Raw genomic sequence first — 225,847 nt, 5'->3', positions numbered from 1 at the left:
GCGATCGTGGGACCGCTCGCCCGGTTTGTGCTCCCCGGCAAGCAGCACATGAGCGTCCTGCTCACCGTGGTCCTCGGCGCCGTCGGCTCACTCATCGGCGCGTTCATCTACTACAAGGCCACGGGCGTCAGTGACACCAAGGGGATCGACTGGATCTCCGGCCTCATCGGTGTCGTCGTCGCCGCCGCGCTCATCGTCGGCTACGGCATGGTCACCGGCAACCGCCAGACGCGCTGACGCTCCCGACGAGCCTCCGACGGAGGTCTCGTCACCTTCGTCCCCTCGCGGGCGAAACCCGGTGGAAATGGCACGCGCCACATCCACCACACCAGCCCCACGCGGTGGGACATTGATCTCGTCGCATGTGTTGTCCGCACCCCTCGCGGACCAAGAGGCCGTCCGAACGGCGGCCAGAAGGAGCGTCACATGATCGGAACAATCATCGGGGCCATCATCGTGGGTGCCATCATCGGTGCCCTCGGCCGCCTCATCCTGCCGGGCAAGCAGAACATCTCGCTCGTCATGACGATCCTCATCGGCATCGTCGCCAACGTCGTCGTGACGTTCGTCGTGCGCCAGCTCGGCTACTCGAACAGCTCGGGTATCGCCTGGATCCCGCTGATCCTCGGCGCCATCGTCGCCGCGCTCATCATCGTGCTCTACGGCCGGATGACCAGCAAGTCGGTCTGACCGACCCTGCGACCGAAGGGCCCGACCGCATGCGGTCGGGCCCTTCGGCGTGTCCGGTGCACCCGTCGCTGCCCACGCTGGTTTCGTATGCCGTCTCCCCCGCCCCCTTGGACGGGTGCACTCACGCATCGGCCGGGAGGGCGGCATACGCCCGCTCAGGCCGAGAGGCCGAGGCGCTCCATGCGGCGGGAGTGCTCGTCGGTGAGGCGGGCGAACATGCGGCCGAGCTCTGCGAGGTCGGCGCCGGCCCGGCCCGGTGCGCCGACGAGGATGCTCGCGAGCGCGTCGCGCTCGACACCGACCCGCTGGGCCTGGGTGATCGCCTCGCCGACGAGGCGGCGCCCCCAGAGCGCCAGCCGGCCGGCGAGGCGCGGGTCCGCGGCGATCGCCTCGCGCACGACGGTGACCGCGAACTCGGCCTGCCCCGTGTCCTCGAGGACGCTGACGACGAGCGCCCGCGTGTCCTCGTCGACGTAGCGCGAGATCTCCCGGTAGAAGTCCTGGGCGATGCCCTCACCGACGTAGGCCTTGACGAGGCCTTCGAGGAAGTCGGACGCGGCCGTGCGCTCGTGGAAGGCATCGACGGCAGCCACGAACGGCTCCATGGCCGTCTCCGGCTCGACGCCGAGGGACTGGAGGCGCTCGGTGAGCACCGAGTAGTTCTTCAGCTCGTGGGCGGCGAGGACCGCGAGTGCCGACTTGTGGTGCAGCGTCGGTGCGAGCTCGGCGTCCTTGGCGAGCTGGCTGAACGCACGCAGCTCGCCGTACGCCAGCGCCCCGAGCAGGTCGGTGACGGCGGCGAGGTAGCGGGGCTCGTCGGCGCTCTCACCCGCCAGGTCGACGGAGGGTCCGGGCGTCGCGTCGTCGCTCATGCGCCCAATCTAGTGAACGAGTTCGGGCGTTCTGCCCGCATGCCGGTAGACTGGGCTTGACAACTCGGTGCCCGGTCGGCCCGATGGTTTGCCCAGATGGTGCTCGCGGAGTCTCCGCGCACCGGTGGAGCCCGCACAGCGCGAGAGCCACCCACCGTCCCTGACAGTCTCCGATCGGCCCGTCACGCGCCACTGAGCTCCCGCACCGTCGGGGTGCTCGTGCCGATCGAGAGATGCCCATGACCCAGCCCCACGAGACCCCCGCCGACGCGGGGGTTGCCACGGACGCGCCCGAGCCCACCGTCGCCGAGACGGTCGAGCCGACGACTCCCGAGGCCCCGGCGGAGCAGACCGAGGTGGCCGAGCCGGCCGCCGAGCCGGTCGCCCCCGAGCTGACCTTCGCCGACTTCGACGTCCACCCCGACATCGTCGCCTCGCTCGCCGAGCACGGCATCGTCCACCCCTTCCCCATCCAGGCCATGACCCTGCCCGTCGCCCTGGGCGGCCACGACATCATCGGCCAGGCCAAGACCGGCACCGGCAAGACGCTCGGGTTCGGCGTGCCGATCCTCAACCGGGTGCTCGCCCCCGGCGACGCCGGCTTCGACGAGCAGGCCCGTCCCGGCAAGCCGCAGGCCCTCGCCGTGGCCCCGACGCGCGAGCTCGCCGTGCAGGTCGCGAGCGACCTCCAGCGGGCCGGTCGCAAGCGCGGCGTCCGCGTGCTCACCGTCTACGGCGGGCGCGCCTACGAGCCGCAGATCGAGGCCCTCAAGAACGGCGTCGAGGTCGTCGTCGGCACGCCCGGCCGCCTCATCGACCTGGCCAAGCAGGGCCACCTCGACCTGTCGCAGGCGCGCACGGTCGTGCTCGACGAGGCTGACGAGATGCTCGACCTGGGCTTCCTGCCCGACGTCGAGACCCTCATGTCCCTGACGCCGGCGTCGCGCCAGACGATGCTCTTCTCGGCGACGATGCCGGGCGCCATCGTGGCCCTCGCCCGCCGCTACATGACGCAGCCGACGCACATCCGCGCGATGGGCGACGACACCGAGAACGCGCACACCGTCAAGGCGGTCGAGCAGTTCGTCTACCGCGCGCACGCCATGGACAAGGTCGAGATGCTCTCGCGCATGCTGCAGGCCACCGGCCGTGGCCTGACGATCATCTTCAGCCGCACCAAGCGCACCGCCGCCAAGGTCTCCGACGAGCTCGTCGAGCGGGGCTTCGCGGCCGCCGCGATCCACGGCGACCTCGGCCAGGGCGCCCGTGAGCAGGCGCTGCGGGCCTTCCGCAACGGCAAGGTCGACATCCTCGTCGCGACCGACGTCGCGGCCCGCGGCATCGACGTCGAGAACGTCACGCACGTCATCAACTACCAGTGCCCCGAGGACGAGAAGACCTACCTGCACCGCATCGGCCGCACGGCCCGAGCCGGCAACACCGGTGTCGCGGTGACCTTCGTCGACTGGGACGACCTCCACCGCTGGGCGCTCATCAACAAGACGCTCGACCTCGGGATCCCCGAGCCGCAGGAGACCTACTCGAGCTCCGACCACCTCTACACCGACCTCGACATCCCGACCGACGCCAAGGGTCGCCTGCGTCGCTCGCAGCAGAAGCTCGCGGGCCTCGGCGCCGAGGAGATCGAGGACCTCGGCGAAACCGGCAAGCGCCACGGCAAGTCCGGCGCCGGTTCCGGCCCGGGTCGTGGCGACCGTGACCGTGGCGGCGACCGCGACCGTGGCGGCGAGCGTGGGCGTTCGCGTTCCGACCGGACCCGTGGCGACGCCGACGCGGGCGGGTCGTCCGACTCCGGCGACTCCGGCGACTCCGGCGACTCCACCGCCGAGGCCGGCGAGAGCCGTCCCCGTCGCAGCCGCAACCGCCGTCGTACGCGTGGTGCCGGGGCCGCGGGCGCCGGCACCGAGTCGTCGGCTCCCGCCGGCAGCGGGTCCGACGCCGGGTCCGACGGACAGTCCGACGCCGCCGAGGGCGGGTCGCGTCCGCCGCGCCGTCGCCGTCGGGGCGGGGCCGGTCGGGGCGGCGCCGCACGTGGCGAGGCCGCGCCCGCGACCACTGCGGCCGAGTGACGCCGCGACGTCGAGCCGCCTCGGCTGACGTCGCACGCAACACGTGAGGGGCCCGGGCGGTCGACACCACACGGTGTCCCGCCCGGGCCTTCGCACGTCCCCCACGAGTCGGCCACGCCGACCCGGTCCACGGTGCGGTCGGCCCGTGGCTGTGCGGCGGCACGCTCCTACGCTGGTGGGAGAAGGCAGCACCGAGGGAGGCCACCACCATGAAGCTCCACGACGGCATCGACGAGCGCCTGCGCGCCTTCATCGAGTCGCAGCACCTCTTCTTCGTGGCGACGGCGCCGCTCGCCGCCGACGGTCACGTCAACCTCTCCCCCAAGGGCCTCGACGGCACCTTCGTCGTGCTCGGCGAGCACGAGGTCGCCTACCTCGACCTCACGGGCAGCGGCTCCGAGACGGTCGCGCACCTGCGGGAGAACGGTCGCATCACCGTGATGTTCTGCGCCTTCGAGGGCCCGCCGAACATCGTGCGGCTGCACGGGACCGGGCGCTACGTCGCGCTCGGTGAGGCCGGGTTCGACGCGTACCGCGCGCTCTTCGCCGACCACGCCGGCGCCAGAGGTGTCGTGGTCGTCGACGTCGAGCGCGTCTCCGACTCGTGCGGGTACGCCGTCCCCTTCATGAGCCACGAGGGTGACCGCGACCTGCTGACCCGGTGGGCGGGCAACCGCGGCGACGAGGGCCTGGCGACCTACCGCGCCGAGAAGAACGCCACGTCCATCGACGGCCTCCCGGCTCTCGACCCGTCCACGCCCGCCCCCGCCCCCGCCCCCGCCCCCGCCCCCGCCCCCGCCCCGAGCTGACGCAACACACCGTGTAGGTCACAACACCCCGGGATCGGATCCCGGGGTGTTGTGACCTACACGGTGTGTTGCGGCGGGGGCGGTGGTCTGTCAGGCCTTGGGGAGATCAGGCGTTGATCGTCGCGGTGTCGATGACGAAGCGGTAGCGCACGTCGCCGGCGACGACGCGCTCGTAGGCCGCGTCGACCTCGTCGGCCGAGATCTTCTCGATCGTCGCGCCGATGCGGTGCTCGGCGCAGAAGGCCAGCATCTCGGCCGTGGCGGGGATGCCGCCGATGTTCGAGCCGGCCACGACACGGCTGCCGCCGACGACGGCGCCGGGGGCGAAGTCGTAGTTGCCCGTGGGGAGTCCGACGTTCGCGATGACGCCGAGGGGCCGCAGCAGGCCGATGTAGGTCTGCATGGGCAGGTCCGCGCTGACCGTGTTGATGATGATGTCGAAGCTGCCCTTGAGGCTCGTCAGGACACCCTCGTCACCGGTGGCGTGGTAGCTCGTGGCGCCGAGGGCCTCGCCGTCGCCCTTCTTGGCGTCGGTGCGGCTCAGCACGCTGACCTCGGCACCCATCGCGGCGGCGAGCTTGACGGCCATGTGGCCCAGACCGCCGAGACCGATGACGGCGACCTTCTTGCCCGGGCCGGCCCCCCAGCGCTTGAGCGGCGACCACACGGTGATGCCGGCGCACAGCAGCGGCGCCGCGACGTCGAGCTCGATGCCGTCGGGGATACCGACGGCGAAGCGCTCGGAGACGACGACCTGCTGGGCGTAGCCACCCTTGGTCGGCTCGCCGTCGTAGCCCTTGCCGTTGTAGGTCATGACGGCGCCCTGGGAGCAGAACTGCTCCTCGCCGTTCTTGCAGAACTCGCACTCGCCGCAGGAGTCGACCATGCAGCCCACGCCGACGCGGTCGCCGACCTGGTACTTCGTCACGCCGTCGCCGACGGCCGACACGACACCGGCGATCTCGTGGCCGGGGACCATGGGAAAGATCGCGCTGCCCCACTCCTCGCGGACCTGGTGGATGTCGCTGTGGCAGATGCCCGCGAACCTGATGTCGATGAGGACGTCGTCGTCACGCAGGTCGCGGTGCTCGACGGTCCCGGCCTCGAAGGCGGCTCCGGCGCTCGGTGCGACCAGGGCGGAGGTGGAAATCAACGGGTTTCTCCTTCGTGGTGGGTGGCGACGCTCTCGGGTGCAGCGCAGCCTCACCACGGTTCATTCCCCGTCGGCGAGTCGGGTCGAACCTCTGGGACCCGCGTCAGAGCCTCTCGAGCAGCGACGTCGCGACGTCGCGGTAGGCCTGGGCGCCCTTGGACGTGCGGGCCGTCGAGAGGATCGAGCGACCGACGGCCGGGGCCTCGGCGAAGCGCACCGTCTTGGGGATCGGCGGCTCGAGGACCGGCAGGTCGTAGCGCTCCCCGACGTCGGCGAGCACCTCGCGGGCGTGGTTGCTGCGTCCGTCGAAGAGGGTCGGCAGGATCCCCCACACCTCGAGGTCCCGGTTGAGGATCTTCTGCACGTCGGCGACGGTGTCGAGCAGCTGCCCGACGCCGCGGTGGCTGAGCATCTCGCACGGCATCGGGATGATGAGGGCGTCGGCCGCGGTGAGCGCGTTGAGCGTCAGCACCCCGAGGCTCGGCGAGCAGTCGAGGAGCACGACGTCGTATGCCGTGTCAACGCCTTCGAGGGCCGAGCGCAGGACGTACTCGCGGCCGGGACGCGGCAGGAGCATGGCCTCGGCGCCGGCGAGGTCGATGGCCGACGGCACGAGGTCGAGCCCCTCCTCGCAGGTGACGACGACGTCGCCGATCTCGGCGGAGCCGGTGAGGACGTCGTGGATCGACCGCTCGACGGTGTCGGGGTCGACGCCGAGGGAGAAGGTGAGGCAGGCCTGCGGGTCGAGGTCGACGAGCAGGACCCGCCGGCCGAGCTCGGCGAGCGCGGCACCGATGCTCGCGACCGACGTCGTCTTGGCGACGCCGCCCTTCTGGTTGGCCAGTGCCACGACGGTCGGAGCTCTCTTCACGTCGCTGCTGCGGCTGCGGGTCGCCATGCCCGACAGTGTGTCAGGCGCGGGGGCCCGGGATGAACAGGACGTCCGTCGTGCTCCGAAGGTCGCGGACGTCCACCCGGTCGCCGTTCACGAGGGTGGTCTCGTAGCCGAGCGCCCTCAGCGCGTCGAAGGCTGCCAGCTCCTGCGGCCACTCCGGGTGCCCGGCACCCCAACCGATCTCGCAGAGGATGACCGGCAGTGGTGACCACAGCGCGATGGACGGCAGCATCCCCTCGAGCACGAGGTACTCCGCACCTTCGACGTCGATCTTGACCAGGTCGGGCACCTCCGTGATCGCGAGACCGTCGAACCGGGCGACCTCGATGTCGACCGGGATCATGGCCTTGCCGCGGGCCTTCTGCTCGACCATGGTGTTCCAGCCGAGGTTGCCGTCGCTCGAGACGAAGATCTCGAGGTGCGAGTCGGCGTCGCTCAGGCCGACACCGTGGACGGTCGCTTCGCACGACAGCTCGTCCGCTGTCAGGGCACAGAGCTCGGCCAGGTTGGGAACAGGCTCAAACAGGTGAGCCCGACCCGAGAAGCCGGTTCGCTCGACCAACACCTTCGTGAAGAAGCCCACATTGGCTCCGACATCGAAGAGCACGCCGTCGGTCGGTAGGTAAGCCGACACGGCGTCCGCCAAGGTCTCATAGCCGGCGCGTCTCTTCTCGAAGAACGCGTTGGCCCGGTCCAGGTCGACAGTCTGTGCCGTGAGAGCGGCCGCCGCACCAGGCTTCAACCCGACCGAAGGGGCAGAAGGGGCAGAACGTGCCGGCGCCGCGGGCGAGGCTCTGCCTGAGCGCACGAGGCGCGACGCCCACCCCCACGTGGCCGTCAGGACGCCCGTCAGCCCGTCACGTCCGTAGGCCCTGCGGATCGACGACAGGTCTGGCATTCCACGACGGTAGCGACGTACGGGGTCGGTGGGCGCAAGATCTTCGACGCTCCCGATCGGACCACCTGCAACGAGGTCAGAAGGCCGAGATCGTCCGCGGGGCGCGCTCGGTGCGGGTGAGTGCCGACACGACCGCGCCCTGACCGTGGCGGCGCACGGCGAGCCGGATCAGCAGCGCGACGACCGGGGCGAGCACGTCGTCGGGCAGAGGCGGTGAGGTGAAGCCGACGCTCGCGGCGACGTCCTCGCCGTGGACGACGATCTCCATCATGCGGCCGGTGAGGAAGTCGTCCCGCTGCAGCGCCCAGCCGGTCCACGGGATGAGCACGGCCCGGTCGGCGTGCTGGTCGGCGAACACGCCGGGCAGCTCGGCCCGCGCCGCGACGACCCGCGCGAGGACGGCGTCTCGTCCGGCCTCCGCCTGCGCGTCGCTGCCGGACCGGATGGACACGTTGACGTCGTCGTCGAGGCCGCCCGACACCCACGCCGACCTCGCATAGTGCTCGTCGAGCGCGATGGCGTCGGTCGCGGGCTCGCCGCGCAGCAGGTCGAGGGCCGTGACGGGTTGGCTCGCGAGGTGGGCGACGAGCCCACCGACGCTCCACGCGGGCAGGGCGCTGGGCTGGAGCCAGGCGGCGGCGACGTCGTCGCGCGAGACGATGGCGACGACGTGGTCGGCTGCCGCGAGGAACGCCGGCCGCAGGTCGCGCTCGGGTGTGGTCCGGGTGGTGGGCTCAGGCATCGTCGCGCTCCGGTGGGGTGGTCTCGTAGCCGGCGGGCTCGAGGCCGGCCCAGTCGGACTTCTCGGGGCCCATCTGCTGGCCCTCGGGGCAGTGCGCCCGGAAGTCGCACCACGAGCAGATCGCCGAGGTGCGGGGCGCGAAGCGGGTCGACTCGACGCCGACCTCCTTGAACTCGGCGTCGGCGCGGCGCAGGTCGGAGGCGATCGACTCGGCCTCGGCGACCTTTCGCGCCAGCGACTCGTCGGTGTGCTCGTGGGAGGCGATCGTGCCGGAGGGCACGTGGTGCAGCTCGACCCGGTGGCAGGGCCGGCGGAACATCCGGGAGGCCGCGACGGCATACAGCGCGAGCGGGAGCGACGTGCGCGCGTCGTCGTCGGTGGGCACCTGGCGGCCCGTCTTGTAGTCGACGACGACGAGCTCGCCCTGGCGGTCGTCGAGGCGGTCGATGCGGCCGGTGATGGCGACCTCGTCGGTCTTGAGCGAGACGCTGCGCTCGATGCCGACGGGCTGGTGGTCGCGGTCGCTCACGCGGAGGTACTCGGTGACGGCGTCACGCACCCGGAGGCGCCACGCAGCGGACTGCTCGGGGTCGCGGAAGCCGACGTCGATCCACGACGAACGGACGAGCTCGGCGACGCCGGCGGGCGTGCGCCGGGCCGCCGGGAGGTCCCAGAAGTCGCGGAGGGCGTTGTGGGTCGCGATGCCGACCGAGGTGTGCGCGCGCTGCGGGCGGGCCTGCGGTCGTGGACGGTCGAGGTACTGCATGCGGTAGCGGCGCGGGCAGTCGAGCCACGCGAGCAGCCGGGAGGGCGAGCCGGAGTAGAGCGGCGTGGGCATGCCCGCAAAGGTCGTCTGCTCAGCCGGTCCCGTCGTCACGCCGACACCCTACGACCCGCCCGCGACATCCACCCGACGACATCCCCACCCCGCTCAGTGGGAGCGGGAGGCGACGCGGTCGAGGCGTGCCGCAGCGGACCGGAACTCACGCTCCAGCTGCTCCACCACCGTCGCGACCGGCTCCACCGCCCGGATGCTCGCGAGCCCCTGTCCGGCCGCCCACAGCTGCGCCCATCGCTTGGCCGGGGACTCGGCCACGTCATAGCTGCGGACCCCGTCGTGCACGAGGTCGTCGGGGTCGAGGCCGTGCGCCTGGAGGCTGGGTCGCAGCCAGGACGCGTCGGCCCCGGTGATGCCGTCGCTGACGACGAGGTCGTCGGGCCCGTGCGCGACGACCATCTGCTTGTAGTCCTCGGCGGCCCGGCTCTCGGTCGTCGCGAGGAAGCGGGTGCCCATGTAGACGAGGTCGGCGCCGGCGGCCACGGCCCCCGCGACGCCGGCGCCGTCCGCGATGCCTCCGCCCACGGTGACGAGACCGTCGAAGAGGTCTCGGACCGCCGAGACGAACGCGAACGGGGACAGGTGCCCCGTGTGGCCGCCGGCGCCCGCGCTGATGCATGCGAGCCCGTCGACGCCGGCGGCGATCGCCTTGCGGGCGAGGACGAGGTCGATGACGTCGGCCACGACGAGCCCACCGTAGCCCTGGACGACCTCCATGACCGGTCTGGGCGAACCGAGGGCCGTGATGACGACGGGCGGTCGGTGCGCCGCGACGAGGGCGAGGTCGGTGGCCAGCCGCGTGTTGCTGCGGTGCGTGACGAGGTTGACCGCCCACGGCGCCTCCCCGACGCCCGACCCGATGGCCCCGAGCCAGTCGTCGAGCTGCTCGGGCGTGCGACAGTTCTGCGTCGGGAACGCGCCGAGGATCCCGGCGCGCGCCGCGGCGACGACGAGCTCGGGCCCGGACACGAGGAACATCGGCGCCGCCACGACCGGAAGGCGGAGCGCCGCGAGCAGCTCGTGCGGCGTCACCCGGTCGCCTCGGGCGTACCGGCTCCCGAACCCTCGGGCACCTCGCGGACCGTGGGCGCGTCCGGCCGGCGCAGCAGGCGCTTGAGCACCTTGCCGACCGGGTTGCGCGGCAGCTCGTCCCGCACCTCGAGCCGCTCGGGCAGCTTGAACGAGGCGATACGACGCTCCCGGAGCCAGGCGACGAGCTCGTCGAGGGTCAGCGACTCGCCGGGCCGCAGCACGACGACGGCCGCGACCCGCTCGCCCAGGCGCTCGTCCGGGTCGCCGATGACGGCGACGTCGGCGACGGCCGGGTGGTCGGCGATGAGCCCCTCGAGCTCGGCCGGGGCGATGTTCATGCCGCCGCGGATCACCTGGTCGCGCGCCCGGTCGAGGTAGCGGAGGTACTGCCCGCGGTCGCCGGCGATCTCGAAGAGGTCGCCGGTGCGCAGGTAGCCGCGGTCGTCGAAGGGGCTCGGCAGCTCCTCGCCGTGGAGGTAGCCGGCGAAGACGCTCGGCCCGCTGATGTGCAGCTCCCCGGGGTGACCGGGCTCGCTCACGTCCTCGCCCGTCACGATGTCGACGAGCCGGGTGTCGGTCCACTCACCGGCGCGGGTCGACCACGTGACACCGGGGGCCCCGAACCGCGGGAAGAACTGCGCACGGTCGTCGGGGTCGGGGAAGTCGACCGGACTCGACAGCAGCCCGATCCCCTCGTTGGAGCCGAAGAAGTTGATGACGCTGATGCCGTGCCGCTCCTGCCAGCCGCGCACCATCGCCGGCTGGAGGGGCGCCGACCCCGAGCCGATGCGCGTCAGGCTGCTGACGTCGACGGTCGCCATGAGCTCCTCGTTGCCGAGCAGCATCCAGAGCAGGGCCGGCGGCGCGCACGTGTAGGTCGCACGCTCGAGGGCGACCTGCCCGAGGAACGTCGGGAGGTCGAAGGGGTGGTGCTGCACGAGCACGCAGCCGGTGAGCAGCCACGGCAGGAACATCCCGCTGATGCCCGCCATGTTGATCATCGGGAAGGGGTTGAGCAGCACGTCGTCGACCCCGACCTGGGGCGCCTCGGTCGTCGCGACACCGACGGCGAGCCAGTCCATGTGACAGCGCGGCACGCCCTTGGGCGCGCTCTCGGTGCCCGACGTCCAGCAGATCGTCACGGCGTCGTTGGCCTCGTTGGGGTCGGCAGCGGCATACGCCTCCACGGCCTCGCGCTCGGCGTCCGTCGCGGTGCTCGGGTGCCAGACGCGGACGCCGATGGGCACGTCCGCCGTCTCCTCCTCCGGGCCGTACGCGATGACGGCACGCACGGACGGCACGTCGCCGAGCGTCGTGGCTGCGTCTGCCGCCAGGGTGCGGTCGCCGAACCGGGCGCTGCTGAGGTATGCCGTGACGCCGGCTCTCCCACACATGGCGGCGACCTCGCGCTCGCGCAGCTGCACGGGCAGCGGCGACACGACGACACCGAGGCGCCAGGCCGCGAGGTAGACCTCGACGAGCTCGACCGAGTTGGCGAGCTGGACGCCGATCACGTCGCCGCGCCCGACACCGAGCGACAGCAGGCGTGCGGCAAGGGCGGTGACCTCGCCGTCGAGCTCGCGCCACGTCAGCCGTCGCGCTGCCGAGCCGAGAAGGGCCTGCCGGTTGGCGGGGTCGACGACGGCGAGCGCGTCGCCGCGGGCGCGCACCCGGTCGGCGAAGATCCCGTCGAGCGTCTCCTCCCCCCACCAGCCCCTGGCGCGGTAGTCGGCGACCTTCTCCGGCGCGTGCAGTCCGCGTGCGTTCGCCATGGCTCGGCACTCCTTCGTGTTCGGCATGAGGTGCGTGGTCTCTGCGGTGTGGGGCTGCGGGGTGGGGCTGCGGTGTGAGTTCCTGTGGTGCTGTGGGTCTTTCGGGTTCGGTGGGTGACGGACCGCCTAGCGGGCCGCCCTGCGGGCCGCGCGTGGCACGACCTCGATGTCGCTGCCGTGGAGGTCGGCCGAGCACTGGTCACAGGCGAGCGCGACGGCGAGGGCAGCCCCGCACGGCACGTGCTGCTGGACGAGCGCAGGTCCCTCCGGCGCGGCATACCAGTGGTGCGCCCAGTCGATCGCCACGGCGACGACCGGGTAGAAGGCGTGGCCCTTCTCGGTCAGGTGGTACTCGGCGCGGCCGTCGCCGCCGCCCGCGCGACGCCCCCTGGCCTCGAGCACGCCGATGTCGCAGAACGCGCGGAGCCGCTCGGCGACGAGGCTGGGCGGTGCCCCCAGCGCCTCCTCGAAGTCGCCGAAGCGGGTCAGTCCCCGCAGGGAGGCACCGATGAGGGCCGAGGACCAGCGGTTGCCGAAGATCGCCATCGTCTCGGGGAAGAGACCCGCCGAGGACCGGTCGGCGCCCGGGTCGGACCGCCGCCGCGTCGTCGACTCCGGGACGGACCGCTCCCACGTGCCGCTCGGCCCCCACTCGGCGTGGACGTCGCCGGACCGCACCACGTCACGGCATCCCGTGCAGGTCAGGACCGGCGCGAAGTTCTGGCCGCACAGCGCGTGCCGCATCGCGGGGAGCGTCGCCGCGTGGCGCGGCACCCACCGACGCTCCCAGTCCCAGATCGCGATCGTGACCGGCCACAGGCCACGGCCGCGCGACGTGAGGACGTACTCGGCCCGGACGGGCCGCTCCTGGTAGACGACCCGGTGGAGCAGGCCCTCGCGCTCCATGGTCGCGAGGCGGGAGGTGAGGACCGCGTTGGAGATGGCCACCTCGTCGAGGAACTGGCCGTAGCGGGTCGTGCCGCGCAGGGCGCGCTGGAGGATGAGCAGGGTCCACTCGTCGCCGAGGAGCCCGAGCATGCGTCCGATGGCGTTGGTCGACCCGGGGGCGAGCCGGGTGGGCACGGTGCCGGGGTCGACGTCGTCGACCACCGGCTCAGAGGCCGATCGCATCCGCTGCCGTGTCCGCGGTGCTCCACCGTCGCAGCTCGGCTCCGGGGGCCCACGTCGAGTGGGTGCCGCTCGAGATCCGCTCGGGCAGCCGGAGCTTGCACACGGGCCCGTCGGAGACCCGGGCCGCGTCGAGGACGACGCAGTACGACGCGTCGTCGTTCATGTCGGTCGTCAATGTCACGAGGTACCCGTCGTCCTCACCGGCGCTGCCGACCCGTGGCGCCATGGCGGTCTCGCTGCCGAAGACGTTGTCGCCGAAGGCGAACCGCTCCTCCGTGCCCGTGTGGAGGTCGTGCTTGACGAGGCCGTCGAAGAGGAACCACGCGGGCTTGCCGGTCGCGGCGTACGCGTAGCGGTAGGCCCCGCCGGCATACGAGCCGTTCATCATGCCGAACTCGGTGATGCTGTCGGAGAGCGGTGACTCGGTGACCAGGCCGGTGCGCAGGTTGAGCCGCCAGCGGTGCAGCCTCGCCTGCATCCGGTCGAGGGCGAGGAAGCGGAAGGCCCGCTCCCACCGGTTGCCCATGCCGTTGTCCTCCGGCTCGGGGTCGCCCTGGAAGAAGCCGTCGAGGACGATCTCGTCGCCCTCCTCGTACGCGTTGACGAAGTGGAGCACGTAGGTCGGGTCGGCCTCGAACCACCGGATGTCGCTCGTCTGCCCGCGCCGCGGGATGACGGCGAAGCGGCTCGGCATGTCGCGGTGGAAGCGCGCGACGTGGGCGCCCTTGGCGAGTGCCTCCGGCTCCCAGAAGAGCGGGAAGTCGCCCAGCACGACGTAGTTCTCGGTGAAGGCCATGTCGTGCGGCAGGCGCGGTCCGGGCAGCGGCACGTCGACGTAGTGGACGAGGTCGTCGGCCTCGTCGACGACGCCGTAGTGCATGTAGGGCGACTCCTTGCTGTAGTTGAAGAAGAGGAGCTCACCCGTGCGGTCGTCGACCTTGGGGTGTGCCGAGACGCCCCAGTCGAAGGGGAAACGGCCGTTCCACGTCGCCTTGCCGAGGGTCTCGGCCGACATCGGGTCGACGCGGTAGAGGTCGCCGCACTGGTAGAAGCTCGTCAGCGCGGTGCCGCGGTGGACGATGACGTCGGTCGACGACGCGTCCTTCATCTGGCGGCGGGCACCCCAGCCGTCCTCACGGAGCGAGAGGTGGGGCGGCTCGGCGAGGCCGGCCCAGAGGGACTGCCCGGCCTCCTGCTCGGCCAGGAACCCGTCGGTGCGCACGAAACGGTTGCGGTAGAAGGCCTTTCCGTCACGGAAGCCGACGACGTGGACCATCCCGTCGCCGTCGAACGGGTGGTAGTGCTTGAGCGACGGGTGCACGGGGTTCTCGGTGTTGCGGAGGTAGACGCCGTCGAGGTCGGTGGGCACCTCACCCTCGACGACGTCGAGGTCGTCCGCCCGCCACTCGGTCGTCTGGGGCTGCCAGGGGCCGGTGCGGTAGGGGTGGTCGTCGTCCGCGGGCAGGGTCGAGAGCATCCGACCGACGATGTCGACATCCATCCGGGTCTCCTTGGCTCGCAGGGGTTTCCGCGTCAGTCGGCGACAGCGCCGACGACGAGGCTGACGGTGGTGGCGGTGCTGCCACCGAAGTTGAGCGTGCCGAACGTGCGGGCACCCTCGACCTGGTAGTCGCCGGCGGTGCCGCTGACCTGCTTGGCCGCGTCGAGCAGCATGCGGNGGGTCCCCGCCGCCGATGAGTCCGCCGCTCGGGTTGATCGGCAGGCGCCCACCCGGGGCGATCGAGCCGTCCTCGACGGCCTTCCACGACTCCCCCGGACCGGTGAGCCCGATGTGGTCGATGGCGAGGTACTCGGTCGGGGTGAAGCAGTCGTGCACCTCGAAGCCGTCGAGGTCCTCGAGGGTGACGTGGGCCCGGTCGAACGCGTCGCCCACGGCGCTACGCACGTGCGGCAGGACGTAGAGCTCGTCGCGGTCTCGGTCGAGCTTCTGGCGCAGTCCGAGGCCGACGGTGCGGTGCCCCCACCCCCCGATGCGGGCGATCGGACGGCGGCCCGGGTGGTCGCGCAGCCACGCGTCGGAGACGAGGACCACGCCGGCGGCACCGTCGGTGACCTGGCTGCAGTCGTAGCGGCGGATCCGGCCCTCGACGACGGGGTTGAGCACGTCGTCGGTGGCGTCGGGCCCGCTCAGGTCGGGCACGTCCCAGCGGCGGGTCTGGGCGTTGGGGTTGCGTCGGGCGTTGGCGAGGTTGAGCGCGGCGATGGCACGCAGGTGCGCGTCGTCGAGACCGTGGCGTCGGTCGTACTCGTCGGCGATGGCGCTGAAGACGTGGGGCCACATGAAACGGGCGCCCTCACCGTCGTGGCCCACCCAGGCGGCCGCGCCGAGATGCGTGGCCGCCTCGTCCCCGGGCACGGTCTTCTCGAGCTCGACGCCCAGCACCAGCGCGCAGTCGTAGTGGCCCGCCCGCAGGTCGGCCATGGCCGCGAGCAGGGCCACACCGCCGGACGCACAGGCGGCCTCGTGCCGCGCAGCGGGCAGGCCCCACAGGTCGGGACGCACCGTCGCCGGCATGGCGCCGAGGTGGCCCTGTCCGGTGAAGAGCTGGCCGAAGGCGTTGCCGACGTGGATGACCTCGACGTCGGCCGCAGTGGCGCGGGCCGCCTCGAGGGTGCCGTCGACGATCTCGCCGACGAGGTCGGAGACGTCATGACCCTCGCGGGTCAGGTGGCGCGCGAAGTCCGTTTGGGAGCCACCGAGCACCCAGACTCCCGTCGGGGAGGTGCTCGCGCTGCCGGCCGCCATGTCCGCCTCCGCTCCCGACGCCGCCGTCGGTGCCCGCCTTGCCCTTCTCCGGGCACCGTACTACAACTAGCAGAGTCACTCGCCGGGGCGATGAGACCGATCCGGCGCCGGAGTCCGAGAGGCCGCGCCGACCCCGGCAGGACCGATCCGGGAGGGCGCATGGGTGAGGGTGGCGACGCGTACGTCCTCGACGTCGTCCGCACGCCGCGGGGCCGTGCGTCGAGCCGCGGGTCACTCCACGGTCGCACCGCCATCGACCTCGTCGTGCACCTCCAGCGGGCCCTCGTCGACCGCACCAGGATCGACCCCGAGCGCGTCGACGACGTGACCCTCGGCTGCGCGACCCAGGTGGACGAGCAGGGCGCCGACCTCGCGCGGACGGCATCGCTCCTCGCGGGGTGGGGCCCGTCCGTGCCCGGCGTCACGCTCAACCGCTTCTGCGCCTCGGGGATCGATGCCGTCGGCCAGACCGCCGCCCGCGTGCGCGCCCGAGACCTCGACCTGGCCGTGGCGGGCGGTGTCGAGAGCGTCTCCCGGGTGCCGATGTTCGCCGACCGCGGGGCGCTGTACGCCGACCCCGCCGTCGTGCGCCGCCTCGGCTCGGTCCACATGGGGATCGCCGCCGACCTCAACGCGACGCTCGAGGGCTTCACCCGCGAGGAGCTCGACGCCTACGGCCTGGAGACCCAGACCAAGGCGGCCCGCGCGCGCGAGGAGGGAGCCCTCGCCCGGTCGCTCGTCCCGGTGCCGGCCGACGACGACGGCCCGGGACTCGACCACGACGAGCTGGTCCGGCCCGACACGACCGCCGCGTCGCTCGCAGCCCTGCCACCCGCCTTCGCGCAGCTGGGGGCCGACGGCCAGGACGCCCTCGCGCTCGCGGCGGCGGACGGCATACGCCCCCTAGACCGGATCGACCACCTGCACACCGTGGGCACCTCCCCCGCCGTCGCGGACGCAGCCTGTCTGCTGCTCGTCGGGTCGGCGCGCGCCGCCCGGGAGACGGGTCTCGCGCCACGGGCGCGCGTCGTCGCTGCCGCGTCGACGGCCGTGGACCCCGTCGTCATGCTCACGGCAGGACAGTCCGCCGTCGAGCAGGTTCTCGCTCGGGCCGACCTGTCGCCCGCGGACATCGACGTCTTCGAGTTCGCCGAGGCCTTCGCCGCGCTGTGCCTGCGATTCCGCCGCGACCTCGACGTCGGACCCGACCGGATGAACCCCAACGGCGGCACGATCGCCATGGGACACGCCTTCGGCGCCACCGGCGCGATCCTCGTCGGCCAGTGCGTCGAGGAGCTCGAGCGCCGCGGCGGGCGCTGGGGCGTCGCTGCCGTCAGCGGCGCCGCCGGCCTCGGCACGGCGGTGCTCGTCGAACGCGTCGACTCCTGAGCGACCGGCGCCCGCTCAGCCCTCGCCGGCCACGAAGGCGCGCACCGAGTCGGCGACCATCTGGACGGCGATGGCCGACAGCAGCAGGCCGGCGATGCGGGTGAGCAGCATCGTGCCGCTCTCGCGCAACAGTCCGCGCACCTGTCCGGCGAAACGCAGCACGAGGTAGACGACGAGCATCGCGCCGACGAGGGCGGAGCCGACCGCGACGTACGCGCCCGTCGTGCGCGAGCCCTGCACCGCGAGCATCGTCGCGACGATCGCCCCGGGACCGGCGAGCAACGGTGTGCCGAGCGGCACGAGGGCGACGTTGACGCCGGCGTCGGCGAGCGAGTCGGACTCCTTGCCCGTCAGCAGCTCGAGCGCGACCAGGAGCAGGAGCAGGCCGCCGGCCCCTTGGAGCGCGGCGATCGAGATGTGGAGGTAGTCGAGGATGCTCTTGCCGAAGAGCGCGAACATCCCGATGACGAAGACGGCGACGAGCGAGGCACGCCGGGCCGCGACGTGGCGCTGCACCTTCGTCAGCGACCCGGTGAGGGCTAGGAAGATCGGCACCGCTCCGGGCGGGTCGAGGATGACAACGAGGGTGATGAAGGTGCTGAGGAAGATGGTCGTGTCGAACAGACTCACGGCCTGAGGACCTCCGTGGCCCCGCTCGAGGCCGCCTCGATCGCGTCGAGCACCTCGGGGGTCGTCGTGTTCTCGGCGAGGCGGTTGCGCTTGCCCTCGCCGTGGTAGTCGCTCGACCCGGTGACGAGCAGGCCCAAGCGGTCGGCGAGCGCCGTCGCCCGGGCCACCTCTGCGGGGCCGTGGTCGCGGTGGCGCGCCTCGAGCCCGGCGAGCCCCGCGTCCCGCATCCGCTCCACGAGGGCGTCGTCGAGGTCGCCCGACCGGGTGCGGGTGAAGGGGTGGGCGATGACGGGCACCCCGCCGGCCGCGCGCACCAGCTCGACGGCGCGGACGGGGTCGGGCGCGTAGTGGCCGACGTAGTAGGGCGAGTCGTCGCCGAGCCACGAGCGGAACGCCTCGTCGCGGTGGCGGATCGTGCCGTTGGCGATGAGGGCGTCCGCGATGTGGGGTCGACCGGGCGTCGCGTCCGGGCCCACCTGCGCGAGCACCTCGTCGTAGCCCAGGGGTATGCCGTCCGCCGCCATGAGCGCGACCATCCGCTCGAGGCGCGTTGATCGGGAGTCGCGGGCCCGGGCGAGTTCCTCCATGAGCGGCCGGTCGTCGGCGTCGGGGAGGTAGCCGAGCAGGTGGATCGAGGAGTGGCGCCAGGCGCACGAGATCTCGATGCCCCGCACGAGCGTCACGCCCTGGTCCCGGGCGGCCTCGGCCGCCTCGTCCCAGCCGGCGACCGTGTCGTGGTCGGTGACGGCGAGGACGTCGACCCCGGCCGCCGCCGCTGCGGCGACGAGCTCGGACGGCGTCTCGGTGCCGTCGCTCACCGCCGAGTGGGTGTGCAGGTCGATGACCGGACGCGTGCGCGCCGCGCCTGCGGTCCCGGTCGGTGTCACGCCCCCAAGCGTAGGGGCGCCGGGGATGCGCCCTCGACAGACCCTCCCCGGCAACACACCGAGCAGGTCACAACGCACCGTGATCGGATTCCGGCGCGTTGTGACCTGCTCGGTGAGTTGCTGAATCCGGCGGGTCAGGCTGGGCGGGGAACGCGAGCGGTGACGAGCACCTTGGCAGAGCGGACTCGTGCGCCGATGAGCCCAGGTCGCTCCAGCTCGTTCCAGATGACACGCTCGACGGGGTGGCCGAGCCGGCGGATCGCGTCTTCACGCCGCTTCTCAAGCCAGACGACCTCCTCCGGATCGGGCGCACCGTCCTCGGCGTCTCGTTGCCGCGCGTACTTCACCAACCCGTCGAACTCGAGCACGACACCGTCCACGACCAGGTCGACCCGCGCCACGAAGCGCCCGTCGGAGTCACGGAGAACCACTTGGCTGTCTGGTTGGAAGCCCAGGCGTCGCAGTGCGAGCCGCGTCCGGGACTCGCCCACCGACTCGCTCCTACTGTCCATGAGCAACACGGCTTCCATGGCTCGGCCGCGTCCCTGGTGCGGTGAGATGGCGGCCACCTCGGTCATCAGATCAGCCAGGGTGACCAGACCTCGGTGCAGAGCGGCGTCGCCGGCCACCACGGCACAGTCCTGCCCCATCGTCAGCGCGGTCCGCACCACAGCCCGAGCGGGCGAGACGCAGGCGGCGTCCGCGACAGAGGCCACGGCGACGCCGTCGTCCGGGTGGAGCCACACGGACCCGCGCCGCACGCTCTGGACCGTGTCGGTCACGAGGTCGATGCGTCCGATGTCGTGACCCCACAACGAGAGTCCCAGCACTGCGAGAGCCGCATGGTGGCTCAACGCGTCACCCGGTCTCGATCTGGCGACCGCGAGGCAGCCGAGCCGATAACGCTCGTCAGGGGACGCCGCCTGCCACACGGTCGCGTGGACGTAGGCGACCCGCCGCACCCGCACCAGCTTCCGCGCCCGAAGCGCCTGATGCAGGTAAGCCCTGGTGAGCCCGGCGGTCAGGGCCTCATGTGCGGCAAAGACCCCGCCCTGAGAACCGGACAGCGCCTCGAGTCGTGTGTCCATGGGAGCAGACTCGGCGCCATACGGGCACGTCTTCGACCTCGCGGCGAGACCTGTGGACACAACGGCCACCGCGCGCACCGGCTGTGGACGAACGCAACACACCGAGTAGGTCACAACACCCCGGGATCCGATCGCGGTGAGTTGTGACCTACTCGGTGTGTTGCGGGAGGCTCGCGTCAGGGCTGGTCGGTCTCGGTGGCCTCGGCGCCCTCGGTGATGCGGCCGGGCCAGTTCTTGTCGGGGACGGGGACCGGGCGGCCGGGCTGCTCGCCGCCGCGCGCCTCGAGGTAGCTCTCCTTGGGCACCATGACCTTGCGCCGGAAGATGCACACGACGGTGCCGTCCTGCTTGTAGCCGACCGTCTCGACGTGCACGACGCCGCGGTCGTCCTTCGAGGTCGACTCCCACTTGTCGAGCACGGTCGTCTCGCCGTAGATCGTGTCGCCGTGGAAGGTCGGTGCGACGTGGCGCAGCGACTCGATCTCGAGGTTGGCGATGGCCTTGCCCGACACGTCCGGCACCGACATGCCGAGCAGCAGCGAGTAGACGTAGTTGCCGACGACGACGTTCTGCCCGAACTGCGTCGACCCCGCGGCGTAGTGGGTGTCGAGGTGCAGCGGGTGGTGGTTCATCGTCAGCAGGCAGAAGAGGTGGTCGTCGTACTCCGTGACCGTCTTGCCGGGCCAGTGCTGGTAGACCGCGCCGACCTCGAACTCCTCGTAGCTGCGTCCGAACTGCATTGCCGCTCCTCGTCGAAGGGTTGACCCGGCCCCGCTGGGACGAGCGGCTCCCAGCCTGCCGGAGCGGGCGGCATACGCCCATGGTCGTATGCCGTGTGCTTGCTCACGGTTGCTCCCTGTCGACCGCGCCGGGCGGGGTCGCGTCCGCGGTCGCGGTCAGCTCGCTCAGCTCGGACAGCACCGGCGCGGTGCTGTCGGTGGCCATGGGGTCGGGGTCGGAGGGCAGCGTCGCGCCGGCGGCCGGGCAGAGGCGCACACCCTGGCTCTTGGCGACGAGCAGGCTCGCGAAGTAGGTGCCGAGCGAGACCCCGGCCGCGAGACCGAGGCCGAGTCCGAAGGCCCGGAGCAGGGTCGGCACGCCCAGCGCGAAACCGTTGCCGTCGGGGTTGGTGACGAGCTGCGAGATGCCTTCGTAGGCCATCCGGCCCGGGAGCAGCGGGACGATCGCGGCCGTCGTGACGGCGAGCGCCGAGATGGTGAGGCGCCGGGCGACGAGGCGGGCCGCGAAGCCGATGACGAGCGCGGCGGTCGCCGATGCGGTCACGGCACCGAGCTGGAGCACCCGCTCGGCGAGCGCGAGCACGACCCACCCGACCCCGCCTGCGACGCCGGCGACGAACACGGCCGTGCCGCTCGAGTAGGAGAGCACCGCGAAAGCGACCGAGATGATGACGGCGCACACGACCTGGACCACGACGTCGTCGCTGAGCAGGGTCTGCGAGCTGATCGCGATCGGGTAGTCGAGGCGCTCGCCGAGAGAGAGCACGACCGAGATGCCGACGGCGATGCCGAGCGAGAGGACGATGACCTCGAAGCCCCGCGCGCCGGCGGTCACGTAGTAGCCCTCGAGGGCGTCCTCGGCGGCTCCGACGACGGAGAGTCCCGACAGGAGCAGGACGATGCCGGACGCGACGACGAGCGAGGGCGACACGTCACCGACGAAGGTCAGGCCGACGGACTGGGCCGCCACGACGAGGGTCGCGACCGCCGTCGGGATGGCCGCGCCGACGCACTGCGCGAAGAAGGCCGCGACGCCCGCCCCGGTCAGCCAGCTGAGGACCCGGCCGACGACCGTCGCGGTGAGGAAGCTGAGCAGGATGATGAACGGCCCCCCGCCCACGAGGCCGGCGGCACCCGCCGCGAGCGCCCCGCCGGCGACGGTGACGAGCCAGCGGCGGTAGGGGTGCGGGGCCGTGATGACCGCGTCGAAGCGCACCCGGGCCTCGTCGACGGGGACCGGGTCCTGCGACAGGTCGACGATGAGGCCGCGGAGCCGCTCGAGACGCGTGTAGTCCTGGACGCGGAAGCGCACGATGCGCATCACGGTGATCGGGTCGGCGTTCGGGCCGCGGTGGTAGGAGACCGTGACCGACGTGTAGGTGACGTCGACGTGGACCGAGCTGAGGCCGTACGCCTTGGTCAGGGTCAGCACCGTCGCCGTGACGTCGGCGGCTGCGGCGCCCGTGGCGATCATCGCGACCCCGGCTCGCATGGCGAGGTCGATGACGGCCTGGGCGGTGACCGAGTCCACCCCGTCGGGCGTCGTCCAGATCGGGATCTCGTCGGTCGGCGGCCCGCTCGGTCTCATGGCCCGCCGGGTGCTCGCCCTCAGTGAGGGCAGGCTCCGGTGGGCGGTGGTCGGCCGGGCGGGTCGGTCGGTGCGGGCCACCCCCAGACCGTATGCCACCGGTTCGGACCCGGGGGTACCCCACCGGGGTGCCGAGCGGGGTGACGAGCGGGCCGGAATCCGGGTTCGGCGGGGTCCGCGCTTCGTGGCACCATGACGGGGTGATGAGTGAAGAGCAGAAGACGTCTCCGAGCCGCAAGCGCCCGACGACCGACGAGTTCCGGGCCTTCGTCGCGACCGGGTGGGCGCCGCGCGACACCGGGGTGACCCCCCGGGCCGAGGTCGCCGACCACGCAGCCCGTCGCCGTGACGCCGTCAGTGCCGCCTTCCCCGGTGAGCGCCTCGTCGTCCCGGCCGGCGGCCTCAAGGTGCGCAGCAACGACTGCGACTACGTCTTTCGCCCGCACAGCGCCTTCGCCCACCTCACGGGCCTCGGCAGTGACCGCGAGCCCGACGCCGTGCTCGTGCTCGAGCCGCGCCCGTCCGCCGACGGCGAGGGCACCGACGGTCACGAGGCCGTCCTCTACTTCCGCCCGCTCGCCGACCGCGACACCGAGGAGTTCTTCGGCGACTCGCGCTACGGCGAGTTCTGGGTCGGGGCGCGCCCCACCCTCGCCGACATCGAGTCCGAGCTCGGCGTCACCGCCCGCCACATCGACGAGTTCGGCGACGCCGTCGGCAAGGACGCCGGCGCGGTCACGATCCGCGTCGTGCGCGACGCCGACACCGAGGTCGCGACCCGCGTCGACAAGGCCCGCGACGCCGCGGCCGGGACGCAGGAGGCCACCGAGGCCGAGACCCGCACCGACCGCCAGCGCGAGGCCGACGAGCAGCTCGCCGCGTTCCTCTCGACGCTCCGCTTCGTCAAGGACGAGTGGGAGGTCGAGCAGATGCGCGACGCCGTCGACGGCACCCACCTGGGCTTCGACGCCGTCATCGCCGACCTGCCGGAGGCGGTCCGCCGCGGCCGCGGCGAGCGCTGGGTCGAGGGCGTCTTCGGCCTGCACGCCCGCCACCACGGCAACGGGGTCGGCTACGACTCGATCTGCGCCAGCGGCGACCACGCCAACACGCTGCACTGGATCAAGAACACCGGCGACATCAAGGAGGGCGACCTGCTGCTCCTCGACGCCGGCGTCGAGGTCGACTCGCTCTTCACCGCCGACATCACCCGCACCCTGCCGGTCAGCGGCACCTTCACCGACGCGCAACGCAGGATCTACGACGCCGTGTACGCCGCCCAGGAGGCCGGCATCGCCGCCTGCAAGCCGGGCAACAGGTTCAGCGACGTCCACGCCGCGGCCATCCGCGTCATCGCCGAGCACCTTCACGAGTGGGGCCTGCTGCCCGAGGGCGTCGACGTCGAGGGCACGCTCGACGCCGACCACGGTCAGCACCACCGCCGCTGGATGGTGCACGGCACGAGCCACCACCTCGGCATCGACGTGCACGACTGCGCTCTCGCGACCCGCGAGGAGTACTCCGACGCCGAGCTGAAGCCGGGGATGGTCCTCACCGTCGAGCCGGGCCTGTACTTCAAGGCCGACGACGAGCTCGTCCCCGACGAGTTCCGCGGCAACGGCGTGCGCATCGAGGACGACATCCTCATCACCGAGGACGGCTGCGAGAACCTGTCGGCCGCGATGCCGCGCAGCAGCACCGAGGTCGAGGAGTGGGTCGCCCGCATCTGGGCGGCCCGCGCCTGACCGCCACCTTCCCCACCTGACCGAACGCCGCGTTCGGCGTGTCAGGGGGAGGTCACTTCGTCATCGGGATCTCGGTCGGGGTCGCGGGCTCGATGCCAGTGGTGCCGCCCGCACCTCCACCCGTCGAGCCGGGCACCTCAGTCGGGACGGTCGCGTCAGGCGCCGTTGCGGGTGGTGCGACCGACCCGTCGGACGACACCGAGCCGTTCGGGTCGGGGGCCGGGATCGGCGGGCTCCACTGCTCGACGAGGTCGACGAGGGAGCCCGCGTCCTGGGACTCGAGGCCGGAGCCGAGCACCGAAGGCGTACAGGCCGGGTCGACGTTGATGCGCACGGCCGGCCCGACGGCATACGCGAGCACGAGCGCGAACCGCGCGTCGCTCGTCTTGTCCGAGCCCTGGCAGGTCTGGTCGGTGGGCTTCGTCGGCAGGGCACGGAGCGCCGCCGTGACCTGCGCCGAGGGCGCTGCGTCCAGCTGGGTCGCCCTGACCGTGCCGTCCACTGAGTCACGGCACACCGTCACCGTCGGGTCGCCCGTGGGGGCCAGGGTCTGGTCGTCCCCGAGCCGACCCCAGGACGACCGGGAGCAGGCGGCGACCGCCTCGGGGGGCGGGGTGCGCGTGCCGAACATCTGGTCGAGCACGACCGCCGGCCCCGGGCCCGACGGGAAGTCGCCGTTCGTCGACGTCGAGCAGGCGTTCGCGTCGGCGAGCGCCGACACCCAGACGATCGCGTCGCCGTAGGCAGCCCCGACGAGGTATGCCGTCTCGTTGCCGGCCATGAGGGTGCACACCCCAGGCCCACCCGTGACCCGCGGCGCCCAGGTCATCGCCTCCACGAGCGCGGCCCGTTGCGACTCGCTCGCGACGCTGCGCTTCGCCAGGCGGAAGGGCGGCGAGAGCGGCGTGGTGGCCATGATGTCGACGACCGGGTAGCCGCACACGACGACCGAGGCCGGGTCGCGGTCGGGCAGCAGCCGTGCCGCGCCGTCGACGCCCTGCGGCTTCTGCGGGACGGCCGCGGGCTTCGAGAGGTCGACGGAGCCGACCGACTCGGGGCACCGGAGCGCACCGTCGGCCTCGACGGGCTGGTCGGTCACGGCCCGGACCGGGCCGGCCGCGAGCGACGTCTCCCCCGGCTGGGGCGCAGCGGCGGTCCCGCACGCGGCGAGCGCGAGGGCCGCGGCCACGCCGGTCACGAGAGCACGGCCGGCGGCATACGGTCTGGACCTGCGGGGCTGCATCAGGCGCTCCTTCGTCGGGGATCCGTCACCCGGAAGGACACGTGGGCGACCGCTTTCGTTGCAGCCGCGTCAGCCGGCGGGCGGCGGCGGGCCCGGCTGGTCCGGGCTCCTCGGCGGCGTCGGAGGCGTCGAAGGCGTCGGCGGCGTGACGGGGGCGATGCCGATGCCCGCCCGGCCGCCGACGTCGATGCCCGCGTCGGCGAGGATCTGGCGACCCTGCTGGGCGAACTTGTGCTCGCAGAAGACCTCGTAGCGGGTCGCCACGACCTGGCTCACCGACGAGAAGTCGCGCGCGCCGCGGGTGAAGCCATAGCCGACGAGCGACCAGACGAGGCCGAAGACCGCGCCGTAGAGGGCGGTGTAGAGCAGCAGGGTCAGCGGGTTCGAGGGGCGGGAGAAGAGCGAGAGGATCAGGCCCACGAAGAGCCCGAGCCACACGCCGGAGAGGAGACCGCCGAGGGCGACCCGGCCCCACGTGAGGCGCGCCGTCACCCGCTCCATCTGCTTGAGGTCGGTGCCGACGATGAGGCAGTTCTCGACCGGGAACTGGTTGTCCGACAGCGTGTCGACGGCCCTCTGTGCGTCGACGTACTGCTCGAACACGCCCAGCGACATGGGGTACTCGAGGGACAGCGTCGCGAATCCCTGGCGTCCCCCCGGACCCTTCGGTTGCAGGCTCATGCGTCCATCCTCGCATCCCAGCCCCGGACGGGAGGGACCCTCATGCCTTGAGCTTGTAGTCCTCGACGAGGCGGCGGCCGATGATCATCCGCTGGATGTCGGCCGTGCCCTCACCGATGAGCAGCATCGGCGCCTCGCGGTAGAGACGCTCGATCTCGTACTCCTTGGAGTAGCCGTAGCCACCGTGGATGCGGAAGCTGTCCTCGACGACCTGTGAGCAGTACTCGGACGCAAGGTACTTCGCCATGCCGGCCTCGAGGTCGTTGCGCTGGCCCGAGTCCTTCTTGCGGGCGGCCTTGACCATCATCTCGTGCGCGGCCTCGACCTTGACGGCCATGTCGGCGAGCCGGAAGAGCACCGCCTGGTGGTCGACGATCTTCTTGCCGAAGGTCTCGCGCTGCTGGGCGTAGGAGATGCCGAGCTCGAATGCCCTTCTCGCGACACCACATCCGCGAGCCGCCACGTTGACGCGGCCGACCTCGACGCCGTCCATCATCTGGTAGAAGCCCTTGCCCGGCTCGCCACCGAGGATCTGTGCGTCGGTGGTGCGGTGCCCGTCGAAGATGAGCTCGGTCGTGTCGACGCCCTTGTAGCCCATCTTGTCGATCTTGCCGGGCACGGTGACGCCCTGGGCGGTCTCGCCGAAGCCGGACTCCTTGTCGACGAGGAAGGTCGTCATGTTCTTGTACACCGACTCAGCGCCGGTGTCGGTCTTGACGAGGACTGCGACGAGGTTGGCGGAGCCGCCGTTGGTGAGCCACATCTTCTGGCCGGTGATCGACCACTCGCCGTCGTCGCCCTTGACGGCCTTCGTCTTGATGGCCGCCACGTCCGAGCCGCAGCCCGGCTCGCTCATCGAGAACGCACCGCGGATCTCGCCCGTCGCCATCTTGGGCAGGTAGTGCTGCTTCTGCTCCTCGGTGCCGTGCTGGAGCACCATGTAGGCGACGATGAAGTGGGTGTTGATGATGCCGCTGACGCTCATCCAGCCGCGCGCGATCTCCTCGACGCAGAGGGCGTAGGTCAGCAGGGACTCCCCGAGGCCGCCGTACTCCTCCGGGATCATCAGCCCGAAGATCCCCATCTCCTTCATGCCGTCGACGATCGCCTGGGGGTACTCGTCCTTGTGCTCGAGCTCCATGGCGACGGGGATGATCTGCTCGTCGACGAACTCACGGACGAGCTTGATCAGCTCGCTCTGCTCCTCGGTGAGGCCGTCGGTCTGCTGCAGTCGGGACATGCTCGGATCGCCACCTTGCGTCTGGGCTCTCGGACAACTGCGATCGAGTATGCCGTCGCGCCGGGCACGCGGTCAGCGCGCTCGCGTGTGAGTGTCGACACCTGTGTCCTCGGTCACCGGAGCGCCCTCGGCGGTCCCGCCTACCAGAGCTGGCCGAAGCCGACCTTCTTGGACTTGACCGGCCCCTCGAGGGTCGAGCGCTGGCTGAAGTCGCCCTCCTTGAGCCCCGCCGTCACGGTGCGCAGCAGCTCGGTGCGGGTCGCCGTCGGGCTGGCCTTCATGGCCTTGAGGAAGAGATAGGTGAAGGCCCCGTTGGAGCGCCCGTCGAACGTCGCGTCGGACGCCGTCTGGTTGGGCTTGCAGGCCGCGAAGAGGACGGGCTTGGAGGCCGTGCCGCGGCTCTTCGTCAGCTCGACGAGGGCCTTGCGGTCGACGGTGCGCACGGGTGTCACGGCCCGGATGGACCGGGTCTGCTCGAGACCTCGGGGGGTCGGCGGTGGGAGGTAGCGCGGCTTCCGGCCGAGGAGCTGGGCCTGCAGGATCTCGTCGAGGTCCTTCAGGCCGGTGCCGCTGTGGCACGTGTCGAGCAGCACCTCGAGCAGGACCCCGGAGGGCACGCGGGTGAAGAGGTCACGCAGCTCGTCATCGACGATGACGGTGTCACGGTCCCACTGGTCGCCCTTCTGACGGATGTCGTAGCAGGCGAAGGCCTCGTCGAGGCCGTCGGGCTCGATGTCACCACCCGGCTCGTTCGGCACCTGCGTCCCGTGGCTGGAGAAGGTGAAGATCACGTGGTCGCCGGCCTTCGCGGTGTCGACGAGCTTCGTCAGGGCCGTCATGACGGCCTTCTTCGTCGCGCCGGCATCGGTGAGCACCGTCGTTGCCCGCGCCGTGAAGCCGAGCGGCCGCAGCGCCTTGGCGATGTCGGTGGCGTCGTTGACGCAGCCGTTCAGCCAGCTCGTCTGCGGCAGCGACTCGAACTCGTTGATCCCCACGCACAGAGCCCTGCGTGCCATGGCCGTTCCTTCCTTCTCGGGAACCCGTCAGGTGAGCGGGTTCGACTGGGGCGTATGCCGTTTCACACCGTCTCGAGGACAGCGTCAGGTCTCGCGTACACGACGTAGGCGAGCCACGTCGGGTCGTCGGCGTCGCGCGCCGCCTCGCGCGCGAGGGCGCTCGCGCGCGACATCTGGGTGCCCTTGAGCAGCTCCTCGTAGAGCGTCTCGACGAAGACCCGCGCCGGCTCCTCCTGGACCGACCAGAGGCAGGAGACGAAGGCCGAGGCCCCGGCGTCGAGGAAGGCCTTGGCGAAGCCACCCACCGTCGTGAAGAGCTCACCGGATCGACCGGTCTGGCAGGCGTTGAGGACGACGATCGGGCCGACGCTGTCGGGGCCCGTCCAGTCGAGGTTCTGGGAGACGTCGGTCGAGGTGAGGTACTGCTCGCGCACCGTCGTGCCGCGCCGCTGGCCCTTGAGCAGGACCTTCGCCTCGGCGATGTCGTCGGAGCGCGCCGCCCCGTGGCCCGAGAAGTGCAGCAGGTCGAAGCCTCCACCGCGCAGGAGTCGCTCGACGCCGGTGGGGGTGGCCGTCACGGCCTTGGCCCCGAACCGGTCCTTGAGGTAGCCGGCCTCGGCGACGCCGACGTCGTTCTTGAACATCGGGTTGGCGTAGACCGGGCAGATGGACCGTGCGTGGCCGCGGCGGACGCGTACGGACCGGGGTGGGAAGCTGCCGAGCTGCCAGCGCACGAGCCCGCCGGAGGCAAGGAAGCGCGGCGTGGTGCCGCGCTTGCCCCGGGCCGGCTTGAGGTGCACGAGCTCCCACGGCACGAACGGCTCGTCGGTGTAGACGATGAGGTCGTGCACGAGGTCGCGGTGCTCCCAGAGGTAGGCCTGCATGTCCTCCGGGAAGAACTGGTCGAAGAGCAGCGTGCCGGTGTTCTGCAGCCGCGACATCCGTTGGCGCGGCGTCAGGTCGGGGTCCTTGATGACACCCTCGACCTCGGCGATGCGGTCGCGCACGAACTCGTCGCGGCCCACGATCGGCGCCGACTCGAAGGTCCGCTCGGCCTCGCCCGGCACGAGTCGGAGCGCATAGCTGTAGACGCGCTCGCCCGTGACGCGACGACTCTCGACGATGTCGAGGCACGGCAGGCCGTCGAGCTCGGGCGCGTCGATGCCGGTGTGGACCGTGGCGGTGACGGGCGCCGCCGCGACCATGCCCGCGGCGGCCGCCGTCGACTCGAGGGTGAGGGTGGCGACGGGCACCCAGCCCTGTCGCAGCACGATGGACACGCGGACCGGACCGGCCTCGAGCGCACGCACCCGGAAGGTCAGCTCGCTGGCCCAGTCGCCGCTCGGCAGCCCGAAGACCTTGGCCTCCGTCTCGAGGACCTGGGCGTTGTCCTTGGCGTAGACCTGCACGCTGACGGGGCGCTCCGCGTCGACGTGGACCGTCCTGGAGACGTGGACCGTGCCCTCCGTGGCCGCCAGCACCTGCCGCGAGAGCCGGACCCGCACCGTGGCGTCAGCGCCGGGTGTGACCGTCGACGGCATCTCCGCGGCGAGCTCCGCCGCCGTGGTCCCCTCGAGGGGACTGCTCGGTCCGGGACGCGGTGGCTTCTGCTGGTCGCGGCGGACGGCCTTCGCCGTCGCCTTCTTCGCCGTCGCCTTCTTCGCCGTCGCCTTCTTCGCCGTCGCCTTCGCGGCAGCCGTGGCCGCGGCCTTCCTCCCGGGCGCCGGCCGCGCCGGAGGCCGGGCGATCGTGGACGGTGGCCGCGCGGCCGTCGGCGGGCGGGCTGCCGTCGGTGGTCGGGCCGCGGTGGTCGGCTCCTCGATCTCGGCCATCTCGAGACCCCGGTCGTCGCCACCACCGTCGCCCCCGAGGACGGGCCCCACCGTCATCCACTCGGGCAGGTGCGCTCCCTCGTCGGACGCCCCGAGCCCGAGGGGCAGCCACTGCGAGATCGCGCCGATGACCGACAGCTGCGAGAAGTAGTTGACGTGGTGCACGACGTCGTTGGTGCCGAGCGCGAACGTGTCCCGGACGAAGCCGCCCGTCGGCAGCCCGATCGCCGACATCGAGTCGGTGTCGACGACGAGGTCGTTGCGGCCCTTGAAGATCCCGTCGACGAAGCCCTCGGCCAGACGGACCGCGAGCTCGCGCGGGAACTCCGGCGGGTTGTGGTGGTCGTCGAAGAGCGTCACGTGGAAGTCGGACGTCACGACGTGCCAGTTCGTCCCAGGACGCGGCTGGCCCGGCTGGTCCCGGTTGAGGGTCGTGACGAAGGGCCCGTCGGGCGTCATGGCCGCGAGACCGGGCACGCCGTCGCCGCCGGCGGCATACGACACGAGGTACTTCACGAGCGCGCCCACGCCGCGGACGACACCGCTGACCACCGCCGCGAACGGGGCGCCCCCGGGCACGAGCGAGAGCCCGGCAGCGCTGACCATCACGAGGTTCGTGTAGAGGTCGACGAGGTCGTGCCACCGCTCCGGGTCGGCGAGGTGGGTGCCGCCATTGGTGGAGGCGACGAAGACGATCGAGTCGACGCCGATGCGCAGTCCGGCGCCCGGGAGCACGGACTCGACGAACGAGCGGGTGACCAGGCCGCCGCGGCTGTGGGTGATGACGTCGAGCACGAGCTCGCCGTCATGGGGCGCGAGGAGGGCGAGCAGGTCCCGGGCGTTGCGCTCGGGGTCGACGCTGAGAGTGCGGTGGTCGAAGCCGATGACCGCGTCGTACGCGGACACGAGCGTGTCGACGAAGCCCTCCGCCCCGGGGGTGACGGCGACTGCCCCGAAGGCACCGCTCGTCGACGAGAAGGTGCCGTGGACGAGGAGCAGGACCCGTGCCGGACGGTCGGTGGGCAGGCCCACCTCCGCGAGGGAGCCGACGGGCTTCCACGCCTCCAGCGTCCCACCGGTCACGTGGACCAGGCCGGTGCGCACGCCCGCCTCGAGCCGCTCGACGACCTTGTCGACGATGACGGGCGCGGCGAAGCGCAGGACGATCGCCTGGAGGACGCCGTGGGCGAGGTCGCCGAGCAGCCCGCGGTCCGCTGCGGGGCCGGGCGCGTCCAGGCCGCGCGATCGCCGTCGCGGTCGGCGCGGACGCTCGGGCTGCACCGAGAGCGCGAACGACACGGTGCGTGGACCGGGGTCGATCGAGCGGGTGCGCTCCGACGCGTCGACCGGGAGGTGCCACGAGTAGACCCCGTCGCGCTCGAGCAGGACGACGGCGTCGCTGCCGGCGGGCACGTCGACGTCGAGCTTCACGGTGCCGGCCCGGTTGGCCGGAGCAGGACCGTCGAGGTCGCGAGCACGCCGTGGGGTCAGGTCGATCCGGTCGACCACGACGAAGTCGTCGGTGCGGAGGGCCTCGACGAGGGCGGCGCGCTCGGCCGCCCGGCGACCTCCCGTCGGCAGGTCGCGATCCGTCCGGTCCGTCGCAGCGGTCGTGTCGTAGCCGCGGGGCACGCGCACGCGCACCGCTCCCCCGCCGAAGGACGCGGACGGCATACCTGGGCTCCCTCCGAGACGTCTCCCCTGCTCCTGCCACCGTAGAGGCGAACGGCGTGCTCGGTGATACAGATCGCGGCAAACGGCCTCACCCCGCGCGGATTAATTCCGTTGCGCGGGCATCGCCGGGTGCGCCAGTCTCTTGGCGAGCGCAGCGGCACACGGCCGCGCGCCGGGACCCAAGGAGGGTGACATGTCGATCACGGCCCCGGGCATGCCTGCCCACATCACTTCTTCCTTGGAGTTCTCTTGTCATTCAACGCTTTTCACGACGACGACCTCGCGGCCGTCGAGACCCGACTGACCGCTCGGCGGGTCCTCGGTATCGAGGACGAGCAGTACGCGGTCGACACCGACCCCGACGGCCCTCCCGAGGGCGACCGGTGGTCGAGCTGGGACGGCGCCACGCACGGCCCGAAGCCCCGACCCGACTGGGTCATCACCGACCTCGGTGCGGTCGAGGCCGACCTGGGGGTGCTCAAGACCGGCAAGGAGGCCGACGTCCACCTGGTGCGCCGGTGGGTGCCCGGCTCCCCCGACCGGGACGTGCTCATGGCCGGCAAGCGGTACCGGTCGAGCAAGCACCGCATGTTCCACCGCGACTCGGGCTATCTCGAGGGGCGGCGCGTGCGGAAGTCGCGCGAGACGCGGGCCATGCGGACCCGCACCGCGTTCGGCAAGGAGCTGATCAGCGGCCTCTGGGCCTTCGCCGAGTTCGAGACGCTGGTCCGCCTCTGGCACGAGGGACTGCCGGTGCCCTACCCGGTGCAGATGGGCGAGGACGAGATGCTGATGGAGTTCATCGGCACTTCGGACGGGCAGGCCGCACCACGTCTCGCACAGGTGCGTCCTGACGCCGACCTGCTGCCGGTGCTCTTCGAGCAGCTGCGCGAGGCGATGCTCCGGCTCGCCGAGCTCGGCTGGGCGCACGGCGACCTCTCGCCCTACAACGTGCTCCTCGAGGGCGAGGGGGGCGACGCGCGACTCGTCCTCATCGACTGGCCGCAGGTCGTCGACGTCATCGGCAACCCGCACGGCCCGGAGTTCCTCGAACGCGACACCCACAACATGTGTGACTGGTTCACCCGTCGTGGGTACGCGGTCGACGAGGGTCTGCTCTTCGGTGACCTCATCGCGGCGGCGACGTCGCGCTGGTGAGGTCGTTCGGTTCGCCGAGGAGCCCACAGGTCAGATGGAGGCCACCCGTTCGTGGGGTGGCCTCCATCGTCCTTCATCCGTCAGTCGGTCAGGAAGTCCGCCGGGTGGCCGAACTTCCCCGAGTGGACGAACGCCTCGAGCGGGAGGCGCGACCGTGGCAGCCGGGCCCGGGTGCGCACCCACTCCGGCATCTCGGCGTCGTCGTCGGGGCCGGCCGGAAGGCCGAGGGCGATCCCCGTCGTGACGGCCCAGTGCGGCGGGACGGCGAACCGCTCGGTCGCCGCCAGGTGGTCGAAACCACCGAACTGGCGCACCTGCAGCCCCATCGAGCGCGCCTGCACCGTGATGTGCGCGACGGCCTGGCCGAGGTCGAACATCGCGTAGTCGCTGTAGGCGAGCTCGTGGTCCTCGTCGGTCGCGACCTGGTGGAGCGTCAGGATGATCGCCGATGCCGACGGCGCCCAGACCTGGTTGGCCGACGACAGGACGTCGACCATGGCCGCGTGCGTGTCGTCTCCGCGCAGCCCGACGATGAAGCCCCACGGCTGCGAGTTGCCGGCCGACGGCGACCACCGCGCCGCCTCGAGGATCGCGCGCAGGGCGTCCGGACCGAGCACGTGCGAGCGGTCGTAGACCATGACGCTCTCGCGGTCGCGCAGCAAGGGCGTCAGGCTCTCCGGCTGTGCCGGTGGCGTGTGCCGTCCACTGCCTGCGGTCACGTCAGTCATGTCTCCTCACCGTCCTCACGCACGTCTCAACCATGCCGGTGACCGGACTCTTCCCGCCGGGTCTGTGGCCAGGACCACGTCAGTAGGCGCGCCCGACGACGGCGAGCACGCCGTCGTCGGACTCCGACCTCGGCACCGACCCGTCGGGCATCGTCAGGCACCGCACGGTGACCGCCGACTCGGCGAGCAGCGCCTCGCCCTCGGGACCGAGCGTGGACCACGGGAGGGTGGCCCAGCCGGTGCGCGCCGCCTCGGCGGCCTCCTCGACGGTGGCGACGGCCGACGTGTTCGCGTCCCGGTGGGCCAGCGCGGCGGCATACAACGCGTCGTGGTCCTCCTCGAGCGCACCGGTGACGGTGTCGGCGACGCCACCGAGCGGCACCGACGACTTGCCGCCGGCGATGCGCCGGGCGACCGTGACGGAGCCCTCGGCGAGGTCGCGGGGCCCCACCTCGACGCGGACGGGGATGCCCTTGAGCTCGGCGTCGACGGCGCGGCGGCCGAACGGCGTGTCTACGCGCGCGTCGAGCTCGGCCCGGACCCCGCGCGCGACGAGGTCGGCGACGACCTGACGGGCTGCCTCGACGACCCCCTCGCCCTGCTTGACGACCATGACGAGCACCTGGACCGGCGCGAGCCGCGGCGGGACCCGCAGGCCGTGGTCGTCGCCGTGGGCCATGATGAGGCCGCCGAGCATGCGGGTCGAGCTGCCCCACGATGTTGTCCAGCACATCTCCTGGCGCCCCTGCTCGGACAGGTAGGTGATGTCGAAGGCCTTGGCGAAGTTCTGGCCGAGCTCGTGGCTCGTGCCCATCTGCAGCGCCTTGCCGTCACGCATCATCCCTTCCAGCGCAAGGGTGTTCGTCGCTCCTGCGAAACGTTCGCGTGCCGTCTTGCGGCCGAGGACGACGGGCATGGCGAGCATCTCGCGCATGAACGTCGCGTAGACCTCCTCGTGGATCCGCTTGGCGTAGAGCCGTGCGTCCTCCTCGGTGGCGTGGGCGGTGTGGCCCTCCTGCCAGAGGAACTCGCTGGTGCGCAGGAAGATCCGCGGCCGCAGCTCCCACCGGACGACGTTGGCCCACTGGTTGAGCAGCAGCGGCAGGTCGCGGTAGCTCTGCGTCCACTTCGCCATGAACTCGCCGATGACGGTCTCGGAGGTGGGTCGGACGACGACCTTCTCCTCGAGCTCCTTGCCGCCCGCGTGCGTCACGACCGCGAGCTCGGGGCTGAAACCCTCGACGTGCTCGGCCTCCCGGCTCAGGTAGGACTCCGGGATGAAGAGCGGGAAGTAGGCGTTGCGCGCGCCGGCCTCCTTGATGCGGCGGTCCATGTCGGCCTGCATCCGCTCCCAGATCGAGTAGCCGTACGGTCGGATGACCATCGTCCCGCGCACCGGCCCGTTGTCGGCGAGCTCGGCCTTGGCGACGACGTCCTGGTACCAGCGGGGGAAGTCCTCGGACTGGGGCGTGAGCACGGTCTTGGCCATGGGCTCGATCCTACGATCGGGCCCGAGCCGCTCGTCACGGCATTTCCCTACGCCCGCTCCATCGTGGCGACCATGAACGCCTGCCACGCCTCCCGGCTGTCGGCGAGCTCGCCGGGGCCACCGGACTGCTCGAGTATGCGTGTGGTGACGTCCCGGGTCACGGCGTCGAACTCGCCGGTGAGCTCCACCTCGGCACGACCCCAGACGTGGCGGCACATCGCCTGGACCGCCTGCACCTGGGCGTTGGACCGGCGGATGAGGCGCGGCCGCTCGGGTCCGAAGCGACCGAGGTCGACGTGGATGTGGTTGTCGTGCGAGGCGTCGAAGAGGTAAGTCAGGACGTCGGCGAACTCGTGGTGCAGGCCGGCGGCGGTCCTCCAGTAGAGCGCGAGGCGTCGGCGCAGCTCGGTGGCCGGGGCGTCGCGCCACTGGTCGTGGCGCAGCGAGGTGAGGTCGCGTCCGCCGGCGCGCAGCCGGGCGATGTCGATGGCCTCGCCCGAGCTGTGCCACGACGTCGACGAGCCGCGCACCCAGGCGCCGTAGGACCGGATCTCGTCGGGCACCTGGCCGACGTGCCGCTGGTGCAGGGCGAGCCATCGGTCCAGGCGGGCACCGAACGGCTCCGTGACGTAGTAGGCGGCCGGGCGCGCGCTCACCTCGTAGACGTGGGCCGCGGCACCGATCCGCCGCCTCGCCTGCAGGGCCGAGAAGTCCACCGGCCGCGGGTCGAGGCGCAGCTCCGGGGGTGCCGGCTCACCCAGGCCGGACAGCTGCGGGAGGGAGTGCAGGCCGGGACCGCGCGACACGGCATACGCCCCTCCGGCGACGACGGCGCCCACCGCACCGAGGGTGAGCACGCGGCGGCGGGTCAGGCCGGGCGGCGATGCGTGCGGCCGGTCGGGGTCGGGCACCGGCGGCGTCGGCTCACCCGTCCGCCTGTCCTGGCTCATGACTGCTCCAACGCGCGGGGCGGCCGGAGGTATCCCGCGGGCCACGAACGCGATGGGGCAGACTCACAGGAAACTGCCAGTTCCGCATGGTGACGTGCGAGGACGAACGGGGAACGAGTCTTGTGACCACCGATCCAACGAGGGGTTTGACCATGTCCGAGCACCGGCGCCGCACCATGATCCCGATCGTGCCCGTGCGGCCGACAGCGGCTCCCACCCACGACGTCGACCCCACCGAGGTCGACCGGGGCAAGATCAAGTCGAAGGCCGCAGGCCTCACCGCCATCGCCGTGACGGCGCAGCGCGGCATGGAGCAGATGGGGGCGCGCCGGTCGTTCGCGACGCTACGTCGGATCAACCAGGCCGACGGCTTCGACTGCATGGGCTGCGCGTGGCCCGACCCGCACCCGGAGGAGCGCAGCTTCGCCGAGTTCTGCGAGAACGGCGCCAAGGCCGTCGCCGAGGAGGCCACGCTGCGCCGGGTCGACCCGTCGTTCTTCGCCGAGCACCCCGTCGCCGAGCTCTCGGGCTGGACTGACTACCTCCTCGGCCAGCAGGGACGCATCACCCACCCGATGGTGCTGCGCGACGGAGGCACCCACTACGAGCCGATCTCGTGGGACGACGCGTACGCCCTCGTCGCCGAGCGGCTGCGCGGGCTCGCGTCGCCCGACGAGGCGGTCTTCTACACGAGCGGGCGCGCGTCGAACGAGGCGGCCTTCGCCTACCAGCTCTTCGCCCGGGCCTTCGGCACGAACAACCTGCCGGACTGCTCCAACATGTGCCACGAGTCGACGTCCGTCGCGCTCGCCGAGGTCATCGGCATCGGCAAGGGCTCGGTCAGCCTCGACGACATCCACGAGGCCGAGCTCATCGTCATCGCCGGGCAGAACCCCGGCACCAACCACCCGCGCATGCTCACCGCGCTCGAGATCGCCAAGCGCGGAGGGGCGAAGATCGTCGCCGTCAACCCGCTGCCCGAGACCGGGCTGCGCGGCTTCGACAACCCCCAGAAGGTCAAGGGCCTCGTCGGGATCGGCACCGAGCTCGCCGACGAGTTCCTGCCCATCCGGCTCGGCGGCGACCTCGCGCTGTTCCAGGCGATCGGCTCGCTCCTCGTCGCCCGTCACGACGCGGGCGAGGACGTCTTCGACACCGACTTCGTCGAGCGCCACACCGACGGCTTCGAGGAGTGGGCCGCCCACATGCGCGAGCTCGACTTTGACCTCGTCACCGAGGCCACGTCGCTCGACCGGTCCCAGATCGAGCGGGTCGCCGAACTCTTCGCGCGGTCGCGCAAGACGGTGCTCTGCTGGGCCATGGGCGTCACGCAGCACCGGCACGCCGTCGCGACGATCAAGGAGATGGCCAACGTCGCCCTCGTCCAGGGCAACATCGGCAAGCCCGGCGCCGGCCTGTGCCCCGTGCGGGGCCACTCGAACGTCCAGGGCGACCGGACCATGGGCATCTGGGAGAAGCTCCCGCCGCACTTCGCCGACGCGCTCGAGGCCGAGTTCGGCATCGAGGCACCGCGCGAGCGAGGTCTCGACGTCGTCAACTCGATCCGCGCGATGCGCGACGGCGAGGCGAAGGTCCTCGTCGGGCTCGGCGGCAACTTCGCCGCTGCGACGCCCGACACCGAGGTGACGCACGACGCGCTGCGGACCGTCGACCTCGTCGTCAACATCTCGACCAAGCTCAACCGCTCGCACGTCGTCGTCGGCCACACCTCGCTTATCCTCCCGACGCTCGGCCGCACCGAGCGCGACGAGCAGCGCGGCGGCCTGCAGGGGGTCACCGTCGAGGACAGCATGTCGAGCGTGCACCTCTCGCACGGCCGGCTCGAGCCGGCGAGCCCAGAGCTGCGCTCCGAGGTCTCGATCGTCTGCGGCATCGCGTCGGCAACCCTCGCCGGGCGCGGCGCCGCGGGCGAGGTCGACTGGGCCGCCATGGCCGACGACTACTCCGTCATCCGCCGCCACATCGAGCGCGTCGTGCCCGGGTGCGAGGCCTACGACGAGAAGGTCCAACGGCCGGGCGGCTTCGTGCTGCCGCACCCGCCGCGCGACTCGCGCACCTTCGAGATGCCGTCGAAGAAGGCCGTCCTCACGGTCAGCCCGCTGCAGATGGTGGCAGCGCCCGAGGGCCACCTCGTGCTCCAGTCGCTCCGCAGCCACGACCAGTTCAACACGACGATCTACGGCCACGACGACCGCTACCGGGGCATCTCAGGTGGACGCGAGATCGTCATGGTCCACCCCGACGACCTCGCCACCCTGGGCTTCTCCGACGGTGACCACGTCGACGTCATCGCACCCTGGCCCGACGGCACGCAGCGGGTCGTGCGCGACTTCCGGGTCGTGTCCTACCCGACGGTGCGTGGGTGCGTCGCCGCCTACTACCCCGAGGTCAACCCGCTCGTGGCCCTCGAGTCCACCGCGGTCGGCAGCAACTGCCCGGTGTCCAAGGCGGTCATCGTCCGGCTCGTCCCGGCCGGCCAGGCCCCACCGCACTCGGCCAGCGACGACCTCCAGGCCGGCGAGGACTCGGAGAAGCGCAGCGAGGTCAAGCCGCACCACCTGAGCTGACCTGACCGACGACGCGTCGGCGGGCGGGGCGGCATGCGCGTCGGCGGGCGCGCCGGCGGGCAGGGCGGGACCCAGGTCGTACGCTCCCGCCATGCCCACCGGCCCCGGTCCCTCCCGGCGCACCCTGCTGCTCGGCGCGGCCGGTCTGGCGACGGCGGTCTCGGCGACCGGTCTCGGCGGGTGCTCGTCCGCCGGCGGGCCGACCCTCAGCGACGGCGTGCTCTCGAACCGCTTCGGCGTCGAGGCGCCGCGCTGGCGGATGGCCGTGCCGCACTCGGGCAGACCCCGTGGCCTCCTCGTGGCGCTGCACGGCTTCGGCGGGGGCGCCGACGACGCCTTCGACCTCGGTTTCGCCGACGCGGTCGAGCCGTCCCGGATGGCGCTCGTCTCGGTCGACGGCGGCAACAGCTACTGGCACCCGCGCCGCGACGGCAGCGACACCGGCGCGATGGTCCGAGACGAGCTCGTGCCGATGGCGCTCGAGGCCTCCGGGCTGCCGGCATCCTCCCCGGTCGCCCTGCTCGGGTGGTCGATGGGGGGCTTCGGTGCCCTCCTCATCGCCGGCGAGCTCGGCCGCTCGCGCGTCAGCGGGGTCGTCGCCGCCAGCGCTGCCCTGTGGCAGCAGGGCAGCCAGACGCCCGCCCGGGCCTACGACGGGCGCGCCGACTTCGACCGGCACTCGATCTTCAACCGGCTCGACCTCCTGCGAAGCATCCCGGTCCGTCTCGACTGCGGCAGGTCCGACCCGTTCATCGCGGCCAACCGCGAGCTGGCCCGGCGCCTTCCCGGCGCCGAGACGCACTTCACCGAGGGCGGCCACGACGACGCGTTCTGGGGTGGGAACGTGCCCGCAGAGATGGCGTGGGCGGCCGCCCACTCGTGAGCCCACCCGGGTAGGCGCCGCGCTCTCCCCTACGCGTCCCGGTGCAGGTCGTGGGCGTCCGGATCGCGACGGAAACCCGCCGACACGTAGGTGGCGACCCCGACGACGTTGGCGCTGGGCGTGCAGACGAGGGCGCTCGACGAGCCGAGGTCGCGCAGCGCGGCCGCGCACGCGAGGGTGATCGCCCGACCGTGGCCGCGGCCCCGGTGGTCGCGGTGCGCCCCGAGCGGCTCGATGAGCCCCGGCCGGCCCGGGCCGGCCGCCCACACGGTCGCCGTCGCCACTGCGGCTCCGCCGTCGTCGTAACCGACGAGGCACCGCGCGTCGGTGTAGGCCGGCCCGGACGCCATCGCCCGCCAGCGCTGCTCGGTGAACGTCGAGGTGTCGAACGACGCGCGCTGCACCGCCACCCGGTCCCGGAGCCGTTCCGGCGCGGGGTCCGCGCCGATGACCTCGACCCGCAGCCCGCAGTCCTCCACGGGATCGGCCAGGTCACGCACGAGCGGCGTCCAGGCCTCCCCGTCGCCCCACCCGTCGGCCGCGAGGCGCGCTCGGAAGGCGTCCCCGAACCGCGCCTCGACGGAGGCCTCCCCGGCCGGGAGCACACCGCGCCCGGGCTGCGCCACGTCGCCGAGCAGCCTTTGCGCGAGCTCGTCGTCGTCACCCGCCTCCGGCGCGATCGCCATCCGCAGCACGCGCGGCTCGTCGAGGAGACCGACCGCGACGAGGCGCCCGTCGCGGTGCCATGTGCGGACGGCCGCGGCGGTGGCCTCCGCGCCGTGGCTCCAGTTCCAGCCCAGGTCGCCGGGATGCAGCTGGACCGGCATCCCGTCCCGTGGCCACGGACGCATCCCGTGCACGGCCTCGACGAGACCCTCGACTCCCGGCGTGCCCAGCTCGATCGACATCCTGCGATCCAACACCGTCACCGAGCGAGACCGCACCCTTCGCTCCCCGGTTCGATGTATTCGACGGTCACCGGTGACCGTCGAATACATCGAACCGTCAGGAGAGGGTGGCGATGGCCTCGGCGGTCGCGAGCACCTTCTGGGCCGTGTCGACGTGCAGGCTCTCGACGAGCCGGCCGTCGAGGGTCGCGACGCCCTTGCCCTGGGCCTGCGCGGTCTCGAAGGCGGCGATGACGGCCCGCGCCTGCTCGACCTGCTGGGCGCTCGGCGCGAAGACCTCGTTGCACGGCTCGACCTGGCCCGGGTGGATCAGCGTCTTGCCGTCGAAGCCCATCTCCCGGCCCTGGTGTGCCTCGGCGAGGAAGCCGTCGGCGTCCTTGACGTCGTTGAAGACCCCGTCGAGGACGGCCACCCCGGCGGCGCGGGCCGCGAGGACCGCGAGCTGGAGCGAGGTCTGGATCGCGGCCCGCCCGGGCACGAAGGTCGCCCCGAGCTCCTTGTAGAGGTCGTTGGTGCCGAGCACGAGGCAGGCGAGCCGGTCGGACGCCCGCGCGATCTCCTCGGCGTGGAGCACCGCGCCCGGCGTCTCGACCATCGCCCAGAGCCTCGTGCGCTCGGGTGCGCCGGCAGCCTCCATGGCCGCGACGAGACCGCGCACCTCGTCGGCCGAGCCGACCTTGGGCACGACGATCGCGTCGGGTCCGGCGGCGGCCGCGGTCGCGAGGTCGGCGTCGTGCCACTGCGACCCGAGGCCGTTGACCCGGATCGTCAGCTCGCGCCGGCCGTACTCACCGGACTGCGCTGCGGCACAGGCCTTCTCACGCGCCGCCTCCTTGGCGTCAGGAGCGACGGCGTCCTCGAGGTCGAGGATGAGCGCGTCGACGGGAAGCGTCTTGGCCTTCTCGAGCGCGCGCTCGTTGGAGCTCGGCATGTAGAGCACCGAGCGACGGGGACGGTATGCCGTGGACGGGTCGGTCACGGGCTCAGCCCTCCTGCGGGGCGGGCTCGGCGGCATACAGCTCGGCGAGCGTGGGGTCGGTCTTCGAGAGGCGCTCGGCGAGCTCGACGATGACGAGGCACTGCTTGAGGCTGGCGTCGTCCTCCATCTTGCCGTCGAGCATGACCGCGCCCGTGCCATCGCCCATGGCGGCGACGACGCGGCGGGCGTGCGCGACGTCCTCGGCCGAGGGGCTGAAGACGCGCTTGGCGATCTCGATCTGCACGGGGTGCAGCGACCAGGTGCCGACACAGCCGAGCAGGAACGCGTTGCGGAACTGGTCCTCGCACGCGACGACGTCCTGGATGTCGCCGAAGGGGCCGTAGTACGGGTAGATCCCGTGCATCGCGCACGCGTCGACCATGCGGGCGATCGTGTAGTGCCAGAGGTCCTGCTGCGCCGTCGCGCGCGCCCCGGTGATGTCGCCGTCGACGGGATCGGTGCGCACGAGGTAGCCGGGGTGCCCGCCACCCACGCGGGTCGTCTTCATCCGGCGGTCGGCGGCGAGGTCGGCGGGCCCGAGCGACAGACCCTGCATGCGCGGCGAGGCGCCGCAGATCTCCTCGACGTTGACCATGCCCCGCGCCGTCTCGAGGATCGCGTGGACGAGGATCGGGCGTGTCAGCCCGGCCTTGGCCTCGAGCTGGGCGAGGAGCCGGTCGACGTAGTGGATGTCCTCGGCGCCCTGGACCTTGGGCACCATGACGACGTCGAGCTTGTCGCCGATCTCGCTGACGAGGGTCGTGAGGTCGTCGAGCGCCCATGGGCTGTCGAGGGCGTTGATGCGGGTCCAGAGCTGGGTGTTCTCGCCGAAGTCGGTGGCCTTGGCGATCTCGACGAGTCCCGCGCGGGCCGCCTCCTTGCGGTCGGCCTTGACGGCGTCCTCGAGGTTGCCGAGAAGGACGTCGACGGTGCCGACGAGGCCCGGCACCTTGGCGGCCATCTTCGGGTTGCTCGGGTCGAAGAAGTGGATGACCCGTGACGGGCGGGCTGGCACCTGCGTCAGGGGCGTCGGCGCCCCCACCGCGAGCGGCCGGAAGAAGTCCTTGGCGCTGCGCATGGGCGCCAACGTAGCAACGGCCGGGCGGCCCGCGTTATGACGACAGTCACGCGTGCCACCGATGAGGGCGGGATCACTAGGGTGGCCGTGTGACCGAGCGCGCGACCGAGCAGGTGTCCGAGCAGCCCGTGCCCGCGACCGGGCAGGGCGGCCCGCAGGCGGCGGGTGCCGCGGCCCTGCTCGGCGAGGCGATGGCCAAGTCCGGGCTGCTCTGGATCGAGGTCGCCGACGACCGCACGTGGCCGGCGTGGCACGTCTGGGACGACGGCGCCGCCCTCGTCGTGAGCGGCCCCGGGGAGCAGCCACTCCCTTGGCTCCCCAAGGAGGTCCGGGTCATCCTGCGCAGCAAGGACACCGGGGGCCGGCTGCTCACGGTGCGCGCACACGTCCACGTGCTCGAGCCCGGCACACCGGAGTGGCAGCGAGCGGCCGAGCTGCTCCGCGCGTCGAGGCTCAACTCGGTCGACGACTCGCTGACCCGCTGGGCGGCCGAGTGCACCGTCACCGCCCTGGTGCCCTTCGACACGCCGCTCGAGTCACCCGGCGCGTATGCCGCCCACGACCACCGCGAGCCGCCCGCCCGCACCGCCGCGACGACGACGTCCTGGCGCCCGTGGCACTGGGGTGGGCGTGGTGAGGAGAAGGCCGAGCGCAAGCGCGCCCGCGACGAGGCGAAGGCCGGTCGACGCGCCGCGAAGGAGCGGGCGAAACTGCGCAAGAAGCGCCAGCGACGTGGCACCCGTCGCCGTGGACGTTGACCCCATAGCCTTGGCCCATGAGTGCGAGCACCCGCGTCTTCGTCGCGCGCCTGACCGGACTGAGCGTCTTCGACCCGCTCGGTGACCAGGTCGGGCGCGTCCGCGACGTCGTGGTGATGTTCTCCGTCAACCGGCCCGAGCCCCGCGTCATCGGCCTCGTCGTCGAGGTGCCGGGGCGGCGCCGCGTCTTCGTGCCGATGACGCGCGTGACCTCGATCGATGCCGGCGCCGTCATCACGACGGGCCTGGTCAACATGCGCCGCTTCGAGCAGCGCACCAACGAGGTCCTCGTCGCCGCCGAGCTCTTCGACCGCGCCGTGCGCGTCACGACGGCCGAGGCCGTCGAGGCCGGCTTCGCCGACTCCCTCGTCGAGGACCTCGCCATCGAGCAGGGCCCCCGCCGCGACTGGATCGGCACGCGCGTCTTCGTCCGCCAGGCACCAGCCGGGGTCTCGTCGGCGTCCAAGGCGATGTCGCGGCTGACCCGTCGCCGGTCGGGCAAGACGATGCTCGTCGACATCCGCGACGTCGTCGGCCTGCACGAGCAGGCGGGCGCCCAGAGTGCCGAGCGCCTCCTCGAGACCTACGACGACCTCAAGGTCGCCGACCTCGCCGAGGTCATCCACGACCTCAACCCCAAGCGCCGCGCCGAGGTCGCCGCCGCTCTCGACGACGAGCGCCTCGCAGACCTCCTCGAGGAGCTGCCCGAGGACGACCAGGTCGAGATCCTGGCCGGCCTGGCCAACGAGCGCGCGGCCGACGTCCTCGAGGCGATGGAGCCCGACGACGCCGCCGACCTGCTCGCCGACCTGCCGCCCGAGCAGGCCGAGGAGCTGCTCCAGCTCATGGAGCCCGACGAGGCCGCTCCCCTGCGACGCCTGCTCGCCTACGACGAGAAGACCGCAGGCGGCATGATGACGACCGAGCCCGTCATCCTCGGTCCCGAGGCGACGATCGCCGAGGCCCTCGCGACGGTGCGCCGCGAGGAGCTCGCCCCGGCACTGGCCTCGATGGTCTACGTCTGCCGCCCGCCGCTCGAGGCCCCGACCGGGCGCTACCTCGGCCTCGTCCACATCCAGCGCCTGCTGCGCGAGCCGCCGCACGCCGCCGTCGGGTCGATCATCGACAAGGAGATCGAGCCGGTCGTGGCCACCGCGTCGCTCGAGACCGTGACGCGCACGCTCGCGACCTACAACCTCGTCTCGCTGCCCGTCGTCGACGACGACGGCCGGCTCATCGGCGCGGTCACGGTCGACGACGTGCTCGACCACATCCTCCCGGAGGACTGGCGCGAGGAACGCCATGAGCTGGGGGTGACGCCGTGAGCGAGCGTGCCGAGCGTCGCACCGGCCCCCGGGCGGTCCGCGGCGACAAGCTCGACCAGCCCCAGGAGAAGCGCGCTCGGGTGCTGCCGCGCATCTCGTTCTCCCAAGAGGACTTCGGCGTCCTGTCCGAGAAGTTCGCGCGCCTGATGGGCACGGCCGGCTTCCTCATCGGCATGACGGTCTTCGTCGCGGCGTGGATCCTCTGGAACGTCCTCGCCCCGCCGTCGCTCGTGTTCGACGAGTTCCCGTTCATCTTCCTGACCCTCATGCTGAGCCTCCAGGCGTCGTATGCCGCCCCGCTCATCCTGCTCGCGCAGAACCGTCAGGCCGACCGTGACCGCGTCGCCCTCGAGCAGGACCGGGCCCGCGACGAGCGCAACCTCGCCGACACCGAGTTCCTCACCCGTGAGGTGGCCTCCCTGCGCCTGGCCCTGCGCGAGCAGGCAACGCGTGACTTCGTGCGGTCCGAGCTGCGCCAGCTCCTCGAGGAGCTCGAGGAGCGCGCGATCGTCCGCAGGGCCGACGACGACCCGAGGGACGGCCGGCACTGAGGGTGAGCGAGCGCACCCCGGCCGTGGTCGGGGGCCCCCGCACGGCGGCATACGATGGAACACATGTCTGTCGCCGCACTGCCCAGCCGTGACGCCATGCTCACGGCGCTGTCGAAGGTCAACGACCCCGAGATCCGCAAGCCGATCACCGAGCTCGGCATGGTCAAGTCGGTCGAGATCGACGACGCCGGCAAGGTCGACCTCGCGATCTTCCTCACGGTGTCCGGCTGCCCGATGAAGGAGACGCTGACCAAGGACTCGAGCAACGCCCTGCTCGCCCTCGACGGCGTCACCTCGGTCGAGGTCGTGCTCGACGTCATGAGCGACGAGCAGCGCGCCGAGCTGCGCTCCCAGCTGCGCGGCGGCGCCCCGGAGAAGGAGATCCCCTTCGCCAGGCCCAACAGCCTGACGCGGGTGTATGCCGTCGCGTCCGGCAAGGGCGGCGTCGGCAAGTCGTCGGTGACCGTCAACCTCGCTGCCGCGATGGCCGAGCAGGGCCTGCGGGTGGGCGTCGTCGACGCCGACGTCTACGGCTTCTCGGTGCCGCGCATGCTCGGCGTCGAGCAGCGCCCGACGCAGGTCGACGACATGATCCTGCCGCCCATCAGCCACGACGTGAAGGTCATCTCGATCGGCATGTTCGTGCCCGGCAACCAGCCCGTCGTGTGGCGCGGCCCGATGCTGCACCGCGCGCTCCAGCAGTTCCTCGGCGACGTCTTCTGGGGCGACCTCGACGTGCTCCTGCTCGACCTGCCGCCCGGCACCGGCGACATCGCGATCTCCGTCGCTCAGCTCATCCCCACGGCCGAGATCCTCGTCGTCACGACCCCGCAGCAGGCCGCCGCGGAGGTGGCCGAGCGGGCCGGGTCGATCGCCCTGCAGACGCACCAGCGCGTCGTCGGCGTCATCGAGAACATGAGCTGGCTGGAGCTGCCCGACGGCACGCGCCAGGAGATCTTCGGCTCCGGCGGCGGACGGGCGGTCGCCGACTCGCTGACGAAGAGCATCGGCGCCCCGGTCGAGCTGCTCGGCCAGATCCCCCTCGACACCCGCCTGCGTGAGGGCGGCGACACCGGCACGCCGGTCGTGCTCGGCGAGCCTGACACCGCGGCTGCCGTGGCGCTGCGCGGTATCGCCCGCACCCTCGGGTCGCGGGCCCGGGGCCTCGCCGGCCGCTCGCTCGGCCTCACCCCAGCCGGCCGCTGACCCTCCGACCGGCCCACTGACCCGGTCCCCGTCGCATCGCCTCACCACCGAACGCCGCGTTCGGAGGTGAGAGCGTCGGCAGAACACTGAGTTCGCGACCGAACGCCGCGTTCGGCGAGGGGACGGCGGGGGGCCCTGGCCCGGGCTCGAGGGCGGCGGGTCAGGCGAGCGAGTCGACCCAGGCGCGGTTGTGGAAGCTCATCGGGAGGGCCTGGAGCCGCTCGTAGGGGTCGCGGCGCAGCTCCGTCTCGAGACCGAGCACGGCGTTGGACTGCACCCACCGTCGCACGAAGATGAGGACGGCCTCGAGCACGCCGAGCGCGAGGGCGAGCAGACCCAGCGGCAGCACCGGCGCGAGCTCGTGCTGCGTGATCGGCCCGTCGATGATCGCGCGCGTCACGAGGGGGATGGCGATGGAGACGCCGACGCCGGCGAGCGACGCGGCGAACATGACGGCGAGGGCCCACCGGTGCGGGCGGAGGTAGCCGCGCAGGCGCCAGAGCGACCGGACCGAGGCGGGCGGTTGGGAGCAGGATCAACAGGCATCACGCAGGACGATAACCCCGACGTCCGACAGAGATACCTCTGGGTCAGAGATTCAGGTGGCTTCGCTGTCCCACGGGGTCGGGACCGACGGGTCGTGGCCGCGCGGCGTGCTCACCGGCTTGTCGACGGCCGGTGACGGCTGCTCGTCCTCGTCAGGGGGCGAAGCGAGCGCGTCGCGCACGATCTTGCGGGGGTCGTACTGGCGCGGGTCGTAGGCCCGCCAGTCGACGTCGGAGAACTCCGGCCCCATCTCGTCCTTGAGCTGCTGCTTGGCGCGGTCGGCCATGCCGCGCGCCTGGCGGACGAACTTGCCGAACTTCGCGGCGTACTCGGGCAGGCGCTCCGGACCCAGGATGAGGATCGCGAGCAGACCGAGCAGGAGCAGCTCCCACCCGTTGATGTCGAACACAGTCCCTCGCTTCCATGCGTACCGGCTGCGCCATCCTACGGTGGCGCGTCGAGCTCTAGCTGGCCGGATCCGCTTCCAGCGTCATCTGCAGCTCGAGCTCCTTGCCGCCACGCTCGACCTTGAGGGTCACGGTGTCGCCGACGGCCCGCGCGCGGATCGAGACGATGAGCTGGTCAGGGGTGCGGATGCGCTTGCCCTCGAAGCCGACGATGACGTCTCCGGCCTTGACGCCGGCCTTGGCCGCCGGGCCCCCCGAGGTCACGGAGTCGGCTGCGTCGTCGACCCTCGCGCCGTCCCCCGCGAAGGTGCGGTTGAGCTTGACGCCGATGACCGGGTGGGTGGCCTTGCCGGTCGCGATGAGCTGGTCGGCGGTGCGCCGGGCCTGGTCGCTCGGGATCGCGAAGCCGAGGCCGATGCTGCCGCCGGTGGAGCCGCTCGTGCCCGGCACCCGGGCGATGGCGCTGTTGACGCCGATGACCTTGCCCGTCATGTCGAGCAGCGGGCCGCCCGAGTTGCCGGGGTTGATCGCCGCGTCGGTCTGGATGGCGTTGATGAAGGAGGACTCGGCGCCCTCCCCCGGCGCCACCGGCCGGTTGAGCGCGCTGACGATGCCCGTGGTGACGGTCTGGTCGAGGCCGAGCGGCGCGCCGACGGCGATCACCTGGTCACCGACGACGACCTTGTCGGACGGGCCGAGGGTGAGCGGCTTGAGGTCGGTGCGGTTGATCTTGAGCACGGCGAGGTCGTAGCTCTCGTCGCGCCCGACGATCGTCGCCTTCTCGGTGTCGCCGTTGCTCAGCACGATCTCGATGTCGCCGTCGACGCCGGGCTCGACGACGTGGTTGTTCGTCAGGACGTGGCCCTTGGAGTCGATGACGAAGCCGGAACCCGTCGCCGAGCCCTCGCTGCCCGCGTCGACCTTGATCGTGACGACGCTCGGGAGCGCGAGGGCGGCGATGTTGGCGACCGACCCGGCCGGTCGCTGCGTGGCCCCGGGACCGGGGTCGGGCAGCGTCGATCCGGCGACGTTGACGCGGTCCTCGGCGAGCTGGCCGGCGACGCCGCCGATGACGCCCGAGAGCAGGCAGAGACCGACGACGGCCAGGACCACCTTGCCGCGCCCGCGGCGGCGACCCGGCGGAGCCGGGGCGTCGGTGAGCAGGACACCGGGCGGGGTCGAGCCGCCGACCGTGGCGAGGTCGCCCATGGCGGGCCCGTGGGGCACGGGGCCTACGTATGCCGACTCGCCGGCCGCCGCGGCAGCGCTCGGCTGCGCGTCGCTCGGGCCACCGGCCAGACCAGCGGCCGCAGTGGTGCCCGCCTCCGGCGCCGAGGGCGCCGAGGATGCCGGTGCGGCCGCGGGCGGCGCGTACGCCGACCGGTGCGCCTCCTCGGCGAGGGAGTCGGCGCGGTCGCTGCCCCACGAGGCGTCGGCGCGCACAGGCACGCCGGCGCCCTCGGTCGGGTGCTCACCGCCGAAGACGTCGAACCACGCGTCGTCGTCCGAGTCACCGGGACCAGCGCTCGCGGGCGCCGGCACGACGCGGGACGAGACCGGCGTCGCCGGCGGTGCCGACGGGATGGCGCGCGTGTCGTGCAGGTCGATGATGCCGGTCTGCTCCACCTCCGGCGACCGATGGGTGCCGTGGGCCCGGGTGCTCTCGGTGGGCTCTGGAGCTGCCGTCGGATCAGGGTCCGGCGTCGTCGACTCGTCGCTCATGGCCCTGATTGTGCCGAACGGACGTTGGTGACCCGAACCGGGGCCGGACCCGACGTCGTGCCGAGGGCGAGCGACGCGGTGCGGGTCGAGGTGCGGGTCGTGACGACCCAGTAGGGCACGTTGCCGGCACCGAGGTCACCGAAGCGCGGCGTCTGACCCGTGGCGGGAGAGACGCGGTTGCCGGGCAGCACGGCGCCCCCGAAGTTCACGGCACTGACGGGGCTCGAGCCGAAGCTCGCCACCGGGCCTCGCACCGAGGGGGTGCGCGAGCCGGGCACTGGCGAGATCGCCAGGCCCCATGCGGCGGCGACCGACGCGCCGGCCGCGATCGAGGCCACGACCGCGGCGCGCATCGGCGAGCGGTGCAGGGCGGGAGCGGTCGGGCGCACGGTGGGCACGGGGTCGTAGGACGGCGTCGACGGCATACGGAAGCCGACGGGCGGCAGCGGGATGCGCGGACCGTTCGAGCGGCTCGGGGCGCTGGGCGCGGGCTGGGGCTCACCCGTCGGCGCGACACCCAGACCCATGAGGGAGGAGCGCAGGCTCAGCGGGACGCCGGTGTCGGAGCGCAGCGACGCGACGATGCGGCGCTCCTGGTCGGCCGCGGCGCGGCAGACGGTGCAGCACACGAGGTGCTTGTCGTAGAGGTGCAGCATCGCCGGGGGCAGGGCCCGGTCGACGTACGCGCGGACGTATCCCTTGAGGTGCGGCGTCACGACATCACCTCCGGACCCATCAGCGCGAGCTCGCCGCGACTCGGCGGCCGGGAAGGCGCAGGCCGGCGCGTGCGGCGCGGGACTCCGGCTTGGCGGGACGGGCGGCGGCGGCGACCTCGGGAGCGCGGTGCGCGAGGGCCTCGCGCAGCTGGGCGCGGCCACGGTGGATGCGCGAGCGGACCGTGCCGAGCTTCACGCCGAGCGTCGCGCTGATCTCCTCGTAGCTGAGGCCCTCGATGTCGCACAGGACGACGGCCGCGCGGAACTCCGGCGCGAGGGCGTCGAGGGCACGCTGCACGTCGTCGTCGAACCGGGCGTCGTGGTAGGTCTGCTCCGGGCCCTTCTCGAGGCTCGGCAGGCGACCTGCGGCGTCATCGGGAAGGGCGTCGAAGCGGATGCGCTGCTTGCGACGCATCTTGTCGAGGAAGACGTTCGTCGTGATGCGGTGCAGCCAGCCCTCGAAGGTCCCGGGCTGGTAGGAGTGCAGCGACCGGAAGACGCGGACGAAGACGTCGTGCGTCAGGTCCTCGGCGTCGTGCGGGTTGCCCGTGAGGCGGTAGGCCAGGCGGTAGACGCGCGCAGAGTGCTGCTCGACGATCTCCTCCCACGTGGGAGGAGTCCACGTCGAGTCGGCCTGCTCCACCGAGGTGGGAGAGGTGGACGTCACGCTCGTGCTCACAGGGGGCCTGGGCCTTTCACGGAGAGGGGTCAACGACAAGAACGCCGTCAGATCTCGTTTCGTTCCCGTCGATCGTCTCGGATTGCCCTGTCCGACCGCCAGCGGGAACCTGTGGTTCTGCTGTGGGCGGCGTCGCGACCCGGACGCGGCGGCACTCATCGGGACTGGGAGCTGCCGTCGTCGGGCACCGCCTCGTGATGGGGCCGACCGTGCGTGCGCCTCTCCTCCTTCATCTCCGCCTCGAAGAGGTGGCGCCGGCCACCGACGAGGTCGTCGCGCGCCGCCGCCTCGAGGCGCTTGAAGGTGGCGTAGTAGCCGTCGTCGTACTCCTCGACGATCTGGAACGTCCACCGGCCCTGCACGACGTTGCGCCCGACGAGCTCGGTCCGGAGCCGGTCGGCGACCTCGGCGTGCCCGGCCTCACGCAGGAGGTCGACCGCCTCCCCGAGCGCCAGGTCGGCCGTCCCGGTGAGGCGGTGGAAGCCGTACAGGTGGCCCCTGGCGTCCTCGACGACCTCGAGCGCCTCCGAGAGCTTGCCGAGCGCCTCGACCGTGGCGTCGTCGACACCCTCCGGACGCCGGTGCTCCGCGGTCGGCTTGTCCTGTTCATCCATGACCTGATCCTTACCCTGTTCGAGGCGGCGGCGTGCCGAATCAGCCCCTCACGTCACAGTAGGGTGACGAACATGAGCACCCAGAAGGTCGCCGCGTGGTCGCACGCCGAGGAGTTCGTCACCCCGAGCGAGCAGGTCGAGGAAGCCGCCCACCGCGGTGAGGAGCTCGGCGCACCGGCCGTCGGCAACGGGGTCGGCGCCGTGCTCCAGATGCTCGCGGCCGCGACCGGGGCCAAGGCCGTCATGGAGATCGGCACCGGGGCGGGAGCCTCGGGCCTCTGGCTGCTCGGCGGCATGCCGGCCGACGGCATCCTCACGACGATCGACCTCGAGACCGAGCACCAGCGGGCAGCGCGCGACGCCTTCGCGGCGGCCGGCTTCGCCCACCAGCGCACCCGGGTCATCGCCGGACGCGCCCTCGAGGTGCTCCCCCGGATGACCGACGCCGCCTACGACCTCGTCGTCGTCGACGCCGACAAGGAGGAGTACCCCGAGTACCTCGCACAGGCCACGCGCCTGCTGCGCCAGGGCGGCACCCTCGTCATGACCTGGACCGACAAGGAGTCCGACCCGGCCAACCGTGACGCCGAGACCCGCACCCTGCGCGAGGTCGGCCGCACCATCCGGGACCACGAACAGTTCATCGTGTCGCTGCTGCCCGTGGGCGAGGGCCTGCTCGTGGCCGTCAAGCGCTGAGGTCACGTATGCCGTCCGGCCGGCCGGACGGCATACGTGCGCTCACGCCCCGGTGGGCATGCGAAACGGCCCCCGACCGTGAGGTCAGGGGCCGTCGAACCTGGATCAGGCGGAAGGGTCAGTTGACGCCGTCACAACCCTGGATCGCGTCACGCAGAGCCGCAGCCTCGTCGGGGGTCATCTCGACGACGAGACGCCCGCCGCCCTCAAGGGGCATCCGCAGCACGATGCCGCGGCCCTCCTTGACGACCTCGAGCGGGCCATCGCCGGTCCTCGGCTTCATTGCTGCCATGGTTCCCCTTCCCTAGGAATCCTCGGTCTTTGGCCCCATTATTCCGTGTCTCGTTTGCGAGACCTAATTGGGGATGTGACAGAGGGCACGTCGGCCCGGTGCGGGGCCTGCCGCGCTTCCGCCGCGGGACGGATTGGGACAGAGTGGCGCCCATGACGCAGACGCCCGACACCCCCTCCCCCGCACCCCTGATCGTCGAGGTCACCGACGGGATCGCATGGCTCCGGCTCAACCGTCCCGACGCCATGAACAGCCTCGACAACGCGCTCAAGGACGCGCTCGTGGCGGCCCTGCGCAAGGTCGGCGACGACCCCGCCGTGCGGTGCGTCGTGCTCACCGGGACCGGCCGGGCCTTCTGCGTCGGGCAGGACCTCAAGGAGCACGTACGCAGCCTCGGCGACCCCACCTCGACGCTGGCCACCACCGTCACCGACCACTACAACCCCATCGTCATCGCGCTCTCGACGATGAACAAGCCGGTCGTGGCGGCGCTCAACGGCGTGGCCGCCGGCGCGGGGATGAGCTTCGCGCTGGCGTGCGACTTCCGGGTCGCGTCGGACCAGGCCGGTCTCAACACCTCGTTCGCGGGCATCGCGCTCTCGTGCGACTCGGGCGCCTCGTGGACCTTGCCCCGGCTCGTCGGGCCGGCCCGGGCCAAGGAGCTGCTGCTCATGCCCCGCACCGTGTCGGCGACGGAGGCCGTGTCGCTGGGTCTCGTGACCAAGGTCGTTCCGGCCGAGGAGCTCGAGGCAGCCGTGACGGCGCTGGCTCGGACCCTCGCCGACGGCCCGACGCTGGCCTACGGCTCGATCCGGCGCGCCGTGGCCTACTCCGCGGGCGCCGACCTGCCCGCTGCGCTGGCCCACGAGGCCGAACTGATGGCGCTCACGGGTGGCAGCAGTGACCACCGCGCCGCCGTCGACGCCTTCCTCGCCAAGGAGAAGCCCACCTACACCGGCGCCTGACCTCGGCCGCCACCCCGAGGGCTGGCCCCTCGTGCCCGGGTCGATGATGTGCTGGATGGCGCTGCAGCCGGTGTGGTGATCACCCCACCGGCTGCCGGATGATCGGGCGAACCATCTCGCGTGTCTGGTTCAGCCCGCGGCCCCGAGGGGCACGGTGCTGCGGACCCGAGCGGTGACGGGCGCTCGCACACCGCTGCGCGCAGCCGCCTCGTGAGCCCGCTCGATGCGGCGCAACTGCGACTCGGGGTCGCGCGCGAGTGCAGTCGGCGTGACGCCGACGACCACGACGCGCATCGTCGACAGGTCGGATCCCTGCTCCACGGTGGCCTCCCAGTCGGGGCCGTCGGCGTGGAACCGGCGTGACTGCACCATGACGGCCAGGCCGACGTCGTCGAACCAGAGGTCGGGCGAGGTCAGGGTCTCGCCGCTCGGGCCGGTGAGGAGCGGGTTGGCCATCGGCGCGGGCAGGAAGAGCGAGGTCCGGACCAGCGCGAGCAGGGCGCTCTCGGGCACCGACCACGCGCCGTCGGCAGCCTCGGCGAGAATCCGCCGCAGCCGCACCGAGCCCCGACGACCCCTGGCGTCGACCCAGTGCTCCAGGTCGTCGAGGCGGACGAGGCGGCGTTGGACCGCCTCGATGACGAGGCCACGTGCCGCGCGCTCATCCGGGGTCTCGTGCGCTGCGTCGACGACAGCGCGCGCGAGGCAGCCGAGGCGGAGCGGGCCGCGCTCGACAACGCGTTCGCCGAGCAGGGTCGTGCTCCGGACGTCGATCCATGCGATCCGCCGGGACCGGCGTGGTGCGGGCACGAGAACCCGGATCGGCATCGCCATCGGGGCGGCCACGATCCCGTGCAGCGAGGCAGCGGTGGATCCTGCGAGCCACGCTCCCTCGCCGCCGACGAGCTGCGCAGCGACGAGCCGTTGCCGCTCCGAGGGCAGGCCGGTCTGCAGCGCGCAGACGCCGGGCAGCAGGAGCCTCCAGTCCCGGCCGACCCGCCAGCGCAGGGTCTCGCGCGAGACACCGGCTTCGAGGAGCTGACGCCGGGTCACGACTCCGAACTGCACCGCGGCGAGGGCTGTTGCGGCGTCGGTGAGGGTCTTTCCGTCACCCTGCCCGCCGAGGCAGGTGATGGGCAGGCCTCGGACGAGCTTGTGGACGACGGGGCACGCCTGGTCGCGGGTGTGGACCAGTGCGTGATCCACACCATGGTCTGGTTGGTGGTGGGGTGATCACCCCACTGATCGGCAGATCATCTGCCGGTCGAAGCATCGAGGTGGGTCTGACCGGTGTCGGGTCACGGGGGGTAGTCGCTCGGGGGGATGAACCGCCACAGGATGTCGGTCCAGTAGTACTGGCCGACGACGAACAGCACGACGAGCGGGACGAACCGCCACAGCAGCCGCCTCCACGTGTTGCCGCGCCGGTCGGCCCACCCGGCCCCGAGCACGACGACGAGGAGCGGGAAGAGCGGGATGAGGTAGCGGAAGATGCTCGTGAAGGGGTCGAGCACCGCCGCGAGGTAGACCGGGTAGGCCAACGTCCAGGTGCGCAGGTCGGGGCCGAGGTTGCGCGCCCACGGTCCGGCTACCATCGCGACGACGAGTAGAGGCATGACGACGAGCATCACCGGGCCCCACGTGTCGCCGAACGCGTACTCCGACATGCCGACCCACGGCGTGAACGGCTCGACGGTGCCCGAGCCGCGCCACGAGGCCATCGTGTCGGTGTAGGCGGTGGGCACGCCGGTGCGCCACCACGCGATCGCGGGCCACAGCAGCCCGGCGACACCGCAGCCGACGAGCGAGGCGAGCATGGCGGCATACGTCCCCGGGGTGATCGGGCGCTCGCGCCGCGCCCGCCAGCGCAGCACGACCACGACGAGCGTCACCAGCCCCAGCGGCACGGCGATCGGTCTCGAGAGGCCGACGAGCACGGCGACGGCCGTCGCGACGAGCCAGCGCTCCTTGGCCAGCGCGTAGAGGTAGCCGACGAGCAGCAGCATGGCGAGGGACTCGGTGTAGGCCAGCTGCAGCGTGACCGACGCGGGGAAGCTCGCCCACAGCGCGACGACGAGGTATGCCGCCGGGGCGCCGATGCGGTCGCGCAGCAGCAGGCCCATGAGCACCGCTGCTCCGGCACCGCACAGCAGCGCGATGGTGGAGCCCACCACCGGGAAGTCGAGTCCGGTCAGGGCCATGCCGGCGCGGGCCATGAGCGGGAAGAGCGGGTAGAACGCCCAGGGGTTCTGCTGGACGGCGCCGCCGACGCCGACGGGCAGCTCGGAGGGATAGCCGTGCTGCGCGACCGTCTGGTACCACTGGCCGTCCCAGAGAGCGGTGAACGGGAAGTACGAGACGGGCACGTCGTCGCCCCCGGTCATGCCGGACGGCACCTGGTGCTGCATGACGATCAGCAGGATCGTCGTCGTGACGACCCGGGCCATCGCGTAGACCGCGAGCACCCAGGCGACGAAGACGCCGCGCGGACGCAGCGGGAGCACCTCGGTCATGTGGTGCGTTCGCGGCCGACCGTCGGATCGGACTGCTCGCCGGACTCGACCGGCTCGGCGGACTCGGCGGACTCAGCGGACTCGACGTGCTCGGCCGGCTCGGCGGGCTCTGCGGGCACGGGCTCGGCAGAAACGGGCTCGGCCGAAACGGGCTCGGGAGGCACGACGGCAGCGGTGGGGCGGACGGCGGGGGCGTCCCCGCGCAGCACCGCGATCTCCTCGTCCTTCTCACGCAGCTCGCGCCGCAGCCGGTCGACGACCCCGTCGACCTGGCTCATCCGGTAGCCCCGGGCGCCCACGTCGAAGACGAGGTCGTCGAAGTCGCTGTCGCGGATCGGCTCGTCGGGCAACGGCTCGTGGCTGAGGCTCGTGGTGTTGCGCCCGAGGCCGCCGCCGGCGAGCCCGAGGATGAGCGCGACGACGAAGCACAGCACGACGATCCCGACGAAGAGGATGAACCACTTCACGCGCGCGGCCCCTCGTACGTCCGGATCGCCTTGACCGCCTCGTGCGGGTCGTCGGTGACGATGAGCCGGTCGAGGTCGGAGGGGCTGATCATGCCGTTGTCGAGGACGGTGTCGCGCAGCCAGTCGATGAGGCCCTGCCAGTAGGCGGCTCCCATGAGCACGATCGGGAACTCGGTGACCTTCTGCGTCTGCGCGAGGGTGACTGCCTCGAAGAGCTCGTCGAGGGTGCCGAACCCGCCCGGGAGCACGATGAAGCCGCGGGAGTACTTGAGGAACATGACCTTGCGGGCGAAGAAGTAGCGGAAGTTGATGCCGAGGTCGACGTACTCGTTGAGTCCCGTCTCGAAGGGCAGCTCGATGCCGAGCCCGACCGACGTCCCCTTGGCCTCGAAGGCGCCCTTGTTGGCCGCCTCCATGGCGCCCGGACCGCCGCCGGTGATGACGGCGTAGCCGGCCTCCGCCAGCAGGCGGCCGACCTCGACCCCGACGGCGTATGCCGGGTCGTCGGGTCGCGTGCGCGCCGAACCGAACACGGCCGCCGCCGGGCCGAGCTCGGACAGGGTGCCGAAGCCCTCGACGAACTCGGACTGGATGCGCATGACGCGCCACGGGTCGGCGTGCAGCCACTCGTTGGGCTGGGGTGCCTCGAGCAGGCGCTGGTCGGTCGTCGTCACGGGCACCTTGTGACGCCGCAGCGTCACCGGACCGGTCTGGCGCCGGTCCTCGTGCGGGCTCCCCGGGGTGACGGGTGCGGGCTGGTGGTCGGTCACAGCGCCACCCTATGCGGAGAGGTCAGCCGAGCCAGCGCAGCAGGGCGGCCTCGGCGTCGACGTACTGCTCGACCGGGCAGCGCTCGTCGTCCATGTGCGCGAGGTTGGGGTCGCCGGGCCCGAAGTTGACGGCCGGGATGCCGAGGGCCGAGAAGCGCGCGACGTCGGTCCAGCCCTCCTTCGGGTTGACGGCGACGCCCAGTGCGTCGATGAAGGCCTTGGCCGCGGGCAGCAGCAGGCCCGGGCGGGCGCCGTCGGCCGCGTCGCCCAACGTCACGTCGAAGCCGTCGAAGACCTGGCGCACGTGGGCGAAGGCCTCTTCGGTGTTCTTGTCGGGGGCGTAGCGGTAGTTGACGGTGACGGTGCACCGGTCGGGAATGACGTTGCCGGCGATGCCGCCCCTGATGCCGACGGCCTGGAGCGCCTCGTGGTAGTCGAGCCCGTCGACGGTGATGGTCTCGGCCTCGTAGGCCGTCAGGCGCGCGAGCACGGCGGCGGCGTCGTGGATGGCGTTGTGGCCCTTCCACGGCCGGGCCGAGTGCGCGGCGACGCCCTTCGTGACGACCTCGGCGCGGAGGGTGCCCTTGCAGCCGCCCTCGATGGCGCCGTCGGTCGGCTCGAGGAGGACGGCGAAGTCACCGGCGAGCAGCTCGGGCGAGGTGTCCGCGAGGCGGGCGAGGCCGTTGTACTTCCCGTCGATCTCCTCGCACTCGTAGAAGAGGAAGGTGAGGTCGCGGCTCGGCTCGGTCACGTGGGCCGCGATGCGCAGCATGACGCCGACGCCGCCCTTCATGTCGACCGTGCCGCGGCCCCAGAGCTCGCCGTCGACGCGGCGCGTCGGCAGGTTGGGCACCGCGGTGAGCGGCACGGTGTCGATGTGCCCGGCCAGCACGACGCGTTCGGGGCGCCCGAGCGAGGTGCGGGCGACGACGGTGTTGCCGTCGCGGACGACCTCGAGGTGCCCGAGGGGGCGCAGCGCCGCCTCGATCGCGTCCGCGAGCGCCGCCTCGTCCTGGCTGACCGACTCGATGTCGCAGATCGCGGCCGTGAGCGACGTGACGTCGGCGGAGAGGTCCAGGGCCGGGGCGCCGGAGGCGGCGGCGGTGGTCGGGTCGGCGGACGGCGAGGGCGACGGCATACGGAAAGGCTATCCGGAGGTCACCACGTCGTGACGGTGACGGGACCGCCCGACCCTGGACGTCCGCGGTGCGGGTCCGTGTTTCACGGCCACGCCCCCGCCCCATATCCTTGCGGCCATGTCGGAGCGCACTGCATGGGGACACGGACTGACGACGACCACGGACGACGGGCAGGTGCTCGACACGTGGTTCCCGCAGCCGCTGCTCGGTGAGCGCCCGGCCGACGCCGTCGTCCCCGAGGGTCTCGACGCCCTCGCCGGCGCGGACGAGGCGCGACGCGTGCGCACCGAGGTCCGGCTCGTCGAGATCGACCTCGACGCCCCGCCGGCCGACGCGCCCGACGCGTACCTGCGGCTGCACCTGCTGTCGCACTGCCTCGTCGAGCCCAACACGATCAACCTGGACGGCGTCTTCGGGGCCCTGCCCAACATCGTCTGGACGAGCGCCGGCGCCTGCGCCGTCGACGACTTCGAGCAGACCCGGATGCGCCTGCGGGCCCGGGGCCAGCACGTCGCCGTCTACGGCGTCGACAAGTTCCCGCGGATGACCGACTTCGTCGTGCCGCAGGGGGTGCGCATCGCCGACGCCGACAGGGTGCGCCTCGGGGCCCACCTCTCAGCGGGCACCACGGTCATGCACGAGGGCTTCTGCAACTTCAACGCCGGCACGCTGGGCACCTCGATGGTCGAGGGCCGCATCGTGCAGGGCGTCGTCGTCGGCGACGGGTCCGACATCGGGGCCGGTGCCTCGATCATGGGCACCCTGTCCGGGGGCGGGACGGAACGCGTCAGCATCGGCGAGCGTTGTCTCGTCGGAGCCAACGGCGGCATCGGCATCGCGCTCGGGGACGACTGCGTCGTCGAGGCCGGGCTCTACGTCACGGCGGGCACCAAGGTGACGCTGCCCGACGGCACCGTGGTCAAGGCCAAGGAGCTGTCGGGGTCGAGCAACATCCTGTTCATCCGCAACAGCGTGAGCGGTGCCGTGGAGGCCCGCGACCGCGCCGGCACGGGGATCACCCTCAACGCCGCACTGCACGCCAACGACTGACCCAGACCGGACGCCACCGGTTCAGACCAGAGCCGGACCACCCGAGGACCCCATGCCGAAGAACCGACCGGGCCCGACCCTTGCCGACTCCCGGGGCCGCCCCCGTGCGCGTCGCCGACGCCGCTGGGTGCCGATCCTGCTCGTGCTCGCCGTCGTCGGGACCGCAGGCTGGTTCGGCGCCCGCTTCCTCATCCAGAGCGTCGTCAACCCGCAGTGCACCATCAAGGCCTCGGGCATCACGGAGACCTTCGACCCCGACCAGACGGCCAATGCCGCCCTCATCTCGGCGCTGTCGATCAAGCGGGAGATGCCGCCGCGCGCGGCCACGATCGCGCTGACGACGGCGTTCCAGGAGTCGAAGATCCGCAACCTGCGCTACGGCGACCGTGACTCCCTCGGGCTCTTCCAGCAGCGCCCGAGCCAGGGCTGGGGCACGGAGGAGCAGATCCTCGACCCCGTGCATGCGACGAACGCCTTCTACGACGCGCTCGAGAAGTACAAGGGCTACGAGACGGCCGACATCACCAAGATCGCGCAGCGCGTCCAGAAGAGCGGCTTCCCGGAGGCCTACCGCGACCACGAGGGGCAGGGTCGCGTCCTCGCCTCGACGCTGACGGGCCACTCCCCCGCCGGGCTCACGTGCCGCCTCGACGCGGTGAAGACGAGCCTCACGCCGCAGCGCGTCGCGAGCGACCTGTCCGAGCAGATGGGGGTGACGTCGGTCCAGCCCGGCGACGGCGCCCTGACCGTCACGGCGCGCGACCGGACGACGGCGTGGGCCGTCGCCCAGTGGGCCGTCGCGCGGGCCGAGATCTACGGGGCGAGCAAGGTCAGCATCGGCGAGCGCACCTGGGACCGGGCAGCCGGCGACGAGGGCTGGTCCGCCGGCACGGACGGCACGACGGTCACGATCACCCTGGGCTGAGCCCGGACACGCGGTCGAGGTGCTGCAGCAGGTCGTGAGCCGCCAGCTCGACGTCCTTGTGCCGCCACTCGGACGCGCGGTAGACGCAGGCGATGAGCGCCGTGCGGTGGACGCGCCGCAGGTCGCCGTGGACGAACGCGTAGCGGGCCTTCGTCCCGTCGTTCGCGCCCTCGGTGAGCCCCAGGTGCCAGGCGGCATAGTCGTCCCACGAGTGGTTCTCGAGGTAGCGGTTCTGCGCCTCCGCGTCCGGCTGCACCTGCCCCCAGTCGCTGTCGAGGACGTACTGCCGCTTGTCGATGAGCTCGCGGCACCGGGCGACGGCCGCGTCGTTGACGAGGTACCTGGCCATCAGCCCATCATGCCGATGCCCCCGTCCCTTGGGGGGCGGGGGCATCGGGTGGATCACGTGGAGCCCGGGACGCGGGGGCTCAGGCGGGGTAGCTGCGCTCCGCCTCGCCGGTGTAGATCTGGCGCGGGCGGCCGATCTTCGTCTCGGGGTCGGTCATCATCTCGCGCCACTGGGCGATCCAGCCCGGCAGGCGGCCGATGGCGAAGAGCACCGTGAACATCTTCGACTCGAAGCCCATGGCCTTGTAGATGAGGCCGGTGTAGAAGTCGACGTTCGGGTAGAGCTTGCGCTCGACGAAGTAGTCGTCGGCCAGCGCGATCTCCTCGAGGCCCTTGGCGATCTCGAGCAGCGGGTCGTTCTGTCCGAGCTTCTCGAGGATGTCGTCGGCGGCCTTCTTGATGATCGCCGCGCGCGGGTCGTAGTTCTTGTAGACGCGGTGCCCGAAGCCCATGAGGCGGACACCGTCCTCCTTGTTCTTGACCTTCTCCATGAACTTCTTCGGGTCGTCGCCCGACTGGTGGAGCTTGCCGAGCATCTCGAGGACGGCCTGGTTGGCGCCGCCGTGGAGCGGGCCGGACAGGGCGTGGATGCCGGCCGAGACCGAGTTGAAGAGGTTCGCGTGGGCCGATCCGACGAGGCGCACCGTCGAGGTCGAGCAGTTCTGCTCGTGGTCGGCGTGCAGGATGAAGAGCAGGTCGAGGGCCTTGGCGACCGTCGGGTCGACCTCGTAGGGCTCGACGGGGTAGCCGAACGTCATCCGCAGGAAGTTCTCGACGAACGACAGCGAGTTGTCGGGGTACATGTACGGCTGGCCGACGCTCTTCTTGTGCGCCATGGCCGCGATGGTCGGCAGCTTGGCGAGGAGACGGACGGTCGAGATCTCGACCTGCTCCTGGTCGAAGGGGTCGAGGCTGTCCTGGTAGAACGTGCCGAGCGCCGAGACGGCCGAGCTGAGCACCGGCATCGGGTGCGCGTCACGCGGGAAGCCGTTGAAGAACGCGCGGAGGTCCTCGTGCAGCATCGTGTGCCGGCGGATGGAGTCCTCGAAGCGCGTCAGCTCCTCGGGGGTGGGCAGCTCGCCGTAGATGAGCAGGTAGGCGACCTCGACGAACGTGGACTTCTCGGCCAGCTCGGAGATGGGGTAGCCGCGGTAGCGCAGGATGCCCGCGTCGCCGTCGATGTAGGTGATGGCGCTCTTGCACGACGCCGTGTTGACGAAGCCGACGTCGTAGGTGACGAGGCCGGTCTCCTTCAGGAGCGAGCCCACGCCGAGCCCGTCGTTGCCTTCCACGGCCTTGACGCCCGGGAACGTGAGTTCCTTGTCTGCGACCCTGAGTGTCGCGTCCACTGCCTTCGTCACTGTTCCTCGCCTCCTGTAACTCCGGCCCAACGGCGCCGGACGTATCCGCGAGCGACGTTACCCCAGCGTCGGGTCGGCTGAGAAAACAGGTCCACCCCATACCACCGCACGAAACCGCCTTCCGACCGGGGCCGTGACGGCCCCGGCGTCAGAGCCGGGAGCAGGCCGCAGCGACGCGTTCGTCGGTGGCCGTGAGCGCGATGCGCACGTGCTGGGCGCCTGCAGCGCCGTAGAACGAACCCGGCGCGACGAGGATGCCGCGGTCGGCGAGCTCGGACACCGTTGTCCAGCAGTCCTCCTCGCGCGTGGCCCAGAGGTAGAGGCCCGCCTCGGAGTGGTCGACACGCAGGCCCGCCCGGGTGACCGCGGCAAGCAGCTGCTCGCGCCGTCGGGCGTATGCCGCACGCGTCGTCCGCACGTGGGTGTCGTCGCGCAGGGCGACCGCCATGGCGTGCTGGACGGGTGTGGGCATGATCATGCCGGCGTGCTTGCGCACCTCGAGGATCGCGCCGACGAGGGCGGGGTCGCCGGCGACGAACGCGGCGCGGTAGCCGGCGAGGTTGGACTGCTTGGACAGCGAGTAGACGGCCAGCAGTCCCTCGTGGGACCCCCCACAGACGTCGGGGTGCAGGATGCTCGGCGTCGCGGTGCCGACCTGACCCTCGCGCCAGTCGAGCTCGGCGTAGCACTCGTCGCTGGCCACCGCGACGCCGTGCTGACGCGCCCACGCGACCACCTTGCGCAGGTGCGGGACGCCCAGCACCTGTCCGTTGGGGTTGCCGGGGCTGTTGAGCCACAAGAGCTTCGGTGTCGTGGACGCGGTGAGCGGCCCCAGGCTCGTCAGCGACTGCGCGACCACGCTCGTCGCACCGGCGATGCGGGCGCCGATGTCGTAGGTCGGGTAGGCGACGGCCGGGATGCCGACGACGTCACCTGCGCCCAGACCGAGCAGGGTGGGCAGCCAGGCGACGAGCTCCTTGCTGCCGATGGTGGGCAGGACCGCGTCGGCGGTCAGGCCCGGGACGCCGCGCCGCCGCTCGAACCACTCGCAGATCGCGGCCCGCAGGTCGGCGGTGCCCACGGTCAGCGGATAGCCCGGGGCGTCGGCCGCCTCGGCCAGCGCCCGGCGTACGACCTCGGGGGTGGGGTCGACCGGGGTGCCGACCGACAGGTCAACCATGCCCTCCGGATGCGCGACCGCTCGCGCCTTGTACGGCGCGAGCGAGTCCCACGGGAAGTCCGGAAGGTCGAGCCCCCTGAGGGACGCGCCGGGCACGGTCACTCGTCGTGTTCCTGCGGCGGCAGCGCCTCGATGAGCGGGTGGTCCTTGTCGATGACGCCGAGCTTGGCGGCGCCGCCGGGGCTGCCGAGGTCGTTGAAGAACTCGACGTTGGCGTTGTAGTAGTCGGCCCACTGCTCGGGGACGTCGTCCTCGTAGTAGATCGCCTCGACGGGGCAGACCGGCTCGCAGGCACCGCAGTCGACGCACTCGTCGGGGTGGATGTAGAGCGACCGCTTGCCCTCGTAGATGCAGTCGACCGGACACTCCTCGATGCAGGCACGGTCCTTGAGATCGACGCAAGGCTGGGCGATGACATAGGTCATGGGGAGCGGACCTCCTGCTGTGGAGCGTTCGGGAGCGGATGCTGCACCGCCTAGTATGCCGGACATGAATGGCGAGCCCACGCACGGCCCCACGGATGAGACCGACCCGGAGACGACGTCCTCGGAGGACACCGCGAGGGGCCCGGAGGTGGCTCCGCTCTCCCCCACCGCCGCGGCCGACACGACCGGCCACCGGCTCACCGCGGGCCTGACCATCGGCAGCAGGGTCGTCGTGCGCTACCGGCTCGCCGAGGGCGCCGAGGCCGCCGCCACCGACGTCGTCGGCGAGCTCGTCGCCCGCAACGACGACTTCCTCGTCGTGGACACGAAGACCGAGCGGGTGAAGCTGATCCGCGCCGACGTCGTCGCCGCCAAGGACGTGCCGCCGCCCGCCAGCCGTCCCGGTCGGGCGCACGAGCGCGTCTCGGCCGACGACCTCGAGAAGGTCATGGCCAAGGGCTGGCAGGCCCTCGACCGCGGGGGTGTCGGCGAGTGGGTGCTGCGCGCCTCGGAGGGCTTCACCGGGCGGGCCAACTCGGCGCTCGTCGTGGGCGACCCCAGCCTGCCGATCGACAAGGCGATCGACTACGTCGAGAAGTGGTACGCCGAGCGCGACCGCCCCCCGATCTTCCAGGTCCACGGAGAGCGCGGGTTCGTGGTGGACGAGATCCCTGCTGCCGCGGCGCTGCTCGAGCGGGGCTACGCCGTCGGTGGAGGTCGCGACGACTGGCAGCGGGTGCTTGTCATGACGGGCCTGTCCGCCTCCGTGCCGCCCCTCACCGAGGAGTCGGCGCCGGTCACGGCCGACGCGGAGCTCAAGCTCGACTGGCTCATGAGCTACGGCGAGCAGCGCACGATCGTGCCGGGCGCCACCGAGGCGGTCCTCACGGGCAGCGACGGACAGCTCTTCCTCTCGGTGACCGACCCCGAGAGCGGGCGCATCATCGCCTTGGCGCGCATGGCGATCCACCCGGGGTGGGCCGGCGTCTTCGGCCTCTGGGTGCATCCGGACCACCGCCGCCAGGGCCTGGCGACGACGGTCGTCTCGGCGATCGCCATGGTCGCCCGCGAGAACAACATGCCCGCGATGTACCTGCAGGTCTCGTCCGACAACGCCGACGGGGTCGCGTTCTGGGAGGGGCTGGGCTTCGGCGTGCACCACGAGTACACCTACCTCGCCCGCCCGACCGCCTGAGCCGCTCGCGGCGCCCACCAGGGTCGGCGACCCACTGCCGCCTCACCCCGTGTCACGGCGGAGTGGCGGCCGGGTTCGTGCAGATGATGTGGTCCTCGGGCACGTAGTGGGTGCTGACCGGCTCGCTCCTGACGAGGGTGCTCGACCCGGGTCGGTACCACTGTCGGGTCACCGTGACGTCGAAGCCGGGATTCGGCTGCTGCGGGTAGCACTTCAGGCTGCCGGTGCGAATCGTCTTGGGGGGCACGACGTCTCGTCTCGGCCCCTTGACCGACCTGACGTCCCACGTCTTCGTGCTCCACACGCGACCGTGGACGAAGCCGCCCTCGACCCACGTCTGCAGGAGGATGCCGTAGGGGGTGTCGTTCTTCCACTTGTTGTCGATCGTCGGCCAGTAGACGGTGGCCTCGCGGCCCTCGGGGTAGCGCGGGATGAAGAAGGCGTGGGGACTGAACTCGAGGAAGTCGACACCGGCGAAGTAGGCCATGTTGTAGACGACCGTGGAGACCTGGCTGATGCCGCCTCCGGTGCCGCGGGTCAGCCGGCCGTCGATGATGACGGTGCCGTCGGCGTACCCCTTGTCCTCGGTGCGTTCGCCGAGGATCGCGTTGAGGCTGAAGGTGCCCCCGGGCGGGACGTAGGTGCCGTTGATGCGCTTCGTGGCGACGACGAGGTTGTTGGTGCGCGTCGTGTCGTTCGTCGGGAAGGGCGAGCGGAAGTCGACGACGAGGCTCGTGACGCCGGCCGTCTGGGCGTCCTGGGTCGTGAAGGGCGGCCGGGCGACCGTCGCTCGTACGTCGACCGTCCGGTCGGCTCCCGAGATGGCCGCGACGACCCGCTTGGCGACGGCGTCCTCGTCGACGGTCAGCCCGTCGACCGAGGGCACGAGGCGCGGCTTGCCGTTGTCGGGCTCGAAGACCCAGCGTGCGTTGCTCGCCGTCCGGGTCGTCACCGTCACCTTGCCGGCGACGAGGCGGGCGAGGCCGGGCTCGTCGAAGCGTGGGGTCAGGCCGCCCGCCCCGTCGGGTACCACCGAGACCATCGGGGCGTACTCGGCCGGGGAGAGGAGCACGCGGGTCGCGCCGGACACGAGCGTGAGCGGGCGCGACATGGCGGTGCTGCCGAACTGCGAGCCGACCTGCTGGACCACGTCGGCGCTCACCGCGGGGGACGTCTGACGCACCGACGCCGTGGCCCGCGTCGAGTCGGGGAAGGCCTGGCGCAGGGCGTACTTCGTCGCGACCACGTCGAGGCTGCGACCGGGCACCGGCATGTCGACCGAGACGGATCCGCCGGGGAACGTCACCTGCCCCTCCACGGGGGCGACGGCCACTCCGGGCGCGAGCCGGTCGAGGTAGGCGGTGAGTGCCTCGTCGTCCGCGCTCGTGAGGAGCGGGGCCCGGACCGACCCCGTGAGCTTGTCCCACACGACCCGCGGGTCGAGCGTGAAGCCGGTGAGTCCCACGAGGGAGCGGTCCGCGTCGATCGTGAGGCCCGCGTCGCGCGGCACGACCTGCAGCGGATCGGCTCGGCCCGGCACGCTGAGCGCGATGGGTGTCGTGAGCAGGGAGCGAGAGGCCTTGTCGATGGCCGCTCGCGCGGACTCGGGTGTCATCCCGCCGATGCGGATCCCGCCCACCGACGCCGAGGCGGGGACGTGCTGCGAGGACCACGCGCAGAGGCCCGCATAGCCGCCACCGAGGACGACCGCCGCGACGAGCAGGCGCAGCACGGTCGAGCGCCGCTCGCGGCGCGTGTCGTCGGACCAGTCGTCGGCCATGGTTCTCCGGGCAGGGGACATCGAGTGGCACGAAGGTAACCCCAGCCGTGTCCGAATTCAGCGAAGTACCGCGAGGTGTCGGCCCCGTGACGAGATCGTTGCCGGCGCGACGCCTGCGGCCCCACGCGCGCCGTCGCCCGGGACGCGCCAGGAGGGCGTATGCCGTCCGCTCGCGTCGGTCAGACGAGCAGGCCCGCCTCGCCGGGGTCGACGGGCCCGCCGACCGTCTCCCACGTGAGGGGGTCGACGCGCCGGAAGCCCTCGCGCGCGGTCGTCCGCACGGCCACGAGGTTGGAGAGGGCGTGCACGTCCTCGCTCGCGACGATGACCTGGGTCGCGTGCTCGCGCAGGGCGTCGCTCTGGACGGCGCGCGCGGCCTCGTCGACCACGGCGTGGGTGACGCGGTCGTCGTCGACGACCGACGGCGGGAAAGGGTCGTCGGGACCCGGGACCACGAGCCGCGGCGGCACCGGCGCACCCGGCCCGAGGTCCTGTCGGGCCCACCACGTGGCCGTGTCGAGCAGGGCCGGGTCGGCGGCGGCCAGCCACGCGCGGTCCTCGCCGGCCCAGCCGGCCGGCGTGAGGATCTCGTAGACGCGCCCTGGCCGGTCGACCGGGTCGAGCAGCGCGAGCGCGCTGCGGGTGACGCGGTGCGTCTGGACGTGGTCGGGGTGGCCGTAGCCGCCGTGCTCGTCGTAGGTCACGACGACGTCGGGCCGCAGCTCGCGCACGACGTCGGCGACGAGGCCACCGGCCTGCTCGAGGTCGGCCGCCGCGAACGCCTCGGGGCGGGCCGCGGCCGGCGAGCCGGCCATGCCGGAGTCGCGGTAGAGCGACAGCCGGCCGGAGGACTCGTCGGCGCCGAGCACGTGCAGCACGGCCCCGATGCGGTCGAGTGCCCGCGTCAGCTCGCCGTGACGGTAGGGTCCGAGCCGGTCGTCCGGGTCGCCCTCGAGGTGAGCCAGACCCGGTGGGATGACCTCACCCTCCTCCCCCAGCGTGCAGGTCAGCACGTGCACCTCGTCGCCGCGGGCGACGTGGTGGGCCATCGCGATGCCGCACGTCAGGGTCTCGTCGTCGGGGTGGGCGTGGACGAAGAGCAGTCGGCTCACGGGAGTCCTCTCGGTGCGTCAGCGCACGGACACGGTGGCGAGGTCGACGATGCCGCCGACGCTGTGGTCCTCGTAGGTCTTGACGCCGGCACCGTGCAGGTAGAGGGCCTTCGTCGCCGACAGCGCGATGTAGCCGCCCTCGTCGCGGATGACCCGGTCGGCCTTCTCCCACACCGTCGCGCGTGCCCTGGGGTTGGGGGTCGCGACGGCCTTGTCGATGAGCGCGTTCACGGCGTCGCTGCTGAAGTAGCCGACGTCCTGCCCGGGACCCGACGAGTCGATGTTGATGCGCGGGTCGAAGAGCGCCGGCAGCACCCCGCCGGCCGACGGCCAGTCGGGCGTCCACACCCCGCGGAAGACGTCGTAGGAGTCGACCGAGGTCGGCTTCTCGATGGTCTCGTAGTACTCCTCCGGCGGCACACCCGTGAGCTCGACCTTGAAGCCTGCACGCTCCCACCCGGCCGCCAGGGCGGCGTACGCCTTGTCGCCGAGCACCGACCGCGCGTAGACGACCCGCAGGGGGACGGGCAGCTTCACGCCGGCCTGCTCGAGCAGCTTCCGGGCTCCCTCGGGGTCACCCTCGACGCCGAGACCCGGTGGCGGGGTCACGGACTCGGGGTCGACCGTCGGCGACAGGACCGACCACGTCGGGGTGCCCGCGCCCTCGCCGCCGGTCGCGGTCACGTAGGTCGCGCGGTTCGTCGACAGCGACAGGGCCTTGCGCACGGCCGGGTTGGACATCACCTTGCTGCGCATGTTGACGGCGAGGTAGTCGACGTTGCCGGTGTAGGGGAAGGTGAGGCGGGCCTGCAGGTCGGTGCCCGCCTGGTTGCGCAGGGTCGGGCTCGCCTGGACCCACGACACGGCATACGCGTCGTCGTCCTGCTGATTGAGCAGCCGCTGGATGACCGTCGACTCCCCCAGCCCCGACGTCACGTGGATCTCGTCGGGGTAGGCCTGCCGGATCGGGTCGGAGCGCGGGTCCCAGTGCTCGTTGCGCACGAAGGTGCCGCCCTTGCCGACGACCCACGGCTCCTTGAGGCGGTAGGGCCCGCTGGACATGACGGCGAACGACGCCTTGTCGCTCTTGGTGTCGGCCGAGGCCTTGCGGGGTGCGAACTCGGGCAGCGCCACGATGTGCGCGAAGTCGGGCTCGGCGTCGCGCAGCCGGAAGGTGATGGTGCGGCCCTTGCACGAGACGGCCCGGTCGAAGTCGGCCTGGTGACCCTTGTCGGTGGGCCCGGCGTAGACGGGCTTCTCGAGCCCCTCCGGCGTCACCTTGGTCGGCATGTCAAGCAGGTAGCTGGCGTAGTTCGTGCCGCCGACGTGGGTGCGGCGGTCGAAGGTGCGGGCCACGCCGTGGCGCACGTCGTCGCAGGTGATCGGCGAGCCGTCCTGCCAGGTCAGTCCCTCGCGCAGCGTGAACGCCCACGTGCGGGCACCGTCGCTCGGCCGGCCCGTGTCGGTCGCGAGGTCGGCCTCGACGTCGCGCTGGTGCTCACCGGTGCCGTATGCCGTCAGGCCGCGGGCGAACGTGCGCTGGGCGAAGAACGCCTCGGGCCCGACGTACATCAGCTGCGGGTCCCACGTCGAGACGGTGCCCGACACGAGGACCTGCAGCGTGCCGCCGGGCTGGGGCTGCCCCGTCGCAGCCGGCGGGGCACTGCCCAACGCCCCCTGCGTGCTCGTCGGGTCGCTCGACCCGCTGCACGCCGCGGCTCCCGCCGCGAGGACTGCAGCACCGGCTGCGGCGGCCAGCGACCGCCTCAGCCCACGCACCACGACGCGCCCACCCACAGGCACGGGTCGGTCAGCCCTCGGCCTTCGCCGCCGAACGCGCACGGGACGCGGTTCGGGCGCGCTCGCCGGCGTCGAGGACGACCTTGCGGATGCGGACGGACTCGGGCGTCACCTCGACGCACTCGTCCTCGCGGCAGAACTCGAGGCACTGCTCGAGGCTGAGCTTGCGGGGCGGGACGATCTTCTCGAAGTTGTCCGAGGAGGAGGCGCGCACGTTGGTGAGCTTCTTCTCCTTGGTGATGTTGACGTCCATGTCGTCGGCGCGGGAGTTCTCGCCGACGATCATGCCCTCGTAGACCTCGGTCGTCGGGTCGACGAAGAGCGTGCCGCGCTCCTGGAGGTTGACCATCGCGTAGGACGTCACGACGCCCTTGCGGTCGGACACCAGCGAGCCGCTCGTGCGGGTCGTGATGGCGCCGAACCACGGCTCGTAGTCCTCGAAGACGTGGTGGGCGATGCCCGTGCCGCGCGTCTCCGTGAGGAACTCGGTGCGGAAGCCGATGAGGCCACGGCTGGGCACGAGGAACTCCATGCGGATCCAGCCCGTGCCGTGGTTGGTCATCTGCTCCATGCGCCCCTTGCGGGCGGCCATGATCTGCGTGATCGCGCCGAGGAACTCCTCGGGGGTGTCGATCGTGAGGCGCTCGACGGGCTCGTGGATCTTGCCGTCGACCTCGCGCGTGACGACCTGCGGCTTGCCCACGGTCAGCTCGTAGCCCTCGCGACGCATCTGCTCGACGAGGATGGCGAGCGCGAGCTCACCACGGCCCTGGACCTCCCAGGCGTCGGGACGCTCGGTGTTGAGGATGCGCAGCGACACGTTGCCGATGAGCTCCTTGTCGAGGCGGTCCTTGACCATGCGGGCCGTGACCTTCGAGCCGCGGACCTGGCCGACCATCGGGCTCGTGTTGGTGCCGATCGTCATCGAGATGGCGGGCTCGTCGACGGTGATGAGCGGCAGCGGGACCGGGTTCTCGGGGTCGGCGAGCGTCTCGCCGATCGTGATCTCGGGGATGCCCGCGACGGCGATGATGTCACCGGGGCCGGCCTCCTCCGCGGGCTTGCGCTCGAGGGCCTCGGTCATGAGCAGCTCGGTGATCTTGACGCGCTGCTGCGAGCCGTCATGACGGCACCACATGACCTGCTGCCCCTTCCTGATCGTGCCGTTGAAGACACGGAGCAGGGCGAGACGGCCGAGGAAGTTGGAGGCGTCGAGGTTGGTGACGTGCGCCTGGAGCGGGGCCTCGTCGTCGTAGGTCGGCGCGGGGATCGTCTCGAGGATCGTCTCGAAGAGGGCCTCGAGGTCGTCGCCCTCCGGGAGGCCGCCGTCGTCGGGACGCTCGAGCGAGGCGCGGCCGGCCTTGGCCGACGCGTAGACGATCGGGAAGTCGATCTGCTCCTCGGTGGCGTCGAGGTCGAGGAAGAGCTCGTAGGCCTCGTCGACGACCTCGGCGATGCGCGAGTCGGGACGGTCGACCTTGTTGATGCAGAGGATGACCGGCATCTTCGCGGCCAGCGCCTTGCGCAGCACGAAGCGGGTCTGGGGCAGCGGGCCCTCGGACGCGTCGACGAGGAGGACGACGCCGTCGACCATCGACAGGCCGCGCTCGACCTCACCGCCGAAGTCGGCGTGGCCGGGGGTGTCGATGATGTTGATGGTGACGCCGTCGGAGAGGCCACGGTCGGAGGCCGCCTTGCCCGTGTAGTGCACCGCGGTGTTCTTCGCGAGGATCGTGATGCCCTTCTCGCGCTCGAGGTCACCGGAGTCCATCGCGCGCTCGTCGACGTGCTGGTGCTCGCCGAACGCGCCGGACTGCCAGAGCATCTTGTCGACGAGGGTGGTCTTGCCGTGGTCGACGTGGGCGACGATGGCGACGTTGCGGATGTCCGCGCGGGTCTTCATGGGCATGAGGAACAGTCTCTCAGGGTTTCGAGGGTGGTTCGGACCACGGCGTCGTGGGTGGTTCTCGTGTGGTTCAGGAGGCGGTTCGCCCGGCTCAGGTGGCGGCCGCCCGGTGGAGCACCGCCTCGAGACGCTCGACGATGGGCAGGTCTGCAGGGAGCCACCCCACTGCCCGCAGGTCGCCCAGCTCGAGCCAGCGCAGCTCGTCGTGGTCCTCGAGCGGCTCGGGCGTGCCCTCGACGACCTCGGCGAGCCACACCAGCATCTCGTACCGGTCGCCCAGCGGCCACGTGGTGCCCGGCCTCGGCCCCGGCACATGGGCGCCGAGGCGCACCCGGACCCCGAGCTCCTCGAGGAGCTCGCGGTGCAGGGCCGACAACGGGGACTCACCCTCGTCGACCTTGCCGCCGGGCAGCTCCCAGCCGCCGGCGAGCGCGGAGGGCTCCGTGCGGCGGGCCGACAGCAGGCGGGTCGGGCGCTCCAGGTCGTCGACGACGGCGGCCCCGACGACGAGGCGAACCGGGTGCTGGACGGGGTCAGGGCTGCTCATGGCGCCACCGATGGTGCCACAGCCGGGTGTCCACGACGACCGGACGAGCACGACGAGGCGTTTACTGGACTGCATGACACGACGGCTCACCGACGAGGAGATCGAGCGCCAGCTGGGCGACCTGCCCGACTGGACGCGCGACGACGACACGATCCGGGCGTCCTTCGAGGCACCGGACTTCCTGACCGGCATCGCGCTCGTGCGGGAGGTCGCGGCCGCGGCGGAGACGATGGACCACCATCCCGACATCGACATCCGCTGGCGCACGGTCGCCTTCGCACTGTCGACGCACTCCGAGGGAGGCCTCACCCAGCTCGACGTCGAGCTCGCGCACCAGATCAGCCAGGAGGCGACGCGCCGCGGCGCCGTCGCGACCGGCTGACCCGCTGAGCAGCTGACGTGCGGCGGGGGGACCCGGCGCGTCCCTAACTTAGGATTGCCTCATGCGATCCCACTCACGCTCCGACTCGCGTGCCGAGTCCCGGGAGGGCCATAGTCCCTGGCCGGACCCGATCCGGCCGCCCCAGACCCACCACCCGCTCAGCCGGGTGGTGATCGCATGAGCACCGCCCTGGGCATCGGCCTGGGCATCCTGCTGATCCTCGCCCTGACCGCGGCGACCGGCTACTTCGTGGCCCAGGAGTTCGCCTACGTCGCCGTCGACCGCAACGCCCTCAAGCAGCTCGCGGCCGAGGGCGACGCCCCCGCCGAACGCGCCCTGCAGGTCACCTCGCGGCTGTCGTTCACCCTCTCGGCCGCGCAGTTCGGGATCACCGTGACCGCACTGCTCGTCGGCTACGTCTCCGAACCCCTCGTGGGCGCCGGCATCGCCGAGCTGCTCGACCCGTCGATGTCGTATGCCGCCCGCCTCAGCCTCTCGGTCACCGCCGTCCTCGTCTTCTCGACCGTCGTGCAGATGGTCTTCGGCGAGCTCGCGCCCAAGAACCTCGCCATCGCACGGACGGTGCCGCTCGCCCGCGCCCTCAGCCGGTCGACGCTGATCTACCTCAGCGTGGCCGGCCCGGTCGTACGGCTCTTCGACCGTGCGTCCACGACCCTGCTGCGCAAGGTCGGCATCGAGCCCGTCGAGGAGCTCGAGCAGGGCGCCACGGCCGAGGACCTCACCCGGATCATCGACGAGTCGCACGCGGGCGGCCTGCTCGACGACGACCTGTCCGACGTGCTCGAGGGTGGCCTGCGCTTCCGAGAGCTCGACGCAGGCGACGTCATGACACCGCGCGTGCGGGTCACGACGATCCACGCCGACGCCCCGGTCTCGGCCCTCGTCGACCTGCTCGACAGCGGCTGGTCGCGCTTCCCGGTCACCGGCCACGACGGCGACGACATCGTCGGGGTCGCGGGGATCGCCGAGGTGCTGTCGGTCGAGCCCGACCGTCGTGCGACGACGACCGTCGGCTCCGTCGTGTCCGACCCGACCGTCGTGCCCACGAGCGCTCCCCTGCCCCGCGTGCTCGAGCAGATCCGTGCCGACCACCGGCAGCTGGCCGTGGTCGTCGACGAGCACGGGGGCTTCGCCGGCATCGTCACCTTCGAGGACATCGCCGAAGAGGTCGTCGGCGAGATCCTCGACGAGGACGACAGCCCGGAACCCGGCGTCGTCGAGGCGGGCACCGACACGTGGGTGGTCCCGGGCCACCTGCGCCTCGACGAGCTCGACACCGCCACCGAGCTGCGGCTGGCGAGCAGCGACGGGTACTCCACCATCAGCGGACTCATCCTCGAGGACCTCGGCCGCACGGCCGTCGTCGGTGACGAGGTGCAGGTCGAGGCCCGCCGCGAGGTCGTGCCGGAACGCCACGCCGCCGACCCCGACGAGTCGGACGGTGCCGGCGACCCTCGCGACGTCGCCGACCTCGCCGACCTCGCCGACCTCGCCGACCCCACCGACCCCGGAGCGGCGACGGTCGGCTCTCCGGCCGACGGCGGCGACCACGAGCCCGAGCCCGAGCGCCGGCACCTGACGGTCTCGGTCCGCCTGACCGTCGAGGCGGTCGAGCGACACGTCCCCTCGTCGGTGCGCGTCGAGGTGCTCGACCTCATGTCGGACCTCGAGGCACTCGACTCCGGCCGTACCTTCGCCGACGAGGGCGACGCGGGCGACGCGGGCGACGCGGGCGACGATGCGACGGACCGCTCGGCCGACGCGCGGACGGAGGCCGGCCGATGACGACCGCCCTGCTCGTCTCCCTCCTGCTCCTCGTCCTCAACGCGTTCTTCGTCGCGGCGGAGTTCGCCCTCGTGGCCAGCAAGCGCCACCGGCTCGAGGACCTCGCCGAGCGCGGCAGCGTCGCGGCTCGGGCCGCGGTGCGCGGCAGCCGCGAGCTGTCGCTCATGCTCGCCGGCGCGCAGCTCGGCATCACGCTGTGCACCCTGGGGCTCGGCTCGCTCGCCAAGCCGGCCGTGGCGGAGCTGCTCACCCCGGTCTTCACCTTCGTGCGCGTGCCGGAGGCGGCGGCCTACGTCGTGTCGGTCGTGCTGGCCGTCGGCATCGTCGTCTTCCTCCACATGGTCGTCGGCGAGATGGCCCCCAAGTCGTGGGCAATCGCCCACCCCGAGCGGTCCGCCGTGCTGCTGGCGCTGCCGTTCCGCGGCTTCGCCTTCGTCATGCGCCCGGCGCTCAGCCTGCTCAACGCGATGGCCAACGGGTGCCTGCGGCTCGTCGGCGTGACGCCGCAGGACGAGCTCGGCCAGGTCCACGGCCCCAAGGAGCTGCAGCTGCTCATCGCGAGCTCGAAGGACCACGGCATGCTCGCGGAGCCCGAGCACCGTGTCCTCGCCGGCGCCATCGACCTCGACACCACGCCGGTGAGCGACGTCCTCGTCCCCATCGACGAGGCCGTCGGCGTCGCGACCACGGCGACCTGCGCCGAGGCCGAGGCGGTCTCGCGCGACACCGGCCGGTCGAGACTCGTCGTCCGGGAGGGCGACACGCCCGTGGGCATCGCCCATGTGCGGGACATCGTCCGCGCCGCCCCGGGGGCGCCCGTCACCACCGTCACGGCGCCGGCGGTCCACGTCGACGCCGGACTCTCGCTGCTCGACACCGTGTCGGCCATGCGGGCCCGCCACGTCCAGCTCGTCCTCGTCGACGGGCCCACCGCCCCGGTCGGCCTCGTGACGATGGAGGACCTGCTCGAGCGCGTCCTCGGGCAGTTCGACGACGAGACGGACGCGTAGCGCGCGGCCGGCGAGCGCCCGCCCCACGCGTACGACCCCGTCCCGGACGGCCCACGCTGGGTGCTCGCTGGGAGCCCCCTCCGAGCCCGCTCGGAGGGGCCTCCACCACGCGCGAGGGGATATGCGGCCTTTCGGGCCCGCAGGGGCCGGCCGTTCGTCGCCCCGGCTGGGGCGAACCCCGGGGTGCGGGCGATCTTCCGGTCGCGCGGCACAGGTCGCCGGAAGATCTCCACCGCGTCACGATTTCGCCAAGTCGGTTGCTGACCGTGTAAACCCGCTGAATGATGAAGCCGCGCGGTCGTGGGGGCGGTAGGTTGCGGCTGCTACCCAGCATGTTGGAGGGCCGACCCGGTCTCCGGCACCGATCACGACCCGGAGGTGACGGCATCCATGAGCACTCCCCTTGACCTCGAGCCCGGCGCGACCTCGGCGGAGCCCGAGTCCGTCCTGCAGGGCGAGGGACACATCGAGGGGCGGTCGCTCGGTCAGATCGCCTGGTCGCGGCTCAAGCGCGACAAGGTCGCCCTCGCCGGTGGCTTCTTCGTCATCTACCTCATCGTCGTCGCGATCGCGGCCCCGCTGGTCGTCGGCCTGCTCGGCCACCCGCCGAACGAGTTCCACCAGGAGCTCATCGACCCCAACACCCAGATCCCGATCGGCCCCTACGGCGGCATGTCCTGGGACTTCCTCTACGGCCTCGAGCCGGTCAACGGCCGCGACATCTTCAGCCGCGTCATCTACGGCTCCCAGGTCTCCCTGCTCATCGCGTTCCTCGCGACGCTGCTCTCGGTGGTCATCGGCACGATCCTCGGCGTCGTCGCCGGCTTCTTCGGCGGCACCATCGACACGCTGATCAGCCGCACGATGGACGTCTTCCTCGCGTTCCCGCTGCTCGTCTTCGCCCTGGCCCTCGCCGGCGTCGTGCCCGACCAGGCGTTCGGCCTCAAGGGCGACGCCCTACGCATCTCCGTCATCGTCTTCATCATCGGCTTCTTCAACTGGCCCTACATCGGGCGCATCGTGCGCGGCCAGACGCTGTCCCTGCGCGAGCGCGAGTTCGTCGACGCGGCACGCAGCCTCGGGGCGCGCACGCCCTACATCCTCTTCAAGGAGCTGCTGCCCAACCTCCTGGCGCCGATCCTCGTCTACGCGACCCTGCTCATCCCGAGCAACATCCTCTTCGAGGCAGGCCTGTCGTTCCTCGGTGTCGGCGTGCAGCCCCCCACCGCCACGTGGGGCGGCATGCTCTCCGACGCCGCCCAGTGGTACCAGATCGACCCCTGGTTCATGCTCTGGCCCGGCCTCGCCATCTTCGTGACGGTGCTGGCCTTCAACCTCTTCGGGGACGGCCTGCGTGACGCCCTCGATCCGCGGTCTCGGTAACCCACCGCAGCCCGCATCCCGCAACACGAAGGAGCGCATCCACTCATGAAGAACACACGCGTGATGGTGGTCGCAACCGCGGCCGCCCTCGCCTTGGGTCTGTCCGCGTGCGCGGGCAGCACGACGCCGGGCTCGACGCCCAGCGGTACGGCCGGAGGTGGCTCGGGAGCGGCACCGACAGCGAACGCTGCCCTGACCGCGGTCTTCAACCCGTCCGACAAGAAGGGCGGAACGCTTCGCTTCGGCATCTCGAGCGACTGGGACTCCGTCGACCCCGGTGACACGTACTACGGCCTGTCGTGGGACTTCCTGCGCAACTACGCCCGTCAGCTCGTGTCGTTCAAGTCGGCGCCGGGCAAGGAAGGGGCGCAGCTCGTGCCCGACCTCGCCACCACGCTCGGCAAGGCGAGCGACGGCAACAAGACGTGGACGTACACCCTCAAGGACGGCCTGAAGTACGAGGACGGCTCGCCCATCACGACCAAGGACATCAAGTACGCCGTCGCGCGACAGCTCGACAAGGGCACGTTCCCCAACGGCCCGACGTACTTCAACGACTTCCTCGCCGACGTCCCCGAGGGCTACTCGGTCTACAAGGACAAGAACCTCGACAACCTCAAGTCGATCGAGACGCCCGACGACAAGACGATCGTCTTCCACCTCAGCAAGCCGTTCGCCGGCTTCGACTACTTCGCCCAGCTGTCCTCCACGTCCCCCGTGCCGCAGGCCAAGGACACCGGCACGAAGTACAAGGAACACGTCATCTCGAGCGGCCCCTACAAGTTCTCGGTCTACCAGACGGGCAAGCGCCTCGAGCTCGTCCGCAACGACCAGTACGACCCCGCAACCGACAAGGACACGGGCCGCAAGGCACTCCCGGACAAGCTCACCGTCGAGATCGGCGTCAACGCCGCCGACCTCGACAACCGCCTCATGGCCGGTGACCTCGACATCGACCTCGCCGGGACCGGCGTGCAGGCCGCCGCGCAGGGCAAGATCCTCGCCGACCCGGCCCTGAAGGCCCACACCGACAACCCGACGACCGCGCGTGCGAACTACGCCCAGATCAACAGCGACGTCGCGCCGTTCGACAACATCGACTGCCGCAAGGCCGTCATCTTCGCCGCTGACAAGACGGGCTACCAGCGCGCCTACGGCGGCGACATCGGCGGCACCATCGCCACGGGGCTGCTGCCCCCGATCATCCCGGGCTTCCAGGAGATGGACCTCTACAACTCCAAGGCCAAGCCGACCGGAGACATCGACTCCGCCAAGGCCGCGCTCACCAAGTGCGGTCAGCCGAACGGTTTCGAGACCAACATCTCCTACCGCCCGGAGCGCCCGAAGGAGAAGGCCGCTGCCGAGTCGATGCAGCAGTCGCTCGCCAAGATCGGCGTCAAGCTGACGCTCAAGCCCTACCCGGCCGGTGACTACTTCAAGCTCTACGCCGGCAAGCCGGACTTCGCCAAGGCCAACAAGCTCGGCCTCATGGTGATGAGCTGGGGTGCTGACTGGCCCGACGGCTTCGGCTTCCTGCAGCAGATCGTCGACAGCCGCGTCATCCGCCCCGCGGGCAACACCAACCTCGGCATCAAGATCCCCGAGGTCGACGCGCTCATGGACCAGGCGCTCAACGAGTCCGACACGACCAAGCGTGAGGCGATCTGGGGCCAGATCGACAAGATCGTCATGGAGCAGGCCCAGGTGATCCCCGGCGTCTGGCCCAAGTCGCTGCTCTTCCGCCCCGACACGATCGCCAACGTGTTCGTCAACGACGGCTACTCCTACTACGACTACGCCTCGACGGGCGTCGCCAACCCGTGACCCAACGGGCCCGTCCGCGGGCCTTACGGTTCGAACCTTTTCATCGAAAGTAGGTGAAGGCGTGACGCGGCGACGGGTAGCCATGAGCTGCTCGTCGTCGCGTCCGGCCACCACATCGTGCTGACGTACCTGATCCGCCGGCTCTTCGCCGCCGTCCTGCTGCTCTTCATCGTGAGCGCGGTCGTCTTCGTGATCTTCTTCCTCGTCCCCCGCATCGGCGGTGCGACAGCGGACGACCTCGCGTCGCGCTACGTCGGCAAGAGCGCCGGCGAGGCGCAGATCCACGCGCAGGCCATCAAGCTCGGCTTCACCGACCCGATCTGGGTGCAGTACGGCCGCTTCGTCAAGGGCGTCCTCACGGGATCCGACTACGACACCGGCGCCGGCATCGACCACTGCCCGGCCCCGTGCCTCGGCTACTCCTACATCACGCAGAACCCGGTGCTGCCCGACATCCTCGACCGCCTCCCCGTCACCGGGATCCTCGCGGCGGGCGCCGCGTTCCTGTGGCTCGTCGGCGGCGTCGGCACCGGCGTCATCTCCGCGCTCAAGCGCGGCAGCGTGCTCGACCGCGGCTTCATGGGCATCGCCCTCGCCGGCGTGTCCCTCCCGATCTTCTTCACCGGACTGCTCTCGCTGACGATCTTCAGCTACGGCCTCAAATGGACGTATGCCGGCGGCGCGAGTCCGATGGACGCCACTGGTCCGCTCGACCTCGTCCATCGCATGCTGCTGCCCTGGATCACGCTCGCGTTCCTCTACGCGGCCTCCTACGCCCGCCTGACCCGCGCCGGCATGCTGGAGACGATGAACGAGGACTACATCCGCACGGCCCGCGCCAAGGGGCTGAGGGAGCACGACGTCGTCGTCAGGCACGGGCTGCGCTCGGCACTGACGCCGATCCTCACGATCTTCGGTCTCGACCTCGGCCTGCTGCTCGGTGGCGCGGTGCTGACCGAGACGACGTTCTCGCTCCAGGGCATCGGCTACTACGCCGTCCAGGCGATCACCAACAACGACCTTCCGAAGGTGCTCGGTGTGACACTCTTCGGCGCCGTGTTCGTCATCTTCGCGAGCCTCATCGTCGACCTCCTCTACGCCGTCCTCGACCCCAGGGTGCGCACCTCATGAGCCAGTCCACCAACGAGACCACCAGTCGCGCGGACGACCGCACGCGCCGCCGCGACAAGGGCGCCACGGCAGTCAACACCCTCGACGGCATCGGGGGCATGGGCGCACCGGCCGCCGACGCGTTCCTGTCGGTGCGCGACCTCCGCGTCCACTTCCCCACCGACGACGGCGTCGTGAAGTCCGTCGACGGCCTCTCGTTCGACGTGGCCCGCGGCAAGACGCTCGGCATCGTCGGTGAGTCCGGCTCGGGCAAGAGCGTCACGAGCATGTCGATCATGGGCCTGCACAAACCCGGCACGGTCCGCATGACCGGCTCGATCAAGCTGGACGAGACCGAGCTCATCGGCGCCAAGCCCGAGCGCGTGCGCGAGCTGCGCGGCAAGCGCATGGCGATGATCTTCCAGGACCCGCTCTCGGCGATGCACCCGTTCTACACGGTCGGCCACCAGATCATCGAGGCCTACCGGATCCACAACAAGGTCAGCACGTCGGTCGCGAAGAAGCACGCGATCGACATGCTCGGACGCGTGGGCATCCCCCAGCCGTCGAGCCGGGTCGACGACTACCCGCACCAGTTCTCCGGAGGGATGCGCCAGCGCGCCATGATCGCGATGGCCCTGTCGTGCGACCCCGACCTGCTCATCGCCGACGAGCCCACGACCGCGCTCGACGTGACGGTGCAGGCCCAGATCCTCGACCTCATCCGTGACCTCCAGTCGGAGTTCAACTCGGCCGTCATCCTCATCACCCACGACCTCGGGGTCGTGGCCGAGCTCTCCGACGACATCATGGTGATGTATGCCGGTCGCTCGGTCGAGTACGCCACGGCCGACGAGGTCTTCACCCGGCCCCAGCACCCCTACACGTGGGGGCTGCTCAGCTCGATGCCGCGCCTCGACCGCGTGCGCACGGAGCGTCTGCGCCCGATCAAGGGCGCCCCGCCCAGCCTCATCAACGTGCCGTCGGGCTGCCCGTTCCACCCGCGGTGCGCGTACGCCGACCGCACGGGCGGGCTGAGCCAGTCCGAGCGGCCGCCGTTCGCCGAGACGTACCCGGGCCACTACTCCGCGTGCCACCTCACCCGCGAGGAGCGGACCACCATCTGGGAGAACGACATCAGGCCGACGCTGTGATGCCTGCACCGTCCGTCCACGCCCGGTCCGGTCGCGCACGACGCGACCTCAGCACAGGAGCCCCATCGTGACCACCACCCACGTCAAGCCGACCGCGTCGAAGCAGGCGGGCGAGTCGCTCCTGCAGGTCACCGACCTGACGAAGCACTTCCCGATCACGCGCGGCCTCCTGCAGCGCCAGGTCGGCGCGGTCCAGGCCGTCGACGGCCTGACGTTCAACGTCGTGCGCGGCGAGACGCTCTCGCTCGTGGGCGAGTCCGGCTGCGGCAAGACGACGACCGGTCGCATGCTGACGCGTCTGCTCGAGCCGACGAACGGCACGATCCTGCTCGAGGGCGAGGACATCACCCACTGGTCGGCCCGCAAGATGCGGCCGCTGCGTCGCGACGTGCAGATGATCTTCCAGGACCCCTACGGGTCGCTGAACCCGCGGCACACCGTCGGCACCATCGTCGGGGCGCCCTACCGCCTGCAGGGCATCAAGACCGAGCACGGCATCAAGCGCGAGGTCCAGGACCTCCTCGAGCTCGTCGGCCTCAACCCCGAGCACTACAACCGCTACCCCCACGAGTTCTCGGGCGGCCAGCGCCAGCGCATCGGCATCGCGCGCTCGCTCGCGCTCAAGCCCAAGCTCATCGTCGCCGACGAGCCCGTGTCGGCCCTCGACGTCTCGATCCAGGCCCAGGTCATCAACCTCCTCGAGGACCTCCAGGACGAGCTGGGCCTGACGTACGTCGTCATCGCGCACGACCTGTCGGTCGTGCGGCACATGTCCGACCGGGTCGCGGTCATGTACCTCGGCAAGCTCGTCGAGATCGCCGAGCGCGACGAGCTCTACACGCGGCCGATGCACCCGTACACGACCGCGCTGCTCTCGGCCGTGCCGATCCCCGACACGCAACGGCGCACGAAGCGCGAGCGCATCCGCCTCGAGGGCGACGTCCCGAGCCCGGTCAACCCGCCGCCGGCCTGCCGCTTCCACACGCGCTGCTGGAAGGCGCAGGAGATCTGCAAGACCCAGGAGCCGCCGCTCGTCGAGCTCGCGCCCCTGCACCACGTCGCCTGCCACTTCCCCGAGAACACCGACGTTCCGGCGCCGGCCCAGACGGGCGCCCCGCTCGGAGACGTCGTCCCGGACGATGCACCCGTCGCCGATGCCACCGGCGCTCCGGTCACGCCCGACCGTGACGCCTCGGGTGACGGCGAGGGTCCGCGCGCCTGACCCTCGGGAAGCAATGCGCCGGCACGGTGGTTGAGCGGTGCATGAAGGTCGAGATCTGGTCTGACGTCGCCTGCCCCTGGTGCTACATCGGCAAGCGCCGCTTCGAGAGGGCGCTGGGCTCGTTCGCGCACCGGGACGACGTCGAGGTGCACTGGCGCAGCTACCAGCTCGACCCGACCCTGCCTGACCACCACGACGGCACGGAGCTCGACTACCTCGTCGACCGCAAGGGGATGTCGCGCAGCCAGGTGAGCCAGATGTTCGAGCAGGTGACCGCCATCGCCGCCGACGAGGGCCTGGACTACGACTTCGGGTCCGTGGTCGTCGCCAACAGCTTCGCCGCGCACGAGCTCCTCCACCTCGCGAAGGCCCACGGCGTCGGCGACGGCGTCAAGGAGGCGTTGCTGTCGGCACACTTCGAGCACGGCGAGGACATCGGCGACCGGGAGGTCCTCGTGCGCATCGGCACCGAGGCCGGGCTCGCCCCCGACGAGGTGCGCCGAGATCTCGAGACCCACACCTGGCGGGATGCTGTCGTCGGCGACATCACCGCCGCGAACTCCCTCGGCATCAGGGGCGTTCCGTTCTTCGTGCTCGACGACAAGTACGGGGTGTCAGGCGCGCAGCCCACCGAGCTCTTCGCCCGGGCCCTGGATCAGGCGTGGCAGGAGTCGCACCCGCTCGTCATGCTCCAGCCCGTCACGAGCGGGGTCGCGGTCGGTGCGACCGACGCGGTCGCCTGCGGGCCGGACGGCTGCTGAGCGCAGGCCGGAGCCTCCACGTCACGCCGGTGTGGCCCGCATGGCGGCGACGAAGGGTGCCACCGGGCTGAGCCGGAGCACCTCGTCGAGCCGGCGCGTCACGGTCGTGGCCCCTTCGAGCTGCACGCGCCCGGAGCGGAGCGCCGCGGTCAGGGGCAGACGGCCGAGCCACACGGCATACAACGACGCGACGTCGCTGCTGATCGTCACGTCCACCGGGAAGCCGGGGTCGGTCATGCACACGGACGGCGTGCCGTGCTCGACGAGGATCCAGAAGCGGCGCGCGTCGTCGGCGAAGCGCAGGTGCAGCACGTGCCGGTCGCCGGCGAGCACCGAGGTGTCGACGCGGCTGTGCATCCACCAGACGAGCAGCTGGGCGTCGAGCTCCTCCGGCATGGGGTCACCGAACACCCAGTCGGCGCCCCACTGCGCCAGCCCGAAGACCACGGGCTCGAGGGCTCGCCCCGAGGCTGTCAGCACGTAGCGGGTGCCCGCCCGCTCGACGACGCCGCAGCGCTCGAGGTGGCGCAGCCGTTTCGACAGGAGTGTGCGCGACAGCCCGGGCAGGCCGCGCGCCAGGTCGTTGAACCGCGTCGTGCCGGTCAGCATGTCGCGCAGGATGAGCAGCGACCAGCGCTCCCCCACGATGTCGAGCGTGCGCGAGATCGGGCAGTACTGGCCCGCCCCGGATCATGTCGTCCCATGCCCCACCTCCGGGTCGGAGGACGCGGCCCGTCCTGCCACGACCCCGTCCAGTATCGGTCCTCGACGTGCACCGCGTCAGTCCACTTCGTGTACTGGAGACGGCCCCGGTGGCGGCGGACTCTGGATGGCAGACGGCCCGGGGGGGTCGCCGGGCCGCGACGCGGCCCGCCACCGATGGAGGGAACGAGCATGACCACACACACCAGGACGCTGGAGGCCGCCGCTGCCGACGCCGCGCTCAAGGCCCGGCACGCCGCCATGTGGGCCCTCGGCGACTACCCGGCCGTGGCCCGGGAGGTGATCCCGGGGCTCGGCCGCGTCCTCGTCGACGCCTGCCGCGTCACGAGCGGCCAGGACGTCCTCGACGTCGCAGCGGGCACCGGAAACGCCGCGATCCCAGCGGCCCGGACCGGGGCGCGCGTCGTCGCGAACGACCTCGCCCGCGAGCTGCTCGACGTCGGCCGCCGGCTCGCCGCCGACGCCGGGGTCGAGATCGCCTGGGAGCAGGGCGATGCCGAGGCCCTCGCCTACGCCGACGGCTCCTTCGACGTCGTCCTGTCCTGCGTCGGGGTCATGTTCGCACCGCACCACCAGATGGCTGCGGACGAGCTCGTACGGGTGGTGCGACCGGGCGGGACCGTGGGGCTCGTCAGCTGGACGCCCGCAGGCTTCATCGGCCGGATGTTCGCGGCGATGAAGCCGTATGCCGCCCCGCCGCCTCCCGGCGGGCAGCCGCCTCCGCTCTGGGGCGACGAGGCGCACGTGCGAGAGCTGCTCGGAGACCGCGTCGAGGGGCTGGTGGCCGAGAAGCGTTCCCTTCCGGTGCCTTTCACGCGGCCCGAGGACTTCCGGGCCTTCTTCAAGCGGACCTATGGTCCGACGATCGTCACCTACCGGGGCATCGCCGACGACCCCGACAAGGTCGCGGCGCTCGACGAGGCCCTGCTCGACCTGGCCCGCGACCACCTGGACGCGGACGGGCACATGGGGTGGGAGTACCTCCTCGTCACCGCCCGCCGCACCACGTCCTGAAGCAGCACGCGTCCAGGACGGCCGCACCGTGGTCGACGGCAGCACGATGGAGCCGACCTCGACGTCGACGACGCCGTTCGGCCTCACGCCGCGCTGACGGCTCCGTCGGCGGGCGGGTGTCAGCGGGCCGCCGTCCCGGGCATCCGTTCACGCCGTGCCATGGCCCTCCAGAGGACCAGCGAGGCCACGAGCGTGGCAGCGAAGCCGGCCAGCAGCAGCCAGGTCAGGGGGCGGTCGGCGTACAGGTCGGCGCGCGCCCGCACGGCGCCGACGAGGATGAGCGTCAGCATCACGACCTCGACCTCGACCATGAGCCGCAGGCGCACCCACCTGCTGTCACGGAGCACGACGAGACCGGCGCTGCCGAGGCAGAAGACCGCACCGACGACACGACACGTGAGCGGTGTCAGCAGCCACGGCCAGACCGGGATGACCAGGCTCGGGAACGCGAACATCAGGAGGCCCTGGGCGAGCGCCAGCCCACCGCCGGCCGCGACGACGACACGCGCTCCCGGCCTGAGGCGCAGCTCGTCGGGGCGAGGCGTCGCGGCGACCTGCGTGTTGGCCACCCACGCCGCGAGCACGAGGAACGGGGCGACGAGGTAGAGCGTGGCCCACAGCCAGAAGGCGACGTGGCCGTGGTTGAAGCGGTCCCAGTGGATGACCGTGGCGACGCCGAGCAGGGTCGCGAAGAGGGTGACGGACAGCAGTCCGGCGCCGACGCGGGCCCACCGCCGCTCGCGTGTGACCCGGACGAAGAACCACGCGCCACCGAGGTAGGCCGACGCGAGCACCATCGGCGTCAGCGTCGGCCGGATGGTCCAGGCGAAGAGCCGCCCGGTGTCGGCGGGGAACCCGTAGAGGATGACGAACGCCGTGACGAGGATGGGCACGAGCACGAAGGCCAGCACCCGCGTGGCCGGCAGCACGCGGTCGTCACGCCGTGACGTCGAGGGCAGGGATGCGGGGTCGGCGCGCGCCACGGCCACTCACGTCCTCGACCGGCCGACCACGTCGAACGGCCTGGGCCCGTGCGTCCGTGCTCTCATCCGGCCTCCTCGACCAGGAGCGCCCCCGCGCGCCGGCGTCCGGATTCGACTGACACCGTGCGACTCTCGCTTCAGAATAGGAGCGAGGGACGGCGTGCGTGAGGAGAACGCGATGACCGGGACCGTGGGCGGGCGCACCATCGCCGACGTCCTCGGACGGATGACCGCGACCCTCGAGGAGATGCCCCCGGAGCTCGCCGCCCGACGCGCGTTCCTCGCCACCTACCAGCGCACGACGCGCGCGGTCGGCGAGGCCATCGAGGCGGCCGCCTTCGAGGACCCGGCGTGGGTCGAGCGGTGGGACGTCGTCTTCGCCGACCTCTACCTCGACGCCCTGGACGCCGACCTGTCCGGTGACCCGGCACGCCGCGCGCCGCGGCCGTGGCGGCTGGCGTTCGACGCGCCGCCGGACCTTCCGCCGCTGCGGCAGGTGCTGCTCGGCATCAACGCCCACATCAACTACGACCTGCCGCAGGCCCTGCTCGGCGTCATCAGCGATGCCGACTTCGCCGACCCCGTCCTGCTCGAGCGGCGCCGACGTGACCACGAGCGCATCGACGGGGTCCTGTCCGGTCGCGTCGCCGCGGAGGACGACGAGCTCAACGCCCTGAGCGCCAAGAGCGCGCTCGACCGGGTGCTGACGCCGCTCAACCGCGCCGCCTCGACCCGCTTCCTGCGCGAGGCCCGCACCAAGGTGTGGCACAACACGACCGAGCTCCACCGGGCCCGCGTCGACGGCCCGGAGGCGTATGCCGTCCGCCTCGCCGAGCTGGAGGTGCTCAGTGCCGCTCGCATCGCCGACCTGCTCGCACCGGGTCAGGTGCTGCTCCGTCTGGCGGTCGCCGGGTTCGGCGTCGTGCTGCCACCGGAGGGGTGACGAGTTCAGACGGGTGCGCCGGCACCCGCCCCGTCGGGTGCCGGCGCCTCGGAGTCAGGACGCCTGAGCCGCCAGGAAGATGCCGACGATCGCGTCGCCGTAGGCGACGAAGAAGTGGTCGACGCCCTTGCCGTCGGACGACTTCGACGTGATCTCCTCGAGGTCCCCGATGGACCTGGGGATGGTGAACCTCTCGAAGACGGTGAAGCTGAGCGGCACGCCCTGCTCCCTCGTCATGCTGAGTGCGGTCTGCACCTGCTCCTCGGTCAGCCGGTCGCCGCCGAGGAAGAAGTGACCAGTGCGGTAGAGCTCCTCGAGCTGGAGGGTGTACCAGTTCGAGGAGTTGCTGGCCCCGGCGTTGCCCTGGGCCGAGCGGTTGGCGATGAAACACTCGTGAGCCGACGCGGCGCCGACACCAACGGACACGAGGGCCGTGGTGAGAGCGAGCGTGGCAGCGGTCCTGCGCAGCATGGCGGTTCCTTCGGTTCTTGGGCGCATCGGGGTGATCGCGCCGACCGGAGAAGCGTCCTGCGGCTCGGGTCCACACACCACGGACGGCGATCGCACGGTTCCGACTGTACGAGCGGTGTACGAGACCTAGACTCCCCGCGTGGCGGCCCTCGACCCAACCGACCCGGCCGGTTCCTCGCGACCGCAGGAGCCGTTCGGCGACGTCCTGCGCCGGCTACGGGAGGCGGCGGGCTGGACGCAGGAGGAGCTCGCGGCGCGTGCCGGGCTCACCTCACACGGCATCAGCGCGCTCGAGCGGGGTCTGCGGTCACGCCCCTACCCGCACACCGTCCGCTCGCTCACCTCCGCCCTGTCGCTGGGCGCCGAGGACCGCGCGGCCCTCCTCGCGGCGGTGCCACCACGCGCCCGGGCGGGGATCGAACCGCTCCGGGCGGCCGACGGCGTGGTGTCCCAGGAGGGTCGAGGCGGGTCCCTGCCCTTGCAGCTCACCCCGCTGATGGGTCGGGACCGCGACCTCGACGCGGTGCTCGGACTGCTGCGCAGGCCCGGCGTACGGCTCGTCACGCTGACCGGCACCGGGGGCGTCGGGAAGACCCACCTCGCGACGACGGTGGCTCGCCGGGCGCGCGGCGACCACCCGGACGGCATCACGATGGTGCTCCTCGCCGCCGTGGAGGACGACGCCCTTGTGCTGCCGACGATCGGCCGGGCCCTCGGCCTCCACGCCGTCGAGGGCCCCGACGAGGCCGTCGTGAACGCCCTGGGCGGCCGACGTGTCCTGCTCGTGCTCGACAACCTCGAGCAGCTGCCCGGCGTCGGCATCACCGTGACCCGCCTGCTCGAGGAGTGCGACCAGCTCGTCGTCCTCGCGACGAGCAGAGCTGCCCTTCGCGTGCGCGGGGAGGTCGAGTATGCCGTGCAGCCGCTCGCGCTGCCCAGCGGGATCGGCGGCATGGCCGAGGTCGAGGCGGCGCCCGCCGGGATGCTCTTCCTGACGCGGGCGCGCGCGGTCTCGCCGGGTTTCGCCACGACCCCGGACGACGCGGTCGTGGTCACGGCCCTCTGCACGCGACTCGCCGGCATACCTCTTGCTCTCGAGCTCGCGGCCGCACGTGCCCGGCTCCTCTCCCCACGGCTGCTGCTCGATCGGCTCGACGACGCGATGGCCCGTGAGGGATCCGCCGACCTGCCGGAGCGCCAGCGCACGATGCGCGCGACGCTCGACTGGAGCTACCGGCTGCTCACCGAGGCCGAGCAGGCCCTCTATCGTCGGCTCTCCGTCTTCACGGACGGGGCGTCGCTCGACGCCGTGGAGGCCGTGGCCGGCGAGCGCAACGGCGTCCTCGGGCACCTCGAGCGGCTCGTCGAGCACTCGCTCGTACGAGTGACCACCCTGCCGGACGGGTCGGTGCGGCACTCGATGCTCGAGCCCGTCCACCAGCACGCGGCGGCGCTGCTCGGCGGCGAGGAGCACGAGGATGCGCGGTCCCGGCACGCCGACTTCTACCGCACCCAGGCGATCGAGGCCGCCTGTCACTACGAGGGAGCCGACCAGGTCGTCTGGCTCGACCGGTCGGAGCGGGACGCGGGCAACCTCGTCTCCGCCGTCGACCACTGGATCGCCGTGGGGGACGGCCAGCGGGCCGGGGAGATGGCCTGGGCGTTGTGGCTCTTCTGGTGGCTGCGCGGTCACCTCAGGCAGGGTCGTCGTCTGGCCGAGGGCGCCCTGGCTCTCGAGATGTCACCGCCCGTCCGTGTGCGCACGACGTTGACGGCGGCCTCGATGGCGTTCGCGCAGGGCGACATCGAGACGAGCGCCCAGAGGTGGCAGGTCGCCCGCCGCATCGCCGTGGACACCGACGACGCGCTCGGCCGCGCGTTCGGAGAGGCCGGTGAGGGCCTCGCTGCCCTCGCTGCAGGCAGCCTCACGAGCGCCGGCCAGCACTTCGCGCGCGTCCTCGAGGCCGTAGGCCCCGACGACCCCGAGGCCGACTGGATCCTGGGCCTGACCCACGTGTGGCTCGGCACCGTGCACCTGCTCCAAGGTGCCCCCGATGCAGCGATCTCGCGCTACGAGCAGGGGCTGGCGCGTGCTCGCCGTCGCGGTGACCGCCTCACGACCTACGTCGCGCTCTACGGGCTGGTCCAGACCGCCCTGGCGCTCGGGCGACCGGAGGACGCCCGTGGGCTCCTCCTCGAGGGCATCGAGCTCTCCGACGAGACCGGTGACCTCGCCAATCTCGCCTTCTTCCTCGAGAGCCTTGCCGTCGTGGAGGGCTCGACCGGCGACCACTCGCGCGCCACGCTGCTGCTCGGCGCCTCCTCGGCGATGCGTGACCGGGTGGGCTCGGCGGTGTACGGCTACTACCTTCCCGACCCCGATCTCCGGGCCGCGGCCGAAGGCGGCGCCCGGGCACGACTGGGCGACGACGCCTTCGTCGCCGAGCTGACGCACGGCCGCTCGCTGACGCCGAACGAGGCGGTCGCCGTGGCCGTCGGCGACCGGCGCGGCCCTCGGATCGAACGTCCGCGTCGCTGAGCACGGTCGTCGGACCCACCGCTCGGTGCGCCCTGTGGGGGCGCACATGAGGAGAGGCGCCACTCGCTCGGGGGTCCGAGTGGCGCCTCTTCTGACCACTCCATCGGCAGGGCGGGCCGGGGCGTTACAGCGATCCGGGAACTTTCTTCCTGCGCGTGGCTCCGCGAGCCGCAACACGGCGCTCACACGGTGGCAACGGCGACGTCACGTCCGTCGGTCAGCGTGGAGGCACCAGCCCCGACCACGGAGGCCAGACACGCATGACGACGACCGAACGAGGGATCGCCCTCGTGGCCCACGACAACAAGAAGCCCGACCTGCTCCGGTGGGCCGCCTTCAACAGCGAGACCCTCGAGGAGCACCGCCTCTACGCCACGGGCACGACGGGCACCCTGCTCCAGTACGAGCTCGGCCTTCCGGTCACCCGGCTGCTCAGCGGCCCGGTGGGCGGCGACCAGCAGATCGGCGCCCGGATCGCCGAGGGCCTCATCGACCTGCTCGTCTTCTTCTGGGACCCGCTCGAGCCACAGCCGCACGATCCCGACGTCAAGGCCCTGCTGCGCGTGGCCGCGGTCTGGAACACCGCGGTGGCCTGCAACGTCGCGAGCGCCGACCTGATGATCTCCTCACCCCTGCTGTCGGGCGACTACACGCCGACGCGTCCCGACTTCGGAGACCGGTCGCTCACCTACGACGTACCGGCGGGTGGGCCGCCCCTCGTGGCCTGACCCGCGCACACGGGGGCCGCGCCCGCCACGCTGGACGTGGCGGGCACGGCCGCTTCCGGTCAGGTCTGCTGGACCGGGTCCGTGTGCGAGATCGAGCGGGCGGCCGCCGCCCGCGGGAGCCGTGCGGCGGCGGCCAGGCCCGCCACCCCGACCACGCCCAGAGCGGCCATGGCGAGTCCGTAGCCCCGTTCCGGTGTCGTCGTCAGACCGGCGACGAGGATCGTGCCGGCGACGGCCGTCCCGAGGCAGGAGCCGAGGTTGGAGACGCTTCGCGACAGCCCCGAGATCTCACCCTGCCGGTCCTGGCTGAAGCTGGACTGGACCACGTTCACCGAGGGGGTCAGCATCGTGCCGAGGCCGCCCCCGATCATGAGCAGCCCCGGTGTGAAGGCCCAGGCGTTCGACGACCCTGTCACCAGCACGAGCAGCAGGGCGATGCCGCTGGTCGATATGGCGAAGCCCGCCAGGATGAGCGTCCGCTGGGCGAGGCGTTGGGCAAGACGGCCCGCTGCCAACGAGGAGACCAGCAGGCCGACCGTGGCCGCCGTGAAGATCACGCCGGTCGAGATCGCGTCGTAGCCACGCACCACCTGCAGGTACGCCGAGACGACGAACGACACGCCCATGAGGATCAGCCACTGCGCGCTCTGCGTGATGAGCCCGAGGTTCGAGGTGCGGTTGTGGAAGAGCGACGTGGACAGCAGCGGTTCCTCGCCGGCGCGTTCCATGGCGATCACCGATCGGAAGAACCAGAACAGCACCGCTGCACCGAGTGCGAGGAGGGCGACCATCAGCCAGCCGCTCTCGTCGGCGGCCAGGATGCCCATGACCACGAGCACGAGACCGACCGCGGACAGCACCGCCCCGCGGGTGTCGAACTGACGCGTGGGATCGGCTGGCACGGGGTCCTCGATCCGCCGGCTGAGCAGGACGATCACCCCCACGACGACGGCCTGGAACAGGAACGCTGCCCGCCAGCTGACTGCCGAGGTGATCAGGCCGCCGATCAGCGGCCCCGCGGCGGCCCCGACCCCGCCGAGGGCACTGATCACGCCGAAGGCGCGGGCCCGTGAGGTGGTCTCGGTGAACAGCATCGTCGTCAGGATGTAGACGGGCGGGATCAGCAGGGCCGTGCCGACCCCCTCGAGGATCGAGTTGCCCAGGATGAGGACCCCCAGACCCGGGGCCGCCGCACTCATCAGGGCGCCGACGCCGTAGAGGACGAGACCGACGGTGAAGCAGCGCCGCCGGCCGTAGCGGTCGGTCAGCTTGCCGGCCGGGATCATCAGCGCGGCCATGACGAGCAGGAAGATCGTGATGGCCGTCTGCACGCCCTGCACCGTCGTGTCCAGGTCTTCGCTGATGTCGTTGATCATCACGTTCATGTTCGAGCCGGCAAAGCTGCAGATGAACTGGGCCAGGGCCAGCGGGACCAGGACCCTGCGCAGGTCGGTCGAGGTTCGGGCCACGGCTGGAGTCTCGTTCATGGCGTCTCTCCTACGTCGGTGGGATGGGGTGGCCGTCCGCGAGCGAGGCCCTCGCCCGGATGAGCTCGGCGACGGACCATGCCTGGAAGGGGCAGCCGGTCGCGCCATGGGGTGCGTCCCCGTCGGCCGTCTCGGACACCGAGCCGAGCCCGAACTCGGACAGGTGCAGCTCGAGTCCGTCGAGCAGGCCGGTCGTGTCCTCCTGGGCGCGGCGCACCGCGTCCACGTAGGGACCCATGAGCCAGGGCCAGACCGTGCCCTGGTGGTAGGCCCGGTCACGGGCGGCTGGTCCGCCCCGGTGTCGGCCGAGGTAGGCGGGGCCCTCGGGCGACAAGGACCGAAGGCCGACCGAGGTCGTCAGGTCGGCGCGGCAGGCAGCGACGACAGCGGCAGCGGTCCGAGGGTCCTGCACGGGGCCGTGGGGCAGCGACGCGGCCAGCAGCTGGTTCGGCCGGCATTCGGTGTGCGCCCGTCCGGCGTCTTCGACCAGATCGGGGAGGCCGTGCGGGCCGACGGGGAAGAGAGTCCCGAACGAGTCGATCGCCTTGTCTCGCAGCGCGCCCCAGTCGTCGGTGGTGCGCCCGACCCGTTCCAGGAGATCGATGGCGCTCCCGAGCCCGTTGATCCAGAGCGCCTCGACCTCCACGGGATAGCCGGAACGCGGGGTGACCGGCCGGCCGTCGATCCGCGCATCCATCCAGGTCAGGGCCCATCCGTCGGCCCCGCCTCGCACGAGGCCGGTGGCCGGGTCGACGCGGATGCCGAAGCGGGTGCCGGCCCGGTGTGCGGACAGGATGTCGACGACGGTGTCGGCGAGCTGCGCGGCCAGGTCCACGTCAGCGGTGGCTGCAACGTGCCGACCCAGCGCGTGCAGGAACCAGAGCGTGGCGTCGATGGTGTTGTACTCGAGCGTGCCGACGTCAGCGGTGTTGGCCAGCATGCCCTCGGACACGCTGTCGGCCGCTCGGACGAGCACGGAGCGCCCTTCCTCGGCCCGGCCTGTCGCGAGGAAGAGTCCGTCGTAGGAGGTGAACAGGTCACGCGACCACTCACCGAACCACGGGTAGCCGGCCACGGCGGTGGGGCCGCTCGGGGTCCGCACCACGAACCGGTCCGCGGCGACGGCCAGGGTCCGATCGACGGGGCCACGAGCACCGGCCTGCGCAGCGAGCGCGTCGGCCCGGGCCCGGGCCTCGGCCACGAGGGTCACCGCGTCCGGAGACGGGCCGCCCAGATCGGTCGAGGCCGTCACCCCGAGCACGTCACCAGCCCTGAGCTGGGCGGTGAATGTGCCTGCGGCCCAGACGTCCTCGGTCGCACCCAGCCCTCTCGCCACCTCCTCTCGATGGTGGACGCCGCGGTACCACTCGCCCCCGGGACGGTAGTTCGGGCCCTCCACCCGATAGGCGGACTCGAAGACGAGTCCGGACCCGGTCGGCTCCACGTCGGGGTCGGACCCGGCGAACCGGTCACCGTGCTGGTCGCGCCACGTGCACAGCGGAGTCACCTCCAGGCGCGCCTCCCCGCCCAGCAGGCGGTGCACCACCGCCACCGCGCTGAGACCGTGAGCCATGGCCAGCTCGACCTCCAGCTGCACCGCACCGAGGTCGAAGCGCCAGCGCGGCACCCCGTCCACCAGGTCGAACGAGGCGAGCTGCTCGTGCCCGCGCGGATCCACGACGCCGCCTGCCCACTCGTGGGTCGACAGCCGGATACGGCGGTCCCCGACCACGACCACGGTGTCGAGGGCGGCCAGTCCGAGCATCCGGGACGCGCCCGCCGGTGCGGTCGGGGCCACGAGCAGGCCGTGGTACCGACGGGTGTGCAGTCCCGAGATCGTGCCGCAGGCGTACCCGCCGAGCCCGTCGGTCACCAGCCACTCCCTCGACGAGGCCTCGTCGAGGGAGCCGCAGACGCCCCGACCGAACGCGATCCCGGTGGCGCGCCGCGCAGGGCTCACGGGCCCCACGCCTGCTGGTTGCCGGCGAACGGGTCGGGCCGGCAGATCAGGTCTGCCACGAGTCCGGTCCACCCGGTCTGGTGGCTGGCTCCCAGTCCGGCGCCGTTGTCGCCGTGGAAGTACTCGTAGAAGGTCACGTTGTCCCGCCATCGCGGGTCGTCCTGCAGCTTGTCGACCCATCCGTGGCAGGGCCGACGGCCGTCAGGGCCCCTGAGGAACAACGAGATCAGGCGCCGACGCAGGTCGTCGGCGCAGTCGGCCAGCCCCTGCGTGTGCCCGCTGCCCGTGGGGTACTCGACCTCGCCCGCGGCGCCGAGGGACCGGGCGTAACGCTGGAGGTTGCGCAGCACGAGGTAGTTGACCGGCATCCAGACCGGTCCGCGCCAGTTCGAGTTGCCGCCGAACATGCCCGTCGTGGACTCGGCGGGCTCGTAGTCGACCGTGACCGTCGATCCCGCGAGCTCGACCCAGAGCGGGTGCTCGCGGTGATACCGCGACAGACCTCGCAGCCCGTGCGGGGACAGGAACTCGTCCTCGTCGAAGACCCTGGCCAGGACCCGGCGCACCTCCTTCGACGGGACCACACCCATCGCGACCGCATCGGTGCCGGGGACCGGGACCACTCGTCCAGCGCCGCGGTCCGGGTGGCTGGAGACCTGTCGGCCGAGGAAGCCCGAGAAGCGCTTCTGGAGGGTCTCGAGCGTTGCCAGCAGGTCGGGCCCCACGACGACCATCCCCATCAGCGGCAACACCCCGACCATCGACCGCACCTTGATCGGGACGGTGCTGCCGTCGGTGGAGTGGAAGACGTCGTAGAAGAAGCCGTCCTCCTCGTCCCAGAGCCCTTGGGAGTGCATGGCGTCGACGATGAGCACGAAGTGCTCGATGAACTTCACCTCGATGTCGGTCCAGGCGTCGTCCTTCTCGGCGAGGATCCTCGCGATCTCCAGGAGGGTGAGCGCGTAGAACGCCATCCAGCTCGTGCCGTCCGCCTGCTCCAGGCGGCCGCCCGGTGGCAGGTGCGACCGGTCGATCGCGCTGATGTTGTCCAGGCCCAGGAAGCCACCGGCGAAGAGGTGGTCGCCCTCCGGGTCCATCCGGTTGACCCACCACGTGAAGTTCATCAGCAGCTTGGGCATCAGGCGGGCCAGGAAGTCGGTGTCGCGCCTGCCGTCGATGTCCCACACGTGCAGGGCCGCCCAGGCGTGCACGGGCGGGTTGGCGTCGCTGAAGGCCCACTCGTATGCCGGGAGGGCGCCGTTCGGGTTCTGGAACCACTCCCGGCAGAGCCCGAGCAGCTGGTACTTGGCGAACGCCGGGTCGAGATGCGCCAGGGCGACCGTGTGGAACGCCATGTCCCAGGCCGCGAACCACGGGTACTCCCACGGATCCGGCATGGACAGGATGTCGCGAGCGTCCACGTTGAGCCACCCGGCATTGCGCCCGGTCCTGCGCTCCGCCGGAGGTGGAGGCTGCGTGGGATCACCCTCGAGCCAGCGCTTCACGTCGTAGCGGTAGAACTGCTTGCCCCAGAGCATCCCCGCGAAGGCCTGCCGCGCCACCAGGCGGGCGTCCTCGTCGACGTCGGCGGGGATCACCTCGGCATAGAACTCGTCGGCCTCGGCGCGACGCTGCTCGAGCACCGTGTCGAACGCTGCGCCGAAGGCGGGCGCCGAGGACGGCGCCCGCAGCCGGACGCGTACGACCTGCGTCTCGCCCGGGGCCACGGTCAGGCGGTACCAGGCCGCGCTCTTCGACCCGACCCGGTCCGGGTTGACCGTCGGCGCACCGGTCACGACGTGGTCGTTGACCCCGTCCTTCGGGTAGTCCGCTGACGAGTCCGAGCCGTACAGCCTCCGGCTGTTGGTCTCGTTCTCGCAGAACAGCAGCTCGGGCGACTCGCCGGCGGGTCCGGGCGCGAGCTCCCACTCGAGCTCGCCGAACCGCGGGTGTTCCACCGCGACCCGGTCGGGGGCCGTCGCCCTCAGCGACGGCCGGGTGGCGCCCACGTCCCAGGACCACGTGTTGCGGAACCACAGCTGGGGCAGGACGTGCAGCGTCGCCACGTCCGGGCCCGCATTGGTGACGCGGACCTCCATGAGCAGGTCGTGCGGGTCGGCCTTGGCGTGCACGACGTCGACCACCCAGTAGCGGTCGTCGTCGAAGACCCCGGTGTCCATGAGCTCGTACTCCGGCTGCGTCTGGTCGCGGCGGCCGTTCTCGGCCACCAGTGCGGCATACGGGTACTCGGCCTGCGGGTAGTGGTAGCGCCAGTGCAGCCACGCGTGGCTCGGCAGGGCGTCGAGGAACCACCAGTACTCCTTGACGTCCTCGCCGTGGTTGCCCTCGGGGCCGGTCAGGCCGAACATCCGCTCCTTGAGGATCGGGTCGCGGCCGTTCCACAGCGCCAGGGCCATGCACAGGTTCTGGCCGACGTCGCTGACGCCTGCCATGCCGTCCTCGCCCCAGCGGTAGGCACGGGAGCGGGCGTGGTCGTGGGGGAAGTAGTCCCACGCAGCCCCGTCGGCGCTGTAGTCCTCGCGCACGGTTCCCCAGGCCCGCTCGGAGAGGTAGGGCCCCCAGTCGTACCACGGGGTGGCCTCGTGGAGGCCGTCCTCGGGGTGGCCGAACGACTCCACCCTGCTGCGTTCCGCACCGGACATGTGGGGCTCCCCTTCGTCGGACGACCAGTACATCGGGTCAACGTGTCAACTGGATGAACTCTGTGGGATCTGCGTGTTACCGGCGAGACCCCGGGCCGAGGAGCCGGCCGGCCGGCCAGCGGTCGGGAGTCCGTTCGCGCGGGCCATGCGAGAGCCGCCCCGACCGGATCACCGCCGGATGTGGTCACTCGCGGTCCTGCTCCCTGGCCGGTGCACGTACCGCGGCGACGACCGACTCGCGGAGCTGGTGCAGGGCCGCCGCGCGGGCACCGGCGAGCTGCGGCCGGTCGCCGTCGAGGGCCGCGACGACCGGAGCTCGGCGCGGCAGGTCGGCTGACCGGCGGCGAAGCTCCTCGACGACGGCGCCGTCGCGCCCCCAGGCGCCCCCGACGACGACCACCTCGGGGTCCGCGAGCGCTGTCACCGCGTCGAGGACGCCCGAGATCGCGGCCCCCAGGGCGACGAGCGTCGTGTCGCCGCTGGGGGCCTCGGCGACCTTCGTCCGCAGCAGATCGACATCGATGGCGGTCGAACCGGGTCGGCGCAGCCCGAGCTGGGCGAAGACCTCGGTCAGACGCACGGCCCGCCCGTCGGGCCCCTCCGTCAGGAGGTGGGCGACCTCCCCGGCCAGGCCGGCGTGACCACGCCGCACCTCACCGTCGGACACGACGGCGCAGCCGAGCCCTTCGTCGAGGTAGAGGTAGACGAAGTCGCTCGAGCCCTCGACGGCTCCGGTCGCACGCTCGGCCCGGGCCGCCCAGTTCACGTCGTTGTCGACGAGGACGGGCCCGTCGACGGCGTCTGCGAGCAACGCCGGCGCGTCGAGGTCACCGACGAGGAAGGGGGCGTCAGGCAGGTGCACCAGGCGGCCGGTCCGGCGGTCCACCGGGTCCGCCGCGCTGACGACCGCCAGGCCGAAGCGCCTGCGCCCCGTCCCGCTCGCCCCCACCTCCGCGACAGCCTCTGTCAGGGCCAGGCCGACGGCGCCGACGCCGGCATCGCGGGCCAGCGCGATCTCGGTCGCGGTGACCACGTCGCCGTAGGCGTCGACGGACTCGGCCATGACGGCGTGCGGGGTGATGCTGACGACGAGGGCGGCCACGCAGTCGGGCGCGAGCGCGTAGTAGGCGCCGGCCCGGCCCCGTCCCGAGCTGCGCTCCCCCGTGTCGACGACGAGCCCGGCCTCGACGAGGCGCCGCACGCCCTCGGAGATCGTGGGTTTCGAGATGGCGGTGAGCGCCGCGATCTCGGCCCGGGTGAGACGGCGGCGGTCCATCAGCGCCCGCAGCACGTGCTCCTCGGTGAGCGAGCGCAGCAGGTCGAGGCTCGGCTTCGCAGAGGGCATGCCGCCATTCTAGTTAGGACTCTTGCCCAAAAGTGCGCGACGCGCTACCGTCTTCATTCGTAAGGAGTCCTGACCAAAGGAGCGCTCATGACCACGACCCACGTCACCCCCTCCGACACGGACCTCCCGCACTGGGAGACCCCGCCCGACGACCTTCCCGCAGCGGTCCGCGAGGTCAAGCGCGCGATGCGTGAGCGCATCGCGGCATCCGGGCGCACGGTCTCCGAGGTCTTCGCCGTCGTCGAGGCCCTAGTCGCCGAGCGCGTCGCCGAGATCCGTGCCGACCACGAGCGCGGAGAGGAGGTCTGGCCCGTCATCGACTACGCCGACATCGAGAACGGCACGATCAGCCCCGAGCAGCTCGACAAGCTGCGCCGTCGCGGGTGCCTCGTCGTCCGCGGCCACTTCCCGCGCGAGCAGGCGCTCGCCTGGGACGCCGGCATCGTCGACTACGTCGAGCGAAACGCCTTCTTCGAGACCTACCGCGGACCCGGTGACGACTTCTTCGGCAGCGTCGGCTCCAAGCCCGAGATCTACCCGGTCTACTGGTCCCCCGCGCAGATGGAGGCCCGGCAGAGCGAGCGCATGGCCACGGTGCAGTCCCTGCTCAACGCCCAGTGGAAGCACGAGTCCGGCGGTGTCACCTGGTTCGACCCCGACCGCGACTCGCTCTACCCCGACCGGATCCGCCGCCGGCCGCCGGGTGCCGACTCCAACGGCCTCGGCGCCCACTGCGACCCGGGCACGCTCGACCTCTGGATGACGCAGGGCTACCAGCAGGCCTTCCGTCACCTCTTCGACGGCAGCGTCGAGCAGTACGACCCGTGGGACGCCGCCCACCGGACCTCCGGGCCGCAGTACCCGGGCACGACGATGTGCTCCGCCTTCCGCACCTTCCAGGGCTGGACCGCGCTGTCCGACATGGACCACGACCAGGGCGTCCTGCACACGGTCCCGATCCCCGAGGCGATGGCATACCTCATGCTTCGTCCGCTGCTCGACGACGTCGCCGACGACGACATGTGCGGGGTCACGACCAACCAGGTCTTCCCCGCCAGCGAGCGGTGGCACCCGCTGCTCATCGAGGCCCTGAGCGGGATCCCCGACGTGCAGGCCGGCGACTCCGTCTGGTGGCACTGCGACATGATCCACAGCGTCGCGCCTGTCACCGACCAGCAGGGCTGGGGCAACGTCATGTACATCCCGGCGGCGCCGTGGTGCGAGCGCAACGAGCGGTATGCCGCCAGCGTGCGCAGGGCGTTCCTCAGCGGTTCCAGCCCGAGCGACTTTCCGGAGGAGCACTACGAGCGCACCTGGCCCGACCGGTTCGCCCCCGAGCAGCTCAACGACACCGGGCGCCGCGGGCTCGGGCTGGACTGAGCCGGGGCCACCGGACCACCGGCCCGCTGCCGTCACTCCGCGAGGAACGCCGCGACCCGCTCCTTCGGCCGACCGATGATGGCGCGCCCTCCCTTGACCAGGACGGGCCGCTGGAGGAGGCGCGGGTGCTCGGTGAGCACCGCGACGACCTGCTCGCGGGTCTCGACGTCGGCCTCGGTCAGCCCGAGCTCGGCGAAGTACGCGTCGCGCCGGACGAGGTCAGTCGGTGCGTCCTCGAGCTTGTCGAGCAGGTCCCCCAGGGCGACCGCGTCGAGCGGGTGCCGCAGGTAGTCCACGACCTCGGCCTCGACGTGGGCCTCGTCGAGGCGCTCCATCGCCGCCCGCGACGTCGAGCAGTGGCTGTTGTGCAGGATCGTCACGTCGCTCATGGCGCCGAACCCTAGCGGCGTGAGCCGACGCGTTGGTGCGAGGCTCGCGCAGCCCTTGTCCCCGGGCACGACACCGGAGGACGATCGACGGGTCAGGTCCGCGTCCACGACGCGTGGTGCTCGAGGAGCGTTCATGGGGATTCGCGACAGGCTCGGCAAGATCAGGCCACGCAAGCAGGGCGGTGCAGCCGACGTGCAGGCGATGGACGTCGCCCGATACACCTTCCTGCTGCGCGTGGCGCCGTCGGACGCGCTCCGGCAGGCGCACCGCGAAGCCTTCGCCACGCTCTCGTCGGACCAGTCGGAGGCCCTGTTCCTCCGTCTCGACCACGACCTGCCGGACGGACTCCGGCCGCCGACGGCAGAACCGGCCGACCTGGCCCAGGCCGCCTTCTCGGCGCAGCTGCTCGACCCTGGACATCTGGTCAGGATCCTGCGCCGCCCGGGCCAGGGCGTCACCGAAGGGCATGCAGCCGGGTCCGGCGCCACGCCGGGCGGCGCGCTGCTCTACGCGCACTCGCTCCTGGCGTCCGTCGCCGGCGCGGTGGCCGTGTCACCTGCGGTCACGGAGTGGCTCGCCGGCTTCTCCAACTCGCCCGAGGCCGCGCAGGTCGACCCTTCGCACTTCGTCCGCAGTCCCGGCGGAGGCACCTACGGCTCGACGCTCGCCCGGCACACCGGCGTCGCCGGCGACTGAGTGGCGGAGGCGGCGCTCACCCCTGTCGTGTGGCGAGCGCCTCGAAGTTCTCGTACAGCTCGGGCACGCCGTGCTCTTCACGCAGCTTCTTGGCGGCGGGCCCGACCCGTGACCAGAGTCCCGACATCCAGAGCCAGTCGAGGACGAGGTCGGTGTCGAGAAGCCCGTTCTTCGTGAGGGTCCCGATCGTCTCGCCCCAGTTGAGGACACGGGAGACGAGCACGTCGTCGGTGGACGCTGTCTCGGGGTCGAAGTCATCGGCCCAGATCGCCTGCTGGGCCTCCTCGATGCCCATGGTGGAGCCCCACTGGGCCACCTGCACGAGCAGTGCTCCGTCGGCCTGGTTCGGCATGTCGCCCTCCCTTGTCATGGCCCTGATCCGGCTCCAAGAACGCTACTCGCCGCCGTTTCGCCGCACAGGTGTTCGTCGGAATGCGGGGCAGCCCGCGGCACCGGGGCGCACCTGGACGACGCTTCGTGCGGTCACCGGCCCATCTCGAGGCCCGGACACACGAAGCCCACCGGCACCGTGACGGGGCCGCGGGGACCTGCGACTGCTACCTTCGTTCCCAGTTGCCGTCCCAGTCCGTCATGTGCGGGCTCGGCACGACGAAGCGGCTGCGCGAAGGTTCGCGTGACGCGCCCGTCGTGACCAGCGGCAGCCTGAGGTCTCCGCACGGGAGGCCTCGCAGACAAGAAGAGGCAACACCAGTGGCAACAGGCACCGTGAAGTGGTTCAACAGCGAAAAGGGCTTCGGCTTCATTGAGCAGGACGGCGGCGGCGCCGATGTCTTCGTTCACTACTCGGCCATCGAGAGCGGCGGCTACCGCGAGCTCCAGGAAGGCCAGAAGGTCGAGTTCGACGTCACGCAGGGCCCGAAGGGTCCCCAGGCGGAGAAGGTCAAGGGCATCTGACCCCCCACAGCCTTCGGTGACTTCGGTCCCGCGCAGATCCCCGACCTCCTGGTCGGGGATCTGCTTTTTCACGGGCGAGCGCCACGTCGAGCAGGGCTCTCGCTCGTCACCTGTCGCCACGAGCATGGAACCCTCGCCATGTGTAGCGACGCGCACAGACACGGGGACTGCTCGCGGCCGATCCTGAGGCATGGACACGACCAGGAGCTTCACGTGCATGATCGGCCGGCACCGCTGGGAGCCCGCAGCCGACCCCACACACGGCCACACCTGCACGGAGTGCGGTAGGCACCGCACCGGTGTGCGCGGCGGCCGCCACGGCGCGGCCCGAGGCCACTCCGCCGGCTTCGGGGCCGAGAGCGGTTGGGGCTACGTCAATGGCGACGGGTTCGGTGGCGGGTTCGGTGGCGGGTTCGGTGGCGGGTTCGACGGCGGCGGCTGCGGTGGCGACGGCGGCGGCAGCTGCTGAGCGCGGACGAGAGGACCGATCATGCGACTGAGGAACGTCCCGTGCTGGGTCATGGGGCACGTGTACCGACGCCAGCCTGGTGACAAGGACGTGATCGTCTGCCAACGGTGCCACCGCCGGGAGCTCCTGGCGGTCAAACGCATGCGTGACAGCGCGGACCGACCCTGGGTGTGATCCCCTCCAAGCCGGCTCGGTCACCCTCGCGGAGGTGGCGAGACGACGAGCTCGCGCGCACCTTCCGAACGGACATCCCGGCCGGTCGCGTCAGACGTTGAAGCGGAACTCCACGACGTCGCCGTCGGCCATGACGTAGTCCTTGCCCTCGATGCGGACCTTGCCGGCGGCCTTGGCGGCGTTCATGTTCCCGGCGGCGACGAGGTCGTCGAACGAGACGACCTCTGCCTTGATGAAGCCGCGCTGGAAGTCGGTGTGGATGACCCCAGCGGCCTGCGGGGCGGTCCAGCCCTTGCCGATCGTCCACGCACGCGACTCCTTGGGGCCGGCCGTGAGGTAGGTCTGCAGCCCGAGGGTGTGGAAGCCGGTCCGGGCGAGCTGGTCCATGCCGGACTCCTCGGCGCCGAAGCTCTGGAGCAGCTCGAGCGCCTCGTCGGGCTCCATCTCCATGAGGTCCATCTCGAGCTTCGCGTTGAGGAAGACGGCGTCGGCCGGGGCGGCGAGCTCGCGCAGCGACTCCTGCAGCTCGGCGTCGGCGAGCTGGTCCTCGTCGAGGTTGAAGACGTAGATGAACGGCTTGGTCGTCAGCAGACCGAGCTGCTTCGCCTCGGCCAGGTCGACCCCGGCGGCCGGCCCGGCGGCATACAGCGTGTGGCCCTCCTCGAGGACCTTCTGCGCGGCGACCGCGAGGTCGACGGCGGCCTTCTTGTCCTTGTTGACCCGGGCCTCCTTCTCGAGGCGGGGCACGGCCTTCTCGAGCGTCTGGAGGTCGGCGAGGATGAGCTCGGTGTGGATCGTCTCGATGTCCCCGGCCGGGCTCACCTTGCCGTCGACGTGCACGACGTCGCCGTCCTCGAACGCGCGCACGACCTGGCAGATCGCGTCGGCCTCACGGATGTTCGCGAGGAACTTGTTGCCGAGCCCCTCCCCCTCCGAGGCGCCGCGGACGATGCCGGCGATGTCGACGAAGCTCACGGTGGCCGGGAGGATCTTCTCGGACCCGAAGATCTCGGCGAGCGCACCGAGGCGCGCGTCGGGCAGCGGGACGACGCCGACGTTCGGCTCGATCGTCGCGAACGGGTAGTTCGCTGCGAGCACGTTGTTCTTGGTCAGCGCGTTGAAGAGCGTCGACTTGCCGACGTTGGGGAGACCGACGATTCCGATGGTGAGTGCCACGAGGACAAGAGTTTAGTGGCGATCGGGCCCGGCTCCGACCACGAGGGCGTATGCCGTCCCGACCGGGTCACGTGATCGTCCACTCCCAGCCGGGCTGCCAGGCGAAGGGCGCGTCGACGAGCTGCTCGAGCGGGACTCCGTCGAGCAGGTGCTGCAGGGCCCACCGGTTGGCCGAGTGGGCGATGACGAGGACGCGATCGCCGTCGTGGATGCGGCGCAGGTCGTCGAGGAGACCGGCTGTCGCGTCGACGACGTCGCGGTAGCTCTGGCCGCCGCCGGGGAACGGCGCGTCGACGTGCTCGAGGCGGAGGCGCTCGAGCTCGGCCACGGGCCTGCCGTTGAGCGTGCCGTAGTCGCACTCGCGCAGCCGGGCGTCCTGGCGCAGGCTCACCTCGCAGTCGCCGTAGGCCAGCTGTGCCGTCTCGACGGCACGGGCCAGGTCGGAGGACCAGACGGCGGCGAAGCCGCTGGCGGGGCGGCGCTCACCGAGCTCGGTGGCGAGGCGACGGCCCTCCTCCGACAGCCGACCGGGGAGCCAGCCTGTCGCGATGCCGGCCTCGTTGTCCTCGGTGATCGAGTGCGTCTCGTAGACGAGCTCGACGCTCATGCGCCCGCCCTGGGCAGCCGGACGCCACAGAGCTGGCGCGACTGGGCCACGAGGTTGCCGGCGGAGTCCCAGATCATGGCGTCCTCCTCCATCATCCCGCCGCCGAGGGTGTCGCTGCCGAGCGTGACCTGCAGCCAGCCCGGCTCGGGCCGGCGGCGCACGTGGCCGGTGAACTCGAGCGTGGGCGTCCAGCCGAAGAGCCCGAGGTCGAAGGCGACGGGCGGGAGCGCGTCGAGCGCCATCATGAGCATGGTCGTGTCGGGGTCGCGCCCGTCACGCAGCCGCAGCCAGCCGCGCATGACGCCACGCATCGAGGGCTTGCCGAGCGCCCACCCGGCGGTGCTCGGGTCGAGGCGCAGGTCGAGGCGCTCGAGGAACTTGGCGTTCGCGAGGAAGTCGGGCGGTGCCTGCTCCGCCGAGACGCACTGCTCGGGTGGGGGCATGTCGGGCGGGCTGGCCTGGCGCTGGACGTCGAGGTCGGTGAGGTTGCCGAACGAGCCGATGGCCCGCATCCGCTCGACCGGCCGGCCGTCGTCGTCGGTCTGGTGGATCGTCATCTGCCCGGTGGAGAGCTTGCGGCCGCAGCGCATCACCTCGGTCGTCACGGTGAACGGCCCCGGCTGCGAGGCGGTCATGAAGTAGGCCGACAGCACGACGGGGTCGACGTGCTCGGTCGTCTCGGTCGGGTCGGCGGCGAGGTGCTCGCCGAGGGCGCGCAACGCCGTCGTCATGACGAGCCCGCCGTTGACGGCGTTGCCGATCATCCACTCCTCGTGGAAGGTGCCGTGCCGCTGGCTGGGGTCCTGGCCGGTCTCGAGCCGGGTCGCGTCGTCGTACTCGCTCACGGACTAGGTGTAACAGACCTCCCGGACGCGCCGCCCACCCCGGGGCGTATGCCGTCCGCCACGTCCCACGGGTCGGGTGGCGCGTGCCGTCGGGTCGGGTGTGGCGTCCCCACGGTGTCGGCGGCATCTGGGACGGTGCTGGCATGGACCTCACCGCTCTGCTCGTCGGGCTCGTCATCGGGGCACTCGTCGGCGGGCTGCTCGCCTGGCTCTCGGCCCGCTCCGCCCTCCTCGCACGGTCGGCCGGCGCCGAGGCCGAGCGCGACGTGCTCCGCGAGCGGGTCTCGGACCTCGAGGCCGCGCGCGACCTCGACGACACGACGGCCACCCTGCTCGCCCCGCTGCGCGACACGATCGGCCGGGTCGAGCGACAGGTCGGGGCGCTCGAGCGCGACCGGTCGCTCCAGTTCGGCCAGCTCGGTGAGCGCCTGACCGAGGTGAGCCGCTCCACCGAGTCGCTCCGCTCCGAGACGGCGACCCTCGCGAGTGCCCTCAACGCCTCCACGGTCCGCGGCGCCTGGGGCGAGGTGCAGCTGCGGCGCGTGCTCGAGCTCGCGGGCCTCATTGCCCGCTGCGACTTCGACGAGCAGGTGACGCGCGTCAGCCGCCACGGCGCGACGGTGCGTCCCGACGCGGTCATCAACCTCCCCGGCGCGCGCCACGTCGTCGTCGACTCGAAGGCGCCGATGGCCCACTTCCTCCAGGCGCACGGCGACACGGTGTCCGAGGTCGAGCGCGCTGAGCTGCTGGCCGCCCACGCGACCTCGCTCCGTCGCCACGTCGAGGGCCTGGCCGCCAAGGCGTACTGGACGGCCTTCACGCGCTCCCCCGAGGTCGTCATCTGCTTCGTCCCCGGCGAGGCGATCCTCGCGACCGCGCTCTCCGACGACCCCGGGCTCTACGAGCACGCCCTGTCACGCAAGGTCGTGCTCGCCTCCCCCGGCACGCTGTTCGCCGTGCTGCGCACCATCGGGGCCATCTGGCAGCAGGACGCCCTCGAGCAGAACGCCCGCGAGCTGCTCGTCATCGGGCAGGACCTCTACGCGCGACTCGCGACCCTCGGCGGGCACGTGACCACCATGGGCCAGTCCCTGTCGCGCTCCGTCGAGCAGTACAACAAGTTCGTCGGCACCCTCGAGTCCCGAGTCCTCGTCACGGCCCGACGGATGCACGAGCTGCACCTGACCACCGAGGCGCCGCCCACGCTCGAGCCGCTCGAGGTGGCCCCGCGCTCGCTCAGCGCGGCCGAGCTGACCGACGACCTCGGGCGCACGGCCCGGGACGAGGCGTTCCTCGGACGGACCGTCGGACGTGGCAGCCAGGGCTCCGTCGGGAGCGACGACCCAGTTCGCGGCGCCGACGCGGACCCGCGCGAGCAGTCCGCCTGAGCGGTCCTTCGAGCGTGCCGGCGTGACCGGTTTCTCGGGGCGCCATCTTCAGGATGTCCGATTCATCCGGGAAGTGGACACCTGCTATGGCGCCACGGACAATACGCGCGTGGGATTGGGTAGATCGTGACCGGGGCGGGGGGCCCGGGTCCCGAGGACTCCAGAGCGCCGGGGCGGCGCATCGGTCCGTACGAGCAGAGCCTGCGCGAGTCGCGCGAGCGTGTCGAGGCGGCCGCGCGCGAGCATGCCCGCCGGCGCCGGCGCACCCGTGTCGTTGCCGCCGTCGCGACCCTCGCCGTCGTGGCGGGAGTCGGCTACGGCGCCTTCCGCTACCTCGGACTGCGTGAGGTCCCGACCGCCCTGCCCACCACCGCTGCACAGCCGACGTCGTGCGCCCACCCGGTCAAGGTCCGGGTGTCCGTGGCCCCGGCCATCGCCCCTGCCGTCGCCGCCGCGGCCGAGTCGCTCGCCTCGCGCTCCGACGCGCCCTGCGCCGCCTACACCATCGACGCCGAGGAACCCTTCTCGGTCGCGGGTTCACTGGGCGGCGCCGGGCGCCCGGACGCGTGGATCACCGACTCGTCCGTCTGGATCGGCCGCGCCAACGCCGTGTCACGCGCCAGGGTCACGCCCGGCGAGCCGTTCGCGACGAGCGCGGTGCTCGTCGCGATGACGGACGAGAACGCGTCGAGGCTCGGCAGCCGCCTGCGCTGGGCCGACCTGCTCGGCGGCGCCGTCCCCCTGCGCATCCCCGACCCGAACCGGTCGGCCATCGCCCGCATCGCGCTCGGTGTCGCGGCGTCGTCGCTGACCGACGCCAGGCTCCGGGCCCTGGCGGTGGCCTCCGCCCCGACCGCCAGCGGCGGAGTGAGCCTCGACGACATCGCGAAGGCCGACCAGGGCCTCGGGGCCGTCGTCTCGCAGGCACAGCTCGTGGCATGGAACGCGGCGCAGCCTGAGGAGTCGCTCGCCGCCGTCGCCCCGGCCGAGGGAGCGCCGGCCCTGGAGTACTCCCTCGTCTCGCTCACCACCGACACGGCCAAGGCCGGCCTCGTCACCGCGCTCGAGCACCACCTCACCTCCGCCGATACGCGAAAGGTGCTGCAGGACAGCGGTTTCCGAACGCCCGACGGCAACCCGACGGATCCCTCACCGCTGTACGGGGAGATCCGTGTCGCAGGCGATGCCGAGGGGGCGTCCCTGACGAAGGCGGCCGGCCTCTGGAACGCCGCGGCGCGGAAGACCCAGGCCCTGCTCGCCGTCGACGTGTCGGGCTCGATGCTCGAGCGCACCGACAACGGCACTCGTCTCGCGATCGTCCAGAAGTCGACGGCTCGGGCCGTGGCCGCGGTCTCGCCGACGACCGTCGCGTCGCTGTGGATCTACTCGCTCCACGTCGGCAGCCGCGCCGACGACTACCGGCAGCTCACCGGCTACGCCGGACTCGGCGTGAGCAAGAGCCTCGGCGCCCTCGACGACGCCGTCTCCGGACTCGACACGTACGTCGGCGGCGGCAGCGGCCTCTACGACACGATCGCCGCCGCCTACGACCGGGCCCGGTCGGCGTGGCGGCCCGGCTACGCCAACACCCTCATCGTCGTCGCCGACGGCCCGAACGAGGACGACTACGGCCTGACCCTCGAGCTGCTGAAGAAGCGCCTCGCGTCGGCCAAGGACCCCAAGCGGCCGGTGCGGGTCGTCATCCTGGGCATCGGAGGCCGTGCCGACGACGCCGCGATGCGTCAGGTCGTCAGCATCACCGGCGGGCAGTACGTCTCGACCGAGACCGTCGAGGAGCTCCGGCCGGTGCTGGCGAAGGCGCTCGGGGGCTGACCCTCGCGGCGGCGTGACCGCCGCCGGTGTCAGTGGAGCGAGCCGGAGTCCTCAAAGGCGGCGTCGTGCCGGAGCGTGCCGGCGTCCTCACCCTTGCGGGCCTTGAGGTCACGACGCAGCTCGTTGGGCAGCGAGAAGAGCAGCGACTCCTCCGCGGCGATGACCGCCTCGACCTCGCCGTAGCCCCGCTCGGCCAGCCAGGTCAGCACGTCGCGCACGAGTACCTCCGGCACGCTGGCGCCCGAGGTGACGCCGACCGTCGAGACGCCGTCGAGCCAGGCCTCCTCGATCTCGTCGGCGAAGTCGACGAGGTGGCCGTCGCGGGCACCGTGCTCGATCGCGACCTCGACGAGACGCACCGAGTTGGACGAGTTGCGCGACCCGACGACGATCATGAGGTCGGTGTCCTTGGCCATCTGCTTGACGGCGAGCTGGCGGTTCTGGGTGGCGTAGCAGATGTCGTCGGAGGGCGGGCTCTGCAGCGCCGGGAACTTCTCCTTGAGGCGGGCGACCGTCTCCATCGTCTCGTCGACCGACAGCGTGGTCTGGGACAGCCAGACGACCTTCTCGGGGTCGCGCACGCTGACGTTGTCGACGTCGTCGGGCCCGTCGACGAGCGTGATGTGCTCCGGCGCCTCGCCCGCCGTGCCCACGACCTCCTCGTGGCCCTCGTGCCCGATGAGCAGGATGTCGAAGTCGTCGTCGGCGAACCGCACGGCCTCGCGGTGCACCTTCGTCACGAGGGGGCACGTCGCGTCGATGGTCTTGAGGCTGCGGGCCCTGGCCTCCTCGTGGACGACGGGGGCCACGCCGTGCGCGGAGAAGATGACCGTGGCGCCCTCGGGCACCTCGTCGGTCTCGTCGACGAAGATCGCGCCGCGCTTCTCGAGCGTGGTGACGACGTGCTTGTTGTGCACGATCTGCTTGCGGACGTAGACCGGCGGACCGTAGAGCTCGAGGGCCTTCTCGACCGTCACGACCGCCCGGTCGACGCCGGCGCAGTAGCCACGTGGCGCCGCGAGGAGGACCTTCTTGGCGGACATCTGGTCGGCTGGCTCGCTCATGGCCCCATCGTAGGGGGGCGCACCCGCCGTTCCCGATTCGCCGTCCGGGCCGCGACCACCCCGCAGCGAACGAGGACGTCGTGTGCCGGAACGTCCTCGAGCAGGCCGCGTACCTTGGGCAGGGCGAACGCGCGGTGCTCGGGCTCTGCCTCCGCGTCGAGCAGCACCCCGACCTGACCGGCGAGGACGTTGAGCCACACCGCCACCCCGCTCGCGAAGAGCTCGGGCCCATCGGGCAGCGGGCCCCTCCCGCGGCGCCGTATGCCGCCGCCAGCAGCCCCAGCGCCGCCTCGTCGGGCACGTGGTGGAGCAGCACGGTGCCCACCTCCCGGGCCGGGTCGTGCGCGCCGACGTCGTCCCAGTCGACCAGCCACCGCGTGCCGTCCCGCTCGACGAGGGTGTTGTTCGCCTTGAGGTCGCGGTGACAGAGCATCGGGCTCCGGAGCGGTACCGAGGTCGCCCGGGCGCCGAGCTCGCCGAACTCCGCTGCCCGGGCCCTCATTCGTGGCGCCACTCCGTGCCGACGGCCACGGCCAGAGCGGCGAGCTCGGCCCAGTCGACCGTCGACGCGGTGTAGGGCGCGTGGACCGTGTCACCCGGGGCCGGGTCGAGCGCGAGCCCGTGGATGAGGGCGCCCTGCCCCAGCACCCAGCGCTGCGCGGCGAGGTCGGAGCGGTCCGGTACGACACCCGGGGCGAAGACGTGGACGCGCCACCCCGTCCCGGACGCGTCGCGCACGAGGACCGAGCCGTCGCGAGCGAGGACGGGCCTCGGCGCGAGCAGCCCGGCACCCAGGCACCTCTCGACGAAGGCGACCTCGTGACGCGCTCTGGACTCGACCACCCCGTCAGGGTCCTCTCGCCAGAAGGCCCGCTTGACGGCATACGCGCCCGTGTCGGTGACGAGGCGGTGGACCTCGCCCACGGCGCCTCGCGCCACCCACTCCATCGACCGGACCCGAACGAGCCCGAAGTTGTCGGCCACCCAGCGTGCGGTCTCGGCGGACCCGGCAGTCACCGCGCCGACGCCAGGTGTGCGGCACGGAACCCGCAACACCTTTAGGGTGACGCGGGTGAGCATGACGAGCCCGCTGCCCGACAAGGCCGCCGACACGACGGCCGAGCAGCCGTGGCCGGTGCGGGTCCTCAGCCTCAAGATCTCCGGCTACGTCGACCGGATGAGCCAGCTGTGGGTCGAGGGTCAGGTCGTGCAGTTCAACCCTCGCGGCGGCACCGCGTTCCTCACGCTGCGTGACCCCGACGTCGACATGTCCCTGTCGGTCTCCGTGCCGATGAACGCCGTCAACGCCATGCCGATCCCCCTCGCCCAGGGCGCCCGGGTGGTGCTGCAGGCCAAACCGACCTTCTGGACCAAGCGCGGCACCCTCCAGCTCGAGGCGCGGCAGATCCGTCCCGTCGGCATCGGCGACCTCCTCGCGCGCGTCGAGATCCTCAAGCGCACGCTCGCTGCCGAGGGCGTCTTCGACGCGGGCCGCAAGCGACCGATCCCGTTCCTGCCCCACCGCGTCGGACTCATCACGGGCCGCAACTCCGCGGCCGAGAAGGACGTCGTCGAGAACGCCCGGCGCCGTTGGCCCGCAGTCGTTTTCGAGATCCGTGAGGTCGCCGTGCAGGGTGCGTCGGCCGTCACCGAGGTCGTCGATGCCCTGCGCGAGCTCGACGCGATGCCGTCCGTCGACGTCATCGTCATCGCCCGCGGCGGTGGGGCGCTCGAGGAGCTGCTCCCCTTCTCCAACGAGGCGATGGTCCGTGCCGTCGCCCAGGCGCGCACTCCCGTCATCAGCGCCATCGGGCACGACGTCGACACGCCGCTGCTCGACCTCGTCGCCGACTGGCGGGCATCCACGCCGACCGACGCCGGCAAGAAGGTCGTCCCCGACGCCGCCCACGAGCGCGCCCTCGTCGACGCCGCGCGCGACCGGGTGCGCCGGGCCCTCGTGCGACGGGTCGAGGCGGAGCGGTCGGGCCTGCGGTCCCTCGTCTCACGTCCGGTGATGGCCGACCCGGTCGCCCTGGTCCGCGTGCGCCGCCAGGAGGTCGCGGCCCTCCGGGCGCGGGCCACCGCCCGCATCGAGGCCCGGCTGCACCGGGCCGCCGACCAGGCCGAGCACCTGCGCCGCCAGGTCGTCGCGCTCTCGCCCCAGTCGACCCTCGAGCGCGGCTATGCCGTCGTGCAGCACCGGGACGGCCGGATCGTCATGGACCAGGACGACGTCGGCGTCGGCGAGCTGCTGCGGGTGCGTGTCGCGCGTGGCGACTTCGGCGTGCGGCCCGTCACGGCCGGCGCCGAGGATGCACCGCCGAAGGCCGCGACGCGCGGGACCGCGGCCCGGAAGGCGACGAGCAGCCCTGCCACGATGGCGGCCTCGCCGCGCAAGCCCCGAGCCACCGGTCGAGCCGCCACCCCGAAGCCGGCGAGCGGCGACGACGGCGCGGCGTCGTAGGGTGGCGCCCATGGCTGACGCGACGACCACCGACGGCTTCCCCGACATCGCCGGGATGCGCTACGAGGACGCCCGCGAGGAGCTCATCGCGATCGTCGCCAAGCTCGAGGCCGGGCAGGCCCCGCTCGAGGACTCGATGCAGCTCTGGCGTCGGGGCGAGGCCCTCGCGGCGCACTGCGCGACCTGGCTCGACGGCGCGCAGGCCGAGATCGAGCGGGCGACCCGTCCCCCGGCTCCGGCCGGGGAGCTCCACGCCGACGACGAGATCTTCGACGAGGACGACGAGTCCTGAGCCCGGCGGGTCCTCGCGCCGAGGCCGGTGAGACGGTCGTCAGCCGGTCGTGGTCGAGGGAGTCGGCGTGACGCCCGCGGCCGGGGTCACGCGCGCCAGGGCCGCGACGAACGCCTTGAGCTCGTCCTCCGGTGCCGTGCCGCTCGCCACGAGGGTCAGCCCCCGCGCGCCCTCACCCCGGACGACGTAGGCGACCTGGCCCGCATCGCTCGCGACGAACCTCTCGAAGGCACGGCCCGACACCGTCACGGTCCCGGCTGCCTCCCCGTCGTCCACCGAGCGGGCGACCCAGCCCTGCGTCGCACCCACGGCCTGCTTGAGGGCGATGTCGGCCCCGCTCGGGGTCGTCCACACCGTCGTGAAGGTGGGCACCTTCTCCGTCCCGGGCGCGTACGTCGCCACGGTCGGCACCCAGCCCTCGCCGAGGCCCTGGGGCAGCTGGACCGGCCAGGCCGTCTGCGCCGCGACCTGGCTCGCCTTGCCCGCCGCGTCGACGGCCGGCCGCTGCACCTGGGTGATGCGCGGGACGACGGCGACGAGCGCGAGCACGAACAGGCCGATGACGAACATCGAGCGGAACATGTTGGGAAAGGTGCCCAGCGAGTAGCGGCTCGGTGGGGCCGCCTGCGCGGGGGACTCGGTCGCCTCGGGCTGCTCGGTCGCCTCCGTCGTCTCGGGCTGCTCGGTCGCCTCGGGCTGCTCGGTGGCCGGCGCAGGGGTGCTCTCTGCCGAGGGTGTCGACGGCGTCGACGGGGTGCTCATGACCCCATGCTCCCCGACTCCCGGACGCGGTCCAAACCCGGGTACGGCCACCGATAGGCTGGCGCCGACTCGTTCTGCGCCGACGGAGGACCTTTGATGAAGCACAGCCAGCCGGATCGCAACCTCGCTCTCGAGCTGGTCCGGGTGACCGAGGCAGCGGCCATGGCCGGAGGCCGGTGGGTCGGTCGCGGCGAGAAGAACAAGGCCGACGGTGCCGCGGTCGAGGCGATGCGGGCCATGATCTCGACGGTCAGCATGCGCGGCGTCGTCGTCATCGGCGAGGGCGAGAAGGACAACGCCCCGATGCTCTTCAACGGCGAGCAGGTCGGTGACGGCACCGGTCCCGAGGTCGACGTCGCCGTCGACCCGATCGACGGCACGACGCTGACGGCCAAGGGCATGAACAACGCCGTCGCCGTCATGGCCGTCGCCAACCGGGGGGCGATGTACGACCCCTCCGCGGTGTTCTACATGGACAAGCTCGCGACCGGCCCCGACGCGGCCGACGTCGTCGACATCCGCCTCCCCGTCGCCGAGAACATCCGGCGCATCGCCAAGGCCAAGAGGGAGACGCCGGCCGACGTCACGGTCGTCATGCTCGACCGGCCGCGGCACGAGCACCTCGCCGAGCAGATCCGCGACACCGGCGCCCGCATCCGCTACATCGTCGACGGCGACGTCGCCGGAGCGGTCATGGCCGCCCGCCCGGGCACCGGCGTCGACCTGCTCCTCGGCATCGGCGGCACGCCCGAGGGCATCATCGCCGCGTGCGCCATCAAGTGCACCGGCGGCGTCATCCAGGGCAAGCTCTGGCCCAAGGACGACGACGAGCGCCAGAAGGCCCTCGACGCCGGCCACGACCTCGACCGCGTCCTGTCCACCGACGACCTCGTCGTCGGCGAGTGCTTCTTCGTCGCGACGGGGATCACCGACGGTGAGCTGCTCCGCGGCGTGCGCTACGGCGCGAAGTCGGCCCGCACCAACTCCCTCGTCATGCGCTCGCGCAGCGGCACCATCCGCACGATCGACAGCGAGCACCGCTTCGACCGTCCGGGCTGGTTCGGCAGCACCGACATGATCGACGAGTGAGGGGCACCACCATGTCCGACGCCACGCCCGTCCGCACCCTCGTCGTCGGCGAGGCCCTCGTCGACGCGGTCACGACCCCAGGCGGTGACACCGACGAGCACGTGGGTGGCAGCCCCGCCAACGTCGCCTTCGGCCTCGCCGCGCTCGAGCACCCCGTCGACCTCGCGACGTGGATCGCGACCGACGAGCGCGGTCGCCGCATCGAGGAGGTGTGCCGTGGGCGCGGGGTCGCCCTGACGGCGGGCTCACAGGGCGCACCCTTCACCTCCGTCGCGCACGCCACGCTCGACGCCACCGGTGCCGCGACCTACGTCTTCGACCTCGAGTGGCAGGTGGCCGCGGTCCCCGGCCTCACGGCATACGGCCACGTCCACACCGGCAGCATCGCCGCCGTGCTCGAGCCCGGCAGCGGCCAGGTGCGCGAGATCCTCGCCGCCGCCCGCGAGCTGGGTGCCACCGTGTCCTACGACCCGAACGCGCGACCGTCGCTCATGGGTCGACCCGAGCAGGCCCGGCGCACGATCGAGAGTTCCATCGCGCTGTCCGACGTCGTCAAGGTCAGCGACGAGGACATCGAGTGGCTCTGCCCCGGCGAGTCGGTCGACGACGTCGTCCGCGCATGGGGCGATCTGGGCGCCGCGCTGGTCGTCGTCACCCGTGGGGACCAGGGTGCGGTCGTTCGCGTCACGCGCACCGGGGAGCAGCAGTCACTCCCGGCGCCCTCCGTCACGGTCGTCGACACGGTCGGTGCCGGGGACTCCTTCATGGCCGGGCTCGTGTCCGGGCTGCTCGACGCCGGGCTGCTCGGCGGTCCGTCGGCGCGGACCCGCCTCCACGCGGCCTCCCTCGCCGACGTCGTGCCCGCCGTGGAACGCGCGCTGCGCACCGGGGCGCTCACGGTCGAGCGCGCCGGAGCCCATGCTCCGGCGCGAAACGACCTGGCCTGAGAACAAATCGGGCATTCGACAAGAGCCCAAGGAGTCGGGCACCATTCTGCGCGACTCGCCGGATAGTTTTGGCCGGTGTTTCACCCTGACGCCCCGGTGCCGGGGCGTCCTCATGTGAGGAAACCTCGTGTCCAACCCCACCCCTCCACAACGCCCTGTCGGCCCGTACGAGCAGAGTCTCATCGAGAGCCGCGCCAACCGTAAGGCCCTCGAGGCCCGGATCGCCGCGGCTCGGCGCAACCGAGTCATCGCGGCCGTGCTGGGCGTCGTGCTGCTCGCCGGTGCCGGTGCCGGCGGCTTCGTCTGGTGGAAGGGTCGGGAGGCGGCGCCCGTAGCCGCCCTCACGGTGGCCCCGGGCAAGTCCTGCCCCGACCGCACGCCCGTCTCGGTCTGGGCGTCCGAGGCGGCCCAGCCCGCGGTGCTCGCGCTCGCCAAGGAGTACCAGGCCGACCCGGCGTCCCCGTGCGTCGACTACGTCGTCAAGGGCAAGGCGCCCATCGAGGCGATGATCGGTCTGGGGCAGGGGCAGCCGGACCGGCCCGACGCCTGGATCCCCGACTCGCCGCGCTGGGTCGAGCGCGTCAACGAGACCGCCAAGCTCAACGCCAAGCCGGCCGGCGCCTTCGCGAAGAGCCCGCTCGTCATCGCCATGGACCCCGCCCAGGCCGCCAAGCTCGACGGCCAGCCGAAGTGGCTCGAGCTCGTCGCGTCCGACAGCCCGATCCGGATGAGCGACCCCCGATCGACGACCGCCGGAATGCTGACGCTGGCGTCGGCCCTGCCCGAGCTGTCCAAGGAGCAGGGACGCGTCGTCATCCCCAAGCTCGCCAAGGTCGCGGCACCATCGATCGACGACCTCTTCGGCGACTACAACGCCGACCCGACGACCGCAGCGGCGTTCCCCGTGTCCGAGGCGGACCTCATCGACCACAACCGCCTCTACCCCGACCACAAGATGGTGTCGGTGACGCCGAGCGAGGGCACCCCGGCGTTCGAGTTCTCCCTCGTCAACGTCGCGACGGACCCGGTCCGTGACCAGGCCGTCGAGCTGCTCCGCGCCTACCTCATGACGCCGACAGCGGCCAAGATCTTCGCGCAGTACGGCATCCGCTCGACCGCCGTCCCGGTCACCATGCCGACCCCGCAGGGCAGCGTCGGCGAGGTCAAGATCGGTCCCGGCCCCGACGCCGAGACCGTGACCGCGGCCACCAACGTGTGGCAGTCGGCCACCACCGACTTCTCGATCCTGTCCGTCTTCGACGTCTCCGGATCGATGAAGGAGAAGGTCGGCGACACGACCCGCGTCGCCATCACGCAGGAGGCGGCCGGCATCGCCCTGGCGGCCCTGCCGAAGACGACGAAGCTCGGGCTGTGGGTCTTCTCCATCGACAAGGGCGGCCCTGGCCAGGACTGGCGCGAGCTCGCCCCCATCGGACGGCTCGACGACGACTCCCACCGGGCCGTCGTCGCGACGGCCGCGAGCACCCTCGCCAAGAACGTCGGCGGCGGCACCGGCCTCTACGACACCATCTGGGCGGCCTACCAGAAGGTGAAGTCGCAGTACGACCCGAACCGGGTCAACGCCGTCGTCATCCTCACCGACGGCCGCAACGAGGACCCGAAGGGCATCTCGCTCGAGCAGCTCAAGGCCAACCTCACGGCGGCGACCGACCCGTCCAAGCCGATCGCGATCACGACCATCGGCATCGGGCCCGACGTCGACCCGAAGGCCCTGTCGCAGATCTCGAGGATGACCTACTCCGACTTCTACGCCGCGCCCTCCCCGGCCGACATGACGACGGTGCTCGCGCGGGCCCTCTTCGACCACGAGTGCAAGAACGGTCGCTGCGTCTGACCGGACGGTCCAGACGGCGTCGTCGCCACACCTTTCACAGCAGAAACATGCACGACCCCCGGTCCGCCGGGGGTCGTCGTTGTTTCGGGGCTGTCCCAAGACGGCGTTTCGCGGGTAGGTCACGGGCAGGTCACCCCCACTAGACCCCGCCTGCGGCGACGCGGTAGGAATGAGGTGTTCCACGTGACCATGGTCACGTTGATCGGTGGGGATCGACGCACAACTCAACGACGAGGAGCGACCATGAGCGGTATCCCAAGACGTGCACTGAGGGCTGGCGGGGTGGTCGCAGCCGCTGCACTCGTGCTGACCGGCTGCCTGCAGAACCCCAACGCCACCGGTGGTTCCGGCGGCGCCGGAGGTACCGGTGGCGGGTTCGCCGACGGCGGATCGGCCGACGGCGACAAGGTCGTGACGATCCTGGGCGCGTTCGGCGGCGACGAGGAGAAGAACTTCAACGCCTCGCTCGCCGAGTTCGAGAAGGCCAGCGGCATCGACATCAAGTACACCTCCGACCAGGACTTCACGACGACGATCAAGCAGAAGGTCAGCTCCGGCGACTCACCCGACATCGGTCTCTTCCCGCAGCCCGGCGGCATGCTCGAGTTCGCAGCCCAGGGCAAGGTGCAGCCGATCGACACCTACCTCGACTACGACAAGCTGCAGGGCACCCTGCTCCCCGGCTTCCTCGACGCGGGCCGCTACAAGGGCCGTGTCTACGGCGCCCCGATGCGCAACGCGGTGAAGAGCATCGTGTGGTACCCCAAGGCCGCCTATGAAAAGGGCGGCTACAACCAGTCGCCAGACACGATCCAGCAGCTGCGCGCCGACGTCGCCGACAAGATCGCCGCCACCGGCATCACCCCCTGGTGCATCGGCTGGGAGTCCGACCAGGCCACCGGCTGGGTCGGCACCGACTGGGTGGAGGAGCTCATGTTGCGGATGTGGGGTCCGGATGTCTACGACGACTGGACCTCGCACCGCATGCCGTTCAACGACCCGAGGGTCGTCAAGGCCCTCGACGAGGCGGCCAAGTTCAACAAGGACCCGCAGATGGTCCTCGGTGGCACCAAGGGCGTGCTCAACACCGCCTTCGGCGACGCCATGACCCCGGCGTTCGCCAACCCGCCGAAGTGCATGCTGCACCGCCAGGGGAACTTCGCCACGACGTTCTACCCCAAGAACGTCCAGGCCGACCTCGACAACCAGGTGGGCATCTACGTCTTCCCGAAGTTCTCGGGCGGCTACGACGGTGCGGCGATCCTGGGCGGCGGTGACCTCGCATCGCTGTTCAACGGCAACGACCCGGACGCCCAGAAGGTCATGGCGTTCCTCACCTCCGACAAGTTCGGCGGCCCGTGGGCCAAGGCCGGCGGCTGGCTCTCGCCGCACAAGACCTTCGACCTCAGCAACTACCCCAACGAGACGACGAAGAAGATCGCTCTCATCGCCAACAAGGCGAGCGTGCTGCGCTTCGACGGCTCGGACCTGATGCCCAAGTCCATCGGCTCGGACGTCTTCTGGAAGGAAATGGTCAAGTGGGAGAACGGTCAGTCCTCGCAGCAGACGGCTGACAACATCGAAGCGGCTTGGCCGAAGTCATGACCGCCGACACCAGCGCGGCAGCGCCGCGACAGCGAATGCGCACCGGGGACGACCCTGACGCACACCTGCGGACCAACCCGCTGAAGCTCGTGATCGGCCTCGTGGGGATGCTCGCGATCGTCTGGGGCCTGGCAAACCTCTTCCTCGCCTTCGCCTACTACCCGCAGTGGTTCGGGAGCAACAAGTTCATCATCGGCGTCCTCGCCATCATCGGCGGTGTCGGTGGAGCAGCGCTGCTCTTCTACTTCCTCAACATGTTCGTCGAGGGGCTGCCGCGGCGGCTGTCCGAGGGCGCGATCCCCTACGCCTTCGTCCTGCCAGGTCTGTTCTTCGTCGCACTGATGCTCATCTACCCGACGTTCCAGACGATCAACTACTCGTTCGCGAACGCCGACAGCACGGCGTACGTCGGGCTGCAGAACTACAAGACGATCTTCGGCAGCAGCGAGTTCTGGCAGTCCGTCGTCAACAACGTCCTGTGGCTGCTCGTCGTACCGGCGGTCGTCGTCGGGTTCGGCGTCATCGTCGCCGTCCTCGCCGACAAGTTGTCCGCCTCGGGCGAGAAGGTCGCCAAGAGCATGATCTTCCTGCCGATGGCCATCTCGGCCGTCGGTGCGTCAGCCATCTGGCTGCTCATCTACGCCTACAACAACCCGGGCCAGGCCCAGACGGGTCTGCTCAACGCCATCTGGGTGGGACTCGGCGGTCAGCCGCAGACCTGGCTCGCGATCTCCACGGCGAAGCTCAACTCGATCCTGCTCATGGTGATCCTCATCTGGCTGCAGGTCGGTTTCGCCATGGTGCTGCTCAGCTCCGCCATCAAGGGCGTGCCCGAGGACACCATCGAGGCCGCCCGCATCGACGGTGCGAGCGAGCTGCAGATCTTCTGGCGCGTCATCATCCCGCAGATCAAGGGCACGATCATCACGGTCTTCGTGACGGTCTTCATCATGGTGCTCAAGATCTTCGACATCGTCTACGTCACGACCAACGGCGCCTACGACACCAATGTCATCGCCAACCTCTTCTTCAACAAGCTGTTCGCGCAGAGCGAAGCGGGGCAGGCTACTGCCATCGTCGTCGTCCTGCTCCTCGCGGTGACACCGCTCATCTGGTACCAGATCAAGCACTTCCGCGACGAGGAGGCAAACCGATGAGCCGCTCACTCATGAAGGACGGGCGGCCCCGCAGCCCGTTCTCGATGGTCACCATGGCGATCCTGGCGCTGCTGTGGACGATCCCGACGCTGGGTCTGCTCGTCACCTCGTTCCGCTCGCGCGACGACGCCGCGACCTCCGGCTGGTGGACGGCCCTGCTCAACCCGTTCGGCTCCGACTGGACGACGAGCAACTACGCGGGCGCATGGACCGGGGCCGACCTCAGCTCGGGCTTCATCAACAGCATCGTCGTGGCGATCCCGGCCACGGTCATCCCGATCATGTTCGCGGCCTTCGCCGCCTACGCCTTCACCTTCATGGACTTCCGGTTCAAGGAGCTCATCTTCCTGCTCATCATCGCCGTCATGGTCGTCCCCATCCAGGTGGCGTTCCAGCCGATGCTCAACATCCTGGGGCCGCGCGGCCTCGGCATCAGCGGCGAGTACATCTCGGTGTGGCTGCTGCACACGGGTTTCGGCATGCCCTTGTGCATCTACACCCTGCGCAACTACATGAGCACGCTGCCGCGCAGTGTGGTCGAGTCGGCCAAGATCGACGGGTGCAGCCACTTCCAGACCTTCTGGAGGCTCGTCGCGCCGATGTCCATCCCGGCCATCGCGGCGTTCGCCACGCTCCAGTTCCTCTGGGTCTGGAACGACCTGCTCATCGCCAAGCTCTTCCTCAAGAGCGAGAACACCACCGTCATCGTCAAGCTGCAGCAGCTGCTCGGCACGCAGGGTCAGGGCGCGGAGCTGCTGACGGCCGGCGCGTTCATCTCGATCATCGTCCCGATGATCGTCTTCATCACGCTCCAGCGGTTCATGATCCGCGGCATGACCTCCGGCGCGGTCAAGGGCTGAGGCACCCGCCTCGGCGCCCCGCACCGACCTGCTCGCCAGTCCCCTCCCGGCCGTCACTAGGCTGGGAGGGGACTGTCGTATGCCGTGGGGCTCGGCGGCATACGCCCGAACAGCTCGAGCCCACCTGTGATCGCAAGGAGCGTTTCGTGGCCGACTTCGCCTACGAGGACCTGCTGCCGATCGGCGCCGACGAGACGCCCTACCGGCTGCTGACGACCGAAGGCGTGCGCGCCGTCGACGGGCCGGGAGGACGCACGTTCCTCGAGGTCGACCCGGAGGCCCTGCGGCTGCTCACCGAGACGGCCATGCACGACATCGCGCACTACCTGCGCCCGGCGCACCTCCAGCAGCTGCGCACCATCCTCGACGACGAGGAGGCGAGCAACAACGACAAGTTCGTCGCGCTCGACCTGCTCAAGAACGCCAACATCGCGGCCGGCGGCGTCCTGCCGATGTGCCAGGACACCGGCACGGCGATCGTCATGGGCAAGCGCGGCCAGCACGTGCTGACCGCGGGCACGGACGAGCAGGCGATCAGCGAGGGCGTCTACGACGCGTACACCCGCCTCAACCTGCGCTACTCGCAGATGGCGCCGATCACGACGTGGGAGGAGAAGAACACCGGCTCCAACCTGCCCGCCCAGGTCGAGCTCTACGCCGACACGCTGCCGGGCCACGCGGCGCAGTACAAGTTCCTCTTCATGGCCAAGGGCGGCGGCTCGGCCAACAAGAGCTATCTCTACCAGGAGACGAAGGCGATCCTCAACGAGGACGCGATGATGCGCTTCCTCGACGAGAAGCTCCGCTCGCTCGGCACGGCGGCGTGCCCGCCCTACCACCTCGCCATCGTCATCGGGGGCACGAGCGCCGAGTTCGCCCTGAAGACAGCGAAGTACGCATCGGCCAAGTACCTCGACACCCTCCCGACGTCGGGCTCGATGACGGGGCACGGCTTCCGCGACACCGAGCTCGAGGAGAAGGTGCTCGAGCTGACCCGGCAGTTCGGCATCGGCGCCCAGTTCGGCGGCAAGTACTTCTGCCACGACGTCCGGGTCGTGCGCCTCCCCCGTCACGGCGCCTCACTGCCGGTCGCGATCGCCGTCTCGTGCTCGGCCGACCGCCAGGTGCTCGGCAAGATCACCGCCGACGGGGTCTTCATCGAGCAGCTCGAGACCGACCCGGCGCGCTTCCTGCCCGACGCGGGCGCCGTCGACCTCGGCGAGCACGAGGACGACGCCGTGGGCGTCAGCTCGACCAGCCGCAACGTCGTCGTCAAGGTCGACCTGACCCAGCCGATGGACGAGATCCTCGCCGAGCTGAGCCGGCACCCGGTCAAGACCCGGCTCTCGCTCAGCGGCCCGCTCGTCGTGGCCCGAGACATCGCGCACGCCAAGATCAAGGAGCGCCTCGACGCCGGTGAGGAGATGCCGCAGTACCTCAAGGACCACCCGGTCTACTACGCCGGCCCCGCCAAGACGCCCGAGGGTATGCCGTCCGGCTCGTTCGGGCCGACCACCGCGGGCCGCATGGACTCCTACGTCGACCAGTTCCAGGCGGCCGGTGGGTCGAAGGTCATGCTCGCCAAGGGCAACCGGAGCAAGCAGGTCACCGACGCGTGCGACGCACACGGCGGCTTCTACCTCGGCTCGATCGGCGGTCCGGCCGCGCGGCTGGCGCAGGACTGCATCAAGCACGTGGAGGTGCTCGAGTACGAAGAGCTCGGCATGGAGGCGGTCTGGAAGATCGACGTCGAGGACTTCCCGGCCTTCATCGTCGTCGACGACAAGGGCAACGACTTCTTCGCCGAGGTGAGCAAGCCGATGGCCTTCACCATCTCCAAACGACCGGGCCTCCAGTGACCGAAGGGAATAGGATGAGCGAGACCGCTTCTGCTGACAAGGGATTCGATGACCTGCTCGCAGCCAACCGCACGTGGGCGGCGCGGTTCACCCTGAGCGGGTTCGACGGCGTCGCGCACCGCGGCGTGGCCGTCGTGACGTGCATGGACTCACGCATCGACCCGCTGCGGATGCTCGGTCTGTCCCCCGGCGACGCCAAGATCTTCCGCAACCCGGGTGGTCGCGTCACCGACGCGGCACTCGAGGCGCTGGTCCTCGGCACCCACCTGCTCAATGTCGAGCGCGTCCTCGTCGTGCCGCACACGCGGTGCGCCGTCGCCTCGAACTCCGAGGACGAGCTGCGCGAGAAGGTGGGCGCGAGCGCGGGCAAGGATGCGTCGTGGATGAGCTTCGGCGTCATCGAGGACCAGGTGCGCACGCTGCGCGCCGACGTCGCCAAGGTGCGCAGCCACCCGCTCATCGCCGTCGGGACGCTCGTGGGCGGCTTCGTCTACGACGTCGACTCGGGTCTGCTGCAGCCCGTCGACTGACCGCGGCCGGGTCCCCTCTCGTCGTCCCGACGTCGGCCGGGCACCGCGGTCAGCGTCGCGTCATGCGGCCTCGCGGGTGGCCCAGACGTGCTGCGCGACCGCGACGGCGAGCACACAACCGGTGACCAGCACCGTGACGCCGATGGGCGGGGCCACTGCGGCGACGGCCAGGACGACCAGCCCGACGGCCACACCGACGCGGGTCTCGGCGACCGGCGCACCCGCCATGGCGTGCATGGCGGTCAGGCACCACACGTAGACCGCCACGGCGCCGGTGAGCGCGAGCCCGATGACGCGCGCCGTCGTGTGCGCCTCGCCCTGCACGAGGTCGACGGCCGCCGCGAGGGCGGCGCCCGTGGCGGCCACCGAGGCGAAGACGAGGTAGTGCCCGTAGCCGGTGACGAACGTGCTCCGGATGCTGCCCTCGAACAGGGTCGCGTGCTCGCGCTTGAAGTAGAGCCACCACATGGAGAAGACGATGAGCAGCCCGCCGACGACGATGGCGAGCAGGCCGGCCTCGGCGCCCTGCTGCAGGGCCCCCTGGACCGCCTGCACCGAGGCGAGGATGACCTCGCCCAGCACGATGATGGTCAGCAGCGCGTAGCGCTCGGCGATGTGGTGGGGGTGGAACGGGGTGATGCCGTTCCGCTCGGCCACGATGGGCACGAGCAGCTCCAGGACGACGAGGGCGAAGAACGACACGAGGAGTGCCGTGTGGCCCTCGAGCAGGAGCCGGGCGATCCACAGCACCTGCACGATCGAGATGCCCGCGGCATACGTCAGCGCGGTGCGCCGGCCCTCCGGATGGCCGGCCGCCGCCCGCAGCCACATGGCCACCATCGCGAAGCGCATCATCGCGTAACCGCCGACGACGAGGCCTGACTGGCCGGTGGCGAAGAGGTCGGGGATCCCCGCGGCGAGCATCAGGGAGCCGGCCATGATCGTGAAGGTCAGCAGTCGGTAGGCCACGTCGTCGCAGTCGTAGGACGACGCGAACCACGTGTAGTTCATCCACGCCCACCAGATGGCGAAGAAGACCATGACGAAGTTGACGAGGTCGCCCAGGTGGCCCTCGGCCAGGCCGTGGTGCCACTGCGCGGCGGCGCTCGCGATGGCCACGACGAAGACGAGGTCGAAGAAGAGCTCGAGCGGGGTCGCGACGCGGTGCGCCTCGTGGGGGTCACGGGGCTGCATGCGCCGTGACAGGGGCACGACGTTGACGTGGCTCACGAGCCGAGTCTGCCAGCAGCCGGTCAGCGGGTCGCCCCTCAGCCGAGGCCGCGCCGCTCGAGCAGGTGACGGATGTCGGCCTCGGCGCCCCGGAACTCGCGGTAGGACTCGAGCGGGTCGGCCGCCCCGCCGATCCCCACGACGTGGCGTCGGTAGCGGTCGCCGTTGGCGCGGGTCAGGCCGCCGTTGTCGCGGAACCACGCCACCGTGTCGGCGTCGAGGACCTCGCTCCAGATGTATGCGTAGTACTGCGCGTCGTAGGCGTACGAGAAGGTGTGCGCGAAGTAGGTCGACCGATAGCGTGGCGGGACAAGGGGATTCGCGAGTCCGACGGCCGTCAGGGCGTCCGCCTCGAACGTCTGGACGTCCGTGACCGCCTCGGCCTCCTCGACACCCAGCGCGTGCCAGGCCTGGTCGAGCAGTGCCGCCGCGAGGTACTCACCCGTGCCGAACCCCTCTCCGAACGACTGCGCGGCGACGAGCCGGTCGACGAGCTCCGGGGGCAGGGGCTCGCCCGTCTCGTGGTGCACCGCGTAGCTCGCGAGGACCTCCGGCCAGAGCATCCACATCTCGTTGACCTGGCTCGGGTACTCGACGAAGTCCCGGAAGACGCGCGTCCCGGCGAAGTGCGGGTAGGTGACCCGGGCCAGCAGGCCGTGGATCGCGTGCCCGAACTCGTGGAAGAAGGTGCGCGTCTCGTCGTAGGTCAGCAGCGTCGGCTCGCCCGGGCCGGGCTTCGGCACGTTGAGGTTGTTGCACACGACGGCGCTCGTCTGGCCGAGCAGGGTGCTCTGGTGGACGAGGCTGTTCATCCACGCCCCGCCCTTCTTCGTGTCGCGGGTGTGGAGGTCGAGCAGGTAGAGCCCGAAGGGCGTCCCGTCGGCGTCGTGCACCTCGAAGACGCGGACGTCGGGGTGGTAGCCCTCGAGGTCACCGCGCTCGCGGAAGGTCAGGCCGTAGAGCAGCTCGGCCGCGTGGAAGATGCCGTCCCGGAGCACCCGCTCCGCCTCGAAGTAGGGTCGCATCGCCGCGAGGTCCACGGCATACCTCGACGCACGCACCCGCCCGGCCCAGAAGGCCCAGTCGTGTGCCTCGACGGGGTGGCCGGCCTCCTCCTCGAGGAGCGCCCGCTCGGCCTCGATGTTGCGCGCTGCGGCCGGGGCGAGGCGTCCGAGGAGGTCCATGACGCGTTCGGGGGTGCGCGCCGTGGAGTCGGCGAGCGCCGCGGCGGCATGCGTGTCGTAGCCGAGCAGCCGGGCCCGCTCGGCCCGGAGCCGCACGGTCTGGAGCACGAGGTCCTTGGTGTCGTGGTCGTTGTCGCGGTTGCCCCGGGCGCCCTGCGCCTCGTGCAGGCGCCTGCGCAGGTCCCGGTCGGTCAGGGAGGCCAGGTGGGGGTGTCCCGTCGGCAGGACGAGCGTGACGAGCCACGCGCCCTCGTGGCCGTGCTCGGCCGCCGCAGCGGCGGCCGCCGAGATCTCTCCGGCGGTCAGGCCGTCGAGCTGCGCCACGTCGTCGACGAGGACGGCGAGGTCGTTGGTGTCGGCGAGGAGACGCTTCTCGAACTGCGTCCCGAGGCCGGCGAGCCGGCCGTTGAGCTCACGCAGGCGCTCCTTCGCGCTCTCGTCGAGCCCGGCTCCGGCGACGGTCATCTCGGTGAGGTGTCGCTCGACGAGACGTCGCGACTCCGGGTCGAGGGCGGCCATCGCCACGTCGTCGTCGTGGACGGCCCGGATCCTCGCGTAGAGGCGCGGGTCGAGCCGCACCGCGTCGCTGTGCGCCGTGAGCCGGGGTGCGTAGTCCTCCTCGATCGCCTGCATCGCATCGGTGGCGAGCGCGCTCGACGTGCCGAAGAAGGCGAGGCGCGCACGCGAGAGCAGCTGCCCCGAGCGCTCGAGCGCCACGAGGGTGTTCTCGAACGTCGGCGGCTCGGGGTCGGTGGCGATCGCCTCGACCTCGGCGAGGTGCGCGGCCATCCCGAGGTCGAACGCCTCCCGGTAGTGCTCGTCGCGGATCAGCGCGAAGGGCGGCAGCGCGTGGGGCAGCAGGCTCGGCTCGAGGAGGGGGTTGGCGGGTGCGTCAGCGGGCATGCACGCACCCTACGCAGCGAACCACCCGACGCACCGACAGGGCGACGGCGCGATGGCGGTGGAGCCCGACGGACGGGCGTATGCCGTCCGGCCGGCTCAGAGCGCCAGCTCGGCCCGGACGACCCCGACGAGCCGGTCGGCGAGGGTGCGGGCCTGGTCGCCGTCGGCGGCCTCGACCATGACGCGGACGACCGGCTCCGTGCCGGACTTGCGCAGCAGGACCCGCCCGCTCTCGCCGAGCTCCCCCTCGGCGGCGCGCACGGCGTCGGCGACGGCGGCGTTGGCCTCGAGGGCGGACTTGTCGACGTCCTTGACGTTGACGAGCACCTGCGGGAAGTGGGTCATGATGCCGGCGAGGTCAGCGAGGGTGCGGCCCGTGGCGGCGACCCTGGAGGCGAGCATCAGCCCGGTGAGGGTGCCGTCGCCCGTCGTGCCGTGGTCGAGCATGACGACGTGGCCGGACTGCTCGCCGCCGAGGGCGTAGCCGCCGGACTTCATGCCCTCGAGGACGTAGCGGTCACCGACCGCGGTCTGCAGGACCTTGATGCCGGCGCCGCCGAGGGCCTGGATCATGCCGAGGTTGGACATGACCGTCGCGACGAGCGTGTCGCCGCGCAGCACACCCTGCTCCTTCATCGCGAGCGCGAGGATCGCCATGATCTGGTCGCCGTCGACCTCGTGCCCGGCCGCGTCGACAGCGAGACAGCGGTCGGCGTCACCGTCGAGCGCGATCCCGAAGTCGGCACCGGACGCGACGACGGTCTCCTTGAGGTGCTCGAGGTGCGTCGAGCCGTAGCCGTCGTTGATGTTGAGCCCGTCAGGCTCCCCACCGATGACGGTGACCGTGGCCCCCGCCTCGCGGAACGCCCGGGGAGCCACCTCCGACGCGGCGCCGTGCGCGGTGTCGATGACGACGTGCAGGCCCTCGAGGCGGTGCGGCAGCACGGAGAGCAGGTGGGCGACATAGCGGTCGGCGCCGTCGACGAGAGGCATGATGCGGCCGACGTCGCCGCCGGTGGGGCGCTGCCACTCGTCCCGCAGGCGAGCCTCGATGCGGTCCTCGAGGTCGTCGGCGAGCTTGTGCCCGCCCCGGGCGAAGAACTTGATGCCGTTGTCGGGCATGGGGTTGTGCGACGCCGAGAGCATGGCACCGAGGTCGGCGTCCTGCTCGGCCACGAGGTAGGCGATCGCCGGGGTCGGCAGCACGCCTGCGTCCCGCACGTCGATGCCGGCCGAGGCGAGGCCGGCCACCGTGGCGGCGGCGAGGAACTCGCCCGAGGCGCGCGGGTCGCGCCCGACGACCGCGACGGGGCGGTGCCCGTTGAAGGCGCCCACCTCACCGAGGACGTGCGCCGCGGCGACGGAGAGGTCGAGCGCGAGCTCGGCGGTGATGTCCTTGTTCGCCACACCACGGACGCCGTCCGTGCCGAAGAGTCGAGCCACGCTTGTGTGCCTTCCGGGTGGGTCCGGCCCTGGGCCGGGTGATGTGCTCGCACGACGATACCGCCCCGGCGCCGAACGGCCATCCGGCCGGACCGAAATGGGGTGAACCGGGACACTCCCGCCAGACGATGCCGCGAAAGTGGCAGGGAACTGGCAGGTGGCACCCATCCACTTCCCAGACGCGCGCCGCGACGATGTGCCCACCCCCGGGAGCCGCCACCGACCGGCCTTCCGGATCCGTCCCAGAGAGGAACTCGATGAGCACTCGACGTTCACGGCGCGTGGCTGCAGCCACCGCCACGGCCGCCACGGTCCTGAGCCTGGCGACCGCGCTCGGCGCGTCCGCCGCCACCCCCGACGCGGCGCCGTCCGCGCCCGCACCAGCAGCGTCCGCGGGTGGGGTGACCGACCCGTACTCTCCGGCCTACGGCCACCCCTACCGTCACGGCGCGGTGCCGACCCGCGAGCTCAACACCCAGATGCACCGCTGGGAGGCCCAGACCAGGGGCGCCAGGCCGACCCAGTCGAAGACCCTCTCCTACGGCGGCGGCGTCGACGGGACCGGCGTCACGAGCGGCGGCGCCGAGAAGGTCTACCTCGTCTTCTACGGCAGCCAGTGGGGCACCCAGGGGACCGACGCCGGTGGCAACCTCACCTTCACCGGAGATCCCAAGGCGGGCGCTCCCGTGGTCCAGAAGCTCTTCAAGGGCCTGGGCACGGGGGGCGAGGCCTGGTCAGGTGTCATGACGCAGTACTGCGACGGACCGCTCGTGGCCAAGGGCGCGACGTCCTGTCCCGCGGGCGCGGCCCACGTGCTCTACCCGACCGGTGGAGCGCTCGCCGGAGTCTGGTACGACCCGTCGGTCGCCGCGCCGGCGAACGCCACGGCCAAGCAGCTCGGCGACGAAGCCGTCCGCGCGGCAGCGCACTTCGGCAACACGACCGCGGCGAGCAACCGCGACGCGCAGTACGTCGTCCTGTCCCCCACCGGCACGCACCCGGACGGCTTCAACACCTCGTCCGGCCAGTTCTGCGCCTGGCACGACTACAACGGCGATCCCTACGTCGGGTCCGTCAGCCCCTACGGTGACATCGCCTTCACCAACATGCCGTACGTCATGGACATGGGCACGAGCTGCGGCCAGAACTTCGTCAACGCGGGGGCGGCCGGAACCGACGACGGCTACTCGATGGTCGAGGGCCACGAGTACGCCGAGACCATCACCGACCAGAACCCGGCCGGCGGCTGGACCAACACGACGTCGCGCACCTACTCCGGCCAGGAGAACGCCGACGAGTGCGCGTGGATCTCGCCCGGCAGCGCGGGCGGCGCCGGCAACGTCTCGACGACCTCCGGCAGCTTCGCGATGCAGGCGACGTGGTCCAACGACACCAACCGGTGCGACCTCAGCCACGTGACGGTGGGCTGACGCGTCACCGACCCGGCCCGACGGCATACGCCATCGGGGACGACGAAGGCCCCCGAGCAGTGCTCGGGGGCCTTGGTGTGCCCGGCTGGGTCAGCAGACTCGGCGCGACTGGAGCCAAGCGGGGATGCTCGGCGCCAGCCGAAGCATCAGCGCTTGGAGTACTGGGGCGCCTTGCGGGCCTTCTTGAGACCGGCCTTCTTGCGCTCCGGGACGCGGGGGTCACGGGTGAGGAAGCCGGCCTTCTTGAGAGCGGGACGGTTCAGCTCCTCGTCGACGCCGTTGAGCGAGCGGGCAACGCCGAGGCGCACCGCGCCGGCCTGGCCGGAGGGGCCACCGCCGTGCACGCGGACGAGCACGTCGTAGGAGCCGTCGAGCTCGAGCAGCGTCAGGGGCTCCTTGACGATCTGCTGGTGCACCTTGTTGGGGAAGTACGCGTCGAGCGTGCGGCCGTTGATCTTCCACTCGCCGGTGCCCGGGACGATCCGGACGCGGGCGATGGCCTGCTTGCGACGGCCGGTCGCAGCGCCGGGGGTCGAGACCTGGCGGGCGCGCTTCGGCTCGCCGGCAACGGTGCCGTCGGACTCCGAGGTGTACTCGGTCAGCTCGGGCTCGTCGGTGTCGAGGACTTCCTCGTTCACGATGTCAGTCACGTGTCTTGTCGCTTTCTACGCAGCAGCCGGAGGGCTTACTGCGCAACCTGGGTGATCTCGAAGGGGACGGGCTGCTGGGCCGCGTGCGGGTGCTCGGCACCGCGGTAGACCTTGAGCTTGGAGAGCTGCTGGCGGGCCAGCGAGTTCTTCGGGAGCATGCCGCGGATGGCCTTCTCGACGGCCTTCTCGGGGCTCTTGGCGAGCAGCTCGGTGTAGGAGGTCGACCGCAGACCGCCCGGGAAGCCCGAGTGGCGGTAGGCCTTCTTCTGCTCGAGCTTGGCACCGGTGAGGGCGACCTTGTCGGCGTTGATGATGATGACGAAGTCACCGGTGTCGACGTGCGGCGCGAACTGCGGCTTGTGCTTGCCCCGCAGCAGGACAGCGGCCTGGCTCGCGAGACGGCCGAGCACGACGTCGGTCGCGTCGATGACGTGCCACGTGCGAGTGACCTCGCCGGGCTTCGGGGTGTACGTGCGCAATGGAGTCTGCCTTCGCTTCTGAAAATGGTGGAGCAGTGAATGCCGCTGGGCTCGGTCCGCGTCGCCCACCCCGTCCACGTGGTGGGGATGGTGGGTTCGCCTGACGGCCCGGTGCACAACTTCATCCATGTTACGGGGTCGGGTCCTCGTGCCCAAATCAGCTGCATCGCGGCCGAAAACAAGGGCTGACCTGCACCGATGCCGTTTAGAACCCATCGTGCAGAGATCTTGTGCACATGAAGTGTGCACAGGTATTATGCACACTATGGCTGCACAGGACCGCGCGACGCCCCCCACTCCGGCAACGACCGGGCCCTCCGACGACGAGAACGTCTGGCTCACCCCAGAGAGCGTGCGCGTGCTCGCCCACCCACTGCGCTCGCGCCTGCTCGGCGCCCTGCGCCGGCACGGCCCGTCCACCGCGACCGACCTCGCCACCCTCCTCGGCACCAACTCCGGCGCCACGAGCTACCACCTGCGCAAGCTCGAGTCGGTCGGCCTCGTCCACGACACCGAGGAGGGCGAGGGCAAGCGTCGCCTCTGGCGCGCGAGCTCGGAGTACCACTCGTGGCACCCGAGCGACTTCGAGGGCGACGAGGACTCCGAGACCGCCCTCAACTGGCTGACCCGCGACTACGCGCGCCACTTCAGCGAGCAGTACGACAAGTGGCTCGACGTCTCGACGACGTGGCCCAGCGCCTGGCAGGACGCGTGCGGGTCGAGCGACGCCGCGGTCCTCGTCACCGCCGAGTCGCTCGAGGCGATGCGCGAGGAGATGTGGGACCTCATCGAGCGCTACCGCCGCGTCGGGCAGGGCAACCCGCAGGCCCGACGCATCGCGGTCTACGCCTTCGCCTACCCCCTCGACCTCGACCGTCCGCCCACCACCCCGGAGTCGTCACGATGAGCACCCCACGCGCGTATGCCGTCCTCTCCCCCACTGCCGCACGCCGGGTCTTCCTCACGCTGACCTTCACCCGCTGGTTCCCGGTCGGCCTCGTGGTCGGCCTGCTCACCCTGTGGCAGCTCGAGCGCGGGCTCACCGTCGCCCAGGCGATGACCATCTCGTCCGCAGCCGGGCTGACGATCTTCGCCCTGGAGCTGCCGACGAGCGGGTTCGCCGACGCCTTCGGACGGCGGCCCGTCTTCGTCGTCTCCGCCGCCGTCAACGTCCTCGCGAGCGGCATCCTGCTCGTCGCGCACTCGTTCTGGGCCTTCTTCGTCGCCGCCGTGCTGACGGGCATCTTCCGAGCGCTCGACTCCGGTCCGCTCGAGGCGTGGTTCGTCGACACGGTCCACGCGACGACGCCGGGCGCCGACGTCGACGGCGCCCTTGCGGCGCAGGGCACGGTGCTGGGCGTCGGCATCGCGGCCGGGGCCCTGATCTCGGGCGGCCTCGTCTGGTGGCACCCGATCAGCGGAGCCTCTGCGCTGATGCTCCCCGTCGCCGTCTTCGTGACGCTCAACGTCGTGCACCTCGTCGCCGTCCTCGTCCTGCTGCGCGAGCCCCGCTCCGCCGAGCACCTCGACACCTCCGGTGCCCGTCGCGCCCTGGCGTCCGCCAAGGAGTCGCCCGCCGTCGTCCGTGAGGGACTGGGCATGTTGCGCCACAACGCGGTGCTCCGTGGCATCGTCACCGTCGAGCTCTTCTGGTCGGTCGCGATGATCGTCTTCGAGACCTTCCAGCCGATCCGCCTCGCCGAGCTCGTCGGCGGCGAGGAGCGCGCCGGCGCCATCATGGGTCCCGTCGCGGCAGCGGGCTGGGCCGTCTTCGCCGTCGGCGCAGCCCTCAGCGGGTGGACGAGCCGGCGCATCGGCGTGGCCCGCACCGCCATCCTCGCCCGCATCCTCAACGGCCTCGGTGCCGTCGTCATGGGACTCGTGGCCGGCCCCGCCGCACTCATCGCGGCCTACGGCGTGACCTACCTGCTGCACGGCTCGGCCGGCCCGATGCACTCGGCCCTGCTCCACCGTGAGGCCAAGGCGCGCAACCGCGCCACGGTGCTGTCGATGAACTCCATGGTCGCCTCGGTCGCGTTCGGCATCGCTGCGCCACTGCTCGGCCTGCTCGCCGAGCGCACGTCGACCCAGGTCGCCATGGTCTCGGCGGGCGCGTTCAGCATCCTCGGCGCCTGGTTCTACCGGCACGCCCTCCGCGCCGAGAAGGCCCGTGCCGCCGCCTCTGCGGCACCCGCCGGTCACCACCCCGCCACCGTCGAGTGAGCGCCCCCGCACCAGTCGAGTGAGCGCCCAACCACAGTCGACTGACTACGCGGTCACACCAGTCCCACGATCGTGGGACGGGCGCTCCTCGAGTGGGGCCGGGCTCACTCGCCGGAGGGTCAGACGGCGGGGGTGGTGATCCCGTCGAGCTCGGCGAGGTCCTCGGCGGTGGGCTCCCAGAGCCCCGCCCGGACGTTGTCGACGACCTGCTCGGGGCGGGTGGCGCCCGCGATCACCGAGGCCACGGCCGGCTGGGCCGCGAGCCCGCCGATGGCGACGTCGATGGGGCGCAGACCGCGCTGGGCGGCATACGCCTCGAGCGCCTCGATCGTGTCCCAGTCGGCACCGTCCAGCCGGTCGGCCATGCCGGCGAGGCGCGTGCCCTCGGGCGCCGGCTCGCCGCGGCGGTACTTCCCGGTGAGCAGGCCCGAGGCGAGCGGGAAGAACGGGAGCAGCCCGACGCCGACGTGCTCGCACGCGGGCACGAGCTCGTCCTCGACGTCGCGCTCCAGGAGGGAGTACTCGTTCTGCGCCGAGACGAATCGCGACGTCCCGGCGGCGCGCGCGGTCCAGTCGGCGTCGACGACCTGCCAGCCCGTGAAGTTGCTGCTGCCCAGGTAGCGCACCTTGCCCTCGCGGACCAGCTCGTCGAGCGCCGCGAGCGTCTCGTCGATCGGGGTCTGCGGGTCGGGCCGGTGCAGCTGGTAGAGGTCGATCCAGTCCGTGCCGAGGCGGCGCAGGCTCGCCTCGACCGCCTTGCGGACGTAGCGACGCGACCCGCGCACGCCCCAGTCGGGCCCGTTGGCCCCCTGCATGTCCATGCCGAACTTCGTTGCCACCACGACGTTCTCGCGTTCTGAACCCAGCGCGAGACCGAGCATCTCCTCGCTCGAGCCCTGGCCGTAGATGTCCGCGGTGTCGAAGAGGGTGACGCCGCTGTCGAGGGCCTGGCGCACGACGGCGTTCGTGCCGTCCTGGTCGACGCGTCGTCCGAAGTTGTTGCAGCCGATGCCGACGGTGGAGACGGTGAGCCCGCTGTCGCCGAGCTGCCGGTAGGTCATGTCAGGAGTCGCAGTCACCGGTCCAACCTATGCCCGTGCCGACGCTGCGGGCAGGGCACGCACCGCACGCCGGAGGCCGGCCCCCGCGTCGCGGGGACCGGCCTCCGACCGGTGGTGCGCTCAGTTCGGCTGGACGAACACGGCGACCGTGCGGGCGGGCACCGAGAACGAGCTGCTGCTCGGGTCGTATGCCGCCTGCTTGACGACGCCGTCGGCGCCGTTCGCCTGGACCGGGCTCAGCCGGACCGTGCCGGTCAGGCCGGTGACCTTCTGCGACACGGCATCGGGCGTCGCGTTGAAGACGACGACCGCACCACGCAGCGCGGGGTCCACGTCGGCGCCCACCGTGTCGTCGAGCCGCATCACGATGACGCCCTGCTTCGCGTCCGCGGTGCCCGACACGGGGAAGGACACCTTGGCGTTGATGGCGGCGGCGTTGCCGAGACGGAACAGCTTGGTGCTGAAGCGAAGTCGCAGCAGGTCTTGTGCCATCGCGTCGGCGCTGCGCACGTCGGCCGCGGTCGGCTTGAGTGCCGGGTTGGCGAGCAGCGGCTTCATGAACGGCCACTTGGCGGAGTTCTGCTCCTGCGGCGGCAGACCGTGGCCGAAGCCGTTGTCGGCGCCCGTCCAGTCGAGACGGTTGAACCAGTCACCGCTGTCGTACGAGTCACGGTTGAGCGACTTGCTGCGGAGCAGGTCGGCGCCGGCGTGCCAGAACGACGGCGTCTGCGCCAGTGCGGTGGTCGCCAGCGACAGGGTGTTCATCCGCACCCGGTCCTGCATCGACGTCGCCACGGGCAGCTTGTACGTCAGCGAGTCGAAGAGCGTCTCGTTGTCGTGGGCGTCGACGTAGCTGACGACCTCGTCGGGCTGGTCGGCGTAGCCGGCCGGGGACCCGTTGTAGTCGACCTGCGTGCCGTTGACGACCGTGCCGGTCTTCTGGCTGCGGAAGGTGAACGTCTTGAGGTTGCCGGCCAGGCCGAGCTGGACGAGGTCGGTGTCGCTCCCGAGGCGCGTGGCCGCGTCGGCGTTGACCGCCGCACCGTTGGGGTCGGTGGCCTCACCGGAGCCGAAGCCCTGACGGCGCGGGTCCTCGTCGAAGGGTCCGCCTCCCCGCACGCCGTCGCGCAGGCGGTCGGAGAAGGTGCCGATGCCGGTGCCGCCGAGCTGGCCCTGCGTCGCCTGGACGAAGAGCTTGTTGTTGGCGACCTCGCCGAAGTTCCAGCCTTCGCCATAGAGGTAGATGGACTTTCCGTCGACGCCGTCCTTCGAGAGCGTCAGGGCGTCGAGGGCAGCGCGCACCGCGAGCATGTTGGCCTTGCTGTGGTGGCCCATGAGGTCGAAGCGGAAGCCGTCGACGTGGTAGTTCCGGGCCCACGACACGACGGAGTCGACCATGAGCTTCTCGCCCATCGCGTGCTCGGTCGCGACGTTCTGGCAGCACGTCGAGGTCTCGACCGCGCCACTCGCGTTGAGGCGGTGGTAGTAGCCGGGGACGACCTTGTCGAGCACCGACTTGTCACCCTGGCCCGACTGCGCCGTGTGGTTGAAGACCTGGTCGAGCACGACCCGCAGGCCGTCCTGGTGCAGGGCACCGACCATGGTGCGGAACTCGGCCACACGGGTGCCGCCGTCGGCCGCCGTGGTGCTCGACGCGTACGACCCGTCCGGGACGCTGTAGTGGTAGGGGTCGTAGCCCCAGTTGAAGGCGTCCTTGGACGCGACCGCGCCGACGCACTTCTGCTGCTCCTCGCTGTCGGGAGCGTAGGAGGCGAGGTCGCACTGCGGTGTCTGCTGCTTGGACGTATCCTCCTCGATCGAGGCGATGTCGAAGCTCGGCAGCAGGTGCACGGTGTTGAGGCCGGCCTTGGCGAGCGCCTTGAGGTGGGCCCGGCCGTCACCGTCGGTGGCGAAGGCGAGGTAGCTGCCGCGCAGGGCCGCCGGGACCTTCGCGTCGGACATGGAGTAGTCGCGGATGTGCAGCTCGTAGATCGTCGAGTCGACGTCCTGCGCGAGCGTCGGCGAGGGGGTCGTGCGCCACGCGGACGGCATGAACGTCGGGTCACGCAGGTCCACCGCGACGGAGCGGGTGGAGTTGAGCGTCAACGCGACCGAGCTCGGGTCGGTGACGACGTTGGTCTCGACCTTGCCCGTCGACGGCGCCCACACCTTGACCTCGTAGAGGTAGCGGGCGTTGCGGGCTGACGACCCGAGCGAGGTGCTCCAGGCCCCCGCGCCGTCGCGCGTCATCGCCGTGCGACGGGCGGTGTCGAGCGGCTGGTCGGCGCTCCCGGCCGGCCACGTCAGGAGGGTGACCTGCTGGGCGGTCGGGGCCCACAGGCTGAAGTCGACCCGGCCGGAGCCGGCGAAGCCGACGCCATAGGTGCGCGTGCGGGCCGACGCGGCATACAGCGCGTCGAGCGCGATGGCTGTCTGCGCCCCCGTGGCGTCGAGCAGCTGACCCGTCGATCCGTACATCGCGACGGCGACCTGGCCCTTGAGGATCTCGGGCATCAGCTTGGCCGTCGCCTTGTCGAGGCGCAGGGCCACGGCTCCGGCGAGCTCCGGGTGGGCGGCCACGAGCGAGGCGGGCAAACCGGCCGGATCGCGGGTCAGGCTCGCGACGGAGCCGCCGGTGACGGCCTCGGCGTCGACGGCGAGGCCGCCGTCGGCCGACCAGTGCAGGCGCCAGTCGAGGGTCGCGGGGTCGGTGCCGGCCGGCAGCGCCGAGGCCGGCCAGGCGACGAGGTCGGGACCGACGATGTACGCCTTGGACTTCGTGAGGTCCGGTGCCGCCCCCGCCTTGGAGGTCTTGACCGTGACCTCGTGGGTCGAGGCCTTGTAGGTGATGGTGGTCAGCACGCCGTCGGACGGGACCGAGAACGCGACGTTGTTGGCCGGGTAGGCCTCAGACCACGACAGGCCCACCGCGACCTTGAACTCGTACGCACCGGCAGGGATCTGGTCGGTGGTGAAGACGTAGGTGCCGTCACCGTCGGGGTCCTGCAGCCACGAGCGCATGCAGTCGGGCGCCCAGTCGCCGGGGCAGCCGAGCTCGCTCTGGAAGCTGCCTGGGGCCGTGATGATCGGCCCCTGCGCGTCGCTGGTCACCCAGTGCGTGCGGTGGTCGTAGTAGAAGTTGACGGCCTTGCCGCCCGGGGCCGTGTAGGGGATGTTGCCGCCACCCTTGAGGGCGCCCGCGCCGTAGTTCTCGTCCCACGACTTGTTGATCGCGGCCTTGTACTCGTAGTCACCGGCCGGGATCGAGTCGAAGGATCCCTTCCAGATGTCGTCCTTCGCGTCGAGGGCGAGCTGGGCCTGGTCGCAGTCCGGCTGCCAGTCTCCCGGGCAGCCCATCTCGGAGTTGTGGTTGCCGGGGACGCTGACGTGGTCCGGCTGCGTGACGGGGCCGACGCCACCGCCGCCGCCACCGCCCGACGTCTCGGGCTCGCCCACGATGCCGTACGTGGAGGTCGCCGAGACGTGACCGGCGAGGTCCTTGGCCACGATGCGGTACTCGACGAGCGTGCCCTTGGCGAGGCCGGACACGTCGTGGAAGACGCGGTAGGGCGCGTTGTCGTCGGTGCCGAGCGGCGTCCAGGCAGACGTGCCGACGGGGCGCTGGAGGAAGGAGACCTCCGCGAAGCTGTTGCCGGGCAGCGCCGCACCGATCTCGGCGCGGCCACCCACGACGCCGCCGGCGCTGGGGGACGTCGGGTAGACCGCGGGAGCCGAGGTCGGCTGTGCCATGGTGCTGTTCGCGCGGTAGACCGCCACGGACAGCGGCGGGACGGTGACCGTGACCCGGCCGTCGGCGGCCGCCCGAAGGTCGGAGGTGGCCCCGAGGAGCGGCACGAGCTTCGAGCCGGCCGAGTAGGTGGAGAAGGTCGCGGTCTTGGCGGTCGTGGCGTTGTTGGCGACGACGACGTACTCGCGCTTGGCCGCCTTGTCGATACGGCTGATCGCGTAGATGCCGGCGGCGTCGGACGCGTAGCGGTGGACCTGGGCGCCGTCGGCGAGCGCGGGGTTGGCCGCACGCAGCGCCGAGAGCGCCGTGATCTCACGGTAGAGCGGGGCCGACGTGTCGTAGTGCGCGTCGGTGCCCGCCGTCTTGCTGCTGCCGACGAGGACGTCGTCCTGGTAGATCGGCGTCTGCGTGGCGAACATGTCCTGGCGGGCACGCTTGTCGCCGAAGTCGCTCGTCGGGCCGGTGAAGCCCTGCTCGTCGCCGTAGTAGACGACGGGGTTGCCTCGGGTGAGGAACATCAGTGACGTGGCGAGCCGGTCGCGGGCCAGCAGGTCGTCGCCCGTGGCGCCGCCCGAGAGGAGCATCGCGCCGATGCGGCCCATGTCGTGGTTGCCGAGGAAGGTCGGCAGCTCGTAGGCGTTGGAGTCGGTGTCGGTGTAGTAGTCGTCGCCGGCGAAGAGGTCGCGCATGCCGGTCGTCGCCTTGCCCTGCGCGAAGCCGAGGGCCGCACCCTGGAAGCCGAAGTCGAGGGTCGCCGGCAGCGCACCCTTGGTCGTGAACTCGCTCGTGTAGGCCGGGTTGCCGTCGTAGACCTCGCCGAACATGAAGAAGTCGTCGTTGCCGATCGCCTCGGCGTGCTTCAGGATCGCCGGCGAGAAGGCCTGCCAGAACTGCATGTTGACGTGCTTGACCGTGTCGATGCGGAAGCCGTCGACGCCGAAGTCGACCCAGGACTTGTAGATGTCCTCCATGCCCGTGACGACCTTGGGGTTCTCGGTGAAGAGGTCGTCGAGACCGGAGAAGTCGCCGTAGGTCGAGGACTCGCCGGCATACGTCGAGTCACCGCGGTTGTGGTAGAGCGTCGTGTCGTTGAGCCAAGCCGGGACCTTGACGTCCTTGTCGGCGTCGGCGACCTCGGGCACGTAGGGGAACGACGTCGCCGGGTCCATCTTCGGGAAGTCGGGCGACCCGGCGACGTCGACGTCGTCGAAGACCTTGCCCTGGGCGTCCTTGTAGGGGGTCGTCGCCTTGTTCACGTAGGTGTAGGTGCCTCCGTCGTAGGAGATGACGTCGGCCGTGTGGTTGGTGATGATGTCGAAGTAGACCTTCATCCCCTTGCCGTGCGCGGCCGAGATGAGCGCCTTCATGTCGGCGTTCGTGCCCAGGTGCGGGTCGATTCGCGTGAAGTCGGTGATCCAGTAGCCGTGGTAGCCGGCGCTCGCGTCGGAGCCGCTGCCCTGCACGGCGCGGTTCTTGAACGACGGCGTGAGCCAGATCGCGGTCGTGCCGAGGCCCTTGATGTAGTCGAGCTTGCCGGTCAGGCCCTTGAGGTCACCACCGTGGTAGAACCCCTCGTTCGTGGGGTCGAAGCCGGTGGCGAGCGGGCCGCCCGTGAGGCCTCCGCGGTCGTTGGTCGTGTCGCCGTTGGCGAAGCGGTCGGCCATGACGAAGTAGAACCGCTCCTTCGTCGCGAGCGACCGCAGCGACGAGGCGGCGAGTGCGGCGTCGGCCTTCGTGGCCGCGCCGGGCAGGTCGGTGGGGGCGATCCCGACGGCGTGCGTCGTGTCGTCGTAAGTGAAGCGCAGCGTGGCCGCGTCGGCGAGGACGAGCGGCACGTTGCCGCCGCCCTGGCCGTAGCTCTCGTCCCACGAGTGGTTGATCGCCACCTTGAGCTCGTAGCTGCCTGCGGGCAGTCGGAACTCGGCGGCATACGTCGTCGTGCCGGGCTGGAGCGCGAGGTCGGTCGCGGTGCAGTCGGGCTGCCAGTCACCGCTGCAGCCGAGCTCGTCCTGCAGCGAGCCGACGAGCGTCGCGGTGCGCGGGGCGTCGGCCCGGGCGGTCGGCGCCCCCGCCAGTGGGACGGCGAGTCCCGCCATGACGAGGGCCGAGATGCTGGCGACGGACAGGGCCGGGCGACGGCGCATGCGCACTCCTTTGTGGGCTGGGTCGCTCACGCCCGCGTCTGGACGCTCGACCACCGGGGAGAACCTAGCGCCCGGGTCGGACACCGCGCCAGACCTGAACTGCAACTTTTTGCACTCGTGCTCAGGATGTTGCGGGATCTTGCGCCGATCGGACGCGTCTCAGCGCAAGGAACCAGCAGATCTCGGGACGAGCGCAGTCACGGCCGCGTCGAAGTCGACGACCCGCGTCACCGACGCGGGTCCCCCCGGACCGGCGACACCGTCTGGCCAGCCGGGCCCACCGATGACGACCTCGAGGGGCCAGTCGATGACCTCGAGATCCCGCCAGAACGGCTCGTCCTGCGGGCGGGCGAGCGAGGCCCAGAGGAAGACGGCCCTCGGCTGCGACTCACGCAGCGCCGACACGAGGGCGTCGGACGGGACTCGAGGGCCGAGAAAGAGGCTCGCTACACCGTGACGGGCGAGCTCGGCCTCCAGCGCGAGCAGGGGGAGGTGGTGCTGCTCGTCGTCGGCGCTCGCCAGCACGACGGGCAGACCCGCCACGCGGAGCCGGTTGGCCCGCACGACGGCACGCAGCTCGGACTGCAGCAGCTCGCTGGTCAGGTGCTCGGACTGCACACCGAGGCGGCCCTCCTGCCAGAGGTCGCCGACCCGGCGCAGCGCCGGCGCGAAGACCTCGACCCAGGCCCGACCGACCTCGCGGCGGCGCATCACCTGGCGGTAGAGCAGCGACATCGTGCGCGCGTCGAGGGTCCGGGCCGCGGCGACGATGGCCTCGACGAGGTCGATGGCCTCCTGCTCGGGGCCTTCTCGCGCACCGACGGGAGCGCCGCCCCGGCCCGCGACGCCAGCGCTCTCGACGCCACCGGCAGCGTCACCGCCGGCGGAGGCAGCGGCCCGGAGGCCGGTCAGCCCTCGGTCGCCGTCGAGCCGCTCGGCGATGGACGCCGCATCCATCGCGAGCACGGAGTCGGCGGCGCTCTGCGCGGGCACGCCCTGGGCGGTGAGGCGGGACATGAGCAGCACGCGACGGATGTCGAGCTCGGTGTAGCGACGGTGGTTGCCGCGCGTCCTCAGGCTCGGGCCGACGCCGTGCCTGCGGTCCCAGGAGCGGAGCGTCGGCGCGGCGATCGCGAGTCGTTCGGAGACGGCGCCGACGGGCCAGCCCAGCTCGGGCTGCCGCTCTCCCGGCTCGGGGTCGGCTGGGTCCGTCTGGCCAGGCTCCCTCGAGACTGCCGGCTGCGGGTTCATGTCGATCATCACCGTTTCACGTTGGTCGCCCGCATCGGGCGGAGCGGCCGGTGATTCCCGTCATGGGCCGCTCCGGCGCCGATCGGGCACCCCGATCCTAAACTTATGCAGACCTCTTGTGCAATGCGTAGGTTCTGCGTAGGTTCGGCATCAGATCGCTCGACCGGACCCGACGGAGGAAGCCATGACGATCACTCGCCTTCCGCGCCCCACCTACTCCTCGTACGAGTGGCAGGAGCAGGGTCGGTGCCGCACCAAGGCCGTCGAGCAGTTCTTCGCCGACGACCATGAGCTCGACCAGCGCGAGCGCCGCGAGCAGACCGAGGCCGCCCGCATGGTGTGTGCCGGCTGCCCCGTGCGCGAGCGGTGCCTCGACCACGCGCTCCGCGTGCCCGAGACCTTCGGCATCTGGGGCGGCACGACGCCGACCGAGCGCGCCCAGATGCTCTGGGACGTTGCCGGCTGACCGAGCCGTCAGCGCACGGCGAGGGCGATGACCTGCGCCGTCGGCAGGCCGGCGAGCGCCGACCCGTCGAGCAGCAGCTTGGCGCCGCGCACCCCGGCACCCACGACGACCGGACCTGCCGCGACGACCGCCTCGTCGACGAGCACGGGCCAGTCCGCCGGAAGGCCGACGGGCGTGATCCCGCCCTGCTGCATCCCGGTCAGCTCCTGCGCCTTCGACTGGTCGGCGAACGAGATCTTGCGAGCGCCGAGGTGCTTGCGCACGACGCGGTTGATGTCGGCCCGGTCGGTCGCGAGCACCATGACGGCGGCCAGCGTCGTCTCCTCGCCGCGGCGTGCCTCGACGACGACGCAGTTGGCCGACGCCTCCGGCGCGACGTCGTAGGCCTCACAGAAGGCCGCCGTGTCCGCGAGCGTCGCGTCGATGGGGGCCACACGCACCCCCGGCACGTGCTCGAGCGCCGCCACGACCGCCGGCGCGAGCAGGTCGGGGCGCTCGGAGGCGGCCACCCACGTCAGGTTTCCTTCGGCACTGGGCATGCCCCGAGCGTAGGCCGCCCCCTCCCCACCGCGCCCAGGGCCCCGCTGCGGTGACGAGCGGTGTGGACCTGTCAGTGGGCGAGCTCGGCGACGACCGTGGCGGCGGGCACGGCTCGCACCGACCGCCAGCCCGTGCCCGCCCACAGGGCGAGGAGGTCGGGCCGCTCGGCCCGCGCCGACGCCCGTCGCAGCGGCACCGTGAGGTGGTGGACCTCCGGGTAGGCCGCTGGGGCCTGGTCGTCGTGCCGGCGCAGGAAGTCGGTCTCGAGGCCGCGCGCGAGGCGCCCCGAGTAGGCGCGGGTCACCGCGGTGCGCTCGTGGGCGGGGTCGGCGAGAGCACGCCGGTAGGCCAGGCCGGTCCCCGCCTCGGGTGTCAGCAGCAGGGCCGTGCCGATCTGCACGGCGTCGGCCCCGGCGGCCCGCACCTGCGCAGCCCGCTCGGGCGTCGAGATGCCGCCCGCGGCGACGACGGGGACGTCCGTCTGCGACCGCACGGCGGCGACGAGGTGGACGAGGTCGGTGCCCGAGGGCTCCTTGGCCGGATCGAGGGTGCCACGGTGTCCGCCGCCGTCGGGACCCTGCAGGCAGAGCCCGTCGACGCCCGCAGCGAGGGCGGCGGCCGCCTCCTCGACGTCGGTGACCGTGGCGACGGTCTCGATCCCGGCACGCCGCAGCTCGCCGAGCACTGCCGTGCTCGGCAGCCCGAACGTGAACGACACCAACGGAACTCGCTCGCGCACGACGAGATCGAGCTTGCGCTCCCAGTCGTCGTCGTCACCGGGTCTCGGCTCCCCGGGCTCGACGTCCACCGACCGCGCGTCGTCCGCGAGGGCCTCGCGGTAGGCGGCCACGGCCTCTGCGCGCTCGGCACCCGTGAGCTCGCCCGGCCCCACGGCGTACGCGTTGGCCTGGGCGGGCACGAAGAGGTTGACGCCGAAGGGTCGCGAGCTCGCGTCCCACACCTCGGCGATGGCCGCCGCGAGCTGCGGAGCCGTGAGGTAGCCGGCCGCCAGGAAGCCCAGACCGCCCGCCTCGCCGACGGCCGCCACGAGCTCGGGCGTCGACGGGCCCCCGGCCATCGGGGCGCCGACGACTCCGGTGTCGAGCGTTCGCAGCAGCATGCCCCGACGCTACTCCGCTCCCCCGCCCGCGGCACGGGCGCGTGCGTGGGGCGGGGGTGGGGTCACCGCGGCCGGACGACCCGTCCCTCGTCCCACACCGGCTCGGTGGACTCGTAGACGCGACCGTCGGCGCCGAAGACGAGGAAGCGGTCGAAGCCACGGGCGAACCACCGGTCGTGCGTGACGGCCACGACGGTGCCCTCGAACCGGTCGAGACCCTCCTCGAGCGCCTCGGCCGACTGGAGGTCGAGGTTGTCGGTGGGCTCGTCGAGCAGGAGCATCGTGGCGCCCGACAGCTCGAGCAGCAGGATCTGGAACCGGGCCTGCTGCCCGCCCGACAGCGACTCGAAGCGCTGCTCGCCCGACCGGGCCAGCTCGTAGCGGTCGAGCGCCCGCGCGGCCTGCTCGCGCGGGCGGCCCTCACGGTGCTCGTCGCCGCGGTGCAGGATCTCGAGCAGCGTGCGCCCCATGAGCGACGGGTGCTCGTGCGTCTGCGCGAACCAGCCCGGCCGCACCCGCGACCCGAGACGCACGACACCTGCGTGCTCGACCGGGACCGGCCGCACGTCACCGACGGGCTGGTGCTCGCGCTCGGGGTCGGTGCCACCGCACGCGAGCAGCCGCAGGAAGTGCGACTTGCCCGAGCCGTTGCTGCCGAGGATCGCGACCCGCTCGCCGTACCAGACCTCCAGGTCGAAGGGCTTCATCAGCCCGGTCAGCTCGAGTCCCGTCGCGACGATGGCGCGCTTGGCCGTGCGGCCACCGGTGAGGCGCATCGTGACCGACTGCGTCATCGGCGTCTCCTCCGGCGGTCCCGCCTGCTCGAACTTCGCCAGCCGGGTCTGCGCGGCCTGGTAGCGCGAGGCCATGCCGTCGTTGAACTTGGCCTTGACCTTGAGCGTCTGCACGAGGGTCTTGAGCTTGACGTGCTCCTCGTCCCAGCGACGGCGCAGCTCCTCGAGACGGTCGTTGCGGTCGGTGCGGGCCTGGGCGTAGGTCGCGAACCGGCCGGGGTGCACCCAGAGGGTCGCCCCGGCGCCGCCGGGCTCGAGCGTCGCGACCCGGGTGGCCACCCGGTCGAGCAGCTCCCGGTCGTGGCTGATGAACAGCACGGTCTTGGGCGAGGCGACGAGCGCCTCCTCGAGCCAGCGCTTCGTCGGCACGTCGAGGTAGTTGTCCGGCTCGTCGAGGAGCAGCACCTCCTCCGGGCCACGCAGCAGCGCCTCGAGCACGAGCCGCTTCTGCTCGCCGCCGGAGAGGGTCGTGACCTTGCGCCACTGCGCCTGCTCGTACGGGATGCCGAGGGCTGCGACGGTGCACTGGTCCCAGAGGGTCTCCTGCTCGTAGCCGCCGGCCTCGCCCCACTCGACGAGCGCGTGGGCGTAGGCCATCTGGTCGTCCTCGGAGTCGCGCTCCATCATGAGCAGCTCGCTGCGGTCGACCTCCTCGGCGGCGGCGCGGATGCGCTCGGGCGCCACCGACACGAGCAGGTCGCGCACCGTCGTGTCGTCGCGCACCTTGCCGATGAACTGGCGCATCACGCCGAGCCCGCCCGATCGGGTCACGGCGCCCTCGTGGGCGGCGACGTCGCCGGCGATGATCCGCGTCAGCGTCGTCTTGCCGGTCCCGTTGGGGCCGATGAGGGCGACCTTGGCGCCCTCCCCCACCCGCACCGAGACGTCGTTGAGGAGTGGCCTGCCGTCCGGCAGGCTGAAGGAGACGGAGTTGACGTCGACGTGGCCCACGAGGGTCAAGCCTGACGTATGCCGTGTGGCCGCGTCACCCGGTTAAGCATCAGGTCGCGCACGCGTCACCCCCACGACCAGGAGTCGAGCACGGCGCGGTAGACGTCGAGGGCCTCCGGGTGTGCGGGGTCGTAGGTCAGGCGGATCGCGAAGGCCTGCTCGGTGTAGGGGACGACGTAGTAGACGTGGCGCACCTGCTCCGACTGGTCGACGACGATGCCCATCGCCCGGTAGCCGGCGATCTCCCGCTCGGGGGCGGCCATCGGCGCGATGCCCTTGGCCTCGAAGCCCTCACGGAGCCCGTCGACCACCTCCGACAAGGAGTGGGACCCGACCTTGATCGGCCGCTCGACCGCGATGAAGGCCGGCACGCTGTCGTCGTCGGGCTGCAGGAGGGTGTCGGGCGGTGGGTCGAGGCTGCGGTCGGCCCGGCTCCACCCGACCGGCTGCAGGTAGCTGTAGTCGATGCCGCGGACGCGATCATCGCTCATCGCGACGTGACTCACTGCGGCCGGCAGCGGCTGGATGCGGTGACCGGCGCTGTCGGTGGTCGGGGCGGCGGACGTCGGCACGTGCACGACGCCGACGTCGGTCCGGGCAGGCGCCGCGGGGGCGGCGTCACCGGAGCACCCGGCGAGGCCGGGGGCGATGAACAGGGCGATGGCCGGGAGCAGGGCCACCGACGTCCTCACGCGCGCCGACATCGGCTACGTCCACGCCCAGGTCGAGAGCAGCTCGTCGAACTCGGCCATCGCGTGGGCCGCGTCGGCCTGGGACGAGCTGAGGGTGAGCAGGTAGATCCGGCCGCCGCGGGCGACGCCGTAGGAGCGGGCGAGCACCTTGATGCCCTGCTGCTGGAACGTCGTCGTGAAGCCGACGGCCGTCGAGCCCGACACGGTCTTGTCGGGCGCCGAGGAGACGGTGCGTCCGGCGGCGCCCAGCTGCTGGCGGCCCTTGGCCAGCTCGTCGTCGAGGACCGACTGGTCGCCGTCGGCCGCGGTGACCACGAGGTTGTTGGCGAAGGCGCCGACCTTCTTCGACGAGAGCAGCACGAGGTCGATGTCGGCGACGCCGCTGGCCTGGTCGGTCGCCTCGGTCCAGCCCTCCGGGGGCACGACGGTGAACCCGCCCGAGCGACCCCTGACCTCGTCGCCCTCCGCGGTCGCGGCGGAACCGGTGGCACCCGACGTGCTGCCCGCCGAGGGGGTGGCCGAGGTGCTCGACACCGACGGCGGCGAGGCGGTCGTGCCCTTCGAGCAGCCCGTCAGCACCAGCGTGAACGTGAGGACGCCCACCGAGACGACGCGGGTGGGGCGGGCCTTCATGCGGACGATCCAACCACACGGACCGGACGGGCGCCGGTCCGGTCTCGGGCCTGAGACACCGCTCACCCGGGCTCTCGACGGGCTCGCGTGACGACGGCCCGCGCGGCGAGGTCGGCCTCCGCGGGGTAGACGACCTCCTCGAGACTGAGACCGTGCGGGGGCATGACGTGGATCCCGGCCGTGCGCTCGGCGCGGTCCTGCAGCGACAGCGGCCAGTCCACGGTGCGGCGCCCCTCCCCGACGGGGACCACCGCGCCGACGAGCGAGCGCACCATCGAGTGGCAGAAAGCGTCGGCGCGCACCGTGGCGGCGAGCACCCCGTCGGGCAGCCGGGTCCACGAGAAGTCGAGCAGGGTGCGCACGGTCGTCGCGCCCTCGCGCTGCTTGCAGAACGCCGCGAAGTCCCGCAGACCGACGAGCGAGCGCGCCGCATCGTCCATGGCTGCGACGTCGAGGGGGCGCCGCCACCAGACGGTGTCGTGACGACGCAGGGGGTCGCGGTCGGCGTCCGGGTCGGCCAGGCGGTAGAGGTAGCGCCGCTCCACGGCCGAGAAGCGTGCGTCGAAGCCGTCCGGGGCCACGACCGCGCCGCGCACGACGACGTCGTGGGCGAGGATGCCGCCGAGGCGACGGACGAGGGCGGCTCCCGGCTCCCGGTCCGACCGGCCCGGCAGGGCGGCCCACGCCTGCGGGTCGAGGTCGACGTGGGCGACCTGGCCGCGCGCGTGGACGCCGGCATCGGTGCGACCGGCCACCGTGACGCGGACGGGCTCGGGACTGCGCAGCAGCGTGGTCAGGGCGGCCGCCAGCTCTCCCTGGACGGTGCGCAGCGAGGGCTGGGCCGCCCACCCCGAGAAGGCGGTCCCGTCGTAGGCCAGGTCGAGCCGCACGCGCAGCGTGGGCCCGCTCGACTCGCTCATGGCGCCCGAGCCTAACGGCAGGTCGACGTCGGCCAGGCGGCCCCCCGTCAACCCTCCCGGGGCCCTGCACGTCTTACTTGTGGGGCACCGGACGACCCGGCCCGGTCCCGTCCGAAGGGGGAACCTCCATGTACGCCATCACCCGCCGGCTCGCGGTCGCCGCGTGCGCCGCCGCCCTCGCCGCGCCCGTAGCCGTCGCCGCCACGAGCACGACTGCCTCCGCCGCACCGTTCTGCGGCATCACCTGGGGATCCCTGGCCAAGGCCACGAGCCCCGCCCGGTTGTGGACCGGCTCGGTCACGGGGACCCGTGCCGGTCAGCACCCCTGCTACGACCGCCTCGTCCTGGACCTCGCACCGGGGCGCGGCGCGCTCGGCTACGACGTCCGCTACGTCTCCGCCGTCACCGCGCCGGGCAGCGGGCTGCCCGTGCCCGTCAGCGGGGGCGCGAGGGTCCAGGTCACCGTCGACGCCCCGTCGACCCTCGCCACAAGCACCACGACCCTGACCGGGTGGCGCACCTTCCGCCAGCTGAGGAACGTCGGCAGCTTCGAGGGCTACACCGACTTCGGGCTCGGCGTCCGGGCGCGGCTGCCGATGCGGGCCTTCGTCCTGACCGACGCCGACGGCGGCCGCCGTCTCGTCGTCGACGTCGCCCACCGGTGGTGAGCGCGAGAAGGGCCCCGCACCCATGGTGCGGGGCCCTTCTCGGGTGCGCCGGAGCGCGGGAGTCGATCCTGGCTCAGGAGCCGGAACCAGCCTTCGTGAAGCCGGCCTTCTCGGCGTCCTCGGCCGACTTGAACCAGAACTCGGCGATCGTCTGGTCGTACCACTGGCCGTCGGGCTCGTGGTACTTGCCGGAGTCGGCGTTGCCCTTGACGGTGTAGCCGTCCTCGGGCGACGAGCCGTCCTCGTTCGCGGCGACGGCGCCCTCGGGCACGTCGACGGCAGCGGCGGCCTCGGTGGCCTCCGCCTTCTCGGCGTCCTCGGCGGCCTTGGTCTCGGCAGCGGCCTGCTTCGACTCGCTCTGCTTCGCAGCGCGCTTCGTGGCGGCCTCGGCCTCCTTGACCGTCGCCTTCTTGGCCGACAGCGGCTCGCGGACGAGCTCGATGACCACCATGGGGGCGTTGTCACCCTTGCGGGCGCCGATCTTCGTGATGCGGGTGTAGCCGCCCTCGCGAGCCGCCATGTCGGGGGCGATCTCGGCGAAGAGGCGGTGGACGACACCCTTGTCGCGCACGACCGTGAGGACGCGGCGACGGGCGTGCAGGTCGCCACGCTTGGCGAACGTGATGAGACGCTCGGCGAGCGGGCGCAGACGCTTGGCCTTGGCCTCGGTCGTCGTGATCTTGTCGTGCTCGAAGAGCGACGTCGCGAGGTTGGCCAGGATCAGCCGCTCGTGGGCGGGGCCGCCACCGACGCGGGGACCCTTGGTGGGGGTGGGCATTTCGTTTCTCCTAGAAGTCCGACCAGGCCGTTCTCGAGCAGGGCGCCGAGGGCTCGGTCAAGAAGCGGTTGGTCAGAGACGCTCGTCCTCGACGAACGACTGGTCGTCGTCGTCGCTGTAGTCGTCCTCGCCGTAGCCGTCGACGAGGGCAGACGGGTCGAACCCGGGCGGGCTGTCCTTGAGGGCCAGACCCATGCCGACGAGCTTGGCCTTGACCTCGTCGATCGACTTCGCACCGAAGTTGCGGATGTCGAGCAGGTCGGCCTCGCTGCGGCCCACGAGCTCACCCACGGTGTGGATGCCCTCGCGCTTGAGGCAGTTGTAGGAACGAACGGTGAGGTCCAGGTCCTCGATCGGCAGCGCGAGGTCCGCGGCGAGCGCGGCGTCCGTCGGCGACGGGCCCATGTCGATGCCCTCGGCCTCGACGTTGAGCTCGCGAGCCAGGCCGAAGAGCTCGACCAGCGTCTTGCCGGCCGAGGCCATGGCGTCACGCGGCGTCATCGAGTTCTTCGTCTCGACGTCGACGATGAGCTTGTCGAAGTCGGTGCGCTGCTCGACACGGGTCGCCTCGACCTTGTAGGTCACGGTGAGCACCGGGCTGTAGATCGAGTCGACCGGGATACGGCCGATCTCCTGGTCACCGGACTTGTTCTGCTGCGCCGAGACGTAGCCACGGCCACGCTCCACGGTCAGCTCCATCTCGAGCTTGCCCTTGTCGTTCAGCGTCGCGATGTGCAGGTCGGGGTTGTGCACCTCGACACCAGCCGGAGGCGTGATGTCGGCGGCGGTGACCGCGCCCGGGCCCTGCTTGCGCAGGTACATGACGACCGGCTCGTCGTGCTCCGAGGAGACGACGAGGCCCTTGATGTTGAGGATCATCTCGGTGACGTCCTCCTTCACGCCCGGAACGGTCGTGAACTCGTGGAGCACGCCGTCGATGCGGATGGAGGTGACCGCCGCGCCCGGGATGCTCGAGAGCAGGGTGCGACGGAGGGAGTTGCCGAGCGTGTAGCCGAAGCCGGGCTCGAGCGGCTCGATGGTGAAGCGGCTGCGGTTGTCGACCACGACCTCTTCGGAGAGCACGGGACGCTGTGCGATGAGCACTGTTCATTTCCTTCCCACGGGCGACCGCCATATGACGCCTCGTGAAACTGCCCGGTCGTGATCCGGGCGGGCCGGCTCGGCTCTGTCTGCGAGCGCGGCCCCAGGCAAGACCCCCGCCGTATGCCGCTGGGCGGGCCCAGCGGCATACGGACGTGGGGCGGGTGTCAGTTCTTCGAGTAGAGCTCGACGATCAGCTGCTCGGTGAGCTGCGAGTCGATCTGCGCGCGCACCGGGAGCTGGTGGATGAGGATCTGCAGCGAGCCGTCGACGACCTGCATCCAGGCCGGGACGGGACGCTCGCCGAACGTCTGGCGAGCCAGCTCGAACGGGAAGCTCTCGACGGACTGCTTGCGGACCGTGATGATGTCGTACTGCTCCACGCGGTAGCTCGGGACGTCGACGCGCACGCCGTTGACCTCGAAGTGACCGTGCGTCACGAGCTGGCGGGCGTGGCGACGCGTGCGGGCCAGGCCCGCGCGGTAGACCACGTTGTCCAGGCGCGACTCGAGGATCTGGAGAAGGTTCTCACCGGTCTTGCCGGGGCGCTTCGCCGCTTCCTTGTAGTAGCGGACGAACTGCTTCTCCATGACGCCGTACTGGAAGCGGGCGCGCTGCTTCTCCTGGAGCTGGGTGAGGTACTCCTTCTCCTGGATCCGGCGACGGCCGTGCTGGCCGGGCGGGAAGGGACGGAGCTCGAAGTTCTTGTCGCCGCCGACGAGGTCCATCTTGAGGCGGCGGGACTTCTTGGTGATCGGGCCGGTGTAACGAGCCATGTTTCTAGTTCTCTCTCTCGCTCAGGCCGGGATCAGACGCGACGGCGCTTGGGCGGGCGGACACCGTTGTGCGGCGTGGGCGTGACGTCGCTGATCGCGCCGACCTCCAGGCCGGTGGCGGTGAGCGAGCGGATCGCCGTCTCGCGGCCCGAGCCCGGGCCCTTGACGAAGACGTCGACCTTGCGCATGCCGTGCTCCATGGCGCGGCGGGCAGCGGCCTCGGCGGCCATCTGGGCGGCGAACGGGGTGGACTTGCGCGAGCCCTTGAAGCCGACCTGGCCGGCAGAGGCCCACGCGATCACAGCACCCGTGGGGTCCGTGATCGAGATGATCGTGTTGTTGAACGTGCTCTTGATGTGAGCGTGCCCGTGGGCGACGTTCTTCTTCTCCTTGCGACGAACCTTCGTCACACGAGCCTTGGGAGGCATTTTTCTCCTACGTCAGAACTGAATGTCGGTGAGACGTGATCGCGGGGCGATCAGCGTCACTTGGCCTTCTTCTTGCCGGCCACGGTGCGCTTCGGGCCCTTGCGGGTGCGCGCGTTGGTCTTGGTGCGCTGACCGCGCACGGGCAGACCACGACGGTGACGGAGACCTTCGTAGGAGCCGATCTCGACCTTGCGGCGGATGTCGGCCTGCACCTCACGGCGAAGGTCACCCTCGAGGCGGTAGTTGCCCTCGAGGAAGTCACGAAGCGCAACGAGCTCGGTCTCACCGAGGTCCTTGACGCGGGTGTTGGGGTCGACGCCGGTGGCAACCAGCGCCTCCTTGGAACGGGTGCGACCGACACCGAAGATGTAGGTCAGTGCGACCTCGACGCGCTTCTCGCGCGGAAGGTCGACTCCAACAAGACGAGCCATGTTGGGTTGTCTCCTGATTTCTGTTACGCGGAGGTCTGGAGCAAGGCACCGATCCGGGGTCACGGTCCGCCACTCAGAAGGACGGGCCACCGGTCCCCGGCCTCCGTGCCGGGGGTGACGTCCTGCGCCGACACGACGGTCGGTCATCAGGGGCCGGGTGCTGCTTTCATTCACTTGTTGCGTGCTGTCGAAGTTCTGTCGACGGCGAGGGTGGTGCTTCTGCTCAGCCCTGGCGCTGCTTGTGGCGCAGGTTCTCGCAGATCACCATGACCCGACCGTTGCGGCGGATCACCTTGCACTTGTCGCAGATCTTCTTGACGCTCGGCTGAACCTTCATCTGCCTGCTGTCTTCAGATCGCGCGCCTGCCACCGCGGGCCCCGGAGGGCACGTGACGATCAGGCGCTTGGTTGTGTAATCGGGAGTTGGTGCCTCGCACTCGTCCCGGCCTGACATGCCCGCTCTCGCGGACCGGTCGCGGCCGACCCTGGTGCTCAGCGGTAGCGGAAGACGATCCGACCGCGGGTCAGGTCATAGGGCGAGAGCTCGACCACCACACGGTCCTCCGGGAGGATCCTGATGTAGTGCTGTCGCATCTTGCCCGAGATGTGTGCGAGCACCTTGTGACCGTTGGAGAGCTCCACCCGGAACATCGCGTTCGGGAGAGCCTCGACGATCGTGCCCTCGATCTCGATGACACCGTCCTTCTTGGCCATATCCTCCGTCTATCTGTTGGTGGCCGACCCGGACTGAGCCGGCCTTGGGGCGTGCCTAGGTGCCGTGCTCGTCGCACAGGCGTGACTCAGGCGTCGAGACACACGACACCCAACGCACAAGACTACGCCAGAAGGCGGAGTTCCTGAAATCGGCGACGGACCGTCTGCCTCGGCGCCGGCGGCGTCCGCGGCCCGGCGACGTGCGGTGTTCTGGCTCAGCGGTCGAGCTCGGCCCGACGCAGGACGACGATGCGCTCGATGACGTCGTCGGGCAGCTGCTGGTCGGCGGAGAAACGGATCGTGCCCTTGCTCAGGGAGTGCCCGGCCAGGTCCGGCGCGACGGCCTCGACGACGGCAGGGCTGAAGGGAAAGAGGGACAGGTGCCGGGCCGCCGCCGTGATGCCGAGCAGCGGACGCCCGTCGAGGCGCAGGGCCGGCATGCCGTAGCTCGTGCCCTCCTCGGCGTCGGGGGCCACGCGGCGCGCCACGTCGACGACGTGCTGCAGGGCCGCGCGCTGGTCCGGCTCGAGTCCGGCGAGGTAGTCACCGATGGTTCCCACCCGGTCATGGTGGCATCCCCGCGGCCGTCGTGGGCGCGTTCGCCGCACTCCGTCCCCCGGGTATGGGTGGTCGACCCCTCCACCGGTCGCCGTCACGACGACCTCCCACGAAAGGCCATCATGAGCGCTCGCACCCGCACGCGTACGCGTACCTCCACCATCGTCGTGATCCTCTGGCTCCTCATCGGCGTCTTCGCCGCCTTCCAGCGCGGCTACTTCGGCTCGTCCGACCCGAGCTGCAGCCGACTGGCCACGACCGCTGTGACGATCGTCGCCGGCCCGCTCAACTACGTCGGCCTCGACCCGCGCATCGGCTGCTCGACGCCCCAGCCCTCGAACTAGGCCGTGAGGCAGGCGGGTGGGAACGGCATACTGGCCGGGTGACCGAGCCCGGCGCTGACGCCACCGTCCCACCCGCCACCTCCACGCCGTCGGAGGCCCGGGCGACACCGCCCGACCGCACCGACACGGTGACGGCGCCCCCCTCGGACGCGGAAACGGTCGAGGACTACTACGCCCGCATCGCGGCCGCGGCCGGCCAGGACGGCCGTCTGCCCGTCGCCGTCGAGGAGATGCCCGGCTGGGACATCTACCCCTACGAGATCGAGGGCCTGCGGCTCAAGCCGGTGCAGCCTCCGGCCGACGAGGAGCCGGCACGTCGCGGCGAGCAGGCAGCCGACTGCTGGTGCACCACCGGCGTCCCGGAGGCCGACGACCGGCTCGTCTGGTCGAACGCCCGGTGGCGCCTCACGCTCGCCGTCGACACGGGCCTGCCCGTCATGCTCATGCTCATGCCCCTCGCGCACCACGACCTGCCCTCCCTGCCGGGCGACCTCGCGGCCGAGATGGGCCAGCTCGTCGTCGCGGTCTCGGACGCCGTCGAGCACGTGCCGAGCGTCGGCCGGGTCCAGCTCGCGAAGTACGGCGACGGCGGAGCCCACCTGCACCTCTTCTTCCTCGGCCGCCCCGCGCGCATGCTGCAGTTCCGCGGGTCACCGCTCATCGACTGGGAGGAGAACCTGCCGCGGGTGCCGCTGGACGTCCTACGGGCCAACGCCCGCGTGGTCGCCGAGCGGATGGTCGTCCACGTCGGTGGCACGCCCGGAGGACTCGGCCGCTAGAGCGCCCGGTGGGAGTCCGGCGGACACCGGGGCGCCCGCGAGCACCGGGTCGGCTCCACCCAGTCGACGGCTGCCGGTCCAGCCGTCAGGCCCGCTGGCTCGCAGGCCGCTCGAAGAAGAGCACGGCCACGACGCCGATGAGCAGCACCGCCGCCGGCAGCATCATCGACTCCGACATCGCGTCGGCGAAGCCGCTCGCGATCGGCGCCGGCATGGTCGCCCCCGAGCCCTGCAGGCCGCCGAGCTGGCCCGAGATGCCGGGCAGGTCGGCGGCGAGCCGGGCCTCGATGAGGGCCGCGATGGCGGCGCTGCCGAGGACGGCACCGACCTGGCGGGTGGTGTTGTAGACGCCCGAACCGGCGCCCGCCGACGACAAGGGCAGGTTGCGGGTGGCCGTCGCGCCGAGCGGTCCCCACATGAAGGCGTTGCCGACACCCATGAGCGCCATGGGCAGCAGCAGCACCCACGTCTCGGTCTCGGGGTGCATGACGAGCGCGAGCCACACCAGCGACAGTGCGGTGAGACTGATGCCTGCCGCCGTGATGCCGCGCGGGTGGACGCGGTCCGCCAACCGACCCGAGATCGGGGCGAGGCCGCCGGAGATCACGGCCATCGGCGCGAGCAGGAGGGCCGAGGCGGTCGGCGACATCCCGCGCACGGCCTGGGCGTAGAGCATGAACGGGAAGGCCATCGCCGTGATGGAGAAGCCGATCGTCGTGATCGCGACGTTGGCCAGAGAGAAGTTGCGGTCGTCGAAGAGGCGCAGGGGCAGCAGCGGCTCGCGGGTGTTGTGCGCCTGCCACCAGATGAAGACGCCGAGCACTAGCAGGCCGACCCCGATGAGGAGGGGCACGGAGATGAACCCGGTGATGGTCCCCCAGTCGTAGGTCTCGCCCTCCTGGACGCCGAACACCACGAGGAACATGCCGACCGCCGAGAGCACTACCCCGATCCAGTCGAAGGTGTGGCTGTGCGTCTCGAGCCGCGGCACGAGACGGGCGGCGAGGGCGAACGCGACGATGCCGATCGGCACGTTGATGAAGAAGATCCACTCCCAGCCGGGACCGTCGACGAGCAGGCCGCCGACGACCGGCCCGACGAGGATCGCGACGCCGGCGGTCGCTCCCCAGAGCGCCATGGCCTGACCGCGCGAGGCCGCCGGGAAGGTGCGCGTGATGACCGCCATCGTCTGCGGCGTCAGCATCGACGCGCCGAGGCCCTGCACGACGCGGGCGATGATGAGCCCCGTGATGGTGCCCGTGAGCCCGCACCACAGCGACGCGAGAGTGAAGGTCGTCAGACCCACGAGGTAGAGGTTCTTCGGGCCGTAGCGGTCACCGAGCCGGCCGGTGATGAGCAGCGGTGTGGCATAGGCCAGCAGGTAGGCGCTCGTCACCCAGATGACGCTGTTGACGTCGGTGTCGAGACCCCGCAGGATCGCAGGCGTCGCCACCGACACGATCGTCGAGTCGACGAGGATCATGAAGAAGCCGATCACCATGGCCCACAAGGCTGGCCACGGGTTGTGCCCGTCCGGCACCCCACCCGGTGGGCGCGCCGGGGCAGCAGGGCGCGGGCCCGTCAGGGCGTCTCCCGCCACGTCACGTCCGGTCACGTCGGTGGTGCTCTCCTCGCCGGCCACGGTGGCCCCCCCTTCTGCTGCCCGACGCAGCACCTCCGATTCTCCACCCGGGCACCGACAGCCGTCAGTGCCCGTCGCCGGTCGCCCGACCCGGTCCACCGGACGGGCCCCCCGACGGACCGCGCGCCACGGGAGCCGGCGTCAGGCGTACGACCAGCGCGTCGCGAGCCACAGCGGGTCGTAGCCCGTGAGCGGCACCATCCGCCAGGTGAGGTCGGCGTCGGCGCCACGCAGGCGCGCCTCGATGCGGAAGCGGTGCGGCGTCTCGATGGCGATGGCCTCGGCGCGGAAGGTGTCCTCGTCGACCCAGCCCCCGCTCGAGACGACCGGCAGGGTCGCTCCCCCGGCCACCAGCTCCCCCTCGCGCCACAGGCCCCGACCGACGGGCAGGCGCAGCCACTCACCACGACGGCTGAGCCCGAGCACGTGGTCGGGCCCGTCCCGCGTCACGGAGACGGCCGTGTAGTCGGCCGCCAGGTCGGAGACGTCGGAGCGGTTGAACTCGGCGTACTCCGGCCCGAGCGCGTCACCCGACATGGCGGGGATCTCGAGGGCCCCGAGCCGTTCGGCCAGCGCGTGGTCTGCGTCGCCGGACCCGCTGCCGCCGATGGCCGGCACGACGTGGGCCCACAGCCCGTCGAGGGTGGACTGCATGCGCGACTGCTCGGCCGTGATCGCCACGACCGTGTCGTGCTCGGGCAGCACGACGAGGAACTGGCCGTAGGCGCCGTCGCCGCGGTAGCCGAAGCGCTGCATCCAGAACGAGTAGCCGTAGCCGCGACGCCAGTCCTCGTCGGCGTCCGGGTCCTCGCTCACTGGTCCGAAGCCGCGGGTGGCCTCATCGACCCAGGCCTCGGAGAGCAGCTGCCGCCCGTCCCACCGGCCACGGTCCAGGTAGAGCTGGGCGAGGGAGGCGATGGCCTCGGTCGTCAGGTGCGCGCCGGTGAACCCGAGCTCGCGCCCGAGCGGGTCGCGGTGCCATGGGATGTCGTGCAGCCCGAGGGGCGCGAGCAGCCGCGGGCGCAGCACCTCGCCGACGCCGACGCCGGCGAGCTGACGCACGATGACGGCGAGCAGGTAGGTGGCCACCTGGTTGTAGGCGAAGACCGTGCCGGGCTCACGCGTCGGCTGCGTCGCGAAGACCCGCTGCACCCAGTCGGCCCCGTCGCCGACGCCGTCACCGCTCGCGCGGTCGAAGACCCGGTCCCACGCGTCCTCCTCGTGGCCGACGGTCATCGAGAGGCAGTGGGCGATGCGCACGTCGTCCCAGCCCTCCGCGACGGCGGCGCGGTCGAGCTCGGGGAAGTGGTCGAGCACCCTGTCGTCGAGCGAGAGGCGCCCCTCCTGCGCGAGGAACGCCACGGCCGTGGCGGTCAGCGTCTTGGAGAGGGAGTACGCGAGGTGGACCCGGCTCGCGGCATACGGCCTCCACCAGCCCTCCGCCACGACGTGGCCGTGACGCACGACCATGAGGCTGTGCAGGCCGAGGTTGTCGCGCTCGGCGGCGTCGACGAACGCGTGGATGCCGGCGGCGTCGACGCCCTGCGCCGACGGGGTGCTGCGGGGAAGGCTCACGAGCGCGAGGTTACGCGTCCGGGCGCCCCGCGTGGGGCAGCGAGAGGGCCCGAGTCGCGCGGGCTCAGACGGTCGCGTCGAGGGGGGCGTATGCCGCCCCGGCAGCCTCGAGGGCAGCCCGGCCTCCGTCGACGGCCGTGAGGACCCAGAGTCCGTGCTCGCGGACGGCGACCGAGTGCTCCCAGTGAGCGGCTCGGGTGCCGTCGAGGGTCACCACGGTCCAGTCGTCGGCGAGCACCTTGGTGTCGGTGCCACCGAGGGTGATCATCGGCTCGATGGCGCCGGTGAACCCGTCGACGAGCTTGGGGCCCGTCTCGCGCACCGCGTAGTTGGGGATCTGCGGGTCCATGTGCATCTGCGTGCCGATGCCGTGACCCACGTACTCGTCGATGACGCCGTAGGTCCGACCGTCGCGCTCGGCGGCGGCCTCGATGCTGGCCTCGACCGCGTCACCGACGGCGTAGAGGCGACCGCCGACCTGCATGGCCGCGATGCCGGCGTAGAGGCCGGCCTCGGTGGCGTCGATGAGGGCGAGGTCCTCGGGGCGACCCGCCTCGCGACCGCCGACGACGGCGGTGAAGGCCGCGTCGCCGTTCCAGCCCTTGACCTCGGCGCCGCAGTCGATCGAGACGATGTCGCCGGCCTCGAGGACCCGCGGGCCCGGGATGCCGTGGACGACCTCGTCGTTGACGCTCGTGCACAGGGTGTGGCTGTAGCCCGGGACGAGCTGGAAGTTGGGGATGCCACCGTTGCTGCGGATGAAGTCCTCCGCGAGGCGGTCCAGCTCGAGCGTCGTCAGACCGGCTCGCAGCTCGCCGGCGAGCAGCTCGAGGGTGCGCCCGACGAGCAGCCCCGCCTCACGCATGAGGAGGAGCTGCTCGTCGGTGCGGCCCTGGAGCCGGTTCCGGCGTCCGAACATCGGTGGTCCTTCTCGGTGGCTGAGGCGTGACTGAGGCGTGACGGTGCCGTGGCGCCGTCGTGCTCAGGCGTCCTGCGGCAGGGCCGCGATGACACGGTCGGTGACCTCGTCGACGGCGCCCATGCCGTCGACCTTGACGAGGAGGCCGACGAGCTCGTAGTGCTGCGCGAGCGGTGCGGTCTCCTTGCGGTAGATCGCCTGGCGCTCGCGGATGACGTCCTCGGTGTCGTCGGCACGACCCTCGGTCTCGGCGCGGTTGAGCAGCCGCTCGACGATGGCGTCCTCGTCGACCTCGAGCTCGAGGACCGCGTCGAGTGCGTGCCCGTGACGCGACAGCATCGCGTCGAGGGCGTCGACCTGGCCCGCGGTGCGCGGGTAGCCGTCGAGGAGGAAGCCGTGGGCGGCGTCGTCCCAGCCGAGCCGGTCCTCGACGATCTCGTTGGTGATGTCGTCGGAGACGTAGCCGCCGGACGTGATGATCTCGTGGACCTTGACGCCGAGCGGGGTCTGGTCCTTGATGTTGGCGCGGAAGATGTCGCCGGTCGAGATGGCCGGGATGCCGAGGCGCTCGGCGATCCGAGCGGCCTGCGTGCCCTTACCGGCGCCCGGCGGGCCGAGGATGATCAGTCGCATTAACGGAGGAACCCTTCGTAGTGACGCTGCTGCAGCTGCGCCTCGATCTGCTTCACCGTCTCGAGGCCCACACCGACGACGATGAGGATCGAGGTGCCACCGAACGGGAAGTTCTGGTTGGCGCCGACGAGGACGAGGGCCACGAGCGGGATCAGCGAGACGATGGCGAGGTAGATGGCACCCGGCACGGTGATTCGGGTCAGGACGTAGTTGAGGTACTCGGCCGTGGGTCGCCCGGCCCGGATACCCGGGATGAAGCCGCCGTACTTCTTCATGTTGTCCGCGACCTCGGTCGGGTTGAACGTGATGGACACGTAGAAGAACGTGAAGAAGAGGATGAGGGCGACGTAGATCGCCATGTAGAAGGGGTGGTCGCCCTTGACGAGGTTCTCCTGGACCCACGAGACCCAGGCCGGGTTGTTGCCGTCGGCGTGCGTGTTGAACTGCGCGACGAGGCCCGGCAGGGCGAGCAGGGAGCTGGCGAAGATGACGGGGATGACGCCGGCCATGTTGACCTTGAGCGGGATGTACGTGGACGTGCCGCCGTACATGCGGCGGCCGACCATGCGCTTGGCGTACTGCACCGGGATACGTCGCTGGGACTGCTCGACGAAGACGACCGCGGCGATGACGAAGACACCGAGGATCAGGATGCCGAGGAAGGTGCCCCAGCCCTTGTTCTCCTTGATGGCCCAGAGCGAGGCCGGGAAGCCGGCGGCGATCGAGGTGAAGATCATGAGGGACATGCCGTTGCCGACGCCCTTGTCGGTGATGAGCTCGCCGAACCACATGATCAGGCCGGTGCCGGCCGTCATGGTCAGGACCATGATGAGGATGGTGACCATCGACTGGTCGGTCATGATCGAGTCGCACGAGCCGCCGAAGAGGCTGGAGGGGTTGCGCGCGAAGGTGACGAGCGTCGCCGACTGGAGGATCGCGAGACCGATCGTCAGGTAGCGGGTGTACTGCGTCAGCTTGCTCTGGCCCGACTGGCCCTCCTCCTTGAGCGCCTCGAAGCGCGGGATGACCACCGTGAGCAGCTGGATGATGATGCTCGCCGTGATGTAGGGCATGATTCCGAGCGCGAACACCGACAGCTGCAGCAGCGCGCCGCCGCTGAAGAGGTTGGCCAGGTTGAGGAACCCGCTCTGGTCGCCGCTCTGGCCCTTGCTGGCCTGCAGGCAGTCCTGCACCAAGCTGTAGCTGATGCCCGGCGTCGGGACGTGCGATCCGAGCCGGAACAGCACGATGATGCCGAGAGTGAAGAGCAGCTTCTTGCGCAGGTCCGGGGTACGGAACGCGCGTGCGAAGGCGGCAAGCACAGGGTCCTCCTGGGGGGCCGCGCGGTGGCGCGGCATAAGTCATGCAATCCGTGGAAGGGTAACGCAAAGGCGCAACGCCCCGGGCTCCCCTCCGCGGTGGCCGACGTCACGTCGGCTCGCGGGTCGGGCGCCCGGGGCGCTGCTCACACGAGGTGTGTGGTGGTCACTCGCGCCTGATCACTCAGCCGGCGAGAGCCGTGACCGTGCCGCCGGCGGCCTCGATCTTCTCCTTGGCGGACGCCGAGAACTTGTGCGCCTCGACCTCGACCTTGACGGAGATCTCGCCCGTACCGAGCACCTTCACCGGGAAGCCGTCACGGACGGCACCCTTGGCGACGAGGTCGGCGACGGACACCTGACCACCCTCCGGGAAGAGCAGCTGCAGACGGTCCAGGTTCACGACCTGGTACTCCGTGCGGAACGGGTTCTTGAAGCCACGGAGCTTGGGAAGGCGCATGTGCATCGGCATCGAGCCGCCCTCGAAACGCTCCGGGACCTGGTAACGGGCCTTCGTGCCCTTGGTGCCACGACCGGCGGTCTTGCCCTTGGAGCCCTCACCACGACCGACGCGGGTCTTGGCGGTCTTGGCTCCGGGGGCCGGACGCAGGTGGTGGACCTTGAGGGCGGACTCGCCCGACTTCTTGGCGTTGTCGGCCATGGTCAGTCAACCTCCTCGACGGACACGAGGTGCGTGACCGTCTTGACCATCCCGCGGATCTCGGGACGGTCCTCCTTGACGACGACGTCGCCAATGCGCTTCAGACCGAGGCTGCGCAGCGTGTCACGCTGGTTCTGCTTGCCACCGATCTCGGAACGGGTCTGGGTCACCTTGAGACGAGCCATCATGCACCAGCCTTCGCAGCCTGGGCCTCGGCCATACCAGCGGCGCGGGCCTTGAGCATGGCCGCCGGGGCGACCTCCTCGAGGGTCTTGCCACGACGGGCAGCGACCGACTCGGGGCGCTCGAGCTCGCGCAGGGCCTGGGCCGTGGCGTGCACGATGTTGATGGCGTTGTCGGAACCCAGCGACTTGCTGAGGACGTCGTGGATGCCGGCGCACTCGAGCACCGCACGCACCGGGCCACCGGCGATGACACCGGTACCGGGGGCGGCGGGGCGGAGCATGACGACACCAGCGGCCGCCTCACCCTGGACGGGGTGCGGGATGGTGCCCTGGATGCGCGGGACCTTGAAGAAGTTCTTCTTGGCCTCCTCGACACCCTTGGCGATGGCCGCGGGAACTTCCTTGGCCTTGCCGTAGCCGACACCCACGGTGCCGTCACCGTCGCCGACGACGACGAGGGCGGTGAAGCTGAAGCGACGACCACCCTTGACGACCTTGGCGACACGGTTGATGGTCACGACGCGCTCGACGTACTGGTTCTTGTCGTCACGGCTGTCGCGGTTGTCGCGGCCGCCGCGGTTGTCACGGCGGTCTCCGCGCTCGGTGCGCTCGCCGCCACCGGCGGGGCCGGTGCCTCGACGCTGCTGTCCGGGCATCAGATGTTCCTCATCTCAACAATTGCGTTCACGAAGTTGCTCACAGGGACAGACCGCCTTCGCGGGCGCCCTCGGCGATCGCCGCGACACGGCCGTGGTACTTGTTGCCACCACGGTCGAACACGACGGCCTCGATACCGGCGTCCTTGGCACGGGCGGCGACGAGCTCGCCGACCTTCTTGGCCTTGGCGGTCTTGTCACCGTCGAAGGAGCGCAGGTCGGCCTCCATCGTCGAGGCCGACGCCACGGTCTTGCCGACGGTGTCGTCGACGACCTGGACGAAGAGGTGACGGCTGGAGCGCGACACGACGAGGCGGGGACGGGCCGCGGTGCCGGCGATCTTCTTGCGACCGCGCACCTGGCGACGGATGCGGGCGGCAGCCTTGGACTTACCGCGCTTGATGATCATTGCCATGGCTTACTTACCGGCCTTTCCAACCTTGCGACGGATCTGCTCGCCCGCGTAGCGAACGCCCTTGCCCTTGTACGGGTCGGGCTTGCGCAGCTTGCGGATGTTCGCCGAAACCTCACCGACGAGCTGCTTGTCGATGCCCTGCACCGAGAAGCGGGTCGGGTTCTCGACGGCGAAGCTGATGCCGGCGGGAGCCTGGATGAGGATCGGGTGCGAGTATCCGAGCGAGAACTCGAGGTCCGAGCCCTTCGCGGCGACACGGTAACCCGTGCCGTGGATCTCCATCTTCTTCTCGTAGCCCTCGGTGACACCGAGGACCATGTTGTTGATGAGCGACCGGGTCAGGCCGTGGCGCGAGCGCGAGTCGCGCTCGTCGTTGGGGCGCTTGACCTCGAGGTTGCCCTCGCCCAGCTCGACCGTGATCGGCTGGACGACAGTCAGGGAGAGCTCACCCTTGGGGCCCTTGACGATGACGTCCTGGCCCTCGACCTTGACGTCCACACCCGAGGGGATGGAGACCGGAAGTCGTCCGATTCGCGACATGTCAGTGTCTCCTTACCAGACGTAGGCGAGGACTTCCCCACCCACGCCCTTCTCGTGTGCCTGGCGGTCGGTCAGCAGACCGTTCGACGTCGACAGGATCGCGACGCCGAGGCCACCGAGAACCTTGGGCAGGTTCGTCGACTTGGCGTAGACGCGCAGACCGGGCTTGCTCACGCGACGCACGCCGGCGATGGAGCGCTCGCGGTTCGGGCCGTACTTGAGGTCGATGGTCAGCGTCTGGCCGACCTCGGCCTCCTCGATCTTCCACGAGGCGATGTAGCCCTCGCTCTGGAGGATCTCGGCGATGTTCTTCTTCAGCTTCGAGTACGGCATGGAGACGACGTCGTGGTGCGCCGAGTTGGCGTTCCGGACGCGGGTCAGCATGTCCGCAATCGGGTCAGTCATGGTCATGTGGGCTCTCCGCCCTTCCTCACCGGGGTTTCGACCGGGGCTATCTGCCCGGCGACGGCTGGGCCGTCGTGTGGCCGACCTACGGTGTCAGAGGTGTGTTGGTCTTGGGGTTGCTCTGGGCTCGGGGAGCCGATTACCAGGAGCTCTTGGTCACGCCCGGCAGCTCGCCCGCGTGAGCCATCTCGCGAAGGCAGATGCGGCAGAGGCCGAACTTGCGGTACACCGAGTGCGGGCGACCGCACTTCTGGCAGCGGGTGTACGCGCGGACCTTGAACTTCGGCTTCCGGTTCGCCTTGTTAACGAGCGCGGTCTTGGCCATGTCAGTTCTCCTTGAAGGGGAAGCCGAGCTGCTTGAGCAGCGCGCGACCCTCGTCATCGTTGGTCGCCGTGGTGACCACGGTGATGTCCATGCCTCGCACACGGTCGATCCGGTCCTGGTCGATCTCGTGGAACATCGACTGCTCGGTCAGGCCGAACGTGTAGTTGCCGTTGCCGTCGAACTGCTTCGGCGAGAGGCCACGGAAGTCACGGATGCGCGGGAGGGCGATCGTGACGAGACGGTCGAGGAACTCCCACATGCGGTCGCCGCGAAGCGTGGTGTGGGCGCCGATCGGCATGCCCTCACGCAGCTTGAACTGGGCGATCGACTTGCGGGCCTTGGTCACGACCGGCTTCTGGCCCGTGATGGCGGTGAGGTCACGGACGGCACCCTCGATGAGCTTGCTGTCCTTGGCCGCGTCGCCGACACCCATGTTGACGACGACCTTGACGACGCCGGGAACCTGCATGACGTTGGCGTAGCCGAACTGCTCGAGCATCGAGCTCTTGATCTCGTCCTGGTAGCGCTGCTGAAGGCGCGGCTTGGTGCTGGTGTCAGTCATTCTCAGAGGTCCTTGTCCGACTTGACCGCGACACGGACGCGGGCAGCCTTCTGACGGCCGTTGCGCTCGACGGTCTCGACACGCGTCTTGATGCGGGTCGGCTTCTTCGACTCGGGGTCGACGATCGCGACGTTGCTCACGTGGATCGCGGCCTCGGTGTGCGTCAGGCCACCGGTGCGCGTGCCACGGGCGGTCGCGCCGGCCTTGACGTGCTTGGTGACGCGGTTGATGCCCTCGACCAGCACACGCTGGGTCTCGGGGTACACCGCGATGACCTTGCCCTGCTTGCCCCGGTCGCCGCCGTTCTTCTGGCTGCGGCCCGAGATGACCTGGACGAGGTCACCCTTCTTGATCTTCATCTTGGTGATGGTGGTCTTCGCCATGTTCACAGCACCTCCGGCGCGAGAGAGATGATCTTCATGAACTTCTTCTCGCGCAGCTCGCGGCCCACCGGGCCGAAGATGCGGGTACCACGGGGGTCACCGTCGGCCTTGAGGATCACCGCAGCGTTCTCGTCGAACTTGATGTAGGAACCGTCGGCGCGGCGACGCTCCTTGACGGTGCGGACGATGACGGCCTTGACGACGTCACCCTTCTTCACGTTGCCGCCAGGGATCGCGTCCTTGACGGTGGCGACGATGGTGTCGCCGATGCCGGCGTAGCGACGGCCCGAGCCGCCGAGAACACGGATGCACAGGATTTCCTTGGCACCGGTGTTGTCGGCGACGCGCAGCCGCGACTCCTGCTGAATCACTGTCTAACTCCTGTCGTCGTGCTGGTTCTCACCGGTTGCCCGGATGAGCCTTGCCGAACGGAAATGGGGGGTGGCTTACTTGGCCTTCTCGAGGATCTCGACAATGCGCCAGTGCTTCGTCGCGGAGAGCGGACGCGTCTCCATGATGAGCACGCGGTCGCCCACGCCGGCCTCGTTCTGCTCGTCGTGCGCCTTGACCTTGGTGGTGCGGCGGATGACCTTGCTGTAGAGCGCGTGCTTGACGCGGTCCTCGACCTCGACGACGACGGTCTTGTCCATCTTGTCGCTCACCACGTATCCCTGACGGGTCTTGCGGTAGTTGCGCTCACTCGCCTGGTCGCTCACGACCTTCTCCTGCTCGCTCATGCGTCAGCCTCCTGCGCCTTGTCAGCCTTCTTGGCCTTCTTCTCGGCCTTGTCAGCCTTCTCGGGCTTGTCAGCCTTCTCGGCCTTGTCGGCCTTCTTGTCGGCCTTGGCAGCCTTCTTCTCGACCTTCTCGGCCTTCTCCGGCGCCTTGGGGGCGGCGGGGGCCGAGCCGATGCCGAGCTCGCGCTCACGCATCTCGGTGTAGATGCGCGCGATGTCCTTCTTGACGGCGCGCAGACGGCCGTGGTTGTCCAGCTGGCCGGTGGCCGACTGGAAACGCAGGTTGAACAGTTCTTCCTTGGCCTTCTTCAGCTCGTCCGCGAGCTTCGTGTCGTCCAGACCACGCAGCTGCTCGGGAGCCAGGTCCTTGGTTCCGACTGCCATCAGATGTCACCACCCTCACGCTGAACGAAGCGGCACTTCATGGGGAGCTTGTGCATCGCGAGACGCATGGCCTCACGCGCCACCGGCTCGGCCACGCCCGAGATCTCGAACATGACGCGACCCGGCTTGACGTTGGCGATCCACCACTCCGGCGAGCCCTTACCGGAACCCATGCGGGTCTCGGCGGGCTTCTTGGTGAGCGGACGGTCGGGGTAGATGTTGATCCACACCTTGCCGCCACGCTTCATGTAGCGGGTCATCGCGATACGAGCGGACTCGATCTGACGGTTGGTGACGTAGGCCGGCTCGAGAGCCTGGATGCCGTAGTCACCGAACGCGATCGTCGTGCCACCCTTGGCCGCACCGTGACGGTTCGGGTGGTGCTGCTTGCGGTGCTTGACTCGACGGGGAATCAACATGGTCAGGCCTGCTCATTCTCGGTGCTGGCCGCGGCGGGGGCCTCGGCAGCAGCGGTCTCGTTCACTGCCGGAGCAGCGGCGGTCTCGTTGCGGTCACCACGACGGGCGCGGTTCGGACGGTCACCGCCGTCACGACGCGGACCACGCGACGGGCGCGGGGCCGCGGCCTGCTGGGCCGCGAGTTCCTTTGCCGTCATGTCGCCCTTGTAGATCCACACCTTGACGCCGATGCGACCGAAGGTCGTACGGGCCTCGTAGAAGCCGTAGTCGATCTGCGCACGCAGCGTGTGCAGCGGGACGCGACCCTCGCGGTAGAACTCGGTGCGGCTCATCTCGGCGCCGTTGAGGCGGCCGGAGACCTGCACGCGGATGCCCTTGGCGCCGGCGCGCTGGGCGGACTGCATGCCCTTGCGCATGGCGCGGCGGAACGCCACGCGGGCCGAGAGCTGCTCGGCGATGCCCTGGGCGACCAGCTGGGAGACGATCTCGGGGTTCTTGACCTCGAGGATGTTCAGCTGGACCTGCTTGCCCGTGAGCTTCTCGAGCTCGCCGCGGATGCGGTCGGCCTCGGCGCCGCGGCGGCCGATGACGATGCCCGGGCGCGCCGTGTGGATGTCCACACGGACGCGGTCACGGGTGCGCTCGATCTCGACGGAGGCGATACCGGCGCGCTCCATGCCCTTCTCCATCAGGCGACGGATCGAGACATCTTCCTTGACGTAGTCGCGGTAGCGCTGACCCGACTTCGTCGAGTCGGCGAACCAGCGGCTCTTGTGGTCCGTCGTGATGCCGAGACGGAAGCCATGGGGGTTGACCTTCTGACCCATCAGCGGGCTCCCTTCGTGTTCTCCGGCTGCGTGACGACCACGGTGATGTGGCTCGTGCGCTTGTTGATGCGACCGGCGCGGCCCTGGGCACGCGGACGGAAGCGCTTCATCGTCGGGCCCTCGTCCACGAACGCGGCCGTGATGACGAGGTTGCGCTCGTCGAAGGCGACCGACTCGCGGTCGGCCTTGACCCGGGCGTTGGCGATGGCGCTCTCGAGCACCTTCTGCACCGGCTCCGAGGCGGCCTGCGGCGCGAACTGGAGCGTCGTGATGGCGTCGGTGGCGGCCTTGCCGCGGATCAGGTCCACGACACGGCGAGCCTTCTGGGGGCTGACACGGACGTGCCGAGCCGAAGCCTTGGCTTCCATGACTTCTTCCTTGGATTCGGTGGGCATCAGCGACGACGCCCCTTCTTGTCGTCCTTCACGTGACCCTTGAACGTGCGGGTCGGCGCGAACTCGCCGAGCTTGTGGCCGACCATCGACTCGGTGACGAACACCGGGACGTGCTTGCGGCCGTCGTGGACGGCGAAGGTGTGGCTCAGCATGTCCGGGCTGATGACCGAACGACGCGACCAGGTCTTGATGACGTTCTTCGTGCCCGCTTCGTTCTGGGCGTCCACCTTCTTCTGAAGGTGGTCGTCGATGAAGGGGCCCTTCTTCAGGCTACGAGGCATTCCAAAGGCTCCTTATCAGCGCTTCTTGCCAGTACGGCGGCGACGAACGATGAGCTTGTCGCTTTCCTTGTGTCCCTTGCGGGTGCGGCCTTCGGCCTGACCCCAGGGGCTGACGGGGTGACGTCCACCGGACGTCTTGCCCTCTCCACCACCGTGCGGGTGGTCCACCGGGTTCATGGCGACACCACGGACGGTCGGGCGCTTGCCCTTCCAGCGCATGCGGCCGGCCTTGCCCCAGTTGATGTTGCTCTGCTCGGCGTTGCCCACCTCGCCGACGGTCGCGCGGCAGCGCGCGTCGACGTTGCGGATCTCACCGGACGGCATACGCAGCTGGGCGTAGGGGCCGTCCTTGGCGACGAGCTGCACGCGAGCACCCGCGGAGCGGGCGATCTTCGCGCCACCACCGGGCTTGAGCTCGATCGCGTGGACGACCGTACCCACGGGGATGTTGCGCAGCGGAAGCGAGTTGCCCGGCTTGATGTCGGCCGCGGGGCCGTTCTCGATCGGGTCGCCCTGCTTCAGCTTGTTCGGGGCCAGGATGTAGCGCTTCTCGCCGTCGGAGTACTGGACGAGCGCGATGCGCGCGGTGCGGTTGGGGTCGTACTCGATGTGAGCGACCTTGGCCGGCACGCCGTCCTTGTCGTGGCGACGGAAGTCGATGACGCGGTAGGCACGCTTGTGGCCGCCACCGATGTGACGCGTGGTGATGCGGCCCGCGTTGTTGCGGCCACCCGTCTTCGACAGGGGGCGGACGAGCGACTTCTCCGGGGTGGAACGCGTGATCTCGACGAAGTCGGCGACCGACGAGCCACGACGGCCCGGAGTGGTCGGCTTGTACTTACGGATACCCATGTTCGTGTGTCCTTATTCTTCGTCGATCTCAGGCGCCCGCACCGAAGATGTCGATCGATCCCTCGCGGAGGGAGACGATCGCACGCTTGGTGTCCTTGCGCTTGCCGAGGCCGAATCGGGTGCGACGGGTCTTGCCCTGACGGTTCAGGGTGTGGACCTTGTCGACCTTGACGTTGAAGATCTGCTCGATGGCGATCTTGATCTCCGTCTTGTTCGCACGGGGGTCGACGATGAAGGTGTACTTGCCCTCGTCGAGCAGACCGTACGACTTCTCGGAGACGACCGGCGCGATCAGGATGTCGCGCGGGTCCTTGGCGTGGATGCTCACTTGGTGGCCTCCTTGTCGGCCTTGTCGGCCTTCACGGGACCGGCGACGAACGCGTCGAGCGCAGCCTGGGTGAAGACGATGTCGTCGGCGCACAGGACGTCGTACGTGTTGAGCTGGTCGGCGACCAGCACGTGGACGTTCTGCAGGTTGCGGACCGACTTGAACGCCACCTCGTCACCGCGCTCGAGCACGACGAGCAGGTTGGGGCGCTCGGTCAGACCGGCGAGCAGCGCGGCGGCGTCCTTCGCCGAGGGCAGGTCGCCCGAGACGATGGAGTCGACGACGTGGATGCGGTCGAAGCGGGCCCGGTCGGAGAGGGCACCGCGCAGGGCGGCGGCCTTCATCTTCTTGGGGGTGCGCTGCGAGTAGTCACGCGGCTGCGGGCCGTGGACGACGCCACCGCCGGCGAACTGCGGGGCGCGGGTCGAGCCCTGGCGGGCGCGACCGGTGCCCTTCTGGCGGTAGGGCTTGCGCCCACCGCCGCGGACCTCGCCGCGGGTCTTCGTCGAGTGCGTGCCCTGACGAGCGGCCGCGAGCTGTGCCACCACGACCTGGTGGATCAGCGGGACGTTGGTCTGGACGTCGAAGATGTCAGCGGGAAGCGTGGGGGTCTTCGTGGCCATGTGGATCATGCACCCTTCGCAGCCGTGCGGATCAGGACGATGCCACCGCGGGGGCCGGGGACGGCACCCTTGATGAGCAGGAGGCCCTTCTCGGCGTCAACGGCGTGGATCTGGAGGTTCTGGGTCGTCTGGCGAACGCCACCCATGCGACCAGCCATGCGCATGCCCTTGAAGACACGGCCCGGGGTCGAGCAGCCGCCGATGGAGCCCGGCTTGCGGTGGTTGCGGTGCGCACCGTGCGAGGAGCTGACGCCGTGGAAGCCGTGACGCTTCATGACACCGGCGAAGCCCTTGCCCTTGGTCGTGCCCGTCGCGTCGACGCGCTGTCCGGCCTCGAAGGACTCGGCCGTGATCTCCTGGCCGAGCTCGTAGTCGGCGGCGTCGGCCGTGCGGAGCTCGACGAGGTGACGGCGCGGCGTGACGCCGGCCTTCTCGAAGTGGCCGCTCATGGGCTTGTTCACCTTGCGCGGGTCGATCGCACCGAAGGCGATCTGGACCGCGGAGTAGCCGTCGGTCTCGTCGGCGCGCACCTGCGTCACGACGCAGGGGCCGGCCTTGACCACGGTCACGGGGACGAGCTTGTTGTCTGCGTCCCACACCTGGGTCATGCCGAGCTTCTCGCCGAGCACGCCCTTGACGTTCTTCTGAGCAACAGTCATCTCAACCGCCTCAGAGCTTGATCTCGATGTTGACGTCCGCCGGCAGGTCGAGACGCATCAGCGAGTCGACGGCCTTGGGCGTCGGGTCGATGATGTCGATGAGGCGCTTGTGCGTGCGCATCTCGAAGTGCTCGCGGCTGTCCTTGTACTTGTGCGGCGACCGGATGACGACGAAGACGTTCTTCTCCGTCGGCAGCGGGACGGGTCCCACCACGGTCGCGCCGGCGCGCGTCACTGTGTCAACGATCTTCCGAGCCGAGTTGTCGATGACCTCGTGGTCGTACGACTTCAGCCGGATGCGGATCTTCTGTCCCGCCATCTGATGAACGTCTCTCTCTCGCTTCTGACTACCGGTTCCCTTGGCCATCCGACCCCCGAGGTCGGGCGTGTCGCGCCCGCTTCGCGGTGAAAGGTGCGCACCTGAGTGCCACTTTCGTGTGGATTGCCCGGCCGAACCGGGTAACTTGCGCTTCCCTCGGGCCTCCGAGAGGAGTCCGGGCGAGTCCCCGTCAGGAGGCTCTCAAGGGGCGGCGGCACCGACATGGGTCAGCGACGCGCGTCAAGCAACCTGAACAGTGTGCCAGAGCGCGCACCGCACTATCAAATCGAGGCGGCACGCCACGGCAGGGCCGCGCACGTGGCGCGCCGTCAGGGTCGCGGGACGGCGCACGCGGCGGTGCCGCCCGGCAGCTGGTGGCGGTGGTCGGCCACCCATCGGTACGCCCTCGCGGCCACCCAGGAGACCCCCGGTGCCATGAGGAGGGCCCCGACGGGTCGCCAGCCCGGGGCGCCGTGGGTCGCGGCGCTCGCGATGGCGCGGTGACCCGACCGGACCTCGCCGTCGGCCGTGACGAACTGGGCGGCCTCGTCGCAGTCCTGGGCCGTGAGGCCGACCGCCGCGAGGTCGAGCGACTGCCAGCGACGCACGTCGTAGCGGTCCCGCCGGTCGACCCACCGCTGGACGAACTGCACGCTGCGCGTGCAGAACCCGCAGTCGGCGTCGTAGACGAGGGTCGGCCGGTCCGGCACGACGAGCGTGGTCTCCACGCCTTCATCCTCGCACCCGTCGGGCCCCGGGCAGGACCACCCCGCCGGCGTATGCCGTCCGGTCGCCCGGCGCGGGCGGGGCCGGTCACGCGGTGGACCGGGCCAGGAGGGCGCCGCACCCGAGGCCTCGCGCCGCTCCTCCGTCGGCGGCTCAGGCCGGGGCGAGGAAGGCGCTCAGCGCACCGGCATACATGGCGGGGTCCTCGGCGCCCATGAGCTCGCGGGTGCTGTGCATCGACAGGGCGGCCGCGCCGAAGTCCACCGTGGTGGCGCCCGTCAGCGAAGACGTCACCGGGCCGACGGTCGAGCCGCACGGGAGGTCGCTGCGGGTCACGAAGGTCTGCATCGGGACCCCGGCCTGCTCGCAGGCGATCCGGAACGCCGCCGCACCGACGGAGTCCGTCGCGTAGCGCAGGTTGGTGTTCACCTTGAGCACCGGGCCGCCGTTGACGCGGATCTGGTGCATGGGCTCGTGGCGCTCGGCGTAGTTGGGGTGGGTCGCGTGGCCCATGTCGCCCGACGCGATGACGGTGGCCGCGAGCGCCCGCCAGTAGTCGTCGCGGGTGCCCCCACCGGCCGTGACGATGCGCTCGAGGACCGAGGGCAACAGCGTCGAGGTGGCGCCGCGCTCGGACGTGCTGCCGATCTCCTCGTGGTCGAAGAGCACGAGCACCGGCACGTGGGCGGGCTCGGTGGCCACCGCGTCGAGTAGGGCACGCACGCCGGCGTACGACGTCGCGAGGTTGTCGAGGCGCGGGGCGGCGATGAGCTCGCGCGCCCGGCCGAGCCGGGTCGACGGCTGCACCGGGTGCGTCATGACGTCCCACGACAGGACGTCCTCGCGGTCGACCCCGACCTGCTCGGCGAGGTAGCCGACGAAGTCGCCGGGCTCGTCGCCGACGCCCCAGAGCGGCTCCATGTGCGCCTGCTTGTTGAGGGTGAGCGCCTCGTTCTGGGTGCGGTCGAGGTGGATGGCGAGCTGTGCGACCCGCAGCAGCGCATCGCGGCCGTGGAAGGTGCGCGTCTCGACACCGGCCGAGCCGCGCACGGCCACCCGGCCGGCCAGCCCGAGGTCGCGGTCGAGCCACGAGCTGAGGATGAGGCCGCCGTAGGGCTCGATGCCGAGCATCTGCCAGCCGGCCCGGGAGTGGTCGGGGTTCGGCTTGACGCGCAGGTTGGGGCTGTCGGTGTGCGCCCCGACGACACGGAACCCGGCCGCCGGGCCCGACCCGGCGCCGTGGGCGCCCGTGGTGTCCCAGGCGATGAGCGAGCCGCCGCGGACGAGGTAGCGCCGACCCGGCTCGGTGGGCCACGGCTCGGTCTCGACGACCTCGGTGAAGCCCTCGGCGACGAGTCGTGCGGCGGCCTGCTCGCACGCGTGGAACGGCGTCGGCGAGGCGTCGACGTAGTCGATGAGGCCCTGGGCTTCGGTGTCGGTGTCGAACGAGTGCGCCATGGCTCCCGACCCTATCCGCCGCCCTCCGGCCCACGAGCGACGGCCCCGGAAGGCGGGCTGCACGTGGCCCCGGCCGACCAGGGTCGTGGACGGCTCACACGCGCCGCAGGCTGGCCAGCATGTCCCGCAGGAGCGAGTCGGCGCCGGACCGGGTCGTCGCCGTCACCGTGAGGTAGGTGACGTGGCCGTCGTGCCGGACCGCCACGGAGCGCGTGTGGGTGGTGAAGGTACCCATCGGCAGCCGTGATGCGACGACGATCGCGGGGCCGATGGGCGTCGTCGTCCGGTCCACGCGCGTCACCGACGCCCCGACCGCCTCGAGCTGCGAACGCAGGTCGTCGGCGGTCGGCAGCTGGGCCAGCGGCGTCGGGATGACCGAGATGTTGTCGGCCGAGCCGCGCACGGGGCGGCCCATGACCATGACCTCGATGGCGGTGCCGATGCGCTGGAGGTACTCGTCCACCGACAGGCCCGAGCTCGCGGCCAGCTCCTTGGCCGCGTCGGGCAGCGCTGCCGCACCGGCGCCCATGGCGGCCGAGGGGTCGAGCGCCTGCCACCCTGCGGGAACCTCGAAGGAGAGTCCGGCACGTGCCGCGGTGACCCGCCGCCCGACGAGGAGCGGGGCTGCCGAGCTCGTCGGAACCGTCCGGGCGGCAGGCGTCGTCGGCTCCGACGATGCCATCGACGACACGGCCGACGCGGTCGACGTCGGGACCGACGGCTCGCCCGCGCGGGCGGCCAGCGCCGACCCTCCGGCCTTCGAGCACCCCGCGCCTGCGCACACCATCGCGGCCGAGACGACGACCACGGCGACGCGCGCCAGCCCTCCACGGACGCGCCGAACCGACTCCCCTGTCGCCACCATGGGCCAGTCATACGGCATACGGCGCCCGGCGGCAACGACCGGCACGACTGGTACCCGGCGGCCGGGACGGCCGGGCTGGCAGGGCTGGCCGGGCTCGCCCGCATGCCCGACGCCTCGCTGCGGTCGCTCGTCGACGACCTCGCCTCACCCGACCCAGCCGTCCGGGACGAACGGGCGTATGCCGCCCTGGCCGGCCGGGTGCGCGACGGTGACCTCTCCGCGGACGACCGGAGCCGGCTCGCCTCGGCGATGCTCGAGCGGCTCGATCACGAGCGGGCGGAGGACCGCGCCTTCGCGCCCCTCGTCCTCGCCTCGCGGACACGATCCAGAGCTGGGCTGGGTGCACGCGGTCGCGGACGGTGCCGACTTCTTCGGAGAGTGCGGCGCCGCCGGCGTCGGAGATGCAGCGGCCCTGCTCGACGCCCTGGCCCGCCGCATGGTCGCGCCGACGAACTTCGTGTGGCGCGACCGGGAGGACGACCGGCTCGCGTGCGCCATCGCACTGACGCTCTCACGCGACGACGTCGACGAGGCGATGGCCGTCGCGTGGCTCGACCACGTCCGGGCGATGTTCGCTGCCGGGACCCCGGGCCCCGTGCCCGCCGAGGCGAGCAACACCATGCGGACACTGCGCTCGCTGCACGTCGCCCTCGGTGAGCAGGTGCTGCACGGCGATGAGGCGGTCACGGTGGTCCACTCCGAGGTCGTCCGGCAGGCGGTCGCCGCGCTCCTCGCCGAGGTGACCCCGTGGTTCTGGCGCCGCGTCGACGCCTGACCCGCGGGGAGTGCTCCCCATGGTTCGCGGCCGGCCTTCCTGCCTAAGGTATGGCGCAGCGGCCACCCCTCGGCCGCCGCGGACGTCGACAGCTCGGGGAAGGGCAACTGCCGTGGTCGTGTACAGGAAGGGCGCCGATCCGGACGCCCTCGATCGGGCCGCGGGTCAGCTCGACCGCTTCGCCGGCGAGTGCCGGGCCACGCGGAGCGCGGTGGACTACGCCTTCGGCGCCCTCGGCACGGCGTGGGGCGGCAGGGACTTCGACGCCTTCCGCGGTGACTGGCACTCGTCCGCCCCGTCCATCGACGCCCTCGAGCGGGCCCTCCACGGCCTCGGAGCCCGCCTGAGGGAGAACGCCGCCAGGCAGCGTGGGACCAGCGAGCAGGGCGGCAGTCCGGGTAGCGCGGGTGGTCCGGGCGGTGGGGCACTGCTCGGCGGCGCCGTCCCGATGTCGTTCGGGCCGACACCGTCCCCGTCCCCGGGGCCGGCCCCGACCACTCCTCCGGCCCCCGCGACGACGGGCACCGGAGGCCCGGTCGACGGCTACGACTTCGGCGAGCCGAAGAAGCCCGACATCGAGTGGGACGAGGGCTTCGCGTACGACTCCAAGGACTCGAACTGGCACGACCACATCGCCAAGCTCGAGTGGATGGCCAAGCTCGAGGGCGGGCGCCTCGTCAAGTCGGACCTCGACGACGCGACGGCGATGTACGCCCACTACTGGGACAACGACGGCGAGCCGGCCCGCTTCGACTACGAGGAGGGCTACAAGGAGGACCCGTCCATCGCGGCCAACGTCAACGACGAGGTCGCCCGCACGGCAGCGGCGGTCGACGAGATGGTGCGCAACGGCAACGTGCACTTCAGCATGACCGGCGACGCCCACCTCGCGACGGCGTACCCGACCACCGAGAACTGGCAGAAGACCATCGGCGGCTACCAGCAGTGGAGCAGCGCCGACGTCACGGTGGAGAACGGCCAGGTGTCGATGCAGGTCACCGTGCACGCCGAGGACTACTACAACTTCAACCCCGACCAGTCCGACATCGCGAGCGGCGCGGGCGACAACGAGAACGGGCGCTTCACCGAGATCGGCTGGGCCAAGCCCTTCCCGTCGAGCGGCGACGTCACGCGTACGATCACGTGGCCCGTCGGCACACCGCCCCCGAGCATCGACGTGGGCTCCGGTGACGTCGAGCGCACCCCGGGCCTGGGCCGTGAGGACCGAGCCGACGAACGAGGAAGCAGCCGATGAGGACCCGATCCGCCGTGGCCGCCTGTGCCGCCCTGCTGACCCTGGCTGTGACCGGCGGGTGCAGCACCGACCCGATGCCCACCACCGACCGCACGAGGAGCACCGTGAGCAGCGCGACCAAGACCGGCACCGGCGACGTCCGCACCGACCTCGAGCCGCTGACGAAGCGGTTCAGCGCCCTGGGCCGGCCCGTCTCGGCGACGTGGATGTCGGGGACGCTCGGCGGCGACGCACCGGGCCCGTCGACGTACTGGATCGACGCCGTCGTCGAGGTCTCCCCCGAGACCGCAGCCACCCTGCGGGCCGCCTCCCCAAAGCCCGCCACCGAGACGCCTGACGTCGAGGACGGGGTCCGCTCCGCCGTGCCGTCGGGTCAGCTGCTCCGCTCCACGGCACTCGACGCGCTCTTCGCCGAGGGCTCCTTCCGCGCCAAGGCCTACCTCGCAGCCGACTCCGACACCGTCGTCCTCGTCGCCCTCGGCCAGTAACGCGGCGCGGATCAGGCGCGGCTCGGCCTCCCGCCGGACCCGCCGGAGGAGGACCATCGGGCCATGGACCCCTCCGAACGCCGCGCCGGTGTCGCCGCGCTCTTCGACCAGCTCGCCCCCGGCTACGACCAGGGCGGTGTGCCGTGGTTCGGGCCGATCGGTGCCCGACTGGTCGAGCTGACCGCACCTCGTCCGGGTGACCACGCCCTCGACGTCGGCGCCGGCCGCGGGGCCGCGACCTTCCCGCTCGTGTCCGCCGTCGGCCCCACGGGCCACGTGACCGCGGTCGACCTCTCGCCCGCCATGGTCGACCTGCTCCGCACCGAGGCCGAGACCCGAGCCGTCACCACCCTCGGGGCCCGGACCGGTGAGGCGACCCCGCTCTCGACGGAGCCCGGCTCGTTCGACGTCGTCACCGCCTCACTCGTCCTCTTCTTCGACCCCCAGCCAGTCGAGACCGTCCAGGGCTGGGTCACCTTGCTGCGCCGGGGTGGTCGCCTGGGCCTGTCGACCTTCGGCCCCACCGACGCCGCCTGGACGGCCGCCGAGGCCGTGCTGATGGCGTATGCACCGCCCGAGGTCGTCGACGCCCGGACCACCGGGCGCGCGGGCCCCTTTGCCAGCACCGACACCATGGCCGCCCTCATGGAGGCCGCCGGCGCCACCGACGTCGACAGCCACGACGAGTCCCTCGAGGTCACCCTGCCCGACGCCGCCGCCTGGCGCGCCTGGACGATGACGCTCGGGATGCGCCAGCTCTGGGCCGCCGTCCCCGACGTCGAGCTCCCGGACGCCATGGCCCTGATCGCAACCGCTCTGGAAGCGGACCGGGGCGACGACGACCAGCTGCACCTCACCCAACAGGTCCGCTACACCACCGGAACCCGTCCCTGAGCTGACCCGCGGCTCAGAAGGACGGCGAGCTTTGGCCACTCGACGGTTCGCAGGGGGCAAACGTTGGCCACTCGACCGTTCGCAGGGGGCAAACTTTGGCCACTCGACCGTTCGCAGGGGGCAAGCTTTGGCCACTCGACGGTTGAGGAGCGGGACGCGCGACGGCACGAGCGGCATCGGAGGCGGCCAACCGGCATACGCAAGGACGGTGACGCTGGTAGCGGCCACCGACGCTCCACGCCGCTCGGGCCGTCGGGCGTTCCGCGACCGCGTGCCCTCGGGACAGCGGTAGGGCCCGCTCCGCCGAAGCGGAACGGGCCCTACCGATGAAGCAGTGCTGCAGGTGCAGCGTCAGATCACTTGATGATCTTCGTGACGCGACCGGCGCCGACCGTGCGGCCACCCTCACGGATGGCGAACTTGAGGCCGTCCTCCATGGCGATCGGCTGGATGAGCTCGACCGTCATGTCGGTGTTGTCGCCGGGCATGACCATCTCGGTGCCCTCGGGCAGGTGCACGACACCCGTCACGTCCGTCGTACGGAAGTAGAACTGCGGACGGTAGTTGTCGTAGAACGGCGTGTGACGGCCGCCCTCGTCCTTCGAGAGGATGTAGACCTGAGCCTCGAAGTCCGTGTGCGGGGTGATCGAGCCCGGCTTGCAGATGACCTGCCCGCGCTCGACGTCCTCGCGCTTGGTGCCACGAAGGAGCAGACCGACGTTCTCACCGGCGCGACCCTCGTCGAGGAGCTTGCGGAACATCTCGACGCCCGTGACGGTCGTCTTGGCCGGCGGACCGGTGTGGATGCCGACGATCTCGATCTCCTCGTTGACCTTGAGGATGCCGCGCTCGATACGACCGGTGACGACGGTGCCACGACCGGTGATCGTGAAGACGTCCTCGACGGGCATGAGGAACGGCTTGTCGACGTCGCGCTCGGGCTCCGGGATGGAGTTGTCGACGGCGTCCATGAGGTCGAGGACCGACTGGCCCCACTTCTCGTCGCCCTCGAGCGCCTTGAGCGCCGAGACCTGCACGACCGGGAGGTCGTCGCCCGGGAACTCGTACTGCGACAGGAGCTCACGGACCTCCATCTCGACGAGCTCGAGGATCTCCTCGTCGTCGACCATGTCGGCCTTGTTGAGCGCCACGACGATGTAGGGGACGCCGACCTGGCGGGCCAGGAGGACGTGCTCCTTCGTCTGCGGCATGGGGCCGTCGGTGGCGGCGACCACGAGGATCGCGCCGTCCATCTGAGCCGCACCCGTGATCATGTTCTTCACGTAGTCAGCGTGGCCCGGGCAGTCGACGTGGGCGTAGTGACGACCCTCCGTCTGGTACTCGATGTGCGCGATCGAGATCGTGATACCGCGCTGGCGCTCCTCGGGAGCCTTGTCGATGTCCTCGAACGCGAACTGGGGGTTCAGGTCGGGGTACTTGTCGTGCAGAACCTTGGAAATCGCAGCCGTCAGCGTCGTCTTGCCGTGGTCAATGTGACCGATGGTGCCGATGTTGACGTGCGGCTTGGTCCGCTCGAACTTTGCCTTCGCCACTGTGGTCCTCCTCAGGACTATCTCGTGTTACGCCGTACGACCAGGGCAGGACGTGGCGCTGTTGGGGTGGTTTCCGATGGAAGAGACTACGGGATGGCCCGCAGTCACTCCCCGCGGGTCTTCTTGATGATCTCCTCGGCAACGGCCTTGGGGACCTCTGCGTAGGAGTCGAACTCCATGGAGAAGCTCGCGCGACCCTGCGTCTTGGAGCGCAGGTCGCCGACGTAGCCGAACATCTCGGACAGCGGGACGAGGCCCTTGACGACCTTGGCGCCGCTGATGTCCTCCATGCCCTGGATCTGGCCACGGCGGGAGTTGATGTCACCGATGACGTCGCCCATGTAGTCCTCGGGCGTACGGACCTCGACGGCCATCATCGGCTCGAGCAGGACCGGGTCCGCCTTCCTGATGGCCTCCTTGAGGACCATCGAGCCGGCGATCTTGAACGCCATCTCCGAGGAGTCGACGTCGTGGTAGGCGCCGTCGTTCAGGGTCGCCTTGATGCCCACGAGGGGGTATCCGGCGAGCACGCCGTACTGCATGGCGTCCTGGATGCCGGCGTCGACGGACGGGATGTACTCACGCGGGACGCGACCACCGGTGACACCGTTGACGAACTCGTACATCGAGCCGTCCTCGGTCTCGCCCAGGGGCTCGAAGCTGACCTGGACCTTGGCGAACTGACCCGAGCCACCGGTCTGCTTCTTGTGCGTGTAGTCGTACTTGAGCACGGCGCGGCGGATCGTCTCGCGGTAGGCCACCTGCGGCTTGCCGACGTTGGCCTCGACCTTGAACTCGCGCTTCATGCGGTCGACGAGGATGTCGAGGTGCAGCTCACCCATGCCGGCGATGATCGTCTGGCCGGTGTCCTCGTCGTGGTGGACCTGGAAGGTCGGGTCCTCGGCCGAGAGCTTCTGGATGGCCGTGCCGAGCTTCTCCTGGTCACCCTTGGTCTTGGGCTCGATGGCGACCTGGATGACCGGGTCGGGGAAGGTCATCGACTCGAGCACGATCTGCTCGTTGATGTCCGACAGGGTGTCGCCGGTCGTCGTGTCCTTGAGGCCGATGGCCGCGTAGATGTGGCCGGCGAGGGCCTCCTCGACGGGGTTCTCCTTGTTGGCGTGCATCTGGAAGAGCTTCCCGATGCGCTCCTTGCGGCCCTTCGTCGAGTTGATGACGCTCGTGCCCGAGCTGATGTGGCCCGAGTAGACGCGGATGAAGGTCAGCGTGCCGAAGAACGGGTGCGTCGCGACCTTGAACGCCAGCGCCGAGAAGGGCTCCTCGGTGGACGGTGCGCGGGTCAGCTCGACGGCCTCGTCGCCCGGCTTGTGGCCGATCATCGGCGGCACGTCGAGCGGCGACGGGAGGTAGTCGACGACGGCGTCGAGCATCGGCTGGACGCCACGGTTCTTGAAGGCGGAGCCGCAGAACACCGGGTAGAGCTCGGAGCTCACGGTGAGCTTGCGGATGCCGGCCTTGAGCTCCTCGGGGGTCAGCTCCTCGCCGCCGAGGTACTTCTCCATGAGGTCGTCGTCGGACTCGGCGACGCGCTCGACGAGGGCCATGCGGTACTCCTCGGCCTTCGCCTGGAGGTCGGCCGGGATCTCGGCGATCTCGTACTTGGCACCCATGGTCACGTCGCCCTTGGCGTCGCCGGGCCACACGAGGGCACGCATGTAGACGAGGTCGATGACACCGAGGAAGTCGTTCTCGGCACCGATCGGCAGCTGCATGACGAGCGGCTCGGCACCGAGGCGGTCCTTGATGGTCGCCACGGTGAAGTAGAAGTCGGCGCCGAGCTTGTCCATCTTGTTGACGAAGCAGATGCGCGGCACGTCGTACTTGTCGGCCTGACGCCACACCGTCTCGGACTGCGGCTCGACACCCTCCTTGCCGTCGAACACGGCGACGGCACCGTCGAGGACGCGCAGCGAGCGCTCGACCTCGACCGTGAAGTCCACGTGTCCGGGGGTGTCGATGATGTTGATCTGGGTGCCCTCCCAGAAGGAGGTCACGGCGGCAGACGTGATCGTGATGCCGCGCTCCTTCTCCTGCTCCATCCAGTCGGTCGTCGACGCACCGTCGTGGGTCTCACCGATCTTGTGGTTGACACCGGTGTAGAAGAGGATGCGCTCCGTCACCGTGGTCTTGCCAGCGTCGATGTGCGCCATGATGCCGATGTTGCGGACCTTCTTGAGGTCCGTCAGGACGTCGAGTGCCACGTCAGGTTTCTCGTCTCATTCGTCGTGGGGTGAAAATCGTGGGCGCCGTGGGCCGCGTCGTGCGACGGGCGGGCGCGTGCCCAGCCGGTATGCCGTGGAGCGGGCTCCCGGCATACCGGCCGGACCGCTGGGTCACCAGCGGTAGTGCGCGAAGGCCTTGTTGGACTCGGCCATCTTGTGGGTGTCCTCGCGGCGCTTGACAGCGGCGCCGAGGCCGTTGCTCGCGTCGAGGATCTCGTTCATCAGGCGTTCGGTCATCGTCTTCTCACGGCGCTGCCGCGAGTAGCCGACGAGCCAGCGCAGGGCGAGGGTGGTCGAGCGGTTGGGCTTGACCTCGATCGGCACCTGGTAGGTCGCGCCACCGACGCGACGGCTCTTGACCTCCATAGCCGGCTTGACGTTGTCGAGCGCGCGCTTGAGCGTGGCGACGGGGTCGGTGCCGGTCTTCTGGCGGCAGCCCTCGAGGGCGCCGTAGACGATCATCTCGGCGATCGACTTCTTGCCGTCGAGGAGGATCTTGTTGACGAGCTGCGTGACGAGCGGGCTCTGGTAGACCGGGTCGACGACGAGCGGGCGCTTCGGAGCGGGTCCCTTACGAGGCATCAGCTCTTCTCCTTCTTCGCGCCGTAACGGCTACGAGCCTGCTTGCGGTTCTTGACACCCTGGGTGTCGAGCGTGCCGCGGACGATCTTGTAACGCACACCCGGGAGGTCCTTCACACGACCACCGCGCACGAGCACGATCGAGTGCTCCTGCAGGTTGTGGCCGACGCCGGGGATGTAGGCCGTGACCTCGATGCCGCTGGAGAGGCGCACGCGGGCGACCTTGCGCAGGGCAGAATTCGGCTTCTTGGGGGTGGTGGTGTACACGCGGGTGCACACACCGCGGCGCTGGGGCGAGCCCTTGAGCGCCGGGGTCTTGGCCTTGCTGGCCTTGTCCTGGCGGCCCTTGCGGACCAGCTGGTTGATGGTAGGCAACCTGGTTACTCCATAACGTTGCTCGTTGTCAGTCGTCCTGGCGGACGACTCCTTGGCTGTTCGGCTCCTCGACCCCCGAGGTCGGGTGTGTCGGAACCGGTACTTCCCCCTGCACTTCCCCTCGTGACGACTGCCGGAAGGTAGTCGGTCGGAGCGGTTGCCCGGCGGAAGGTGTGCTCTGGACCGCAGTGATGTCGCGTCCGCAGCGAGCGGGCGGACAGGGCACCGAGGCCGTCATCGCGCATGCCTGAGTACGTGCCTCAGACACAGTGTTCAAGCGTACCGGGGCGCGGCACGCCGACCAAATCGGATAGACCGGCCCCTGCGGGGCCGATGCGGTATGCCGTCCGCTGCGGCGCGCGGGGCACGTCACCCCGACGAGTGCTCGGGTCGGGTCGGGGTCGGCCGGCTCAGCCCAGGCGCCAGTCTCCGGCATACATGTGCAGCACGGGCACGCCGAGCGTCTCGCGGGCCCGGGAGGCCCAATCGGTGTGGAAGGTGTCCTCGACCGCGTGCGGCTCGGTGACGACGACGACCTCGCGCGCACCGAGACGGGCCACCTCCTCGACGAGCGTCGGCATGGGGTCGTCGGCAGTGATCTCCCCGGTGGCGACGACGTCGTGTCCCTCGAACTCGGCCAAGGTGGTCGACAGTGCGGTGTCGGCGTCGCTGTGGGCCCCGGTCCGGTCGACGGGACGCAGGGACTCGAGGGCCTCTCGCATCTCGAAGAGGCTGAGGTGGTTGAGGAAGGAGCTGAGCAGGTTGCGCTCGGTGTCGGCGGGGACGAGCACGCGGTAGGTCGGCGCGTCCTCCTCGTGCAGACCGATGATCTTGTCGACGTCGACCGGCTTGAGCGCCTCCTCGGTCAGCACGATGATCGTCGGCGTCGGACCGCTGTCGGCCTCGGTGGCTTCGGTCGGCTCGGTCGGCTCGGTCGGCTCGGTGGGCTCAGTGGGCTTGGTGGGCTCAGTGGCCTCGCGGGGCTCGTCGGCGGTGGGCGCGGCCGGCGACGCGTGGTCGGCGGGCTCGGTCGCGTTGGGCTCGTCGGCCGTGGGCTCGGTCATGCGACCACCCTACCGACGCAGCGGGTCCCGCGGGTCAGCGGTTGGTCATGCGCCACCGCGCGAGCAGCACGCCCAGACGATCCTCCACGGGCCGCGGCGAGATGCCGGAGTAGTTGCTGATCATGACGAACACGTAGCGACGGCCGTCGGCCCCTGTGACGTAGCCCGCGAGGGACGTGACGCCGGTCAGGCTGCCGTTCTTGGCGCGGAGGTTGCCGGCGGCGGCCGTGCCCCGCATCCGGCCGGCCAGGGTGCCCCCGGTCCATCGGACGGGGTCAGTGCCCGCGACCGGTAACGCGGCGCGGAAGGTCGGCCACCACGACGTGCGCTGGACCTTGTCGAGCAGCGTCGCGAGCTGGCTGGGTGTCAGGCGGTTGGCCCTCGCGAGCCCGGAGCCGTCGACGAACCGCAGGCCGGCGACGGGGATGCCGACGCGGGCGGCGTAGTCGCGCAGGGCCTTCGTGCCGTCGGCCCAGTTGCCCGGGCGGCCATACCTCGACCCCAGGGTCTTGGTGATGGCCTCGGCGTGTCCGTTGTTGCTCAGCTTGAGGAAGGGCACGAGCAGCTGCCCCAGGGTCATCGACGTGTGGCGCGCCAGCAGGGACTGCCCGGCCGGGGTGGTGCCGCGCACCGCGGTGCCGTCGACCCGGATGCCCACGGCGACGAGACGGGTGCGCAGTGCCCGCGCCGTCATGAGGGCGGGGTCGTCGACCGTGACCCACTTCCTGGCGGCCGAGTGCCCGAGCGGCACCTGGCCCGTGACCGTCAGCGTGTTGGTGCCGGAGGCCCGGGTGACCGCGATCGTCGTCATGGAGCCCGTGGCGGAGGTGCGTGCCCTGTTGACGACGCGCACGTGCGAGGCAGCGGACGCCGGCGTCACCGTGAGACGGGGCGCGCTCGTCGTGCTCGTGCCGGGGCTCGCGGAGACGATGACCGTGCCCGCGTCGTAGTCCGTGTCGGGTGCCAGCGTCAGGGCCGACACCTGGGCGGCGTAGTAGCTCGACGCGTACGACGTCGACCAGTACGGGCTGTAGCGCACCTCGTCGAAGGCGGACGCGTCGGCGACGACGTCACCCGTGACCCGCGTGACGCCCTTGGACCGCAGCGCGCTCGCCAGCGCCGTCAGGTCGCGCTCGAGCAGCGTCGGGTCGCCGGCGCCCTTGAGGTAGAGCCGCCCCGACACCACTCCCCCGACGGGGGCCGACGGCGCGTACACGTCGGTGCGCCACCGGTAGCCGCTGCCGAGCGTGTACATCGCCGCAGCCGCGGTGAAGGTCTTCTGGGTCGATGCGGGGGCGAGCGGGGTGTTGGCGTAGCGGACGTAGACCGGCGTGCGCGTGGACGCGTCGGCCACGACGACCCCGACGTGCGCCGTCGACGCCGTCACGCTCGGGTCGGTCATGAGCCGTCCCACCTCGCGGCGCAGGGCGGCGTCGCCCGTCGAGTAGACGGTGGCGCCGGACCCGGGTGGCGCCGAGGCGACGATGGCGGCGACGGCCAGCATCGCCACCGCCAGGAGGAAGGGCCAGCGCACCGGGCGGTGGCGCGGACCACGCGAGCCACGCACGACCTTGAGCGAGCGAGGAGCACCGAACATGACGACCTCCCGAGGGTGTCGCCGGCCGGCCCTGGCGCCCGCCGGACACTCACCTTGCCCGCGAGACTAGTCCGATTTGTCCGCTGTCGCCGCGCTGAAACCGGTGTTCCCCCGAACGCGCCGAGGGCCGGCTCCCCTGTCGGGGAGCCGGCCCAGCGGCATACGTGGTGGTCGTCGTCCGCCGCTCACGCGGTGGACGGGACCGGTCAGAACTGGTCGAGACCGAGAGCCTCGTCGTCGAGACGGATGGCCTCGCCGGTGCCCGAACCGAAACCTGCGTAGTCGTAGGCGTCGTAGTTCGGCAGCGAGTACATCGCGGCCTTGGCTTCCTCGGTGGGCTCGACCTTGACGTTCCGGTAGCGGGGCAGGCCCGTGCCGGCAGGGATGAGCTTTCCGAGGATGACGTTCTCCTTGAGGCCGAGCAGCGGGTCGGACTTGGCCTCCATGGCGGCCTGCGTGAGCACGCGGGTCGTCTCCTGGAAGGACGCGGCCGACAGCCACGACTCGGTCGCGAGCGAGGCCTTGGTGATGCCCATGAGCTCGGGACGACCGGCAGCCGGACGGCCACCCTCGGCCATGACCTTGCGGTTCTCCTCCTCGAAGCGACCACGCTCGGCGAGCTCGCCGGGCAGCAGGTCGGCGTCGCCGGCCTCGATGATCGTCACGCGCCGCAGCATCTGGCGCACGATGACCTCGATGTGCTTGTCGTGGATCGACACACCCTGCTGACGGTAGACCCGCTGCACCTCGTCGACGAGGTGCTTCTGGGCGGCACGCGGGCCAAGGATGCGAAGGACCTGCTTGGGGTCGATCGCGCCCTGGACCAGCTTGTCACCCACGGTCACGTGGTCGCCGTCGCCGACGAGCAGGCGCGAACGCTTGCTGACCGGGTAGGCGTGCTGCTCGGAGCCGTCGTCGGGCGTGAGCAGGACGCGACGCGCCTTGTCGGTGTCCTCGATCTCGACGCGGCCGGTGGCCTCGGCGATCGGGGCGACACCCTTGGGCGTACGCGCCTCGAACAGCTCGACGACACGCGGCAGACCCTGGGTGATGTCGTCGGCCGCAGCCGCACCACCGGTGTGGAAGGTACGCATCGTCAGCTGCGTGCCGGGCTCACCGATCGACTGGGCCGCGATGATGCCGACGGCCTCGCCGATGTCGACGAGCTTGCCGGTCGCGAGCGAGCGGCCGTAGCAGGCCGCACACGTGCCGACCTTGCTGTCGCAGGTGAGGACCGAGCGGATCCGCACCTCGTCGACACCGGCCGCGTAGAGCGCGTCGATCACGACGTCACCGAGGTCGATGCCGGCCACGGCGAGCGTCTCGCCGTCGACGACGACGTCCTCGGCCAGCGTGCGGGCGTAGACCGAGGCCTCGACGACCTCGCTCGGCGCACGCGTGCCCGTGGTCTCGTTGACCTGGGCGATCGGCAGCTTGAGGCCACGCTCGGTGCCGCAGTCGTCCTCACGGATGATGACGTCCTGCGACACGTCGACGAGACGACGAGTGAGGTAGCCGGAGTCGGCGGTACGAAGCGCCGTGTCGGCCAGACCCTTACGGGCACCGTGCGTCGAGATGAAGAACTCGAGCACCGTGAGGCCCTCACGGAAGTTCGCCTTGATCGGGCGCGGGATGATCTCGCCCTTCGGGTTGGCCATGAGGCCACGCATGCCGGCGATCTGACGGATCTGGAACCAGTTACCACCAGCACCCGAGGACACCATCCGGTAGATGGGGTTCGTGCGCGGGAAGTTGGTCTCCATCTCCTTGGCGACCTGGTTGGACGCCTGCGTCCAGATCTCGACGAGCTCCTGACGACGCTCGTCGTCGGTGATGAGACCGCGCTCGTACTGCGTCTGGACCTTGGCGGCCTTCGTCTCGTAGCCCTCGAGGATCGCCGTCTTGTTGTCCGGCGTCGTGACGTCGGAGATGGCGACGGTGCAGCCCGAGCGGGTCGACCAGTGGAAACCGGCCTCCTTCAGGGCGTCGAGGGACGCGGCGACCTGGACCTTGGAGTAGCGCTCCGCGAGGTCGTTGACGATCGCCGAGAGGCGCTTGCGGTCGACCGGGCGGTTCTCGAACGGGTAGTCGAGCGGCAGCGTGTCGTTGAAGATCGCGCGGCCGAGCGTCGTCTCGAGCGTGATGCTCTTGACGATGCCGTCCTCGCCGGCCTCGACACCCTCGGGCAGCTCGAAGCCGGCCGGGGGCACCGCGTCCGTCAGGCGCAGCTTGATCGCCGAGCCGAGCAGGATCTCGCCACGGTCGAAGGCCATGCGGGCCTCCGAGGGCGACGAGAACGCGCGACCCGCACCGATGCCGCCACCGTCGACCGCGTCGGTCAGGTGGTAGATGCCGGTGATCATGTCCTGGGTCGGCATGGTGACGGGGCGACCGTCAGCCGGCTTCAGGATGTTGTTGCTCGAGAGCATGAGGATGCGTGCCTCGGCCTGCGCCTCGGCCGACAGCGGCACGTGGACAGCCATCTGGTCACCGTCGAAGTCGGCGTTGAACGCCGAGCAGACGAGCGGGTGGATCTGGATGGCCTTGCCCTCGACGAGCTGCGGCTCGAACGCCTGGATGCCGAGACGGTGCAGCGTGGGTGCGCGGTTGAGCAGCACCGGGTGCTCCGTGATGACCTCTTCGAGGACGTCCCACACGACCGGGCGGGCACGCTCGACCATGCGCTTGGCCGACTTGATGTTCTGCGCGTGGTCGAGGTCGACCAGTCGCTTCATCACGAACGGCTTGAAGAGCTCGAGCGCCATCTGCTTGGGCAGACCGCACTGGTGCAGCTTCAGCTGCGGGCCGACGACGATGACCGAACGGCCGGAGTAGTCGACGCGCTTGCCGAGCAGGTTCTGGCGGAAACGCCCCTGCTTGCCCTTGAGCATGTCGGACAGCGACTTGAGCGGACGGTTGCCGGGACCCGTGACCGGGCGACCACGACGGCCGTTGTCGAAGAGGCTGTCGACGGCCTCCTGGAGCATGCGCTTCTCGTTGTTGACGATGATCTCGGGGGCACCGAGGTCGAGCAGGCGCTTCAGGCGGTTGTTGCGGTTGATGACGCGACGGTAGAGGTCGTTGAGGTCCGAGGTCGCGAAGCGGCCACCGTCGAGCTGCACCATCGGGCGCAGGTCCGGCGGGATGACCGGGATCGCGTCGAGGACCATGCCCGACGGGTGGTTCGTCGTCATCTGGAAGGCGTTGACGACCTTGAGGCGCTTGATGGCGCGGGTCTTCTTCTGGCCCTTGCCGGTGGCGATGATCTCCTGGAGGAGGTCCGCCTCGGCGTCGAGGTCGAAGGACTCGAGGCGCTTCTGGATCGCCGCGGCGCCCATGCCGCCCTCGAAGTACAGACCGAAGCGGTCACGCATCTCGCGGTAGAGGATCTCGTCGCCCTCGAGGTCCTGGACCTTGAGGTTCTTGAAGCGGTCCCAGACCTGCTCGAGGCGCTCGACCAGCTGGTCGGCACGCTTGCGGATGTTGTTCATCTCGCGCTCGGCCTGGTCGCGGACCTTGCGCTTCGCGTCGGCCTTGGCACCCTCGGCCTCGAGCTCGGCGACGTTGCGCTCGAGCAGCTGCGCGCGCGACTCGACGTCGGCGTCGCGGCGGTTCTCGATCTCCTTCTTCTCGACCTGGATCTGCGCCTCCAGCGACGGCAGGTCAGCGTGACGCTGGTCCTCGTCGACGGACGTGATCATGTAGGCCGCGAAGTAGATGACCTTCTCGAGGTCCTTCGGGGCGAGGTCGAGCAGGTAGCCGAGGCGGCTCGGGACACCCTTGAAGTACCAGATGTGGGTGACGGGGGCGGCGAGCTCGATGTGGCCCATCCGCTCACGGCGCACCTTGGCGCGCGTGACCTCGACGCCACAGCGCTCACAGATGATGCCCTTGAAGCGGACACGCTTGTACTTGCCGCAGTTGCACTCCCAGTCCCGGGTGGGGCCGAAGATGCGCTCGCAGAACAGGCCCTCCTTCTCGGGCTTGAGCGTGCGGTAGTTGATGGTCTCGGGCTTCTTGACCTCGCCGTGGCTCCACTGGCGGATGGATTCCGCGGTGGCGAGGCCGATGCGCAGCTCGTCGAAGAAGTTGACGTCGAGCACGTGGTTCCTTCTCTCGTAACTCTCGTTAAGTCTTTGGTCTGAGTGGTGTTCGTTGACGAGGGGGCGTATGCCGCTGAGCGGGCCCAGCGGCATACGCACCGCTTGTCGTTAGGTGGCCTTCTCAGACCTCTTCGACGCTGGACGGCTCACGCCGGCTCAGGTCGATGCCGAGCTCCTCCGCCGCGCGGAAGACCTCCTCGTCGGACTCCTTCATCTCGATCGTGGTGCCGTCGCTGCTCAGGACCTCGACGTTGAGACACAGCGACTGCATCTCCTTGAGGAGGACCTTGAACGACTCCGGGATGCCCGAGTCGGGGATGTTCTCGCCCTTGACGATGGCCTCGTAGACCTTCACGCGGCCGGGAACGTCGTCCGACTTGATCGTCAGGAGCTCCTGGAGCGTGTAGGCGGCGCCGTACGCCTCGAGGGCCCAGACCTCCATCTCACCGAAGCGCTGGCCACCGAACTGGGCCTTACCGCCGAGCGGCTGCTGGGTGATCATGGAGTACGGACCCGTCGAACGAGCGTGGATCTTGTCGTCCACGAGGTGGTGGAGCTTGAGGATGTACATGTAGCCGACCGCGACGGGCTCGGGGAACGGCTCGCCGGAGCGGCCGTCGAAGAGGCGCGTCTTGCCCGAGGCGTCGATGAGGCGGACCCCGTCGCGCGTCTTGAGCGTCGAGTCGAGCAGACCCGTGACGACGTCCTCCGACGCACCGTCGAAGACCGGCGTCGCCACGCGCGTGCCCGCGGGGGCCTCGTGCGCGTCGGGCGCGATCTCCTTGGCCCACTCCGGGTTGCCCTCGATCTTCCAGCCGCGCGAGGCGGCCCAGCCGAGGTGCAGCTCGAGGATCTGGCCGAGGTTCATGCGTCGCGGCACACCGTGCGGGTTGAGCACGACGTCGACCGCCGTGCCGTCCTCGAGGAACGGCATGTCCTCGACCGGCAGGATCTTGGAGATGACGCCCTTGTTGCCGTGGCGGCCGGCGAGCTTGTCACCGTCGGTGATCTTGCGCTTGTTGGCCACGTAGACGCGGACGAGCTGGTTGACGCCGGGCGGCAGGTCGTCGCCCAGGTCGGCACGGAACTCCTTGACGCCGATGACCGTGCCGGTCTCGCCGTGAGGCACCTTGAGGCTCGTGTCACGGACCTCGCGCGCCTTCTCACCGAAGATGGCGCGCAGCAGGCGCTCCTCCGGCGTCAGCTCGGTCTCGCCCTTGGGCGTGACCTTGCCAACGAGCAGGTCACCGTCACGGACCTCGGCGCCGACGCGGATGATGCCGCGCTCGTCGAGGTCGGCGAGGACCTCCTCGGAGACGTTCGGGATGTCCCGGGTGATCTCCTCGGGGCCGAGCTTCGTGTCGCGGGCGTCGACCTCGTGCTCCTCGATGTGGATCGAGGAGAGGACGTCGTCCTGGACCAGACGCTGGCTGAGGATGATCGCGTCCTCGTAGTTGTGGCCCTCCCACGACATGAACGCCACGAGCAGGTTGCGCCCGAGCGCCATCTCGCCACCCTCGGTCGCGGGACCGTCGGCGATGACGCCACCGGCCTCGAGACGGTCGCCCTCGTTCACGACGACGACCTGGTTGTAGCTCGTGCCCTGGTTGGAGCGCGCGAACTTGGCGATGCGGTAGGTCTGGTACGTGCCGTCGTCGTTGGCGACGGTGACGAGGTCGGCCGACACCTCCTGGACGACTCCGGCCTTCTCGGCGCGGACGACGTCGCCCGAGTCGAGGGCGGCGCGGAACTCCATGCCGGTGCCGACGATCGGCGCCTCGCTCTTGACGAGCGGGACGGCCTGACGCTGCATGTTGGCGCCCATGAGGGCACGGTTGGCGTCGTCGTGCTCGAGGAACGGGATCATCGCGGTCGCGGCCGAGACCATCTGGCGCGGCGAGACGTCCATGTAGTCGACCTCGTCGCCGGGGACGAGCTCGACCTCTCCACCCTTGGTGCGCACGAGCACGCGGTCCTCGGTGAAGTTGTTCTGCTTGTCGAGCGGCGCGTTGGCCTGGGCGACGACGTAGCGGTCCTCCTCGTCGGCGGACAGGTAGTCGACGTCGTCGGTCACGTGACCGCCGGTCACCTTGCGGTACGGCGTCTCGATGAAGCCGAACGCGTTGATGCGACCGTAGGACGCGAGCGAGCCGATGAGGCCGATGTTCGGGCCTTCCGGCGTCTCGATCGGGCACATGCGGCCGTAGTGCGACGGGTGGACGTCACGGACCTCCATCTGGGCGCGGTCACGGGAGATACCACCCGGGCCGAGCGCGGACAGACGACGCTTGTGCGTCAGACCCGCGAGCGGGTTGTTCTGGTCCATGAACTGCGAGAGCTGCGACGTGCCGAAGAACTCCTTGATCGAGGCCACCACAGGGCGGATGTTGATCAGGGTCTGCGGAGTGATCGCCTCGACGTCCTGCGTCGTCATGCGCTCGCGGACGACACGCTCCATCCGCGACAGGCCCGTGCGGACCTGGTTCTGGATGAGCTCGCCGACGGAGCGCAGGCGACGGTTGCCGAAGTGGTCGATGTCGTCGACCTCGACGCGGACGTCGATCTCCTCGGCGTTCTTGACGCCCTTCATCGAGTCCTGGCCGTCGTGCAGCGTGACGATGAACTTGATCGTCTTGACGATGTCGTCGATCGACAGGGTCGAGTCGTTGATCGAGGCGTCGAGACCGAGCTTCTTGTTCACCTTGTAGCGGCCGACCTTGGCGAGGTCGTAGCGCTTGCCGTTGAAGTAGAGGTTGTCGAGCAGGGTCTGCGCGGCCTCCTTGGTCGGCGGCTCGCCCGGGCGCAGCTTGCGGTAGATGTCGAGCAGCGCGTCGTCCTGGCCCTGGGTGTGGTCCTTCTCCAGGGTGAGGCGCATCGACTCGAACTCGCCGAACTCCTCGAGGATCTGGGCCTCGGTCCAGCCGAGGGCCTTGAGGAGCACCGTGACCGACTGCTTGCGCTTGCGGTCGACGCGGACGCCGACCATGTCGCGCTTGTCGATCTCGAACTCGAGCCAGGCACCGCGGCTCGGGATGATCTTGGCCGTGTAGATGTCCTTGTCGGACGTCTTGTCGGGCGTGCGCTCGAAGTAGACGCCCGGGCTGCGGACGAGCTGCGAGACGACGACACGCTCGGTGCCGTTGATGATGAAGGTGCCGCGCTCGGTCATGAGCGGGAAGTCGCCCATGAAGACCGTCTGGCTCTTGATCTCACCCGTCTGGGCGTTCATGAACTCGGCGGTGACGAAGAGCGGTGCGTCGTACGTCTGGTCGCGCTCCTTGCACGACTCGATCGTCTTGCGGGTCTCCTCGAAGCGGTGGTCGCGGAACGACAGCGACATGGAGCCGCTGAAGTCCTCGATCGGGGAGATCTCCTCGAAGATCTCCTCGAGCCCGGACCGGTCCGGGACGTCGGTGCGTCCCTCGGCCTTGGCCGCGGCGACGCGAGCCTGCCAGCGCTCGTTGCCGAGCAGCCAGTCGAAGCTCTCCGTCTGAAGCGCCAGGAGGTCGGGGACCTCGAGTGGTTCGCGAATCTTCGCGAAGGACAGACGCCCCGAAGGGGTCTGTGCGGTGGACATGTTCGTCGCAGTACGCGAGGCAGCCAAGGAGGGTCCTTCCACGGGCCTTTTTCGAATCTTCAGATCCGCGTTGCCGCATGGCTCCGCTCGCGGGTCCCGAGGTCATACCGGATGCCGGATGGCATGGTGATTGGCCTGACCGAGGTCGCGAAGGGTGGGCATGGGCAGCGCAAAGGCCTAGCCTACCGGTAAAGGGCAGGAGTGTCCAGCCGGGTCAAGAGACGGAGATCGTCTGTCGAGGCGCCCACCGGTCTGGAACGACCGGCGCCCTCGACGTGACCTGCCACGCCTCCCGGACCGGGAGCTCGCGATGCGAACGCGACGAATATGGCCCTCCGCGGGCCCGACGTCAAGACCCACCCCTCGGCAGGCGCGTCGCGACACGCCGCGCAGCGCGGGCCAGAACCCCGCTGACCTGCGACGACGCGCAGCGCGAGGGTGCCGATCCGGGCCTCTGGACAGGGCCCCGCCCTAGCATGGAGCACGCCAGAGATCCGTTGACGTCTCCTTCCGAGAGGGAAGCCATGTCCGATCCGAACCCGCCCGAGCAACCGTCCTTCAACCAGCCCGCCGGCAGCGACCCGACGACGCCGATCCCGAGCGGCCAGCCCGCCTCGCCCGCGTCGCCCGTGCCGGCCGCCCCGGGCGCACCGGACGCACCGGTCGCCGGCAGCACCCCTCCCCCGCCGCCGCCCGTGGCGCCGACCGGTGGGTCGAGCGGCATGTCGAGCATCCCGGACCCCGCCAGGGAGGGCGCCGGCTTCTTCGCCGCGCTCTTCGACTTCAGCTTCACGAACTTCGTCACGCCGATCCTCGTGCGGTTCGTCTACCTGCTGGCGACCGTGGCGCTCGTCGCGAGCTGGCTCATCTTCGTGTTCGCCGGCTTCGCCAACAGCGTCGGGACCGGCCTCGCCGCGCTCATCCTCGGCCCGGTCTTCGTCATCATCTACCTCGCCGTCATCCGCATGACCCTCGAGTTCTACCTCTCGGTCGTGCGCATGAGCGAGGACATCCACAAGCGACTCCCGCAGGCCTGAGCCGCCGGGCCACCCGCGGCCCCTCCACGTCGAGTGGGCACTCTCCGCGGGGAGAGTGCCCACTCGACGTCCGGGGCGGTCCGGGGCTGTCCGGGGCCCTGGCGTGGTGGGACGGACCCGGTCGGTGTCAGAGGGCGGGCTGCTGCTGGGTGATGCAGTGGATGCCGCCACCACGGTCGAAGAGCGGGCGCGCGTCGACACCGACGACCCGCCGACCCGGGTACGCCTCGGCGAGCACCGCGAGCGACGCCTCGTCCTGCTCGTCCCCGAAGGTGCAGGCGATGACGCCGTCGTTGACGACGAGGTGGTTGAGGTAGGACCAGTCGACCGGGCCCTCGGCGTCGGCGAGGGTGCGCGGGGCCGGCACCCCGACGACCTCGAACCGCTCGCCACGCGCGTCACGGGCGTCCTCGAGGAGCTCGCGCAGGGCGCGTGAGACGGCGTGGTCGGGGTGCGAGGGATCCTGCTGCTCGTGGAGCAGCACGACCCCCGGCCTCGGGATCGTCGCCACGATGTCGACGTGGCCGCGGGTGCCGAACTCGTCGTAGTCGCGGGTCAGGCCTCGCGGGAGCCACACGCACGTCGTGGCCCCGATGGTGCGCGCGAGCTCCGCCTCGACGTCGCTGCGGGTCAGACCCGGGTTGCGGCCCGGGTCGAGCTGGACGGTCTCGGTGAGCAGCACCGTGCCCAGCCCGTCGACGTGGATGCCACCGCCCTCGTTTACGAGGGACGAGCCGATGACCTCGGCCCCGGACAGACCCGCGACGAAGCCGCCGACCCGGGCGTCGTGCTCCCACGTGGCCCACGCCTGCGCGCCCCAGCCGTTGAAGACCCAGTCGACCGCGCCGAGACGCGAGCCGTCGGCCGAACGGACGAAGGTCGGGCCGATGTCGCGCATCCACGCGTCGTCGAGCGCGGCCGGCACCAGCTCGACGTCGGGGTGCAGGTGCGCCCGCGCCACGTCGAGGTCGGCGGGCACGACGACCATCCGGACCGGCTCGAACTCGACGACCGCGTCGGCGACGGCCGCCCACGTGCGGCGCGCCGAGGCCACCTCCTCGGGAGTCTCGCCGAGGGTGTAGCCCTGGCTCGGCCAGGCCATCCACGTGCAGTCGTGCCGGGCGGTCTCGGACGGCATCAGCCAGCCGGGCTCACCCGCTCCCGCCGCGCCTCCCGCACCGCTCGGCGCCGGGACGGCATCGGTCACTGCTGCACCTCGCGACGGTGCTCGTCCCGCACGGGTGCGGTCAGGGCGGCATACGAGTCGGGCCGACGGGTCTCGAGGAAGGGGAAGAGCTCGAGCCAGTCGCGTCGCTGCGCGAGGTCGAGGTCGGCGACGAGGACGGCCGCCTCGTCACGCGGGGCCTGGACGAGGACGCGACCGTAGGGGTCGGAGATGAACGAGCTGCCGTAGAAGGTGATGAGGCCCTCGGTGCCGAAGCGGTTGGGCACGACCATGAAGAGGCCGTTGGCGATGCCGTTGCCGACGATGACCTGCTGCCACAGCGGCTGCGTGTCGAAGTCGGGATGGTCGGGCTCGGACCCGATGGCCGTGGGGTAGCAGAGCACCTCGGCGCCGCCGAGCGAGTAGAGGCGCGCGACCTCGGGGAACCACTCGTCCCAGCAGGTCGGCAGGCCGAGCCTGAGCGCCGGGTCACCCAGTGCCACAACGGGATACGCGTCGTCGGGCGGTCCGGGGCGGAAGTACTTGTCCTCGTAGTAGCCGGCCGTGACGGGGATGTGGGTCTTGCGGGTCCGGGCCACGACCTCCCCGCTCGGGGCCACGACGACCGCGGTGTTGAAGCCGAGCCCGTCGCCCTCGTCGGCGCGCTCGTAGAGCGAGGCGTGGACGGGGATCCCGAAGTCGCGGGCGGCATCGCGGGCGAAGGTCACCGTCGGGCCGGACTCGAGATCCTCGGCGAGCGCCGACGGGGTGCCCGCTGGCAGCGTGTCGGCCGGGTAGCGCGACAGGGTCAGCTCGGGCAGGAAGACGATGGAGGCGCCGGCCTCGGCCGCCGTGCGGATGCCGTCACGGAGCGTCTCGAGGAGGGCAGCGGGGTCGTCGACCCACTCGTGCTGCACCACGCCGACCCGGATGGGCGCGGTGCCGGGCTGGTCGACGCGGGCGAGGGACTCTGGGACGCCATTGGCCTGGATGAGCTTCACAGCGTGCAGTATGCCGCAGGGCCCAAGGGTGGTCCGAGCCTCGGTCGCTGCACCAGTCCCCCGTGCGTCGTGCCGCGGGACATCGGTGGGCGCCTCGGTCCCGGACGACCTCGCGGGCGCCCGGGACCTTCCCCCTTCTTCCCCCTGTCAGAAGGCGGACAGCTCGCTGACGAGCCAGCGATCGCCCACCTTCCGCATGGTCGCGATGACCCGGTTCTGGTCGATCGCGGGAGCCTGCTGGGCCTTGGTGGTCGTGGCCTGGTTGACGAAGGCCATGACCCGCACGGTCGTCCCCTCGCCGCCGTCGCCGTCCGCGTCCATGACGCCGGCGTCGTAGACCTTGGCCTGCACGATCGCGTCGTTCTTGACGGCCATCGGCTTGATGTCGGTGGCCGCGACCTTGGTGAACTGGTCCTTGAACGGGGACGTCAGCTGCGGGGTGACCTCGCCGACGTGCTTGTCGAAGGCGGAGCCGCTGTAGCTGAGCAGGCTCTCCAGGGTCGTCCGGGCCGATCCCACCGCGGCCGTGCGGTCGGTGTCGGAGACCGCGGGGCGCAGCGCGTACACGAGCGAGGCCGCGAGCAGGGCGAGCGCGAGCGTGACGCCGATGGCGGAGGCCCACAGGCCGGCCGAGCCGCGATCGCCGGCAGGGTCGTCGGCGGTCGGTGCGGGCCTGTCGTCGAGGACGAGGGTCGAGGTCGCGGGGGCGCCGGTGTCGGCGCCTGCGGACCGTCGCCGGGCGCCGGCCACGCGCTTGCGAGGACCCGCGGCGGGCGCGGCGAGGGGGCGGCGGGGATCAGCTGACGAAGTCAAGGGTGCTCACCTTCCAGGCGTCGCCGACCTTCACGAGGTCGAGCCGGAGCCGGTACGTCTTCTTCTCTGCCTTGGGTGTCGAGGCGTTGGACGTGGGGGCCACGACCCCGACGATGACCTTGGCCGAGTCGTCGTCGCCCGACACGAGCGAGGCCTCGGCCCGCTCGACCGTCGAGACCGTCTTGTTGGCGGTGACGACGGGCTCCAGCTGGGCCAGCGTGGAGGCGTACTCCTTCCGGAAGGCTCCCGTCGACTCGTCGAGCACACGCTGGGTGTCGGCGTCGAACGAGGCGGCGTTCATCGTCACGAAGTTGACGGCGATCTGGCGCCCGGCGGCCAGGGCGGCGGCGCGGCTGTCGGCCTCGCGCTGCTGCTGCCAGGCCGAGCGGCCCAGGGTCGCCGTGACGGCGACGGCGACGAGCAGCAGGACGGCCGTGACGGTCCACAGCAGCCGGGGGGTGGGGCGCCACGTGCGGACACCCCTAAGGCCCGCACGTGGCGCGTCGGGGTGACCGGAGCCCACTGCGGCGTCAGTGGGGTCGTGAGTCTCGCGGGGTTCGCGCGGCTCGCGGTCGGCGGAGGTCTCGGGCGACCGCGAGGGCCGCTCGGTCTCCGAGCGGGTGGTGACCATCGTCATCGAGGGATTTCCTTCCGTCACCGGCTAGCGGAGCGCCTCCTGCATCATCCAGAGCCAGCTCGTGCCGTTGTCGGTCCGTTCGTCGCCACCGGCCGGAGCGACCGGCGACTGGACTGACAACGAGGCAGGGCTGCCGGAGGTCACGGCCCGGTTGCCGAGAGCGACCGGTGTCGCCCCGAAGGACATGGGGTAGCTCTGCCCGCTCTGTCCCCCTCGGGTGGGTTTGGGCGCGTTCTGCGCTCCGCGGACGTTGACCCCGGAGCCCCGCGACGCGGCGCAGTGGGCGTCGAGGTTCACGGGCGGCAGGCCCGTGGTGCGGTGCGGGTCGACCTTCGTCGTGCCCTCGTAGCCGGCCTCGCAGGCCTTGGGGTCGTCGACGTTGAGCACGAGACCGAAGTGGGCGGTGCCGTCGCCGGGCACGACGCTGAAGCCGCCCGTCACGACGTCGGGGTAGGTGACGAGGAGCTGCTCGATCCCGTCGAGCCGGGCCGTCGTCACGTTGCCGATGGTGATGAAGTTGGCGAGGAGCGCCGCCAGGCTCTGCTTGTTCTCGGAGATGAGCGCGTCGAGCTGCTCGACGGCGACGGACCCTCGGTCGAGGACCACGCGTAGGTCGGGATCCGCCTCCCGAAGAGCGTCGGCGACGTTCGCGAAGCCGGACACGCTGGTGCGGATGTCGTCACCGCTCCTGACCTGCGTGTCGAGGACGATGCGGCCGTCGTCGAGGAGGCGCGTCGTCTCGGGGAGCGCCTCGGACGCAGCGGTGGTCAGGGCGTCACCGGAGTCGATGAGCCGCTGCAGGTCGGAGCCACCACCCTTGAACGCCTCGGCCAGCTCGTCGACGGTGGTGACGAGGGCGTCGCGCGGCACCGACGCGACGGTGTCGTCGACGTGCTGGAGCAGCTGGTCGATCCGGAGCGGGAAGGCGGTCCGGTCTCGCGGGATGACGTCGCCCGACGCCAGGTAGGGAGCGCGCGCGGTGCGCGGCTGGAGGTCGAGGTACTGCTCGCCCACCGCCGACCGGTTCTCGACGACGGCCTTCGTGTCCTTCGGGACCTCCGTGCCGCGGTCGAGCCTCGCGTCGACGACGACGCCGTCGCCGGACAGGCGCATCCCCTCGACCTTGCCGACGGTGACGCCGCGGTAGCTGACCTCGGCGCCGACGAAGATGCCGCCCGACTGGGCGAGGTCGGCGGACACGACGTAGCTGCCCCCGGCGAGCTTGTCGGTGAGCCCGACGTAGCTCGCCGAGAGGACCGCCACGAGCGTGATCGACAGGAGGGCGAAGGCGGCCAGCTGGAGCCGGACGGTGCGGGTGATCATCGAGAGCCTCCCGTGGGGAAGAGCGTGGACCACGACGCGGCGTCGGCCCAGCCGTCGGCGGAGCCGTCGCCCGCCGAACCGGAACGGCTCGAGCCGACCAGGCCACCGGGCAGCGTCGTCGGCAGGGGCACGCCGGGCACCGACGGCACGGTGACGCTCGGGAGCGGGACCGAGGGCACGGGCACCGACGGCAACGGCACCGACGGCAGCGGCGCCCCCGGGATGTCCGGCAGGGCCGGGAGCCTGCCGACGCCGAGGTTGCCGGCGATGGTGTCGAGGTTGGTGTCGAGGGTCGCCCAGAGGTTGGTGAAGTCGCCCTTGATGGTGTTCTGGGCGTTGTTGGGGAAGGGGTAGGTCAGCAGCAGCTGGTAGCTCTTGGGCAGGTCGTCACCGGCCTTGTTGAGCTGCCGCAAGATCGGGCTGACCGCCCTGAGATTGGCCTCGAGGTCGGCCCGCGAACCGCGGATGACCCGGGTGCCGACCTCGCCGAGGTCACGCAGGGCCGTGAGCATCGCCGTCAGCTGTCGGCGCTGGTCGGCGAGGAGCGTCAGCCCCTTGGGCAGCTCGTCGAGCGCTGCGGCGATCTTGGCCTGGTTCTTCGCCAGCGTCGACGAGAGCCGGTCGATGCTGTCGATGGCCCGCACGATCTCGCCCTTCTGGGCGTCGAGTCCGCCGACGAAGGTGTTCAGCTGCGTGACCAGGTCCTTGACGTCGCCGGTGCGGCCGCGGAGCGCGTTGTTGAGCTCGGCCTCGATGGTCTTCAGCTGGGCGACACCACCACCGTTGAGCAGCAGCGACATCGCGCCGAGGACCTCCTCGACCTCGGGATTGCGGCTCGTGCGCGACAGCGGGATGCGGTCGCCCTGTCCGAGGCGGCCCTGCGACGGCACGTCGGTCGGGGCGGCGATCGCGACGTACTTCTCGCCCAGGAGCGAGGTCTGCTTGAGCTCGGCCGTCGCGTTGTCGGGCAGCACGACGGTGCCGGGCAGCCGCAGCCGGACCGTCGCGGTCCAGCCCGTCACCTGGATGTCCTCGACGGTCCCGACGGTGACCTGGTTGACCTTGACCGACGACTGGGGCACGAGGTCGAGCACGTCGGCGAACTCGGCAGTGACGGTGTAGGAGTCGTCGCCGGTGCCGGCGCCGCCCGGGAGCGGCAGGTCGTAGGCGCTGCAGCCCCCGAGAGCGAGGCAGGCCAGCACGACGACGGCGGACCCACGTCGGGAACGGGAGCGGACGGCATACGTCATCGGGAGCCTCCGAGCAGTCCACCGAGAGTGGGGTCGGCGCCCCGCAGGTTGACGAGGCCACTCGACTGCGGAGTGCCCTGCAGCGCAGCGCCGCTCGGCAGCGAGGGCAGGGTGGGCAGCTGGGGCAGCAGCGCCTTCTTCAGGGAGTCGCACAGCCTGGTGTTCCCCGTCCTCGTCGGGCCGGTGAGGATCGAGCAGACGAGGAGCAACGGGTCGTCGAGACCCTTCGCGTTGTTGCGGGTGTCGAGCGTGCCGGTCTGCGGGTGGTAGGCGTTCTGGAGGTTCGACAGGGCGACCGGCGCGTTCTCGAGGAGCTGGGCGAGGGCCTGACGGTTCTTCGCGAAGGCGTTGGTCACGGTGACCGCGCGGTCGAGGTCGCTCTTGAGCAGCGCTCGGTTGTCGGAGACGAAGCCCGACACCTCTTCGACCGCGACCCCGAGGCTCTCGAGGGTCGCCTTGAGGTTCTCGCGCTCCTCGCTCAGCTGGGTCGCGACCGTCGCCAGGTCGGCGTTGAGCCGGCGCACCTGCGTGTTGTTCGTCGCGAGCATCGAGGTGAAGGACTGGAGGTTCTTCACGGTGCCGAAGAGGTCGTCGCGGCTGCCGGACAGGGTCGACAGCGCGGTCGACAGGTCGTGCACCGTGCCGTTGATCGTGTCGCCGTTGCCGTCGAGGTTGGCCGCCGACGTGCGCAGCAGCTCGTTGAGCGCGCCGTCCTTGTTGGCGCCGTCGGGACCGAGCGCGACCATGAGGTCATCGAGGCTCTGGGACACGCGGTCCAGCTCGACGGGAACTGCCGTGCGCTCCAAAGGGATTCGCGTGCCGGCCGTCAGTGCGGGGCCGGCCTCGTAGACGGGCAGCAGCTGGACGTAGCGGTCGGAGACCAGCGAGGGCGCGACGATGGCGGCCTTGGCCGAGGCCGGAACGCGGTGCGTGTCGTCGTAGCTGAAGGTGACGTGCACGTGGTCGCCCTCCGGCGTCACGGTGTCGACCTGGCCGATCTTGACCCCGAGGATGCGCACGTCCGAGCCCGGGTAGAGACCGACCGCACGGGTGAAGTCGGCGCTCACCGACGTCTGGGCCCGGCGGGGCCAGAACACGACGCCGGCCGCGACCAGGGCGACGACGACGAGACCGGTGACCACCTTGCCGAGGACGGTCGCGGGGCCGTGGAGCCGGCCGAACGGCAGACGGGAACCCTGGGGCGCAGTCATCAGCGGCCACCTCCGGAGGTGCCGGGGAGAAGCAGGTCGGGCAGCTGCGTGCCCGGCAGCGCGAGCCCCGGCGTGCCGACGGGCACGACGAGGTTGGAGACCCACGTGTCGAACCATCGTCCCGTGCCGAGCGTGTTGGCGTAGACCCGCGTGAAGGGGGCCATCGCCCGGATCGTCTTCTGCAGGTCGGTGTCGTGCTTCTGGAGCATCGCGAGCGTCCTGTCGAGCTCGGCGAGCGCCGGCTTGAGCTGGGCCCGGTTGTCGCGGGCGAGACCCGTCAGCTGCTTGGCGAGCGCCGAGGTGTTGCGGAAGAGCGTGCGGATGTCGTCGCGACGCTTGACGAGCTCGACCATGAGCAGGTCGGCGTCCCTGATGAGCGTGCTGACCTGCTGGTTGCGGCTGCGGACGAGGCCGGAGACGCTGTTGGCCCGCTGGAGCAGCGAGCCCAGCTCGGCGTCGCGGCCGGCCACCGTGCGCGAGAGGCGGGAGAGCCCGTCGAGGGTGGCCTTGACGTACTGCGGGCTGTCCTTGAACTCCGTCGCGATGACCGTGAGGGACTTCGCCAGCTGGTCGGTGTCGATGCGCTCGGTCGTCGTCGTGAGGTCCTGGAAGGCGTTGATGACGTCGTAGGAGCTGACGGTGCGCGCGACGGGGATCTGCGCGTCGGCCTCGAGCTGGCCCTGGCCCTTCGGGTCGAGCGCGACGTACTTCTCGCCGAGGATCGTCTTCATCCGGATCGACGCACCGGTCTGCCGGCCGAAGCTCGCGTCCTCGGTGATGGTGAAGTCGACACGGACGTGGCCGCCCTCGAGGTCGACGCCCGTCACCTTGCCGACCTTGACGCCGGCGATGCGGACGTCGTCGTCCGGCTTGATGCCCCCGGCCTCCGAGAAGGCCGCGCTGTATGCCGTCCCGCCGCCGATGAGCGGAAGGCTGGAGGCGTTGAACGCCAGGTAGAGCACGACAGCGATGGCGAGCAGGCCGATGGCACCGATCGGGACCGGGTTGCGCTCTCGGAAGGGGATGCTCATGACTCGCACCTCGCTGACGAGACCTCGTAGGTGGGGCTCACGCCGGGCAGGATCGGGCTCTTCGTGTCGAACTTGCAGAGGTAGAAGTTGAACCACGACCCATAGGTCGCCGTGCGCGTCAGCGTGGCGATGCGCCTCGGCGCGCCGGTGATGAAGTCCTCGAACTCCTTGACGTTGGCCGGCTTGTTGAGCGTCGTGGCCAGCGTGCGCAGCTGGGCGACGTCGTCCTTGATGAGCGGGCGCGTCGAGACGAGCAGGTCGGCGGTCTCGGCCGAGAGGGTGTTGATCCCGGACAGCGAGCGGCCGATCGTCTCCCGGTCGGCGGCGAGGCCGCTCGTGAAGCGCTGGAGCTGGTCGATGAGCGAGAGCAGCTGCTGGTCGTGGGCGTCGACGGTGCCGAGGACGGTGTTGAGGTTGTCGATGGTGCGGCCGATGACGGCGTCGCGGTCGGCGATGGCCGACGTGAGGCCGGCCGTCCTGGCGAGCAGGGAGTTGACGTCGCCACCCTCCCCCTGCAGCGTCTGGATGAGCAGGCCCGACAGCTCGTTGACGTCGCTCGGCGACAGTGCGGCGAAGAGCGGCTTGAAGCCGTTGAAGAGGACTGTGAGGTCGAGGGCCGGGTGAGTGCGCGAGAGCGGGATCGTCGAGCCGTCGGCAAGTGGCGCGGGGGCGCCGGCGCCCTGGCTCAGCGCGAGGTAGCGCTGGCCCACGAGGTTGCGGTACTTCACCGTCACCTCGGTGCCCCGCGTCAGCACGGAGCTCTTGAGCACCGAGAAGTCGATCTCGGCGGTGGCGCCCTCGGACGTCGCGTCGTGGGCGACCCGGACGTCGGTCACCTCGCCCACCCGGACCCCGGCGATGCGGACGTCCTGCCCGGCGATGACGCCCGTCGCGTCGGTGACGACGGCCGTGTAGGTCGCCTTGGAGCCGAGCTGGATGTTGGCGATCGTCAGCGCGAGGATGCTCGTCGCGAAGAGCGTCACCGCCGCGAAGACGATGAGCTTGATGAGCGAGCCCTTGACCTTCATCGGGTGCTCACCACCGTGCCGCGCATCATCGGTCCCGCGAGCAGGGTCTGGATGCTGCTCGCTCCCCCGTCGGACGACTGGCCGTCACGGGCGAGGAGGGCCGCGACGACGCGCTGCTCGTCGGTCGTGCCGGCGCTGCCGGAGTCAGCGGCGGGGGCCTTGCCGAGCAGCGCCTCGGGCACGGCCGAGAAGGGCGTCGCGTCGCTCGCCGGCTGGGTGCCGTCGTCGAAGTGGTTGCCGGGGAAGGGGTTCGACTGCGACCCGTCGGGCGAGGGCAGGCCGTAGCAGTGCGGGCCGCGCGTGTCGTCCCAGCGCGGCTCCTCCCCCGGCCGGTACGGCTGACGGGGGGCCACGACCTCGAGCGTGATGTGGAAGGTGCCGCCCGCGAAGGCCGCGTTGGCGCGCGGGAGCCAGTTGACCAGGCCCGAGGCCACGCACGGGTAGATCGGGGAGTACTCGGCGAGCAGCTGGAGGGTTGGCTTGCTGACCTGGCCGACCTGGATGATGCGCTGCTCGTTGTCGCGCAGGAAGCCGGCCGCCTCGTTGGCGAAGCCCGCGGTGCCGACGAGGAAGGCCGCGAGCTGCTGGTCCTTCTCGACGATCGTCCTGTTCGGGACGCGCAGCGACTCGGTCAGGCGGAAGAAGTCGGGCGCGACTCCGGCATAGAGGTCTGCGGTGTCGGCCAGCAGGGAGATGTCGTGTCGGATCGTCGGCATGCTGGGGTTGAGCGCCTCGAGGTAGCGGTCGACGAGCACGAGGTTGCGACCGATCTCGTCGCCGCGGCCGTCGAGCGTCGTCGACAGCGCGTTGAGGGTGGTCGCGAGCTTGGCCGGCTGCACGGTGCGCAGGAGCGGGTAGAGGTTGTCGAGGACCGTCTCGAGCTCGATGGACACGGTGCTGCGGTCCTGCGGGATGGTGTCGCCCGCCTGGATCGGGCGCGCGTTCGAGGTGGCCGTGACGAGGTCGACGTAGCGCTCGCCGAAGAGGGTCTTGGGCAGCAGCCGGGCGCTGACGTTCGACGGGATCCCGGCGACCTCGTCGGGCTGGAGCGCCAGCTCGAGACGGGCTCCCGTCGGGGTCGCCTCGACGTGGCGCACCTCGCCGACGAGCAGGCCGCGCAGCTTGACGTCGGAGCTCTCCTGCAGCTGGCTGCCGAGGCGGTCGGTCTCGAGGGTGACCATGACGACGGGCGTGAAGCGCTTCTGGAAGGACGCGACGGCGAGGCCCACGAGCAGCGCCAGCACGAGGAGGAAGACGATGCCGTAGGCCTTGACGCCGATGCGCCACCGCGTCAGCTGGGTGAGCGGGCCGGGGCTGGTGTCGCTCATCCGGCGATCCTCACGCTCGTCGTGGCGCCCCAGATGGCGAGGGACAGGAAGAAGTCGACGATGTTGATGGCCACGATCGACGTGCGCACCGCGGTGCCGACGGCGACGCCGACACCGGCGGGGCCGCCCGACGCCGTGTAGCCGTAGTAGCAGTGGATGAGGATGATGACGACGGCGAAGACCATGACCTTCGCGAACGACCAGAACACGTCACCCGGTGGCAGGAACAGGTGGAAGTAGTGGTCGTAGGTGCCCTCCGACTGCCCGAAGTACGCCGTCGAGATGAAGCGCGTGGCGGCATACGAGCTGAGCAGGCCCAGGACGTAGAGCGGGATGACGGCGATGAAGCCGGCGATCATGCGCGTCGTCACGAGGAACGGCAGCGACGGGATGCCCATGACCTCGAGAGCGTCGACCTCCTCCGAGATGCGCATCGCGCCGAGCTGGGCGGTGAAGCCGCAGCCGACCGTGGCCGCGAGCGCCAGTCCCGCGACGAGCGGGGCGATCTCGCGGGTGTTGAGGTAGGCCGAGAAGAAGCCCGTGAAGGCTCCGGTGCCCAGCTGCTCGAGCGAGGAGTAGCCCTGCAGGCCGACCTCGGTGCCGGTGAAGAAGGCGAGGAAGGCGATGACACCCACCGTGCCGCCGATGACGGAGAGCGCACCGGTGCCGAGGGAGACCTCCGCCAGCAGGCGGATGATCTCCTTCTTGTAGCGGCGGATCGTGCGCCCGCTCCACGCCAGGGAGCGCACGTAGAAGCGCATCTGCTCGCCGAGCGAGTCGAGCGCGCGGGAGGGCCGGCTCGCGAGGTGGAGCAGCCGCTCCGTGCTCGGTCGGGTCTGGGTCTTCGTCGCCATCGCCCTCTCCTCAGATCTTCTGCGGGACGACTTGGAAGTACACGGCCGTGATGACGAAGTTGACGACGAACAGGAGCATGAAGGTGATGACGACGCTCTGGTTCACCGCGTCGCCGACGCCCTTCGGACCACCGCCGGCGTTGAGCCCCTTGTACGCCGCCACGACCGCCGCGATGGCCCCGAAGATCAGGGCCTTGACCTCTGCGGTCCAGAGGTCGGGCAGCTGGGCCAGGGCCGTGAAGCTCGCGATGTACGCGCCCGGCGTGCCGCCCTGGACGATGACGTTGAAGACGTAGCCGCCGACGACGCCGACGACCGACACGAGCCCGTTGAGCAGCACCGCGACGAGCATCGAGGCGAGCACACGGGGCACGACGAGGCGCTGGATCGGGCTGATGCCGAGCACCTCCATGGCGTCGATCTCCTCACGGATCTTGCGCGAGCCGAGGTCGGCGCAGATGGCCGAGCCGCCCGCGCCGGCGATGAGGAGCGCTGTGACGATCGGGCTGGCCTCGCGCAGGACGGCCAGGACGCTGGCGGCGCCCGTGTAGGACTGGGCGCCCAGCTGGCGCGTCAAGGTGCCGAGCTGGAGGGCGATGACCGCGCCGAACGGGATGGAGACGAGAGCCGTCGGTAGGATCGTGACGCTCGCGATGAACCACGCCTGCTGGATGAACTCCTTGACCTGGAACGGTCGCTTGGGCAGGGCCCGGAACACGTCGAGCGCCAGCGCGAAGAGCGAACCGGACTGGCGCAGGGCGCCGGTGAGGGGTGCGGCCACGTCAGCTCACCTCCACCCGGACACCGGGGATGCCCGCGTTGCGTGACTCGAACGAGCCCGGAGGCGGGGTGACGCCGTTGTCGCGGCACCAGCCCCCGGCGGGGCGCTCGGCGCGACGGGGCTTGCCGTCGCTCGTCGGCAGCTGGAGGGCGATCGGCGGCAGGGGCGGCAGCTCCTGGCCCGACTCGGCGGCGAGCTCGTCGGCGTCCTTCTCCTCGGACATGCCGATCGGACCGATCGTCTGGGCGTTGAGGAACTGCCGCACGACCGGCTCCTCCGAGCTGAGCAGCATCTCGCGCGGCCCGAACATCGCCAGGTGCTTGTGGTAGAGCAGGCCGATGTTGTCCGGCACCGTGCGGGCCGTGTTGATGTCGTGGGTGACGATGAGGAACGTCGCGTCGATCTGCGCGTTGAGGTCGACGAAGAGCTGGTTGATGTAGCTCGTGCGCACCGGGTCGAGGCCCGAGTCCGGCTCGTCGATGAGCAGGATCTCGGGGTCGAGCACGAGGGCCCGCGCCAGCCCGGCCCGCTTGCGCATGCCACCTGAGATCTCTCCCGGGAGCTTGCCCTCGGCGCCGGAGAGCCCGACGAGATCCATCTTCTCGGTGACGATGCGCCGGATCTCCGCCTCGGTCTTCTTCGTGTGCTCGCGCAGCGGGAAGGCGACGTTGTCGTAGAGCGTCATCGAGCCGAAGAGGGCGCCGTCCTGGAAGAGGACGCCGAAGAGCTTGCGCACCTCGTAGAGGTCGGCCTCACGCAGGCGCGTCAGGTCACGTCCGTTGATGACGATCGACCCGGCGTCGGGTTTGAGCAGCCCGACGAGTGTCTTGAGGAAGACGGACTTGCCGGTGCCCGAGGGCCCGAGCATGACCGAGATCTCCCCCGCGGGAAGCGTGAGGGTCACGTCCCGCCAGATCGTCTGCGAACCGAAGGTCTTGGTCAGACCTGTGACCGCGATCTCCACACCCATGTGGCATCCACCTATGTCTTCCTGGCCGTCTCGACTCGGCTACGGGGGAAACGAGGGCGCCGGGCGGAAGTTACGCGCGAGTCGGGTTCTCCCGGCCGGGAGGGCCCGGCGCGGCTAGCCTGTGCGAGACCTGTGGAGCCAGGAGGATGCGTGCGAGCAGAGCTGCGGCCGTCACAGGTCGCACCGGGGGCGCTGCTCGAGGTCGAGGGCAGCACGTACCGTGTCGTCGGGACCGTCCGGTTCGACCTCGCCGGCACCCGGTGGGGCGAGCACTGCATCACCTCGTCCGGCCCGCGGGAGTGGCTCTCGCTGCAGCCGCGCGGCGCCGAGTGCGTCATCCACTGGCTGACCCGGCACGACCTCTTCGGCGACCCCGACCGGGCGGGCATGAGTCTCGACGGCCGCGACTGGTCGCTCCTCGCGGCGGGGTCCCTCACCTACACCGCCGAGGGCGACACGGGTCTGGGCCTCCAGGGCACGTGCGAGTTCGTCGAGTTCGTCGCGGTGGACACCGACGACGCCGTGCTCGTCTACGAGAGCTTCGACGGCGGCATGTGGGAGATCAGCGTCGGCCGCCTGGCCGACCCGGCGCGGGTGCGCAGCTACCGCGAGGTCTCCGGCGACTGACCGTCAGTCGTGCGTGGCCGTGACCTCGTGGCTGACGGCGTCCCCGTCGACGCGCACGGTGACGGCGGCGACCCGGTCGGCCCCGTCGAGCCGGGCGAGGCGGCCGAGCACCTCGGCGAGGCGGCCGAACGTGTCCGGGCTGGGCACCGGCGCCTGTCCGTCGGCGTTGCCCGACAGGCCGGTCAGGCGGTGGTCCGTGTCGAGGGTCAGGGCGGCGGTCATCCGCTGGACGGGCGCCCCCCGCTGCTCCTCGATGCCGCGGCGCAGCGTCGTCGCCAGCTCGTCGAGCACCTCCGAGGGCGTATGCCGGCCGCCCGAGTCGTCATCGGACGTGACCGGCTCTTTCGGCTCGGTCGCCGCCGCGACCGTTGCCTGGGTGGTCTGCTCGGTGGCGGGCTCGGCGGCGGCCTCCTCGCGGGCGGGCTCGGTGGCGGCCCTCGGGGCGTGGCCCTCGCTGAGGAAGCCGATCGCGGCGAACTCGATCTTGGCGAAGTCGACCTCGGCGTCGCGGGCCAGCGAGTTGTCGATGACGTAGGCGAGGTTGACGGCGAGGTCGGTCATGCCCGGGTGCAGCTGCTGGCCGACGAAGCGGGCACACAGCAGCAGTGCGTGCACGCGGACCATGGTGCGGCCCTTGCGGTCCTGCACCTGCTGCTCGGCCTCGACACGACGCAGGTCGAAGCCCTCGCGGGGGTAGAAGTGCAGCGGGCGCTCGAGGACGAGGAGCGAGTAGTCGGGACGGTCTGCCCCCGGCATGAGCCGATACAGCTCGCCGTTGAGCGGCAGCTGCCACTCGAGCTCGGCCGGCGCCGTGTCGAAGCGCGTCACGCACACGAGCGGTCCGTAGCGCCCCGACGGGCTCGACGCGTCCGTCGTCGGCGCAGAGGGTGACGGCGACGTCGGAGCGGCCGGCGGGGTCGATGGTGCCGGTGCGGCGGCCGGTCCGGGTGCCACGGTGGGCGCGTCGGTGTCCACGGTGGGCGCGTCGGTGTCCGCGGTGGGCGCGTCGGTGTCCACGGGCTCCACGTGCTCGGCGCCGGTGTCCGGAGCGTCGTCAGCAGCGGGCCTGAAGGTGCGCGACAGCCATCCCATGCGGGCAAACCTACCGGGACCGGTGCGCGGATCGACGGCGCGTGGCACGAGCACTCTCCGGGTGCTGACGACGGACACCTGAGGGACGGGACGGCATACGCCATCGGCTCGCCCGGGACGCGCGAGCGGACCCGTCGTGGTTACGGTGGTCGCGTGACGACAGTGAGCAAGGACGCTCCCGACCTGTGGGCCCTGGAGGGACTCGCCGGGTCCCTGACGCCCGGTGCGCTGCTGACCGAGCCCGACAGCGTGGCCGCCTACCGCTTCGACTACACGGCTGACGCCGCCGCCGGTGTGCCGCTCGCCGTGGTCCGCGCGGCGAGCGCGGCCGACGTGCAGGCCACCGTGCGCTGGGCCGGCGAGCACGAGGTCCCGGTCGTGCCACGCGGGGCCGGCAGTGGGCTCTCCGGCGGCTCGAACGCGATCGACGGCTGCATCGTGCTGAGCCTCGAGCGGATGCGGACGGTCGAGATCGACCCGAGCACGCGCACCGCGGTCGTCGAGGCCGGGGCGCTCAACGTGGAGGTCAAGCAGGCCGCGGCCGAGCACGGGCTCTGGTACCCGCCCGACCCGTCGTCGTTCGAGATCTGCTCGATCGGCGGCAACGTCGCGACCAACGCTGGCGGCCTGTGCTGCGTGAAGTACGGCGTCACGACCGACTACGTGCTCGGCCTCGACGTCGTCCTCGCCGACGGGACGCTCGTGCACCTCGGCGGCCAGCGGGTCAAGGACACGGCGGGCCTCTCGCTCGTCAAGCTCTTCGTGGGCAGCGAGGGCACCCTCGGCGTCGTGACGCGGGCGACCCTGCGGCTCGTGCCGGCCCAGGCGCCGCCGGCCACCCTCGTGGCCACCTTCGACACCGTCGAGGACGCGGCTCGGGTGGTCGTGGCCGTCGGCAACACGCTGCGCGCGTCGATGATGGAGCTGATGGACCAGGCCTCGGTCAACGCCGTCGAGGACCACCGGAGCATGGGGCTCGACCGCGAGGCCGGTGCCATGCTGCTGGCGCAGTCCGACGCCCCGGGTGCGGCGCGCGGTGAGGAGATCGCCGTGATGGAGCGACTGTGCCAGGAGGGCGGCGCGCGGGAGTGCTTCACCACGACGGATGCCGCCGAGGGCGAGATGTTCGTCGCCGCCCGTCGCGCCGCGATCGTCGCCATCGAGCGCCGAGGCGCGATCATGCTCGAGGACGTCGGCGTGCCCGTGCCGCGCCTGCCCGACCTGCTCACCGGCATCGCCGAGATCTCCCGACGCCATGCCGTCGAGATCCCGGTCGTGGCCCATGCCGGCGACGGCAACACGCACCCGGTCATCGTCTACCCGGCGGGCGATGACGACGCCGGGGCCCGTGCGGCACAGGCGTTCTCTGAGGTCATGAGCCTCGCGATCGGGCTCGGCGGCACGATCACCGGCGAGCACGGCGTCGGCCGCCTCAAGCGAGCGGCCCTGCCGGAGCAGCTCGGGCCCGACGTCATGGCCCTCACCCACCGCATCAAGAACGCCCTCGACCCACAGGGCATCCTCAACCCCGGAGCAGGATTCTGATGACCGCGACGCCGCCCACCACGACCCGCCGCCCCATCGCCGACCGGCACCTCTTCGGCCCGGGCCCGTGCAACCCCTACCCCGAGGCGACCCTGGCGCTCGCCGCACCGCTGCTCGGGCACCTCGACCCGGACTTCCTCGCGATCATGGACGAGACGTGCGACCTGCTGCGCCATGTCTGGGGCACCGACAACCGCCGCACCCTGCCGCTCTCGGCGACCGGATCGGCGGGCATGGAGGCCGCGTTCGTCAACACCGTCTCGCCCGGCGACGTCGTCGTCGTGGCCGTCAACGGGCTCTTCGGAGAGCGCATGGTCGACGTCGCGGGCCGCCACGGCGCCGAGGTCGTGCGCGTCGACCACGAGTGGGGCACGCCCGTCGACGTCGGGCGCGTCGCCGCCGCCCACCCGTCCCCGAAGATCATCGCCGCGGTGCACGCCGAGACGTCCACCGGTGTCCGTTCCGACATCGCAGCGCTCGGCGCCGTCAAGGGCGACGCGCTGCTGCTCGTCGACGCCGTCACGAGCATCGGTGGCATCGAGCTGCGCGCCGACGAGTGGGGCATCGACATCGGCTACGCCGGCACCCAGAAGTGCCTCGGCGTCGCTCCGGGCCTCGCGCCCTTCACCATCAGCGACCGGGCCTTCGACCGGCGCGTCGAGAAGCCGTCGTCGTGGTATCTCGACCTCGGCCTGCTCGGCGGCTACGTCGGCGAGGCCTCCGGATCCGGCAAGCGCACCTACCACCACACCGCCCCCACGGCGATGGTCGCGAGCCTCCACGCCGGCCTGCAGCGCATCGCCGACGAGGGCCTCGAGAAGGTCTGGGACCGTCACGCCGATGCCGGGCGTCTGCTCCAGGACGGCCTGCAGGAGATGGGCCTGACCCTCTTCGCCGCCGAGGGCTCCCGCCTGCCCGAGCTGACCACGGTCCGGGTCCCTGACGGCGTCGACTCGGCCGCGGTCCGCGCCTACCTGCTCGAGCGGCACAACCTCGAGATCGGCGCCGGGGTGGGCGAGTTCGCCGCCACCGTCTGGCGCATCGGCCTGATGGGCCACAACGCCCGCCCCGACCGCGTGGCCCTCGTCCTCGCCGCCCTCAAGGACGCCCTGGCCCACGCCGCCTGACCCCGCCACGCTCCCTGGTCGAGGTATGCCGTAGCGCCCAGCCGCGACGTTTCACCTCGACCCGGAGCCGGCCGAGTTCCGTGGAGGTGTTTCGTCGCGCACAGTGGCGACGAAACACCTCGACCCGGGGGCGAGCGTCGACGAGGGCGCGGGGCGTGGCGGTGGTCGCGGCATCGGCGGCGGGCCCGTGCGCTGGGAGCAAGCGTGACGGCATACGCCCGCCGACGCTCCACGCCGCGAGCGCCGTCGCGGGTCGCGCCCACGCAGCCCGGCGACCGCGACCAGAGCACAGCGAAAGGCGGGCCCGACCAGATGGTCGGACCCGCCTTTGCGGTACAGCAGTGATCCCGGCAGTGCCGGGTCAGATCACTTGAGCTCGACGCTGGCGCCGGCGCCCTCGAGCTGCTCCTTGGCCTTCTCGGCCGCAGCCTTGTCGACACCCTCGAGGACGGGCTTGGGGGCGCCGTCGACGAGGTCCTTGGCCTCCTTGAGGCCGAGGCTCGTGAGCGCGCGGACCTCCTTGATGACCTGGATCTTCTTCTCGCCCGCGGCGGTGAGAACGACGTCGAACGAGTCCTTCTCCTCCTCCTCGACGGCGGCAGCGCCGCCACCGGCAGCGGCGGCAACCGCGGCAACGGGGGCAGCAGCGGTGACCTCGAAGGTCTCCTCGAACTGCTTCACGAACTCGGAGAGCTCGATGAGGGTCATCTCCTTGAAAGCGTCAAGGAGCTCGTCGGTGCTGAGCTTCGCCATGGTGGCTTCCTTCCTAGATATTGCCGTGAGTGGCGTGTTGTTGAATCGAGCTGGTGCGCAGGAGCGCGATCAGCTCTCGTCGCCACCCTCGGCGACGTCGGTGGTTGCCTCGTCGGCGGCAGCCGGCGTGGCGGGACCCTGCGCCTCGACCTTCTGGCGCAGGGCGTCGACCACGCGGGCCGTCTGCGACAGAGGAGCGACGAAGAGGTAGGCGGCCTTGTTGAGGGAGCCCTTCATGGCGCCCGCAAGCTTGGCCAGGAGAACCTCGCGGGACTCGAGGTCCGCGAGCTTCGTGATCTCCTCGGGGGACAAGGTCTTGCCGTCGAGGACGCCAGCCTTGATCACGAGGAGGGGGTGTGCCTTGGCGAAGTCACGCAGACCCTTGGCCGCCTCGACCGGGTCACCGGTGATGAAGGCGATGGCCGACGGGCCCTGGAGGTGGCCGTCGAAGGCCGTGATACCGGCCTCCTTGGCGGCGCGCTCCGTGAGCGTGTTCTTGACCACGGCGTAGGTGGCGTGTTCCCGGATCGAGGTGCGCAGCTGCGAGAGCTGGGCCACGGTCAGACCGCGGTACTCGGTGAGAACGGCCGCGCCGGACTCACGGAACTTGTCCGCGATCTCGGCAATGGCAGCCGTCTTCTCGGAGTTCGCCATCTGGGCCTCCTTCCCTTGCGTGGTGCCGCCTGTCGAAGGGGCCCGGAGGGCCTGCACGAAAAGAGCCCCGGCGCAGGGCGCTCGGGGCTCGCAGCGACATACACGAGGTATGCCGTGAGGCTGAGTGTCCTGCGCTGGCTGCCCGCATCGTGCGGAACCTTCGGGAGATCGTGGTTGCCCACGCCCTCCAACCGGCGGTCATTGGTCGTGGACCAGAGTACGGGCTGGACCGTCGCGGACCAAATCGAGCCCGGGACCCGTCGGCGGGTCCGACGCGCGATCCCCCACCGCAACGGGTACGTGACCTAGCGTGGCACCTATGGGGAGTGGCAGCGCAGTCCGCCGTCCGACCCCGTCGCGACGGCAGGCGATCCGCCGCCGTCGGACGTGGGCGGGTCTCGCCGTCGTGCTCTGCGTCGCCGCCGACCTCTGGGTGGTGACGTCCGCCGGGGCCGGCGAGCCGGTCCCGGAGGGCGCGGTCTCGCGCGCCTCTCGGGTCGCGATGACGGCCGGGACGGCGCCGGCGGTCACGATCGACCAGGTCGAGCGGGTACCCGATGCCGCGACCGACTCGCAGGTCGGCGGGGCCACGTCGGCCACCGGCTCCGGCGACGGCAAGGACGACGGCAAGGACGAGAAGGGCGCGGTCATCGAGAAGGGGTCCGGCACCTTCACGGTCGTGGCGATGCCCGCCGCAGCCCTGCGCCCGGCCCCAGCGAGCGGCCGCACGGTCCGCTACACCGTCGAGCTGGAGGGCGGCCTCGACATCCGGGGCGAGGACCTCGCGACCACCGTTGGCGCCGTCCTGACCGACCCGCGCGGCTGGCAGGCGAAGGACGGCGTCCGGTTCGTCGACGTCTCACCCGCCGCCGCGGCCAAGGGCGCCGCCGTCGACCTGCGCATCACGCTCGCGAGCCCCGACACGACCGACCGGCTGTGTGCGCCGCTGCAGACGCGGGGCCAGGTCAGCTGCCACAACTCGGGTCGGGTCGTGCTCAACCTGCGCCGCTGGGTCCTGGGGGCCGAGGCCTACGGCAGCGACGTCGCCGGCTACCGCACCTACCTCGTCAACCACGAGGTCGGGCACGGCATCGGTCACGCGCACGCCTACTGCGGCGGCAAGGGCAAGGTGGCGCCGGTCATGATGCAGCAGACCTACGGCCTCAAGGGCTGCACGGCGTGGCCCTGGCCGACCCCCAGGCCGGCCTGACCCTGACGGCATGAGTGAGGCCGGCCCCGGACGGGGACCGGCCTCACGGTTACGGATCGCTCAGCCGCGCGGTCAGCGGGGGTCGACCACCATCGCCGAGCCACCGCCACGCCGGGTCGTCTCGGCCGCGGCCTCGAACTGGCCGTCCGCGAGGCTCCGGATCGCCGTGACCGCGCCGATCTCGTTGGGCGTGCCGGCCGACACGAGGTTGTGCCCGAGGGCCCGGAGGCCGGCGCCGGTCGGGCCGTCGAGGATGGTCGGCTCGGCGCCCTCCGCCCCGTTGCGCGAGCTGAGGCGTGCCGCCGCGACCGCGTCGACGAGCGAGAGGTCGCGGTCCAGGTAGCCGAGGATCGTCTGGGAGACCGACGTGATGATCGTCGCGCCACCGGGCGAGCCGACGGCGAGGAACGGCTTGCCGTCATCGAGGATGATCGTCGGGCTCATCGACGAGCGCGGCCGCTTGCCCGACCCCGGCAGGTTCGGGTCGGGCGCACTGCCCTGGGTCGGCGTGAAGTTGAAGTCCGTCAGCTCGTTGTTGAGGAGGAACCCGTAGCCCGGGACGGTGATGCCCGAGCCACCGGTCTGCTCGATGGTGAGCGTGTAGGAGGCGACGTTGCCCCACCGGTCGGTCGCCGTCAGGTGCGTCGTCGACTGGCCCTCGCTGGGTTGCGACGAGACCAGCGCCGTCGGGCAGGTGGAGACGTAGGACCCGTCGGGGACGCCCGGAGCAATCGGTCGCGTGAGCGCATGCGTCGGGTCGAAGAGGCAGGAGCGCTCACCCGCGAAGCCGGTGCTCGTCAGCTCCTGCACCGGCACGTTCGATACGTCACCGACGTAGCGGTTCCGGTCGGCGAACGCGGTGGCCGACGCGTCGGAGAACCGGTGGAGGTACTGCACCTGGTCGACGTCACCCGTGGAGACCCCGGTGCGCTGCTCGTAGGCCGCCATGAGGTTGAGGATCTCGGCCACGGCGATGCCGCCGGAGCTCGGGACCGGCATGCCGTAGACGTCGTAGCCCTTGTACTGCGAGTGGATCGGGTCCTTCGTCAGGGCCCGGTACGCGCGGAGGTCGTCCATCCTGATCTGGCCGGGCAACACGCTCGTGCCGTCGGTGTGCGGGGCGCTCGCCTCGGCGACGACCGCCTGACCCAGCGACCCGGCATACAGCGCCGCGACGCCCTGGGTGCGCAGCGTCCTATAGGCCTTGGCCATGTCGGGGTTGGTGAAGACGGAACCGACGGCAGGCGCCCCGCCGTCGCGCAGGAACACCCGGGCCGTCTCGGGGAAGGTCTTGAAGCGCGTCGCGTTGGCCGTGGTCTGGTCGGCGAACGTCTGGTCGACGACGAAACCCTGGGCCGCGAGCTTCTCGGCGGGCTTGAGCGCCTCGTTGAGCGACCACGTGCCGTAGTCGCGCAAGGCCTTGTCCCACAGGGCGGGCGTGCCGGGGACACCCACCGACAGACCCGAGTTGACGGCCGTGGCGAACGGGTAGGCCGCGCCCGTCGTCTCGTCGACGAACGACGTCGACGTGAACGACTCGGGCGCCGTCTCGCGCCCGTCGATCGTGGAGACCGTGCCCGTGCGGGCGTCGCGGTAGACGAGGAAGCCACCGCCGCCGATGCCGGCGCTGTAGGGCTCGGTGACACCGAGGGCAGCCGCGGTCGCGACCGCGGCGTCCGCCGCGTTGCCGCCCCGGGCCAGCACGTCGATGCCGACCTGCGAGGCGTCCCGGTCGACCGAGCTGACCGCGCCACCGGAGCCCGTCATGACCGGGACCTTCGGCAGCGGGGTGGGCTGGCCGTGCCACCCGCGGTCGACGGTGGCGGCTGTCGGGGCCGCAGCCGGCTGAGCGCCGGCCGTGGCCGGCAACAGGGACAGAGGGAGTCCGACGACGAGAGCGCCGAGGACCCATCGGGAACGTGTCGTGGTGCGTGCGCTGTGACGACTCATCGTTCGACCGTACCCGCGCAAACACCTCAGATCGCGCCGAGCACCCCACCGATCCCGGGAGCCGGACGGGTGTGACCACGAGGCCACTCGAGTGGGACGGGCGCGAACGACGAGAGCCCGCCACCCCGGGTGGGGTGACGGGCTCCTCGACTGCTGGGTCAGGCGATCAGGCCTGCTCCTCCTCGGCGAGGAGGTTGCGCGTCTTGGAGAAGTCGAGCGGGATGCCCGGGCCCATCGTCGTGGAGACGGTGGCCTTCTCGATGTAGCGGCCCTTGGAGCTGGCCGGCTTCAGACGCAGGATCTCCTCGAGGGCAGCGGCGTAGTTCTCGACGAGCTTCGTCTCGTCGAAGGACGCCTTGCCGATGATGAAGTGGAGGTTCGCGTGCTTGTCGACGCGGAACTCGATCTTGCCGCCCTTGATGTCGGTGACGGCCTTGGCGACGTCCATCGTCACGGTGCCGGTCTTCGGGTTCGGCATGAGGCCACGCGGACCGAGGACCTTGCCGAGACGACCGACCTTGCCCATGAGGTCAGGGGTCGCGACGACGGCGTCGAAGTCGAGCCAGCCACCCTGGACCTTCTCGAGCAGGTCGTCGGAGCCGACGTGGTCGGCGCCGGCCTCACGGGCGGCCTCGGCCTTGTCGCCGTTGGCGAAGACGAGGACGCGGGCGGTCTTGCCCGTGCCGTGCGGCAGGTTGACCGTGCCGCGGACGGCCTGGTCGGCCTTGCGCGGGTCGACGCCGAGGCGCATGGCGACCTCGACGGTCTCGTCGTACTTGGCCTTGGCGGTCTGCTTGGCGACGCGGACGGCCTCGAGGGGGGCGTAGACCTTGCCGGGCGTGATGAGCTCGGCGGCTGCGCGGTAGTTCTTGCTGCGCTTCATGGAACTGCTCCTTGCGTGGTGGTGGAGTCGTGGTGCGGGCCAGCGCTGGCCCTCCCACGTGGCCGACGGCATACGGTCCGTATGCCGTGCGGCCGGGGTGACGTCGAGCTCAGAGCTCGGTGTCGATGCCCATCGAGCGAGCGGTGCCGGCGATGATGCGCGCCGCCATCTCCTCGTCGTGGGCGTTGAGGTCTTCCATCTTCTGGCGGGCGATCTCGAGGACCTGCTCGCGCGAGAGCTTGGCGACCTTCGTCTTGTGCGGCTCGCCGGAACCCTTGGCGACGCCGGCGGCCTTCTTGATGAGCTCGGCGGCCGGCGGGGTCTTGGTCACGAAGGTGAACGAGCGGTCCTCGTAGACCGTGATCTCGACCGGGATGACGTTGCCGCGCTGGGACTCCGTCGCGGCGTTGTACGCCTTGACGAACTCCATGATGTTGACGCCGTGCTGACCGAGGGCGGGGCCGACGGGCGGGGCGGGCGTGGCCTGACCGGCCTGGATCTGCAGCTTGATGAAGCCGGAGACCTTCTTCTTGGGGGGCATGGATGCCTACCTTCTGTGTTGCTGGGCCGACGCCTTGGGCGATGACCCGGTTGCATGTCCTCGTGCGGTCAGCCGCACGAGGTCGTACGACCCTCGATCAGATCTTGGCGACCTGGGCGAAGGAGAGCTCGACCGGGGTCTCCCGGCCGAAGATGGAGACGAGCACCTTGAGCTTCTGGGTGTCGGGGTTGATCTCGGAGATCGTGGCGGGAAGGGTCTCGAAGGGCCCCTCCATGACGGTGACGGACTCGCCGACCTCGAAGTCGACGACACGCACGTCCTTGGGAGCGCCGGAGCTCGACGCGGCGCCCGAGCCGTCGGCGGCCGCAGCGGCCTCGAAGTTCGGGGCGAGCATCGTGAAGACCTCGTCGATCGACAGCGGCACCGGCTGGTGCGCGTTGCCGACGAAGCCGGTGACGCCCGGCGTGTGGCGCACGGCGCCCCAGCTCTCGTCGGTGAGGTCCATGCGGACGAGGACGTAGCCGGGCATCCGGACGCGACGGACCTGCTTCTTCTGGCCGTTCTTGATCTCGGTGACCTCCTCCATGGGGACCTCGATCTCGAAGATGAAGTCCTCCATGTTGAGGGTCTGGATACGCGTCTCGAGGTTCGCCTTCACACGGTTCTCGTAACCGGCGTAGGAGTGGATGACGTACCAGTCGCCGAAGCGCGTGCGCAGGTCGGCCTTGAAGTCGGCGACCGGGTCGCCACTGCCCTGGACCGCAGGCTCGGCGTCGTCATCGGACTCGTCGGTGTCGTCGGCGGACTCGTCGTCCTCGGCGGACTCGTCGTCCTCGGCGGACAGGGCGGGCTCGGACTCGTCGACGGAGACCGTGTCGCTGTCGGAGTCGGTGGCGTCGTCCTCAGCACCCGACTCGACGTCGGACGCCGTGAGCTCGTCGGTCTCGACCGCGGGGTCGACGACGTCGCTCTCGGTGCTCTCGCCGTTCGGGGCGCCCTCGTGGGCGAACTGCTCGGACACGCTCTGACCTACTTCCTTGCTCGTGGACCAGCCGGTGACGGCTGGCGGTGACATCCCGCGATGGTGCCCGTGGGCTCGTGCCTCAGGTCGCCGAACCCGTGAAGACCCAGGAGACCAGGCGGCTCAGACCGAAGTCGAGCGTTGACACCAGGGCCATCATGATCACGACGAACACGACCACGACGGTCGTGTAGCGCACGAGCTCGGGACCCGTCGGCCGCACGACCTTGCGCAGCTCGTCGAGGATCTGGCGCACGAAGAGGCTGATCGCGCCGAAGAGACGCGACACGGGGTTGCCGCCACGAGCCTTGTCGGCACGGCCGGACCCGCGCTTGGCGCTCGTCTCCGTCACAATTCCTTCTTTCTGCCTGGGTGTCGGCCCGCGGGCGCCACACCCGGACCGTGGGGTTCCACGTCAGGGCAGAAGCCGCGTGCCGCCTTGCACGACGACCACATCACTGGGATGCGCAGGGCAAGAGGGACTCGAACCCCCAACCGCTGGTTTTGGAGACCAGAGCTCTACCAATTGAGCTATTGCCCTTCGCCGGGGACGTTGGGTGTCCACGGCGGGACGGCATGCGTCAGCATGGCCAGCGAAGCCGTCCGAGGGACGATCATACGGGACGGTGCGCCCCAACGCGAACCGGCCCGAAACCCCCTCGACGAGCCCTCGGTGGGCGCCCTCCGGACGATAGCGGGCCACCCGCCGGGCAGCTCGCTGGGCAACCCGGCGGACACGTGCCGAGCCCGTGGCGGGACGGTTCGACCCGGCATACGGACTCGGGCGCCCGGGCGGAGGGGCGCAGTGGCAGGATCGAGACGTGACGAACCCGCGCACCCCCCTCGCGTCCCTGTCCGACGACGACCTGGCCGGCTTCCTCGCCGAGCAGCGGTCGGCCTACGAGGCCCTGCAGTCCCGCGGTCTCAAGCTCGACCTGACGCGGGGCAAGCCGTCCGCCGCGCAGCTCGACCTCTCGGACGACCTGCTGCACCTGCCGACGACGACGAAGGACCGCGCGGGCGTCGACGTGCGCAACTACGGCGGGCTCGAGGGCCTGGCCGAGCTGCGCGAGCTCTTCGCCGAGCTGCTCTGGGTCGAGCCGAGCCAGGTCGTCGCCGGCGGCAACTCGAGCCTGACGATGATGCACACGACCATCGTCGACTTCCTGCTCTTCGGCGGCGTCGAGTCACCCCGGCCGTGGAGCCAGGAGGAGCAGGTCACCTTCATCTGCCCCGTGCCCGGCTACGACCGCCACTTCTCCATGCTCGCGGAGTTCGGCATCGAGATGGTCACGGTCGAGATGCACGACGACGGGCCCGACGTGGCCGCGGTCGAGGCTCTCGTCAAGGACGACCCGAGCATCAAGGGCATCTGGATCGTGCCGACCTACGCCAACCCCTCCGGCGCGATCGTGTCGCAGGAGAAGGCCGCGCGCCTCGCCGCGATGCCGACCGCGGCACCCGACTTCACGATCTTCTGGGACAACGCGTACGCCTTCCACCACCTCACCGAGGACGAGGCCAAGAGCGCCGACATCCTCAGCCTCGCCGCCGCCTCCGGGCACCCGAACCGGCCCATCATGTTCGCCTCGACCTCGAAGATCACCTTCGCGGGCGCCGGCGCCGCCGTGCTCGCCGCGAGCCAGGCCAACGTCACGTGGTACCTCTCGCACCTGGCGATGGGCTCGATCGGGCCCGACAAGGTCAACCACCTGCGCCACGTCGAGTTCTTCCGCGACGCCGACGGGGTGCGGGCGCACATGCGCAAGCACCGCGCGATCATCGCGCCGAAGTTCGCGGCCGTCGACGACGCCCTGACGTCCGGGCTCGCCGGGCTCGAGGTCGCCGAGTGGAGCCACCCGACCGGTGGCTACTTCGTCAACCTCGACGTGCTCGACGGCACCGCGTCCCGGGTGGTGGCCCTCGCCAAGGAGGCCGGCATCGCGCTGACGCCGGCGGGCGCGTCCTTCCCCCTCGGCAACGACCCGCGCGACCGCAACATCCGCCTCGCGCCGACCTTCCCGGTGCTCGACGAGGTGCTCACGGCCATGGCCGGCGTCGCGACGTGCGTCGCGCTCGCCGCCGCCGAGAAGCTGACGCGGGACCGCGCCTCTGGGGTAGGGGCAGCGGGCGACGGCGCGACGCCGTCGGCAGGAACCACCACGACCACCGCCACCGAAGGAGCCTCGCGATGAGCGACCTGGATCCCAACGAGACCATCGACGACGACCTGACGACCTACAGCGTCGACGACGAGGACCAGCTCCAGCCCGAGGACACCCTCGACGACGGCGACCTCGAGGACGTGCTCGACCGCGGCTACTCCCCCAACGACCGGCCCCAGGGCGTCACGGCCCACGGCACGACGGCCTACGAGGAGTCCATCGACGAGACGATCGACGAGCGCATCCGGCAGGAGGTCCCCGACCCGAACTCCGCCTACGGGGCCCCCGACAACGAGAGCGGCCTCGACGGTGACCGCGTCGGCGGCGACGACCCCGACTCCATCGACGCCGAGGACGACTGGCTCGGCGACCACGAGGTGGGCGACGCCCGCGCCGGGCGGCTCGTGGCCGACGACGAGGGCGCGCACGAGGATGACGAGAAGCAGGCCTGGGCCAGCGACGTGGGCGTCGACGGCGCCGGGGCGTCGGCCGAGGAGGCCGCCATGCACGTCGTCGACGAGATCGCCGACGAGCCCGACGAGGACTGAGTCCGGCCGACCCGCAGAGAGGCCACGGCCCCGGCACCAGCCGCGCCGTGGCCTCTCTGCGCCGCCCGGGACCGGATGACACACTGACCCGCATGACGCGTGCGGTGCAGGACCTGCCCAAGGCGCACCTGCACCTGCACTTCACCGGCTCGATGCGCATCGACACGGTGCGGGACCTCGCCGCCCGACACGGCATCCGCCTCCCGGACGCGCTCGTGACGGGCTGGCCCCCGCGGCTCGCCCGGGCCACGGACGAGCGTGGCTGGTTCCGCTTCCAGCGCCTCTACGACGCCGCCCGGTCGTGCGTGCGCGGTGAGGAGGACATGCGCCGGATCGTGCGCGAGGCTGCGGCCGACGACGCCGCCGAGGGGTCGCGCTGGCTCGAGATCCAGGTGGACCCCACGTCGTACGCGCCTTTCGTCGGCGGCATCACGCCCGCTCTCGAGATCGTGCTCGACGAGGCCCGCGCGGTCTCGGCGGACGGCGAGATCGGCGTGGGTGTCGTCGTCGCGGCGAGCCGCATGCGCCACCCGCTGGAGGCCCGCACCCTCGCCCGCCTCGCGGCCCACCACGCGGGCGAGGAGGCCGGCGACGTCGTCGGCTTCGGCCTGTCCAACGACGAGCGACGCGGGGCCGTCGCCGACTTCGCGCCGGCCTTCGCCATCGCCCGTCGAGCCGGCCTCGCCCTCGTGCCGCACGGCGGGGAGCTCCTCGGTGCGCAGTCGGTCATGGAGACGCTCGAGCACCTCGACCCCGACCGCATCGGGCACGGCGTGCGCAGCGTCGAGGACCCCCAGGTGCTCGACGCCGTCGCCGAGGCGGGCGTGACGCTCGAGGTGTGCCCGGGCAGCAACGTCGCGCTCGGCGTGTACGCCGATCCCAGGGACGTGCCGCTGCACCGGATCGTCGAGGCCGGCATCCCCGTCGCGCTCGGCGCGGACGACCCCCTCCTCTTCGGGTCCCGTCTGGCTGCGCAGTACACCGCGGCCCGCGACCTCGGCTTCGACGACGCCGGCCTCGCCCGGCTGGCTCGCGGCTCGCTGGAGGGCAGCCGGATGCCGGACCGGCTCCGCAAGGCCGCGCTCGCCGACGTCGACACCTGGCTCGCCGGCACGGCGTGACACCGACCACACGCAGGACCGGGTCGTAACCGGGCATAACGGGCCGGACCCAGCACGTCCGCGCTCGCGGCGCCGCCCCACCGGGTTTGCTCAGGATCGGTGCGCCCGGTCATGCTGGGCGGGAGATGAAGACTTCTGCCCCCGCCCACGCCCGCCCATCGACCGCTTCCGGCGCCCGTCTGCGACGACTCGCCGTGGTCGGCCTCGTCGCCCCCGTCGTCGCGCTCGCGGCGTGCAGCGGGGAGTCGCCCGTGACCGCCGACCCGACGGCCCCGGCCGGCACGACGCCGGCCGCGACGAGCAGCTCGACGGCGTCCACGACCACAGCGCCGACCACGACCGCCGCTCCGACGTCGGCAGCGCCGGCGAAGTACTCGACGCGCACCATCAAGGCCGTCATCAAGGACCCCCAGCTCGGCCACACGATCACGGCGCTGCGCGTCTCGCGCAACCTGCCCTTCCCGAAGAACCAGCCCGTCGGGGCCGAGGCCTTCGAGATCGTCGGCGTCAAGGTCGAGTTCGCCGCCGGATCGCGCTACTCCGCCTCGCTCGACCCGAAGATGCTGACGCTCGTCGCGGCGAGCCCCAAGCAGAACGTCGCGCCGACGGCCGAGTTCGGCAAGGCCTACAAGGCCGACCCGCTGCTGACGACGAAGCGCGACGACCGCGACCGCGGCTGGGTCTTCTTCAAGGTCGACAAGGGCACCACGAGCACTCTGCGCCTGGCCTTCAACCGGCCGGCCTACGCCGTCAGCACGACGGACAAGAACATCCCGGCCAAGACCTTCTCCGTCGTCCTGACGAAGTAGCGGCAGCGCTCCGCGTCACGCGAAAGGCCCCGGTTCCCAACGGAACCGGGGCCTTCGTCGTGCAGCTCGGGATCGGGGGACGAGCCTCAGAGCCGATCGCCGACGATGACCGGCTCGTTGACGAGGGTGACACCGAAGGCGTCGTGCACCCCGTCGCGCACCTGGCGGGCGAGGGCGAGGACGTCGGCGGTCGTGGCTCCGCCCCGGTTGGTGACGGCCAGGGTGTGCTTCGTGGACAGCGCGGCCGGTGCGGGCAGACCGAAGCCCTTGGCGAAGCCGGCATGGTCGATGAGCCNCCCGAGCCGCTCCCCCACGCGCTCGACGAGGTCGTCGAACTCGTGCCGGCTCAGGATGGGGTTGGTGAAGAACGACCCGCACGACCACGTGTCGGGGTCGGCGTCGTCGAGCACCATCCCGCGGGCCCGACGCTGCTCGAGGACGGCCTCGCGGGCGTCCGAGAGGGGCACGCGCGTGCCGAGCTCGACGCCGAGGCCCTTCGCCAGGGCGGCATACGCCACCGGGCGGCTGAGGTCGGCGACCTCGAACTGGAACACCACGTCGAGCACGACGTAGCGCGAGTGCCCCTTGAAGCGCGAGTGGCGGTAGGTGAACGCGCAGTCGGCGTTCATGAAGGTGCGCACGGCCTGCTCCTGGCGGTCCCACGTGCGCACCTGGGCCACGGTCTGCGAGACGTCCTGGCCGTAGGCGCCGACGTTCTGGATGGGCGTAGCACCCGTGAGCCCAGGTATGCCGCTCAGGCCCTCGACGCCGGCCCAGCCCTGCGCGACGGCGTGCGCCACGACGTCGTCCCAGACCTCGCCCGCGGCCACGCGCACGACCGCGCCGCCGCAGTAGTCGGCGGACTCGGGCGTGATGCCCGAGGTGGCGATGCGCACGACCGTGCCCTCGAAGCCGTCGTCGGACACGAGGAGGTTGGAGCCGCCCGAGACGACGAGCAGCGGCTCGTCGGCGTCGTCGACCTCACGGACCGCGTCGACGAGCTCGTCGGTGGTCTCGGCGGTGACGACGCGGGACGCCGGGCCACCGACCCTCATGGTCGTGAGGGTCGACAGGGGGACGTCGTGTTGCTCGTGCACGCGGTGGTCCGGCCCGCTCAGTCGAGGACGGCGACGGCCAGCGCGCGGCCGAGGACCTTCTCGCCGGCGGCCGTAGCGGTCAGCTCGACGGTGACCCGCTTGGTCTCGGGGTCGGCGGACTTGACGACGCCGGCGACCTCGATGTCGGCGCCGGTGTCGTAGGGCACGACGACGGGGCGGGTGAAACGCACGCCGTACTCGACGACGCGGCCGGCGTCGCCGGCCCAGTCGGTGACCAGCGTGACGGCCGAGCCCATCGTGAACATGCCGTGGGCGATGACGTCGGGCAGCCCGACCGCCTTGGCGAACGGCTCGTCCCAGTGGATGCGGTTGCGGTCGAGGGAGGCGCCGGCGTACTGCACGAGGCGGGCGCGGTCGACGTGGACGGTCATCGACGGCAGCGCGTCACCGACCGCGACGTCGGAGAAGGACCGCACCGGCGTGGCGGTCGGGGTGCTCGGCTGGGCGCTCATCACTCGGCTCCTCGGATGACGATGGTCGACGTGGCGGTGCACACGGACTCGCCCGCCTCGGTGGCGAGCTCGGTGCGGGTGGTCACCATGGCGTGTCCGCCGGCCTCGCGCACGGTGTCGACGTGGAGCGTGCCGACGACGGCGTCGCCGGCCGTCAGAGGCCGGTGGTGGACGAAGCGCTGCTCACCGTGCACGACGCGGGAGAAGTCGATGCCGGCCTCGGGGTCGCGGATCAGCTGCCCGTCGCACTGCTGGGCGATGAGCACGGCGAACGTCGGCGGCGCGATGACGTCGGCGTAGCCACGGGCCCGCGCCACGTCGGCGTCGACGTGCACCGGGTCGGCCGAACCGACCGCCTCGGCGAACTCACGGATCTTGGCGGCACTGACCCGATAGGTCTCGGTGGGCGGGTACACCCGGCCCTGGAAGTCTGCGTTCACCGGCATACGGGGCAGCCTATCCACCGCCGCCGACCCGCGCCCGCGCCGACCGGTGGGCGTCCGGGAACGACGACGCTCCCCCGGCCGGGTGGCCGAGGGAGCGGTCGATGGGTGCGCTGGGGTCAGCGGGTCTCGCGGTGCTCCGTGTGCTTGCCGCACTTCGGGCAGAACTTGTTCATCGCGAGGCGGTCGGGGTTGTTCCGACGGTTCTTCTTGGTGATGTAGTTGCGGTCCTTGCAGTCCACACACGCCATCGTGATCTTCGGACGGACGTCGCTGCTCTTGCTGGCCACGGCAACCTGCTCTTTCGGAAACGTACTTGGGTGTTCGGTCGTCTTGCGACGGGTGTCGCGCGGCGCGTCACGCGTTCCGGGCGGCATCCCGGGGTGACACGCAGGCGCGACGTCCAAGGTTACGCGACACCCCGATGATTCGAGAAATCGAACCGGTGCGCGCGGAAGTGGTAGCGGGAGCGGGGCTCGATCCCGCGACCTCACGATTATGAGTCGTGCGCTCTAACCAGCTGAGCTACCCCGCCATGGGCTGTCGTCCCCCGGCCCGCCGCTGCTGCGACGGGGACCGGAGCCCGACCGACCAGAGCCCCAATAGGGAATCGAACCCTAGACCTTTTCCTTACCATGGAAACGCTCTGCCGACTGAGCTATTGGGGCACGGCCGACACCGAGAAACCGCTGCGAGAACGCCTTCAGGTCGACCTGTTGTGCGACGGCGAGACTACACGGTCGGCGGCGCGGATACGAAATCGAGCAGTTCACGCACTCTGGGCGTCGCTACTGGAAGGATGCGGGCATGAGCGGCCCCATCGATGGTCAGCCGGACACCGGTCCTACCGCCGAACCGTCGACCGGGCGGCTCGGCTCCGATGTCGAACCACCGGGCACCCCGGCGGGCGCTGCGGCGCGCACCGAACCGGGCGTCGGGAGTGACGTGGACACCCGCCTGGTCGACGTCCAGGTGCGCTTCGACCGGCGCAGCGTGTGGCGCGCGGGCTGGCTCGCGGTCGCCATCGTCGCGATCGCCGCCCTGGGCAAGTTCGTCATCGACGACGGCGGCTCGGTCATCTTCACCCTCATCATGGCCATGCTCGCCTCGATCGCCATGGAGCCGGCCGTCGCGCGGCTCTCGCGCCGGATGCGACGCGGGATGGCGACGATGATCGTCATGCTCGGCGTGCTCGTCTTCTGCATCGTCTTCATGCTCGCGTTCGGCAACCTGCTGGCCGACCAGCTCGCCACCTTCGTCGCCTCGATCCCGGCGCTCGTCCAGAAGGCGACGACGTGGGCCAACGAGACCTTCGGCTCCGAGCTCAGCCCCGACGCGTTCCTGGCCCAGTTCACGAGCGACGTCGGCGGTCTGGGCAGTCTGGCCGGCAGCGTCGCCGGCGGCCTCATCGGTGCCGTCGCCGCCGTGCTCGGTGCCTTCTTCTCGTCCATCACCTTCTTCTTCTTCACCTTCTACTTCTCGGCCGACAGCCTGCGTCTGCGTCGCTGGGTCGCTCAGCTCGCCCCGCCGCGCCAGCAGGAGGTCATCGGGGTGGCGTGGGACCTCGCGGTCATCAAGACCGGCGGCTACGTGTCGGCCCGGCTCGTGCTCGCCGCGATCTGCGGCGGCCTGTCCAGCCTGTTCATGCTCATCATCGGCATGGACTACTGGCTGGCCCTCGGCATCTGGACCGGCCTCGTGGCGCAGTTCGTGCCGACCATCGGGACCTACATCGCGATCGCGCTGCCGGTGTTCGTCGGCCTCGTCGGCCCGGAGCCGTGGCAGGGGGTGGCGCTGCTCGGCTTCGCCCTCGTCTACCAGCAGATCGAGAACGTCACCATCGAGCCCCGCATCTCGGCGGACGCGGTCGACGTGCATCCCGCGGTGTCCTTCGCTGCCGTCATGTTCGGTGCGGCGCTCTTCGGCGTCGCCGGAGCCTTCGTGGCGGTGCCCGTGGCCGCGCTGATGCTCGCCCTCTTCGACATCTACTCGCGCAAGTACGAGCTGCTGCCGCAGCTTGCCGCTCCCCAGCCCGGGGAGCGGCAGCACGCCGAACACCAGCACGCGTCGTTCACGGCCCGGCTCCCCGCGCTGCCCCGGGCTCGGGCGAAGGCCGCCGAGCCGCCGACGCCCGCGGCCGAGCCCCAGCCGACCGGCCTGCGTGCGACCCTGCGGCACTGGTTCTCCCGCGACCACGCCTCGGAGGGCAAGAAGTAGCCACGTCGCCGGCCGTCCTGGCCGCGACGGACGTCACGCCCCGTCGTGCGCGTCGTGCGCGTCGAGCCCCTGCTGGGCCGCGGCCTCCTCCTGCTCACGCTGACTGCGTATGCCGGTCGCGTCGTCGAGCTCGCCCGTGACCTTCTCGAGCCGGGCCCTCGCCGTCGCGAGCCGCCGCTCGAGGTCGGCGATGCCCTCGACGACCTCCTCCTGACGGGCCGTGAGGACCGCGACCTGCCGATCCGCGGCCCGCAGGTCGGCCCGCGCGGTCTCGAGCGTCGACTGGAGGCGGGCGCGCTCCGCGGTCCGCCGGCTCCGTCGCCGCTCCTCGAGGTCGACCGGGTCGCCGCCTCCGGCACCCCCGGGCAGCACCGAGAGCGAGGGGCGACCGGCCGCGGCGTCGTCGTCGTCCGCGTCGAGGTCCGCGATGGCGACGACATCGGCCACGTCGACCGAACCGAAGCCGGAGTAGCTGAGTGACTTGACGAGCGCGCCCGTGAGGACCGAGGCCTCGGCGTCCTCATCGGCGATGAGCGCCGTCAGCGTCTCGCGCACCTCCTGGGCCGCGCCCGCGCCGAGTCCCGGACCGTCCTGCGCCGCGACCTGGGCGATGCGATCGGCGAGAGCGTCGACGCGCGTGGCCCGCTCGCGGCCGAGCAGGCGCAGCTGGTCGGCGTCGAGGCTGCGCTGCGCCTCACGGAGCAGCTCGGCGAACGACCGGAGCTCCTCCAGCTCGTCGGCGTGCTCGCGGACGAAGTGGTTGACCGCCCAGGCGGCGAGGGTCGGCTTGCGCAGGGCACCGACCGAGGCGGCGAGGTCCTTCTCGCCCGCCGACCTCGCCTCGGCCACCAGCTCGGAACGCAACGGGGTGAACCGAGCGGGCGGGACGGCATACAGCTGCTCGACGGCGGCGCGCACGTGCAGGATCACCCCTGCATCCTCCCGCAAACCCGCTGGTGCGGCCCGCCGCGGAGGGGCAGGCTTGGCGCGTGATCTGGATCTGTGCGACCTGCGCCGTCGAGACCGACGACCTGCCCGAGCCGCCGGGCGCGTGTGCCGTCTGCGAGGACGAGCGACAGTGGGTGCCCGAGCAAGGGCAGCGATGGACCACCGTGCAGCAGCTTCGGGAGGCCGGGACCCGGATCACCGTCGACGAGGTCGAGACCGACCTCTGGGGCCTGCGTGCCGAGCCCGAGGTCGGGATCGGGCAGCAGACCATGGTCCTGCGGGTGGCCGAGGGCGTGCTCCTCTTCGACTGCGTCGGCTACATCGACGAGGTGACCGTCGAGCTCGTGCGCTCCCTCGGCCCGACGCTCGCCGTGGCCGCCAGCCATCCGCACATGTACGGCGTGCAGACGGAGTGGGCCCACGCCCTCGGCGACGTGCCGGTGCTCGTGGCCGCCCCCGACGCCGAGTGGGTGCGGCGCCACGACCCGCTCGTCGAGCTCTACGACGAACAGCGGGAGATCGCCGCGGGGCTCACCCTGCACCGGGTCGGTGGGCACTTCCGCGGCCAGGCGGTCGTCGAGTGGAAGGCGGGCGCCGACGGGCGCGGCGTGCTGCTCGCGGGAGATGCGGTCTTCCCCAACCCCGACCGCCGGTCGGTGAGCTTCATGCGCAGCTACCCGAACCGGATCCCCTTGTCGGGCAACGTCGTCCAGCGCATCGCGGGTCAGCTCGAGGGACTGCACTTCGACCGGCTCTACAACAACTTCGGTGCCGTCGTGCCGTCGGACGCCAAGGCCGTGCTGCGTCGGGCGGCGGACCGTCACGCGGCGTGGACGCGTGGGGACCTCGACCACCTGACCTGAAGGTGGGGCCGCGACGTGCCCGGAGCGCGCCCAGTGGGTAGGTGCACGTCGACGGCGTCGTCCGGCGCCGCGGCACACCCTGTGGAGGAGAAGCGATGAGCGACAGCCCGCTGGACCCCGTGAGCGACGACCCGACGACCGAGGGGCCCGCTGACGGCGGAGCCGACACGACCAGCCACGACGGCGGCGCCGACGGTGGCGCTNCACCGAGGGCCCTGCTGACGGCGGAGCCGACACGAGCAGCCACGACGGCGGCGCCGACGGTGGCGCC

219 protein-coding genes, 3 tRNA genes and 1 pseudogene (1 of these 223 only partly in view) are annotated in these 225,847 nt (G+C 71.1%); 70 read left to right on the top strand and 153 right to left on the bottom strand.

The features are described 5' to 3' along the window. Positions 1-237: the 3' portion of a GlsB/YeaQ/YmgE family stress response membrane protein gene (locus ASG96_RS08265; protein ID WP_056753166.1), read on the top strand. It extends 36 nt beyond the left edge of the window; only the last 237 of its 273 coding nucleotides appear in the window; its start codon lies beyond the left edge, outside the window; it ends in the stop codon at positions 235-237. Positions 238-426: 189 nt separating this feature from the next. Beyond that, a complete protein-coding gene (locus ASG96_RS08260; RefSeq protein WP_056753163.1) occupies positions 427-690 on the top strand; it encodes a hypothetical protein in 264 nt (87 codons plus the stop codon). 155 nt (positions 691-845) lie between these two features. On the opposite strand, the gene ASG96_RS08255 is transcribed toward ASG96_RS08260, so the two are convergent. Beyond that, entirely contained in the window at positions 846-1,562 is a 717-nt protein-coding gene (locus ASG96_RS08255; protein WP_057587708.1) for a ferritin-like fold-containing protein, read from the bottom strand. 239 nt (positions 1,563-1,801) lie between these two features. Between ASG96_RS08255 and ASG96_RS08250 the strand changes: the two genes are divergently transcribed. Together ASG96_RS08250 and ASG96_RS08245 are read left to right on the top strand one after the other, a co-directional pair. After that, positions 1,802-3,652: a DEAD/DEAH box helicase gene (locus ASG96_RS08250; protein ID WP_057587707.1), complete on the top strand. Its 1,851-nt coding sequence runs from the start codon at positions 1,802-1,804 to the stop codon at positions 3,650-3,652. Positions 3,653-3,861: 209 nt separating this feature from the next. Continuing rightward, complete coding sequence (locus tag ASG96_RS08245; RefSeq protein WP_057587706.1) at positions 3,862-4,461, top strand: pyridoxamine 5'-phosphate oxidase family protein; 600 nt, start codon at positions 3,862-3,864, stop codon at positions 4,459-4,461. 106 nt (positions 4,462-4,567) lie between these two features. Here the strand turns inward: ASG96_RS08245 and ASG96_RS08240 are convergent, their stop codons facing one another. The 10 genes from ASG96_RS08240 to ASG96_RS22620 form a co-directional block, all read right to left on the bottom strand. Continuing rightward, positions 4,568-5,614 (bottom strand): NAD(P)-dependent alcohol dehydrogenase, encoded by a 1,047-nt coding sequence (locus tag ASG96_RS08240; protein WP_057587705.1) that lies wholly within the window; start codon positions 5,612-5,614, stop codon positions 4,568-4,570. Between the two features lie 103 nt (positions 5,615-5,717). After that, positions 5,718-6,512: a ParA family protein gene (locus ASG96_RS08235; RefSeq protein WP_056753149.1), complete on the bottom strand. Its 795-nt coding sequence runs from the start codon at positions 6,510-6,512 to the stop codon at positions 5,718-5,720. Between the two features lie 13 nt (positions 6,513-6,525). Next, complete coding sequence (locus ASG96_RS08230) at positions 6,526-7,143, bottom strand: FkbM family methyltransferase (protein ID WP_162262031.1); 618 nt, start codon at positions 7,141-7,143, stop codon at positions 6,526-6,528. 340 nt (positions 7,144-7,483) lie between these two features. Beyond that, the gene (locus tag ASG96_RS08225) at positions 7,484-8,149 is read right to left on the bottom strand and encodes a maleylpyruvate isomerase N-terminal domain-containing protein (RefSeq protein WP_057587703.1); all 666 of its coding nucleotides are present in this window, start codon (positions 8,147-8,149) and stop codon (positions 7,484-7,486) included. Next, the gene (locus ASG96_RS08220) at positions 8,142-9,026 is read right to left on the bottom strand and encodes a PD-(D/E)XK nuclease family protein (RefSeq protein WP_235509110.1); all 885 of its coding nucleotides are present in this window, start codon (positions 9,024-9,026) and stop codon (positions 8,142-8,144) included. The genes ASG96_RS08225 and ASG96_RS08220 overlap by 8 nt, the downstream gene beginning before the upstream one ends. Before the next feature lie 54 nt (positions 9,027-9,080). Next, a complete protein-coding gene (locus tag ASG96_RS08215; protein ID WP_082591689.1) occupies positions 9,081-10,019 on the bottom strand; it encodes a nitronate monooxygenase family protein in 939 nt (312 codons plus the stop codon). Then, entirely contained in the window at positions 10,016-11,791 is a 1,776-nt protein-coding gene (locus ASG96_RS08210; RefSeq protein WP_057587701.1) for a class I adenylate-forming enzyme family protein, read from the bottom strand. The genes ASG96_RS08215 and ASG96_RS08210 overlap by 4 nt, the downstream gene beginning before the upstream one ends. Before the next feature lie 126 nt (positions 11,792-11,917). Continuing rightward, entirely contained in the window at positions 11,918-12,922 is a 1,005-nt protein-coding gene (locus ASG96_RS08205; RefSeq protein WP_056753138.1) for a helix-turn-helix domain-containing protein, read from the bottom strand. Beyond that, positions 12,906-14,423: a carotenoid oxygenase family protein gene (locus ASG96_RS08200; protein WP_056753133.1), complete on the bottom strand. Its 1,518-nt coding sequence runs from the start codon at positions 14,421-14,423 to the stop codon at positions 12,906-12,908. The genes ASG96_RS08205 and ASG96_RS08200 overlap by 17 nt, the downstream gene beginning before the upstream one ends. 178 nt (positions 14,424-14,601) lie before the next feature. Beyond that, the coding region (locus ASG96_RS22620) for an acetyl-CoA acetyltransferase (RefSeq protein WP_235509109.1) at positions 14,602-15,689 on the bottom strand (1,088 nt) is incomplete at its 3' end. Positions 15,690-15,848: 159 nt separating this feature from the next. On the opposite strand from ASG96_RS22620, the gene ASG96_RS08195 reads away from it, so the two are divergent. Further along, positions 15,849-17,078, top strand: coding sequence for an acetyl-CoA C-acyltransferase (locus tag ASG96_RS08195; RefSeq protein ID WP_057587700.1), 1,230 nt, complete (start codon positions 15,849-15,851; stop codon positions 17,076-17,078). Between the two features lie 15 nt (positions 17,079-17,093). Here the strand turns inward: ASG96_RS08195 and ASG96_RS08190 are convergent, their stop codons facing one another. The 5 genes from ASG96_RS08190 to ASG96_RS08170 form a co-directional block, all read right to left on the bottom strand. Further along, positions 17,094-17,708 (bottom strand): MarC family protein, encoded by a 615-nt coding sequence (locus ASG96_RS08190; RefSeq protein ID WP_056753125.1) that lies wholly within the window; start codon positions 17,706-17,708, stop codon positions 17,094-17,096. Then, positions 17,705-18,595 carry a PHP domain-containing protein gene (locus tag ASG96_RS08185; RefSeq protein WP_057587699.1) on the bottom strand — a complete coding sequence of 297 codons (891 nt, stop codon included), beginning with the start codon at positions 18,593-18,595 and terminating at the stop codon, positions 17,705-17,707. Before ASG96_RS08185 ends, ASG96_RS08190 begins: the two co-directional genes overlap by 4 nt. A 134-nt stretch (positions 18,596-18,729) precedes the next feature. Continuing rightward, on the bottom strand, positions 18,730-19,683 hold the full coding sequence (locus ASG96_RS08180) for a hypothetical protein (RefSeq protein WP_057587698.1): 954 nt from the start codon (positions 19,681-19,683) through the stop codon (positions 18,730-18,732). 176 nt (positions 19,684-19,859) lie between these two features. Next, complete coding sequence (locus tag ASG96_RS08175) at positions 19,860-20,477, bottom strand: MaoC family dehydratase (RefSeq protein WP_369793579.1); 618 nt, start codon at positions 20,475-20,477, stop codon at positions 19,860-19,862. 49 nt (positions 20,478-20,526) lie between these two features. After that, positions 20,527-22,011 (bottom strand): threonine/serine exporter ThrE family protein, encoded by a 1,485-nt coding sequence (locus ASG96_RS08170; RefSeq protein ID WP_057587697.1) that lies wholly within the window; start codon positions 22,009-22,011, stop codon positions 20,527-20,529. A gap of 203 nt (positions 22,012-22,214) precedes the next feature. Here ASG96_RS08170 and ASG96_RS08165 point away from each other — a divergent pair, with 203 nt between their 5' ends. After that, complete coding sequence (locus tag ASG96_RS08165) at positions 22,215-23,756, top strand: aminopeptidase P family protein (RefSeq protein WP_057587696.1); 1,542 nt, start codon at positions 22,215-22,217, stop codon at positions 23,754-23,756. Between the two features lie 52 nt (positions 23,757-23,808). Here the strand turns inward: ASG96_RS08165 and ASG96_RS08160 are convergent, their stop codons facing one another. The 5 genes from ASG96_RS08160 to ASG96_RS08140 form a co-directional block, all read right to left on the bottom strand. After that, positions 23,809-24,999, bottom strand: a complete 1,191-nt coding sequence (locus ASG96_RS08160) for a hypothetical protein (RefSeq protein WP_057587695.1) — start codon at positions 24,997-24,999, stop codon at positions 23,809-23,811. A 69-nt stretch (positions 25,000-25,068) separates the two neighbouring features. Further along, positions 25,069-25,680 carry a general stress protein gene (locus ASG96_RS08155; RefSeq protein ID WP_057587694.1) on the bottom strand — a complete coding sequence of 204 codons (612 nt, stop codon included), beginning with the start codon at positions 25,678-25,680 and terminating at the stop codon, positions 25,069-25,071. 40 nt (positions 25,681-25,720) lie between these two features. Continuing rightward, positions 25,721-26,920 carry an acyl-CoA dehydrogenase family protein gene (locus tag ASG96_RS08150; RefSeq protein WP_056753103.1) on the bottom strand — a complete coding sequence of 400 codons (1,200 nt, stop codon included), beginning with the start codon at positions 26,918-26,920 and terminating at the stop codon, positions 25,721-25,723. Positions 26,921-27,060: 140 nt separating this feature from the next. Further along, positions 27,061-27,936, bottom strand: coding sequence for a caspase family protein (locus ASG96_RS08145; RefSeq protein WP_056753101.1), 876 nt, complete (start codon positions 27,934-27,936; stop codon positions 27,061-27,063). 62 nt (positions 27,937-27,998) lie between these two features. After that, positions 27,999-31,442 (bottom strand): CHAT domain-containing protein, encoded by a 3,444-nt coding sequence (locus tag ASG96_RS08140; RefSeq protein WP_057587693.1) that lies wholly within the window; start codon positions 31,440-31,442, stop codon positions 27,999-28,001. 249 nt (positions 31,443-31,691) lie between these two features. Between ASG96_RS08140 and ASG96_RS08135 the strand changes: the two genes are divergently transcribed. Further along, positions 31,692-32,600 (top strand): serine protein kinase RIO, encoded by a 909-nt coding sequence (locus tag ASG96_RS08135; protein WP_082591688.1) that lies wholly within the window; start codon positions 31,692-31,694, stop codon positions 32,598-32,600. An 80-nt stretch (positions 32,601-32,680) separates the two neighbouring features. Here the strand turns inward: ASG96_RS08135 and ASG96_RS08130 are convergent, their stop codons facing one another. From ASG96_RS08130 to ASG96_RS08120, 3 genes are all read right to left on the bottom strand, one after another. Further along, positions 32,681-33,328, bottom strand: a complete 648-nt coding sequence (locus ASG96_RS08130; protein ID WP_056753093.1) for a nitroreductase family protein — start codon at positions 33,326-33,328, stop codon at positions 32,681-32,683. A 79-nt stretch (positions 33,329-33,407) separates the two neighbouring features. Further along, entirely contained in the window at positions 33,408-34,817 is a 1,410-nt protein-coding gene (proS, locus tag ASG96_RS08125) for a proline--tRNA ligase (RefSeq protein WP_057587691.1), read from the bottom strand. Between the two features lie 47 nt (positions 34,818-34,864). Then, positions 34,865-35,767 carry an extensin family protein gene (locus tag ASG96_RS08120; RefSeq protein WP_057587690.1) on the bottom strand — a complete coding sequence of 301 codons (903 nt, stop codon included), beginning with the start codon at positions 35,765-35,767 and terminating at the stop codon, positions 34,865-34,867. Between the two features lie 152 nt (positions 35,768-35,919). Between ASG96_RS08120 and ASG96_RS08115 the strand changes: the two genes are divergently transcribed. Next, positions 35,920-38,355 carry an FdhF/YdeP family oxidoreductase gene (locus ASG96_RS08115; protein WP_157610745.1) on the top strand — a complete coding sequence of 812 codons (2,436 nt, stop codon included), beginning with the start codon at positions 35,920-35,922 and terminating at the stop codon, positions 38,353-38,355. 91 nt (positions 38,356-38,446) lie between these two features. Next, positions 38,447-39,238, top strand: a complete 792-nt coding sequence (locus ASG96_RS08110) for an alpha/beta hydrolase-fold protein (protein ID WP_057587689.1) — start codon at positions 38,447-38,449, stop codon at positions 39,236-39,238. A gap of 29 nt (positions 39,239-39,267) precedes the next feature. On the opposite strand, the gene ASG96_RS08105 is transcribed toward ASG96_RS08110, so the two are convergent. From ASG96_RS08105 to ASG96_RS08095, 3 genes are all read right to left on the bottom strand, one after another. Continuing rightward, entirely contained in the window at positions 39,268-40,146 is an 879-nt protein-coding gene (locus ASG96_RS08105; RefSeq protein WP_057587688.1) for a GNAT family N-acetyltransferase, read from the bottom strand. Between the two features lie 97 nt (positions 40,147-40,243). Then, positions 40,244-41,125 carry a CoA ester lyase gene (locus ASG96_RS08100; protein WP_255359550.1) on the bottom strand — a complete coding sequence of 294 codons (882 nt, stop codon included), beginning with the start codon at positions 41,123-41,125 and terminating at the stop codon, positions 40,244-40,246. A 4-nt stretch (positions 41,126-41,129) separates the two neighbouring features. Continuing rightward, positions 41,130-42,203 carry a CoA ester lyase gene (locus tag ASG96_RS08095; RefSeq protein ID WP_057587687.1) on the bottom strand — a complete coding sequence of 358 codons (1,074 nt, stop codon included), beginning with the start codon at positions 42,201-42,203 and terminating at the stop codon, positions 41,130-41,132. Between the two features lie 89 nt (positions 42,204-42,292). Between ASG96_RS08095 and ASG96_RS23765 the strand changes: the two genes are divergently transcribed. From ASG96_RS23765 to ASG96_RS08075, 4 genes are all read left to right on the top strand, one after another. Beyond that, positions 42,293-42,961, top strand: coding sequence for a hypothetical protein (locus ASG96_RS23765; RefSeq protein ID WP_200962665.1), 669 nt, complete (start codon positions 42,293-42,295; stop codon positions 42,959-42,961). Between the two features lie 17 nt (positions 42,962-42,978). Further along, a complete protein-coding gene (locus tag ASG96_RS08085) occupies positions 42,979-44,286 on the top strand; it encodes a magnesium transporter MgtE N-terminal domain-containing protein (protein ID WP_057587686.1) in 1,308 nt (435 codons plus the stop codon). Beyond that, entirely contained in the window at positions 44,283-44,837 is a 555-nt protein-coding gene (locus ASG96_RS08080) for a DUF1003 domain-containing protein (RefSeq protein WP_056753072.1), read from the top strand. The genes ASG96_RS08085 and ASG96_RS08080 overlap by 4 nt, the downstream gene beginning before the upstream one ends. A 63-nt stretch (positions 44,838-44,900) precedes the next feature. Next, positions 44,901-46,043: an Mrp/NBP35 family ATP-binding protein gene (locus tag ASG96_RS08075; RefSeq protein WP_057587685.1), complete on the top strand. Its 1,143-nt coding sequence runs from the start codon at positions 44,901-44,903 to the stop codon at positions 46,041-46,043. Between the two features lie 160 nt (positions 46,044-46,203). Here the strand turns inward: ASG96_RS08075 and ASG96_RS08070 are convergent, their stop codons facing one another. The 6 genes from ASG96_RS08070 to ASG96_RS08045 all read right to left on the bottom strand — a co-directional run bounded on the left by ASG96_RS08070 (position 46,204) and on the right by ASG96_RS08045 (position 50,727). Next, positions 46,204-46,494, bottom strand: coding sequence for an ABC transporter transmembrane domain-containing protein (locus ASG96_RS08070; protein WP_056753067.1), 291 nt, complete (start codon positions 46,492-46,494; stop codon positions 46,204-46,206). Positions 46,495-46,641: 147 nt separating this feature from the next. Further along, complete coding sequence (locus tag ASG96_RS08065; protein WP_056753064.1) at positions 46,642-46,998, bottom strand: twin-arginine translocase TatA/TatE family subunit; 357 nt, start codon at positions 46,996-46,998, stop codon at positions 46,642-46,644. Between the two features lie 55 nt (positions 46,999-47,053). Beyond that, the gene (locus tag ASG96_RS08060) at positions 47,054-48,718 is read right to left on the bottom strand and encodes a S1C family serine protease (protein ID WP_056753061.1); all 1,665 of its coding nucleotides are present in this window, start codon (positions 48,716-48,718) and stop codon (positions 47,054-47,056) included. After that, positions 48,715-49,434, bottom strand: a complete 720-nt coding sequence (locus ASG96_RS08055; RefSeq protein WP_056753058.1) for an anti-sigma factor — start codon at positions 49,432-49,434, stop codon at positions 48,715-48,717. The genes ASG96_RS08060 and ASG96_RS08055 overlap by 4 nt, the downstream gene beginning before the upstream one ends. A gap of 19 nt (positions 49,435-49,453) precedes the next feature. Continuing rightward, positions 49,454-50,101, bottom strand: a complete 648-nt coding sequence (sigE, locus tag ASG96_RS08050) for an RNA polymerase sigma factor SigE (protein WP_157610743.1) — start codon at positions 50,099-50,101, stop codon at positions 49,454-49,456. 167 nt (positions 50,102-50,268) lie between these two features. Beyond that, positions 50,269-50,727, bottom strand: coding sequence for a hypothetical protein (locus tag ASG96_RS08045; protein WP_056753052.1), 459 nt, complete (start codon positions 50,725-50,727; stop codon positions 50,269-50,271). Positions 50,728-50,799: 72 nt separating this feature from the next. On the opposite strand from ASG96_RS08045, the gene ASG96_RS08040 reads away from it, so the two are divergent. Continuing rightward, a complete protein-coding gene (locus ASG96_RS08040; protein WP_057588360.1) occupies positions 50,800-51,423 on the top strand; it encodes an O-methyltransferase in 624 nt (207 codons plus the stop codon). A gap of 118 nt (positions 51,424-51,541) precedes the next feature. On the opposite strand, the gene ASG96_RS22615 is transcribed toward ASG96_RS08040, so the two are convergent. Then, positions 51,542-51,715 carry a DUF3117 domain-containing protein gene (locus ASG96_RS22615; RefSeq protein ID WP_013493416.1) on the bottom strand — a complete coding sequence of 58 codons (174 nt, stop codon included), beginning with the start codon at positions 51,713-51,715 and terminating at the stop codon, positions 51,542-51,544. A gap of 152 nt (positions 51,716-51,867) precedes the next feature. Here ASG96_RS22615 and ASG96_RS08035 point away from each other — a divergent pair, with 152 nt between their 5' ends. After that, positions 51,868-52,680, top strand: a complete 813-nt coding sequence (locus ASG96_RS08035) for an enoyl-CoA hydratase/isomerase family protein (RefSeq protein WP_057587684.1) — start codon at positions 51,868-51,870, stop codon at positions 52,678-52,680. A gap of 129 nt (positions 52,681-52,809) precedes the next feature. Here the strand turns inward: ASG96_RS08035 and ASG96_RS08030 are convergent, their stop codons facing one another. From ASG96_RS08030 to dapE, 5 genes are all read right to left on the bottom strand, one after another. Next, positions 52,810-53,886 carry a hypothetical protein gene (locus ASG96_RS08030; protein WP_057587683.1) on the bottom strand — a complete coding sequence of 359 codons (1,077 nt, stop codon included), beginning with the start codon at positions 53,884-53,886 and terminating at the stop codon, positions 52,810-52,812. Positions 53,887-53,978: 92 nt separating this feature from the next. Continuing rightward, positions 53,979-55,193, bottom strand: coding sequence for a hypothetical protein (locus tag ASG96_RS08025; RefSeq protein ID WP_057587682.1), 1,215 nt, complete (start codon positions 55,191-55,193; stop codon positions 53,979-53,981). After that, positions 55,190-55,660, bottom strand: coding sequence for a hypothetical protein (locus tag ASG96_RS08020; RefSeq protein ID WP_057587681.1), 471 nt, complete (start codon positions 55,658-55,660; stop codon positions 55,190-55,192). The genes ASG96_RS08025 and ASG96_RS08020 overlap by 4 nt, the downstream gene beginning before the upstream one ends. Continuing rightward, complete coding sequence (locus ASG96_RS08015; protein ID WP_056753039.1) at positions 55,657-56,430, bottom strand: TIGR00730 family Rossman fold protein; 774 nt, start codon at positions 56,428-56,430, stop codon at positions 55,657-55,659. The genes ASG96_RS08020 and ASG96_RS08015 overlap by 4 nt, the downstream gene beginning before the upstream one ends. A 22-nt stretch (positions 56,431-56,452) precedes the next feature. Beyond that, positions 56,453-57,568 (bottom strand): succinyl-diaminopimelate desuccinylase, encoded by a 1,116-nt coding sequence (gene dapE / locus ASG96_RS08010; RefSeq protein WP_057587680.1) that lies wholly within the window; start codon positions 57,566-57,568, stop codon positions 56,453-56,455. Positions 57,569-57,686: 118 nt separating this feature from the next. On the opposite strand from dapE, the gene dapD reads away from it, so the two are divergent. Continuing rightward, positions 57,687-58,619, top strand: a complete 933-nt coding sequence (gene dapD, locus ASG96_RS08005) for a 2,3,4,5-tetrahydropyridine-2,6-dicarboxylate N-succinyltransferase (protein WP_057587679.1) — start codon at positions 57,687-57,689, stop codon at positions 58,617-58,619. A 52-nt stretch (positions 58,620-58,671) separates the two neighbouring features. After that, positions 58,672-59,544: a hypothetical protein gene (locus ASG96_RS08000; protein ID WP_235509108.1), complete on the top strand. Its 873-nt coding sequence runs from the start codon at positions 58,672-58,674 to the stop codon at positions 59,542-59,544. On the opposite strand, the gene ASG96_RS07995 is transcribed toward ASG96_RS08000, so the two are convergent. From ASG96_RS07995 to fdxA, 4 genes are all read right to left on the bottom strand, one after another. Beyond that, positions 59,531-59,893, bottom strand: coding sequence for a hypothetical protein (locus ASG96_RS07995; RefSeq protein WP_056753029.1), 363 nt, complete (start codon positions 59,891-59,893; stop codon positions 59,531-59,533). The genes ASG96_RS08000 and ASG96_RS07995 overlap by 14 nt on opposite strands. Positions 59,894-59,972: 79 nt before the next feature. Beyond that, positions 59,973-61,253, bottom strand: coding sequence for a citrate synthase (locus tag ASG96_RS07990; protein ID WP_082588512.1), 1,281 nt, complete (start codon positions 61,251-61,253; stop codon positions 59,973-59,975). Between the two features lie 148 nt (positions 61,254-61,401). Beyond that, complete coding sequence (dapC, locus tag ASG96_RS07985; protein ID WP_235509107.1) at positions 61,402-62,529, bottom strand: succinyldiaminopimelate transaminase; 1,128 nt, start codon at positions 62,527-62,529, stop codon at positions 61,402-61,404. Positions 62,530-62,531: 2 nt separating this feature from the next. Beyond that, complete coding sequence (gene fdxA, locus ASG96_RS07980; protein ID WP_020143133.1) at positions 62,532-62,858, bottom strand: ferredoxin; 327 nt, start codon at positions 62,856-62,858, stop codon at positions 62,532-62,534. A 64-nt stretch (positions 62,859-62,922) separates the two neighbouring features. Here fdxA and ASG96_RS07975 point away from each other — a divergent pair, with 64 nt between their 5' ends. After that, the gene (locus ASG96_RS07975; protein WP_235506403.1) at positions 62,923-64,053 is read left to right on the top strand and encodes a GNAT family N-acetyltransferase; all 1,131 of its coding nucleotides are present in this window, start codon (positions 62,923-62,925) and stop codon (positions 64,051-64,053) included. 52 nt (positions 64,054-64,105) lie between these two features. Here the strand turns inward: ASG96_RS07975 and ASG96_RS07970 are convergent, their stop codons facing one another. From ASG96_RS07970 to ASG96_RS07950, 5 genes are all read right to left on the bottom strand, one after another. Continuing rightward, on the bottom strand, positions 64,106-65,833 hold the full coding sequence (locus ASG96_RS07970; protein ID WP_057587677.1) for a VanW family protein: 1,728 nt from the start codon (positions 65,831-65,833) through the stop codon (positions 64,106-64,108). A gap of 179 nt (positions 65,834-66,012) precedes the next feature. Next, a complete protein-coding gene (gene mshB, locus ASG96_RS07965) occupies positions 66,013-66,945 on the bottom strand; it encodes an N-acetyl-1-D-myo-inositol-2-amino-2-deoxy-alpha-D-glucopyranoside deacetylase (RefSeq protein ID WP_057587676.1) in 933 nt (310 codons plus the stop codon). 18 nt (positions 66,946-66,963) lie between these two features. Then, positions 66,964-68,724: an ABC transporter substrate-binding protein gene (locus ASG96_RS07960; protein ID WP_235509106.1), complete on the bottom strand. Its 1,761-nt coding sequence runs from the start codon at positions 68,722-68,724 to the stop codon at positions 66,964-66,966. 31 nt (positions 68,725-68,755) lie between these two features. Further along, the gene (gene typA / locus ASG96_RS07955; protein WP_056753010.1) at positions 68,756-70,654 is read right to left on the bottom strand and encodes a translational GTPase TypA; all 1,899 of its coding nucleotides are present in this window, start codon (positions 70,652-70,654) and stop codon (positions 68,756-68,758) included. A gap of 88 nt (positions 70,655-70,742) precedes the next feature. Beyond that, a complete protein-coding gene (locus ASG96_RS07950; protein ID WP_056754559.1) occupies positions 70,743-71,198 on the bottom strand; it encodes a (deoxy)nucleoside triphosphate pyrophosphohydrolase in 456 nt (151 codons plus the stop codon). A gap of 73 nt (positions 71,199-71,271) precedes the next feature. Between ASG96_RS07950 and ASG96_RS07945 the strand changes: the two genes are divergently transcribed. From ASG96_RS07945 to ASG96_RS07905, 9 genes are all read left to right on the top strand, one after another. Further along, entirely contained in the window at positions 71,272-71,580 is a 309-nt protein-coding gene (locus ASG96_RS07945) for a 4a-hydroxytetrahydrobiopterin dehydratase (RefSeq protein ID WP_056753007.1), read from the top strand. Positions 71,581-71,757: 177 nt separating this feature from the next. Then, positions 71,758-73,386, top strand: coding sequence for a hemolysin family protein (locus ASG96_RS07940; protein WP_057587674.1), 1,629 nt, complete (start codon positions 71,758-71,760; stop codon positions 73,384-73,386). Further along, positions 73,383-74,396, top strand: a complete 1,014-nt coding sequence (locus tag ASG96_RS07935; RefSeq protein WP_056753002.1) for a hemolysin family protein — start codon at positions 73,383-73,385, stop codon at positions 74,394-74,396. Before ASG96_RS07940 ends, ASG96_RS07935 begins: the two co-directional genes overlap by 4 nt. Before the next feature lie 390 nt (positions 74,397-74,786). Then, entirely contained in the window at positions 74,787-75,779 is a 993-nt protein-coding gene (locus ASG96_RS07930; protein WP_056752999.1) for an ABC transporter permease, read from the top strand. Between the two features lie 45 nt (positions 75,780-75,824). After that, a complete protein-coding gene (locus ASG96_RS07925) occupies positions 75,825-77,603 on the top strand; it encodes an ABC transporter substrate-binding protein (RefSeq protein ID WP_057587673.1) in 1,779 nt (592 codons plus the stop codon). 117 nt (positions 77,604-77,720) lie between these two features. Beyond that, positions 77,721-78,734, top strand: a complete 1,014-nt coding sequence (locus ASG96_RS07920; protein WP_056752994.1) for an ABC transporter permease — start codon at positions 77,721-77,723, stop codon at positions 78,732-78,734. Further along, positions 78,731-79,867, top strand: a complete 1,137-nt coding sequence (locus ASG96_RS07915) for an ABC transporter ATP-binding protein (RefSeq protein ID WP_157610742.1) — start codon at positions 78,731-78,733, stop codon at positions 79,865-79,867. The genes ASG96_RS07920 and ASG96_RS07915 overlap by 4 nt, the downstream gene beginning before the upstream one ends. Before the next feature lie 67 nt (positions 79,868-79,934). Next, positions 79,935-81,089 carry an ABC transporter ATP-binding protein gene (locus tag ASG96_RS07910; protein ID WP_057587672.1) on the top strand — a complete coding sequence of 385 codons (1,155 nt, stop codon included), beginning with the start codon at positions 79,935-79,937 and terminating at the stop codon, positions 81,087-81,089. Between the two features lie 41 nt (positions 81,090-81,130). After that, on the top strand, positions 81,131-81,850 hold the full coding sequence (locus ASG96_RS07905; RefSeq protein ID WP_057587671.1) for a DsbA family protein: 720 nt from the start codon (positions 81,131-81,133) through the stop codon (positions 81,848-81,850). Between the two features lie 21 nt (positions 81,851-81,871). On the opposite strand, the gene ASG96_RS07900 is transcribed toward ASG96_RS07905, so the two are convergent. Continuing rightward, positions 81,872-82,495 carry a winged helix-turn-helix transcriptional regulator gene (locus tag ASG96_RS07900; protein ID WP_235509105.1) on the bottom strand — a complete coding sequence of 208 codons (624 nt, stop codon included), beginning with the start codon at positions 82,493-82,495 and terminating at the stop codon, positions 81,872-81,874. A gap of 249 nt (positions 82,496-82,744) precedes the next feature. Here ASG96_RS07900 and ASG96_RS07895 point away from each other — a divergent pair, with 249 nt between their 5' ends. Then, positions 82,745-83,587, top strand: coding sequence for a class I SAM-dependent methyltransferase (locus tag ASG96_RS07895; protein ID WP_057587669.1), 843 nt, complete (start codon positions 82,745-82,747; stop codon positions 83,585-83,587). Positions 83,588-83,706: 119 nt separating this feature from the next. Here the strand turns inward: ASG96_RS07895 and ASG96_RS07890 are convergent, their stop codons facing one another. Further along, complete coding sequence (locus tag ASG96_RS07890; protein WP_057588359.1) at positions 83,707-84,570, bottom strand: hypothetical protein; 864 nt, start codon at positions 84,568-84,570, stop codon at positions 83,707-83,709. A gap of 178 nt (positions 84,571-84,748) precedes the next feature. Here ASG96_RS07890 and ASG96_RS07885 point away from each other — a divergent pair, with 178 nt between their 5' ends. Beyond that, positions 84,749-85,513, top strand: coding sequence for a DUF5995 family protein (locus tag ASG96_RS07885; RefSeq protein WP_057587668.1), 765 nt, complete (start codon positions 84,749-84,751; stop codon positions 85,511-85,513). Positions 85,514-85,567: 54 nt separating this feature from the next. On the opposite strand, the gene ASG96_RS07880 is transcribed toward ASG96_RS07885, so the two are convergent. Then, entirely contained in the window at positions 85,568-85,984 is a 417-nt protein-coding gene (locus ASG96_RS07880; RefSeq protein WP_057587667.1) for a hypothetical protein, read from the bottom strand. Positions 85,985-86,123: 139 nt separating this feature from the next. Here ASG96_RS07880 and ASG96_RS07875 point away from each other — a divergent pair, with 139 nt between their 5' ends. Beyond that, a complete protein-coding gene (locus ASG96_RS07875) occupies positions 86,124-88,523 on the top strand; it encodes a helix-turn-helix domain-containing protein (protein ID WP_057587666.1) in 2,400 nt (799 codons plus the stop codon). Between the two features lie 260 nt (positions 88,524-88,783). Further along, the gene (locus ASG96_RS07870) at positions 88,784-89,251 is read left to right on the top strand and encodes a methylglyoxal synthase (RefSeq protein WP_057587665.1); all 468 of its coding nucleotides are present in this window, start codon (positions 88,784-88,786) and stop codon (positions 89,249-89,251) included. 59 nt (positions 89,252-89,310) lie between these two features. Here ASG96_RS07870 and ASG96_RS07865 read toward each other — a convergent pair whose 3' ends face one another. From ASG96_RS07865 to ASG96_RS07850, 4 genes are all read right to left on the bottom strand, one after another. Continuing rightward, the gene (locus ASG96_RS07865; RefSeq protein ID WP_057587664.1) at positions 89,311-90,738 is read right to left on the bottom strand and encodes an MFS transporter; all 1,428 of its coding nucleotides are present in this window, start codon (positions 90,736-90,738) and stop codon (positions 89,311-89,313) included. A 10-nt stretch (positions 90,739-90,748) separates the two neighbouring features. Continuing rightward, positions 90,749-92,698: an amylo-alpha-1,6-glucosidase gene (locus ASG96_RS07860; protein WP_200962663.1), complete on the bottom strand. Its 1,950-nt coding sequence runs from the start codon at positions 92,696-92,698 to the stop codon at positions 90,749-90,751. Next, the gene (locus tag ASG96_RS07855) at positions 92,695-95,361 is read right to left on the bottom strand and encodes a glucosidase (protein WP_235509104.1); all 2,667 of its coding nucleotides are present in this window, start codon (positions 95,359-95,361) and stop codon (positions 92,695-92,697) included. The genes ASG96_RS07860 and ASG96_RS07855 overlap by 4 nt, the downstream gene beginning before the upstream one ends. Positions 95,362-95,545: 184 nt before the next feature. Then, on the bottom strand, positions 95,546-96,706 hold the full coding sequence (locus ASG96_RS07850; RefSeq protein ID WP_056752968.1) for an ROK family transcriptional regulator: 1,161 nt from the start codon (positions 96,704-96,706) through the stop codon (positions 95,546-95,548). A gap of 87 nt (positions 96,707-96,793) precedes the next feature. On the opposite strand from ASG96_RS07850, the gene ASG96_RS07845 reads away from it, so the two are divergent. After that, positions 96,794-98,086, top strand: a complete 1,293-nt coding sequence (locus ASG96_RS07845; protein WP_057587663.1) for a DUF1479 domain-containing protein — start codon at positions 96,794-96,796, stop codon at positions 98,084-98,086. Positions 98,087-98,118: 32 nt separating this feature from the next. Here the strand turns inward: ASG96_RS07845 and ASG96_RS07840 are convergent, their stop codons facing one another. After that, the gene (locus ASG96_RS07840) at positions 98,119-98,475 is read right to left on the bottom strand and encodes an ArsC/Spx/MgsR family protein (RefSeq protein ID WP_057588356.1); all 357 of its coding nucleotides are present in this window, start codon (positions 98,473-98,475) and stop codon (positions 98,119-98,121) included. Positions 98,476-98,608: 133 nt separating this feature from the next. Here ASG96_RS07840 and ASG96_RS07835 point away from each other — a divergent pair, with 133 nt between their 5' ends. Beyond that, on the top strand, positions 98,609-99,172 hold the full coding sequence (locus ASG96_RS07835; RefSeq protein ID WP_057587661.1) for a hypothetical protein: 564 nt from the start codon (positions 98,609-98,611) through the stop codon (positions 99,170-99,172). Positions 99,173-99,188: 16 nt separating this feature from the next. On the opposite strand, the gene ASG96_RS07830 is transcribed toward ASG96_RS07835, so the two are convergent. Then, on the bottom strand, positions 99,189-99,524 hold the full coding sequence (locus ASG96_RS07830; protein ID WP_056752959.1) for a hypothetical protein: 336 nt from the start codon (positions 99,522-99,524) through the stop codon (positions 99,189-99,191). Positions 99,525-99,883: 359 nt separating this feature from the next. Between ASG96_RS07830 and ASG96_RS07825 the strand changes: the two genes are divergently transcribed. Both ASG96_RS07825 and ASG96_RS23760 read left to right on the top strand, forming a co-directional pair. Further along, entirely contained in the window at positions 99,884-100,087 is a 204-nt protein-coding gene (locus tag ASG96_RS07825; protein ID WP_009777120.1) for a cold-shock protein, read from the top strand. Between the two features lie 190 nt (positions 100,088-100,277). Beyond that, entirely contained in the window at positions 100,278-100,556 is a 279-nt protein-coding gene (locus ASG96_RS23760) for a hypothetical protein (RefSeq protein WP_057587660.1), read from the top strand. 264 nt (positions 100,557-100,820) lie between these two features. On the opposite strand, the gene ychF is transcribed toward ASG96_RS23760, so the two are convergent. The 3 genes from ychF to ASG96_RS07805 all read right to left on the bottom strand — a co-directional run bounded on the left by ychF (position 100,821) and on the right by ASG96_RS07805 (position 103,358). Next, positions 100,821-101,906, bottom strand: a complete 1,086-nt coding sequence (gene ychF, locus ASG96_RS07815; RefSeq protein ID WP_057587657.1) for a redox-regulated ATPase YchF — start codon at positions 101,904-101,906, stop codon at positions 100,821-100,823. A gap of 67 nt (positions 101,907-101,973) precedes the next feature. After that, entirely contained in the window at positions 101,974-102,513 is a 540-nt protein-coding gene (locus ASG96_RS07810) for a histidine phosphatase family protein (protein ID WP_057587656.1), read from the bottom strand. After that, positions 102,510-103,358 carry a thioesterase family protein gene (locus tag ASG96_RS07805; RefSeq protein ID WP_056752924.1) on the bottom strand — a complete coding sequence of 283 codons (849 nt, stop codon included), beginning with the start codon at positions 103,356-103,358 and terminating at the stop codon, positions 102,510-102,512. Before ASG96_RS07805 ends, ASG96_RS07810 begins: the two co-directional genes overlap by 4 nt. Before the next feature lie 143 nt (positions 103,359-103,501). Between ASG96_RS07805 and ASG96_RS07800 the strand changes: the two genes are divergently transcribed. Then, a complete protein-coding gene (locus tag ASG96_RS07800) occupies positions 103,502-104,746 on the top strand; it encodes a DNA recombination protein RmuC (RefSeq protein WP_056754537.1) in 1,245 nt (414 codons plus the stop codon). Between the two features lie 126 nt (positions 104,747-104,872). Continuing rightward, the gene (locus ASG96_RS07795; RefSeq protein WP_057587654.1) at positions 104,873-106,579 is read left to right on the top strand and encodes a substrate-binding domain-containing protein; all 1,707 of its coding nucleotides are present in this window, start codon (positions 104,873-104,875) and stop codon (positions 106,577-106,579) included. Between the two features lie 29 nt (positions 106,580-106,608). On the opposite strand, the gene ASG96_RS07790 is transcribed toward ASG96_RS07795, so the two are convergent. Then, positions 106,609-107,643: a 4-hydroxy-3-methylbut-2-enyl diphosphate reductase gene (locus tag ASG96_RS07790; RefSeq protein ID WP_057587652.1), complete on the bottom strand. Its 1,035-nt coding sequence runs from the start codon at positions 107,641-107,643 to the stop codon at positions 106,609-106,611. Between the two features lie 80 nt (positions 107,644-107,723). Here ASG96_RS07790 and ASG96_RS23205 point away from each other — a divergent pair, with 80 nt between their 5' ends. Beyond that, complete coding sequence (locus tag ASG96_RS23205) at positions 107,724-108,068, top strand: hypothetical protein (protein ID WP_057587651.1); 345 nt, start codon at positions 107,724-107,726, stop codon at positions 108,066-108,068. Between the two features lie 73 nt (positions 108,069-108,141). Here the strand turns inward: ASG96_RS23205 and ASG96_RS07780 are convergent, their stop codons facing one another. After that, positions 108,142-108,660 (bottom strand): hypothetical protein, encoded by a 519-nt coding sequence (locus ASG96_RS07780; RefSeq protein ID WP_157610741.1) that lies wholly within the window; start codon positions 108,658-108,660, stop codon positions 108,142-108,144. A 61-nt stretch (positions 108,661-108,721) separates the two neighbouring features. On the opposite strand from ASG96_RS07780, the gene xseA reads away from it, so the two are divergent. Both xseA and ASG96_RS07770 read left to right on the top strand, forming a co-directional pair. After that, positions 108,722-110,107 (top strand): exodeoxyribonuclease VII large subunit, encoded by a 1,386-nt coding sequence (xseA, locus tag ASG96_RS07775; RefSeq protein WP_057587646.1) that lies wholly within the window; start codon positions 108,722-108,724, stop codon positions 110,105-110,107. Positions 110,108-110,117: 10 nt separating this feature from the next. Continuing rightward, complete coding sequence (locus ASG96_RS07770) at positions 110,118-110,399, top strand: exodeoxyribonuclease VII small subunit (protein ID WP_056754532.1); 282 nt, start codon at positions 110,118-110,120, stop codon at positions 110,397-110,399. A gap of 39 nt (positions 110,400-110,438) precedes the next feature. Here ASG96_RS07770 and ASG96_RS07765 read toward each other — a convergent pair whose 3' ends face one another. Then, positions 110,439-111,161 (bottom strand): DUF4245 domain-containing protein, encoded by a 723-nt coding sequence (locus tag ASG96_RS07765; RefSeq protein WP_082591686.1) that lies wholly within the window; start codon positions 111,159-111,161, stop codon positions 110,439-110,441. A gap of 96 nt (positions 111,162-111,257) precedes the next feature. On the opposite strand from ASG96_RS07765, the gene glpX reads away from it, so the two are divergent. The 8 genes from glpX to ASG96_RS07725 all read left to right on the top strand — a co-directional run bounded on the left by glpX (position 111,258) and on the right by ASG96_RS07725 (position 121,063). After that, complete coding sequence (gene glpX / locus ASG96_RS07760) at positions 111,258-112,250, top strand: class II fructose-bisphosphatase (protein ID WP_056752912.1); 993 nt, start codon at positions 111,258-111,260, stop codon at positions 112,248-112,250. Between the two features lie 11 nt (positions 112,251-112,261). Then, positions 112,262-113,197 (top strand): carbohydrate kinase, encoded by a 936-nt coding sequence (locus tag ASG96_RS07755; protein ID WP_057587644.1) that lies wholly within the window; start codon positions 112,262-112,264, stop codon positions 113,195-113,197. A 127-nt stretch (positions 113,198-113,324) separates the two neighbouring features. After that, positions 113,325-115,052: a substrate-binding domain-containing protein gene (locus ASG96_RS07750; protein WP_057587642.1), complete on the top strand. Its 1,728-nt coding sequence runs from the start codon at positions 113,325-113,327 to the stop codon at positions 115,050-115,052. 243 nt (positions 115,053-115,295) lie between these two features. Further along, positions 115,296-116,657 (top strand): ABC transporter substrate-binding protein, encoded by a 1,362-nt coding sequence (locus ASG96_RS07745; protein WP_056752904.1) that lies wholly within the window; start codon positions 115,296-115,298, stop codon positions 116,655-116,657. Next, positions 116,654-117,814 (top strand): carbohydrate ABC transporter permease, encoded by a 1,161-nt coding sequence (locus ASG96_RS07740; RefSeq protein WP_369793570.1) that lies wholly within the window; start codon positions 116,654-116,656, stop codon positions 117,812-117,814. The genes ASG96_RS07745 and ASG96_RS07740 overlap by 4 nt, the downstream gene beginning before the upstream one ends. Continuing rightward, on the top strand, positions 117,811-118,674 hold the full coding sequence (locus ASG96_RS07735) for a carbohydrate ABC transporter permease (RefSeq protein WP_200958538.1): 864 nt from the start codon (positions 117,811-117,813) through the stop codon (positions 118,672-118,674). Before ASG96_RS07740 ends, ASG96_RS07735 begins: the two co-directional genes overlap by 4 nt. 146 nt (positions 118,675-118,820) lie before the next feature. Continuing rightward, on the top strand, positions 118,821-120,533 hold the full coding sequence (locus ASG96_RS07730) for a fumarate hydratase (RefSeq protein ID WP_057587640.1): 1,713 nt from the start codon (positions 118,821-118,823) through the stop codon (positions 120,531-120,533). Positions 120,534-120,547: 14 nt separating this feature from the next. Further along, on the top strand, positions 120,548-121,063 hold the full coding sequence (locus ASG96_RS07725) for a carbonic anhydrase (RefSeq protein WP_057587639.1): 516 nt from the start codon (positions 120,548-120,550) through the stop codon (positions 121,061-121,063). A gap of 60 nt (positions 121,064-121,123) precedes the next feature. On the opposite strand, the gene ASG96_RS07720 is transcribed toward ASG96_RS07725, so the two are convergent. From ASG96_RS07720 to glmM, 3 genes are all read right to left on the bottom strand, one after another. Beyond that, positions 121,124-122,293, bottom strand: a complete 1,170-nt coding sequence (locus ASG96_RS07720) for a low temperature requirement protein A (RefSeq protein WP_200962662.1) — start codon at positions 122,291-122,293, stop codon at positions 121,124-121,126. 38 nt (positions 122,294-122,331) lie between these two features. Beyond that, the gene (locus ASG96_RS07715) at positions 122,332-124,380 is read right to left on the bottom strand and encodes a M3 family metallopeptidase (RefSeq protein WP_057587637.1); all 2,049 of its coding nucleotides are present in this window, start codon (positions 124,378-124,380) and stop codon (positions 122,332-122,334) included. A 96-nt stretch (positions 124,381-124,476) separates the two neighbouring features. Then, positions 124,477-125,823 carry a phosphoglucosamine mutase gene (gene glmM, locus ASG96_RS07710; protein WP_056752890.1) on the bottom strand — a complete coding sequence of 449 codons (1,347 nt, stop codon included), beginning with the start codon at positions 125,821-125,823 and terminating at the stop codon, positions 124,477-124,479. 281 nt (positions 125,824-126,104) lie between these two features. Between glmM and ASG96_RS07705 the strand changes: the two genes are divergently transcribed. Continuing rightward, positions 126,105-127,253, top strand: a complete 1,149-nt coding sequence (locus ASG96_RS07705) for a hypothetical protein (RefSeq protein ID WP_057587635.1) — start codon at positions 126,105-126,107, stop codon at positions 127,251-127,253. Positions 127,254-127,399: 146 nt separating this feature from the next. On the opposite strand, the gene rpsI is transcribed toward ASG96_RS07705, so the two are convergent. Both rpsI and rplM read right to left on the bottom strand, forming a co-directional pair. After that, entirely contained in the window at positions 127,400-127,903 is a 504-nt protein-coding gene (gene rpsI, locus ASG96_RS07700) for a 30S ribosomal protein S9 (protein WP_056752885.1), read from the bottom strand. A 35-nt stretch (positions 127,904-127,938) separates the two neighbouring features. Then, positions 127,939-128,382 carry a 50S ribosomal protein L13 gene (gene rplM / locus ASG96_RS07695; protein ID WP_020143191.1) on the bottom strand — a complete coding sequence of 148 codons (444 nt, stop codon included), beginning with the start codon at positions 128,380-128,382 and terminating at the stop codon, positions 127,939-127,941. A 265-nt stretch (positions 128,383-128,647) separates the two neighbouring features. Between rplM and ASG96_RS07690 the strand changes: the two genes are divergently transcribed. Together ASG96_RS07690 and ASG96_RS07685 are read left to right on the top strand one after the other, a co-directional pair. Beyond that, positions 128,648-129,289 carry a helix-turn-helix domain-containing protein gene (locus tag ASG96_RS07690; RefSeq protein WP_056752883.1) on the top strand — a complete coding sequence of 214 codons (642 nt, stop codon included), beginning with the start codon at positions 128,648-128,650 and terminating at the stop codon, positions 129,287-129,289. Next, entirely contained in the window at positions 129,286-130,605 is a 1,320-nt protein-coding gene (locus tag ASG96_RS07685; RefSeq protein WP_057587633.1) for an MFS transporter, read from the top strand. The genes ASG96_RS07690 and ASG96_RS07685 overlap by 4 nt, the downstream gene beginning before the upstream one ends. A gap of 119 nt (positions 130,606-130,724) precedes the next feature. On the opposite strand, the gene ASG96_RS07680 is transcribed toward ASG96_RS07685, so the two are convergent. From ASG96_RS07680 to ASG96_RS07670, 3 genes are all read right to left on the bottom strand, one after another. Then, on the bottom strand, positions 130,725-131,666 hold the full coding sequence (locus ASG96_RS07680; RefSeq protein ID WP_057587632.1) for an aldo/keto reductase: 942 nt from the start codon (positions 131,664-131,666) through the stop codon (positions 130,725-130,727). Positions 131,667-131,786: 120 nt separating this feature from the next. Further along, a complete protein-coding gene (gene pulA, locus ASG96_RS07675) occupies positions 131,787-137,558 on the bottom strand; it encodes a pullulanase-type alpha-1,6-glucosidase (protein WP_057587630.1) in 5,772 nt (1,923 codons plus the stop codon). Positions 137,559-137,717: 159 nt separating this feature from the next. Then, a complete protein-coding gene (locus ASG96_RS07670) occupies positions 137,718-138,809 on the bottom strand; it encodes a MerR family transcriptional regulator (protein WP_235509103.1) in 1,092 nt (363 codons plus the stop codon). Positions 138,810-138,993: 184 nt separating this feature from the next. Here ASG96_RS07670 and ASG96_RS07665 point away from each other — a divergent pair, with 184 nt between their 5' ends. Then, the gene (locus ASG96_RS07665; protein WP_056752866.1) at positions 138,994-139,275 is read left to right on the top strand and encodes a WhiB family transcriptional regulator; all 282 of its coding nucleotides are present in this window, start codon (positions 138,994-138,996) and stop codon (positions 139,273-139,275) included. Between the two features lie 8 nt (positions 139,276-139,283). Here the strand turns inward: ASG96_RS07665 and ASG96_RS07660 are convergent, their stop codons facing one another. The 6 genes from ASG96_RS07660 to truA all read right to left on the bottom strand — a co-directional run bounded on the left by ASG96_RS07660 (position 139,284) and on the right by truA (position 144,925). Continuing rightward, positions 139,284-139,814, bottom strand: a complete 531-nt coding sequence (locus ASG96_RS07660) for a YbaK/EbsC family protein (protein ID WP_056752863.1) — start codon at positions 139,812-139,814, stop codon at positions 139,284-139,286. Between the two features lie 71 nt (positions 139,815-139,885). Beyond that, complete coding sequence (locus ASG96_RS07655) at positions 139,886-140,935, bottom strand: nitronate monooxygenase (RefSeq protein WP_057587626.1); 1,050 nt, start codon at positions 140,933-140,935, stop codon at positions 139,886-139,888. 62 nt (positions 140,936-140,997) lie between these two features. Next, the gene (locus tag ASG96_RS07650; protein ID WP_056752858.1) at positions 140,998-142,680 is read right to left on the bottom strand and encodes an ABC-F family ATP-binding cassette domain-containing protein; all 1,683 of its coding nucleotides are present in this window, start codon (positions 142,678-142,680) and stop codon (positions 140,998-141,000) included. Positions 142,681-142,745: 65 nt separating this feature from the next. Continuing rightward, entirely contained in the window at positions 142,746-143,372 is a 627-nt protein-coding gene (locus ASG96_RS07645; protein WP_235509102.1) for a hypothetical protein, read from the bottom strand. Between the two features lie 15 nt (positions 143,373-143,387). Then, on the bottom strand, positions 143,388-144,005 hold the full coding sequence (locus tag ASG96_RS07640; protein WP_057587622.1) for a hypothetical protein: 618 nt from the start codon (positions 144,003-144,005) through the stop codon (positions 143,388-143,390). Positions 144,006-144,067: 62 nt separating this feature from the next. Continuing rightward, positions 144,068-144,925: a tRNA pseudouridine(38-40) synthase TruA gene (gene truA / locus ASG96_RS07635; protein ID WP_057587620.1), complete on the bottom strand. Its 858-nt coding sequence runs from the start codon at positions 144,923-144,925 to the stop codon at positions 144,068-144,070. A gap of 128 nt (positions 144,926-145,053) precedes the next feature. Between truA and ASG96_RS07630 the strand changes: the two genes are divergently transcribed. Next, entirely contained in the window at positions 145,054-145,593 is a 540-nt protein-coding gene (locus ASG96_RS07630) for a hypothetical protein (RefSeq protein WP_057587618.1), read from the top strand. Between the two features lie 73 nt (positions 145,594-145,666). Here ASG96_RS07630 and rplQ read toward each other — a convergent pair whose 3' ends face one another. The 8 genes from rplQ to ASG96_RS07590 all read right to left on the bottom strand — a co-directional run bounded on the left by rplQ (position 145,667) and on the right by ASG96_RS07590 (position 150,381). Then, on the bottom strand, positions 145,667-146,371 hold the full coding sequence (gene rplQ / locus ASG96_RS07625; protein ID WP_056752842.1) for a 50S ribosomal protein L17: 705 nt from the start codon (positions 146,369-146,371) through the stop codon (positions 145,667-145,669). A 72-nt stretch (positions 146,372-146,443) separates the two neighbouring features. Next, positions 146,444-147,475, bottom strand: coding sequence for a DNA-directed RNA polymerase subunit alpha (locus tag ASG96_RS07620; protein WP_056752840.1), 1,032 nt, complete (start codon positions 147,473-147,475; stop codon positions 146,444-146,446). A 164-nt stretch (positions 147,476-147,639) separates the two neighbouring features. After that, positions 147,640-148,248: a 30S ribosomal protein S4 gene (rpsD, locus tag ASG96_RS07615; RefSeq protein ID WP_045191881.1), complete on the bottom strand. Its 609-nt coding sequence runs from the start codon at positions 148,246-148,248 to the stop codon at positions 147,640-147,642. A gap of 32 nt (positions 148,249-148,280) precedes the next feature. Next, positions 148,281-148,676 carry a 30S ribosomal protein S11 gene (gene rpsK / locus ASG96_RS07610; RefSeq protein WP_020143208.1) on the bottom strand — a complete coding sequence of 132 codons (396 nt, stop codon included), beginning with the start codon at positions 148,674-148,676 and terminating at the stop codon, positions 148,281-148,283. Between the two features lie 56 nt (positions 148,677-148,732). Further along, complete coding sequence (rpsM, locus tag ASG96_RS07605) at positions 148,733-149,107, bottom strand: 30S ribosomal protein S13 (protein WP_020143209.1); 375 nt, start codon at positions 149,105-149,107, stop codon at positions 148,733-148,735. Positions 149,108-149,330: 223 nt separating this feature from the next. After that, on the bottom strand, positions 149,331-149,444 hold the full coding sequence (rpmJ, locus tag ASG96_RS07600; protein ID WP_006592630.1) for a 50S ribosomal protein L36: 114 nt from the start codon (positions 149,442-149,444) through the stop codon (positions 149,331-149,333). Positions 149,445-149,599: 155 nt separating this feature from the next. Beyond that, a complete protein-coding gene (infA, locus tag ASG96_RS07595) occupies positions 149,600-149,821 on the bottom strand; it encodes a translation initiation factor IF-1 (protein ID WP_013493543.1) in 222 nt (73 codons plus the stop codon). Between the two features lie 215 nt (positions 149,822-150,036). Further along, positions 150,037-150,381: an iron chaperone gene (locus ASG96_RS07590; RefSeq protein ID WP_056752838.1), complete on the bottom strand. Its 345-nt coding sequence runs from the start codon at positions 150,379-150,381 to the stop codon at positions 150,037-150,039. 120 nt (positions 150,382-150,501) lie between these two features. On the opposite strand from ASG96_RS07590, the gene ASG96_RS07585 reads away from it, so the two are divergent. Both ASG96_RS07585 and ASG96_RS07580 read left to right on the top strand, forming a co-directional pair. Further along, positions 150,502-150,723 (top strand): hypothetical protein, encoded by a 222-nt coding sequence (locus tag ASG96_RS07585; protein ID WP_056754524.1) that lies wholly within the window; start codon positions 150,502-150,504, stop codon positions 150,721-150,723. Between the two features lie 38 nt (positions 150,724-150,761). Next, positions 150,762-151,502 carry a hypothetical protein gene (locus ASG96_RS07580; protein WP_057587616.1) on the top strand — a complete coding sequence of 247 codons (741 nt, stop codon included), beginning with the start codon at positions 150,762-150,764 and terminating at the stop codon, positions 151,500-151,502. 85 nt (positions 151,503-151,587) lie between these two features. Here the strand turns inward: ASG96_RS07580 and ASG96_RS07575 are convergent, their stop codons facing one another. The 30 genes from ASG96_RS07575 to ASG96_RS24460 form a co-directional block, all read right to left on the bottom strand. After that, positions 151,588-153,144 carry a DHA2 family efflux MFS transporter permease subunit gene (locus ASG96_RS07575; protein WP_082591684.1) on the bottom strand — a complete coding sequence of 519 codons (1,557 nt, stop codon included), beginning with the start codon at positions 153,142-153,144 and terminating at the stop codon, positions 151,588-151,590. A gap of 141 nt (positions 153,145-153,285) precedes the next feature. Next, positions 153,286-154,719, bottom strand: coding sequence for a serine hydrolase (locus ASG96_RS07570; RefSeq protein ID WP_057587614.1), 1,434 nt, complete (start codon positions 154,717-154,719; stop codon positions 153,286-153,288). A 64-nt stretch (positions 154,720-154,783) separates the two neighbouring features. Further along, positions 154,784-155,638 (bottom strand): type I methionyl aminopeptidase, encoded by an 855-nt coding sequence (map, locus tag ASG96_RS07565; RefSeq protein WP_056752829.1) that lies wholly within the window; start codon positions 155,636-155,638, stop codon positions 154,784-154,786. A gap of 63 nt (positions 155,639-155,701) precedes the next feature. Continuing rightward, entirely contained in the window at positions 155,702-156,271 is a 570-nt protein-coding gene (locus ASG96_RS07560) for an adenylate kinase (RefSeq protein WP_056752825.1), read from the bottom strand. After that, positions 156,271-157,593, bottom strand: coding sequence for a preprotein translocase subunit SecY (gene secY / locus ASG96_RS07555; RefSeq protein WP_056752822.1), 1,323 nt, complete (start codon positions 157,591-157,593; stop codon positions 156,271-156,273). The genes ASG96_RS07560 and secY overlap by 1 nt, the downstream gene beginning before the upstream one ends. 181 nt (positions 157,594-157,774) lie before the next feature. Next, positions 157,775-158,251, bottom strand: coding sequence for a 50S ribosomal protein L15 (rplO, locus tag ASG96_RS07550; protein WP_020143225.1), 477 nt, complete (start codon positions 158,249-158,251; stop codon positions 157,775-157,777). 2 nt (positions 158,252-158,253) lie between these two features. Then, entirely contained in the window at positions 158,254-158,436 is a 183-nt protein-coding gene (gene rpmD / locus ASG96_RS07545; RefSeq protein ID WP_020143226.1) for a 50S ribosomal protein L30, read from the bottom strand. Then, the gene (rpsE, locus tag ASG96_RS07540) at positions 158,436-159,092 is read right to left on the bottom strand and encodes a 30S ribosomal protein S5 (protein ID WP_026864132.1); all 657 of its coding nucleotides are present in this window, start codon (positions 159,090-159,092) and stop codon (positions 158,436-158,438) included. The genes rpmD and rpsE overlap by 1 nt, the downstream gene beginning before the upstream one ends. 40 nt (positions 159,093-159,132) lie before the next feature. Further along, positions 159,133-159,507 carry a 50S ribosomal protein L18 gene (gene rplR, locus ASG96_RS07535; protein WP_056752819.1) on the bottom strand — a complete coding sequence of 125 codons (375 nt, stop codon included), beginning with the start codon at positions 159,505-159,507 and terminating at the stop codon, positions 159,133-159,135. A gap of 3 nt (positions 159,508-159,510) precedes the next feature. Further along, the gene (rplF, locus tag ASG96_RS07530; RefSeq protein WP_056752816.1) at positions 159,511-160,047 is read right to left on the bottom strand and encodes a 50S ribosomal protein L6; all 537 of its coding nucleotides are present in this window, start codon (positions 160,045-160,047) and stop codon (positions 159,511-159,513) included. Between the two features lie 12 nt (positions 160,048-160,059). Next, positions 160,060-160,458 carry a 30S ribosomal protein S8 gene (rpsH, locus tag ASG96_RS07525; RefSeq protein WP_020143230.1) on the bottom strand — a complete coding sequence of 133 codons (399 nt, stop codon included), beginning with the start codon at positions 160,456-160,458 and terminating at the stop codon, positions 160,060-160,062. A 133-nt stretch (positions 160,459-160,591) separates the two neighbouring features. Continuing rightward, on the bottom strand, positions 160,592-160,777 hold the full coding sequence (locus ASG96_RS07520) for a type Z 30S ribosomal protein S14 (protein ID WP_020143231.1): 186 nt from the start codon (positions 160,775-160,777) through the stop codon (positions 160,592-160,594). A 1-nt stretch (position 160,778) separates the two neighbouring features. Then, positions 160,779-161,339 (bottom strand): 50S ribosomal protein L5, encoded by a 561-nt coding sequence (rplE, locus tag ASG96_RS07515; RefSeq protein WP_056752812.1) that lies wholly within the window; start codon positions 161,337-161,339, stop codon positions 160,779-160,781. 2 nt (positions 161,340-161,341) lie between these two features. Continuing rightward, the gene (gene rplX / locus ASG96_RS07510; RefSeq protein WP_056752810.1) at positions 161,342-161,722 is read right to left on the bottom strand and encodes a 50S ribosomal protein L24; all 381 of its coding nucleotides are present in this window, start codon (positions 161,720-161,722) and stop codon (positions 161,342-161,344) included. A gap of 2 nt (positions 161,723-161,724) precedes the next feature. Beyond that, positions 161,725-162,093 (bottom strand): 50S ribosomal protein L14, encoded by a 369-nt coding sequence (gene rplN, locus ASG96_RS07505; protein ID WP_020143234.1) that lies wholly within the window; start codon positions 162,091-162,093, stop codon positions 161,725-161,727. A gap of 75 nt (positions 162,094-162,168) precedes the next feature. Beyond that, on the bottom strand, positions 162,169-162,459 hold the full coding sequence (gene rpsQ, locus ASG96_RS07500; protein ID WP_056752807.1) for a 30S ribosomal protein S17: 291 nt from the start codon (positions 162,457-162,459) through the stop codon (positions 162,169-162,171). Continuing rightward, positions 162,456-162,842: a 50S ribosomal protein L29 gene (gene rpmC, locus ASG96_RS07495; protein ID WP_056752805.1), complete on the bottom strand. Its 387-nt coding sequence runs from the start codon at positions 162,840-162,842 to the stop codon at positions 162,456-162,458. Before rpmC ends, rpsQ begins: the two co-directional genes overlap by 4 nt. After that, complete coding sequence (gene rplP / locus ASG96_RS07490) at positions 162,842-163,261, bottom strand: 50S ribosomal protein L16 (protein ID WP_020143237.1); 420 nt, start codon at positions 163,259-163,261, stop codon at positions 162,842-162,844. Before rplP ends, rpmC begins: the two co-directional genes overlap by 1 nt. 2 nt (positions 163,262-163,263) lie before the next feature. Beyond that, positions 163,264-164,088, bottom strand: a complete 825-nt coding sequence (rpsC, locus tag ASG96_RS07485; RefSeq protein ID WP_020143238.1) for a 30S ribosomal protein S3 — start codon at positions 164,086-164,088, stop codon at positions 163,264-163,266. Next, positions 164,088-164,456 (bottom strand): 50S ribosomal protein L22, encoded by a 369-nt coding sequence (gene rplV / locus ASG96_RS07480; protein WP_056752802.1) that lies wholly within the window; start codon positions 164,454-164,456, stop codon positions 164,088-164,090. Before rplV ends, rpsC begins: the two co-directional genes overlap by 1 nt. A 26-nt stretch (positions 164,457-164,482) precedes the next feature. Then, positions 164,483-164,764: a 30S ribosomal protein S19 gene (rpsS, locus tag ASG96_RS07475; protein WP_020143240.1), complete on the bottom strand. Its 282-nt coding sequence runs from the start codon at positions 164,762-164,764 to the stop codon at positions 164,483-164,485. A 15-nt stretch (positions 164,765-164,779) separates the two neighbouring features. After that, positions 164,780-165,616, bottom strand: coding sequence for a 50S ribosomal protein L2 (gene rplB, locus ASG96_RS07470; RefSeq protein ID WP_020143241.1), 837 nt, complete (start codon positions 165,614-165,616; stop codon positions 164,780-164,782). 28 nt (positions 165,617-165,644) lie between these two features. Further along, positions 165,645-165,944, bottom strand: coding sequence for a 50S ribosomal protein L23 (gene rplW, locus ASG96_RS07465; RefSeq protein WP_026864143.1), 300 nt, complete (start codon positions 165,942-165,944; stop codon positions 165,645-165,647). Next, complete coding sequence (gene rplD, locus ASG96_RS07460; RefSeq protein ID WP_056752799.1) at positions 165,941-166,576, bottom strand: 50S ribosomal protein L4; 636 nt, start codon at positions 166,574-166,576, stop codon at positions 165,941-165,943. The genes rplW and rplD overlap by 4 nt, the downstream gene beginning before the upstream one ends. After that, entirely contained in the window at positions 166,573-167,226 is a 654-nt protein-coding gene (rplC, locus tag ASG96_RS07455) for a 50S ribosomal protein L3 (RefSeq protein WP_028785453.1), read from the bottom strand. Before rplC ends, rplD begins: the two co-directional genes overlap by 4 nt. A 10-nt stretch (positions 167,227-167,236) precedes the next feature. After that, positions 167,237-167,545 (bottom strand): 30S ribosomal protein S10, encoded by a 309-nt coding sequence (gene rpsJ / locus ASG96_RS07450; RefSeq protein ID WP_009775966.1) that lies wholly within the window; start codon positions 167,543-167,545, stop codon positions 167,237-167,239. A gap of 329 nt (positions 167,546-167,874) precedes the next feature. Beyond that, positions 167,875-168,273 (bottom strand): thiol-disulfide oxidoreductase DCC family protein, encoded by a 399-nt coding sequence (locus tag ASG96_RS07445; RefSeq protein ID WP_200962661.1) that lies wholly within the window; start codon positions 168,271-168,273, stop codon positions 167,875-167,877. Positions 168,274-168,424: 151 nt separating this feature from the next. Next, positions 168,425-169,729 (bottom strand): M18 family aminopeptidase, encoded by a 1,305-nt coding sequence (locus tag ASG96_RS07440; protein ID WP_057587612.1) that lies wholly within the window; start codon positions 169,727-169,729, stop codon positions 168,425-168,427. 94 nt (positions 169,730-169,823) lie between these two features. Next, positions 169,824-170,594 carry a hypothetical protein gene (locus ASG96_RS23600; protein ID WP_162262030.1) on the bottom strand — a complete coding sequence of 257 codons (771 nt, stop codon included), beginning with the start codon at positions 170,592-170,594 and terminating at the stop codon, positions 169,824-169,826. 144 nt (positions 170,595-170,738) lie between these two features. Further along, complete coding sequence (locus ASG96_RS24460) at positions 170,739-170,864, bottom strand: hypothetical protein (RefSeq protein ID WP_255359594.1); 126 nt, start codon at positions 170,862-170,864, stop codon at positions 170,739-170,741. Between ASG96_RS24460 and ASG96_RS23595 the strand changes: the two genes are divergently transcribed. From ASG96_RS23595 to ASG96_RS07415, 4 genes are all read left to right on the top strand, one after another. Next, complete coding sequence (locus tag ASG96_RS23595; protein ID WP_255359590.1) at positions 170,860-171,369, top strand: DUF2785 domain-containing protein; 510 nt, start codon at positions 170,860-170,862, stop codon at positions 171,367-171,369. The genes ASG96_RS24460 and ASG96_RS23595 overlap by 5 nt on opposite strands. 112 nt (positions 171,370-171,481) lie before the next feature. Continuing rightward, a complete protein-coding gene (locus ASG96_RS07425; protein ID WP_057587606.1) occupies positions 171,482-172,624 on the top strand; it encodes a WXG100 family type VII secretion target in 1,143 nt (380 codons plus the stop codon). Next, positions 172,621-173,112: a hypothetical protein gene (locus ASG96_RS07420; RefSeq protein WP_056752787.1), complete on the top strand. Its 492-nt coding sequence runs from the start codon at positions 172,621-172,623 to the stop codon at positions 173,110-173,112. Before ASG96_RS07425 ends, ASG96_RS07420 begins: the two co-directional genes overlap by 4 nt. A gap of 63 nt (positions 173,113-173,175) precedes the next feature. Next, the gene (locus ASG96_RS07415) at positions 173,176-174,006 is read left to right on the top strand and encodes a class I SAM-dependent methyltransferase (RefSeq protein WP_057587604.1); all 831 of its coding nucleotides are present in this window, start codon (positions 173,176-173,178) and stop codon (positions 174,004-174,006) included. 356 nt (positions 174,007-174,362) lie between these two features. Here the strand turns inward: ASG96_RS07415 and tuf are convergent, their stop codons facing one another. The 8 genes from tuf to rpoB form a co-directional block, all read right to left on the bottom strand. Then, positions 174,363-175,559: an elongation factor Tu gene (tuf, locus tag ASG96_RS07410; protein WP_020143252.1), complete on the bottom strand. Its 1,197-nt coding sequence runs from the start codon at positions 175,557-175,559 to the stop codon at positions 174,363-174,365. Between the two features lie 104 nt (positions 175,560-175,663). Next, positions 175,664-177,781, bottom strand: coding sequence for an elongation factor G (gene fusA, locus ASG96_RS07405; RefSeq protein WP_056752782.1), 2,118 nt, complete (start codon positions 177,779-177,781; stop codon positions 175,664-175,666). Between the two features lie 132 nt (positions 177,782-177,913). Continuing rightward, positions 177,914-178,384, bottom strand: a complete 471-nt coding sequence (rpsG, locus tag ASG96_RS07400) for a 30S ribosomal protein S7 (protein ID WP_056752779.1) — start codon at positions 178,382-178,384, stop codon at positions 177,914-177,916. Then, a complete protein-coding gene (rpsL, locus tag ASG96_RS07395) occupies positions 178,384-178,758 on the bottom strand; it encodes a 30S ribosomal protein S12 (RefSeq protein WP_020143255.1) in 375 nt (124 codons plus the stop codon). Before rpsL ends, rpsG begins: the two co-directional genes overlap by 1 nt. Before the next feature lie 410 nt (positions 178,759-179,168). Then, positions 179,169-179,822 carry a hypothetical protein gene (locus ASG96_RS07390; protein WP_082591681.1) on the bottom strand — a complete coding sequence of 218 codons (654 nt, stop codon included), beginning with the start codon at positions 179,820-179,822 and terminating at the stop codon, positions 179,169-179,171. 34 nt (positions 179,823-179,856) lie between these two features. Next, positions 179,857-181,419, bottom strand: coding sequence for a D-alanyl-D-alanine carboxypeptidase/D-alanyl-D-alanine-endopeptidase (gene dacB / locus ASG96_RS07385; RefSeq protein ID WP_057587602.1), 1,563 nt, complete (start codon positions 181,417-181,419; stop codon positions 179,857-179,859). 206 nt (positions 181,420-181,625) lie between these two features. Beyond that, the gene (locus tag ASG96_RS07380; protein WP_056752775.1) at positions 181,626-185,522 is read right to left on the bottom strand and encodes a DNA-directed RNA polymerase subunit beta'; all 3,897 of its coding nucleotides are present in this window, start codon (positions 185,520-185,522) and stop codon (positions 181,626-181,628) included. A 121-nt stretch (positions 185,523-185,643) separates the two neighbouring features. Beyond that, on the bottom strand, positions 185,644-189,126 hold the full coding sequence (rpoB, locus tag ASG96_RS07375) for a DNA-directed RNA polymerase subunit beta (protein ID WP_056752770.1): 3,483 nt from the start codon (positions 189,124-189,126) through the stop codon (positions 185,644-185,646). A gap of 497 nt (positions 189,127-189,623) precedes the next feature. Between rpoB and ASG96_RS07370 the strand changes: the two genes are divergently transcribed. Continuing rightward, positions 189,624-190,136 (top strand): DUF4282 domain-containing protein, encoded by a 513-nt coding sequence (locus ASG96_RS07370; protein WP_056752767.1) that lies wholly within the window; start codon positions 189,624-189,626, stop codon positions 190,134-190,136. 127 nt (positions 190,137-190,263) lie between these two features. Here the strand turns inward: ASG96_RS07370 and ASG96_RS07365 are convergent, their stop codons facing one another. The 13 genes from ASG96_RS07365 to ASG96_RS07305 all read right to left on the bottom strand — a co-directional run bounded on the left by ASG96_RS07365 (position 190,264) and on the right by ASG96_RS07305 (position 203,528). Further along, positions 190,264-191,274, bottom strand: coding sequence for an agmatine/peptidylarginine deiminase (locus tag ASG96_RS07365; protein WP_057588351.1), 1,011 nt, complete (start codon positions 191,272-191,274; stop codon positions 190,264-190,266). A 65-nt stretch (positions 191,275-191,339) separates the two neighbouring features. After that, the gene (locus ASG96_RS07360; RefSeq protein WP_057587600.1) at positions 191,340-192,302 is read right to left on the bottom strand and encodes a nitrilase-related carbon-nitrogen hydrolase; all 963 of its coding nucleotides are present in this window, start codon (positions 192,300-192,302) and stop codon (positions 191,340-191,342) included. Positions 192,303-192,449: 147 nt separating this feature from the next. Then, on the bottom strand, positions 192,450-193,115 hold the full coding sequence (locus ASG96_RS07355) for a hypothetical protein (protein ID WP_157610735.1): 666 nt from the start codon (positions 193,113-193,115) through the stop codon (positions 192,450-192,452). Next, a complete protein-coding gene (locus ASG96_RS07350) occupies positions 193,099-193,752 on the bottom strand; it encodes a hypothetical protein (protein ID WP_057587595.1) in 654 nt (217 codons plus the stop codon). Before ASG96_RS07350 ends, ASG96_RS07355 begins: the two co-directional genes overlap by 17 nt. A 24-nt stretch (positions 193,753-193,776) precedes the next feature. Continuing rightward, complete coding sequence (locus ASG96_RS07345) at positions 193,777-195,075, bottom strand: MCE family protein (RefSeq protein WP_057587593.1); 1,299 nt, start codon at positions 195,073-195,075, stop codon at positions 193,777-193,779. After that, a complete protein-coding gene (locus ASG96_RS07340; protein WP_057587591.1) occupies positions 195,072-196,325 on the bottom strand; it encodes an MCE family protein in 1,254 nt (417 codons plus the stop codon). The genes ASG96_RS07345 and ASG96_RS07340 overlap by 4 nt, the downstream gene beginning before the upstream one ends. Continuing rightward, the gene (locus ASG96_RS07335) at positions 196,322-197,536 is read right to left on the bottom strand and encodes an MCE family protein (RefSeq protein WP_057587589.1); all 1,215 of its coding nucleotides are present in this window, start codon (positions 197,534-197,536) and stop codon (positions 196,322-196,324) included. The genes ASG96_RS07340 and ASG96_RS07335 overlap by 4 nt, the downstream gene beginning before the upstream one ends. Beyond that, positions 197,536-198,567 carry an MCE family protein gene (locus ASG96_RS07330; RefSeq protein ID WP_057587587.1) on the bottom strand — a complete coding sequence of 344 codons (1,032 nt, stop codon included), beginning with the start codon at positions 198,565-198,567 and terminating at the stop codon, positions 197,536-197,538. The genes ASG96_RS07335 and ASG96_RS07330 overlap by 1 nt, the downstream gene beginning before the upstream one ends. Further along, a complete protein-coding gene (locus tag ASG96_RS07325; protein ID WP_057587585.1) occupies positions 198,564-199,595 on the bottom strand; it encodes an MCE family protein in 1,032 nt (343 codons plus the stop codon). Before ASG96_RS07325 ends, ASG96_RS07330 begins: the two co-directional genes overlap by 4 nt. Beyond that, positions 199,592-200,923, bottom strand: coding sequence for an MCE family protein (locus ASG96_RS07320; RefSeq protein WP_082591680.1), 1,332 nt, complete (start codon positions 200,921-200,923; stop codon positions 199,592-199,594). Before ASG96_RS07320 ends, ASG96_RS07325 begins: the two co-directional genes overlap by 4 nt. Then, a complete protein-coding gene (locus ASG96_RS07315) occupies positions 200,920-201,777 on the bottom strand; it encodes an ABC transporter permease (RefSeq protein WP_056752743.1) in 858 nt (285 codons plus the stop codon). Before ASG96_RS07315 ends, ASG96_RS07320 begins: the two co-directional genes overlap by 4 nt. A 10-nt stretch (positions 201,778-201,787) precedes the next feature. Next, positions 201,788-202,558, bottom strand: coding sequence for an ABC transporter permease (locus ASG96_RS07310; protein WP_057587583.1), 771 nt, complete (start codon positions 202,556-202,558; stop codon positions 201,788-201,790). Between the two features lies 1 nt (position 202,559). Then, positions 202,560-203,528, bottom strand: a complete 969-nt coding sequence (locus ASG96_RS07305) for an ABC transporter ATP-binding protein (protein ID WP_056752731.1) — start codon at positions 203,526-203,528, stop codon at positions 202,560-202,562. A 150-nt stretch (positions 203,529-203,678) separates the two neighbouring features. Between ASG96_RS07305 and ASG96_RS07300 the strand changes: the two genes are divergently transcribed. Then, positions 203,679-204,155: a DUF4178 domain-containing protein gene (locus tag ASG96_RS07300; RefSeq protein WP_057587581.1), complete on the top strand. Its 477-nt coding sequence runs from the start codon at positions 203,679-203,681 to the stop codon at positions 204,153-204,155. Between the two features lie 3 nt (positions 204,156-204,158). On the opposite strand, the gene ASG96_RS07295 is transcribed toward ASG96_RS07300, so the two are convergent. Further along, on the bottom strand, positions 204,159-205,247 hold the full coding sequence (locus ASG96_RS07295; protein ID WP_057587579.1) for a hypothetical protein: 1,089 nt from the start codon (positions 205,245-205,247) through the stop codon (positions 204,159-204,161). A 162-nt stretch (positions 205,248-205,409) separates the two neighbouring features. Here ASG96_RS07295 and ASG96_RS07290 point away from each other — a divergent pair, with 162 nt between their 5' ends. Next, positions 205,410-206,792 (top strand): FAD-binding oxidoreductase, encoded by a 1,383-nt coding sequence (locus ASG96_RS07290; protein WP_157610872.1) that lies wholly within the window; start codon positions 205,410-205,412, stop codon positions 206,790-206,792. Further along, the gene (locus ASG96_RS07285; protein ID WP_057587577.1) at positions 206,792-207,919 is read left to right on the top strand and encodes an alanine--glyoxylate aminotransferase family protein; all 1,128 of its coding nucleotides are present in this window, start codon (positions 206,792-206,794) and stop codon (positions 207,917-207,919) included. Before ASG96_RS07290 ends, ASG96_RS07285 begins: the two co-directional genes overlap by 1 nt. A gap of 366 nt (positions 207,920-208,285) precedes the next feature. Here ASG96_RS07285 and rplL read toward each other — a convergent pair whose 3' ends face one another. Both rplL and rplJ read right to left on the bottom strand, forming a co-directional pair. Then, on the bottom strand, positions 208,286-208,672 hold the full coding sequence (rplL, locus tag ASG96_RS07280) for a 50S ribosomal protein L7/L12 (protein ID WP_056771157.1): 387 nt from the start codon (positions 208,670-208,672) through the stop codon (positions 208,286-208,288). A gap of 69 nt (positions 208,673-208,741) precedes the next feature. Beyond that, positions 208,742-209,326: a 50S ribosomal protein L10 gene (gene rplJ, locus ASG96_RS07275; protein ID WP_020143278.1), complete on the bottom strand. Its 585-nt coding sequence runs from the start codon at positions 209,324-209,326 to the stop codon at positions 208,742-208,744. 319 nt (positions 209,327-209,645) lie between these two features. Between rplJ and ASG96_RS07270 the strand changes: the two genes are divergently transcribed. After that, a complete protein-coding gene (locus tag ASG96_RS07270) occupies positions 209,646-210,536 on the top strand; it encodes a DUF3152 domain-containing protein (protein ID WP_082591679.1) in 891 nt (296 codons plus the stop codon). Positions 210,537-210,608: 72 nt separating this feature from the next. On the opposite strand, the gene ggt is transcribed toward ASG96_RS07270, so the two are convergent. The 6 genes from ggt to ASG96_RS07240 form a co-directional block, all read right to left on the bottom strand. Further along, positions 210,609-212,486 (bottom strand): gamma-glutamyltransferase, encoded by a 1,878-nt coding sequence (gene ggt / locus ASG96_RS07265; RefSeq protein WP_057587575.1) that lies wholly within the window; start codon positions 212,484-212,486, stop codon positions 210,609-210,611. Between the two features lie 166 nt (positions 212,487-212,652). Beyond that, positions 212,653-213,369 carry a 50S ribosomal protein L1 gene (gene rplA, locus ASG96_RS07260; protein ID WP_056752717.1) on the bottom strand — a complete coding sequence of 239 codons (717 nt, stop codon included), beginning with the start codon at positions 213,367-213,369 and terminating at the stop codon, positions 212,653-212,655. A gap of 109 nt (positions 213,370-213,478) precedes the next feature. After that, on the bottom strand, positions 213,479-213,910 hold the full coding sequence (gene rplK / locus ASG96_RS07255; RefSeq protein ID WP_056752714.1) for a 50S ribosomal protein L11: 432 nt from the start codon (positions 213,908-213,910) through the stop codon (positions 213,479-213,481). A 97-nt stretch (positions 213,911-214,007) separates the two neighbouring features. Beyond that, positions 214,008-214,946: a transcription termination/antitermination protein NusG gene (nusG, locus tag ASG96_RS07250; protein WP_235509101.1), complete on the bottom strand. Its 939-nt coding sequence runs from the start codon at positions 214,944-214,946 to the stop codon at positions 214,008-214,010. 28 nt (positions 214,947-214,974) lie between these two features. Next, the gene (gene secE / locus ASG96_RS07245; RefSeq protein ID WP_056752708.1) at positions 214,975-215,244 is read right to left on the bottom strand and encodes a preprotein translocase subunit SecE; all 270 of its coding nucleotides are present in this window, start codon (positions 215,242-215,244) and stop codon (positions 214,975-214,977) included. A 116-nt stretch (positions 215,245-215,360) separates the two neighbouring features. Further along, positions 215,361-215,433 (bottom strand) — tRNA-Trp (locus tag ASG96_RS07240). 280 nt (positions 215,434-215,713) lie between these two features. Here ASG96_RS07240 and ASG96_RS07235 point away from each other — a divergent pair. From ASG96_RS07235 to ASG96_RS07220, 4 genes are all read left to right on the top strand, one after another. Then, on the top strand, positions 215,714-217,087 hold the full coding sequence (locus ASG96_RS07235; RefSeq protein ID WP_057587571.1) for an aminotransferase class I/II-fold pyridoxal phosphate-dependent enzyme: 1,374 nt from the start codon (positions 215,714-215,716) through the stop codon (positions 217,085-217,087). Beyond that, entirely contained in the window at positions 217,084-217,605 is a 522-nt protein-coding gene (locus tag ASG96_RS07230; protein WP_056752702.1) for a DUF5709 domain-containing protein, read from the top strand. Before ASG96_RS07235 ends, ASG96_RS07230 begins: the two co-directional genes overlap by 4 nt. A 92-nt stretch (positions 217,606-217,697) precedes the next feature. Then, positions 217,698-218,726, top strand: a complete 1,029-nt coding sequence (locus tag ASG96_RS07225) for an adenosine deaminase (protein ID WP_056752699.1) — start codon at positions 217,698-217,700, stop codon at positions 218,724-218,726. A 125-nt stretch (positions 218,727-218,851) separates the two neighbouring features. Continuing rightward, positions 218,852-219,535, top strand: coding sequence for a hypothetical protein (locus tag ASG96_RS07220; protein WP_157610732.1), 684 nt, complete (start codon positions 218,852-218,854; stop codon positions 219,533-219,535). A gap of 86 nt (positions 219,536-219,621) precedes the next feature. On the opposite strand, the pseudogene ASG96_RS24130 reads toward ASG96_RS07220, so the two are convergent. The 7 genes and pseudogenes from ASG96_RS24130 to ASG96_RS07190 all read right to left on the bottom strand — a co-directional run. Further along, positions 219,622-219,830: pseudogene (locus ASG96_RS24130) on the bottom strand (UDP-N-acetylenolpyruvoylglucosamine reductase); the annotation flags it as partial. Position 219,831: 1 nt separating this feature from the next. Continuing rightward, positions 219,832-220,632 (bottom strand): UDP-N-acetylmuramate dehydrogenase (locus ASG96_RS07215; protein WP_235509100.1); only part of this gene is annotated, 801 nt, incomplete at its 3' end. A 17-nt stretch (positions 220,633-220,649) separates the two neighbouring features. Beyond that, positions 220,650-221,105, bottom strand: coding sequence for a MaoC/PaaZ C-terminal domain-containing protein (locus ASG96_RS07210; RefSeq protein ID WP_056752690.1), 456 nt, complete (start codon positions 221,103-221,105; stop codon positions 220,650-220,652). Next, complete coding sequence (locus ASG96_RS07205; RefSeq protein ID WP_057587565.1) at positions 221,105-221,551, bottom strand: MaoC family dehydratase N-terminal domain-containing protein; 447 nt, start codon at positions 221,549-221,551, stop codon at positions 221,105-221,107. Before ASG96_RS07205 ends, ASG96_RS07210 begins: the two co-directional genes overlap by 1 nt. Positions 221,552-221,667: 116 nt before the next feature. Then, complete coding sequence (gene rpmG / locus ASG96_RS07200; protein ID WP_020143294.1) at positions 221,668-221,838, bottom strand: 50S ribosomal protein L33; 171 nt, start codon at positions 221,836-221,838, stop codon at positions 221,668-221,670. 168 nt (positions 221,839-222,006) lie between these two features. Then, positions 222,007-222,083, bottom strand: a tRNA-Met gene (locus ASG96_RS07195). A 60-nt stretch (positions 222,084-222,143) separates the two neighbouring features. Beyond that, positions 222,144-222,216: transfer RNA gene (locus tag ASG96_RS07190), tRNA-Thr, on the bottom strand. Positions 222,217-222,355: 139 nt separating this feature from the next. On the opposite strand from ASG96_RS07190, the gene ASG96_RS07185 reads away from it, so the two are divergent. Beyond that, entirely contained in the window at positions 222,356-223,765 is a 1,410-nt protein-coding gene (locus tag ASG96_RS07185) for an AI-2E family transporter (RefSeq protein ID WP_056752685.1), read from the top strand. A 33-nt stretch (positions 223,766-223,798) separates the two neighbouring features. On the opposite strand, the gene ASG96_RS07180 is transcribed toward ASG96_RS07185, so the two are convergent. Continuing rightward, the gene (locus ASG96_RS07180; protein WP_057587563.1) at positions 223,799-224,695 is read right to left on the bottom strand and encodes a hypothetical protein; all 897 of its coding nucleotides are present in this window, start codon (positions 224,693-224,695) and stop codon (positions 223,799-223,801) included. Between the two features lie 59 nt (positions 224,696-224,754). Between ASG96_RS07180 and ASG96_RS07175 the strand changes: the two genes are divergently transcribed. Beyond that, a complete protein-coding gene (locus ASG96_RS07175; RefSeq protein ID WP_057587561.1) occupies positions 224,755-225,576 on the top strand; it encodes a hypothetical protein in 822 nt (273 codons plus the stop codon). The last annotated feature ends 271 nt before the right edge of the window (positions 225,577-225,847 follow it).

The sequence above is a fragment of the Terrabacter sp. Soil810 genome (assembly GCF_001429645.1).
GTDB lineage: Bacteria > Actinomycetota > Actinomycetes > Actinomycetales > Dermatophilaceae > Terrabacter.
Note: the sequence above shows the minus strand (reverse complement) of the source record. Positions and strands in the feature narration are given on the sequence as shown.

What these genes read in the sequence shown, in the direction of transcription:
- ASG96_RS08260 (WP_056753163.1), top strand. Translation starts at nt 427, where the DNA reads ATGATCGGAACAATCATCGGGGCCATCATCGTGGGTGCCATCATCGGT.
- ASG96_RS08255 (WP_057587708.1), bottom strand. Translation starts at nt 1,562, where the DNA reads ATGAGCGACGACGCGACGCCCGGACCCTCCGTCGACCTGGCGGGTGAG.
- ASG96_RS08250 (WP_057587707.1), top strand. Translation starts at nt 1,802, where the DNA reads ATGACCCAGCCCCACGAGACCCCCGCCGACGCGGGGGTTGCCACGGAC.
- ASG96_RS08245 (WP_057587706.1), top strand. Translation starts at nt 3,862, where the DNA reads ATGAAGCTCCACGACGGCATCGACGAGCGCCTGCGCGCCTTCATCGAG.
- ASG96_RS08235 (WP_056753149.1), bottom strand. Translation starts at nt 6,512, where the DNA reads ATGGCGACCCGCAGCCGCAGCAGCGACGTGAAGAGAGCTCCGACCGTC.
- ASG96_RS08225 (WP_057587703.1), bottom strand. Translation starts at nt 8,149, where the DNA reads ATGCCTGAGCCCACCACCCGGACCACACCCGAGCGCGACCTGCGGCCG.
- ASG96_RS08210 (WP_057587701.1), bottom strand. Translation starts at nt 11,791, where the DNA reads ATGGCGAACGCACGCGGACTGCACGCGCCGGAGAAGGTCGCCGACTAC.
- ASG96_RS08205 (WP_056753138.1), bottom strand. Translation starts at nt 12,922, where the DNA reads ATGCGATCGGCCTCTGAGCCGGTGGTCGACGACGTCGACCCCGGCACC.
- ASG96_RS08200 (WP_056753133.1), bottom strand. Translation starts at nt 14,423, where the DNA reads ATGGATGTCGACATCGTCGGTCGGATGCTCTCGACCCTGCCCGCGGAC.
- ASG96_RS08195 (WP_057587700.1), top strand. Translation starts at nt 15,849, where the DNA reads ATGGGTGAGGGTGGCGACGCGTACGTCCTCGACGTCGTCCGCACGCCG.
- ASG96_RS08180 (WP_057587698.1), bottom strand. Translation starts at nt 19,683, where the DNA reads ATGGACACACGACTCGAGGCGCTGTCCGGTTCTCAGGGCGGGGTCTTT.
- ASG96_RS08170 (WP_057587697.1), bottom strand. Translation starts at nt 22,011, where the DNA reads ATGAGACCGAGCGGGCCGCCGACCGACGAGATCCCGATCTGGACGACG.
- ASG96_RS08165 (WP_057587696.1), top strand. Translation starts at nt 22,215, where the DNA reads ATGAGTGAAGAGCAGAAGACGTCTCCGAGCCGCAAGCGCCCGACGACC.
- ASG96_RS08160 (WP_057587695.1), bottom strand. Translation starts at nt 24,999, where the DNA reads ATGCAGCCCCGCAGGTCCAGACCGTATGCCGCCGGCCGTGCTCTCGTG.
- ASG96_RS08155 (WP_057587694.1), bottom strand. Translation starts at nt 25,680, where the DNA reads ATGAGCCTGCAACCGAAGGGTCCGGGGGGACGCCAGGGATTCGCGACG.
- ASG96_RS08150 (WP_056753103.1), bottom strand. Translation starts at nt 26,920, where the DNA reads ATGTCCCGACTGCAGCAGACCGACGGCCTCACCGAGGAGCAGAGCGAG.
- ASG96_RS08145 (WP_056753101.1), bottom strand. Translation starts at nt 27,936, where the DNA reads ATGGCACGCAGGGCTCTGTGCGTGGGGATCAACGAGTTCGAGTCGCTG.
- ASG96_RS08140 (WP_057587693.1), bottom strand. Translation starts at nt 31,442, where the DNA reads ATGCCGTCCGCGTCCTTCGGCGGGGGAGCGGTGCGCGTGCGCGTGCCC.
- ASG96_RS08130 (WP_056753093.1), bottom strand. Translation starts at nt 33,328, where the DNA reads ATGACTGACGTGACCGCAGGCAGTGGACGGCACACGCCACCGGCACAG.
- proS (WP_057587691.1), bottom strand. Translation starts at nt 34,817, where the DNA reads ATGGCCAAGACCGTGCTCACGCCCCAGTCCGAGGACTTCCCCCGCTGG.
- ASG96_RS08120 (WP_057587690.1), bottom strand. Translation starts at nt 35,767, where the DNA reads ATGAGCCAGGACAGGCGGACGGGTGAGCCGACGCCGCCGGTGCCCGAC.
- ASG96_RS08115 (WP_157610745.1), top strand. Translation starts at nt 35,920, where the DNA reads ATGTCCGAGCACCGGCGCCGCACCATGATCCCGATCGTGCCCGTGCGG.
- ASG96_RS08110 (WP_057587689.1), top strand. Translation starts at nt 38,447, where the DNA reads ATGCCCACCGGCCCCGGTCCCTCCCGGCGCACCCTGCTGCTCGGCGCG.
- ASG96_RS08105 (WP_057587688.1), bottom strand. Translation starts at nt 40,146, where the DNA reads ATGTCGATCGAGCTGGGCACGCCGGGAGTCGAGGGTCTCGTCGAGGCC.
- ASG96_RS08095 (WP_057587687.1), bottom strand. Translation starts at nt 42,203, where the DNA reads ATGCGCAGCGCCAAGGACTTCTTCCGGCCGCTCGCGGTGGGGGCGCCG.
- ASG96_RS08085 (WP_057587686.1), top strand. Translation starts at nt 42,979, where the DNA reads ATGAGTGCGAGCACCCGCGTCTTCGTCGCGCGCCTGACCGGACTGAGC.
- ASG96_RS08075 (WP_057587685.1), top strand. Translation starts at nt 44,901, where the DNA reads ATGTCTGTCGCCGCACTGCCCAGCCGTGACGCCATGCTCACGGCGCTG.
- ASG96_RS08070 (WP_056753067.1), bottom strand. Translation starts at nt 46,494, where the DNA reads ATGTTCGCCGCGTCGCTCGCCGGCGTCGGCGTCTCCATCGCCATCCCC.
- ASG96_RS08060 (WP_056753061.1), bottom strand. Translation starts at nt 48,718, where the DNA reads ATGAGCGACGAGTCGACGACGCCGGACCCTGATCCGACGGCAGCTCCA.
- ASG96_RS08045 (WP_056753052.1), bottom strand. Translation starts at nt 50,727, where the DNA reads ATGGATGAACAGGACAAGCCGACCGCGGAGCACCGGCGTCCGGAGGGT.
- ASG96_RS08040 (WP_057588360.1), top strand. Translation starts at nt 50,800, where the DNA reads ATGAGCACCCAGAAGGTCGCCGCGTGGTCGCACGCCGAGGAGTTCGTC.
- ASG96_RS22615 (WP_013493416.1), bottom strand. Translation starts at nt 51,715, where the DNA reads ATGGCAGCAATGAAGCCGAGGACCGGCGATGGCCCGCTCGAGGTCGTC.
- ASG96_RS08035 (WP_057587684.1), top strand. Translation starts at nt 51,868, where the DNA reads ATGACGCAGACGCCCGACACCCCCTCCCCCGCACCCCTGATCGTCGAG.
- ASG96_RS08025 (WP_057587682.1), bottom strand. Translation starts at nt 55,193, where the DNA reads ATGACCGAGGTGCTCCCGCTGCGTCCGCGCGGCGTCTTCGTCGCCTGG.
- dapE (WP_057587680.1), bottom strand. Translation starts at nt 57,568, where the DNA reads ATGCCGTCGCCCTCGCCGTCCGCCGACCCGACCACCGCCGCCGCCTCC.
- dapD (WP_057587679.1), top strand. Translation starts at nt 57,687, where the DNA reads ATGTCGGAGCGCACTGCATGGGGACACGGACTGACGACGACCACGGAC.
- ASG96_RS08000 (WP_235509108.1), top strand. Translation starts at nt 58,672, where the DNA reads ATGCCGAAGAACCGACCGGGCCCGACCCTTGCCGACTCCCGGGGCCGC.
- ASG96_RS07995 (WP_056753029.1), bottom strand. Translation starts at nt 59,893, where the DNA reads ATGGCCAGGTACCTCGTCAACGACGCGGCCGTCGCCCGGTGCCGCGAG.
- fdxA (WP_020143133.1), bottom strand. Translation starts at nt 62,858, where the DNA reads ATGACCTATGTCATCGCCCAGCCTTGCGTCGATCTCAAGGACCGTGCC.
- ASG96_RS07975 (WP_235506403.1), top strand. Translation starts at nt 62,923, where the DNA reads ATGAATGGCGAGCCCACGCACGGCCCCACGGATGAGACCGACCCGGAG.
- ASG96_RS07970 (WP_057587677.1), bottom strand. Translation starts at nt 65,833, where the DNA reads ATGGCCGACGACTGGTCCGACGACACGCGCCGCGAGCGGCGCTCGACC.
- typA (WP_056753010.1), bottom strand. Translation starts at nt 70,654, where the DNA reads ATGCCCATGAAGACCCGCGCGGACATCCGCAACGTCGCCATCGTCGCC.
- ASG96_RS07950 (WP_056754559.1), bottom strand. Translation starts at nt 71,198, where the DNA reads ATGAGCAGCCCTGACCCCGTCCAGCACCCGGTTCGCCTCGTCGTCGGG.
- ASG96_RS07945 (WP_056753007.1), top strand. Translation starts at nt 71,272, where the DNA reads ATGACACGACGGCTCACCGACGAGGAGATCGAGCGCCAGCTGGGCGAC.
- ASG96_RS07940 (WP_057587674.1), top strand. Translation starts at nt 71,758, where the DNA reads ATGAGCACCGCCCTGGGCATCGGCCTGGGCATCCTGCTGATCCTCGCC.
- ASG96_RS07935 (WP_056753002.1), top strand. Translation starts at nt 73,383, where the DNA reads ATGACGACCGCCCTGCTCGTCTCCCTCCTGCTCCTCGTCCTCAACGCG.
- ASG96_RS07930 (WP_056752999.1), top strand. Translation starts at nt 74,787, where the DNA reads ATGAGCACTCCCCTTGACCTCGAGCCCGGCGCGACCTCGGCGGAGCCC.
- ASG96_RS07925 (WP_057587673.1), top strand. Translation starts at nt 75,825, where the DNA reads ATGAAGAACACACGCGTGATGGTGGTCGCAACCGCGGCCGCCCTCGCC.
- ASG96_RS07915 (WP_157610742.1), top strand. Translation starts at nt 78,731, where the DNA reads ATGAGCCAGTCCACCAACGAGACCACCAGTCGCGCGGACGACCGCACG.
- ASG96_RS07905 (WP_057587671.1), top strand. Translation starts at nt 81,131, where the DNA reads ATGAAGGTCGAGATCTGGTCTGACGTCGCCTGCCCCTGGTGCTACATC.
- ASG96_RS07895 (WP_057587669.1), top strand. Translation starts at nt 82,745, where the DNA reads ATGACCACACACACCAGGACGCTGGAGGCCGCCGCTGCCGACGCCGCG.
- ASG96_RS07885 (WP_057587668.1), top strand. Translation starts at nt 84,749, where the DNA reads ATGACCGGGACCGTGGGCGGGCGCACCATCGCCGACGTCCTCGGACGG.
- ASG96_RS07880 (WP_057587667.1), bottom strand. Translation starts at nt 85,984, where the DNA reads ATGCTGCGCAGGACCGCTGCCACGCTCGCTCTCACCACGGCCCTCGTG.
- ASG96_RS07870 (WP_057587665.1), top strand. Translation starts at nt 88,784, where the DNA reads ATGACGACGACCGAACGAGGGATCGCCCTCGTGGCCCACGACAACAAG.
- ASG96_RS07865 (WP_057587664.1), bottom strand. Translation starts at nt 90,738, where the DNA reads ATGAACGAGACTCCAGCCGTGGCCCGAACCTCGACCGACCTGCGCAGG.
- ASG96_RS07855 (WP_235509104.1), bottom strand. Translation starts at nt 95,361, where the DNA reads ATGTCCGGTGCGGAACGCAGCAGGGTGGAGTCGTTCGGCCACCCCGAG.
- ASG96_RS07850 (WP_056752968.1), bottom strand. Translation starts at nt 96,706, where the DNA reads ATGCCCTCTGCGAAGCCGAGCCTCGACCTGCTGCGCTCGCTCACCGAG.
- ASG96_RS07845 (WP_057587663.1), top strand. Translation starts at nt 96,794, where the DNA reads ATGACCACGACCCACGTCACCCCCTCCGACACGGACCTCCCGCACTGG.
- ASG96_RS07840 (WP_057588356.1), bottom strand. Translation starts at nt 98,475, where the DNA reads ATGAGCGACGTGACGATCCTGCACAACAGCCACTGCTCGACGTCGCGG.
- ASG96_RS07835 (WP_057587661.1), top strand. Translation starts at nt 98,609, where the DNA reads ATGGGGATTCGCGACAGGCTCGGCAAGATCAGGCCACGCAAGCAGGGC.
- ASG96_RS07830 (WP_056752959.1), bottom strand. Translation starts at nt 99,524, where the DNA reads ATGCCGAACCAGGCCGACGGAGCACTGCTCGTGCAGGTGGCCCAGTGG.
- ASG96_RS23760 (WP_057587660.1), top strand. Translation starts at nt 100,278, where the DNA reads ATGGACACGACCAGGAGCTTCACGTGCATGATCGGCCGGCACCGCTGG.
- ASG96_RS07810 (WP_057587656.1), bottom strand. Translation starts at nt 102,513, where the DNA reads ATGAGCGTCGAGCTCGTCTACGAGACGCACTCGATCACCGAGGACAAC.
- ASG96_RS07800 (WP_056754537.1), top strand. Translation starts at nt 103,502, where the DNA reads ATGGACCTCACCGCTCTGCTCGTCGGGCTCGTCATCGGGGCACTCGTC.
- ASG96_RS07790 (WP_057587652.1), bottom strand. Translation starts at nt 107,643, where the DNA reads ATGAGCGAGCCAGCCGACCAGATGTCCGCCAAGAAGGTCCTCCTCGCG.
- xseA (WP_057587646.1), top strand. Translation starts at nt 108,722, where the DNA reads ATGACGAGCCCGCTGCCCGACAAGGCCGCCGACACGACGGCCGAGCAG.
- ASG96_RS07770 (WP_056754532.1), top strand. Translation starts at nt 110,118, where the DNA reads ATGGCTGACGCGACGACCACCGACGGCTTCCCCGACATCGCCGGGATG.
- ASG96_RS07765 (WP_082591686.1), bottom strand. Translation starts at nt 111,161, where the DNA reads ATGAGCACCCCGTCGACGCCGTCGACACCCTCGGCAGAGAGCACCCCT.
- glpX (WP_056752912.1), top strand. Translation starts at nt 111,258, where the DNA reads ATGAAGCACAGCCAGCCGGATCGCAACCTCGCTCTCGAGCTGGTCCGG.
- ASG96_RS07755 (WP_057587644.1), top strand. Translation starts at nt 112,262, where the DNA reads ATGTCCGACGCCACGCCCGTCCGCACCCTCGTCGTCGGCGAGGCCCTC.
- ASG96_RS07745 (WP_056752904.1), top strand. Translation starts at nt 115,296, where the DNA reads ATGAGCGGTATCCCAAGACGTGCACTGAGGGCTGGCGGGGTGGTCGCA.
- ASG96_RS07740 (WP_369793570.1), top strand. Translation starts at nt 116,654, where the DNA reads ATGACCGCCGACACCAGCGCGGCAGCGCCGCGACAGCGAATGCGCACC.
- ASG96_RS07735 (WP_200958538.1), top strand. Translation starts at nt 117,811, where the DNA reads ATGAGCCGCTCACTCATGAAGGACGGGCGGCCCCGCAGCCCGTTCTCG.
- ASG96_RS07725 (WP_057587639.1), top strand. Translation starts at nt 120,548, where the DNA reads ATGAGCGAGACCGCTTCTGCTGACAAGGGATTCGATGACCTGCTCGCA.
- ASG96_RS07715 (WP_057587637.1), bottom strand. Translation starts at nt 124,380, where the DNA reads ATGCCCGCTGACGCACCCGCCAACCCCCTCCTCGAGCCGAGCCTGCTG.
- ASG96_RS07690 (WP_056752883.1), top strand. Translation starts at nt 128,648, where the DNA reads ATGGCTGCACAGGACCGCGCGACGCCCCCCACTCCGGCAACGACCGGG.
- ASG96_RS07685 (WP_057587633.1), top strand. Translation starts at nt 129,286, where the DNA reads ATGAGCACCCCACGCGCGTATGCCGTCCTCTCCCCCACTGCCGCACGC.
- ASG96_RS07680 (WP_057587632.1), bottom strand. Translation starts at nt 131,666, where the DNA reads ATGACCTACCGGCAGCTCGGCGACAGCGGGCTCACCGTCTCCACCGTC.
- pulA (WP_057587630.1), bottom strand. Translation starts at nt 137,558, where the DNA reads ATGCGCCGTCGCCCGGCCCTGTCCGTCGCCAGCATCTCGGCCCTCGTC.
- ASG96_RS07670 (WP_235509103.1), bottom strand. Translation starts at nt 138,809, where the DNA reads ATGAACCCGCAGCCGGCAGTCTCGAGGGAGCCTGGCCAGACGGACCCA.
- ASG96_RS07665 (WP_056752866.1), top strand. Translation starts at nt 138,994, where the DNA reads ATGACGATCACTCGCCTTCCGCGCCCCACCTACTCCTCGTACGAGTGG.
- ASG96_RS07660 (WP_056752863.1), bottom strand. Translation starts at nt 139,814, where the DNA reads ATGCCCAGTGCCGAAGGAAACCTGACGTGGGTGGCCGCCTCCGAGCGC.
- ASG96_RS07655 (WP_057587626.1), bottom strand. Translation starts at nt 140,935, where the DNA reads ATGCTGCTGCGAACGCTCGACACCGGAGTCGTCGGCGCCCCGATGGCC.
- ASG96_RS07640 (WP_057587622.1), bottom strand. Translation starts at nt 144,005, where the DNA reads ATGAAGGCCCGCCCCACCCGCGTCGTCTCGGTGGGCGTCCTCACGTTC.
- truA (WP_057587620.1), bottom strand. Translation starts at nt 144,925, where the DNA reads ATGAGCGAGTCGAGCGGGCCCACGCTGCGCGTGCGGCTCGACCTGGCC.
- ASG96_RS07630 (WP_057587618.1), top strand. Translation starts at nt 145,054, where the DNA reads ATGTACGCCATCACCCGCCGGCTCGCGGTCGCCGCGTGCGCCGCCGCC.
- rplQ (WP_056752842.1), bottom strand. Translation starts at nt 146,371, where the DNA reads ATGCCCACCCCCACCAAGGGTCCCCGCGTCGGTGGCGGCCCCGCCCAC.
- rpsD (WP_045191881.1), bottom strand. Translation starts at nt 148,248, where the DNA reads ATGGCTCGTTACACCGGCCCGATCACCAAGAAGTCCCGCCGCCTCAAG.
- rpsK (WP_020143208.1), bottom strand. Translation starts at nt 148,676, where the DNA reads ATGCCTCCCAAGGCTCGTGTGACGAAGGTTCGTCGCAAGGAGAAGAAG.
- rpsM (WP_020143209.1), bottom strand. Translation starts at nt 149,107, where the DNA reads ATGGCTCGTCTTGTTGGAGTCGACCTTCCGCGCGAGAAGCGCGTCGAG.
- rpmJ (WP_006592630.1), bottom strand. Translation starts at nt 149,444, where the DNA reads ATGAAGGTTCAGCCGAGCGTCAAGAAGATCTGCGACAAGTGCAAGGTG.
- infA (WP_013493543.1), bottom strand. Translation starts at nt 149,821, where the DNA reads ATGGCCAAGAAGGACGGTGTCATCGAGATCGAGGGCACGATCGTCGAG.
- ASG96_RS07585 (WP_056754524.1), top strand. Translation starts at nt 150,502, where the DNA reads ATGAGCGCTCGCACCCGCACGCGTACGCGTACCTCCACCATCGTCGTG.
- map (WP_056752829.1), bottom strand. Translation starts at nt 155,638, where the DNA reads ATGTTCGGACGCCGGAACCGGCTCCAGGGCCGCACCGACGAGCAGCTC.
- ASG96_RS07560 (WP_056752825.1), bottom strand. Translation starts at nt 156,271, where the DNA reads ATGCGACTGATCATCCTCGGCCCGCCGGGCGCCGGTAAGGGCACGCAG.
- rplO (WP_020143225.1), bottom strand. Translation starts at nt 158,251, where the DNA reads ATGGCCGACAACGCCAAGAAGTCGGGCGAGTCCGCCCTCAAGGTCCAC.
- rpmD (WP_020143226.1), bottom strand. Translation starts at nt 158,436, where the DNA reads ATGGCTCGTCTCAAGGTGACCCAGACCCGTTCCGAGATCGGTGGCAAG.
- rpsE (WP_026864132.1), bottom strand. Translation starts at nt 159,092, where the DNA reads ATGCCCGGACAGCAGCGTCGAGGCACCGGCCCCGCCGGTGGCGGCGAG.
- rplR (WP_056752819.1), bottom strand. Translation starts at nt 159,507, where the DNA reads ATGGCAATGATCATCAAGCGCGGTAAGTCCAAGGCTGCCGCCCGCATC.
- rplF (WP_056752816.1), bottom strand. Translation starts at nt 160,047, where the DNA reads ATGTCGCGAATCGGACGACTTCCGGTCTCCATCCCCTCGGGTGTGGAC.
- rpsH (WP_020143230.1), bottom strand. Translation starts at nt 160,458, where the DNA reads ATGACCATGACTGACCCGATTGCGGACATGCTGACCCGCGTCCGGAAC.
- ASG96_RS07520 (WP_020143231.1), bottom strand. Translation starts at nt 160,777, where the DNA reads ATGGCCAAGACCGCGCTCGTTAACAAGGCGAACCGGAAGCCGAAGTTC.
- rplE (WP_056752812.1), bottom strand. Translation starts at nt 161,339, where the DNA reads ATGACTGACACCAGCACCAAGCCGCGCCTTCAGCAGCGCTACCAGGAC.
- rplX (WP_056752810.1), bottom strand. Translation starts at nt 161,722, where the DNA reads ATGGCGAAGACCACCATCACCAAGATGAAGATCAAGAAGGGTGACCTC.
- rpsQ (WP_056752807.1), bottom strand. Translation starts at nt 162,459, where the DNA reads ATGAGCGAGCAGGAGAAGGTCGTGAGCGACCAGGCGAGTGAGCGCAAC.
- rpmC (WP_056752805.1), bottom strand. Translation starts at nt 162,842, where the DNA reads ATGGCAGTCGGAACCAAGGACCTGGCTCCCGAGCAGCTGCGTGGTCTG.
- rplP (WP_020143237.1), bottom strand. Translation starts at nt 163,261, where the DNA reads ATGTTGATTCCCCGTCGAGTCAAGCACCGCAAGCAGCACCACCCGAAC.
- rpsC (WP_020143238.1), bottom strand. Translation starts at nt 164,088, where the DNA reads ATGGGTCAGAAGGTCAACCCCCATGGCTTCCGTCTCGGCATCACGACG.
- rplV (WP_056752802.1), bottom strand. Translation starts at nt 164,456, where the DNA reads ATGGAAGCCAAGGCTTCGGCTCGGCACGTCCGTGTCAGCCCCCAGAAG.
- rpsS (WP_020143240.1), bottom strand. Translation starts at nt 164,764, where the DNA reads ATGCCTCGTAGCCTGAAGAAGGGCCCCTTCATCGACGACCACCTTCAG.
- rplB (WP_020143241.1), bottom strand. Translation starts at nt 165,616, where the DNA reads ATGGGTATCCGTAAGTACAAGCCGACCACTCCGGGCCGTCGTGGCTCG.
- rplD (WP_056752799.1), bottom strand. Translation starts at nt 166,576, where the DNA reads ATGATCCACATGGCCACGAAGACCCCCACGCTTCCCGCTGACATCTTC.
- rplC (WP_028785453.1), bottom strand. Translation starts at nt 167,226, where the DNA reads ATGACTGTTGCTCAGAAGAACGTCAAGGGCGTGCTCGGCGAGAAGCTC.
- rpsJ (WP_009775966.1), bottom strand. Translation starts at nt 167,545, where the DNA reads ATGGCGGGACAGAAGATCCGCATCCGGCTGAAGTCGTACGACCACGAG.
- ASG96_RS07440 (WP_057587612.1), bottom strand. Translation starts at nt 169,729, where the DNA reads ATGGCGCACTCGTTCGACACCGACACCGAAGCCCAGGGCCTCATCGAC.
- ASG96_RS23600 (WP_162262030.1), bottom strand. Translation starts at nt 170,594, where the DNA reads ATGGTGGCGACAGGGGAGTCGGTTCGGCGCGTCCGTGGAGGGCTGGCG.
- ASG96_RS07420 (WP_056752787.1), top strand. Translation starts at nt 172,621, where the DNA reads ATGAGGACCCGATCCGCCGTGGCCGCCTGTGCCGCCCTGCTGACCCTG.
- ASG96_RS07415 (WP_057587604.1), top strand. Translation starts at nt 173,176, where the DNA reads ATGGACCCCTCCGAACGCCGCGCCGGTGTCGCCGCGCTCTTCGACCAG.
- rpsG (WP_056752779.1), bottom strand. Translation starts at nt 178,384, where the DNA reads ATGCCTCGTAAGGGACCCGCTCCGAAGCGCCCGCTCGTCGTCGACCCG.
- ASG96_RS07390 (WP_082591681.1), bottom strand. Translation starts at nt 179,822, where the DNA reads ATGACCGAGCCCACGGCCGACGAGCCCAACGCGACCGAGCCCGCCGAC.
- dacB (WP_057587602.1), bottom strand. Translation starts at nt 181,419, where the DNA reads ATGTTCGGTGCTCCTCGCTCGCTCAAGGTCGTGCGTGGCTCGCGTGGT.
- ASG96_RS07370 (WP_056752767.1), top strand. Translation starts at nt 189,624, where the DNA reads ATGTCCGATCCGAACCCGCCCGAGCAACCGTCCTTCAACCAGCCCGCC.
- ASG96_RS07365 (WP_057588351.1), bottom strand. Translation starts at nt 191,274, where the DNA reads ATGCCGTCCGAGACCGCCCGGCACGACTGCACGTGGATGGCCTGGCCG.
- ASG96_RS07350 (WP_057587595.1), bottom strand. Translation starts at nt 193,752, where the DNA reads ATGACGATGGTCACCACCCGCTCGGAGACCGAGCGGCCCTCGCGGTCG.
- ASG96_RS07345 (WP_057587593.1), bottom strand. Translation starts at nt 195,075, where the DNA reads ATGATCACCCGCACCGTCCGGCTCCAGCTGGCCGCCTTCGCCCTCCTG.
- ASG96_RS07340 (WP_057587591.1), bottom strand. Translation starts at nt 196,325, where the DNA reads ATGACGTATGCCGTCCGCTCCCGTTCCCGACGTGGGTCCGCCGTCGTC.
- ASG96_RS07335 (WP_057587589.1), bottom strand. Translation starts at nt 197,536, where the DNA reads ATGACTGCGCCCCAGGGTTCCCGTCTGCCGTTCGGCCGGCTCCACGGC.
- ASG96_RS07330 (WP_057587587.1), bottom strand. Translation starts at nt 198,567, where the DNA reads ATGAGCATCCCCTTCCGAGAGCGCAACCCGGTCCCGATCGGTGCCATC.
- ASG96_RS07325 (WP_057587585.1), bottom strand. Translation starts at nt 199,595, where the DNA reads ATGAAGGTCAAGGGCTCGCTCATCAAGCTCATCGTCTTCGCGGCGGTG.
- ASG96_RS07320 (WP_082591680.1), bottom strand. Translation starts at nt 200,923, where the DNA reads ATGAGCGACACCAGCCCCGGCCCGCTCACCCAGCTGACGCGGTGGCGC.
- ASG96_RS07315 (WP_056752743.1), bottom strand. Translation starts at nt 201,777, where the DNA reads ATGGCGACGAAGACCCAGACCCGACCGAGCACGGAGCGGCTGCTCCAC.
- ASG96_RS07305 (WP_056752731.1), bottom strand. Translation starts at nt 203,528, where the DNA reads ATGGGTGTGGAGATCGCGGTCACAGGTCTGACCAAGACCTTCGGTTCG.
- ASG96_RS07295 (WP_057587579.1), bottom strand. Translation starts at nt 205,247, where the DNA reads ATGGGATGGCTGTCGCGCACCTTCAGGCCCGCTGCTGACGACGCTCCG.
- ASG96_RS07285 (WP_057587577.1), top strand. Translation starts at nt 206,792, where the DNA reads ATGACCGCGACGCCGCCCACCACGACCCGCCGCCCCATCGCCGACCGG.
- rplL (WP_056771157.1), bottom strand. Translation starts at nt 208,672, where the DNA reads ATGGCGAAGCTCAGCACCGACGAGCTCCTTGACGCTTTCAAGGAGATG.
- rplJ (WP_020143278.1), bottom strand. Translation starts at nt 209,326, where the DNA reads ATGGCGAACTCCGAGAAGACGGCTGCCATTGCCGAGATCGCGGACAAG.
- ASG96_RS07270 (WP_082591679.1), top strand. Translation starts at nt 209,646, where the DNA reads ATGGGGAGTGGCAGCGCAGTCCGCCGTCCGACCCCGTCGCGACGGCAG.
- ggt (WP_057587575.1), bottom strand. Translation starts at nt 212,486, where the DNA reads ATGAGTCGTCACAGCGCACGCACCACGACACGTTCCCGATGGGTCCTC.
- rplA (WP_056752717.1), bottom strand. Translation starts at nt 213,369, where the DNA reads ATGAAGCGCAGCAAGAACTACCGCGCAGCCGCCGAGCTCATCACGCCC.
- rplK (WP_056752714.1), bottom strand. Translation starts at nt 213,910, where the DNA reads ATGCCCCCCAAGAAGAAGGTCTCCGGCTTCATCAAGCTGCAGATCCAG.
- nusG (WP_235509101.1), bottom strand. Translation starts at nt 214,946, where the DNA reads ATGTCACCGCCAGCCGTCACCGGCTGGTCCACGAGCAAGGAAGTAGGT.
- ASG96_RS07230 (WP_056752702.1), top strand. Translation starts at nt 217,084, where the DNA reads ATGAGCGACCTGGATCCCAACGAGACCATCGACGACGACCTGACGACC.
- ASG96_RS07225 (WP_056752699.1), top strand. Translation starts at nt 217,698, where the DNA reads ATGACGCGTGCGGTGCAGGACCTGCCCAAGGCGCACCTGCACCTGCAC.
- ASG96_RS07220 (WP_157610732.1), top strand. Translation starts at nt 218,852, where the DNA reads ATGAAGACTTCTGCCCCCGCCCACGCCCGCCCATCGACCGCTTCCGGC.
- ASG96_RS07210 (WP_056752690.1), bottom strand. Translation starts at nt 221,105, where the DNA reads ATGAGCGCCCAGCCGAGCACCCCGACCGCCACGCCGGTGCGGTCCTTC.
- ASG96_RS07205 (WP_057587565.1), bottom strand. Translation starts at nt 221,551, where the DNA reads ATGCCGGTGAACGCAGACTTCCAGGGCCGGGTGTACCCGCCCACCGAG.
- ASG96_RS07185 (WP_056752685.1), top strand. Translation starts at nt 222,356, where the DNA reads ATGAGCGGCCCCATCGATGGTCAGCCGGACACCGGTCCTACCGCCGAA.